Origin of the sequence: Cellulosimicrobium sp. MI9406 (assembly GCF_040595865.1) — a bacterium.
GTDB lineage: Bacteria > Actinomycetota > Actinomycetes > Actinomycetales > Cellulomonadaceae > Cellulosimicrobium > Cellulosimicrobium funkei.
The window spans coordinates 230,687-458,958 of record NZ_JALIZI010000002.1 but is presented as its reverse complement, the minus strand read 5'-3'; the positions used below and the strand labels follow the sequence as shown (position 1 = coordinate 458,958).

Here is a 228,272-nt window from a genome sequence, read left to right as displayed (position 1 = left end):
TCGAGCTGTCCGACGACTACCAGGACGGCGACGAGGGCTGCCTCTCCGTCCCCGACCTCTGGTACCCGACGCGCCGCGCCTGGTATGCGCGCGTGGTCGGCACCGACCTCGACGGCAACGAGGTCGTGGTCGAGGGGACCGAGCTCATGGCCCGGTGCCTCCAGCACGAGTGCGACCACCTCGACGGCATGCTCTACCTGGACCGGCTCGACCGCTCCGTGCGCAAGAAGGCGATGCGCGAGCTGCGCGAGCACCTCTGACGGGGTTGTGCCCGGTCGGTCCCGGGCACGCCCGCCCGATCTCTCGCGCGCACGCGCGATGTCGTGCAAGATGAGCACGAGACACGCCGCGACACCTGTGCGAGCGCTGTGGACCCGCCCTGGGTGAGGACGTTGGGGAAGACGAAACCTCGACCTAGGGAGGCAGACATGGCCGGTGCCATCACCCGCGGTGTTCTTTACGTGCACTCAGCACCGCGTGCTCTGTGCCCGCACATGGAGTGGGCCGCGGGCAACGTCCTCGGCGTGCGCGTGTCGCTCGACTGGACCGAGCAGCCCGCCGCGCGCGGCCTCTACCGGGCCGAGTACTCGTGGCAGGGGCCGCAGGGGACGGGCGCCAGGCTGGCCTCCGCGCTGCGCGGATGGTCCCACCTGCGGTACGAGGTGACCGAGGAGCCCAGCCACGGCGTCGACGGCGGTCGCTGGTCCCACACGCCCGACCTCGGCATCTTCTACGCCCAGACGGACGTGCACGGGAACATCGTCGTGCCCGAGGACCGGATCCGGGCCGCGCTCGATCAGGTGAGCGAGCCCTGGGCCATGCGCGACGCCCTCCACCTCGCGCTCGGCAAGGCCTGGGACGACGAGCTCGAGCCGTTCCGCTACGCCGGCGCGGGAGCGCCGGTGCGCTGGCTGCACCGCGTCGGCTGACGCTCGCGCACGCCTGTCGGCAGCGACTGCCCACGAACGCCCGTCCGCAGGGACGGCGAAGGGCGCCTCCTGGAGATCCGGGAGGCGCCCTTCGCGTCGTCGTGGCGTGCGGTCAGACGCTGGCCACGGCGAGGGCGACGTTGTGGCCCCCGAAGCCGAACGAGTTGTTGATCGCGACGACGTCGCCGCTCGGCAGCGGCGCGGGCGTGTCGCGCACGAGCGGCACCTGGAGCTCCGGGTCGGGGTTCGTCACGTTGATCGTCGGGGGAGCGAGGCGCTCCGCGACGGCCTTGATCGTGAAGATCGACTCGAGCGCGCCGGCACCACCGAGGAGGTGTCCGGTCATCGACTTGGTGGCCGAGAGCAGCACGTGGTCGGCGTCGTCGCCCAGGAGCGAGCGGATGGAGCGGGTCTCGGTGAGGTCGCCCACCTTGGTCGAGGTCGCGTGCGCGTTGACGTGCACGACGTCCCGCCCGGTGACACCGGCCTCCTCGAGCGCACGGCGCATCGCCGCGACCTGGCCCCGACCCTCCGGGTCGGGAGAGGTGATGTGGTAGGCGTCGGAGGACAGCCCGACGCCGGCGAGCCGCGCGTAGACGCGGGCGCCGCGGGCCGCGGCGTGCTCGGCGCTCTCGAGGACGACGACGCCCGAGCCCTCGCCGATGACGAAGCCGTCGCGGTCGACGTCGTACGGGCGCGACGCGCCCTGGGGGTCGTCGTTGCGCAGCGAGAGCGTGCGCGAGGCGGCGAAGGCCGCCATCGGCATGGGGTGGATCGTGGCCTCGGTGCCGCCGGCGACGACGACGTCCGCGCGGCCCGCGCGGATCATGTCGACGCCGTAGCCGATCGCCTCGGCACCGGACGCGCACGCGGAGACGAGAGCGTGGGCGCCCGCCCGGGCGCCGAGCTCGAGCGAGACGTACGCGGTGGGGGAGTTCGGCATGAGCATGGGCACTGTCATGGGCAGCATGCGGCGCGCGCCGCGCTCCCGCAGCGTGTCCCAGCCGTCGAGCGTGGTCCAGATGCCGCCGATGCCGGACGACACGACCGTGCCGAGCCGGTCGCCGTCGACCTCGGGGCTGCCCGCGTCCGCCCACGCCTCACGCGCGGCGATGATCGCGTACTGCGTGGAGGGGTCCATGCGCTTGATCTCGGGGCGCGCGAGGACCTCGGCCGGGTCGACCTTGATCGTCGCGGCGAACGTCACCGGGATCTCGTAGCGCTCCGCCCAGTCGTTCTCGAGCGTGCGCGCGCCGGACTCGCCGGCCAGTGCCGCGGCCCAGGTGGAGGGCACGTCGCCGCCGAGCGGCGTGGTGGCGCCGAGGCCGGTGACGACGACTTCAGTAGCGGCAGACATGGTGCTCCTCGGGGGTTGCGGCGGGGGCGGGAGGACGGGCGGGCCGGCGTGGGTGACGCCGGCCCGCCCGCAGGCCTGCGAGGCAGGCGGGGCGTGCTCAGGCCTGGGCGCCCGTGATGAAGGACACGGCGTCGCCGACCGTCGTGAGGTTCTTGACCTCGTCGTCCGGGATGCGGACCCCGAACTTGTCCTCGGCGTGGGTGACGATCGTCATCATCGACAGCGAGTCGATGTCGAGGTCGTCGGTGAAGGACTTCTCGAGCGCGACGGCGTCGGTCGGCAGACCCGTCTCCTCGGCGACGATCTCCGCGAGGCCGGCGAGGACTTCCTGCTCGGTGTAGGCCATGGTTTCTCCTTGTCGTGGGGCCGGCGGCGACCGGTCCCGGTGGCGGTGCCCGGTGGGTGTGCCGGGCGGTACTTCGTCAGACGGTGCGCGCGACGGACGGGTCCGCCGACGGCGTGGGTCCTCCCCGCGGGGAGGGCGGCCGTCCGTCCAGGGTGATTCTCCCCTACGGCAGCACGACCACCTGCGCCGCGTAGACGAGCCCGGCGCCGAACCCGATCTGGAGGGCGAGGTCGCCGGAGCGGACCTGCCCCTCGTCGAGCAGGCGCCGGGTCGCGAGGGGGATCGAGGCGGCCGACGTGTTGCCGGTCTCCGCGATGTCCCGGGCGACCGCGACGGACGCGGGGAGCTCGAGCTGCTTGATCATCTGGTCGATGATCCGCATGTTCGCCTGGTGCGGTACGAACGCGCCGATGTCGGCCGGGGCGACCCCGGCCTCGGCCATCGCCTTGGCGGCGACGGGGGCCATCTGGAACGCGGCCCACTTGAACACGCTCTGACCGTCCTGGCGCAGCGTGGGCCACCCGAGCGAGGGGTCCTCGCGCAGGTCCGACCACGCGTGCGTCTGGCGGATCGCCTGCGCCTTGCCGCCGTCGGAGCCCCACACCGTCGGGCCGATGCCCGGGGTGTCGGACGGCCCGACGATCGCGGCGCCGGCGCCGTCGCCGAGGAGGAACGAGATCGAGCGGTCGGTCGGGTCGATGAAGTCGCTCATCTTCTCCGCGCCGACCACGAGCACGTGCGTCGCGATGCCGGCGCGCACGAGGGCGTCGGCCTGCGCGATGGCGTAGGCGTAGCCCGCGCACGCGGCGGAGACGTCGAACGCGGCGGCGGGCGTCGCGCCGAGGCGCTCGGCGAGCACCGCCGCGGCGGCGGGGGTCTGGTGGAAGTACGTGACCGTGGAGACGATCACCGCGTCGACGTCGCCACCCTGCAGGCCAGCCCGGGCGAGCGCGTCGCGCGCCGCGGCCTCGGAGAGGTCCAGGACGTCGACGTCGGCGCCCGCACGACGCCGCGTGACGATCCCGGTGCGCTGCCGGATCCACTCGTCGGAGGAGTCGATGGGCCCGGCGATGTCGTCGTTCGTGACGACGTTCTCGCCGCGCACCCCGCCGATCGCGAGGATGCGCGAGTGCGCCGGCCCGGTGGCCTGGCGCAGGGTCGCGCCGCTCACGCGTCGACGCCCGGGGCCGCGCCGGCCGCCACCGAGTGCCGGGCGACGAGGTCGCGGGCCGCCTCGACGTCGTCGGGCGACTTCACGGCCACGGCCTCGACGCCCTTGAGCGAGCGGCGGGCGAGACCCGTGAGGACGCCTCCGGGCGCGAGCTCGAGCAGCGCGGTGACGCCGAGCTCCGCGAGGGTCTCCTGGCACAGGTCCCAGCGCACGGGCGCCGCGATCTGCGCGGTGAGGCGGCGGACCACGTCGCGGGCCTTGCCGTACGTGCTGCCCTCGATGTCGATGGTCCCGTAGGACTCGCCGTCCGCGTTCGAGAGGAACGGCAGGCGCGGGTCGGTGACGTCCCACGACGCGGCGACCGGCTCGAACTCCTCGAGCGCCGGCTGCATGAAGGGCGTGTGGAAGGCGCCCGCGACCTGGAGCGGGATGACGCGCGCCTTCGCCGGCGGGTTCTCCGCGAGGGCGGCGAGGTGGTCGAGGGCACCGGCGGCGACGACCTGCCCACCGCCGTTGACGTTCGCGGGCCACAGGTGGGCCGCCTCGATCGCGGCGAGGACCTCCTCCGGGTCGCCCCCGACGACGGCGCTCATGCCGGTGGGGGTCGCGGCGGCGGCCGCGGCCATGGCGCGGGCGCGGTGCGCGACGAGCCCGACGGCGCCGGTGTCCGTCAGCGCCCCCGCGACGGCCGCGGCGGCGAGCTCGCCGACCGAGTGCCCGGCCGTCACGTCGACGACGTCGGCGGTGTCGCGCCCGTCGAGGATCACGCGGAGCGCGACGAGCGACGACGCGACGATGAGCGGCTGCGCGACGGCCGTGTCACGGATCGTGTCGGCGTCCGACTCCGTCCCGTGCGCGCGCAGGTCGAGGCCCGCGGCCTCGCCGAACGCGGAGACCTGGTCGGCGACGCCGGGCAGCTCGAGCCAGGGGGCGAGCATTCCGGGGGACTGGGAGCCCTGTCCAGGGCACAAGACGGCGAGCACCCGTCAACTGTGCCAACGCGAGGGCCGTGCGCCACGTCACGACGCGCACCAACCTTGCGGAGGGTGGTTGTGCCGAACCTACAAGGCGCCGCGGGCGCGGAGCCCGCGGGACGTCGGGCGCGCCCGGCTCCTCAGCGGACCGTCGAGAGCTGCCCGAGCGCGAGCGCGACCTGCAGCACGAACGACTCGCGGGCGTCCAGCGGGTCCCAGCCGGTGATCTCCGAGACCTTGCGCAGGCGGTAGCGCACGGTGTTGGGGTGGACGTACAGGGACCGGGCCGCCGCCTCGAGCGACCGGCCCGTGCCGAGGTAGGCGGACAGCGTCTCGAGCACCGAGCCCGTCGCCTCGGCGAGCGGGCGGTAGGCCTGGGCGACGAGCGTGCGTCGCGCCGTGGTGTCGCCGGTGAGGACGCGCTCCGGGAGCAGGTCGTCGGCGAGCACCGGGCGCGGGGCCTGCGGCCACGCGGGCGCGGCCCGCAGCCCCGCGAGCGCGGCCTGCGCCGAGCGCGCGGCCTCCTCCAGCCCGGGGACCGTCGGCCCGATGACGACCGGGCCGGGGCCGAAGCGGGGCAGGAGCGACGCCGCGGCGGCCTGGAGGTCGCCCTCGCCGCCGAGCACGAGGACGAGGCGGTCGCCGTGGATGCCCACGAGCGCGTCGCCCGCCGCGCGGCGCGTCGCCCGGCGCAGCTCCGCCGTCCGGACCTCGTCGAGCGTCGCGGCGATCGTGCCCGCCATGACGAGCGTCGAGCCGTGGCCGCCCCAGCCGAGCGCCGAGACGCGCGACCGCAGCGAGTCGTCGCCGTCGCCGCGGATGAGCGCGTCGACGACGAGGGCCTCCAGGCGCGCGTCCCACGCGCCGCGGACCTCCGCGGCGCGGGCGTAGACCTCGGCCGCGGAGAACGCCACCTCCCGGGAGTAGCGCAGCACGGCCTCGCGCAGGTCGCGCTCGCCGCCCGGCGCCGCGAGCTGGTCCGAGTACGCCTCGACGACCTCGACGACGATGCGGACGAGCTGGAGAGTGTTCTGGAGCGAGATCGAGCGCGTGAGCTCGGGCGGGGCCGCGGCGAAGATGTCGCTCACGCCGTGCGGCGGGGCCTGCGGGTCCGCGTACCACGTGACGAACGCCGTGATGCCGGACTGCGCGACGAGACCCACGTAGGAGCGGTCCTCGGCCGGGAGCTCGCGGTACCAGCGGATCTCGTCGTCGAGCCGGCGCAGCGCGGCGGACATGAGCAGGCCGCTGCCGTCGCGCAGGCGCTGGAGGTTGTCCGCGTTGCCGGCCGGGCCGGTCGGGGCCGACGCGGTCGCCGGGGTCCTGGGGGTGGCCGTCACGCGCCGAGCATACGGCCGGGGTTGTGGACAGTCCACAAAGCGCGTGCCACGGCGGGCCCGGGGTCGCCGGGGGACCGGGTCGCTGGGTGAGCACCCGGACGACCCGCTAGGGTCGGGGAATGGCACTCATGCCCCGACTTCGACAGCTCATGCGTCGGCCGACGTCCGCGTCGACCGTCGGCACGCGCCGCCCACGGTCCGGGGAGAAGCGTGGCGACACGGTCCACGAGGACGCGCTGCGGGCGATGCTCGTCGACGACCCGAACGACGAGCGGGCCTTCCGCGCGCTCGCGGAGCTGGTCCGTCGTCGCGCCGCGGAGGGACCGGCCACGGACGACCCGCTCGCCGCCCCGGCGGACGAGACGGAGAAGCAGCGCGCCGCCGACCTTGCGGTCTGGGCGCTCGCCGAGGAGCTCGCCGGGCACCCGCGCGGGTGGTACCCGCTCGTGGAGCTCGGCCGCCTCTCCCTCGACGACGACCCGGAGGCGGCCCTGCGCCGCTTCGCGACGGCCGCGGAGCGCGACCCCTCGGGGCACGCGCTCGCGCAGTCCATGGAGGTGCTGCGCACGGCGGGACTGCCGGTCGAGGCGCTGGGCCTCGGCGTCGGCCACTGGCGCGCCCGCGAGCACGAGGCCGAGGTCGGGCGCCAGCTCGTCCTCGCGGCCATCGAGGCCGACCGGCCCCTCGACGCCCGCCACCACCTCGAGTCGCTCGTCGAGTACGGCGACCCCCGGGGCGTCGCGCCTCTGCGCGCGGACCTCGAGCGCGCCGTCGCGCAGGCCGAGCAGCACCGCGCCGGGACCTGACCCGCGGCGCCCGGCAGCTTCCGGAGACGACGACGGCCGGTCACCCCGCGGGGTGACCGGCCGTCGTCGTCTCAGGCGGTGAGCGTCAGGCCTCGCCGCCCGCGTTGCCGGACGTGCCGGCGGTGACGTCCATCAGGCGGTACTTCTCGATCGCGCGGGCCGACGCGTCCGCGGGGACCTTGCCCTGCTTGGCGAGCGCCTGGAGCGTGCGCACGACGACGGACGGGCCGTCGATCTTGAAGTGCCGGCGGGCCGCAGCGCGCGTGTCCGAGAACCCGAAGCCGTCGGCGCCGAGCACCTCGTAGTCGCCCGGGACCCACTTGCGGATCTGGTCGGGGACCAGGTGGTCGTAGTCGCTCGTCGCGACGAACGGCCCCTCGGCACCGGAGAGCTTCTCCGTGACGAACGGGACGCGCGCGGGCGCGGCCGGGTCGAGGAACGCGGCCTGGTCGGCGGCGAGCGCGTCGCGCCGCAGCTCGTTCCAGCTCGTCACGCTCCACACGTCCGCCGCGACGCCCCAGTCCTCCTGCAGGAGCTGCTGCGCCTCGAGCGCCCACGGCACGCCGACGCCCGACGCGAGGATCTGGGCGCGCGGCCCGTCGCCCTCGCCCACGGAGATGCGGTGGATGCCCTTGAGGATGCCCTCGACGTCCACGTCCTCCGGCTCGGCCGGCTGGACCATCGGCTCGTTGTACACCGTGAGGTAGTACATGACGTTCTGGTCGCGGCCGTCCGCGCCCACGCCGTGCTCGCCGGGACCGAACATGCGCTCGATGCCGTCGCGCACGATGTGCCGGATCTCGTAGCCGAACGCCGGGTCGTACTGGACGATCGCGGTGTTCGTGCCCGCGAGGAGCGGCGAGTGGCCGTCGGCGTGCTGCAGGCCCTCGCCCGTGAGCGTGGTGCGGCCCGCGGTCGCGCCGATGATGAAGCCGCGCGTGAGCTGGTCACCCGCCGCCCAGAACTGGTCGCCGGTGCGCTGGAAGCCGAACATCGAGTAGAAGATGTAGAACGGCACCATGATCTCGCCCTGCGTGGCGTAGGACGTGCCGACCGACTGGAAGGCGGCCGCGGAGCCCGCCTCGTTGATGCCGGTGTGCATGATCTGCCCGGCCTCGGACTCCTTGTAGCTCAGCATGAGCTCACGGTCCACGGCGAGGTAGTGCTGGCCCTGGGTGTTGAAGATCTTCGCCGACGGGAAGATCGAGTCCAGGCCGAACGTGCGGGCCTCGTCGGGGATGATCGGCACGACACGCTTGCCGAACTCCTTGTCCTTGATGAGGTCCTTGAGCAGGCGGACGAACGCCATCGTCGTGGCGATCTCCTGCTGCCCCGAGCCCTTCTTGAGGATCTCGTAGGACTTGTCGCCGGGCAGGGTGATCGGCTTCGGCGACGAGCGGCGCTCGGGCACGAACCCGCCGAGCTGCTGGCGACGGTTCAGCAGGTACTGGATCTCCGGCGCGTCGGGGCCCGGGTGGAAGTACGGGGGCTCGTACGGGTTGGCGTCGAGCTCCTCGTCCGTGATCGGGATGCGCAGGGAGTCGCGCAGCGCCTTGAGGTCGGCCAGGCCGACCTTCTTCATCTGGTGCGTCGCGTTGCGGCCCGCGAACGACGGCCCGAGCGCGTAGCCCTTGACCGTGTGCGCGAGGATCACGGTCGGCTGGCCCGTGTGGGCGCGCGCCGCCGCGTAGGCCGCGTAGATCTTGCGGTAGTCGTGGCCGCCGCGCTTGAGGTTCCAGATGTCGTCGTCGGTCATGTTCTCGACGAGCGCCTTCGTCCGCGGGTCGCGGCCGAAGAAGTGCTCGCGGATGAACGCGCCGGACTCCGCACGGTACGTCTGGTAGTCGCCGTCGGGCGTGACGTTCATGAGGTTGACCAGGGCGCGGTCCTTGTCCGCGTTGAGCAGGACGTCCCACTCGCGGCCCCAGATGACCTTGATGACGTTCCAGCCCGCACCGCGGAACTGCGCCTCGAGCTCCTGGATGATCTTGCCGTTGCCGCGCACCGGGCCGTCGAGGCGCTGCAGGTTGCAGTTCACGACGAACGTCAGGTTGTCGAGCTGCTGCTGCGCCGCGAGCTGGAGCATGCCGCGCGACTCGGGCTCGTCCATCTCGCCGTCGCCGAGGAACGCCCACACGTCCTGCTGCTCCGTGTCACGGATCCCGCGGTTGTGCAGGTACTTGTCCGTCCACGCCTGGTAGATCGCGCTCGCCGGGCCGAGACCCATGGAGACGGTCGGGTACTCCCAGAAGTCGGGCATGAGCCGCGGGTGCGGGTACGACGGCAGACCGCCGCCCGGGTGCGACTTCTCCTGGCGGAACCCGTCGAGCTGGTCCGCGGAGAGGCGGCCCTCGAGGAAGGCGCGCGCGTACACGCCGGGGGAGGCGTGGCCCTGGAAGTACACCTGGTCGCCGCCGCCGGGGTGGTCCTTGCCGCGGAAGAAGTGGTTCAGGCCCACCTCGTACAGCGTCGCCACCGACGCGTAGGAGGAGATGTGGCCGCCGACGCCGATGCCGGGCCGCTGCGCCCGCGTCACCATGACGGCGGCGTTCCAGCGGATCCACGAGCGGTAGCGGCGCTCCAGCGCCTCGTCGCCGGGGAAGTAGGGCTCCTCGTGCACACCGATGGTGTTCACGTAGGGGGTGGTCAGGGAGGTCGGGACGGCGACGTTGCGCTCCCGGGCCCTCTTGAGCAGGTTCAGCAGGACGTAGCGGGCGCGCGGGCCCCCGCGGTCGTCGATCAGGCCGTCGAGGGCCTCGACCCACTCGCCGGTCTCGGCGGGGTCGAAGTCCGGAACCTGGCTGAGCAGACCGTTGATCAGCGGTCCGGTCTCGTCGTACGAAGCCACCAGCAACCTCATATCTCGTCGGATGCCGGGCGCTCGGCCGCGCGGTACACGGCCGACACCCGTCTCGGGCCCACTCCGGGCACGCGGCCGCGGCCGCTGGTGGCGACCGCGCCTCTTCACGAGACCAGGGTGGTCTACCCATTGTGTTCACAACGCGCGCGTAAGTCACACCATCGGGTGGTCAAGAGGGCGTGATTTCGGCGACACGGGCCGGACGGCGTGCGCGCCGCCGTCGTGCGGCCGCCCGGCGGTGCACGACCACGGCCGACGACCCGCGGGACGGCCGTCCGTGGGCGGTGCCTTGCCAAGCACCGCACCCTGCGGTGGGCTACCTTTGCCAGACACGGCAGGTCGTCGTGCGCGCGGGCGCCCGCCCGGGCGCGCGCGACGGCCCACCGCACGGACAGGACGAGGAAAGGAACGACACGACAGTGACCGACACCGTAGGGCCCAGCGGGGCGGACCGACTGGGGTTCGCGCCCGGCAACGTGGTCCAGGAGTTCGGCTGGGCGGACGACGTCGACGACGACCTGCGCGGGGAGCTCGAGGAGCTCGTCGGCGGCGAGCTCGTCGACGAGGACTACGACGACGTCACGGACGGCGTGGTCGTGTGGTTCCGCCAGGACGACGGCGACCTCACCGACCTGCTCGTGGACGTCCAGACCGTGCTCGACGACGGCGGCCTCATCTGGGTGCTCACCCCGAAGCCCGGCCGGCCGGGCCACGTGGGCCACAACGACATCCAGGAGGCCGCGACCACGGCCGGGCTGCACGCGACGAGCACGTTCGCCATCGCGCCCGACTGGTCCGCGACGAAGCTCGGGACCCGTGGCCGCGGTCGCTGACGACGCCGCGACGACCGGGCGCACGACGCCGCCCGGTCCGGGCGACCCGGCGCCCGACTTCACGCTGCCGGACACCCACGGCACGCCCGTCCACCTCGCGGACCTGCAGGGTGGGCCGGTGCTCCTCGTGTTCTACCCCTTCGCGTTCTCGGGGATCTGCACGGGCGAGCTGTGCGAGCTGCGCGACAACCTCGAGGAGTTCGAGGCGGCCGGCGTCACCCTGCTCGGCATCTCGTGCGACTCGGTGTTCGCGCAGAAGGCGTGGACGGCGCAGGAGGGCTTCGAGTTCGACCTGCTCTCCGACTTCTGGCCGCACGGGGACGTCGCACGGGCCTACGGCGTCCTCGACGAGGACAACGGCCTCGCGCTGCGTGGCTCGTTCCTGCTCGACGCCGACGGGATCGTCCGGTGGTCGGTCGTCAACCCGCGCGGGCAGCGCCGCGACCTCGACGGTTACCGACGGGCGCTGGAGCAGCTCTGAGCCCTGGGAGCCGGGCGGTCGTGGCAGGTGGCGGGGTGCCGACCCGGTAGGCTGTGCTCCGCCGTTCCAGGGCCTGTAGCTCAGCTGGTTAGAGCGCCACGCTTACACCGTGGATGTCGGGGGTTCGAGTCCCTCCGGGCCCACCCACCACTCCCTTCCCGCCAGTCACGGTCGTGCCGTGCTGCGACGTGGCACCCGCCGCCCGTGCAAGGGCAGCGCGCCGTGTCGGCGGCCGCCCCTAGCATCGGGCCCACCAGCAGCGACGACGTGACGGTGAGGTAGAGGGTGCTCGAGAAGGTCAAGGGTCTGTTCCGGCGTGACGAGGGGCAGACAGGAGGCGACCGCCCGAGCGCTCGGCTCGTCGACGCCCTGAAGGTGCTCGCCGTCGCGTCGCCGGAGCTCGAGGACCGTGCGGTCGCGTACGTGCACCGGGGCGAGGGACCGGAGGTCCTGCTCGAGCTGGAGGCGCTGCGGGGCGGCGACGTCGAGGCCCTCCTCGGCCGTCCGGGTCAGTCCGGGGTCTACTCCTGGACGACCCCCGCCCAGGACGACCGGCTGAAGGCCGCCGTGCCGGGGTGGACGTCGGCGAAGGCGGTCACCGCGCGCTCCAACCTCTACACGCTCTCGGACTCCGTCACCGTCCCGGAGCTCGTGCGCCTCGGCCGCGTCCTCAGCGCGGTCTCGTCCGAGGTGGACCGCGAGCGGGCGTCGGACCCGCGCTGGCTCACGACGCTCGTCAACGACATGTCGCGGCGCGCGAACGAACGCCGGCACGGGCAGAAGGGCAAGGGCGCGCCCGACCGCTGGACGCCGGACCTGCTCGTGGCCCTCGCGGTCGAGGGCGGCGTGCCGGAGGCGGACGCGCCGGCGGTGGTGCTGCGCGAGCTGTTCGAGCGGCCGGCGTCGGCAGGCTGGGCGTCGCGGCACCTGGGCCCGGCGCTGCTCGGCGACCCGGCGCGGGAGTTCGTCGTCGCGCACCTGGACGTCGCGACGCAGGTCCTGCCGGGGGTGAGCGCCGCGGGACGCGGTGAGCTCGTGGCGCTCGTCGCGGCGGACCCGGCGGCGACCGAGACGCTCGCCCCGCTGCTCGCCGTGCTCGCCGCGGACACGAGCAAGGCGGTGCGCGAGGCGGCGGTCGCCGCGCTCGTCCCGCTTCCCGCGGCGCGCCAGCGCGAGCTCCTCGCCCCTCTGCTCACGTCGCTCCCGGCCTCGCGGCTCGGCGCCGTGGTGACGCGCCTCGCCCAGGTCGACGGCGGTCTGGTCGCCCTGGAGGAGGCGGCCGAGCGGTCGACGGGCGCCCGGGCGACGCTGCTGCGCGACACCGTCGAGCGAGCGCGTGTGCTCGACGCCGCGCAGGAGGACGAGCCCGAGATCGACGTGCCGCCCTTCGAGCCGCTGCCGGAGACGGTGCTCGGCGACGAGTTCGTGCGGGCCGCGCGGGCCGCGATCGACACCGCCCTCGAACGCGCCCGCGCCGACCACGCGGCGCACGCAGGGAAGAAGGACGACGGGTGGCCGCGGTGGCGCCGCCTGACCGTCGAGCAGGACCTCAAGGAGCTGCCCGGCATCACCGACGAGGACCTCCGGGCCTTCGCGGCGTTCCTGTCCGGGACGAGCACCCGGCGCCCCGGCGGCGTCGTCATGCGCCGGCTGTCCGCGCCGGGCGTCTTCTCGCGCCTCCCCGGCATCACGCTCCTGCACCGGCTGCGGCTGCAGGGGAACGAGGGACGCGGGCGCAGCGAGCGGTTCGGCTGGTACCGGCTCCACGAGGGCGACCTGCTCGACGTCGACCTGCGCGTCCTCGACGAGGCGCTGCGGCGCGTCGGACGCGACGACGCCGGTGAGCTGGTCGACGAGCTGTACTTCTCGACCTGGTGGGCGACCGACACGGTGACGCCCGAGCACGCGTGGCCGTACTACGCGGGGCACCTCGACCGGCTCGCCGCCGCGCTCGACGACCGCGAGCGCACGTACGGCAACGCCAAGCCGGCCCGGGCGCTCGCGGTGCTCGCACAGCCGCCGCAGGTCCCGCGCCGGTTCCTGCCGCGCCTGACCGAGCTCGCGCTGGGTGAGGGCCGCACCTATCGCGCGACGGCGCAGGCGGCCCTGAGCACACACCCCGGGGTGCGCGGGCTGGCCGAGCAGGGCCTGGGCAACGGCCGGTCCGAGGTGCGCCGCAGCGCGGTGGAGTGGCTCGCCCGGCTCGGCGACGTCGACGCGGTGCCTGCGCTGCGCGCCGCGCTCGGCAAGGAGCGCAGCGAGGTCGTGCGCGCCGCGCTCCTCACGGCGCTCGAGGCGCTGGGCGAGGACATCTCGGCCGACCTCGCGCCCGAGGCGCTGCTCGCGGAGGCGACCAAGGGCCTGCGCGCGAAGAAGCCGGTCAGCATGGCGTGGTTCGACCTCGACGCGCTGCCCGCGGCCCGCTGGGCGGCGGACGGCTCGCCGGTGGACCCGACGGTCCTGCGCTGGTGGGTCGTGCTCGCGGTCAAGCTCAAGGACCCGAGCGGTGCCGGGCTGCTGGAGCGGTACCTGTCGCTGCTCCAGGAGGAGGACCGCGCCCGGCTCGGCAGCCACGTGCTCGCGGCCTGGGTCGCGCAGGACACGCGCAACCCCTCGCCGCAGGAGAGCGACGCCTACGCGACGGCCGGTGCCCAGCTGCGGTACGACCAGTACCAGGCATGGGCCAAGCGTTCGCCCGAGCACTACTCGGTCGAGGCGTCCAAGACGCTCGAGGACCACCACCGCGACCTGTACCGCGAGCACCAGGCCACGTACGTCGGCTCGGCGGTCAAGGACAAGGGTCTGCTCGCGCTGACCGTCGCGATGCCGGGCGCCGAGCTCGCCGCGACGTTCCAGCGCTACGCGAAGGCGCACGTCGGGCGTCGCGCGCAGACCGAGGTGCTCGTGCACGCGCTCGCGGCGAACGGGCAGCCGGCCGCGATCCAGGAGCTCCTCGCCGTCTCGCGGCGGTTCCGCCAGGCGACGGTCCAGGAGACCGCGCAGCGGCTCGCGGGCGAGCTCGCGGAGCGGCGCGGCTGGACGGCGGACCAGCTCGCCGACCGCACCGTCCAGACCGCGGGCTTCGAGGACGACGGGCTGCTCCACCTCGACCTCGGCTCCCGGGAGTACGTCGGGCGCATCACCCCCGCGTTCACGCTCGAGCTCACGAGCGACGCCGGGAAGGTGGTCAAGGCGCTCCCGGCGCCCCGGGCGCAGGACGACCCCGAGCTCGTCGCGGCCGCCAAGAAGCAGCTCACCGCGAGTCGCAAGGAGCTCAAGGCCGTCGTCGCCCTGCAGACCCAGCGGCTCTACGAGGCGATGTGCGTGGGCCGCACGTGGACGGCGTCGGAGTGGCAGGAGTACCTCCTCGGTCACCCCGTGATGTCGCGCCTCGTCGAGCGGCTCGTCTGGGTCGAGAACCCCGGGACGGAGGGTGCCCGCCCGTTCCGGCCCGACGGCGGCGCGCTCGTCGACGCCGACGACGAGGACGTGGAGCTCGGGGCAGAGTCCACGGTCGGGCTCGCGCACGCCGTCCTGCTCGGCCCGGAGGCGACGGCGGCCTGGACGGCGCACCTGGCGGACTACGAGGTCACCCCGCTCTTCGCGCAGCTCGACGTCGCGACGCCCGACGTCCCCGCGGGCGCGACCGCGATCGACGACCACAAGGGCTGGTTCTCCGACAGCTTCTCGATCCGCGGGCGCGCCACGAAGCGGGGCTACTCCCGCTCGCAGGCCGAGGACGCCGGGTGGTTCAGTGCGTACACCAAGGCGTTCACGAGCGCGGGGATCGTCGTGCAGATCGAGTTCACGGGGTCGTTCGTCCCGGAGGAGAACATCCCGGCCGCGGTGACGGCGCTGACGTTCGAGCGGACGGGCCGCGGCTCCGGACGGGGGACCGCGCGGATCGCGGACCTGCCGCCCGTCCTCGTCGCGGAGGCCTACCGGGACTATGTGGCGGTGGCCGAGGCGGGTTCGTTCGACCCCGACTGGGAGCGGAAGAGCCAGTGGTGACCCGCCGGACGCTCCCGTGAGCGGCGGCGCCGCCCCGTGATCGTCGTCGCGACGCTCGCCTGGCTGCTCGTCGCCGTGCTCGCGCGCCGGTCGACGGCAGTCCGGTCCGCCGTGAGCACGGCGACGTCGACGCTGCTCGCCCTCGCGGGCGTCGGGGCGGTCGTCGTCGTGGTGGCCGTCGCCGCGGACGACGGCGGGACCCGGGCGCTCGGCGCCCTCGCGAGCGTGCCCGCCGCGGCCGGCGCGGTCGCCGCCGGGACGTGGTGCGCGCGAGCGGTGGTCCGCCCGTGGACGGCGCGGCGGCGCGAGCGCGCGGCGGGCCGGGTCGCGTGGCAGGACCGCGTGCTCGCCGCCGCGGCGCGCACCGGGCCGCGCGTGCGAGGCGTGCGCGTCGCCGACGTCGCCGCCCGTTCGGCGTTCCGCGTCGCCGGTGTCCGCGTCACAGGCCTCGCCGCCGAGATGTCGTACTACGGCCTCATCTCGCTCATCCCGCTGACCACCGCGATCGGGTCGAGCCTCGGCTTCCTGCGCCCGCTCCTCGGCGACGACACCGTCGACTCGATCCGCTCGTCGATCGTCGGCGGGCTCACCACGGTGTTCGCCGAGCACGTGTCGACCTCGGTCGTCGCGCCGCTCGTCGACAGCCTCCTCGACGAGCAGCGCACCGGGTTCGCCGTCGGGTCGTTCCTCGTCGCGCTCTGGCTCGCGAGCCGCGTCTTCCGCGCCGCGGTCCGCGCCCTGGACGACGCGTACGGCGTCGAGCGGCGCCGCGGGGTCGTGGCGCAGTACGTCCTGGGGGTCGCGCTCGCCCTCGGCGCGATCGTCACGGCGGTGTCCGTCGTCGCGCTCGTCGTCGTCGGCCCGCTCCTGGGTGACGGCGCCGACCTGGCCGAGCGGCTCGGTCTCGACGCGGCCTTCCGGCAGACGTGGGACGTGCTGCGCTGGCCGACCGTCGTGCTCGTCTGCGGCGCGTACCTCACGCTGCTCTACCGCTACGCACCGAACGTCGACACGACGTGGCGGCGGTGCCTGCCCGGCGCGGCCGTCGGGACCGGTGGCGTCCTCCTCGTGTCCTGGGGGTTCGGTCTCTACGTCCGGCTCGCGGGACCGGCGGCGCCGGGCTCCGAGGCGGGGACGACGGCGGTCGTCCAGGCGGCCGGGCAGATGCTCGGCCTCGTCCTCGCCGGGGTCCTCTGGGGCTGGCTCACGAGCATCGTCGTGCTCGTGGGCGGCGTCGTGAACGCGGAGGCCGACCCGCACCGCGTGGTCCCGGCGGGACGCGCCACGGGCGCATCCTGGGCCGGTGGGGAGAGCGCCCCCGTGACGGGCACGGCCGCCGAACCCGTCGACGACCGCTCCCGCGGCACCGGCGCCGGCCGTGTGGGACGCGGCTCCTACGCTGACCTGCAGGACCACGGGCACGGTGCCCGCGACCGGACCGAGGAGGAGCCCGGGTGACGAGCACGACGACCGGTGACGAGCAGGCGCTCGCGGAGCTGCGACCGCCGGCGGAGGTCCGGTACGCCGACGAGCTCGCAGCGCTCGCCGAGTCCGACGCCCGACGCGGGGCCGACGTCCCGCCGGGCTGGCGCCTCAGCCCGCGCGCCGTGCGGGCGTTCGTCGTGGGCGACCGGGAGCTCGGCGTGAGCCGCAAGTTCTTCGGTGACGACCCGCTCGTCGACCGCGCGGTCGTGTCGTTGCTCGGCCGGCAGGGCCTCATGCTCGTCGGTGAGCCCGGTACGGCCAAGTCCCTGCTGTCCGAGCTGCTCGCGGCGGCCGCGAGCGGCACGTCGACCCTCACGGTGCAGGGCACCGCGGGCACGAGCGAGGACCACGTGCGGTACTCGTGGAACTACGCGCTGCTCATCGCGGAGGGTCCCAGCGAGCGCTCGCTCGTCCCGTCGCCCGTCTACCGTGCGATGGAGAGCGGGCGCGTCGCGCGGTTCGAGGAGATCACGCGCTGTGCCCCGGAGATCCAGGACACGCTCGTCTCCGTGCTGTCCGAGAAGCAGCTCATGGTCCCCGAGCTCGGCGCCGACGCCCGCGTCGCGGCGCGGCCCGGGTTCAACGTGCTCGCCACGGCGAACCTGCGCGACCGCGGGGTCCACGAGATGTCGGCCGCGCTCAAGCGGCGCTTCAACTTCGAGACGGTCGCGCCGATCCGCGACCGCGCGTTCGAGATCGAGCTCGTCGAGACGCGCCTCACCGCCGAGCTCGGGCCCGTCGAGGACCGACCGGTGCTCGACCGCGACGTGCTCGAGGTGCTCGTCACCGTGTTCCAGGACCTGCGCACCGGCACGACGGCGAGCGGCGCACCGGTCAAGCGCCCCGAGACCGTGATGTCGACGGCGGAGGCGGTGAACGTCGCGATCGCGGCGTCGCTCGAGGCGCGCTACCTCGGTGACGGCACGGTCACGGCGGGGCAGGTCGCGCGCCAGGTGGGCGGCGTCGCGCTCAAGGGCGACGAGGAGGACGCGCGGCGGCTGCGGCACTACGTGGACAACGTCGTGCGGGAGCGCGCGCGGTCCGACGCACGCTGGAAGGACTTCCTCACGGCGGCGGGCGACCTGTGGCGGTAGCCCGGCGCGCCGCGTGGGACGCCGCGCCGCCGCGGCTGCGACAGGCAGCCCACGACCTCGCGCTGCTGCGCGAGCGCGACGGCGTGCACCTCGTCGGGGTGCGCCACCACAGTCCCGCCTGCGCGGTCGCGGTGGCCGCGCTGGTCGCCGAGATCCGGCCGTCCGTCGTGCTCGTCGAGGGGCCCGAGGAGTACACGCGTCTCCTGCCCGCGCTGCTCGACGAGCGGACGGTCCCGCCCGTCGCGGTCCTCAGCCTCGCCGGCGACCTCGCGGACGCCGCGGGAGGCGGCGTGCGCGCCGCGGGCTTCTACCCGCTCGCGCGGTACTCGCCCGAGTGGGTCGCCGTGCGCGCGGGGCACGCGGCGGGCGCGGAGCTCGCGTTCGTCGACTCCCCGTGGGGGGAGCGGGCAGGAGAGGAGGACGACGAGCGGGGAGCCGCCGCGCGGACCGTCCTCGCGGAGCGCCACCTCGCGCACTCGCGCACGGTCGCCCGGCTCGCGGAGCGGCTCGGGTGCCGCGACCACGACGAGCTGTGGGACCACCTCTTCGAGGCGCGCGAGACGGCGCGCCTGCGCGACTGGCGCGAGCTCGTCGACGACGTGTTCGCCTGGGCGGCCCTCGCGCGGCTCGACTACGAGGACGAGGCGCTCGCCGCCGACGGCTCGCTCGACCGCGAGGCGCGCATGTCCGCGCGCGTCGCGGAGCACGCCGCGCGTGCGGACGGGCCGGTCGTCGTCGTCACGGGCGCGTTCCACACGCTCGCCCTCGTCGAGGCGCTCGTCGGGAGCGAGCACGGCGCGACGGTCGTGGCGCGGCGCCCCGCGGACGGGTACGGCGACCTCGCCGACGCTCCCGCGTGGCTCGTCCGCTACGACGACGAGCGGCTCGACGCCCTGCGGGGGTACGGCGCGGGCATGCCCGCGCCGGGCTACTACGACCGGCTCTGGGCCGCGCACCACGACCCGGCCGGGCCCGCTGCCGCCGCGGCCGGGGTCCTGGTCGACGTCGGGCGCGGGGCGTCGGAGCGCGGGGCCCTCGTGAGCGTGGCGCAGTCCCAGGCCGCCGTCGAGCACGCGCACCGGCTCGCGGCCCTGCGGGAACGGCCCTGGCCGTGCCGCACCGACCTGCTCGACGCGATCACCTCGTGCTACGTGAAGGACCCGGACGACCTGGACGCCGCGGGCGACCGCCCGCTCGGTCTCGCGGTCGCCGAGGTCTTCGCCGGGCGCGCGCTCGGCGACGTCGCCCCGGGCGGTGCGGCCCCGCCGCTCGTCGAGGAGGCGCGTGCCCGCGCCCGAGCGCTGCGCCTCGACGTGTCCGACGCCGTGCCGCGCACCGTGCGGCTCGACGCCCGCCGTCGTGCCGCGCACCGCGACCGGCGTCGGTTCCTCGCGCTGTGCGCGTTCCTCGAGCTGGGCTTCGCTCGCCGGGTCTCGGGCCCCGACCACGTCGCGGGCCGCGGGCTGGGCCTCGTGCTGGAGGAGTGGACGTACGCGTGGACGCCGCTCGTCGAGGCGCGCCTCGTCGAGCTCTCCCACCGCGGGGCGACGCTCGAGGCGGTCGCGGTCGCGCTGCTCGACGACGCCCGTGAGCGGGCGCGCGAGGAGCGCTCGAGCGACGCCGTCGCGCGCCTCGTCGCGCAGTGCGTCGTCGTCGGACTGCCGGAGCGGCTGCCCCCGCTCGTCGCGCTCGTGCGCTCCACGCTCGACGTGGACCCGTCGCTCGCGTCCGTCGTCGCGGGCATGCGACGGCTCGTCGCGCTGTGGCGGGCGCGCGTCGAGCTGGAGCTGGGCGACCACGCGCAGGCCCTGCTCGACCTCGCGGAGCAGGGGCTGGCCACGGCCGCGTACCTGGTCCCGGACCTCGCGGCGGCCGACGCGACGACGCAGGACGACGCCCTGGCGTGCCTCGTCGCGCTGCGGTCCCTCGTGCGCGACGTGCGCGGCGCGGGCCGGGACGGACCGGGCTCGGCAGCCGCGACGGTGGGACAGGCGCTCGCGCGCGTCCGCGAGGACGCCGACGCGTCCCCGGCGGTGCGCGGTGCGCTCACCGCGTTCGCCGCCGTCGACGACGAGCTCGATGACGAGCCCGGCGACGAGCCCGGCGACCGCGGGCTCGTCGAGCGGGTGCGGGCCCAGCTCGCACCCGGCGCAGACCCCGTGGCGGCGACGGCGTTCCTCGGCGGGGTCCTGCGCGCGGCCCCGGACCTGCTGCTCCACACGCCGGAGATGTTCGACGCCGTCGACGAGGGCCTGCGTGGTCTCGACGAGGACGCGTTCCGAGCGGTCCTGCCGGACCTGCGGCGCGCGTTCACGTGGTTGCGGCCGACCGAGACGCACCGGCTCGCCGAGCGCGTCGCCGCCCGCACCGGGACGCGCGCGGACGCGCTGGACCGGCGCGTGCACGTCTCGGAGGACGACCTGCGGGTCGCGCTGGTGGTGGAGCGCGAGCTCGTCGCCGTCCTCGAGCGGGACGGGCTGGGCGCGTGGGCTCGCGGGAGCGCCTCGTGACGGCGGGCGACGGTCTCGGCGTGGCCGGGCGGGCGGACGACCAGGAGGCCGCGCGGCGCTGGCGGCTCGTGCTGGGCCGGTACGCGGGCGACACGCTGCCCGTGGCGCCGCCGGACCAGGCGCTGGACCGCGCGCTCGGGCACCTCTACGACCGCGAGTACACCGCGCGCGGCCACCGGCACGGCACCGGGGGAGACCCCGACGGCGGCCGGGGCAGGGGCCGCGGAGGGTCGGTCGTCGAGGGGCTCGACTGGCTGGGGTCGGCGCGCGCGCTGTTCCCGCGCGAGACGTTCGAGCGCATGCAGGTCGAGGCGGTCGGCCGGTACGGCATGACGGAGCTGCTCGCGGACCCGCAGGCGGTCGAGGCCGTCGAGCCGAGCACGGAGCTGGCGTCGGCGCTCCTGCGCGTGCGGGGCAGGCTCGGGCCGCAGGTCCAGGACGGGCTGCGACGGATCGTCGCGCGCGTCGTCGAGGACGTGGTGCGCCGCCTGCGCCCCCGCTTCGAGACGGCCGTCGACGGGCGCCGGGACCGGTCCCGCCGCTCGTTCGTGCGATCCAGCCGCACGTTCGACGCCGCCGCGACGGTCCGCGCGAACCTCGGCCGCTGGGACCCGGAACGCGGGCGCCTGCTCGTCACGGACCTGCATTTCTCGGCGCGGCGGCGTCGGGCACTGTCGTACGACGTCGTGCTGCTCGTCGACCAGTCGGGGTCCATGGCGGCCTCGGTGCTCTACAGCGCGGTGAGCGCGGGCATCCTCGCGGGGCTGCCGGGGATCACGGTCCGCCTCGTGCTGTTCGACACGGCGGTCGTCGACATGTCGCACCTCGCGCACGACCCGGTGACGGTGCTGCTCACCGCGCAGCTCGGCGGCGGGACCGACATCGCGCGCGCCGTGCGGTACGCGGAGCAGCACGTGCGCGACCCGCGGCGCACGGTCGTCGCGCTCGTCAGCGACTTCGAGGAGGGCGGCTCGGTGTCGCAGCTGGTGTCCACAGTGGGGCGCCTGCACGCGTCGGGCGTCCGGCTGCTCGGGCTCGCGGCCCTCGACGGGCAGGCGAACCCCGCGTACGACCGCGGCGTCGCGCGCCGGCTCGCCGAGCAGGGCATGGAGATCGCGGCGCTCACGCCGGAGCGGTTCGCCGAGTGGCTCGGCGAGGTGCTCCCGTGAGCGGGTCCGGCGCCGGGCCCGGTGCGTGGGCCGCGGTGTACGCGGGGTACGACGACGACGCCCTCGCCACGCTCGCGAGCCCGGGCCTCGTCCGGCGCGCCCGCAAGGACGTCACCGCCGGGCGGGTCGAGCCGGTCGAGGCGCGCCCCGACGGCGTCGTCGTGTCCGTGGGCGGGGTGCGGGTCGAGCTCGACGCACGCGGTCCCGCCGGGGCGCGGTGCGCGTGCCCGACGCCGGGCACGTGCCAGCACGTCGTGGCCGCGAGCCTGTGGGCGCGGGGGACGGGTGCCGCACCCGCGCCGCCTCCCGCCGCGGCAGGTGACGGCGCGGCGCCGTCCGCTCCCGCCCCGGACCCGGTGGCGGAGATCCTCGCGCTCGACCCGCGCGTCGTGCACCGTGCCGCGGGCGCCGCCGTCGTGCGGGCGGTCGCCGAGACGGTGCCCGCTGATCCCGCGCAGGTGTCGGCCGACGGTCTCCCCGTGGAGGGGGCGGTCGGGGGGCCGCCCGTGGAGGTGGCGGTCGACGGCCCGCGCGCGGAGGTCTCGTGGCCCGGCGCGCCGCGCGTCACGTACGTCGCGGGGGCGGGGTTCCCGGGAATGCTCGTGGCCCGCGAGGGGGCGGCGTGGAGCGACGCCGACGAGCGCCGGTGGCGGCTGGAGGCGCTCGTGCAGGTGTGGCGTGCGCACGGCCGTCCGTGGCCCTGGCCCGAGCGGGTCGCCGCGACGCCGCGTGCCACGGGCGTTCCCGACGCCCGGGCGGTGGCCGACGAGGTCGTGCGCGCGGTCGAGCGGTTGCTCGACGTCGGGCTCTCGCACGTCGGCCGCGACGACCTGGAGGAGCTGCGCGGTGCGGGCGTGGTGGCGCGGCTCGGCCGGCGGCCCGCGGTCCAGCGCCTCGTGACGTCCGCGGTCGGGCGGCTCGAGGCGCTCGCGGACCGCCGCGACGCGGTCGACGAGACGGACTGCCTCCTGGCCCTGGCCGAGCTGTGGGCGTACGTGCAGGCGGTCCCCCCGCCCGACGCCGGCACGCTCGACGAGCGCCCGACCGACCTGGCGCGGGTCGTGCCGCTCGGTGCGCGGTGGTGGGTCGCGGCGTCGGGCGCGCGCGGGGTGACCGTGCACCTGTGGGACGCGGACGCCGGGCGCGTGCGGTCGGTCACCACCGGCCGCCCGCCGGGCGCCGACCCGACCTTCCGGCGCTCGTGGGACCTCCCGCTCGTCTGGGGCCGCTCGGTCGAGGCGCTGTGCCGCGGCCCGTTCGCGCTCCGCGGCGCGACCGAGCGCGCGGACACGGGGCTGCGCGCGGGCGAGGGGCCCGCCGTCGAGCCGCTCGGGGCGCTCGACGCCGACGAGCTCCGCGACGTCGCGGCCCGCACCGCGACGACCCCGCCGCGGGCCGAGGCCGGGTTCGGCCGGACACCCGCCGCCGTGCGGGTCGTCATGGTGCGCGAGGCAGGGGCGATCGGTCTCGACGAGGTCGCCCAGGAGCTCACCTGGACGCTGGTCGCGGCGGACGGCGCGGAGACGGTCGTGCGCGTCGACGCCGCGGACGAGGCGGCGTGCGACACCCTGCTCGGGGTCGCGGCGGGGAGCCGGCGCGTGGTCGCCGTCGCCGTCGAGCGCGACCTCGCGTCGCGGCGCGACGAGGCCGTCGGGCTGTTCGTCGACCGCCCGGGCGAGGGCCTCGACGTCGTCGTCCCGACGCTGACGCCGGCGTACGACCACCGGGCGTGGTCGACCCCGTGGACCCGGCTCCGCGCCCGGGTCCGGTCGCTGCGCGGGCGTGCCGGCGCGCACGCGCGGGAGGTGGTCGTGCCCACGCCCGTCGAGGAGGTGTGCGACACGCTGCTCGACACGGCCGTGGCGCTCGCCGCCACGGGGCGCCGGCATCTCACGCCGCACCAGGCGAGCGCGCTCGCGCGCGCCGCGCGCACCGCCGACGACCTCGGGGCGACGACGCTCGCCGCCGCGATCGGCCTCGTCGCGCACGAGCCCGACTCCGCTCGGCTCCTGCGCGCCGGCTTCGTCGCGTCCCGGGGGCGGGCGCTCGCGCGCGCCGTGGCCGCCGCGCCCGACCCCGGGCCCCGAGCACGGGAGGCGAGCGCGTGAGCACCTACGCCGTCCACGTCGGCTCGCCGGGACGGGCCCGGGTCGAGCACGTCGCGGACGGTCCGGCGGACCCGGTCCGCGAGACCTGGGACGACACGAACCGGTGGTACCCGCCCCTGCTCACGGCCGGGCGGCGCGTGGAGCGGTCGCACGACCTGCGCCTGTCCCACGTGCTGCTACGACGCTCGCGGCTCGTGGCGGGCACGCCGTTCGCGCGGCGCGACCCCGGGCCGTGGGACGCGCTCGCCGCGGTGCCGGCCGGGCGCGACCCGTCCGCGCCGCGGCAGCCCGTCGGGCTCTTCGAGCTCGGTACGCAGGACGGCCCGAGCGTGCGGCTCGACCCCGTCGCCGAGCTCCGCGACCAGCTCGCGACCGTCGCCGCCGCGGACGGGCCGGACGCCGCCGGGCGGCTGCGGCTCCTGCTGGCCGCCGAGTCCGCGGGTGCGCTCGTCGCCGCCGAGATGCACCACGCGGGCGTGCCGTGGCGCGCCGACGTGCACGACGCGATCCTCAGCGGCGAGCTCGGACCACGGCCCCGGCCGGGCGAGCGGCCCGCGCGCATGGAGGAGCTCGTCGCGCGCATCCGCACGGCGCTCGACGCGCCGCCTACCCTCAACCCCGACTCCCACCCCGACCTGCTCAAGGCGCTGCAGTACGCGGGTGTCGGCGTGCGGTCCCTGCGCAAGGGCGAGCTCGAGCGCACGGACCACCCCGTCGTCGAGCCGCTGCTGGAGTACAAGAAGCTCGCGCGGCTCCTCACGGCGAACGGCTGGGCGTGGCTCGACACCTGGGTGCACGACGGCCGGTTCCGTACCGAGTACGTCGTGGGCGGGGTCGTCACGGGCCGGTGGGCGTCGAGCGGCGGGGGAGCGCTGCAGCTCCCGAAGCAGGTGCGGCGCGCCGTCGTCGCGGACCCGGGCTGGCGGCTCGTCGTGGCCGACGCCGCGCAGCTCGAGCCGCGCGTGCTCGCCGGGCTCGCGCACGACGAGCGCATGGCCGCCGCGGGTCGCGGCGGCGACATGTACGCGGGGATCGTCGCGTCGGGCGCCGTCGCGACCCGCGACCACGCGAAGGTGGGGATGCTCGGCGCGATGTACGGCGGCACGACGGGCGACAGCGCGCTCGTGCTCCCGCGGCTCGCGAAGGCGTTCCCCGACGCCATCGGCCTCGTGGAGCGCGCCGCCCAGGCCGGCGAGCGCGGGGAGGTCGTCTCGACGCTCCTCGGCCGCAGCTCCCCGCGCCCCGGCGAGTCGTGGCACGCCGCGCAGGACGGGGCGTACGCGGTCGAGGACGCCGGTGCTACCGAGGACGCCGGGTCCGGGGCCGACGCGCAGGCGCGGGCCCGGTCGTACACGCGGGCCTGGGGCCGGTTCACGCGCAACTTCGTCGTGCAGGGCACGGCCGCCGAGTGGGCGCTGTGCTGGCTCGCGTCGATCCGGCGGCGGCTGTGGGACCTGCCCCTCGCCGCGACCCCCGGGGCGGCGCCCGCCCCGTTCGCCGACCGGGCGCACCTCGTCTTCTTCCTGCACGACGAGGTCGTCGTGCACGCGCCGGCCGAGCTCGCCGAGACGGTCGCGCACGAGGTCCGCGCCGCGGCGGCCGAGGCCGGACGCCTGCTGTTCGGCGACTTCCCGGTCGACTTCCCGCTCACCGTCGCGGTCGTCGACCACTACGCCGAGGCGAAGTGAGACGCGGCGGGCAGGACGCCCGGCGTCGTCACCGCCGCGGCTCCCCGCGGTACGTGCCGAAGGACCAGAGGTTCCCCTCGGGGTCCTGGAGCACGAGCTCGCGGCTCCCGTAGTCCGTGTCCCGCAGCGGCACGACGACGCGACCGCCGGTACCCGGCACGCGCTCGCGCAGCCGGGCGTCGAGCGCCTCGATCGCGGCGTCGTCGGGCACGACGGCGTACGTGCCGCACGTGCCCGGCTCGCGCGACCACTCCCGCTCGGGGGAGTGGCTGCCGAGCATGATCCCGCCGCCGTGCGGCCAGTCGAGCTGGGCGTGCGCGACGTCGCGGTCGTCGCCCGCCATGACGGCCGTCGCGACGAACCCGACGACGTCGGTGAGGAACGCGACGAGCGCGCGGGCGTCGCGCGCCTGGAGGGTGGGCCAGACCTGGGGGCGCGGTGCCCCGGTCGGCGTCCCGGCCGCGTCGACGGCGGGGGTGTGGTCAGCGGTGTCCCGGGTGCTCTCGTGGATGCTCATGGTCCCAGGCTGGGCCGTCGGTGTGGCCGCCGGCTTGGATGTTCCCGACCTCCTCCCGGACCCACCCGGTCGGCGTCGTGCCGGCGAACCGCCGGAAGTCGCGCACGAGGTGGGAGTGGTCGGCGTACCCGGCGCTCGCGGCGACGTCCGCGAGCGTGCGGGGCCCGCGGCCGAGGGCGAGGCGCTGCACCGCGCGACGTGCGGCGTCGAACCGCGCGAGCCCGCGCGCCGCGCGCGGCGAGACCCCGAGCTCCGCCCGGAACAGCGTCTCCAGGCGGCGCTCGCCCAGCGCCACGTGGCGGGCCACGTCCCGGACCCGGGCGCGCCCGTGCGTGCGCACGAGCACCCGCCACGCCTCCGCGACGTCGGGCCGCACGCCGTCGCGCCGGGCGACGGAGCCACCCGGCGCGACGCCCCCGGGCTGCGTGAGCGCCGCCCGCACGACGTCGAACGCCGCGGGCCACGAGCCCGCCTCGGCCACCTGCTCGCGCAACCGCTCGGCGACGGGCCCGAGCACCGCGTCCGCGTCCTCGACGAGCCCGAGCTCGCCGGCCCGGACGCCGAGCAGCTCCCGGCACGCGAGGGGGTCGAGGGCGAGCTGTACGCCCGCCTGCTCGGGCGGCTGGTGGATGTAGGCGGGCCGCGTGTGCAGACCGCCGACGAGCGAGGGGTAGCCCACCGGGGCGTCGTCCGGCCCGACCGCCGTCGGCACGGCGCCCGCGGTGCTCAGGACGAGCGTGAGCCACGGCGACGGCAGGCCGCGGTGGACGGACGGTGTCCCGTCCGTCGTCGCGGTCCGCAGGCGGTAGCCGACCATCGACACGACGCCGGGCGGCAGCGCCCGCGGCAGGGCTCGCACGTACTCGTGCACGGCTCCAGGCTAGGCACTCACGTCGCGGGTCGCAGACCGCGCACCTGCGGGACGTCGGTGCCGGTGGCCGCGCGGCGCACGTGGGAGCGCGCGTGCTCGACGGCGGCGTCGAGCGTGTCGAACAGGTGGTTCTCGTGCCGGAGCTCGGCGAGCGCGCCGACGTTCGTGAGCAGCGCGCGGTGCCGGTCCTGGACGCCCTTGACGAGGACGGTCACGCCGCGCGCCTCGAGGCCCTCGATGAGCCCGCCGAGCGCCTTCGCCCCGGTCGCGTCGACCATGCGGAGCTGGGAGAGCCGCAGGACGACGACCGCGACGTCCTCGTGCGCCGAGGCGTCGGTCACCTCGGCGAGCACGCGGTCGGCGGCACCGAAGAACATGGACCCCTCGAGCCGGAAGAGCGCGACGTGCTCGTCGCCCGGCTCGGCGGGGCCGGGCAGCGGCTCGCGGTGGACCCCGGAGGCGCGGGCGACGGTCCGCAGCGCGAAGAACGCGGCGACGAGGATGCCGATCTCGATGGCCTGCACGAGGTCGAACGCGACGGTGACGACGGCAGTCACGGCGAACGTCGCCGCGCTGGAGCGCCCGGCCCCGACGACGGAGCGGATCGTGCGCCCGCCGATCATCCGGAAGCTCGTCACCATGAGGACGCCGGCGAGCGCGGCGAGCGGGATCCGCGAGACCGGGCCGGTGGCGAGGTACATGACCGCGAGGATCACGACCGCGTGCACGACGGCGGAGAGCCGCGTCCGGGCGCCGGAGCGCACGTTGACCGCGGTGCGGGCGATGGCCCCCGTGGCGGGCATGCCGCCGAAGAGGCCGCTGGCGACGGAGGCGGCGCCCTGGCCGACGAGCTCCCGGTCGGGCTGGTAGACGGAACCGCCGCCCGGCCCGGACTGGACCATGGTCGCTGCGACGCGCGCGGACAGCAGGGACTCGATCGCGGCGAGCGCGGCGATGGCGAGCGCGGCGCCGCCGAGGTCGCGTAGCGCGCCGGGCGTGACCGACGGCAGGACGGGCGCGGGCAGCGACGACGGCAGCGCACCGATGCGCGGGACGGGCGCGCCGAGCACCTCGACGAGGACGGTGGCGAGCACGACCGCGACGAGCGACGCGGGGATCCCCGCGTGGAGCCGGGGGAGCAGCACCATGGTCGCGGCGACGAGCGCGACGCAGCCGAGCGTCCACAGCACCGGGGCGGCGGGGACGTCGGTCACGGCGGCGCGCACGGCCTCCACGGCGGACACGAGGGTGTTGTGGCCGGGCGCGACCTCGACGCCGACCGCGGCCGGGACCTGCTGGAGGAAGATGATGCACGCGATCCCGAGCGTGAACCCCTCGACGACCGGCCACGGGATGTACGTGACGACGCGCCCGAGCCGGGCGAGCCCGGCGACGAGGACCACGAGCCCGGCGAGGACGGTGACGAGCGCCACGGAGCCTGGGCCGTGCGTGACGACGACCGGCGCGAGCACGACCGCCATCGCCCCGGTCGGTCCGGACACCTGGTGGTTCGACCCGCCGAGGACCGCCGCGACGACGCCGGCGACGACGGCGGTGACGAGCCCGGCGGCGGCCCCGACGCCGGAGCTGACGCCGAACGCGAGCGCGAGCGGGAGCGCGACGACGCCCACGGTGACGCCGGCGAGGAGGTCGGCGCGCAGGGTCCGGGGGCGCAGGTCGTAGTCGGAGCGGCGGGGCAGCAGGTCGCGGACGGCGGAGAGGCGGTTCATGCCGAGGGGGACGACGCCGTGGTCGCGTCGAGCACCGCGCGCGCGGTCGCGCCGGGCAGGGCCGGGAGCCGCCGCGCGGCCTCGAGCTGGTCGGACGCGCCGGCGAGGTTCGACAGGAGGAACGCCCGCGCGACGACGAGCAGCTCGGCGACGAGCGGCTCGGCGAGGCGGTACTCGACGGCGTTCCCGCTGCGCGTCGAGGTGACGACGCCTGCCCGGCGCAGCACCGCGAGGTGCTGGGAGAGCTGGGACGCCTCGCACCCGGTGACGTCGAGCAGCACGGAGACGGGCGCGGTGTGGTCGGCGTCGGCGGCGAGGACCTCGAGCACCTGGATCCGCGTGGGGTGCGCGAGGCACCGGAAGAGCTCGGCCTTGATGCGGTAGAGGGGGGCGGTCTCGTCGGTGCCGGGGGCGCCGTCGTCGGGTCGGGGTGGGCGGGGCACGGGTCCTCCGGGCTACGGGATGATGGCTTGCGCAATCCATCAAACCACGGCGAGCGGCGTCCGGCGGCCCGCCCGGGATAGCCTGCCGCCATGACCGCCGCGCCCGACCCGAGCACCGACACGCCTCCTGCGGACCCGGCGGCCGAGGGCGCGGGGCACCCGACGCTCGGCCGCGTCGTGCGGACGCTGGACGAGCTGTACCCGCCGTCGACGGCGGAGGACTGGGACGCCGTCGGGCTCGTCGCCGGCGACCCGGACGCGCCGGTGCGCAAGGTGCTGCTCGCCGTCGACCCCGTCGAGGAGGTCGCGGACGAGGCACTCGCGTGGGGCGCCGACCTGCTCGTCACGCACCACCCGCTGTTCCTGCGGCCGGTGCACTCCGTCGCCGCGACGACCTTCAAGGGCTCGCTCGTGCACCGCCTCATCCGGGGCGGCTGCGCGCTGTACGTCGCGCACACCAACGCCGACGCCGCGCAGCGCGGGGTCGCGGACGCCCTCGCCGACGCGCTCGACCTCCTGCACCGCGTCCCCCTCGTGCCGCACCCCGCGCCGTCGCCGCACGAGGCGGCGCGCACCGGCACCGGCCGCGTGGGCCGGCTCGCGGAGCCGACGACGTTGCGCGCGTTCGCGCAGCGCGTCGCGCAGGTGCTGCCTCCGACGGTGCAGGGCGTCCGCGTGGCGGGCGACCTCGACGCGCGCGTGGAGTCGGTCGCGGTGGTGGGCGGGTCCGGCGACTCGCTGTTCGACGCCGTGCGCGCGAGCGGGGCCGACGTCTACCTCACGTCCGACCTGCGCCACCACCCCGTGTCCGAGTTGCGCGAGCGCGCGCGGCTCGACGGCGGCGAGGCCGGGACGCCGTTCCTCGTCGACGTGCCGCACTACGCCTCCGAGTGGCCGTGGCTCCGCTACGCTGCCGAGGACCTCGTGCGCGTCCTCGCGCGCTCCGGCGCGGCCGTGGAGACGCGGGTCAGCACGCTCGTCACCGACCCGTGGACGGCGCGGTTCCCGTCCGCACCCGCCGACCCCGCAGCCGACGCCGGACCGCCCCGCGACACCGCGCAGGGCTGACCCCCGGCGCGCGTCGACCCCCACCCGTCCCCACCGACCCGCACGCCGGCCCTCATCGGGCCCACGAAAGGAACCACCCGTGGCCACTGCACCGCCCGCCGACCAGCTCCGCCTGCTCGACGTCCAGGAGCTCGACACGCGTGCCCAGCAGCTCGCGCACCAGCGCAAGAACCTGCCGGAGCACGCGCGCATCGCCGAGCTCGACGCCCAGCTCGAGGACCTGCGCGGCAAGCTCGTGGAGTCGCGGACCGCGGTGAGCGACCTCCGGCGCGAGCTGACCAAGGCCGAGGGCGACGTCGAGCAGGTGCGGACGCGCGCCGCGCGTGACCAGTCCCGCCTGGACTCCGGGCAGGTCGGGGCGAAGGACGCTCAGGCGCTCGTCGCCGAGCTCGAGTCGCTCGCGCGCCGGCAGGGCGTCCTCGAGGAGGTCGAGCTCGACGTCATGGAGCGGCTCGAGGCGCACGAGGAGGCCCTCGCGAAGCTCGAGTCGGCGCACGCCGAGCTCGAGTCCGCCAAGGCCGAGGTCGTGGCCGCGCGCGACGCCCGGTACGCCGAGCTCGACGCCGAGGCCGCGCAGGTCGCGGGGCGGCGCACGGACGCCGTCGCCGGCCTCGACGCGGGCCTGCTCGCGCTCTACGAGCGCGTGCGCGACCAGAACGGCGGCCGCGGCGTCGTCGCGCTGCGCGGCCAGCACGTCGACGGGCTCAACGTCTCGCTGAGCCCGGCCGAGCTCGCGGCGATCACGTCGGCCGCGCCCGACCAGGTGGTGCGGCTCGAGGACTACGGCCACATCGTGGTGCGGCCGGAGGGCGCCGGCGCGTGAGCGGCACCAGCGGTCGGCAGCTCGTCGTCGAGGCCGACGGCGGCTCGCGCGGCAACCCGGGGCCCGCGGGTTTCGGGGCGCTCGTGCGCGACGCCGCGACCGGCCAGGTGCTCGCCGAGCGGGCCGCGTACCTCGGGACGACGACGAACAACGTCGCCGAGTACTCGGGCCTCGTCGCCGGGCTGCGCGCCGCCGCGGAGATCGACCCGGACGCGCGCGTGACGGTCCGGATGGACTCGCGGCTCGTCGTCGAGCAGATGTCGGGGCGCTGGCAGATCAAGCACGACGACATGCGCCGCCTGGCGGCCGAGGCCGCGGCGGTGCTCCCCGCCGCGCAGGTCACCTACGAGTGGGTGCCGCGCGCGCAGAACGCGGCGGCCGACGCCCTGGCCAACGAGGCGATGGACACCCGCGGGACCGTCGTGCGCGACCACGACCCCGCGGACCCGTCCTCGGGTGCAGCAGCCGACCCCGCGGCCGAGACCGCGCCCGTCCCCGTGGACGGGGCGACCCTCCCCGCCGTCCCCGAGGGCGCGGCGCTCGACACGCCCGCTCGGCCGTCGGGCGCCACCGTCCGGTTCGACGACGCGCCCGCGCTCACGGTCGTGCTCGTGCGCCACGGCCAGACGCCGCTCACCGTCGCGGGCGCGTTCAGCGGCTCGTCGGTCCCGGGGCCGTCGCTCACCGCGCGCGGCCGGACCCAGGCCGCGCAGGCAGCGGACCTGGTGTTCCGGATCGGTCGTCAGGCGTGGCCCGACCTGCCCCGCCCGTCGGCCGTCGTCTCCTCGCCCATGGTCCGGGCCCAGGAGACCGCGCGCGCCGTCGGCCGCCGCCTCGGGGTGCCCGTGACGACGGACGACCGGTTCGCCGAGGTGGACTTCGGCGCGTGGGAGGGGCTCACGGCCGGGGAGGTGGACGCCGGGTGGCCCGGCCTCCTGCCCGCCTGGTACACGACCGGGACGACGCCGGCCCCGGGCGGCGAGTCCGCCGCCGACGTCGGCGTGCGCGTCCGGCAGGGGCTGTGCGACCTCGTCGACACCATGCTGCCGGGTGCCGGACCCGCGGGCCGCACCGTCGTCGTCGTGGGCCACGCCGTCCAGGTGCGGGCCGCGATCGGGACGGCCGTGGACGCGCCGCCCGAGCAGTGGTCGCGGATCCGCGTCCCTCCGGCGTCGGTGAGCATCCTGCGGCTGTGGGCCGACGGCACGAGCGAGCTCACGGCCCAGGGCGTCCCGAGCGACCTCTGACCCGGCCGAGGTAGAGGCCTGGTAGCGCGAGGTAGAGGCATGGTCGTGACCACGGCTCTACCTCGGCGGCCTCGGACGCGCGGTGCGGGCGGCTTGGAGACCGGTCTCCACCCAGGCGTCGAGCTCGCGCGTGTCCGCCAGGCGCGGACCGTCGACGACGACCCACCCCGCCATCGTGCGGGTGCCCATCGTCATCGGCCGGGCGCCGCGCTCCAGGGCGGCGGTGCGTCCGCCCGTGCCGACCCGCACCATGAGGGCGTCCCCGGAGATCGCGATCGCCATGCGCCCGTCGACGAGGAACGCGAGGCCGCCGAACATCGTCCGCTCCTCGAACGGGGCGCGGGGCGCCAGCACCGCGCGGACGCGGTCGGCGAGGTCCTGGCTGACGGCCATGGGTCCACTGTGGACCCCTGCCCGTCCCGGCGCAGTGGCACGCGGCGCCGGCCCGGGCCGACAACCGCGCCGGACCGCTCGCCCGGACCGCTCGCCTGGACCGCTCAGGCGATGACGAGCTCGAGCGTCCGCGGGCCGCTGCGCGTCGTGGCGTCGTGCAGCGTGGCCTCGATCAGCCGGTAGGTGAGGCCCGAGCCGACCTCGGTCCCGATCACCGTGCCGACGAGCTCGCGTGCGGCGTCGAGCAGCCCGGCCGCGGACGACGGCGCCGCCGCCTCCCGGCGCACGAGATGCCCGGCGAGCACGCCGCGCGTGTGCTTGGCGTTGTGCGAGACGACGGTCCGCTTCCCGGTGTGCTCGCGCACGACCCGTACCGCGACCCACTCGGCCGCCAGCGGGCCGGACGTCCGCGGCTTCCACGCGCCCACGTACGTCGCGGACCGGCAGTCCACGACGACGTCGCCCGCGGCCCGGTCGTCGAGCACGGGGGCGAGGTGCGGTCGCCACGCCGTGGCGAGCTTCCCGACGCCCGGCAGGTCCACCGCCATGGAGAGCCGGTACGCCGGGACCCGGTCGGCGGGGGAGAGGGCGCCCCACAGCCCCGACACGACGCGCACGTCCTCGCGGGCCCGACGCGCGGGCTCCCCGCCCGCGGCGAGCGCTCCCGCGAGGTCCGCGGCGCCGTACAGCACGCCCGTGTACACGTCGGCCGCCGGACCGGCCGGGGCCGAGCGCAGCACGGTGTTGCGCCGCACCTCCTCGGCGAGCCCCGGCGTCGTGCCCAGGACCTCGTGGGCGTCCGGCCGGGCGCTCGCGGCGGCGAGCGCGTCGAGGACGGTCACGCGGTGCGCGGTGAGCGCGGGGGAGGTCAGGGTGTCGAGGTCGACGGGCGGGGCGCCGTCGGGCGCGGGGGTCTTGCCTTCGGACGGGGGGAGCAGCACGAGCACCGGGTCACTCTACGAGCGCGCGCGACGTCCCCGCCGCGGGTGACCGGCACCGACGGCGTGGGGTGCGTCACGGCTACGCTCGCCCGATGGCCCAGGTGAAGATCTACGGACGGCGCAGCGTGTGGGGCGCGCGGCGGACGGAGGTGTCCGACGCGCTGCACGACGCGCTCGTGCGCGCGTGGCAGCTCCCGCCGGACAAGCGGTTCCACCGCTTCCTGCTCCTGGACGACGACGACCTGGTCGCCCCGCGCTCGGACGCGTACCTCGTCGTCGAGGTCGTCTGCTTCACGGGCCGCACGCGCGAGGCCAAGCGCGCGCTGGTCGCGGCGCTGTACGACGACGTCGTGCCCGCCCTCGGCCTGACGGCGGACGACGTGGAGCTGGTGATCCTCGAGAGCCCGCGCGAGAACTGGGGCATCCGCGGGGTCAGCGGCGACGAGCTCGCGCTGCCGTACCGCGTCGACGTCTGACCCGCTCGTCCGCTGCCTCGGGCGGCGGGGGGACGGTCCGATCCCGGCGTGCGGCCGCTCAGCCTGCCTCGGCGACGACGGCCAGCACCGCGTCGCCGTACCGGGCGAGCTTGTTCTCGCCGACGCCGCTCACCAGCGCGAGCCGCTCGAGCGAGCCGGGCCGGGCGGTCGCGATCCCGCGGAGCGTCGCATCACCGAACACGATGTACGCGGGCACGCCTTGGGTCTTCGCCTCGCCCGCCCGCCAGGCGCGCAGCGCCTCGAAGAGCGGGACGTCCGCCTCGGCCAGCTCGGCGGCGGCCGCCGCCTTCCGTCCCTTCGCCGCACGCACCGGACGAGCCGGCTCGTGCCGCATCCGGACCTCGCGGCGCCGGGCCAGGACCTCCCCGCTCGCTGCGGTGAGCACGAGCGTCCCGTGCGCGCCCTCGACGGTGAGCAGCCCCTGGGCGAGGAGCTGGCGCACGACGGCCCGCCACTCGTTCTCGGAGAGGTCGTCCCCGACCCCGAACACCGACAGTTCCTGGTGCCGGAACCGTCGGACCTTCTCCGTGTCCCGGCCGAGGAGGATGTCGACGACCTGCCCGACGCCGAAGCGCTGCCCGCGCTCGCGGTCCAGACGGAATACCGTCGAGAGCACCTTCTGCGCGGCGACCGTCCCGTCCCAGGCCTCGGGCGGGGCGAGGCACGTGTCGCACGTCCCGCAGGCCCCCGGGTGCTCCTGGCCGAAGTAGGCGAGGAGCTGGGCGCGGCGGCACTCCACGGTCTCGCAGAGGGCGAGCATCGCGTCCAGGTGCCGGCCCAGGTTGCGCCGGTGCGCGGCGTCGCCGTCGGACGTCTCGATGAGCTTGCGCTGCTGCACGACGTCGGCGAGGCCGTAGGCCAGCCAGGCGGTGGAGGGCAGCCCGTCGCGCCCGGCGCGCCCCGTCTCCTGGTAGTACCCCTCGACGGACTTGGGCAGGTCGAGGTGCGCGACGAACCGGACGTCGGGCTTGTCGATGCCCATGCCGAAGGCGATCGTCGCGACCATGACCAGGCCGTCCTCGCGCAGGAACCGGGACTGGTTCGCGGCGCGCACCGACGCGGGGAGCCCCGCGTGGTAGGGCAGCGCCTGGATCCCGTTCTCGACGAGCGTCGCGGCGGTCCTCTCGACCGACGCGCGCGAGAGGCAGTAGACGATCCCCGCCTCCCCGGCGTGCTCGGTGCGCAGCAGGTCGAGCAGCTGCTTCTCGGGCCGGTCCTTGGGCACGATCCGGTAGGTGATGTTGGGGCGGTCGAAGCTGGAGACGAAGTGTCGTGCGCCCTCCAGGTCGAGGCGCTGGGCGATCTCGGCCCGCGTCGCGGCCGTCGCCGTCGCGGTCAGCGCGATGCGCGGGACGGACGGCCAGCGCTGGTGCAGCACCGACAGCTCGAGGTAGTCCGGCCGGAAGTCGTGGCCCCACTGGGACACGCAGTGCGCCTCGTCGATCGCGAAGAGCGCGATCGGCGTCCTGCCGAGCAGGTCGAGGGTCGCGCGGCTGCGGAGCCCCTCCGGCGCCACGTAGAGCAGGTCGAGCTCACCCGCCACGAGCGCGCGCTCCACGGCGCGGCGGTCCTCCGAGGACAGCGTGGAGTTGAGGAACGCGGCGCGGACGCCGAGCGCCGCGAGGGCGTCCACCTGGTCCTGCATGAGGGCGATGAGCGGGGAGACCACGACGCCGGTCCCCGGACGGACCAGGGCGGGGATCTGGTAGCACAGCGACTTGCCTCCGCCGGTCGGCATGAGCACCAGGGCGTCGCCGCCGTTGACGACGGTGTCGATGACGGCCGCCTGCTCACCCCGGAACGCGTCGTACCCGAACACCCGCCGGAGCACGTCGAGCGCGGGGTCGGTCGCAGTCGCTGTGGCCACCCGGGCACCCTACCGAGGAGTTCCGACACGACGGTCCCGGCGCGTCCGCCGCACCACGAGGCGCCCGTCACGGGCGGCGGAGCTCCGCGGGCAGGTCGTCCCGGTGGCGGACGGCGAGGGACGTCACCGCGCGGGTCAGGCAGACGTACAGCCGCCGCAGGCCCGTGACCCGGTCGGGCTCGCCCCGGACGACGCCCTCCGGGTCGTCCAGCACGACGTGGTCGAACTCCAAGCCCTTCGCGAGCGACGCGGGCACGAGGTCGAGGCGCGCGTCGAACTCGACCGCGCCGTCGTCGTCCGACGCCTCGCCGACGACCGCGAAGGCGAGGCCCGCCGCGGCGAGCGCCGCGCGCGCGGCGTCCGTGCCGGCGTCGGGCACGATCAGCCCGACCGACCCCTCACGGGCGAGCGCCGTGCGGACCAGGTCCACGACCGGCCTCGTGGTGAGGACGAGCTCGCCCCGCGCCCGGCGGACGGCGACCGGCGGGTCGAGGTCCGGCGCGATCGAGGGCAGCAGGCGGGCCGCGTACTCGATGACGTCGCCGGGGACGCGGAAGCCCGCGGTGAGCTGCTCCACGTGGCCGTCGGGCTTGCCGAGGTGCGTCAGCGCGTCGGTCCACGAGGAGACCCCCCACGGCGTCGTCGCTTGGGCCAGGTCGCCCAGCACCGTCAGCGAGCCGGTGCGCGCCCGGCGCCCGAGAGCGCGCAGCATCATCGGCGAGAGGTCCTGCGCCTCGTCCACCACGACGTGCGCGACCGACGCCCCGCGGGCCAGCAGGTCCGCGATCTCGTCGAGCAGGACGAGGTCGGCCAGCGTCCAGCGAGCCGTGCCCGGCGTCCGGGACGGTCGGGCCGGGCGCAGCAGCTCCTGCTCGGCCGGGGTCAGGACGCCGTCGGCGCTCGCGGCGAGGAACGCGGGGTCGACGAGGAGCCGGTGCAGCAGCGCCGTCGGCGTGACCTTCGGCCACACCGCGGCGGTGTAGTCCCGGACCGGGCGCGTGCGTGCGAGCGCGTCCCAGGCCCGCTCGTCGAGCGCCTCCCCGGACTCCTCGATCTGCACGAGGATCCGGTGCGCGAGCGCGTGCCGCAGGTGGTCGCGACCGGCGTCGAAGCGCGGCTCCCGGCCGACCACCTGCGCCACGCACTCGCGGGCCTCGTGCGCGGCGACGCGCCAGCGGCGCGCACCGCGCGGCAGCACGAGCGCCTCGGACGGATCGACGAGGTGCGACCACACGGCGCGTCGGAGCACCTCGGCCAGGCGCCCGTCGCCCTTGAGCCGGGCGACCTCCGCGGGCTCCGTGCCGCGCAGGCGGCCGTGCACCGCGACGATCTCCTCGACGGTGGTCTGGGTCGCGTCGACCTCGCCGAGGGCGGGCAGCACGTCGCGGATGTACCGCAGGAAGCTCGCGTTGGGCCCGACGACGGTCATCCCGGCGCGGCTCACCCGCTCCCGGTGGGAGTACAGCAGGTACGCGGCGCGGTGCAGCCCCACGGCGGTCTTGCCGGTGCCCGGCGCGCCCTGCACGACGACGGTCCGGTCGATCCCGCTGCGCACGATGACGTCCTGCTCGGGCTGGATGGTGGCGACGATGTCGCGCATCGGCCCGGTACGGGGCCGCTCGATCTCGGCCTCGAGGATCGCAGAGGGCTCCGCGCCCGCACCCGGGGCGGTGAGCGTCTCGTCCTCGAAGCCGGTGAGGGCGCCGCGCTGGAAGCCGTAGCGGCGGCGGACGGCGACCCCCATCGGCTCGGTGCGGGTGGCGCGGTAGAAGGGCGTGCTCACCGGGGCACGCCAGTCGACGACGAGCGGGTCGCCCTCGGGGTCCGAGACGTGGCGGCGTCCGATGTGGAAGACCTCGGCGGGACCGGGCCCGGGGCCGGCGCCGTCGAGGTCGATGCGTCCGAAGAAGAGCGGGACGTCGGGGTCGTCGGCGAGCTGGGCGAGCCGACGGGCGAGCGCCGCCTCGAGGTACTCGGCGCTGACCCGGTCTCCCGCGAGCGCGTCGAGCGACCCGGCCCGCTCGCGCATGCGGGCGAGCTGCCTGCGGGCGTCGGCGAGGAACTCCTGCTCCCGGGCGAGCTCGGCCGACGTGTCGGTCGCGGGTGCCGCGCTCGGGGCGTCGGGGGCGGACGGTTCGGCGGTGGCGGGCACGACAGACCTCCGGGAGCAGGCTTCGAGGGGGCGGGCCATCCTACGGGCCATGACCCGCCGGCGGGCCGGTCGCTGGTCCGCCGAGCCGCCCGGGAGCGGTAGCCTTGCTGGCGCGGACGAGTCGGTCGGACGGTCGCGTCGGGAGGCCTCGTGCCTCCCGCCGAGGAACGTCCGGGCTCCGAAGGGCAAGGTGGTGGGTAACGCCCACCCGGGGTGACCCGCGGGACAGTGCCACAGAGAACAGACCGCCGCGTCAGGAAGGGCTCCGGCCCCGACCGGTGCGGTAAGGGTGAAACGGTGGTGTAAGAGACCACCAGCGGACCGGGTGACCGGTCCGGCTCGGTAAACCCCACCTGGAGCAAGGTCAGACAGACTGTGTCTGAGGGCTGCCCGCCCGATTCTCCACGGAGAAGCACAGTCGGGTAGACCGCTCGAGCCCTGCGGCGACGCAGGGCCTAGATGGATGACCGTCGCCCGCGCGAGGGTGACCTCGCGCGGGAACAGAACCCGGCGTACAGACCGGCTCGTCCGCATCGCACCGCCCGACCTGAGACAGCGGCGCCTCCTCTGGTGCCGTGACGATCGACGCTGACATCGACGACGGCGATGACGACTTCAACGGCGTCGGGTTGTGCCCTGCCCCCCCTGGCGCTGACCGTCCCCGGACTGGGGTGAGCCCAGCGCGGACGCCTCCACTCCGTCCACGCCGGGCTCTGCGACAGAGTTACGGCCGCCTCGCATCAGAGACGGCGCGAGCCGGGCACCTACACGCGTCCCCGACCGCGTCGTGTCGAGGGTCGTCAGCCGCCTCTGGACGGCTAGTGCGCTCTGAGCTGCCCTGCTTCGTCGAACCCCAGCCGGGCGGGTGGTGTCTCGCGCATGCGGAGCAGTTCGTCGATGTGAGTCATCAGGAGAGCGAAGCCCGCCCAACGAGGCTCTCGTCCGGGCCAGAGCACCTCGACGTCGTCGGCGACCGCGTCGAGGAAGCGGTTCAGGTCCTCGTCGTCGACGTCCAGGACGATCGGCGGGGCGTACTGCCTGTCGTCCCAGCGGTGGATCTGCGCTCCGTCGGTGGTGACGCGCACGTCGTTGCCGTCGGAGGCCGACTGGAGGGCGAACTGCTCGACGGTTCGGGTGGTCATGAAAACGCAGGGTAGATGGTGCCCTGGTTGCCGGTCGCGGACGACAACGACGACCGGGCGTGCGGGACCGCGACCGCGCCGCCGTCGACGGACGTGTCCGTGATGCTCTCCCCGCCGTCGGGCCAGGCGAGACCGGGCGAGCGCGTGCAGCTCGACGCCGTCGTGCGCAACGGCGGCCCGGCGGGCACGACCGCCGAGGTGCGCTGCACGCCGGCGGCCACCGCCGCGCTCGCCGTCGTGGCGGCGACGGTCCTCACGTGCGTCGTCGGCGACCTGCCGCCCGGCGCCGCGGTGACGTACCGCCTCACGGGCACCGCCACCGGAGCGCCGGGCACGGACCTCGTCGTCACGGCGCGGGTCGCGCACGACGCACCGGACACCGTCCCGGAGAACGACGTCGCGGCCGCGGCGGTCCGTCTGCTGCTCGGAGCGACGCCTCCTCCCGACCCCGGCCCCGGCCCCGGTCCCGGCCTCCCGCCGTCGGGCCCGGGGGAGCCGCCCGCCGGTGCGGCGCCGGGCTCGCACCCGGCCGCCCCGGGGTCGTCCGCGGGGCCCTCGTACGCCCTCGCCGTGACGGGCGCCACGACAGTCGGCCTGGCGGCGCTCGCCGCCCTCCTGCTCGGCCTCGGGACGCTGCTCGTGCGCGGGCACGGGAGGGCCGCGCGCGGCCCGGGCGGGCTCGGGCCGCGGCGGACGCGAGGCGGCGGGACGGCGTGAGCGCCGCGGTGCGGCGTTAGGCTGTCGTGCCGCACCCGCCGCGGAGACGCCGGTCCGCCGGCGCGTCCGCCCGCCTCTCCCGGCACCACCGGGAGGACGGGCCCCGTCCTACTCGTGCCGAGGAGCACCATGTCGCACCACGACTCGCACACGCCTCCGCTCGCCTACGTCATCGCCGGTTCCGAGGCCACCGGCGGCGCCGGCATCCAGGCCGACCTGAAGACGTTCCAGGAGCTCGGCGCCTACGGCGTCGGCACGCTCACGTGCATCGTCTCGTTCGACCCGAAGAACGACTGGGGCCACCGCTTCGTCCCCGTGGACCCGCAGGTGATCGCCGACCAGTTCGAGGCGGCGACGGTCACGCACGAGCCCTCGGTCGTGAAGATCGGCATGCTCGGCACGCCCGCGACGATCGACGTCGTCGCCGAGTCGCTGCGCTCGCGCACGTGGGAGCACGTCGTGCTCGACCCGGTCCTCATCTGCAAGGGCCAGGAGCCCGGTGCCGCCCTCGACACCGACACGGCGCTGCGCGCGCAGGTCCTCCCGCTCGCGACCGTCGTCACGCCCAACCTCTTCGAGACGCGCACGCTCGCGGGCGTCGAGTCGATCGAGACGGTCGAGGAGCTCGTCGAGGCGGCGCGCAAGGTCCAGGCGCTCGGCCCGCGCGCCGTCGTCGCGAAGGGCGGCGTCGAGCTGCCCGGCCCCGACGCGGTCGACGTCCTGGTCGACGGCGACGAGGTGCACGTGCTGCGCACCCCGAAGATCGGCGAGGAGCGCGTGAGCGGGGCCGGCTGCACGTTCGCCGCCGCGATCACCGCGGAGCTCGCGAAGGGCGCCTCGGTGCTCGACGCCGCGCGCGTCGCCAAGGACGTCGTCACCGCCTCCATCGAGGACCGCGTGGCCTCGAACGCGCCGTTCGACGCGGTGCGGGTCGGCGCGCGCCGCTGACCTCCTGCGGTGCGCCCGGGCTGCGCCCCACGACCCCGGGCCGACCCGTGCTCGACCAGCGATCACCCCTCGGACGTCTCGACGTCCCCTGACGGTCAAGGAATACTCTCGTCACCGTGAACGACCTCTCCCCTTCGGAACTGTCCCCGTCCCCGGGTGCTGCCGACGGCCCCGACCGGGTCTCCGCCGATGTCTCCGACCTCCCCGACGGCACCGGTCACGCCGGGCGCGGCCTCGCGCGCCACGACGTCCCGGGCCCGCTGCGCGACGACGTCCGCCTGCTCGGCGGCCTGCTCGGCACCGTGCTGCGCGAGACGGGCGGCCAGGACCTGCTCGACGACGTCGAGCGGCTCCGCGAGCTCTCGATCCGCGCGTACGACGACCGGTCGGGCGCGGTGCTCGCCGAGGCCGAGGCGCTCGTCGAGGGCCTGTCCATGGCGCGCGCCGAGCAGGTCGCCCGGGCCTTCACGTGCTACTTCCACCTCGCGAACCTCGCGGAGGAGTACCACCGCGTGCGCGTCCTGCGCGAGCGCGAGGCGGAGTTCGCGACCCGCGCCACGACGCCGGACGACTCGCTGCCCGAGGCGTTCGAGCAGCTCGTCGGCGAGGTCGGGCGCGAGGAGGCGCTGCGCCGGCTGCGTCGCCTCGAGTTCCGCCCCGTGCTCACCGCGCACCCCACGGAGGCGCGCCGTCGTGCGGTCTCCGGCGCGGTGCGGCGCATCGCGACGCTCCTCGACGAGCGGGACGCGCAGCGCCTCGGCGGCACGTCGCTCGCGGAGAACGAGCGTCGTCTCCTCGCCGAGATCGACACGATGTGGCGCACCGCCCCCATCCGCGAGCACAAGCCGTCGGTCCTCGACGAGGTGAAGACGGCGCTCGGCGTGTTCGACGCGACGATGTTCGACACGTTCCCCACCGTCTACCGCCGCCTGGACGACTGGCTGCTGGGCGACGAGGCGGGGCGCGAGGAGCCGCTCGTGCGGCCGTTCGTCAGCCTGGGCACGTGGATCGGCGGCGACCGCGACGGCAACCCGAACGTCACGGCCGACGTCACGCGCCAGGCCGCGGCGATCGCCGCCGACCACGCGCTCGCGGCGCTCGAGCAGCAGGCGCGCGCCGTCGGGCGCAAGCTCACGCTCGACCAGGACGGCACGCCGCCGTCGGACGGCCTGCGCGCCCTGTGGGAGCGCCAGCGCCGGCTCTCGGAGGCGGTCACCGTCGCCGCGTCGGAGGCGTCGCCGCGCGAGCCGCACCGCGCGGTCCTGCTCGTCGTCGCGGACCGCATCGCCGCGACGCGGGCCCGCAACGCCGACCTCGCCTACCCGAACGCCGAGCAGCTCGAGTCCGACCTGCGGGTCGTCCAGGAGTCGCTCGTCGCGGCGGGCGCACCCCGCGCGGCGTACGGGGACCTGCAGCAGCTCGTGTGGCAGGTCGAGACGTTCGGGTTCCACCTCGCGGAGCTCGAGGTGCGCCAGCACTCCCAGGTCCACGAGGGGGCGCTCGCCGAGATCGCGGAGAAGGGCCTGCACGGCGACCTCTCCGACCGCACGCGCGAGGTGCTCGACACGTTCCGCGCGCTCGGCGCGGTCCAGCAGCGCTACGGCATCCGGGCCGCACGCCGCTACATCGTGTCGTTCACGCAGAAGCCGGAGCACCTGGCGGCGGTGTACGAGCTCGCAGAGCTCGCGTTCGAGGGCTCCGACGAGGCGCCCGTGGTCGACGCGATCCCGCTGTTCGAGACCTTCGCCGACCTCCGGGCGAGCGTCGACATCCTCGAGTCCATGCTCACGCTGCCGCAGGTGCAGCGTCGGCTCGCCGAGAACGGGCGCCGCGTCGAGGTCATGCTCGGCTACTCGGACTCGTCGAAGGACGTCGGCCCGGTGTCCGCGACCCTCGCCCTGCACGACGCGCAGAGCCGCATCGCGCAGTGGGCCGAGCGCCACGGCATCACGCTCACGCTGTTCCACGGCCGCGGCGGTGCGCTCGGCCGCGGCGGCGGCCCGGCGAACCGTGCCGTGCTCGCCCAGCCCCCGGGCTCGGTCGACGGCCGCTTCAAGCTCACCGAGCAGGGCGAGGTCATCCTCGCGCGCTACGGCGACCCGACGATCGCGTCGCGCCACATCGAGCAGGTCGCCGCGGCGACGCTGCTCGCGTCGGCGCCGTCGACGGAGAAGCGCAACGCCGAGGCGACCGAGCGCTACCGCGACCTCGCGGCCGCGCTCGACGAGTCGTCGCGCCGCCGGTTCCACGAGCTCGTGCGCGCGGACGGGTTCCCGCAGTGGTTCTCGCAGGTGACCCCGCTCGAGGAGGTCGGTCTCCTGCCGATCGGCTCCCGCCCGGCACGTCGCGGCCTGTCGGTCTCGTCCCTCGACGACCTGCGCGCGATCCCGTGGGTGTTCTCCTGGTCGCAGGCGCGCATCAACCTCGCGGGCTGGTACGGGCTCGGCACGGCGCTGCGCGACTTCGGCGACCTCGTGCTGCTGCGCGAGGCGCACCGCGAGTGGCCGCTCTTCGCGACGCTGCTGGACAACGTCGAGATGTCGCTCGCCAAGACGGACGAGCGCATCGCCGAGCGGTACCTCGCGCTCGGGGACCGCGACGACCTCGCGCAGGCGATCCTCGACGAGCTGCGCCTCACGCGCGAGCAGGTCCTCGCGGTGACGGAGAACGCGTGGCCGCTCGCCGGCCGGCGCGTGCTGGGCCGTGCGGTCCAGCTCCGCAGCCCGTACGTCGACGCGCTCTCGCTGCTCCAGGTCCGCGCGCTGCGCGGCCTGCGCTCTGGCGCGGAGGGCCCTGTCAAGGACGAGCTCCAGCACCTGCTGCTGCTCACCGTCAACGGGGTCGCGGCCGGCCTGCAGAACACCGGCTGAGGTCCGGCGCCCGCCACGACGGCCGTCACGTCGACCCGCGACCGGGTCCGTGGCGGCCGTCGTCGTCTGGACAGCCGTCCAGTTGTTGAATGAATCCTCAACCATCGCCCGGGTGAACGGCCGCTCACGGGGTTCTGGGTAAAGTCTTCGCCAGAGGCCTACCAGCCGCCGCTATCCGTGGGGTACTCTGGCGACGACCGACCACGCCGGAGTCCTGCTGTCGCCCGACGACGTACGAGAGCAGGGGCCGACAGGTCGGGGCGTCGGGCAGGAGGCGCGGCACTCGTCGGGGTGGGCGAGGCAAGGCGGGACGAAGGGCGGGGCAGTGTTGGTACAGGAGCTCGAACGCAGCGACACCGGGGCAGGGACGGGCGGCATCCGGCTGCTCGAAGAACGCGACGCGAGCGTCGTGGACATGTGGGGCGAGATCGACGTCGCCCTGCGCAGCGAGGCGAGCGCCGCGCTCGCCAACGCTCTCGAACGCGACGTACCCGTGGTCATCGACACGTCCAAGGTGACGTTCATGGACTCGACGGGCATCGCGTTCCTCGTGCAGTTCTACACGATCGGCTCCGAGGAGGGGCTGTCCGTGACGCTGCGCAACCCGCCGACGGTCGTCACCGACGTCCTGGAGATGCTCGGCGTCATCGAGATCTTCGGCACCGAGCACCACGAGGTCAGCCCGGCCTGAGGGCCCCGGCGAGCCCGGCCCCTCGGGACCGGGCTCGGACCGTGGGCACGATCGTCAGACGGCGTCGGCCGCGAGCGACGCGGCGCCCACGATGCCCGCTGCGTTGCGCAGCTGGGCGGGCACGATCGGCGCCCGCAGGTGCAGCAGCGGCAGGAAGTGCTCGTGCTTCTTGCTCACGCCGCCGCCCACGACGATGAGGTCGGGCGAGAACAGGTCCTCGACGACCCCGAAGTAGCGCTGGAGCCGCTCGGCCCACTGCGCCCAGTCGAGGTCCTCGCGGTCGCGCGCGGCGTCGGAGGCCCGGGTCTCGGCGTCGTACCCGTCGATCTCCAGGTGCCCGAGCTCCGTGTTGGGGAGCAGGTGGCCCTCGACGAGGATCGCGCTGCCGATGCCGGTGCCGAGCGTCGCGACGAGCACGACGCCGTCCGCGTCGCGCGCGGCGCCGTAACGCACCTCGCCCACGCCCGCGGCGTCGGCGTCGTTGACGGCGACGACGTGCCGTCCCGTCTCGCGCGCGACGAGCGCCGGGAGGTCGACGCCCGTCCACGACTTGTCGAGGTTGGCGATGAACCGCACGACGCCGTGCTGGAGCGGGGCGGGGAACGCGACGCCGATCGGCACGTCCTGCGGGAGGTCGTAGGCGCCCACGAGCTCGGCGATCACCTCCGCGACGGCCTGCGGCGTCGACGGCTGGGGGGTGGGGATGCGGTGCCGCTCCTGCGCGAACTCGCCCGTGGCGAGGTCGACCGGGGCGCCCTTGATGCCGCTGCCGCCGACGTCGATGCCGAAGGCGGTGCGGGGGCGCGGACGGTCCGCGGGGGGTGCGGCGTGCGAGTCCTGGTGGGCGTTCATGGCAGTGTGAGGATCTCCGCTCCGTCGTCGGTCACCAGCAGCGTGTGCTCGAACTGCGCGGTCCGCGAGGCGTCCGCGGTGACTACCGTCCACCCGTCGTCCCACATCCGCCACTCGGACGTGCCGAGCGTGAGCATGGGCTCGATGGTGAAGACCATCCCGGGCTCGATCACGGTCGCGTGGTCGGGCGCCGCGTCGTAGTGCGGCACGACGAGCCCCGAGTGGAACGCGCGCCCCACGCCGTGGCCCGTGTACTCGCGCACGACCCCGTACCCGAAGCGGGCGGCGTAGCGCTCGATGACACGACCGACGACGTTGATCTGGCGGCCGGGCGCGACGGCCTTGATGCCGCGGGCGAGCGCCTCGCGCGTGCGCTCGACGAGCAGCGCCGACTCCGGGTCCACCTCCCCGACGGTGAAGGTGGCGTTCGTGTCGCCGTGCACGCCGCCCACGTAGGCGGTGATGTCGACGTTGACGATGTCGCCCTCGACGAGCTCGGTGGAGTCCGGGATGCCGTGACACACGACCTCGTTGAGCGAGGTGCACAGCGACTTGGGGAACCCGCGGTAGCCGAGCGTCGACGGGTAGGCGCCGTGGTCGAGGAGGAACTCGTGGCCCACGCGGTCGAGCTCGTCCGTCGTGACGCCGGGGGCGACGTGGCGCTCGACCTCGACGAGCGCCTGCGCCGCGACGCGCGAGGCCGTCCGGATGCGCTCGACGGTCGCGGGGTCGTTGACCTCGCTCCCCTCGAAGGGCCGCGGTCCCGGCCGGCCCACGTACTCGGGGCGCTCGATCGTCGTCGGGACCTGCCGCTGGGGTCCCACGACGCCCGGCGTCAGGGGGCCACGGCGCCCGGGGCGTGGGGGAGCGGCGGCGTCGGGCGGGACGGGGGCGGTGCGCATGGCCGCCAGTCTACGAACGCGCGGGCGCAGTGGGCGGCCGGCCGGGCCGGGATGGGGGAGGATCGAGGCATGAGCACCGGATCACGCTTCAGCGACGACGGCGAGCCCGCGGCCACGGACGGGTACTACTACGACACGCGCACCGGCGAGGTGCACCGCGGCCCGAGCGCGTCGTGGTCGCACCGCATGGGCCCGTACCCGACGCGCGAGGCCGCCGAGAAGGCCCTGGAGACGGCGCGCGAGCGCACCGACGCCTGGGACGAGGAAGACCGCCGCGAGCGCGAGGAGTGACCCACGCCCCGCCGCCCGGCCCGCGCCGGGTGTGGTCGGGTCGTCTCGGCCTCCTCCTCGCGGGCCTGGCGGTGGGCGCGCTGGCGTTCCTCGTCGCGCTGCAGGTCCGCGCCGTGTCGGGGGCCGGCCCGACGACGGTCACCCCCTCGGGCGGGGCCGTGCCCGCCGCGCCCGAGCCCGCGCCGTCGACGGCGTCGCCCGACCCGACCGCTACGGAGACCGGGCCGGCGCCCCCGCTCGCGGGCGTGACGGTCGCCGTCGACCCGGGGCACAACGGTGGGAACGGGGCGAACCCGCTCGTCGTGAACGCGCCCGTCCCCGACGGCCGTGGCGACACCAAGGCCTGCAACACGGTGGGGACGTCCACGGACTCGGGCTACCCGGAGCACGCGTTCACGTGGGACGTGGCGGGGCGGCTCGCGGCACGCCTGACCGAGCTGGGCGCCGTCGTCGTGCTCACGCGCCCCGACGACGCGGGCGTGGGCCCGTGCGTCGATGCGCGCGGTCGGTTCCCGCAGGAGAACGACGCGGACGTGCTCGTCTCGCTCCACGCCAACGGCACGGAGGACCGCCGCGCGCACGGGTTCTTCGCGATCGTGTCCGACCCGCCCGTGGACGAGGCCCAGGGAGAGCCGAGCGTCACGCTCGCGCACGAGCTCGTGGCCGCGCTGACGGCGGCCGGGTTCGCGCCGTCGTCGGCGGTCGCGGCCGACGACGGCCCCGTCCAGCGACGCGCCGACCTGGCGACGCTCAACCACGCCGAGCGGCCGGCCGTGATGCTCGAGCTGGGGGAGATGCGCAACCCCGACGAGGCCGCGGTCATGGAGTCGGAGGAGGGGCGCCAGCGCTACGCGGACGCCGTCGCGAGCGGCGTCGCCGCGTGGGTCGCCGACGGCGGTGCGGGCGCGGGGTGACCCGGCGCCCGCACCGGGTGCTCAGCGGGCGAAGCTGTGCGCGTCGTCGGGGAAGGTCCCGCCGCGCACGTCGGCGGCGTAGTCGGCCGCCGCCTGGCCGAGCGCGGCGCCGATCTCGGCGTAGCGCTTGGCGAACCGGGGCGACCAGTCCGTCATCCCGGCCATGTCGGTCCAGACGAGCACCTGGCCGTCGCACGCGGCGCCCGCGCCGATGCCGATGGTGGGGATGCGCAGGATCTCGGTGACGCGCGCGGCCACCTCGACCGGCACCATCTCGAGCACGACCGCGACGGCGCCGGCCTCGGCCACGGCGAGCGCGTCCTCGCTGAGGCGCTCCGCGGCGTCGTCGCCCCGCCCCTGGACGCGCGGGCCGCCGAGCAGGTTCTCGGACTGCGGCGTGAAGCCGAGGTGCCCGACGACGGGGATGCCCGCGTCCGTGAGCGCCTGGATCTGCGCCGCGACGCGGCGGCCGCCCTCGAGCTTGACCGCGCTCACGCCCGTCTCCTTGAGGAACCGGACGCCGGTGGCGAGCGCCTGCTCGGGGCCCGCCTCGTACGAGCCGAACGGCAGGTCCACGACGGTGAACGCGCGGCGCGCGGCGCGCGCGACGGCGCGGGCCGGGGGGATCAGGTCGTCGACCGTGACGGGCAGGGTCGACGCGTGCCCGTGCATCGTGTTGCCGATCGAGTCGCCGACGAGCAGCATGTCGATCCCCGCGTCGTCGAAGATGCGCGCGGTCACCGCGTCGTAGGCGGTGAGCATGGTGATCTTCTCGCCGCGCGTCTTGGCCTCGGCGAGGTGGTGCACGCGGACGCGGCGCGGTCCCGTGCCGCCGGTCGCGGCGGGCTCGGGGGCGGTGTGAGCAGACATGACGGCCTTTCCTGGGTGCGGGAGGGGGCGGACGACGCGCGGGGTGCCGGCGTCGTCAGGCGAGCGGCTCGCGCCAGCGGTTCGTGATCGGCAGACGGCGGTCGCGGCCGAACGCGAGCGCGGTGACCTTGGGGCCCGGCGGGTACTGGCGGCGCTTCCACTCGGCGCGGTCGACGAGCGTCACGACCTTGTCGACGACCTCGGGGTCGAACCCGCGGGCGAGGAGCTCGGCGCGTCCCTCGGCGTGCTCGATGTAGGCGTCGAGGACCTCGTCGAGCAGGTCGTAGGGCGGCAGCGAGTCCTGGTCGGTCTGGCCGGGGCGCAGCTCCGCCGACGGCGGCTTGGTGATCGACGACTCCGGGATGGGCGGGATCTCGCCGCGGTCGAGCGCGGCGTTGTTGCGCCAGCGCGCGAGCTGCCACACGCGCGACTTGTCGACGTCCTTGAGCGGCGCGAACCCGCCGATGCTGCCCGCGTCGTAGATCGTGGCGTACCCGGTCGCGAGCTCGGACTTGTTGCCCGGCGCGATGACGAGGTGGCCCTCGCGGTTGGAGATCGCCATGAGGATCACGCCGCGCACGCGCGCCTGGAGGTTCTCCTCCGCGACGCCCTCGAGCTCGAGCTCGCCCTGGAACGCCTCGACCATGGGCGCGATCGGCTGGACGCGGTAGTCCGCGCCGAGCCGCTTCGCGAGGTCGGCCGCGTCGTCCTTGCTGTGGTCCGACGAGTACCGCGACGGCATCGACACGCCGACGACGTTCTCGCCCCCGATCGCGTCCGCGGCGACGGCGGCGGTGAGCGCCGAGTCGATGCCGCCCGAGACGCCGAGGACGACCGAGCGGAAGCCGTTCTTGCGCACGTAGCCCGCGAGGCCCGTCACGCACGCCCGGTACACCTCCTCGTCCGGGTGCAGCTCGGGGGCGCGCGGCCCGCGCGGCGAGCCGTCGGCGGGGAGCTCCCAGACGAGCAGGTCCTCCACGAACTGCGGCGACGAGGCGACCACCGTGCCCGCGGCGTCGGTGACGAACGAGCCGCCGTCGAACACGAGGTCGTCCTGGCCGCCCACGAGGTTCACGTACGCGACCGGGGCGCTCACCTCGCGCGCGCGGCGCGCGGCGAGGTCCGTGCGGACGTGCCCCTTGCCCTCCTCGTACGGCGACCCGTTGAGCACGAGCAGCAGGTCGAGCCCGTCGCCCGCCTCGTCGAGCGTCGCCATCTCCGCGACGGGGCCGCCGTCCTGCCAGATGTCCTCGCAGATCGCGATGCCGACGCGGCGCCCCTCGACCTCGACGACCGTCGTCGTCTCGCCGGGCGCGAAGATGCGGAACTCGTCGAACACGCCGTAGTTGGGCAGGTGGTGCTTGTCGTACGCGGCCTGCACGGCGCCGTCGCGCAGCACGACGGCGCGGTTGGTCGGCAGGTCGGCGGGGGAGCCCGAGGCCTCGCGCTCCGCGGCGCCCGCACCGCGCGGCGCGCCCGAGGTGCCCACGGTGCCGAGCACGACGGTGACCGCGCCCAGCCCCTCGGCGTCGAGCCGCGCCGCGATGTCCGCGGCGGCGTCCCACGCCGCGCGCCGGAACGACGCCCGCAGCGCGAGGTCCTCGATCGGGTAGCCGGTGAGGGTCATCTCCGGGAAGGCGACCAGCTGCGCGCCCGCGGCCGCGGCCTCCCGGGTGCGCTCGAGGACCAGGGCGGCGTTGCCGTCGAGGTCCCCCACGCACGTGTCGACCTGTGCCAGCGCGACGCGCAGATCAGCCATGCGTCCACCCTAGACGAGCAGGGCGGACGGCTCGTCCGGGGGCCCGCCCCGCGGCACGACGTCCAGGACACGACCGTGTCACCCGTTCGTCACACGGATCAGGCAGGATGTACCGCATGGACAGGCAGCAGGAGTTCGTGCTCCGCACGGTCGAGGAGCGCGACATCCGCTTCATCCGGCTCTGGTTCACCGACGTGCTCGGCATGCTCAAGTCGGTGGCGATCGCGCCGGCGGAGCTCGAGTCGGCGTTCGCCGAGGGGATCGGGTTCGACGGCAGCTCGATCGAGGGCCTCACGCGCGTGTACGAGGCCGACATGATCGCCAAGCCGGACCCGACCACGTTCCAGGTGCTGCCGTGGCGCGGCGAGCGGCACGGCACCGCCCGCATGTTCTGCGACATCCTCACGCCCGACGGCGAGCCGTCCCTCGCGGACAGCCGCAACGTCCTCAAGCGTGCGCTCGCCCGGGCGAGCGACAAGGGGTTCACGTTCTACACGCACCCCGAGGTCGAGTTCTACCTCTTCAACCAGCCGGCCGACGCCGGGTCGCCGCTCGTCCCCGTCGACCAGGGCGGGTACTTCGACCACCTCGCGCGCGGGAGCACGCACGACTTCCGGCGCGCCGCGATCACGATGCTCGAGTCCATGGGCATCTCGGTCGAGTTCTCCCACCACGAGGCGGGGCCGGGGCAGAACGAGATCGACCTGCGCTACGCCGACGCGCTGACGACGGCCGACAACCTCATGACGTTCCGCACGGTCGTCAAGGAGGTCGCGCTCGAGCAGGGCGTGTTCGCGTCGTTCATGCCCAAGCCGATGGCCGACCACCCCGGCTCGGGCATGCACACGCACCTGTCGCTCTTCGAGGGCGACCGCAACGCGTTCCACGAGCCCGGCGCCCAGTTCGAGCTGTCCAAGACGGCGCGCCAGTTCATCGCGGGCCTGCTCGTCCACGCGGCGGAGATCACCGCGATCACGAACCAGTACGTGAACTCGTACAAGCGCCTGTGGGGCGGGGCCGAGGCCCCCAGCTACGTGTGCTGGGGCCACAACAACCGCTCCGCGCTCGTGCGCGTCCCCATGTACAAGCCGGGCAAGGGCAACTCGAGCCGCGTGGAGTACCGCGCGCTCGACTCGGCCACCAACCCGTACCTGGCGTTCGCCGTCATGCTGGCCGCCGGGCTCAAGGGCATCGAGGAGGGCTACGAGCTCCCCGAGGAGACCGAGGACGACGTCTGGGAGCTCACCGACGCGGAGCGTCGCGCGCTCGGCATCAAGCCGCTCCCGCAGTCGCTCGACGAGGCGATCCGCATCATGGAGGGCTCCGAGCTCGTCGCCGAGACCCTGGGCGAGCACGTGTTCGACTTCGTGCTGCGCAACAAGCGCCAGGAGTGGGACGCGTACCGCGCGCAGGTCACGCCGTTCGAGCTGAAGCGGTTCCTCCAGGTCCTGTGAGCGGGTCCACGACGACGTCCGGTCGGTCCGGCGGGTCCCGCCGGCCCACGCTCACGGGTCGGCTCGCGCGGTTCGGCTTCGCCGACATCACGCGTTCGGCCGGTCTGCTCGCGGACCCGGACCTGGCGCTGCTGCTCGACCCGGGCGCCCGGTCCGTCGATGGTCCCGAGGCCGGCGCCACCGACCCGGCGGGCGTCGTCGACGACGAGCTGCTCGCCGCGTTCGGCCAGGCCGCCGACCCGGACCTCGCGCTCCTGCAGGTCGTGCGGCTCGCGGGCGCGCTGCGCCCCGACGTCGAGGCGCGCGGTGCGCTCGCGGACCTCGCGCGCGGCACCCTGCGGCCCGGCCCGGCCCGCGACCGCCTCCTCGCGGTGCTCGGGGCGTCGGTCGCGCTCGGCGACGACGTCGTGCGGCGCCCCGCGCTGCTCGAGGTCGTCGCGGACCCGGCGCCGGGCACCGGGGTGGCCGCGGGCGACGTGCGGGCCGAGCTGCTGCGCGCCGTGGGCGCCGACCCGGACGCCGCCGTCCCGGTCGCGGCCGAGCCGGGGCCTGAGCGGGTCGACGCGCTGCGCCGCGCCTACCGCGAGCGGATCCTGCGCATCGCCGCGACCGACCTCACCGTCACCGACCCCCTGACGCGCATGCCCGCGGTCGGTGCGGCCCTGGCCGACCTCGCCGCCGCCGCGCTCGAGGGTGCGCTCGCCGTCGCGCGCGCGGAGCTCGACGACCACGGTGCGGGGGTGCGACTCGCGGTCATCGGCATGGGCAAGTGCGGGGCGCGCGAGCTCAACTACGTCTCCGACGTCGACGTGATCTACGTCGTCGAGCCCGCCGACGGCTACGACGAGGAGCACGCCACGACCGTGGGGGCGCGCCTCGCGACGAGCCTCGCGCGCGTGTGCTCCGGCACGTCCGGCGAGCCCGCCCTGTGGCAGGTCGACGCCGCGCTGCGCCCCGAGGGCAAGCAGGGGCCGCTCGTGCGCACGCTCGCGAGCCACGTCGCGTACTACGAGCGCTGGGCCAAGACGTGGGAGTTCCAGGCGCTGCTCAAGGCGCGCACCGTCGCGGGCGACCGCGAGCTCGGGCTCGCGTACGAGGAGGCGATCGCCCCGTTCGTGTGGTCGGCCGCGGGTCGCGAGAACTTCGTCGAGGACTCGCAGGCGATGCGCCGCCGCGTCGAGGCGCACGTGCCCGCGGCGGAGGCCGACCGCCAGCTCAAGCTCGGCAAGGGCGGCCTGCGCGACGTCGAGTTCACCGTGCAGCTGCTCCAGCTCGTGCACGGGCGGTCCGACGACTCGATCCGCAGCCGCAGCACCCTCACCGCGCTCGCCGAGCTCGCCGCCGCCGGGTACGTGGGGCGCGAGCACGCGGCCCGGCTCGGCGTCTGCTACCGGTTCCTGCGCTCGCTCGAGCACCGCATCCAGCTCTTCCGGCTCCGGCGCACGCACCTGCTCCCGACGGCCGACGACGAGCTGCGCCGTCTCGCCCGGTCGCTCGGCATGCGGACCGAGGGCGCGGCGGGCCTCACCGAGCGGTGGCGCGCGACGCGGCGCGAGGTGCGCGGCCTGCACGAGGAGATCTTCTACCGGCCGCTCCTGCCGGTCGTCGCGCAGCTCTCGCCGGACGAGGTGAGCCTGGCGCCGGAGGCCGCGAAGGCGCGCTTCGCCGCCATCGGCTACCGCGACCCGGCGGGTGCCATGCGGCACGTCACCGCGCTCATCGAGGGCGTGAGCCGTCGCGCCGCCATCCAGCGCCAGCTCCTGCCCGTGATGCTCGGCTGGTTCGCCGAGGGCGCGGACCCGGACGCCGGGCTGCTCGCGTTCCGCACGCTCTCCGAGACGCTCGGCACGACGCACTGGTACCTCCAGCTCCTGCGCGACTCCGGGTCCGCGGCCCAGCGGCTCGCGCACCTCCTGGCGAACTCGCGCTACATGGCCGACGCGCTCGGCCGGTCGCCCGAGTCCGTGCGCTGGCTCGCGGGCGACGCGGACCTCGTCCCGCGCGGCATCGAGCGCCTCGCGGCGGAGACCGACGCGATCCTCACGCGCGCCGACGAGGTCGAGCCGGCCACGGTGAGCCTGCGCGCCGTGCGGCGGCGCGAGCTGGCCCGCACGGGCGCCGCCGAGCTGGTCGGGGTCGTCGACCCGGTCGACGCCGCGCGCAGCATCTCCGACGCGGCGGACGTCGTGCTCGCGGGCGCGCTCCGGGTCGCGGAGTTCGTCGCGCGCGACGAGCTCGGCTATGACGCGCCGGACCCGTCGTCCGCGCCGTCGCGGCTGCTCGTCGTCGCGATGGGGCGCCTGGGCGGCCGGGAGATGGGCTACGGATCGGACGCCGACGTCATGTTCGTGCACGACCCGGCGCCCGGCGCGGCCGGCGACGCCGCCCAGGCGTACGCGCTCGCCGCGGCGACGCGGCTGCGGCAGCTGCTGTCCGCCGTCGGGCCGGAGCCCGCGCTGCCCGTGGACGCCGACCTGCGACCCGAGGGGCGCAACGGCCCGCTCGTGCGCTCGCTGGCGTCGTACACCGAGTACTACGAGCGCTGGTCCAGCGTGTGGGAGGCGCAGGCGCTCCTGCGCGCGCGGCCCGTCGCGGGCGACGTCGCCGGGCTCGGCGAGGCGTTCACCCGGGTCGTGGACGAGCGGCGCTACCCGGCCGGAGGTCTCGACCTCGCGCACGTGCGCGAGGTGCGGCGCATCAAGGCCCGGGTCGAGGCGGAGCGGCTCCCGCGCGGCGTGGAGGCGTCGCGGCACCTCAAGCTCGGGCGCGGGGGAGTGTCCGACGTCGAGTGGACCGTCCAGCTCCTCCAGCTCCAGCACGCCCACGAGGTCCCCGCGCTGCGGACCACGTCCACGGTGGACGCGCTCGACGCCGCGGTCGACGTCGGGCTCGTCGACCCCGACGACGCCGCGACCCTCGGCGAGGCGTGGCACCTCGCGTCGCGCCTGCGCAGCGCGCTCGTGCTGTGGTCCGGGCGGACGACGGGCACGACGGTGGACGTGCTGCCGCACGACCGCTTCGCGCTCAACGGCCTCGCGCGCGTGCTCGACCTGCCGGGCGTCGACACGGGCGCCGAGCTGGAGGAGCACTACCTCCGCACGGCCCGCCGGGCCCGCACCGTCATGGAGCGCGTCTTCTACGGCGAGGACTGACCGGGGGCCGTGCGGGGACGGTCAGATCGTGCGCGGGGCGCGCGCGAGGTTGGCCCGCAGCTCGTCGGCGTCCTGCCGCGCGACGTACGCGGGGCGGTCGCGCTCGACGCGCCACGACTCCGCGAGCGGGCTCGTGTCGACGGTGTCGAAGCCGAGCTCGTCGTAGAACCGCTCGACCCACGCGGCGGCCTCGGGGAAGTCGCTCGACGTCGCCAGCGCGCGGCGCCCCGGCGTCCCGGCGGGCGTGCCGTCGGTCGTGATGTGCGGCGCCTGGATGTGGTTGAACGCCTTCGCCACCTTCGACGCCCGCAGATGCTCCTGGAGCAGGCCCGACGACGTCGCCTCGCCGCGGTCGAGCGCGTCGACGTGGCCGTCGCGCTCCCAGTAGTAGTTGTTCGTGTCGAGCACGATCTTCCCCGCGAGCGGCTCGACCGGGACGTCGCGGTACGCGTGGAACGGCACCGCCACGACGGCGACGTCGGCGGCCCGCGCCGCCTCCTCCGCGGTCGCCGCGCGCGCCCGCGGACCGAGCTCGGCGACGAGGTCGTCGAGCGTGCGGGGGTCGCGCGAGTTCGCGATGACCACGTCGTACCCCTGCCCGACGGCGGCCCGCGCCACCTGGGAACCGATGTTGCCTGCGCCGATGATCCCGAGAGTCGTCATGGTCATCGACAACGCGTCCGCGGCGTCACTATTCCGCACGGCTCGCCGTCCGGACCGTGTGGCATCCTGACGTCCGAGAGGGGGGGCCCATGATCGACCCGCTGGTCGCCACGTTCGCGATCCTGGCCCTCGCCGTCGTGGGCTTCATGACGAACCGCCTGCCGCTCGTCGTCGTCGCGCTCTTCGTGCCCGTCGCGCTGTGGGCGACGGGCGTGCTCCCGCTCGACGAGGCGCTGGGCGGATTCAGCGACCCGATCGTGCTCTTCATCGCGTCGCTCTTCGTGCTCAGCGACGCGCTGGACTCGACCGGCGTCACGGCGTGGATCGGGCAGTGGCTCGAGCGGCGCGCGTCGCTCGGGCGCGCGGGCCTGCTCACGCTCATGGTGGGCGTCGCCGCGCTGCTCGCCGCGGTCATCAGCATCAACGGCGCCGTCGCGGCGCTGCTCCCCGTCGCGGTGGTCGCGGCGGCGCGCGCCGGGATCGTGCCGTCGCGCATGCTCGTCCCGCTCGCGTTCGCCGCCGGCGCGGGGTCGCTGCTCACCCTCACGGGCACGCCCGTGAACATCATCGTCTCCGAGGCGGCGGCCGAGGCCGGCGGTCGCGAGTTCGGCTACTTCGAGTTCGCGCTCGTCGGCGTCCCGCTCGTCCTCGCCACCGCGGTGCTCGTCGTGACCCTCGGCGACCGGCTGCTGCCCGAGCGCGTCCCCGAGCACCTCGCCGACACCGCGACCGACCCGCGCGAGCGCGTGCGCTCGTGGCGCGAGAGCTACACGCCCGACCTCGACACGGGCCGCCTGTTCACCGGCGGCACCGGGGTCGTGGAGGTGGTCATCGCACCCCGATCGACCCTCGTCGGGCGCACCGTCAGCCCGGGCATGACGACGCGCGACGAAGGGCTCGTCGTGGTCGCCCTCCGGCGGGGCGAGGCGCACGCGTCGGCGTCCGACGCCGAGCGGGCCTCCGGGACGCTGACCCTCCAGCCGGGCGACGCCGTGCTCGTGCGCGGCCCGTGGGACGCGCTCCACCGGTACACGCAGTCGCCCGACGTGCTCGCGGTCGACTCGGCGCGCAGCCTGCAGCGCGGCGTCCCGCTGAGCCGCGGCTGGCGCCGCTGCCTCGCCGTGCTCGTCGTGACCATCGTGCTGCTCGCGACCGGCGTCGTGCCGCCCGTCATCGCCGGTCTGCTCGCCGCGGGCGCCCTGGTGGTCGGCGGGGTGGTCACCGTGCCGCAGGCGTTCCGTGCGATCTCGTGGGACACCGTCGTGCTCATCGCGGCGCTCATCCCGCTGTCCGCGGCGTTCGTCTCGTCCGGGGCGGCGGAGGCGATCGCCGGGCTCGTGCTCCGGCTCACGGGCGACGGGTCGCCGCGCCTCGCGCTGCTCGTGGTGTGCGTGCTCACGCTCGTGCTCGGGCAGTTCATCTCGAACGTCGCGACGGTGCTCGTCATGGCTCCCGTCGCGGTGTCGTTCGCGCAGACGCTCGACGTGAGCGTGCTGCCGTTCATGATGGCGCTCACGGTCGTGGGCGCGGCCGCGTTCCTCACCCCGATCGCCACCCCCGTCAACCTCATGGTCCTGCAGCCCGGCGGGTACCGGTTCGGCGACTACTGGCGCCTCGGCCTGCCGCTCGCCCTCGTCTTCCTCGCGGCAGCGGTCCTCTACGTGCCGCTCGTCTGGCCGTTCTGAGCCGCGAGCCCGTGACCGTCCTGCGGTCACCGTGGCACGACGTCGCAGGTCGTGGCACGGTATACCGCGTCGCGCGGGCACCGGGCCCGTGCCGACGTACCTGACACGGGGGAGTCGTCCATGGCGGAGACCACGAACGGCACGTCCTACGACGCGGTCGTCATCGGGGCGGGCTACTCGGGCCTGGCGATGCTGCACCATCTGCGCGAGATCGGTCTGTCCGTGCTCGTCGTCGACGCCGCCGACGGGATCGGCGGCACCTGGTGGGCCAACCGCTACCCGGGCGTGCGGACCGACTCCGAGTACCTCGCGTACGCGTACTCGTTCTCGCGCGAGGTGCGCGACGAGTGGGACTGGTCCGAGCGCTACCCGCGCGGTGAGGAGATCCGCGCCTACCTCGAGTTCGTCGCCGACCGGCTCGACCTGCGCCGCGACATCCGGCTCGGCGTCGCCGTCGAGCGGGCCGAGCACTCCGACGCGACGAACCTCTGGACCCTCACCCTCGCGGACGGCTCCCGGCTGCAGGCGACGTACGTCGTCTCCGCGACCGGCCTGCTCTCCCGGCCCCTGTACCCGGACCTGCCGGGGCTCGACACGTTCGCGGGGCCGGTCCACCACTCGGCCCGCTGGCCGCACGAGGGCGTCGACCTGGCGGGCAAGCGCGTGGGCCTGCTCGGGGTCGGTGCCTCGGGGATCCAGATGCTGCCGGAGCTCGCGGCCGTGGCGGAGCACGTCACCGTCTTCCAGCGCACCCCCAACTACGTGCTGGAGACGACGAGCCCCGCCGTGACGGCCGACGAGCTCGCCGCCCTGCGCGCCCGCTACGACGACGTCTTCGAGCGCGCCACGCGCCACCCCTTCGGTGTCCCCATGGAGATCCCCACGCGGTCCGCGCTCGAGGTCGACGCCGAGGAGCGCCGCCGCGTCTTCGAGTCCCGCTGGGAGGCGGGCGGCTTCCGGTTCGCCAACGAGTGCTTCACGGACCTCGTGTCCAGCCCCGAGGCGAGCGAGCTCGCGTCCGAGTTCCTGCGCGGCAAGATCCGCGAGGTCGTCGAGGACCCACGGACGGCCCGCCTGCTCACCCCGACGACGTACCGCTTCATGGGCAAGCGACCCCCGACGGGCCACGGCTACTACGCGGCGTACAACCGCGAGAACGTCGAGCTCGTCGACGTGCTGACCACGCCGATCACGCGCGTGACACCGCGCGGAGTCGTCGTGGGGGAGGTCGAGCACGAGCTCGACGTGCTCGTGCTCGCCACCGGCTTCGACGCCATGACCGGGGCGCTCACGGCGTTCGACGTCGTCGGGCGGGACGGCGTCACCCTGCGCGAGCGCTGGGAGCGCGACGGTCTGCGCACCTACCTCGGCATCTCCGTCCACGGCTTCCCGAATTTCTTCATGTCCCTCGGGCCGCAGACGCCGCTGTCCAACCTCACGGTGCCCGTCCAGCGCGGCGCGCAGTGGCTCCAGCGCGCGCTCGCGTACGCGCGAGAGCACGGCGTCGACCGGCTCGAGGCCACGCCCGAGGCGGAGGAGTGGTGGCGCGCCGAGACGGACCGCGCGGCCCGCGCGACCGTCATGTACGAGGAGGGCAGGAAGGCGGGCGCCTGGTTCGTCGGCGGCAACGTGCCGGGCAAGCGCGAGGAGATCGCCGTGTACCTCGGTGGCGGGCACGTCTACCAGGACGAGTGCGCCCGCGCCGCGGCCGAGCACTACGCCGGGTTCCGCCCCGGCACGGGGCTGCCGTCCTCCCACGTCGTGCGGCCTGAGGATGACCCGGAGACTGCGCCCGACGCCGGCTCGGCATCCGGGACCGAGGAGGCGCCGGTGGCCGCCGGGGTCGGCGGCTGACCGGCGGGCTCGGCGGCTGACCGGCGGGCTCGGCGGCTGACCGGCGGGTGCGGTGCGCCCCCTGCGTGCACCGCACCCGCCGCTCACGCCGCCGGACGTGCTGCGGCCGACCGGCCGCCCACGCCGCGGTCCGGACCGCTCAGCAGGTCAGTCCCGAGCCCGGGGCGACGCCCAGCACCTCGGTGATCCGCACGTAGCGGTCCACGCGGGACTGCACCGACGCCGGGTTGCCGCCGCCGCACTCGAGCGCGCCGTTGAGCGAGTTGATCGTCTGGCCGAAGCCCGCGCCGGACACCATCGCCTGGTGCGACGTCATCACGCCGGGTCCGTTCTGGGTGTTCCAGTACCAGAGCGCGGTCTGCCACGCGACGGACGGGTCCTCCTCGACGAGCCACGGGTCGTTGAGCAGGTCGAGGCCCAGGGCGTCGCCGGCAGCCTTGTAGTTGAAGTTCCAGCTGAACATGATCGGCCCGCGCCCGTAGTAGGCCGTCTGGCCCGCCGGGCAGCCGAACGGCTGGGAGTAGTCACACTTGATCCAGTAGTTCGCCTCGTTGATCTCCTTCACGTACCGGAGCCCGACCGACTCGAAGTCCGCGTGCGTGAGGAACGCCGCGGCCTCGCGCGTCCGGGTCTCCGGCGTCCCCGTGCTGGCGAACGCCGGGTACGCACCGAGCGCGTCGACGAACCCGTCGTACGTGTAGAACGGGTGCCGCTTCGGGAAGATCGCGTCGAACTCCGCGCGGCTCACCACGAAGTCGTCCCCGCCGCCCGTGCACCGGCCCGCGTCCACCCAGACGCTCGTCGACCCCGGCGTCTCGCGCTGGGTCCACCACCGCGCCGTCCAGTTCCGCCCGTGGTGCGACGCCGTCTTCCCGCCCGAGTACGCGGTCGTCGGCGACCACGTCGCGGCGCACGCGGCGGCGCTCGCGGCCTCGTCGGTGCTCGCGGGGGAGAGGCCCGTGCCCGCGCCCGCCGGGGCCGTGACGGACACGGCGAGGACCGCCGAGGTGAGGACGGAGACGACGGTGGTGAGGGCGCGCCGGAAGCGAGTGCTCATGAATCCCCCTTCTGTTGCGGGCGGCATCGTTACCGCCGCTCGCAAACCTAGCGCGAGGGGTGCTCCGGCGACAAGGGCATGCTCGTCGCACCACGCGGAACGGCGCCCGGCCTGCACCGGAGAGGTGCGGGACGGACGCCGTTCGCTGTCATCCTGGGCAGGGCCGTGAGGCCCTCCGATCAGATGTCGTAGTAGAGCTCGAACTCGTGCGGGTGCGGGCGCAGGCGGATCGGGTCGATCTCGTGGGTGCGCTTGTAGTCGATCCACGTCTGGATGAGGTCCGGCGTGAACACGTCGCCCTGCGTGAGGAACTCGTGGTCGGCCTCGAGGTTGTCCAGCGCCTCGGCGAGCGAGCCGGGGACCTGCTGGATCTGCGCGTGCTCCTCGGGCGGCAGCTCGTACAGGTCCTTGTCGATCGGCTCCGGCGGCTCGATGCGGTTCTTGATGCCGTCGATGCCGGCGAGGAGCTGCGCGGCGAACGCGAGGTACGGGTTGGCCGACGGGTCCGGCACGCGGAACTCGACGCGCTTCGCGGCGGCGGACGAGCCGGTCACCGGGATGCGGATGCACGCGGAGCGGTTGCGGGCCGAGTAGACCAGGTTGACCGGGGCCTCGTAGCCCGGGACCAGGCGGTGGTAGGAGTTCACCGACGGGTTGGTGAACGCGAGCAGCGACGGCGCGTGCTTGAGCAGGCCGCCGATGTACCAGCGCGCGAGGTCGGAGAGACCGCCGTAGCCCTTCTCGTCGAAGAACAGCGGCTTGCCGTCCTTCCACAGGGACTGGTGGGAGTGCATGCCCGAGCCGTTGTCGCCGAAGATCGGCTTCGGCATGAACGTGACCGACTTGCCGGCCTCGAACGCCTCGTTGCGGATGACGTACTTGAACTTCATCAGGTCGTCGGCCGCGTGCAGCAGCGTGTTGAAGCGGTAGTTGATCTCCTGCTGGCCGGCGGTGCCCACCTCGTGGTGCGCGCGCTCGACCTCGAGGCCGACCTTCTCCAGCGTCGCGCACATCTCGTCGCGCAGGTCCGCGAAGCGGTCGGACGGGGAGACGGGGAAGTAGCCGCCCTTGTAGCGCGTCTTGTACGCGAGGTTGCCGCCCTCCTCCTCGCGGCCCGTGTTCCACGCCGCCTCGACGGAGTCGAGGTAGTAGAAGCTCGAGTGCTGGTTCGTCGCGAAGCGCGCCTCGTCGAAGAGGTAGAACTCGGCCTCGGGCGCGAAGAACGCCGTGTCGGCGATGCCGGTGGAGCGCAGGTACGCCTCGGCCTTGGCCGCGATGTTGCGGGGGTCGCGGGAGTACGGCTCGCCCGTGAACGGGTCGACGATGGAGAAGTTCACGACGAGCGTCTTGCGCTTGCGGTACGGGTCCACGAACGCGGTCTTGACGTCCGGCACGAGCTTCATGTCCGACTCGTGGATCGCCTGGAAGCCGCGGATCGACGACCCGTCGAACATCAGGCCGTCCTCGAACGCCGACTCGTCGAACTGCGAGACGGGGATGTTGAAGTGCTGCATGATGCCGGGCAGGTCGCAGAACCGGACGTCGACGAACTCGACGCCTTCGTTCCGCGTGAAGGCGATTGCCTCCTCCGCGTTGTTGAACATCCGTTGCTCCTTGATCGGGTGGTGCCGTCGGGCTGCGCGGCGGACGAGCCGCTGACGTGGCGCCCACGAACCTAGGCCGGGGCGGTTTCCCTGCGGTGTACCCCTTGTTTCGGTCGTGTTACGTCCCGCGTCCCCGTGTGACGATCGCGCGACACGAGGGCGCGCGGCAGCCGACGTGGGGTCGGTGTGCCGTTCGGCACGATACCGCCGTCCGGCCGCCGGCGGGCGGTCCCGTCCACCGCGTGGCACGTACGCTGGTCCCGTGGTTTCACGCGAGGACATGGGTTCGTGGCTCGAGGGCGCCCCGGGCGGCCAGAACAGCGGTCGCGGTGCGCGGCTCGGACTCCCGCCGGACGGCTCCGGCTCCCTCGCGACGCTCGGTCGGCGCGTCGTCGCGCTGGTCATCGACTGGGTCCTCGCGACCCTGGTCGCGTTCCTCTTCTTCCGGCCCGCCGCCCCGGGGTTCTTCGAGGGCATCTCGGCGCTGCCGGTCTGGTCGCAGCCGCTGGTCTTCGCGATCGAGAACGTGCTGCTCGTGAGCACGCTCGGGTTCACCGTCGGCCACCGTGTCATGGGGATCCGGGTCCGGCGACTCGCCGAGCCGGCCCGCATGGTGGGTCTCGGTCGCGGCGTGCTGCGCACGGTCCTGCTCTGCCTCGTCATCCCGGCGGTCGTGTGGGACGCCGACGGTCGCGGACTGCACGACCGGGCCGCGGGCACGGTCCTCGTCCGCTCCTGACCCCGGGCGGGCGGGGCGGCCGGATCCCTACCCCACGCACGACGACGCCCGGCCGGCAGAGGGAAGATCCTCGCCGACCGGGCGTCGGTCGTGGTGCAGGGGGTGCGTCAGCGCCCCTTGAGGCCCTTGCGGTCCGGGCGGGCCCGGGTCGGGTCGATCCCCTTGGGGATCGGCAGGCGCGAGACGCCGAGCGCGCGCAGGCGCTTGGAGACCTCCGCCGTCTCGGGCTTCGTGAGGGTCGGCTTGAGCTTCTGGACGGCGCGGGGGAGCTTGGGCAGCGCCACCTGGTCCTCGCCGTCGCCGACCTGGATCGTGGTGACCGGCACGTTCGGCAGCACGCGCGCGACGCGCTTGCGCTCGGCGTCGAGCAGACGCTTGGCGCGGTGCGGCGGGCCCTCGCTCACGAGCACCACACCCGCGCGCCCGACGCCGCGGAACACGAGGTCCTGGGTGCGGGGGTCGATCGCGACGGGCTCCTCGTCGAACGTCCACCCGCGGCGGATCGTGCCGAGCGCGGCGCGCGCGGCGCCGGGCTGACCCTCGATCTGCTGGTAGGCGGCGCGCTCGGCGCGGCGCGTGAGGACGAACATCGCGCCCAGCGCCGCGAACGGGATGCCGACGATGAGCGTGTAGACCCACTGGCCCCACCACAGGCCGATGCCCAGCGCGACGGCGAGGATGCCGACGAACACGCCGAGCATGACCCACGTGACCGCCGGGTCCTGCTTGCGGGTCATCTGGTAGGCGGCCCACACCTGGTGGTACCAGCGCTGCTTCTTGGGCTTCTTCTGCTTCGCGACCTGCTCGCCGGCGGCGGGCGCGCCGGTGCTGTCCGAGTTCTTGCGGGCCATGCCGGTCAGTCTAGTGGGGTGCGCGGGCCAGCAGGCTCGCGGCCTCCTGGCGGGACGTCGTCGGCTCGGCGAGGTGCGCGAGCGCGGCGGGGATCTCCATGCCGCGGCGCGTCATGGCCTGGCCCCAGAGCCGCCCGGCGCGGTACGACGACCGCACGAGCGGGCCGGACATGACGCCGAGGAAGCCGATCTCCTCCGCGGCGTCCGACAGCTCGACGAACTCCTCCGGCTTGACCCAGCGGTCCACCGGGTGGTGCCGCAGCGACGGGCGCAGGTACTGCGTGATCGTCACGAGGTCGCAGCCGGCGTCGTGCAGGTCCTGCAGCGCCTCCTTCGCCTCGTCGATCGTCTCGCCCATGCCGAGGATGATGTTCGACTTGGTGACGAGCCCCGCCTCGCGCGCCCGCGTGAGCACGGAGAGCGAGCGCTCGTACCGGAAGCCGGGACGGATCTGCTTGAAGATGCGCGGGACCGTCTCGAGGTTGTGCGCGAGCACCTCCGGCCGCGAGTCGTTCACCTCGTCGAGCAGCTCGGGGATCGCGTTGAAGTCCGGGATGAGCAGCTCGACGCCGGTGCCGGGGTTGAGCGCGTGGATCTGGCGGACGGTCTCCGCGTAGAGCCAGGCACCGCCGTCGGGCAGGTCGTCGCGCGCGACGCCCGTGATGGTCGAGTAGCGCAGGCCCATCGCCTGGACGGACTCCGCGACGCGGCGCGGCTCGTCCGCGTCGAAGTCGGCCGGCTTGCCCGTGTCGATCTGGCAGAAGTCGCACCGGCGCGTGCACTGGTCACCGCCGATGAGGAAGGTCGCCTCGCGGTCCTCCCAGCACTCGAAGATGTTGGGACAGCCCGCCTCCTCGCAGACCGTGTGCAGACCCTCGCGCTTCACGAGCCCCTTGAGCTCGGAGTACTCCGGGCCCATGGTCGCGCGGGTCTTGATCCACTCGGGCTTCTTCTCGATCGGCGTCGCGGCGTTGCGGGCCTCGACCCGCAGCATGCGCCGTCCTTCAGGTGCGATCGTCACGGGTGTCTCCCGGTCGTCGTGGCGAGTGAGCGCCGACGTCGCGCCGAGCAAACGGGCGGGCGGCGCACCGTTCGGGTGCGCGCCCTGGTACGACGCCGGACTCCGGTCAGACTACGCGCTCACGCTCGTCGTCTCCCGCGCGTCGCTCACCCTGTGGACGTGACGTCAGCGACACCCCGGTCACCACGAGCAGGGCCGCCGCGACGACCGGCAGCGCGAAGGCGCTCGTCGTCGAGACGGTGTCGGCGAGCGCACCGCCCCCGGACGCACCGATCGCGACGCCGACGACGTTCGCGCTGGCCACGAGCGTCATGGCCGACGCGGTCCGCCCGGCAGGCGCGCGCTCGCCCGCGACGGTGAACACGGTGACCATGACAGGGCCGACGAACAGGCCGGTCGCCGCGACGGCGACGACGACGGCGGTCAGCGAGCCGCCCGCGGCCGCCAGCACCAGACCGGCGGTGCCGACCAGGAGCCCGGCCGCGAACGTGATCCAGCGGCTGCGCAGCCCCCAGCGGCGGGGGAGGGCGACCACGGAGAGCGCGGTGATCGCGGAGCCGACGCCCATGACGGCGTACACGAGCCCCGCGCTGCCGGGCACGCCCGCGTCGCGGGTGAGCGCGGTGAGCGCGGCCTGGGTCCCGCCGAACAGGAGCCCCATGGCGAGCATCCCGACGAGGACGACCGCCTCGCGACGCACGAGCGCGGCCGTCCCGCCGTCCGCCGCACCGGCCGTCGCGGCGTGCGGGCCGGGGCCGTGCGGCGTGGTCGCGCGCGCCGTGGGGTGGAGCGCGAACGCGGCGCCGAACACGGCGATGCCACCGGCCGCGGCGAGCACCGCGACCTGGGGCGAGCCCGCGGACGCGAGGACGCCCACGAGGGCGGGCCCCAGGACGAAGCTCACCTCGTCGGCCGTGCTCTCGTAGCTCATCGCCGCCTCGACGGTGCGGGGCTCGTCGGCCGCGAGACGCAGCCAGCGCACGCGGGCCAGCGGACCGACCTGGGGAGCGCTCGCGCCGGTCGCCGCCGCGGCGAGCAGCACCGCGGCAGTGGCGCCCGGCGCGGACGCCGAGAGGACGAGCGCCAGCACGGCGACCGTCGCGACCGGCACGCACACGAGCAGGACCCGGCGCTGACCGACGCGGTCGGCGAGCGCGCCCTGGGTCGGGCCGCCGAGCGCCGTCCCGAGCGCCGTCGCGGCGGAGGCGAGGCCGCCGAGCGCGACCGACGACGTCGTCGACGACACGAGCAGCAACGTCCCGATGGTCAGCATGGAGAACGGCAGGCGCGCGAGGAACGCGACGGGGAGGAACGCGCGGCCCGCGAGCTGGGGGAGCCGGGCGTAGCCCGTGCGGACGGGAGCGCCGCCGGGCGGGGGAGGTGCGGGGGTACGGGGGCGCGACGTCGCGCGCGCGGGGGTGGTGGTCATGCGGTCCAGGTCCTCGGGGTACGTCCTACCGCGCGCCGACCCACCCGTACTCCGGCGCGCGAGGATTCCCTGGAGCCTCCAGCCTATCCCGCGAGCGCGGCCGGCGGGGCGTCCGGAGCGCCGGCCGCGAGCAGCGGGCCGAGTGCCGTCCCGAGCGCGTCGACGAGGAGCGGTGCGACCTCGGCGAGCGTGACCTCGCGGCCGAGCTCGGCCGTGAGCGACGTCACGTCCGCGTCCTCGATGCCGCACGGGACGATCCGCTCGAACCGCGACAGGTCGGGCACGCAGTTCAGCGCGAGCCCGTGCATCGTCACGCCGCGCGCGACCCGCACGCCGATCGCGCAGACCTTGCGCTCGCGGCGGGACGCGTCGGCCGCGACCCAGACCCCGCTGCGGCCCTCGACGCGCATCGTCGCGAGCCCGAGGCGGGTGCAGACCGCCATGACGGCCTCCTCGAGCGCCCGGACGTACGCGACGACGTCCACGGGCTCGGCGAGCCGGACGATCGGGTAGACGACCTGCTGGCCGGGACCGTGCCAGGTGATCTTCCCGCCGCGGTCGACGTCCACGACGGGCGTGCCGTCGTCGGGCCGGTCGGAGCGGTTCGTGCGGCGCCCGGCCGTGTAGACGTCGGGGTGCTCGACGAGGACGAGGGTGTCCGGCCGCGTGCCCGCGACGACGTCGTCGTGCACCGCGCGCTGCAGGTCCCAGGCCTCGTGGTAGTCCGTGATCCCCGGCAGCGCGAGCAGGTCCATCGGGCCAGGCTAACGCTCGTCGCCCGGTGTGCGGGGGAGGGTCTCGAGGAGCGTGAGGAGCGCCGCGCGCAGGGCGGCGATCTGGTCGTCGTCGAGGCCGCGGGTCGCGAGGTCCTCCGCGGGGCGGCGGCGCGCCGCGGCGAGCCCGGCCACGCGGCCGGCGTCGGTGATGGCCACGGCCCGACGGCGGCGGTCGGCCGGGTCGTCGGTGCGCGTCACGTAGCCGGCCCGCTCGAGCCGCGCCACGATCCGGCTCATGGTCTGCTCGGTGACGCCCGACTCGTCCGCGAGGACGCGCTGGGACCGAGGCCCGGACAGCAGGTGCATGAGCACGGGGAAGCCGGCGTGGTTGAGGTCCCACTGCCCGAGGTGGGCGTTCCACTCCCGTTCGATCCGGCGCGCGACGGCGAAGAGGAGCCTGCCGGTGGCCCACTCCTGGGGATCGCTGGGGGCGGGGTCGCCGACGTCCGGGTCGACGTGCGGCCCGGTGCGGTCCCTCGGTGCAAGCTCCAACGTGCATTCCTCCCTCCACCATGGCACCATTCCTCAGCATGCTGAGCAATCGGACGGGCGGGTTCCTCCGCGGACTGATCATTGTCGCAGTCATCGGTCTCTGGATGGCCATCGGCGCACTGGGTGGTCAGGCGCAGGGTCGTCTGAGCAGCGTGCAGACCAACGACGCCGCGGCGTTCCTGCCCGCGAGTGCCGAGTCGACGCGCGCCGCCGAGGTCGCGCAGGAGTTCACCGACTCCGAGACGCTGCCCGCGCTCGTCGTCGCGACGACTGGCGATGGGAGCGCGCTCACTCCCGACGACCTCACGGCGCTCGACGCCTACGCGCAAGCCGTCCCCGCCGCACCGCTCGAGGGGACCTCGGGCGACGAGCCCGCGACCGTGGGCGACGTCTCGATCGCCGACCCGGTCCTCGTGCCGTCCGAGGACGGGGAGGCCGCGCTCGTCGTCGTCTCGCTCGACGCGTCCGTCGCGTCGGACCGCATCGGGGCGGACGAGAGCAGCGTGAGCGAGCTCGCCGTCGGCGCGCTGCGTGACCTCGCCGCCGCGGACGCGGCCGACGGCGGCCTCGCCGGCACGTCGCTCGACGTGTGGGTCACCGGCCCCGCCGGGTTCGTCGCCGACCTCGTCACGGCCTTCGGCGGGATCGACACCGTGCTGCTGCTCGTCGCGCTCGGGGCGGTGCTCGTCATCCTCGCGGTCGTCTACCGCTCGCCGATCCTGCCGTTCATCGTCATCCTCACGGCCGTGCTCGCGCTGACGCTCGCCGGTCTCGTCGTCTACGAGCTCGCGGCGGCGGACGTCCTGACGCTCAACGGGCAGTCCCAGGGCATCCTCTCGATCCTCGTCGTCGGGGCCGCGGTCGACTACTCGTTGCTCGTGGTGGCCCGCTACCGCGAGGAGCTGCACCTCGTCCGGTCGACGGCGACGGCGCTGCGCCGTGCCGTGCGGGCCTCGGTCGAGCCGATCGCGGCGAGCGCCGGCACCGTCATCGCGGGTCTGCTCTGCCTGCTCCTGTCCGACCTGTCGTCCAACCGCAGCCTCGGCCCCGTCGCGGCGATCGGCATCGCCGCGGCGTTCGTCGCCGCGCTCACGCTCCTGCCGGCGCTCCTGCTCGTCGCGGGGCAGCGGTCCCGCGCGCTGTTCTGGCCGCGCATGCCGCGGTACGACGCCGACCACGCGGCCCACGAGGCCGCCGTCGCCCAGGCGTCGCCCGAGGGCGAGAACAGCGTGAGCATCGACGGGCACGGCGTGTGGTCGCGCGTCGCGAGCTTCGTCGGCCGCCACGACCGGCGCGTGTGGATCGTCACGGCGCTCGTCCTGGCCGCGTGCGCGGCGTTCGTGCCCACGCTCGACGCCGAGGGGACCGGCGACTCGGAGGTGTTCCTCGCGGACGTCGACTCCGTCGCGGGCGAGGAGGCGCTCACCGCGCACTTCGAGGGCGTGTCCGCGCAGCCGGCGACCGTCATCGCGCCCGAGGCGGACCTCGACGCCGTCGTCACGGCGGCCGAGGGCACGGACGGCGTCGCCGCGGCGACGCCCGTCACCGACCAGCCCGCCGTCGCCCCCGGGGCGCCTGCGCAGGGTGACCCGCTCGTCGTCGACGGGCAGGTGCGTGTCGACGTCACGACCGAGGCGCCGTCCGACAGCCAGGAGGCCGTGGAGACGGTCTCGGTGCTGCGCGACGCCGTGCACGAGGTCTCGCCCGAGGCCGTCGTCGGCGGTGCCGCGGCCGAGCGCCTGGACACCCAGCTCGCGGGGCAGCGCGACCTGCGGGTCATCGTGCCCGTCGTGCTGGTCGTGATCCTGCTGATCCTCATCCTGCTGCTGCGGTCCGTGCTTGCGCCCGTGCTGCTCATGCTCGCGAACGTGCTGTCGTTCGGGGCCGCCCTCGGCGTCGCCGCGATCGTCTTCAACCACGTGCTCGACTTCCCCGGCGCGGACCCGGCCGTCCCGCTCTACGCGTTCTGCTTCCTCGTCGCGCTGGGCGTGGACTACTCGATCTTCCTCATGACGCGGGTGCGCGAGGAGAGCCTGCGCGTCGGCACACGGCGCGGCGTGCTGCGCGGCCTCGCGGTCACGGGGTCGGTCATCACGTCCGCGGGCGTCGTGCTCGCGGCCACGTTCGCCGCGCTCGGGATCATCCCGCTGCTCTTCCTCGCCCAGCTCGCGTTCATCGTCGCGTTCGGCGTCCTCGTCGACACCCTCGTGGTGCGGTCGCTCCTCGTGCCTGCTCTCGTGCACGACGTCGGCCGTCGCGCCTGGTGGCCGAGCGCCCTCGGGCGTCTGGACCGCGGACCGGGGGAGCCGGCTCAGCCCGCCGGGAGCGGCTCGGCGGGGCAGTCCGCCAGCACGCGCGCCATCGCCTCCGACTCCGACGGCGTGACCGAGAGCTCGTAGGCCGCCTTCACGGCGATCTGCCGGGCGACGTACGGACACCGGAACGCGTGGTTCGGGGGCAGCCACGCCGACGCGTCGCGCGCGCCCTTCGACTGGTTCGCCGGGCCGTCGGACGCGAGCAGGTTGAGGGGGTCGTTCGCGAACTGCCGCCGCGTCTCGTCGTCCCAGGCGCGAGCGCCCTTGCGCCACGCGTCGAGCAGCGGCACGACGTGGTCGATCTGGACCGCCGCGCTCGTCGCGTTGCCGCGGCGGAAGTCGATCGTCTCGCCCGTGTACGGGTCGTCGAAGGTCCCGGTGCGGACCTCGCAGACGTCGCCGCGCGTCGAGAAGGTCAGGTCCGTGAGGTCGCGCGCGAGGATGTCGTTGCGGGTGTCGCACCCGTTGCCGTCGACGTCGGCCCACGCCGGGCCGAACAGCGCGCGCTCGTAGCCGGTGTCCGGCCCGGGGCCCTTGACCTCGAGGCCCGCGAGGGCCTCGAGCGCGCTCCCGGCGACCGGCTCCGGGTCGGTGTCCGCCGCGACGGACCGCTGGTTGATGACGTTCGCGACGACGATCGCGATCGCCAGGGCGATGAGGACGTAGCGCAGGACGCTCCGACGAGGGACCTGGCGGCTCGTGGTGCTCAAGGGACGACCTTCCCGAAACCGAATCTCGGCCCGACCCCCGCGAGACGGTACGCAGCGCTCCATATCGGACCAACGCGCACATTCTGCCAGGTCGCCCGGAGTGCTCCGGCCCGCGCCCGACGTGCCCCGTGCGCCCCCGGCGCCCGGCCGCGATGCCGCTAGATTGGTCGGCATGGACACCGCCGCACGCACGCTCAGGGTCGGGATCGTCGGGTACGGAGGGGCCGGCCGCGGCATCCACGCCCGTCTCGTGCGCGAGGCCGGGCACTCCGTCACGGCCGTCGTCGTGCGCTCGCCGGAGCGCCGCGCCGCCGCCACCGAGGACTGGCCCGGCGTGCACCTGCACGACGACGTCGAGGCCCTCCTCGCCGACCGGGCGGCCTACGACGTCGTCGTCGTGGCCAGCCCGTCCGCGCTCCACGCGGACCACGCGACCGCGCTCGTGCGCGCGGGCGTCCCCGTCGTGGTGGACAAGCCGCTCGCCCTGGGCGCCACGGCGTCGCGCGCCGTCGTCGACGCCGCGGAGGAGGCGGGGACCCCGCTCACCGTCTTCCAGAACCGCCGGTGGGACCCGGAGCAGCTCACGCTGCGGTCCGTGCTCGACCGTGGCGACCTCGGCCGGGTCCACACGTTCGAGCGCCGCTGGGAGCGCTGGCGTCCCGTGCCGCAGCAGCGCTGGAAGGAGAACGACCTCGTCGGGGGCGGCCTGCTCCTCGACCTCGGGCCGCACCTCGTCGACTCCGCCACCCAGCTCTTCGGTCCCGTCACCGGCGTGTGGGCCGAGCTCCGCTCGCACACGACCCCCACCGAGGACGACGTGTTCCTCGTGCTCCACCACGCCCCGGACGCCGACGGGAACGCCGTCGTGAGCCGCCTCTGGGCGGGGTCCGTCGTCGGTGCGCCCGGCCCGCGCACGCGTGTGCTCGGCACGGGCGGGGCGTACGTCGTCACGACGTTCGAGAACGACGCGTCGCCTTTCGAGGTTCTCGACGACGCCGCGCCCGCAGGCACCCTCGGCTGGGTCACGCGCGGTCGCGAGCGCGAGCCCGTGCCGCAGGCTCCCGGCGGGCACGCGGACTTCTACCGCGCGGTCGCCGCGTGGCTGCTCGACGACGGCCCCGTGCCGGTCGACCCGCGCGACGCCGTCCGCACGGCCGAGGTGCTCGACGCCGCGCGCCGCAGCGCGCGGGAGGGTCGCCTGCTCGACGTGTGACGGCGTGCTGTTCGGTAGGCCCTGAACCGGACCAGATTCGTCCTGTGGACGACGGCTCGCGCGGGCGCGTCGTGCGGTGGGATGGGGGCATGCCGTCGTCGTCCCGCCGCCCGCGCCCGCCCGGGCCGTCCGTCGCCGACCTCGGGCCGGCGCTCGCGGCGGCGGGGTGGTCGCTGCGCCGGGAGCCGGGCGCGGTCGGCGGGGTGGTCGCCCGCGACGCCGCCGGGACGGTGTGCGAGGTCGCGCTGCTCGCGGCGCCCGCGGACCCGGGGGCGCGGGCCGCGCTCGTCGAGCACCTCCGCGGGCTCGGCGGGGAGCACGACCACCTCGCGGCGGTGCGCGGCGTCGTGGCGGGGGACGGCTCGTCGCTCGCCGTCCTCGTCGACCACGTCGGCGGCCTGCGCCTCGACGAGCTCGCCGCCGCGCGCGAGCCGCTCCGCGCGGGGGAGGCGGTGACGGTCCTCGTCCCGGTCGCCCAGGCGCTGACGGCGCTCCACCGCGAGGGCCGCAGCCACGGCGCCCTGGACGCTACGTCGGTCGTCGTCGCCCCGGACGGTCGGACGGTGCTGCGCCCGCCGCTGGCGCCCACGACGGCGTCGAGCGCCGACGACGTCCGCGACCTCGCTCGCACGGTCCTCGGTCTCGTCCCTCCGCCCGCGTCGAGCCACCCCGCGCACGCGGCGCCGCCCGACCCCGACGAGGCGCGGGCCCTCGCTGCGCTGCACGCGGAGCTCGCCGTCGCGCTCCGCGACGAGCCGGCCGCCCGTCCCGCCGTCGGGACGTTCGCCGCGCGCTGCTACGACGCCGTCGAGCCGCAGCCGATCGTCATGCCGGACCCCGCGCGCCTCGTCGCCGGCGCCCTGGCGGGTCAGCGGGCTACCCGCCCAGCGGTGCCGGGGCGGCGAGCGGCCCGCGACGACGTGGCCGCGGCGCCCGGCCGCCGTGGGGTGCGTAGACCGCGCGGGGTCCCAGGGCGGTCGGCGCGAACGTCCGGCCTTGCGCGCGGGACGACGGCCGGTGCGCACGCCCGCCGGCCGGACCGGCGGCGCCTCCGGTGGCCCGGCCGCACGATGACGGCCCTCTTCACGTGCGCGGGGCTCGTCGTCGCGGTGGTCGTCGCGCTCGCGCTCGGCTCGCCGTGGCCCTCGCCCGTGCGCGACGACGGTCCCGCGACCACCCGCACGGCGTCGGCCGCGGATCCGGAGACCGACCCCACGCTCGACCGGGCCGACCCGCTCGGTGCGGCGCGCACCCTCACGGCGCGGCGGCTGGAGCTGCTCGCGGACGGTGCGGGGGACCTGTCCGCGGTGGTGGTCGCCGGTTCGGCCGCGGAGGCCCGCGACGCCGAGCTCCTCGCCGCGCTCGACGGCGTCGACGTGGTCGGGGCACGGGCCGAGGTCTTCGACGCCCGGCACGCCGAGCCCCGGCCGCCGGATGCCGTCGAGGGCCACGGGGCCGAGGCTGCGACGGTGGCCGTGGACTACGCGGTGGCGGCCCACCACCAGCGCACGGCCGCGGGCGAGGTGGCGGTGCCCGCCACGCCGCGGACCACGGTCGTCCTGGTGCTGCGGTGGACCGACGCGGGGTGGCGCGTCGCCGAGGCGCGGTGACCTCGCCCGCGCCGCAGGACGAGCCGTCGTCGAGCGCGCCGGGTTCCGTCCGCTGCCCGGCTGTGAGGACCGCCGGTCAGCGGCTCTCGACGACCTCGCGCGCGGCGTCCTCCAGGACGGGGTCGGACCACGTGAACCCGCTCGCCTCGAGGACGGTGGGCAGGGCGCGCTGGGAGCCGAGGATGTCGGACGCGAGCTCGCCGAGCGCGACGTGCAGGGCGAACGACGGCACCGCGAGCACGGCAGGACGGTGCAGCGCCCGCGCGAGCGCCCGGGTGATCTCGGCGTTGGTCGCCGGGTGCGGGGCGGACAGGTTGACGGGGCCGTGCACGGGGGCGGTGAGGAGGTGCTGCAGCGCGGCGACCTCGTCGCGCAGCGTGATCCAGCTCCAGTACTGCGTCCCCGGGCCGAGGCGCCCGCCCACGCCGAGCCGCAGGAGGGGCAGCAGCCGGCCGAGCGCGCCGCCGTCGGGGGAGAGGACGATGCCGGTGCGGGCGTGCACGACGCGGACCCCCGCCTGCTCCGCGGGAGCGGTCGCGGCCTCCCACTCGCGGACCAGCCGCGCGAGGAAGCCGTCTCCCGACGCGGACGTCTCCGTGAGCACCTGGGAGCCCCGGTCGCCGTAGTACCCGATGGCGGAGCCCTGGAGCCAGACCGGCGGCGGCGAGTCGAGGCCGGCGATCGTGCGGGCGAGCAACCCGGTGGTGCGCGTGCGGGACGTGACGAGCGTCCGCTTGTACGCCGTCGTCCAGCGGTGGTCGCCGATGCCCGCTCCGGCGAGGTTGACGACGGCGTCCGCCCCCGCGAGCACGCCCGGGTCCAGCCGGCCGGAGTCGGGGTCCCACTCGTGCTCGTCCGAGGTCTGCGGTGCGCGGCGCACGAGGCGGCGCACGTGATGACCGTCCGCGCGCAGACGTTCGAGCAGCTCGGTGCCGATGAGCCCGTGCGAGCCCGCCACGACGATGTCCATGGGGACACGCTACGGGTCTGCGGCGGACTCGGCACGGTCCGCGGGACGCATCCGCGGCCGGGAGGGAGGGACGAGCGAGGGCCCCGACCGGCGTGCGGTCGGGGCCCTCGTCAGCGTCGCGCCGGAGCAGGCCGGCGCGGTCCGCGGCGGGTGCCGCGGAGCGGGTCCGTCAGAGGCCGACCTCGGCCTCGAACGCGCCCTCCTCGATGCGGTTCTTGATGGTGGTGAGGAAGCGCGCGGCGTCCGCACCGTCGACCAGGCGGTGGTCGTAGGACAGGAAGATGAAGCACGTCGAGCGGATGCCGATCGTGTCGTTCCCGTCCACGTCCGTCACCACGACGGGGCGCTTCGTGATCGTGCCCGTGCCGAGGATCGCGACCTGGCCGACCGGGACGATCGGCGTGTCGAAGACGGCGCCGCCCGAGCCGGTGTTCGTGATCGTGAACGTGGCGCCCGCGAGCTCGTCCGGACCGACCTTGTTGGCACGCGTGCGCGCGCCGAGGTCGGCGATCTTGCGCGCGATGCCGGCGAGGTTGAGGTCGCCCGCGTCCTTGATGACGGGGACCACGAGGCCGCGCTCGGTGTCGACCGCGATGCCCACGTTCTCCTGGCCGTGGTAGGTGATCTCGTCCTCGGCGAAGGTCGCGTTGATCTTCGGGTAGGCCTTGAGCGCCTCGACCGCGGCGAGCGTGAAGAACGGCAGGAACGTGAGGTTCGCGCCCTCGCGCGCCTTGAAGTCGGCCTTGGCGCGGTTGCGCAGGGCGGCGACGCGCGTGACGTCGACCTCGACCGCCGTCGTGAGCTGCGCCTGCGTGCTCAGCGCCTCGACCATGCGGCTCGCGACGAGCTTGCGCAGGCGGCTCGTCTTCTCGGTCGTGCCGCGCAGCGGGGAGACCGCCGGGACCGACGCTTTCTTCGGAGCGCCACCGGCCGCGGGGGCGGCGGGGGCGGCAGCGGCGGGCGCCGCCTTGGCCTCCTCGGCCTTGCGGGCTGCCTCGAGCACGTCCTCCTTGCGGATGCGGCCACCGACGCCTGTGCCCGTGAGGGACGAGAGGTCGACGCCCTTGTCCGCGGCGAGCTTGCGCACGAGCGGTGTGAGGTACGTGCCGCCGGCCTTGGCGGCGGGGGCCGGGGTCGCGCCAGGAGCCGACGGCGCGGCCGGCTTCTCCGCGGCGGGAGCGGGGGCGCTCGTCGCGGGGGCGGGCGTCTCCTCCTGCGCGGCCTGCGCGGGGACGTCCGCCTCGCTCGCCGGGGTGCGCGCCTCGGTCGGCGCCTCCTCCTGCTTCGGCGCCTCCTGCTTCGGCGCCTCCTGCTTCGGGGCCTCCTGCGCGGGCTGCTCGGCCGGAGCGGCGGGGGCCGCGGCCGGGGCGGCACCGGAGCCGACGATCGCGAGCACGGCGCCGACCTCGACCGTCTCGTCCTCCTGGACGAGGATCTGCTGGACGGTGCCCGCGACGGGCGACGGGACCTCGGTGTCGACCTTGTCGGTCGAGACCTCGAGCAGCGGCTCGTCGACCTCGACGGTGTCGCCGACCGACTTGAGCCACCGCGTGACGGTGCCCTCGGTGACGGACTCGCCGAGCGCCGGGAGCTTGATCTCCTCGCCGCCACCGGCGGAGTCGCCGGACGGCGCGGGCTGCTCGGCGGGCGCGGGGGCGGCGGGCGCCTCCTGGGCGGCCGGCTGCTCCGGCTCCGGCGCGGCCTGCGGGGCCGGAGCCTCGGTCTCGGCGGGGGCCGGCGCGGAGCCGCCACCGCCCGAGCCGTCGCCGATCACGGCGAGGTTCGCGCCGACCTCGACGGTCTCGTCCTCCTGGACGAGGATCTGCTCGAGCGTGCCCGCGACGGGCGACGGGATCTCGGTGTCGACCTTGTCGGTCGAGACCTCGAGCAGCGGCTCGTCGACGGCGACGGTGTCGCCGACCGACTTGAGCCAACGGGTGACGGTGCCTTCGGTGACGGACTCGCCGAGGGCCGGCATCTGCACGTTCTCAGACATGACCTGCCTGGTCTCCTTCGATCGTTGGGGTCAGTTGTGGGCGTGCAGAGGCTTGCCGGCCAGGGCCAGGTGCGCCTCTCCGAGTGCCTCGTTCTGGGTGGGGTGGGCATGGACCAGGGCGGCGACGTCCTCGGGGTACGCCTCCCAGCCCACGATCAGCTGGCCCTCGCCGACGAGCTCGCCGACGCGGGCGCCGATCATGTGCACGCCGACGACGGGACCGTCCTTGCGGCGCACGAGCTTGACGAAGCCGCTCGTCCCGAGGATCTTGCTCTTGCCGTTGCCGGCGAGGTTGTACTCGAGGGACTCGACCTGGTCGGCCCCCCACGTCTCGGCGGCGTCGGCCTCGGTGACGCCGACGGACGCGACCTCGGGCTCGCAGTACGTGACCCGGGGGATCGACGACTCGACGATCGGCGTCGGGTCGAGGCCCGCGATCTGCTCCGCGAGGAAGATGCCCTGCGCGAAGCCGCGGTGGGCGAGCTGGAGTCCGGGGACGATGTCGCCCGCGGCCCAGATGTTGCCGACGCCCGTGTGCAGGCGCTCGTCGACGATCACGAAGCCGCGGTCGAGCGTGAGGCCCTGCTCCTCGAACCCGAGGTCCGCGGTGCGCGGGCCGCGCCCGACGGCGACGAGCAGCAGCTCGGCCTCGAACGTCTTGCCGGACTCGAGGGTCACGGTGACCCCGGAGTCGGTCTCCTTGACGCCGGCGAACCGGTCGCCGAGCGAGAACGCGATGCCCCGCTTGCGGAACGCGCGCTCGAGCGCCTTCGACAGCGCCACGTCCTCGTTCGGCACGAGGTGGGGCAGCGCCTCGACGATCTGGACGTCGGCGCCGAACGACTTCCACACGCTCGCGAACTCGACGCCGATGACGCCGCCGCCGAGCACGACGACCGACTTCGGCACGCGGTCGAGCCGCAGCGCCTGGTCGGACGTGACGACCCGGCCCCCGATCTCGAGACCGGGCAGCGACCGGGCGTACGAGCCGGTGGCGAGCACGACGTGGCGGCCGGTGTAGCGGGTGCCGTCGACCTCGACCGTGTCCTGCGCCACGAGGCGCCCGTGGCCCTCGACGTACGTGATGCCGCGCGAGGAGACGAGTCCCTGGAGGCCCTTGTACAGGCCGGCGACGACGCCGTCCTTGTACGCGTTGACCCCCGCCATGTCGATGCCCTCGAGCGTGCTGCGCACGCCGAACTTCGCGCCCTCGCGGGCGCCGTCGGCGAGCTCGGCCGCGTGGAGCAGCGCCTTGGTGGGGATGCACCCGTTGTGCAGGCAGGTGCCGCCGAGCCGGCCCGACTCGACGAGCGCGACGTCGAGACCGAGCTGGGCGGCACGCAGCGCGGTGGCGTAGCCGGCGCTGCCTCCGCCCAGGACGACGACGTCGAATGGTGTGCCGGGTTCGGCCACGTGCGACTCCTTCAGCGAGGGGAGAGCGAGAGCGGGCGTCCACGGCACGACGGCGGGCCGGACGGGAACCGCTGACCCACGGTGCGTGAACGTTCTCCGGGAGCCATCTTGGCACCTCGGGGACGGGCTCCCCAATCGAAACCTGGGCCGTACGGCTGTGACGATGGAGACAGCGTGCCCACCGTATGACCAGGGTCACGCTGTACCCTGCCGCTGTGCCCCGGCTGCCCAAGCTGTCCAGCCTGTTCTCCCGCCGTCCCGCGACGACCTCGTCGCCGGGCGGCGCCGCGGCCGCGCCGTCGGACGCCCGCCGCGCGACGCTCGCGCACCTGCAGGAGTTCGTGCGCACGCGCGTCGGCGTCGAGGCGTACGTCGAGCCGCCCACGCCGGACACGGGCGCGACGCTCCTGCTCATCGCGACGACGGGGGAGTGGACGCGGCGCCGCGTGCCGGACGAGAAGACGGCGTTCGACGTCGCCGGCTCGCTGGGCGTGCCCGTCTACAACGTCCGCTTCACCGGCTACCCGCAGCGCATGCGGGACTGGAACTCGCGCCAGCGCAGGAGCTCATGACCGGGTCATCCGCCGGGCGAGCAGGCGGTCCTGGTCCGTCGGGGCGACCGGACGGACCAGGACCACCTGCTCGGCGGGGTCGGGTCAGCGGCGGGCGCGGCCCTCGACCAGGCCCAGCAGGGTGCGGACGGCGACGCCCGTGCCGCCGACCGGCGTGTACCCGTGCGCGGAGCCCTCGTTGAACGCGGGGCCGGCGATGTCGAGGTGGGCCCACGGCGTCTCGCCGACGAACTCCTGGAGGAACAGCCCGGCGACGAGCATCCCGCCGAACCGGTCGCCGATGTTGGCGAGGTCCGCGACCTTCGACTTCAGCGACGCGCCCAGCTCCTCGGGCAGCGGCATCGGCCAGAACTGCTCGCCCGCGGCGTCGGCCGCCGCGACGACCTCCGCGCGCACGTCGTCGGCGCCCATGACCGCCGAGACGCGGTTGCCGAGCGCGACCATCTGGGCGCCGGTGAGCGTCGCGACGTCGAGCACGACGTCGGGCTTCTCCTCGACCGCGGCGACGAGGCCGTCGGCCATGACGAGGCGGCCCTCGGCGTCGGTGTTGAGCACCTCGACCGTCTTGCCGCCCCGGATCGTGATGACGTCGGACGGGCGCTGCGCGGTGCCGGACGGCATGTTCTCCGCCAGGCACAGCCAGCCCGTGACCGCCACGGGCAGGCCCAGGCGCGCGGCGGCGACGACGGTCTGGAGCACCGCGGCAGCGCCGGCCATGTCGGACTTCATCGCCTCCATGCCCTTCGCGGGCTTGATGGAGATGCCGCCCGAGTCGAACGTGATGCCCTTGCCGACGAGCGCGACCTTCGCCGCAGGGCGCGACGGCGTGTAGGCGACCTTGACGAGGCGCGGCCCGCGCGCCGAGCCCTGGCCCACGCCGACCAGGCCGCCGTACCCGCCCGCGGCGAGCGCCTTGTCGTCGAGCACGGTGACCTTGAGGCCCTTGGCGCCGGACTCCTTGACGGCCTGCTTCGCGACGTCGGCGAACGCGGCCGGGTACAGGTCGTTCGGCGCCGCGTTGACGAGGTCGCGCGTCGCGTTGACGGCCGCGGCGACGACCGTCGCGCGCTCGACCGCGGCCTTCGCCGCCGCGCTGCGCGCGTTCGCCGCGAGGACCTCGACGGTCGCGGGCGGACGGCTCCCGGCCGACGTCGCGGCCTCGCCCGTGCGGTAGCGCGCGAACGTGTACGTGCCCAGGAGCGCGCCCTCGGCGACGGCGGCGAGCTGCGCGTCGTCGTCGACGGGCAGCGCGACGGCGACCGACGCGGTGCCGGCGAGCGCGCGCAGCGCGGCCCCCGCCGCACGGCGCAGCGCCTCGGCGCCGAACGTGCCGTCGGCCCGACGGGCGCCGAGGCCCACGAGCACGAGCACGCCCGCCTTGAGGTCGGGACCGGCGGGGACCTTGCGGACCTCGTCGGCGGCGCCCGTGATGCCGAGCGCGGGTGCGAGGTCCTCGAGGGCGGCGACCACCGGACGGGGCAGGTCGCCCCCGACGATCGCGACGCCGTCGGACGTCGTGTGGGTGCCGACGACGAGCGCGTCGACCTTGGCACCGGCGGGATTCTTGCTGGAGACGGTCAGTTCAGCCACCCCGCGATGCTATCCCCGGCCGCCCGCGGGGTCCGCCGGGCCTGTGGACGATTCCCGCGGCGCCCACCGCCCCCGGTACGCTCGGCGGCGTGGTCCTCCCCCTCCTGCTCCTCGTGGTCGCGGCGTGCGTCGCGCTCGCTGCCTGGGCGGTCGTGTTCGTCGCGCGCGACCGCGCGGTGATCCTGCGCCAGCTGTGGGGCGCCGCGGTGATCGAGGGGCTGATCCTCGTGCAGGCGGTCGTGCTCGGGGTGCTCGGCGCGACCGGGACGGCGCCCACCGACCCGGTGCTGCTGTGGGGCTACCTCGTGACCGCACTCGTCATCCTGCCCGTCGCCGCGCTGTGGGCGTTCGCGGAGCGCTCGCGCTGGAGCTCCGTCGTGCTCGCGGTCGCGGCGCTCACGGTCGCGTTCCTCGAGTGGCGGCTGTGGCAGATCTGGAACGCCTGACCTGGAGGCCCTCGCCATGAGCGCACCTGCCGCCCCCGACGGGGCGGACCCGGCGGCGACGCCCGCAGCGGGCGGTCGCCCGGACCCCCGTTCGGGGCAGCGCCGCACCAACGGCGGCTTCGGCCGGGTGCTCGTCGCCGTCTACGGGATCTTCGCGCTCGCCGCGACGGCCCGCGCCGGGGTCCAGCTCCTGCGCGACTGGCACGAGGCGCCGCTCGCCTACGCGCTGTCGGCGCTCGCGGCGGCGGTCTACGTCGTCGCGACGATCGCCCTCGCGCGGGGCGGTCGCGTCGCGCGGCGCGTCGCGTGGCTCGCCGTGGGCGTCGAGCTCGTCGGCGTCCTGACCGTCGGTGCGTTCTCGCTCGCCGACCCCGAGGCCTTCCCGCGCGCGACCGTCTGGTCGGGCTTCGGCCAGGGCTACGGCTACGTCCCGCTCGTGCTGCCGTTCGTCGGGCTCTGGTGGCTCTGGCGCACCCGGCCCGCCGCGCCCGGCGCGACCACCCCGCCCGCCACCACCCCCGCCACCGACGCCCCGGAGGACGCCGCATGACCCGCCGCCGACCGCTCCTCTACGGCCTCCTCTTCGACACCGTGTTCCGCCGGATGGACCCCGAGCGGGCGCACCACGTGGCGTTCGACCTCATCGGGTTCGCCGGGCGCGTGCCCGTGCTGCGCGACGTCGTCCAGGGGGCGCTCGCGCCCTACCTGGGCCGCGCGGCGGGGGGCCGGGGGAGCGTCGAGGTGCTCGGCAAGGTCTTCCCGGCGCCGTTCGGGCTCGCGGGCGGCTTCGACAAGGACGCCCGGGCGGTGCGGGGGCTGACGATGCTCGGCTTCGCGTTCGTCGAGATCGGCACCGTGACGGCGCACGCCCAGCCCGGCAACGAGCGGCCGCGCCTGTGGCGCGAGCTCGACGTCCAGGGCGTGCGCAACCGCATGGGGTTCAACAACGAGGGCGCCGCGGCGGCCGCGCGCCGGCTCGCGGCCCTGCGCTCGACGCGGGGCGGGCGTGCCGTCCTCGTCGGGGCGAACATCGGCAAGACGAAGGTCACGCCCGCCGAGGAGGCGGCCGCGGACTACGCGACGAGCGCGGGCCTGCTCGCGCCCTACGCGGACTACCTCGTGGTGAACGTGTCGTCCCCGAACACCCCGGGCCTGCGCGACCTCCAGGAGGTCGAGTCGCTGCGGCCGATCCTCGTGGCCGTGCGCGAGGCCGCCGACGCGGCCACGGCGGACGCGGGCGTCGGCCGGGTGCCGCTGCTCGTCAAGATCGCCCCGGACCTCGCGGACGAGGACGTCGACGCCGTCGCCGACCTCGTGGACGAGCTCGACCTCGACGGCGTCGTCGCCGTGAACACGACGATCGGGCACGACCGCGGGCCCGGCGGCCTCTCGGGCCCGCCCGTCCGCGCACGCGGCCTGGCCGTCGTCGCGCGTCTGCGCGAGCGGCTCGGGCCGCAGCGCGCGATCATCGGCGTCGGGGGGATCACCACCGCGCACGACGCGCGCGACTACCTGCACGCGGGCGCGGACCTCGTGCAGGGGTACACCGGGTTCCTCTACCAGGGCCCGCTGTGGGCGGCGCGGATCAACCGCTCCCTCGCGCGGCACCCCGAGCCCGGCGCGCACGTGCGGGGCGCCGACGCGAAGGAGGCACGATGATCCGGCCGCAGTGGGTCTGGGAGCTCGACGACGCCGAGGGGCGCGCCCTCGCGGCTCCGGTGAGCCCCGTCTTCACCACGCAGTACGACGCCGAGCAGTGGCTCGGCGAGACCTGGCGGAGCCTCGCCGCGGAGGGCGCTGCCGCCGCCCGGCTCCTGCACGACGGCAGCCAGGCGACCGCGACGGTGGAGCTGCGCGTCCCCTGACCGGGTCGCCCGCCTCCTGACCTGGACGCACGGCCGACGGGTCGGCCCGGGCGACGCGGGCAACGCGGGCGCGCGAGCCCGTCGCGCGCCGTCGCCCCGGAGGACCGTCAGCCCGCGACCCGGGCCCACGCGGCGGCGAGCCGTGCCACGGCGTGCTCGAGCTGCTCGGGCGGTCGGGAGAACGTCAGGCGCAGCCGGTCGGCCGCGCTGCCGTCGGGCGTGAAGGTCGGGCCGGCGTTGACGAGCACGCCCTCGGCCGCCGCGGCGGCGGCGAGCGCCTGCGCGACCGGCGCGCCCAGGTCGACCCACAGCGAGAGACCGCCCTCGGGCACGGCCACGCGCCACTGCGGCAGCGCCCGGGCGAGCAGGCCGCACAGGAGGTCGCGCTGCGCGCGGAGCGTCCGACGGCGCTCGGCGAGAACCGTGGGGGCGTCGTCGAGCAGCTCGACGACGGTGAGCTGCTCCAGCACCGCGGTGGCGATGTCCGCCGACTGCCGCGTGCGCGCGAGGCGGGCGACGAGGTCCGGGTGGGCGCGGACCCAGCCGACCCGCAGCCCGCCCCAGAACGACTTGGACGCCGAGCCGACCGTGACGACGTACGGCGAGGTGCCGTCTCCCGCGAGCGGCTCCACGACCGGACCGGTGGCGTCCGGGTCGCCGTCGAGGTCGAGGTCGGTGAGCGTCTCGTCGCCGACCACGGTCACGCGGTGGCGCGCCGCGGCGTCGCGCACGCCCGCCCGCTCCTCGGGCGTGAGGGTGTAGGCGGTCGGGTTGTGGAAGTCGGGCACGAGGTAGACGAGCCGCGGCGCGACCTGCCGCAGCGTCGAGTCGAACAGGTCGACGTCGAACCCCGGCGCGTCGCGGTCGTGGCCGCCCCGCGCCCCGCGGTCGCCCCGGCCCACGGGGACGGGCACCAGCCGCGCGCCCGCCCGCCGCAGCGACTCCATCGCGTGGTAGTACGTGGGCGACTGCACGACGGCGCGGTCTCCCACCCCGAGGAGGGTGTCGGCGAGCGTGGTGATGGCGTGCTGGGCACCTGTGGTGACGAGCACCTCGTCGGGCGTGGTGGGCGTGCCGCGGCGCGTGTGGTGGTCGGCGAGGGCCTCGCGGAGCACGCCGAGGCCGTACGGCTCGTAGCCGCCGCCGGACAGGTACTCGGGCAGCCGCTCCAGCGCGCGCGAGTAGGCGGCGTGCAGGCCGCTCGGGGCGGCGGAGGTCGCCTGGGACAGGTCGGCGAGGTCGATCGGCGCGGTGCGCGGCGCGGGCCCGGGCGGGGCGTCGCCGCCGGCCGCGCGGTCCGCGGGCCGGCGCGCGCTCGGGCGGGGGAGCACGACGACGGTCCCGGAGCCGGTGCGCGAGCGCGCGAACCCGAGCTCGCGCAGCCGCCCGTACGCGGCGGCGGTCGTGGTGCGCGAGACGCCGAGAGCGACGGCGAGGTCGCGCTCCGAGGGCAGGCGCGTGTGCGGCGCGAGGGTTCCCGCGAGGACGGCGGCCCGCAGCGCGTCGGCGAGGGCGGTGTACGCGGGGCCGCCCGCGTGCCACCGGCCGAGCAGCCGGGCGGCGGCAGCGGGGGACAGGTGGCGGTGGACGTCGACCGTCCCGGCCGGGGCGAGGCTCATGAGGCCACTCTCTCGCGATTGGCTATGGATGTCGATGCCACTCGGCGGTCAGGATGACACCCATGAGCCCCACCCGTCGCACCGCCCAGCTCCTCCTCGGCCTGCTCGGCTACGCGCTGTCCATGGCGATGCTGATCCACGCGGGCCAGGGCGGGATGCCGTGGGACGTGCTGCACCAGGGCGTCGTCCGCCGCACGGGCCTGCCGTTCGGCGTCGTCGTCGGGTCGCTCAGCGTGCTGGCCCTGCTGGCCTGGATCCCGCTCCGGCAGCGGCCCGGGATCGGCACGGTCGCGAACGTCGTCGTCATCACGCTGACGATCGACCCGGCCATCGCGCTCGTCACGCGCCTCGTGCCCGACCCGGGCGTCGCCGCGAGCGTGGCCCTGGCCGTCGGGGGCATCGTGCTCAACGGCCTCGCGACGGCGGCCTACCTGGGCGTACGGCTCGGCCCGGGACCCCGCGACGGGCTCATGACCGGCCTGGTGGCGCGCACCGGCTGGTCGGTGCGGCTCGTGCGGACCCTCCTCGAGGTCGTCGTCGTGACGCTGGGCTGGGCGCTCGGCGGCACGCTCGGCTGGGCGACGGTCGCCTACGCGCTCGCCGTCGGGCCGATCGTCCAGCTCACGGCGCGGTGGTTCGCGCCGCGCGGGCTCGTCGCCGCCGCGGCCTCCGAGGCGGCGGCGGACGTCGAGGGGGCGTCGGACGGCGAGCCCGCGTCGGACATCGAGACCGCGTCGCGGGAGCCCGTCCCCGCGACCGCAGGCCCCCGGCCGGACGAGGGAGGCATGCCCCAGTCCGGCCGGTGAGGAGACGACGACGGCCCCGACGCGCCGCCGGGGCCGTCGTCGCGTGCGGTGGCGTGCGTCAGGCGACGCGGCCCTGCGGGGCGTTCTCCGCCGTCTTGCCCGGGTCGCGCTCGACGGCGCCCCCGAGGATCTCGTCGATGTGGGTCATGAGCTCGGCCGGGATCGTCACGCCCGACGCCTTGACGTTCTCCGCGACCTGCTCGGGGCGCGAGGCCCCGACGAGCGCCGCGGCGACGTTGTCGTTCTGCAGCACCCACGCGATCGCGAGCTGCGCCATGCTCAGGCCCAGCTCGTCCGCGACGGGCCGGAGGTTCTGCACGCGCGTGAGCACGTCGTCGGTGAGGAAGCGCTGGATCATGCGCGCGCCGCCCTTGTCGTCGGTCGCACGCGAACCCGCCGGCAGAGGCTTGCCGGGGAGGTACTTGCCGGACAGCACGCCCTGCGCCATGGGCGACCAGACGATCTGCGAGAGCCCGAGCTCGCGCGACGTCGGCACGACCTCGTCCTCGATGACGCGCCAGAGCATGGAGTACTGCGGCTGGGAGGAGATGAGCTGGAACCCGAGGTCTTGCGCGAGCGCGTGGCCCGCGCGGATCTGGTCCGCCGTCCACTCGGAGACGCCGATGTACAGGGCCTTGCCCTGGCGCACGATATCGGCGAACGCCTGCATCGTCTCCTCGAGCGGCGTCTCGGTGTCGTACCGGTGCGCCTGGTAGAGGTCGACGTAGTCGGTGCCGAGCCGCTTCAGGGAGCCGTTGATCGACTCCATGACGTGCTTGCGCGACAGGCCGGTGTCGTTGGGGCCGCCGGGGCCGGTCGGCCAGTAGACCTTCGTGAAGATCTCGAGCGACTCGCGCCGCTGGCCCTTGAGGGCGTCGCCGAGCACCTGCTCGGCCTTCGTGTTGGCGTAGACGTCCGCGGTGTCGAACGTCGAGATGCCGGCGTCGAGGGCTGCGTGCACGCACGCGGTCGCGACGTCGTTCTCGACCTGGGAGCCGTGGGTGAGCCAGTTGCCGTAGGTGATCTCGGAGATCTTGAGACCCGAGTTGCCGAGGTAGCGGTAGGTGGGCATGGACCCAACCTAGCCGCGGGCCCGGCCGCTCGCGGGGCCGGGCGCCGTCGTCACTCGGGGTAGACGCCGTGCTTCTTGTGCGTCGGCTTGGGCAGCCGCGCGCGGCGGAGCTGGAACGCCCGCATGACCGCGTACATGACCGTGCCCTTGGGGATGTCGCCGAACTTCGCGAGGAGGCGCTTGCGCAGGCGCCGCCACATGATGAAGCCGTCGACGACGGTGAGCAGGACGATGACGTACAGCGTCATGACCGTGAGGAACGCGAGCTCCTGGTTCTGCGCCGTGAGGAACGAGAACACGATGAAGACGAGGGCGACGGGCAGGAAGAACTCGCCGAGGTTCCAGCGGGCGTCGACGTACTCGCGCACGTAGCGCTTGACCGGGCCCTTGTCGCGCGGCGGCAGGTAGCGCTCGTCGCCGGTCTGCATGGCCTGGTACTGACGGTCGCGCATCTCGCGCTGCTTCTCCCGCGCGGACTTCGCGGCGGCGCGGCGGTCGTTCGGCACGAGGGGACGCTTGTTCGCGGCCTCGGAGACCTTGCGCTTGGGGGTCGGGCGGCCCTTGCCGGCGCGCTCGATCTCGGCCGCCTCCTCGACGGGGTCGGGGGCGGCGGGGGTCGCGGCGGCCTTGTTGCGGGAGAACACCCCTCCAGGGTAGTCGAGCCGACGGGGTGCCTGGACGCGGGTCCGGGGCCGCACGGTGTCGTACCGTGCTGGTCGTGACGAACTCACCCGAACCCACCGCCCCCGCGCCCGGCACCGCCCTCGCGACCACGCTCCGCGAGACCGTCGCCCGGCTCTTCCCGGCGCTGCGCGCCGACCTGGAGTCGCTCGTGCGCGTGCCGAGCGTCTCGAACGCCGCGTTCGACCAGGCGCACGTCGCCGCCAGCGCCGACGCCGTGGCCGCGCTCCTGCGCGACGCCGGCCTGCCCGAGGTCCAGGTGCTGCGCGCCCGGGCCGAGGACGGCACCGAAGGCGCGCCGGCCGTCGTCGCGCGCCGCCCGGCGCCCGACGGCGCCCCGACCGTCCTGCTGTACGCGCACCACGACGTCCAGCCCCCGGGCGACGCCGGCACGTGGGAGACCGACCCGTTCGAGCCGACCGAGCGCGACGGCCGTCTCTACGGCCGCGGCGCGGCCGACGACAAGGCGGGCGTCGTGGCCCACCTCGGCGCCCTGCGTGCCCTCCTGGAGATCGGCGGCCTCCCCGTCGGGGTGACGGTGTTCGTCGAGGGCGAGGAGGAGATCGGCTCGCCGACCTTCCTGCCGTTCCTCACGCAGCACCGCGACCTGCTCGCGGCCGACGTCATCGTCGTCGCCGACTCCTCGAACTGGAAGATCGGCGTGCCCGCGCTCACGACGTCGCTGCGCGGGCTCGTGGACTGCGAGGTCGAGGTCGCGGTGCTCGACCACGCGGTGCACTCGGGCATGTTCGGCGGCCCCGTGCTCGACGCCGTGACGCTGCTCGCGCGGCTGATCACGACCCTGCACGACGACGCCGGCAACGTCGCCGTGCCCGGGCTCGCCACCGCGGACGAGCCGACCGTGGACTACGCCGAGGCCGACTTCCGCGCCGACTCCTCGCTCCTCGACGGCACCGTCCTCGCGGGGGAGGGCAGCATCGCCGGGCGGCTGTGGACCAAGCCGGCGATCGCCGTGATCGGGCTCGACGCGCCGAGCGTCGCGCACGCGTCGAACACCCTCACGCCCCGCGCGACCGCGAAGCTCTCGGTGCGGCTCGCGCCCGGCCAGGACCCGGCGGCCGCGATGGCGGCGCTGCGCACGCACCTCGAGTCGCACGCGCCGTTCGGCGCGCGCGTGACCGTGCGCGACGGCGAGCAGGGCAAGCCGTTCCTCGCCCCGGCGGACTCCGAGGCGATGCGGGCCGCGCGGTGGGCGTTCGCGACGTCGTGGGGCACGGACCCCGTCGACATCGGCATCGGCGGGTCGATCCCGTTCATCGCCGACCTGCTCGAGGTCTTCCCGGACGCGGCGATCCTCGTCACGGGCGTCGAGGACCCGGACTCGCGCGCGCACGGCGCGAACGAGTCGGTCCACCTCGGCGAGCTGGAGAAGGTCGTGCTCGCCGAGGCGCTCCTGCTCGCCCGGCTCGGCGGCGCGGTCGCCTGACCCGCGACCGCCCGGTCCGCACGCGGCGGCGCTCCCCGGTCGGCCGGGGAGCGCCGCCGTGCGGCGTCAGGCGTCAGGCGCGGTGGGCGACGTCGACCGCCCGGGCCCACCGCGCGACGTCGTCCGGGAGCTCGGGGGAGGTGACGTCGCCGCCCAGGAGCCCGACGACGTCGGGCGCGGCGATCCGGTCGCCGGACCCGCGCGCGAGGAAGCGCCCGGCGACGAGCCCGCGCGCGCAGAGGTCACCGCGGCGTGTGAACACCTGCTCGAGGTACACGACGCGCTCGTCCCACCCGAGCACGCGCGTCGTGATCTCGAAGCGGTCCCCGAGCTGCAGGGAGCGGCGGTACTTCATGGTCGACGCCGCGACGACGGGGTACCAGCCCTTGTCCTTGAGCAGGGGGAACCCGCCGAGGTCGGCGATGAAGTTGCTGCGCGCGACGTCCATCATCTGCAGGTACACGCCGTTGTTCACGTGCAGGTAGAAGTCGAGGTCGCCCGGACGCACGCGCATGCGCGTGACGGACGGCTCGAGGACGCCGCGGCCCGGCACGGCCTTGCGCGGCATCGTGCTGGCGACGAGGAGCTGGATCTGGCGGGTCACCGGGGCAGGCTACTACCCCGCACCAGCGGTATCGGGTATCTGTCGTCGACGGCGGGCGATCCCCCTCCAGGTCGGTGTGCGAGGATGCGCGCCGTGACGACGACGAGCCCCGCCCCTCGCCCCACCGCCACCGCCGACACCGGGTCGCCCGCCGCGCACCCGTGGCAGGTCCGCGCGTTCCGCGCGGTCGCGATCGCCGAGGCGTTCTCCTGGGCCGGGCTGCTCGTCGGCATGTACCTCAAGTGGGTCGCCGGGACGACCGAGCGCGGCGTGGAGATCTTCGGGCCCGTCCACGGGGCGCTCGTGCTCGTGTACGTCGCGCTCGCCGTGCTCGTGGCCGTGCGCGTCCGCTGGTCGCTCTGGACGACCTTCCTCGCGCTCGCCGCGACCGTCCCGCCGTTCTGCACCGTCCTCTTCGACGTCTGGGCGCACCGCACCGGCCGCTACGCGCGCCGCTGACCGCTCGGGTCGGCTGACCCCAGGCCCGCCGACCGCTCGGCCCGATCAGACCGGCGGGTCGGGGTCGTACTGGATCCCGCGCCGTACGGCGCGCGCGACGTCGGCGCTCTCCAGGCGCGCGACGAGGTGCAGCGCCATGTCGATCCCCGCGGACACCCCGGCGGAGGTGACCACGTCGCCGTCGTCGACGTAGCGCGCCTCCGTGTCGACCACGACGCTCGGGTCGATCCGCGCGAGCTCGTCGTAGTGCGCCCAGTGCGTCGTCGCGGGCCGGCCCGCGAGGAGCCCTGCCGCGGCGAGGACGAGCGAGCCCGTGCAGACGCTCGCGATCACCGGGGTGCGCGCCCGCATCGCGCGCAGCCACTCGAGGTGCACGCGGTCGGCGAGCAGCGGGCGCGTCCCGCGACCGCCCGGGTACACGAGCAGGTGGAGGGGGCCGACGTCGTCCGCCGAGCGGTCGGGGACGAGCCGGAGGCCCTTCGCGAGCCGCACGCCGCCGCCGTCCCACGAGAACGTCGAGACCTGGGGCTTGAGCACGGAGTGCTCGGCCCACGCCGACAGCACCTCGAACGGCCCGGCGACGTCGAGCTCCTCGGCCTCGTCGAAGACGAAGATCCCCACGTTCGTCCCGTTGCCCGTTCCCATGGCCACCTCCGCGCGCCCCCGCGTCCCGAGGGCTTCGACCGCTCCTGCCCGCGCGCCTAGAGGCCGGGCAGGGCGAGCATCTGGTCGAGCGCGACGCGCGCCCAGTGCGCGTCGTCGGCGTCCACGACGATCCGGTTCACCACGCGACCGGCGACGAGCGACTCCATCGCCCACACGAGGTGCGGCAGGTCGATCCGGTTCATCGTCGAGCAGAAGCACACCGTCGAGTCGAGGTAGTGCACCTGCTTGTCCGGGTGCGCCCGCGCGACGCGGCGCACGAGGTTGAGCTCGGTCCCGATCGCCCACGCCGAGCCCGGCTCGGCGGCGTCGAGCATCTTGATGATGTACTCCGTCGACCCGACGAAGTCCGCCGCCGTGACGACCTCGTGCTTGCACTCGGGGTGCACCAGCACGTTGACGTCCGGGACGGCCGCGCGGACGTCGTCGACGTTCTTCGCCGAGAACCGCCCGTGGACCGAGCAGTGCCCGCGCCACAGGATCATGCGCGCGTCGCGCAGCTCGGCGTCGGTGAGGCCGCCGTTCGGCTTGCGCGGGTCGAACACGACGCAGTCGTCGAGCGACATCGCGAGCTTCAGGACCGCGGTGTTGCGCCCCAGGTGCTGGTCCGGGAGGAACAGGACCTTGCCCGTGCCGTCCACGCCGCCCACCTGGTCGAACGCCCAGCGCAGCGCGACCTCCGCGTTCGACGACGTGCACACCGTGCCGCCGTGGCGCCCCGTGAAGGCCTTGATCGCGGCCGAGGAGTTCATGTAGGTCACGGGGATCGTCGAGTCGGCGATGCCGACCTCCTGCAGCACGTCCCACGCGTCCTCGACCTGGTCGATCGCGGCCATGTCCGCCATCGAGCAGCCCGCCGCGAGGTCCGGCAGCACCACCTGCTGCGCGTCGGAGGTGAGGATGTCCGCGCTCTCGGCCATGAAGTGCACGCCGCAGAACAGGATGAACTCCGCCTCGGGGCGGGCGGCCGCCTCGCGCGCGAGCTTGAAGGAGTCGCCCATGACGTCGGCGAAGTCGATGACCTCGTCGCGCTGGTAATGGTGGCCCAGGACGAACGCCCGCTCGCCCAGCGCGGCGCGCGCGACCCGGGCGCGCTCGACCAGGTCGGGGTCGCTCGGCGCGGGCAGGTCGCCCACGCACTCGACGCCCCGCTCGGACGCGAGGTCGCGGCCCTGCCCCAGCAGGAGCAGGGCGGACGGGCTGGGCTCGACGAAACCGCCCGGGCGTGCGGTGCTCTGACCGCCCACGGACGACAACAAGGTGCTCCCGGTGCTCACGAGACCATCGTCGCACAGCGCCGCGGAGACGGAGAGGGCCCTCCCACCGCGGATCGGCGCGCCCGGGCGCGACCCGCCGGGCCGCGCCCGGGCTGGCACAATCCGGGCATGCGCGTGCTGCTCACCGGGTCCGCCGTCCCGCCCCCGCCCGACGGCGCGTGGCCGGGCCGCGACGTCGTGCCGACTGCCGCCGGACCGAGCCTCGCCGACGTCGCCTCGTGGTGGTCCGCGCACGGCGCCGTGGACACCGTGCCCCTCGCGGCGTCGGGGCCCGCGTTCCTCGACGCCGTCGCTCCCGTCGCGCCCGAGGTCCTCGCGGGCGTCGTGCCGGGCCCGGGCGGCGCGGAGGTCCCGGTCGCCGTCCGACGGCGCGCGTCCTCGCCGCACGAGGGTGTGCAGGCCCGGACCGTCGTCGTCGACGCGTCCCAGGTCCCGGCCACCGGGGAGGCCGTCGTCGTCGATGCCGACGGGACGCCGACGACGGTGCCCGCCCGCTCGTCGACCGCCGTCGGGCACCTGCTCGCGCTCGCGGTCGACGCCGCTCGGGCGGGGTCGGATCCCGGCCGGGTCGTCCTCGCGACCGGGGGCAGCACGAGCCACGACGCGGGCTTCGGGGCGCTCCTCGCGCTCGCGGGCGAGCCGTCGGCGTCCGAGGTGGCGCCCGCCCGGCTGGCGGACGTCGTGCGCGCCGCGCGCGCCGCGCTGGGCGGCACGCACCTCGTGGCGGCCGTCGCGTCCGACGTCCCGCTCCTCGGTCTGCACGGCGCGAGCGCGACCCTCGACGCGCGCGGTGTCGACCCGCTGGTGGCCCAGCACCTCGAGCGCGCGCTCGGCGCGGTCGCGCACGACGTCGCCGCCGCCGTCGATCACGCGGACGCGGCCGGGCCGGGGGAGCACGGGATCGTCGGGCGCGACCTGCTCGCGGGCGCGACGGCGGGCCGCCGCCTCGCCGGGCTGTCGGGGGCGGGCAGCGGGGGAGGTTTGGGCTTCGCCGTCGCGGCGCTGGGCGGCCGGCTCGTGCCCGCGCTGCGGGTCGTGGCGGACGACGTCGGGCTCGACGCGCGGCTCGCGGCCGCGGACGTCGTCGTGGTGCTCGCGGACGAGCTCGGCGCGCACGAGCTCGGCGAGGGGACCGTCCGCGAGGTGGCCGGCCGGGCGGCGCGGCACGCGCTCCCGGTGGTCGTCGTCGCGCGCGCGGTCGTCGCGGGCCGTCGCGAGCAGGCGGCCGCGGGGCTCAGCGGTGCGTACGCGTGGGGCGACGGCGACCCGCGCGACCTCGTGGAGCGCGTCGCGCGCACGTGGTCGCGCGGCTGAGGCGCGCGTCGGCCGAGGTCGACGGCGCCGCCCGTGCGGCTCCTCCGTCGTCGTCCTCGCACCCCGTGCGGCGAGGCCCGTTCGACCTTCCTGCCGCGCGGGGTCGTAGACTCGGGAACACCACCGGCACGTGTGGTGTTGAGGACCTGACGGGATCTCTCTCGAGAGATCCGAGAAGCCGGCCACCACCGGGGCAGCACTGCCCCCGACAGCGCGGAGACGAGATGAGCGAGACCACCGACATTGCCACGCACGGCGTCAACCTGACCGACGAGGCCGCGGACAAGGTCCGCACGCTCCTCGAGCAGGAGGGTCGCGACGACCTGCGCCTGCGCGTCGCGGTGCAGCCCGGCGGCTGCTCCGGCCTGATCTACCAGCTCTACTTCGACGAGCGCGTGCTCGACGGCGACGCGCTGCGCGACTACGACGGCGTCGAGGTCGTGGTCGACAAGATGAGCGTCCCCTACCTCGAGGGCGCGACGATCGACTTCGCCGACACGATCGAGAAGCAGGGCTTCACGATCGACAACCCCAACGCGGGCAGCGCCTGCGCCTGCGGCGGCTCCTTCAGCTGAGCCGTCCGGCGTGCCGCGCGCACGCCACCGGACCGCACGAGCCCGGTCACCCGTCCGCGGGTGGCCGGGCTCGCGTCGTCCGCGGGTCGTGGCGCCCCGCTCGCGGCGGGGTCAGCCGCCGATCTCGACGGTGATCGCCCAGGCCTCGGCTTCTCCCTGACCGGGGAGCTGCGCCTCGCCCACGACCGCGTGCCCGCGCATCCGCGCCCACGCGGGGACGTCGAGGCGGGCGGCCGGGTCGGTCGACCACACCGTGAGCCTGGCGCCCGGTGCGAGGTCGCGCGCTGCCGCCGCGAGCCGGATCACGGGCAGCGGGCAGCGCAGCCCGCGCGCGTCGACCACGTCGCCGGCCGCGCCCGCGTCGCCGGACGCGCCGGACGCCGGCAAGGGCGGGGGAGCGCCGGTCACAGGCCCTGCACCCCCAGCGCCGCGCGCACGCGGGCGACGGCGTCCGGCAGGGCGGCGAGCAGCCGCTCGACGTCGTCCTCCGTCGTCGAGCGGTCCAGGGCGACGCGCACGTTGCCGTGCGTGAGCACGCCCATCGCCGCGAGGACGTGCGAGGGCTCGAGCGAGCTCGACGTGCACGCCGACCCGGAGCCGACGGCGACGCCCTCGCGGTCCAGGTCGGTGAGCAGCGCCTCGCCGTCGACGTAGAGGAACGAGAAGGTCGCGACGTGCGGGAGCCGGTCGACCGGGTCGCCGACCACCTCGACGTCGGGGATCTGTGCGACCCGCGCTCGCACGCGGTCGACGAGCGCCCGACGCCGCGCGTCCTGCGCGTCCCGGTCGGCCAGCACCGCCTGCAGCGACACGGCCGCGGCGAACGCCGCCGGGACGGACACCCCACCGGGTGCCCACGGCTCCGCGTCCTCCGGGAACGGGCTGCGCCGTCGGACGCGGGAACGCACCGCGAGGACACCGGTACCCGGACCGCCGCCCCAGTCCGCCGGGTCGGCGGCGAGCGCGTCCCAGGTCTCGGGGACGACGTCGTGCCCGAGCGTGGCCCCCGCGTCCACGAGCAGCGGGACCCCTGCCCGCTGCGCCGCCTCGTGCACGGCCGCGACCGGCTGACGCGTCCCCACCTCGCCGTTGGCGGCCTGGAGCGCGGCGAGTGCCACGCCGGGACGGCCGACGGCGTCGGTCATCTCCGCGGCGTCGACGCGGCCGGACCCGTCCACCCCGACGACCTCCCGCTCCAGGCCACCGTGCTCGGCGGCGTGCAGGACGGCGGCACGCTCGACGGCGCCGACGACGACCCGTCGCCCCGCGCGGTGACGGGCGCCGGCGAGCGCGGCGACGGCCGTGTGGAGGGACGCGGTGTGGTTGGCGGTGAAGACGACCTCCTCCGTGCGCGCGCCGAGCGCGGCGGCGACGGCCTCGCGGGCGCCGTCGAGCAGGGCCGCGGCACGCCTGCCCTCCGCGTGCAGACGTCGGGGGTCGGCCCAGCCGTCGTCGAGCGCGCGGTCGAAGGCCTCGCGCGCGAGCGGGTGCCAGGGGGCGTGCCCCCCGTTGTCGAGAAGCACCCGGCGATCGGGGGTGGTGTGTGTCACATGGCCTCCAGGGCGCGGGCGGGGCCGTCGCGGAGCGGGGGACGGCCGGGCTGAGAGTGCCCGAGCGGGCGCAGGGCGCCGGTCGGGGTCCGGCGCACGGCGTCGGATCGTTGCGCTCGCGCGCCCCGCGACGAGGTGCCTCCGGGAGTCCGAAGGCCCCACCGGCACGCTACCGTGCTGCCCGGTGGGCCGACGGTGTGGCAAGGATCTGACAGACTCGGGACGGGTGTGCCGAACCCACCCCTGACCGGCCACGACGTGTGCCGCATCTCGCCCGTCCGCAGCGCGTTCCGGGCCACGAAGGGCGGAATCCCGCGCTAGGCTTCGTGTGTCGAGGACGAAGGTCCTGTGCTGGGCTCGTAAAGACGGGCACGGGCAGGACGTGACGTGAAAGGCCCCCCTTGCACTCGCAACCCCCTAGCCGCACACGGCGCACCATCCTGCGGGCGACGGCCCTCGCCGTCGCCGTCGCCGCGGTGGCGTCCGGCTGCGCCACCGACACCGTCCAGCGCGGGTTCCTGCCCGGTTACGAGGACGGGGAGGTGACCAACCAGACCGCCCGGATCACGTCGCTGTGGACCGGCTCCTGGATCGCGGCCCTCATCGTCGGCGTGATCACGTGGGGCCTGATGCTGTGGTGCGTCGCCGCGTACCGCAAGCGCAAGGACGACCACCAGCTCCCCGTGCAGACGCGCTACCACCTGCCGCTCGAGATCATGTACACGGCCGTGCCGATCCTCATGGTCCTCGTCCTCTTCTTCTACACGGACCGCGACATGAGCGCGATCGTGGACAAGGACGTCGAGTCCGACCTCACGGTCCAGGTCATCGGCAAGCAGTGGAGCTGGGACTTCAACTACGTGGACGACGACGTCTACGAGACGGGCCAGCACCTGGCGGACGTCGGCGACACCATGACCGACGACGCGACGATCGACGGTGCCCCGGGCACGGCGGCGGCGCTGCCGACGCTCTACCTGCCCGTCGGTGAGTCGGTGCGGTTCGAGCTGCAGTCGCGCGACGTCATCCACTCCTTCTGGATCCCCGCGTTCCTCTACAAGCTCGACATGATCCCGCACCGGACGAACGAGTTCGTGGTCACCCCGGAGCGCGAGGGCGTCTACGCCGGCAAGTGCGCCGAGCTCTGCGGCGAGCACCACTCCGGCATGCTGTTCAACGTCGAGGTCGTCGACCGCGCGGAGTACGACGCGCAGATGGAGGCGCTCCGCGAGAAGGGCCAGGAGGGTCAGATCCCGGTGGAGGGCTTCAGCCGTCTCCAGGACCCGAACCCTGTCACCGCTACCACGGAGGGTGAGAACTGATGGTCGCGCAGGCCGAAGTCATCCCCGGTCTCGCGCCGCGGCGTCAGACCCTCGGGCGGACCGTGATCAAGTGGGTCACGTCCACCGACCACAAGACGATCGGGTACATGTACCTGATCACGTCGTTCATCTTCTTCTGCATCGGCGGCCTCATGGCCCTCGTGATCCGTGCGGAGCTCTTCGAGCCCGGCATCCAGATCGTGCAGAGCAAGGAGCAGTACAACCAGCTCTTCACGATGCACGGCACGATCATGCTGCTGCTGTTCGCGACCCCGCTCTTCGCCGGGTTCGCGAACGTGATCATGCCGCTGCAGATCGGTGCGCCGGACGTCGCGTTCCCGCGACTGAACATGTTCGCGTACTGGCTCTACCTCTTCGGCGGTCTCATCGCCTCGGCCGGCTTCTTCACGCCGCAGGGCGCCGCCTCGTTCGGGTGGTTCGCGTACGCGCCGTTGTCGAACACGACGTTCAGTCCAGGGCTCGGGGGAGACCTCTGGGTGTTCGGGCTCGCGCTCGCCGGCTTCGGCACGATCCTCGGTGCGGTCAACTTCATCACGACGATCATCACGATGCGCGCGCCCGGCATGACGATGTTCCGCATGCCGATCTTCACGTGGAACACGCTCATCACGAGCCTCCTCGTGCTCATGGCGTTCCCGCCCCTGGCCGCCGCGCTCTTCGCGCTCGGCGCCGACCGGCGCCTCGGTGCCCAGATCTTCAACCCCGAGAACGGCGGCGCCATCCTGTGGCAGCACCTGTTCTGGTTCTTCGGGCACCCTGAGGTCTACATCATCGCGCTGCCGTTCTTCGGCATCGTGTCCGAGATCTTCCCGGTGTTCGCCCGCAAGCCGATCTTCGGCTACAAGGGCCTCGTCTACGCGACGATCGCGATCGCGGCGCTGTCCGTCACCGTGTGGGCCCACCACATGTACGTGACCGGCGCGGTCCTCCTGCCGTTCTTCGCCTTCATGACGATGCTCATCGCGGTGCCGACCGGCGTGAAGTTCTTCAACTGGATCGGGACCCTCTGGCGAGGGAAGCTGACGTTCGAGACACCGATGCTGTGGTCGATCGGGTTCCTCGTGACCTTCCTCTTCGGCGGCCTCACGGGCGTCATCCTGTCCAGCCCGGCGCTCGACTTCCACCTGTCCGACTCGTACTTCGTGGTGGCGCACTTCCACTACGTCGTGTTCGGCACCGTGGTGTTCGCGATGTTCGCCGGCTTCTACTTCTGGTGGCCCAAGTTCACCGGGCGCATGCTCAACGAGCGCCTGGGCAAGGTCCACTTCTGGCTGCTCTTCATCGGCTTCCACATGACGTTCCTCATCCAGCACTGGCTGGGCGTCGAGGGCATGCCGCGCCGCTACGCGGACTACGCGCCGTCCGACGGCTTCACGTGGGAGAACCAGGTCTCGACGGTCGGGGCGTTCATCCTCGCCGCGTCGACGCTGCCGTTCCTCTGGAACGTCTACACGACCTGGCGCAACGCGCCCAAGGTCCAGGTCGACGACCCGTGGGGCTACGGCCGCTCGCTCGAGTGGGCCACGTCCTGCCCGCCGCCGCGGCACAACTTCACGTCGCTGCCGCGTATCCGCTCCGAGTCGCCCGCGTTCGACCTGCACCACCCCGAGGTCGCCGCGATGGACCACGCGGAGCCGAACCCCAACGTCCTGGAGAAGGTCTACGGGGAGGCCGACCGCCGCGGTGAGAAGAGCGTCGCGCTCGACCGCCTCGGCGACAAGCAGGCAGGCAGCGACTCGACGTCGACGATCATCATCGACGAGCCGCGCACGGGTGACACGGACGAGGAGGCCGGCAAGTGAAGGTCGAGTACAAGCTGTTCATCTTCCTGACGCCTTTCTTCGCGCTCATCGGCGTGGTGTACGGGCTCTGGAGCGGCTGGGAGCCCGTCGGCAGCGCCGCGCTCCTCCTGACCGCGGGCCTCTCGGGCATGATCGGCGCCTACCTGGCGCTCACCGCCAAGCGGATCGACGCGCGGCCCGAGGACGACCCGGACGGCCTCATCGAGCAGGGTGCCGGCGACCAGGGCGTGTACGCCCCGTGGAGCTGGTGGCCGCTCGCGATCGCAGGCTCGGCGGCGGTCGTCTTCCTCGGCCTCGCGGTCGGCTGGTGGCTGGTCTACGTGGGTATCGCGCTCAGTGCGATCGCCCTCGTCGGCTGGGTCTTCGAGTTCTCCCGCGGCCAGCACGCGCACTGACGCACCGCTTCCGGACGGCCCGATCCCCTCACGGGGGTCGGGCCGTCCTGCTGTCTGCGCGGGGGCGTAGGGCGTTCGTTGCTGCGGGGACACGTCCGAGTGCCGGAGCCGCTCTCTGTGGCGCTCTGACGGCGTTCTAGCGTCCCAGGCCGGAATGGGGCGCCAACGCCTGGGCGGGAGCGCCCCCGTTCGGCGGGAGCGCACACGCGCGGACGGGAGCGGACACGGCAGGGCAGGGCTGCAGGTTTGCAGGGCGGCCTCACGTCGAGCGGGGAAGCCGTCACGACGACGGCGGCCCGGACGCGCCCCGGCTCGCTCGCTGAACGGCTGTGGCGTCTTCGTCCAGAGGTCCAGCGCGGGACGGTGCGTGGTCGCGGTGCGGGGCAGTGTGAGGGGCGGTGTGTGGGGCAGGCGACGGAGCGCGCCGGAACGTCGTGACGGCCGGAGACGCTGCCGGCGACGCCCCCGGGGCCGACGCCACGACGCGGCACCTATTGGCGACCGCGGACTGACCGGGGTGGCCCTGGGCGGCCGCCGAGAACGAGGTTGGTCCCGCCATCCACCGGATAGCGGGACCAACCTCGTTGTGGTGGGGGAGCAGGGTCGTGCTCGCCGACCGGGTGTCGTGCGGCGGGGTCGTCAGGGGACGATGAGCCCGGCGGTCTGGGTCTTGGCGCGCTGGAGGCGGGCCTCGGCGTCGGACCAGTTGACGAGGTTCCACCAGGCGGTGACGTAGTCGGCGCGCACGTTCTGGTAGTCGAGGTAGTAGGCGTGCTCCCAGACGTCGAGCAGGACGATGGGGGTCAGGCCGAGGGTGAGGTTGCCCTGCTGGTCGTAGAGCTGGACGGTGATGAGCTTCTGGCCGATGGAGTCCCAGGCGAGGATGGCCCAGCCGGAGCCCTGGACGCCGGCGGCGACGGCGGCGAACTGCTTCTTGAAGGCGTCGAAGGAGCCGAAGTGCTCGTCGATCGCGGCGCCGATCTCGCCGGTGGGCTCGCCGCCGCCCTCGGGGGAGAGGTTGGTCCAGAAGGCGGAGTGGTTGACGTGGCCGCCGAGGTTGAACGCGAGGTTCTTCTCGTGGAGGTTGATCGCGGCGAAGTCGCCGGACTCGCGGGCCTCGGCGAGCTTCTCCAGGGCGGTGTTCGCGCCGGTGACGTAGGCCTGGTGGTGCTTGGAGTGGTGCAGCTCCATGATCCGCCCGGAGATGTGCGGCTCGAGCGCACCGTAGTCGTAGGACAGCTCGGGCAGGGTGTAAGCGGGCATCCGGATGTACCTCCTGGTACGGACCGCCGGAGGTCGTCCGACGGTCCCTGGGCAGTGAACTGACGGTGTCCCTGCCGCCTCACGCGGGCGCTGCCGCGCCCCGGGGGCAGAGACGACGATGACCCGCGACCTGCCCGCCTGGAAGAGGGGGTTGGTCGCGGGTCATCGTCCTACTGTGCAGGAACCCGGAGGTCAGCGCTCGTCGGCGCCCTTCTCCGGCTCCACGAGGTCACGACCGCCGCCGACGGGGGCGGTCCCGGCCTCGATCTGCTCGTGGCTCGTGCTCTCGAGGGCGTCGTGCTCACCGTGCGAGTGCGCGGCGGCGAGCTCGGCCGGCGTCACGGGCTCGATGCGGTCCTCGTAGAAGAACCGCGACAGGCGCTGGAGACGCTTGTCCTTCTTGTAGCCCTTGCGACGCACGCCGCGGGAGTCCGTCGCCGGCTCGATCTCGAGCGGGGCGTGGGCGGAGTAGTTGACCCGCAGCCAGCGCTCCTGCTCGTCGAGCGGGCGGTGGACCTCGATGTACTCGCCGTGCGCGAACCGGACGATCCGGCCGGTCTCGTGGCCGTGCAGCACGAGCTCGCGGTCCTTGCGCTGCAGCCCGAGGCAGATGCGCTTGGTGACCCAGAACGCGAACCAGGGGCCCACGAAGATCAGGATCCGGAAGGCCCAGGTGATCGTGTTGATCGACATGTGGAAGTGCGTCGCGATGAGGTCGTTCGACCCGGCGAGCGCCAGGATGATGAACGCCGTGAGGAACGCGACGCCCAGGCCGGTGCGAACCGGCACGTTGCGCGGGCGGTCGAGGACGTGGTGCTCGCGCTTGTCCTTCGTCACCGCGGATTCGAGGAACGGGTAGACGAAGAGGAACGTGAACAGCAGGCCCGGCACGACGACCGCGGGGATGAGGACGTTCAGCGACAGCGTGTACCCGCCGATCACGAACTCCGTCTGCCCCGGCATGAGTCGCAAGGACCCTTCGAGGAACAGCATGTACCAGTCGGGTTGTGCTCCCGCGGAGACCGGTGACGGATCGTAGGGGCCGTAGTTCCAGACGTTGTTGATCGCCATCGTGCCGCCCATGAGCGCGAGGATGCCGAACACGACGAAGAAGAAGCCGCCGGCCTTCGCGACGTACACGGGGAACAGCGGGAAGCCGACCACGTTGGTGTCCGTGCGGCCGCCACCCGGGTACTGCGTGTGCTTGTGGAGCACGACGAAGAACAGGTGGAGCGCGACCAGCGCGAGGATCAGGCCCGGCACCAGGAGGATGTGGACCGTGAACAGTCTCGGGATGATGTGCTCGCCCGGGAACTCGCCGCCGAAGATGAAGTACGACATGTACGAGCCGATGAGCGGGATCGCCTTGACGACGCCGTCGGTGATGCGCAGGCCGTTGCCCGACAGGACGTCGTCGGGCAGCGAGTAGCCGGAGAAGCCGGCGGCGAGGCCCATGATCATGAGCAGCATGCCGACGAGCCAGTTGACCTCACGGGGCTTGCGGAACGCGCCCGTGAAGAACACGCGCATCATGTGCGTGACGATCGACGCCATGAAGATCAGCGCGGCCCAGTGGTGGATCTGCCGCATGAGCAGACCGCCGCGGACCTCGAACGACATGTGCAGCGTCGACGCGAACGCGTCGGACATGAGCACGCCGTCCATGGAGGCGGGCTCGCCGTGGTAGGTCACCAGGGACATGCTCGGGACGAAGAACATCGTCAGGAAGATGCCGGTGAGGATCAGGACGACGAATGAGTAGAGCGCGATCTCGCCCAGGAGGAACGACCAGTGGTCGGGGAAGACCTTGCGCGCGAACTCCTTGACGGCGACACCGATGCCGGTGCGCTGGTCGAGGTAGTCCGCGGCCTTCCCGGCAGGGGTCGTCGGCGCGGCTGACTTCGGTGCGGCCGCCCGAGGTGCGGCGGTTCCGGTGCTGGTGGTCACTTCAGACGCTCCCAGAAGCTCGGGCCGATGGGCTCGTGGAAGTCGCTCTGCGCAACCAGGTAGCCCTCGTCATCAACGGTGATCGGCAGCTGCGGCAGGGGCCGCTTCGCGGGGCCGAAGACCACCTTGGCGCTGTCGGCCACGTCGAACGTCGACTGGTGGCACGGGCACAGCAGGTGGTGCGTCTGCTGCTCGTAGAGAGCGACGGGGCAGCCGACGTGCGTGCAGATCTTGGAGAACGCGACGATGCCGTCGTACGACCAGCTCTCCCCGGCGGGGGCCTGCTCGGACACGATGTCGCGCGGGTCGAGACGGACCAGGAGGACGACGGCCTTGGCCTTCTCCGTGATCCACTCGTGGGACTGCATCTCCTCCTGCGAGGCCTCGGGGATGACGTGGACCACCGAGCCGATGGTGACGTCGGCGGCCTTGATGGGCCGGCCCGAGGGATCGATCGCGAGGCGCGTGCCGCGCTGCCAGAGGGTGTGCTTGAACTTGGAGACGTTCCAGTCGCCGCCGACGCTCCCGACGAGCGGGACCGCGATGGTGAGCGGGAAGAGCGCGAGGGCGGAGATGACCGCGCCCTTGAGGACGCCGCGGCGGGCGATGCCCGAGTCCTTGACGCCCGCGTCGAGCTCGGCGAGCGCGGCGGTGCGCGTCTCGGGGTCGCTCGCGATGGGGTGGCGCTCGTCCACCTTCTCGTGGTCGGACATGAGGACCTTGGCCCAGTGCACCGCGCCGAAGCCGATGCCGAGCAGGGCGAACGCGATGGCGACGCCGAGCGCCACCGTCGAGAGGCGGACGCCCGCGGTGGTCCCGTCCGGCGGGATCACGAAGTAGACGACGAGGGCCGCGATGGTGCCGATGACGGAGATCCCGAAGAGCGCGGCGACCTGACGCTCGGCGCGCTTCGACGCCTTCGGGTCGCGGTCGGCCATGCGGCTCTTGTGCTCCGGCAGACCGGGGTCCGGGAACGTGTCGAGGGTGCCGTGGTCCTCGCGGTGCCCGACCTCGCGGTGCGAGGACTCGGACGAGCGGGGGCTCTGGTAGTCGCTCACGAGGACTTCGCTCCGATCCACACTGCGGCCCCGATGAGGAGGCCCATTCCGACGATCCAGGCCCACAGGCCCTCGCTGACCGGACCGAGCGACCCGAGCGACAGGCCGCCGGCGGAACCGTCGCGCTGCTCGGCGAGGAACGCGATGACGTCCCGCTTCTCCTCGGGCGTCACGGTGGCGTCGTTGAAGACCGGCATCGACTGCGGGCCGGTGAGCATCGCCTGGTAGATGTTGCGCTCCGAGGTGTCCCACAGCGGGGGAGCGAACTTGCCCTCGGAGAGGGCACCGCCCGCACCGATCGCGTTGTGGCACATCGCGCAGTTGGTGCGGAAGACCGCGGCACCGTTGGCCGGGTCGCCCAGCGCTGCGTCGACCTGCTCGTCCGTGGGGATCGCGGGGCCGGCGCCGAGCGACGCGACGTAGGCGGCGAGCTGCGCCGTCTGCTCCTCGTCGAACTGGCGCGGCTTCTGGATGGCCTGCGGACCGTCCATCTGCATGGGCATGCGGCCGGTGGACACCTGGAAGTCGACCGACGCGGCGCCGACACCGACGAGCGAGGGCGCGGTGGCCGTGCCCTCGGCGTTCGGCCCGTGGCACGTGGCGCAGTTGGCCTGGAACAGCTTCTGGCCGGTCTCGATGTCCTCGGTGCTGGCGGTCTCGGCGTTGGCCGAAGTCGGGGCAAAGGCGGCGTAGACGCCACCGGTGACCAGCAGCGCCAGCAGCAGCAGCACGACCGGCGCGAAGCGGTGGTGTCTGCGGGCGGCGAGTGCCTTCACGAAATGATCCTCGTCTCGCAGGTGGGGGAGCAGGGGGCGGGTGGGCGGTCCGGGGCGGACCCCGGGCGCGACGTCAGCGCAAGATGTAGATCACGAAGAAGAGCGCGATCCACACGACGTCGACGAAGTGCCAGTAGTAGGACGTCACGATGGCCGTCGTGGCCTCGTGGTGCCCGAAGTTCTTGGCCGAGAACGAGCGGCCGAGAAGGAACAGGAAGGCGATCAGGCCGCCGACGACGTGAAGGCCGTGGAACCCGGTCGTGATGTAGAAGACGGAGCCGTAGGGCGTGGAGGAGATCGACACGCCGTGCTCGACGAGCTCGGCGTACTCGAAGATCTGACCACCGATGAAGAACGCGCCCATGAGGAACGTCAGCGTCATCCACTCGTTCATCCCCCAGCGGTTCACCTGGAAGATCGAGCCGGTGCGGACGGGCTGGAAGCGCTCGGCGGCCCACACGCCCATCTGGCACGTCACCGACGACAGCACCAGGACGGTCGTGTTGATCGCCGCGAAGGTCAGGTTGAGCTTGTCCGCCTCGAGGGCCCACTCGTCGGCGGGCATCACGGCGCGGACCGTGAAGTACATGGCGAAGAGGCCGGCGAAGAACATGAGCTCGCTGGCCAGCCACACGATCGTCCCGACCGAGACGGGGTTCGGTCGGTTGACGCTCACGTGCTGATGGGCGTGGGGGGCAGCCGTTGCGGTCGACACAGGAGCCATTATGGCCGACGAACCTCAGCTTCGCGGCACGCAGACGGCAGCCCGGAGGCGGTGAATCTCACAATGTCTCCAGAACTTCCCACGGAGACCTGCACTTGGTGACGGAAACCGTCCGAGTGCCATGAAACCCGGGCGTCCGGGGCGCGGGCCAGGGCCCTTGGTCCCCGGTCCGCCGCCGGTCGGCGCACGACCCGCCGCAGGGGTGCTGCGGAGGGCTCCGACGTGCCAAGATGCCAGTCGGGACGTGCGTCCGCCACACGCGGCGCCGCGCGCTCCCGGGCCCACCCGAGGGAACGACGAAGGCGACGGTGACGACGATGACGACGACCGTGACGACGACGCACGGGGACACGGACGTGACCCCGCGCGCGCCGCGCATCCTGCTCTACAGCGACGACGTGACCGTGCGCGAGCAGGTGCTGCTCGCCGTCGGGCGGCGGCTCGGCGCGGGTCAGCCGGAGATCGAGTGGCACGAGGTGGCCACCCCGGCGGCGGTCGTGGCGTCGGCGGACGCCGGCGGGTGGGACCTGCTGGTCCTGGACGGCGAGGCCGACAAGGCCGGGGGCATGGGTCTGTGCCGCCAGCTCAAGAACGAGATCTACGCGTGCCCGCCGGTCCTGGTCCTCACCGGCAGGCCGCAGGACGGTTGGCTAGCATCGTGGTCGCTCGCCGACGACGCGGTGCCCCGGCCGTTCGACGCGGTCGCCCTCCAGCGTGCCGTCGCCGACCTGCTGCGCGCCGCCGGCACGCGGTAGCCGACCAGGAGACCGACCAGCCGAAGGGCCACCCGTGACCGCCACCCCGCACCCTGCCGCCTCGACCACGAGCGACTCGACGGGTGCGGGGCTCACCTGGCCCGGTCTGCTCACCGAGCTCGTCGCGGGGAACGACCTCGACGCCGAGCGCACCGCGTGGGCCATGGACCAGGTTATGTCGGGCGAGGTCTCGCCCGTGAGGCTCGCGAGCTTCCTCGTCGCGCTGCGCGCGAAGGGCGAGACGGTCGCCGAGCTCACCGGTCTCGCCGACGCGATGCTCGCGCACGCGAGCCGCTTCTCCGTGGACGGGCCCGCCGTGGACATCGTCGGCACGGGCGGCGACCGCGCCCACACCGTGAACATCTCGACGATGGCGTCGCTCGTCATCGCGGGCGCGGGCGTGCGCGTCGTCAAGCACGGCAACCGCGCCGCGACGTCGTCGTCGGGGGCCGCGGACGTGCTCGAGGAGCTCGGGATCCGGCTCGACCACGGTCCCGACCGCGTGGCGCGCATCGTGCACGAGGCGGGGATTACCTTCTGCTTCGCCATGGTGTTCCACCCGTCGATGCGGCACGCGGGCGTCGCGCGCAAGGAGCTCGGCATCCCGACGGCGTTCAACGTGCTCGGCCCCCTGACGAACCCCGCGCAGCCGCGCGCGGCCGCGATCGGCGTGGCCGACGCCCGGATGGCGCCGCTCATCGCCGGCGTGCTCGCCGGGCGCGGCACGTCGGCGCTCGTGTTCCGCGGCGACGACGGCCTCGACGAGCTCGCGGCGACCGGCGGCGCCACGGTGTGGGAGGTGCGCGACGGCGCCGTGACGGAGCACCGCCTCGACCCCGTCGCCGACCTCGCGCTGACGCCCGTCACCGTCGAGGACCTGCGGGGCGGGAACGCGGCGCACAACGCCGACGTCGCGCGGCGGTTCCTCGCGGGCGAGCCGGGCGCGGTGCGCGAGACCGTGCTGCTCAACGCGGCCGCGGGCCTCGTCGCCGACGGCACGCTGCCCGGTACCGCGGAGGGCTCGCTCGTCGAGCGGCTGCGCGCGGCCTACGACGTCGCGGCCCGGAGCGTCGACTCCGGCGCCGCGCGCGCGGCGCTCGCCCGCTGGGCGGAGGCCGCGGCGCGCGACTGACCGCCGGTCAGCCGGCGCGCGACTGACAGCCGGTCAGTCGTCGAGGCCGAGGGCGAACGCCTGCTCGAGGTCGACGTTCGAGTAGGCGCGGAACGCGATGAACGTCTCGGTGCGCACGACGCCCTGGACCTTGCTGATGCGGTCCGCGATGACGTCGGCGAGCTGGTCGTGCTCCTGGACCCGCACCATCGCGACGAGGTCCGCCTTGCCCGTCACCGAGTAGACCTCGCTGACGCCGCGCAGGTCCGCGACCTCCGACGCCACCTCGGGGATGCGTGCGGGGTCGGTGTCGATCAGGACGATGGCGGTGAGCATGGTTCCTCCGGGGACGGGTCGTCGTCAGGCGACCACTCTACGGTCGGCCCGGCCGACGCGTGGGCCAGGTCGGCGCCGTCGGCGTCCGCGTGGCGCGCGACGTGGCGGGCCGTGGCCGCGAGGTCGACGTGCGACCCGGCCGAGCGGACCGGGCACGCCCAGGGACCCGTGACGTCGACGATCCGCACGCCGGGTTCCTGGAGCCACGACAGCAGGATCTCGGCCTCGTGCGGATGGCTCGCGGGGGCCGGCGGCACGGGTGGTGTCACCGTCTCGGCCGTCGCGACGAGCGCGTGCACGAGCGGCCACGGGTCGGTGCCCGGGGCGCTGACGCCGGTCGCGGCGAGCCGCGCGTGCCGCACGACGACGACCTCCCACCCACCGGCGTCCGTCGGGCGCGCGGCGACGAGCTCGGCGCACGCGGCGAGCGGGGCGAGCCGCTGCGCACGCGCCGCGCCCGTGAGGAAGGCGCGCAGGCGCTGGGTGAGCTCGCCGGCCTGCTCGAAGCGCTCGTCGCGCGAGAGCGCCACGATGCGGCGCCCGAGCTCGGCGACCACGCGCGACGGGTCGCCCTCGAAGGCCTCGCGCGCACCCGCCGCGACGTCGCCGTAGCCCGCGTCGCGCTCGGTCGTCGTGCACGGGGCGGAGCAGCGGCCCATCTCGGCGAGCACGCACGCCGTCGCGCCGGGCGAGGCGACGACGGGGAGGCGCCGGGTGCACTGGCGCAGCGCGAAGGCGTCGTGCAGGGCGTCCACGGCGGCCTGGGCCTGGTGCCGCGAGGCGAACGGGCCGATGTGCGCCGCCGGTGCGCGGACGTCGCGGACCAGCGAGAGGCGCGGGTACGCCTCGTCGGTGAGCCGGACCCACGTCATGCGCTCCGGGTGCCGCGACCGGCGGTTGTACCGCGGCGCGTGCTCGGCGATGAGGCGCAGCTCGCGGACCTGCGCCTCGAGCGGCGTCGCGCACACGACGGGCGTGACGGCGTGCGCGATGCGCACCATCTCGGTGATGCGCCCGCGCTTCTCCGAGCGCGTGAAGTACGACCGCACGCGGCGCCGGATCGACGTCGACGTGCCGACGTACAGCACCTCGTCGCCGGGGCCGCGGAAGAGGTAGACGCCGGGCGCGTCGGGCAGGCCGTCGGCGAGGTGGCGCTTGCGGCGCACGTCCTGCGGCACGGGGTCCGTCGCCCCGGCGAGGTCCTCCAGGTGCGTCACGCCGAGCGGGCCGAGGCGGCCGAGGAGCGCGTGCAGCACGTCGACGGTGGCGCGTGCGTCGGCGAGCGCGCGGTGGTCCGGCGTGACCGTGGCGCGGAAGAGGGCCGCGAGCGTCGCGAGCTTGTGGTTCGGCGCCTCGTCGCGCGTGACGACCCGCCGCGCGAGGGGCACGGTGTCGAGCACCTGGTTCCCGGGCCAGTCGTAGCCCGCGGAGCGGCACGCGGCCTTGAGGAACGAGATGTCGAACGGGGCGTTGTGAGCGACGAGCACGGCGCCGCGCGCGAACTCGAGGAAGCTGGGCAGCACGGCCTCGATGCGGGGCGCGGTGGCGACCATGGACGACGTGATGCCGGTGAGCCGGGCGACGAAGGCGGGCACGGGCACCCCGGGGTCGACGAGCGTCTGGAACTCGCCGAGCACCTCGCCGCCGCGCACCTTCACCGCGCCGATCTCCGTGATCCCGGCGCCCGCGGGGGAGCCGCCGGTCGTCTCGAGGTCGACGACGACGAACGTCACCTCGTGCAGCGGCGTGCCCAGGTCCTCGAGCGTGGGCTGGACGGGGACGCCCTGCGGTGCGGACCCGGCGCGGGGGGCGGCGAGGGCGGGTCCGGACGACATGGCGGCGAGGCTAGCGAGGGCCACCGACACCGCCGCCGCGAGGTCCGTCGGCCGCCCGCCGACACGAAGTCCGGGAGCCGGGGCGCGCGTCCCCGGGCGGCATAGGGTGGGACCGAGAGAATCAGGACGATCAGGGACGAAGCGCCCGCGGTGACCCGCGGACGAGGTGCGGAGGAGGCGCGGCGCATGGTGGCCGACGGACCGGAGGACGCCCTGCCCGCGGAGCCGGACGTGCCGCCGTCGGTCCGCAGCCTCCTCGTGGCCGCCGCGGCGGAGGCGCTCGGCGCGCTCGACACGGCCCTGGTCCCGGTCGCGCTCCAGCGGGTGCGGGCCTTCGCGCCCCGGCGGCGGGCGACGGCCGGCGCGGCACCCCTGTGGCGGGCCCTGGTCGACGACGCGGGGTTCCGGCACGCGGTCGCCGCGGCCTGGTCCCGTGAGCACGACAGCGAGCCGGAGCCCGACCCCCCGCCCCCGGACGGCCTGTCCCCGGCGCAGGTGCGCGAGCGGGCGGCGGGTGCCTTCCTCCTGCGGCCCGATGACTGGCAGGCGGAGGTGGAGCACGCTCGCTCGCTCGACGACACCCTCCGGGCGGACCGGTCGGCCCGGGACGACGCGGCCCGCCTCCGCGGCGAGCGCGACCGGCTCGCGCGCCAGGTCGAGGAGCTCCAGGCGCGAGCCCGCGACGCCGACGCGCGCGCCGAGGCCGCGACGGCCGAGCTCGCCGCGGTACGCCGGACCGAGCGGCGGCTGCGCGCGGACGCGGACCGGGCGCGGGCCGAGGCGCGGGCCGCCGAGCGGGCGGCGCAGGGGGAGCGGGACGCCGCCGAGGCCGCGCTGCGGGACGCGCGCGAGGAACGTCGCGCGGCCGCCGTCGAGCTGGCCCGGGCGCGCGCGGAGCGGGACGAGGCGCGCCGGTCACGGACGTCGTCGGCCGACCTCGCGACGGCCCGCGCGCGGCTCCTGCTGGACACGGTGGTCGACGCGGCGGCGGGGCTCCGGCGCGAGCTCGCGCTCGGCCCGTCGACCACGACGCCCGCCGACGACGTCGCCGCCGGGCTGCCGGACGCGGCGCGTCCCCGGCAGGGGTCGCGCGGCCGCGCGGCGGACGACCCGGCGCTCGTCGACGACCTGCTGTCGGTCCCGCGGACGCACCTGGTCGTCGACGGCTACAACGTGACGAAGACGGGCTACGGCGAGCTGTCGCTCGCGGACCAGCGCGACCGCCTCCTCGCCGGCCTGCTCCGCGTGGCCGCCGCCGGCACGGAGGTCACCGTGTGCTTCGACGGCGCCGACGGCGGCCCCCGGCCGGTGCACGCCCCGCGCGGCGTGCGCGTGCTCTTCTCGTCGGGGGAGATCGCGGACGACCTCATCCGGCGCCTGGTCGCCGCCGAGCCGCCCGGGCGCCCCGTCGTCGTCGTGACGAGCGACCGCGCCGTCGCCGACGACGTCGAGGCGATGGGCGCGGCGTGCGTCCCGGCCCACGCGCTGCTGGCGCGGCTCGCCCGCCGCTGACGACGCGGCCCTCCCCGGCGTGCTGCCGGGGAGGGCCGTGGTGCGCGGGGACGAGGGCCCCGGGCCGTGTCAGCGGACGGGTGCGGGCCCGTCCACGTAGATCGCCTCGACGTCGGCCGCGAAGTCCTTGAGCACCTCGCTGCGCTTCACCTTGAGCGACGGCGTGAGGTAGCCGTTCTCGACCGTGAAGTCCGTCGTGAGGACCGTGAACTTGCGGATCGACTCGGCGCGGGACACCGCCTGGTTCGCGCGGGTGACCGCGGCGTCGAGGGCGGCGAGGACGTCCGGGTCCTTGGCCGCCTGCTCGACGGTCAGCGGCTCCTTGCCGTGCATGCTCGCCCAGCCGGGCAGGCCCTCCGGGTCGAGCGTCACCAGGGCGCCGATGAACGGCTTCTGGTCGCCCACGACGACGCACTGCGAGACGAGCGCGTGCGCGCGGATCCGGTCCTCGAGGACGGCGGGCGCGACGTTCTTGCCGCCCGCGGTGACGATGATCTCCTTCTTGCGCCCGGTGATGCGCAGGAAGCCGTCCTCGTCGAGCGAGCCGAGGTCGCCGGTGCGGAACCAGCGGTCGACGAACGCGTCCGCGGTCGCCTGCTCGTTGTTGTGATAGCCGCGGAAGATGTGGTCCCCGCGCAGGAGGATCTCGCCGTCCTCGGCGATCCGGGCGCCGCAGCCGGGGAGCTGCTCGCCGACGGTCCCGATCTTCGTGTTCCCGGGGCGGTTGACGCTCGTCGGCGCCGTCGACTCGGTGAGGCCGTAGCCCTCGAGGATCCGCACGCCGATGCCGCGGTAGAAGTGGCCGAGGCGCTCGCCCAGCGGCGCGCCGCCGGAGACGGCGTACTTCGCGCGACCGCCGAGCGCGTGCCGGAGCTTCTTGAAGACGAGCGCGTCCGCGACCTTGTGCTGCAGGCGCAGCCCGACGCCCGGCCCCGACGGCTCGTCGAGCGCGCGCGAGTACGCGATCGCGGTCGCGGCGGCCCAGTGGAAGATCTTCAGCTTGCCGCCCGCGGCCGCCTTCTGCTCCGAGGAGTTGTAGACCTTCTCGAAGACGCGCGGCACCGAGAGGATGTACGTCGGCTTGAACGTGCCGAGGTCCTCGAGCAGCGTCTTGGTGTCCGGCGTGTGGCCCAGCACCGTGCCGCCGGCCACGACGAGCACGCCGATGAACCGCGCGAACACGTGGGCGAGCGGCATGAACAGCAGCGTGCGGCCGCCCGGCTCCCCGAAGACCTCGGGCACGGCGGCCACGGCGTTGACCGTGAGGGAGTAGAAGTTCTGGTGCGTGAGCTCCGCGCCCTTGGGGCGGCCGGTGGTGCCGGACGTGTAGATGATCGTCGCGACGTCCGCGAGGTCGGCCAGGCCGCGCCGGCGCACGATCTCGGCGTCGTCCACGCCGGCGCCGTCGGCCGTGAGCGTGGCGATCGCGCCCGCGTCGATCGCCAGCACGTCCTGCAGGGCCGGGGCCTGGTCGCGCACCTCCTCGACCGTCGCCGCGTGCGCCTCGGTCTCCACGACGAGCAGGCGCACGTCCGCGTCCGAGAGGATCCACTGCACCTGCTCCGGGCTCGACGTCTCGTAGAGCGGCACGGGCACGGCGCCCGCCGCCCACGTCGCCCAGTCGAGCAGCGTCCACTCGTAGCGCGTGCGCGACATGATGCCCACGTGGTCGCCCGGCTGGATGCCGCGGGCGACGAGCCCCTTCGCGACGGCGACGACCTCGGCGTCGAACTCGCGCGCGCTGAGCGCCTGCCACGCACCGTCGGCACCCGTGCGGCGCTCGACCATCGGCGCGGCGGGGTCGGCCGCGACGCGGCTCGCGAGGAGGTCGTTGAGGTTCTTCGAGGGATCGACTTCGACGATCCGTGGGGCGCTGATCTCGTCCATTCTGGCTCCAGTGGCAGTAGTCGACGGTGGGAGAACCCTACCCAGTGGCGGCGTGTGCCCGAGACCTGCCGTTGTCGGTAGGCTTCAGGTGCTGTGCGCTGCTTGCGCAACGTTTCGCGCGGGCGCGGAGTTCCGGTGGCCCGACCCGTGGCGCGGGGTCGAGGCCCCGTCGTCGTGCGTGGTCCGTGAGCGGGCGAGCACCCGCAGCGAGACCTTGCAGTCAGCGGAACCGAGCGAGTAGAGGACGGGACATGCACGCCATCGGGGTGGACATCGGCGGGACGAAGATCGCGGCCGGGGTCGTCGACGAGAAGGGCGAGATCCTCGTCCAGACGCGCCGCGACACCGAGCCCGACGACGTCGCGAGCATCGACCGCGCCATCGCCGACGTCTATGCCGAGCTCACCGCCGACCACGAGGTCGGCGCGATGGGCCTCGCGGCGGCCGGCTTCGTCAGCCCGGACCGCACCTCGGTGCTCTTCGCGCCGAACATCGCGTGGCGCGAGTACCCGCTGGCGCGCAACGTGCGCGAGCTCATCGGCGACGTCGACGTCCCGATCGTCGTGGAGAACGACGCGAACGCGGCCGGCTGGGCGGAGTTCCAGTTCGGCGTCGCGCGCGACGCGACCGACATGCTCATGCTCACGGTCGGCACGGGGCTCGGGGGCGCGATCGTCGTCGACCGCGAGCTCGTGCGCGGCAAGTGGGGCGTCGCGGCGGAGGTCGGCCACATGCGCGTCGTCCCGGGCGGGCACTACTGCGGCTGCGGCCACGAGGGCTGCTGGGAGCAGTACGCGTCCGGGCGCGCCCTCGTGCGCGACGGCCAGAACGCCCTCATCGCCCAGCCGGACCGCGCGACGCGCCTGCTCGAGATCTGCGGCGGCGACCCGGACAAGCTCAACGGCCCCCAGATCACCCAGGCCGCGCAGGAGGGCGACGACCTCGCGGTCGAGCTGCTCGCGAACCTCGGCCGCTGGATCGGCGAGGGCGCGGCGTCGGTCACGGCGCTGCTCGACCCCGAGCTCATCGTCATCGGCGGCGGCGTCGGTGCGGCGGGCGACCTCCTGCTCCAGCCGGTGCGGCGCGCGTTCGCCGACCAGCTCTCGGCGCGCGGGCACCGCCCGGAGGCGCGGATCGAGCTCGCCGAGCACGGCAACGAGGCGGGCATCGTCGGCGCCGCGGACCTCGCGCGCCGCTGACGGGCGGCGCGGGCGCGGTGCGGGGGAGGCGCGGGCGTCAGACGACGGCGCCCGGCCCCCGGTCGTCGTCGTCCCGCCGGTGCGGCATGCGCCAGAGCAGGATCGCGAGCCCCACGAGGAAGGCGCCGCCGCCCACCTGCGCGACGAGCACGGGGTACGGGCGCGCGACGACCAGCACGACGAGCAGCAGGATCGGCACGCCGACGACGAGCGCCCACGCCATCGTCAGGAGCGGGTCGCGTCCGAGGACGAGCGGCGGGTCCGGGGGCACGAAGTGGCTCTCGGCCTCCTCCAGGTCCTCGACCTCGGGCGTCGTGGGCCAGTCCCGCGGCCCCGTCGGGCGCACCCAGGGCGCCACGGGCACGGACCCGAGCACGTCGCGGCCGCTGCGCGGGGAGCCCTCGGGCGCCCCGGCCGCCGGATCCTGCGCGGCGCGGGGGTCGTCATCGCCCGCCCGGGTGCCGGGGTCTGACCGGTCGAGCTCGGACAGGTCCGCGAGCTCGGCCACGATGCCGGCCCACCGGGCGTCCACGTCGAGGGCCGGCTCGGGCGCCTCGTCGCGCGGCGCCGTCGCCTCCCCGTCGTCGGCGGCAGGGTGGTCCGTGCCCGGCGCCGCGTCGTCGGGCGTGGGGTCGGGGACGTCGTCGGGCTGCGGGGAGTCCGGCTGGGCGTTCGGTGCGGCCATGGGAATCACTCTAGAGTCGGATGCACGTCCCGCGCCGGGACCCCGCGAGGAGGAACGTTGTTCTACTGGTTCATGAAGCAGGTGATGGTCGGCCCGATCCTGCGGCTCCTGTACCGTCCCTGGACGCGGGGCGTCGAGCACGTGCCGGACGAGGGCGGTGCCATCCTCGCGAGCAACCACCTCGCGGTGATCGACTCGTTCATCCTGCCGCTCGTCCTCGACCGCAAGGTCCAGTTCCTCGGCAAGTCCGACTACTTCACAGGCACGGGCGTCAAAGGCCGCCTGACCGCGGGCTTCATGCGCGGCGTCGGGACGATCCCCGTGGACCGCGCGGGCGGCAAGGCGAGCGAGGCCGCGCTCGAGACGGGCCTGCGCGTCCTGCGCGAGGGCGACCTGTTCGGCATCTACCCGGAGGGCACGCGCAGCCCGGACGGACGGCTGTACCGCGGCAAGACGGGCGTCGCGCGCCTCGCGCTCGAGTCGGGCGCCCCGGTGGTCCCGGTCGCGATGGTCGGGACGAACATCGCGCAGCCGATCGGCAAGGTCATCCCCACGCCCATGCGCATCGGGGTCGTCATCGGCGAGCCGCTCGACTTCTCGCGCTACCGCGGCATGGAGAACGACCGCTTCATCCTGCGCGCCGTCGCCGACGAGATCCAGTACGCGATCATGCGGCTGTCCGGGCAGGAGTACGTCGACATCTACGCGGCCACGGCCAAGGCGCGCCTCGCGGCGGGCCACACCGAGTCCGAGGTGGCGGGCGGAGCCCCCGGCGGGCGTCCCGCCCCGGACGTCCAGGTCCCGGAACCGCCGCCGGAGCCCGGCGCGTCGTCAGTAGACTGAGCGACGGCCGGTCGCGCCGGGCCCGTGCAGGGCCCGAGCCCCGTCGCCGCCACCCCGCCGGACCGCGTCCGTCCGGCCAGGATCCGTCCTACGAGAGGTTCTGAGTTCACATGTCGGTTCGTCGCGTCGCCCTCCTCACCGCGGGCGGTTTCGCCCCGTGCCTGTCCTCCGCGGTCGGGGGTCTCATCGAGCGGTACACGGAGCTCGACCCGGAGATCGAGATCATCGCCTACCAGTACGGCTACCACGGCCTGCTGACCGGCACGAAGATCGTCGTGGACTCCGAGGGGCGCAAGCAGGCGGGGATCCTGCACCGCTTCGGCGGCTCGCCGATCGGCAACTCGCGCGTCAAGCTCACCAACGCGGCCGACTGCGTCAAGCGCGGCCTCGTCCAGGAGGGCCAGGACCCGCTGCAGGTCGCCGCGGAGCAGCTCAAGGCGGACGGCGTCGACGTGCTGCACACGATCGGCGGCGACGACACGAACACGACCGCGGCCGACCTCGCCGCGTACCTCCACGAGAACGGCTACGAGCTCACGGTGGTGGGCCTGCCGAAGACGATCGACAACGACGTGATCCCGATCCGTCAGTCGCTCGGTGCGTGGACCGCCGCCGAGGAGGCCGCGGGCTTCGCCGCCAACGTCATCGGCGAGCACCGCTCGGGCCCGCGCATGCTCATCGTGCACGAGGTCATGGGGCGGCACTGCGGCTGGCTCACCGCGGCGTCCGCCGCCGAGTACCGCAAGTGGCTCGACGCGCAGGAGTGGGCCCCGGCCCTCGGCCTGACGCGCGAGCGCTGGGACGTCCACGCGGTCTTCCTGCCGGAGCTCGCGCTCGACATCGACGCCGAGGCCGAGCGCCTCAAGGCGATCATGGACGAGCAGGGCAACGTCAACATCTTCCTGTCCGAGGGCGCCGGCATGCACGAGATCGTGGCGCAGCTCGAGGCGGCGGGCGAGGAGGTCCAGCGCGACCCGTTCGGCCACGTCAAGCTCGACACGGTCAACCCCGGCCAGTGGTTCGCCAAGCAGTTCGCCGAGAAGCTGGGCGCCGAGAAGGTCATGGTCCAGAAGTCCGGCTACTTCTCGCGCGCGGCCGCCGCGAACGCCGAGGACCTGCGCCTCATCAAGTCGATGACCGACCTCGCGGTCGAGTGCGCGCTGCGCGGCGAGTCGGGCGTCATCGGCCACGACGAGGAGAACGGCGACCGCCTGCGCGCCATCGAGTTCCCGCGCATCGCCGGCGGCAAGGCGTTCGACGTGTCGCAGCAGTGGTTCGGCGAGCTCCTCGAGGGCATCGGCCAGCCGCTCGTGCCCGCGGCGCCCGCGGCCCACTGACCGGCACCACCGCACCAGGAACCTCGTCAGGGGACGCCGTATGACCACCACGAGCGAGCCGGGGACCGACTCCGGGCTCGACCACTTCCGCACGCTCGTCGCGCTCCAGCAGCCGACGTGGCCGGACGAGGCGGCGCTCGACGCCGTCCGTGACCGGCTGGCGGCCTCCGCGCCGCTCGTGGTGCCGGCGGCTGCCGACACGCTGCGCTCCCGCCTGGCCGCGGCCGGGCGGGGCGAGGCGTTCCTCCTGCAGGGGGGCGACTGCGCCGAGACGTTCGCCGAGGCGAACGCCGACCGGATCCGCAACAAGATCCGCACCATCCTGCAGATGGCGGTCATCCTCACGCACGGCGCGAGCATGCCCGTCGTGAAGATGGGCCGCATGGCCGGGCAGTACGCCAAGCCGCGCAGCTCCGACTCGGAGACGCGCGACGGCGTGACCCTGCCCGCGTACCGGGGCGACATGATCAACGGGCACGCCTTCACGCCCGAGGCGCGCATCCCCGACCCGGAGCGCCTCGTCCAGGCGTACCAGATCTCCGCGGCGACGTGGAACGTCGTGCGCGCGTTCACGACCGGGGGCTTCGCGGACCTGCGCCAGGTCCACGAGTGGAACCGCGGCTTCATGCGCAACCCCGCCTACGCGCGGTACGAGCGGACGGCGTCCGAGATCGACCGCGCGATCCGCTTCATGGACGCGTGCGGCGCCGACTTCGACGCGCTGCGCACCGTCGAGTTCTTCGTCAGCCACGAGGCGCTCGTGCTGGACTACGAGCGCGCGCTCACGCGCCGGGACGCGCGCACGGGGGACGCGTACGACACCTCCGCCCACTTCCTGTGGATCGGGGAGCGCACGCGCCAGCTCGACGGCGCGCACGTCGACTTCCTCTCGCGCGTCGCGAACCCGATCGGGGTCAAGCTCGGCCCGACGACGACGCCCGACGTCGCGCTCGAGCTCGCCCGCCGTCTCAACCCCGACGACGTCGAGGGCCGCCTGACCTTCGTCACGCGCATGGGCGCGGGCAACGTGCGCGACGCGCTCCCGCCGCTGGTCGAGGCCGTCGCGCGCGCGGGCGTGCCCGTCACGTGGGTCACGGACCCCATGCACGGCAACACCATCACGTCCGCGAGCGGCTACAAGACGCGCCGGTTCGACGACGTCCTCGACGAGGTGCGCGGCTTCTTCGAGGTGCACCGCGCCGCGGGGACCGTGCCGGGCGGGCTGCACGTCGAGCTCACGGGCGACGACGTGACCGAGGTGCTGGGCGGGAGCGAGGAGATCGACGACGCGGGGCTCGCCCTGCGCTACGAGACCCTCGTCGACCCGCGCCTCAACCACCAGCAGTCGCTGGAGATGGCCTTCCAGGTCGCGGAGATGCTGCGCGGCTGAGGGCGTGGGGAGACGGCCGTCTCCCGTCGAGCGCAGGGCTGTGGCCCGTCCCGTGGTCGGGGCGGGCCACGGCCGTCTGCGCGGGTCGCGAGGTCAGAAGACGTTGAGGACGATGGTCGAGCCCTTGGGCGCGGTGCGCCCGTCACCGCCCGGGGGGTCCTGGGCGTAGACGATGTTGAGCGGGTGGATGCCCTGCGGGTAGCGGATCTCGACCTGGAAACCCGCGTCCTTCAGGGCCTTCTCGGCGTCGGCGACGTTGCGGGTGCTGACGTTCGGGACGTCGACGAGCGGGGGCCCGAGCGACACCACGACGTTCACGGTGTCCTTCCGGTGGGCGTCGGAGCCCTGCTCGGGGTCCTGGCGGATCACGAGCCCTGCGCCGACGGTCTCGGAGTACTCCTCGGTGACCGCGGGGACGAGGCCCTGCTCCTCGAGCGCGGCGACCGCGGCGTCCTTCGCGGAGCCCGTGACCTGCGGCACGACGACGGGCGCGGGCCCGGACGAGACGGTGAGCACCACCGGCACGTCGTGCCGGATCGTGGCGCCCTCCTCGATGGCGTTGCCGTCGGGGTCCCGCACGGCCATGACCTGGCCCGACGGCACCTCGTCGTGCGGCTCGGCGACGGGGTCGCCGAGCGTGAGGTCGGCGCCCTCGATCGCGGCGGTCGCCTCCTCCTGCGTCGCGCCCACGAGGCCGGTCGGCACCGTGAGCATCCGCACGCCCTTCGACACGACGAGCTGCACGCTGCCGTCCTTGCGCACGTCCTCGCCGGACGCCGGGTCGGTCGCCACGACGGCGCCCTCGGGCACGGCGTCGTCGTAGCGCTCCTCGACCGTGTGGGAGAGGCCCGCGTCGTCGAGGATCGCGACGGCCTCCGGGCGCGACGCCTCGACGAGACCGTCCGGGACCTGGGTGTAGGCGCCCGGCCCGGACGAGAACCACCACGCGGCGCCGCCGCCGACGCCCGCGAGGACGAGGAGGACGACGAGCGACCAGACGACCACGCGGCCGTGGCCACGTCGCCGCGCCGGGGCCGGGGGCGCAGGGGGCGGCGGGCCGGGCCTCGTGGTCGGCGCGACGACGTGCCCGACGGCGAGCGGCTCGGTGAGGCCCGCGGCCTCGCGGTCGCGCAGGCTGAGCGCCGCGAGGGACGCGGTCGCGGCGGCGGACGGGTCGTTCGGCGTGGTCCGCGGACCCGGTCCCGGCGGGGGCGGCACGACGGCGGACCCCCCGGCGGGCGGGTCGACGCGCCGCTCGAGGTCGGCCGGGTCGAGCGCGGCCCGGGTCGAGCGCACGAGCGCGAGCGCGGCGCCGGCGTCGGCCGGACGGTCGGCGGGGTCGCGCGCGGCGAGCGCGCACAGCAGGTCGTCGACCTCGGGCGGGATCCACGGGGCGACGTCCGACGGCGGGGGCACGTCGTTGTTCACGTGCTGGAACGCGACCTGGATCGGCGTCGTGCCGGTGTGCGGGACGGTGCCGAGCAGCATCTCGTACGCGAGGATGCCCGCCGCGTAGACGTCGGTGCGGGCGTCGCACGTGCCGGTCGCGATGAGCTCGGGGGAGAGGTAGGCGACGGTCCCGAGGATCGTGCCCGTCGTCGTCGCGGTCACCTCGTTCACGGCGCGCGCGAGACCGAAGTCGGTGACCTTGAGCCGGCCCTCGGTGTCGAGCAGGACGTTCTCGGGCTTGATGTCGCGGTGCACGAGCCCCGCACGGTGGGCGGCGGCGAGCGCGTCGAGCACGTGGTCGAGCACGTCGAGCGTGCGACCCAGCGTCAAGGTGCGCTCGGTGAGCATGGTGCGGCGCAGGTTCGACCCCGCCACGTACTCCATCGTCAGGTAGCTCGTGTCGCCGTCGAGGCCCTGGTCGTACACGGCGACGAGGCCCGGGTGGGTGAGGCGGGCCGCGGCACGCGCCTCGCGGCGGAACCGCGAGACGAAGTCGGCGCCGGACGCGCCCTCGGCGAGGTGGGGGTGCATGACCTTGAGCGCGACCTCGCGCTCGAGCCGACGGTCGATCGCGAGGTACACCGTCGCCATGCCGCCTCGCGCGATGCGCGAGACGACCTCGTACCGCCCGTCGACCAGGCGGCCGACGAGGGGATCGGTCGTCACGGTGGCCACGGGGAGAGTCTAGGTGGCCGGGTGTCACGATCCGGTGAGCACGGCGCGCACGGCGTGGGTGTCGTGTGGAGGCACGCCGTAGGCTTGCCCGGTGACCGATCGCGACACCAGCCCCCGCCCCACGCTCGACGACCTCGTCGGCGAGTGGCTGACCCTCCCCGACGTCGCCGAGGCGCTCGGCACCGACGTCGGCAAGGTGCGCCGCCTCGTGCAGGAGCGGCGCGTCGTGGGCGTGAAGCGCGGCGAGCGCACGACGTTCCAGGTCCCGGCGCGCTTCCTCGTGCCGCTGCACCTGGTCGACCCGGCGAACGCCGGCCGCCCGGACGAGAGCGGCCGCGTGGGTGTCCTGTCGAGCCTGCAGGGCACGATCGTCGTGCTCACCGACGCCGGCTTCGACGACGCCGAGATCCTCGAGTGGCTCTTCACGCCGCACGACGAGCTCGGCGAGGCCCCGTTCGACACCCTCCTCAGCGGGCACAAGGCGCGCGTGCGCCGCGTGGCGCAGTCCGAGCTCTGACGCGCTCCGCCCGCCGCCCCGATCGTCCGGCCCGTGCCGGTCCGACGGGCGGCGGTGCGGTCAGGCCGTCCGCTCGACGGCGGCGCGCGCGAGCAGCGCGAGCATCGTCGCCCCGGGCTCCGCGAGCCCGGCCCCGTCGAGGGCGGTCGCGGCCCGCTCGGTGAGCTCCGCGATGAGCGACTCGACGGCGTCGCGCGCGCCCGTCTCGACGAGGACGGCGCGCAGGTCCTCCACCGTGGCCGGGTCGAGGTCCGGGTCGCCCAGGTGCGTGAGCAGCAGCTCGCGCTGCGCGGGCGTGGCGGCAGCCAGCGCGCGCACGACGAGCACCGTCCGCTTGCCCTCGCGCAGGTCGTCGCCGGCCGGCTTGCCCGTGACCTGCGCGTCGCCGAAGACGCCGAGCACGTCGTCGCGGAGCTGGAACGCCTCGCCCACGGGCAGGCCGAACGCGCTCGTCGCGGTGACCGCGTCGTCGTCGGCCCCGGCGAGCGCGGCGCCGAGCGCGATGGGGTGCTCGACGCTGTAGCGCGCGGACTTCGAGCGGATGACGGCCCGGGCCCGCTCCTCGTCGGCCGCCGGGTCCTCGCCCCACGGCAGGACCTGCGCGTGCACGTCGAGGTACTGGCCGGCCGTGACCTCCGTCTGCATGCGGCCGAACACGCGTCGCGACCGCGTGGCGACCGCGGGCGCGAGGTCGTCGAGCGCGTCGCCGAGCTCGCGGTGGCTCGCGATGAGCGCGAGGTCGCCGAGCAGGATCGCGGCGTTCTCGCCGTACCGCGCGCCGTCGCCGGACCAGCCGAGGTCGCGGTGGCGCGCCGCGAAGGCGCGGTGCGCCGTCGGGCGGCCGCGCCGGGTGTCGGAGGAGTCCATGACGTCGTCGTGGAAGAGCGCCGCCGCCTGGAACAGCTCGAGCGCCGCGCCGGCGCGCAGCACCGTGGTGCGGTGCGGTCCCGCGGCGTCACCGCCGTGCGCGCGCCACGACCAGTAGCAGAACGCGGCGCGCAGGCGCTTGCCGCCCGCGAGCAGCTCCTGCGTCGCGTCGGCGAGCAGGTCCGTGTCCGGGTGGGTCCCGGCGAGCTCGGCGCGGAGCGCCGCGGTCGAGGCGTGCAGGGCGTCGTCGACGCCGGTGCGCACCCCCTCGCGGTCGACGAGCGCGGCGGGGCTCGGGTCGGTGAGGTCCTCGGACGCCTGGGCAGGGACGGAGGGCGAGGTCGGCAGCGACGGGTTCGGCACGGGGGCAGCCTATGCGGAGCGGGCGCCACCCTGCCCGCCCGGTCTGGTGGCGGTCGAGCGGCGCGGCACCTCAGCCGGGGGCGACCTGGCCGCTGATCGTCACGAGGCGTTCCGTCTCGTCGTCGAAGACGCCGACGGCGACCGACTCGGTCGGGCCCTCGGGCGTGGTCGTGCGGACGAACGTGGTGAGCGAGGTGAGCGCGCTCGGCACGGTCGACGGAGACACCTCGAACCCGGCCGGGCCCAGCGTGTCGGTGTAGTAGGCGGTGAGCGCCTCGACCGTGTCCGTCGAGCGCAGGTTCAGCGTGACGTCCACGAGCGCGCCGTCCTGCGACGGCCGCGCCGAGCTCGCGAGCACCTCGGCGCCCGGCGCCACCGGGACCAGCGCGGCGGGGAACCCCTCCACCAGGTCCCCGACCGCCGAGGCGGCGTCGTAGTCGGGCAGCGGCGTGCCCGGCGCGCCGGAGTCGGCGTCCGGCGCCGGCTGCGCCTCCCGGGGTGCCGCGGCGCCCTGCACGTCGCCCAGGTCCGCCTGGCACCCCGCGAGCGTCGAGCCCAGCACGGCCGCGACGAGGACGACGGCGGCCCGGCCGGCGGGGGAGAGCGCCGGGTGCGCGGCGGCGCGGGTTCGTGGTGGCACGCGCACACCGTAGTCACCCGCGCGTGCGCGAGCCACCACCGAGGTCGGGGGCCGACCACAGCCCCAGGTACGCGCCCCGCATCGTCCACAGCCGGGCGGCGGGCGCCCCGCACGCCGTCCCGACCGGCTGGGATGGGCGCATGACGACCCTCATCCGGGCCCAGGGCCCGCGCGAGCTCCTCGCCTACGTCCCCTTCCGGCTCGGCTACCGCCCGCAGGACAGCGTCGTCCTCGTGGGGCTGCGGCCACCGCGCGGCCGCATCGGTCTCGTCGTGCGCGTCGACGTCGCCGACGCGGCGGACGTCGAGCACGGGCCGCAGCTCGCGCGGTCCGTCGTGGGGCACCTCGCGGCCGACGGCGCACGCCGCGTCGTGCTCGTCGTCTACTCCGACGCGCCGCTGCGCGCGTCGGGCGTCGCGGCCGCGCGGGTGCGGGCCGCCGTCGAGCACTGCCGCGAGGCCGCCGAGCCGCACCACGGGCCCGTCGAGGCGTGGGTCGTGTCGTCGACGGGCTGGTACGCGCTCGACTGCGCCGAGGACGACTGCTGCCCGCCGGAGGGAAGGTCGCTGCGCGAGCTCGAGTCGAGCGAGGTCGGCGCGCACATGGTGCTGTCCGGGGCGGCGCTCGCGGACTCGCGCGAGGAGGCGCTGCGGATCCCGCCCGCGGGCGCGGACGCGCGGCGCCGTGCCGCGCGCGCGGCACGGCGGGCGCGCGACCGCCCCCGGTCCGTGGCGGCCGGCGACGACGTCGCGTCCCGGGTCGCGGCCCGGGTGTCCGCCCTCGCGCTGTGGCGGACCGCGGTCGCGCAGGTCGCCGCGCGCGACCGCGCGCGGGACGGCGGGCGGGCCGACGGCGGGCCGGTCGGCGACGGCGCCGGTGCCGCGGTGCCCGCCGCGACGGTCCTCGGGCGCCTGGCGGCGGGCCTGGAGTCGGTCCCCGTGCGCGACGCCGTGCTCCTGTCCCTCGTGCCGGGGACCGACGACCTGCCGGACCGCACCGTGCGGGGCGGGGACGTGGACGCCGGGACGGGCCGCGCCATCGCGGCCGTCGTGGACCCGGGTGCAGGCCTCGCGCCCGACCCGGCGGTCACCGGACCGGCGAGGGCCGTGCTCGAGGCCGTCGTCGCCCACGCGCCGCGCGGGAGCACCGCACCCGCACTGGCGCTGCTGGCGCTCGTGGCCTGGTGGCACGGCGACGGCGGCCGGGCCCGTCGGCGGCTGGCCGAGGCGCTCGCGGAGGACCCGACGTACCGGCTCGCTCTGCTGCTCGCGAGCGCGCTCGACGCCGGGGTCCCGCCGGGCTGGGTCCGCGCCGACGCGTGCGCCGACACGCACGACGTCGGGTAGGTTCGACGCAACACGACCTGCGGTCGCCCCCGCGGCCGGCCGCACCCACGAGCCGTCTCCGGAGGACACATGAGCGTCGTCGTCGCGCACCTGAGCACGCCCGAGGGTCGCGAGGCTCTCGACAGCGCGGCCACCGAGGCCGTCCGGCGCGGCACCGACCTCGTCGTCGTCGTGACCGAGGCCTCCATGTCGACTCCCGAGCTCGTCGCCGCGCACGAGGACGACCTGCGACGCGTGGAGGCGCGCCTCGAGGGGACGGGCACGACGCTGCGCCGCGAGCAGGGCTCGGCGGACCTCGCGGACGACCTCGTGGGCGCCGCGGAGCGGTCGTCGGCGGAACTCATCGTCATCGGGCTGCGTCGGCGCAGCCCCGTGGGCAAGCTCATCCTCGGCTCGAACGCCCAGCGCATCCTGCTCGACGCGCCCTGCCCCGTGCTGGCCGTCAAGCCCGAGCGGCCCGCCGGCGTCTGACCCGGCCCGCGCGTCGGCGCGGACGGGGATCCCTGCGGTCCGGCGCGCGGAGCGCGCAGGGTGAGGGCAGCGCGGGCGGGGGAATCTTCCGGGGCCCCGGCCCGTTGTACACGTCACGAATCCGGGTGACGAACGTCGTGACGACGTGGTGCGCCGGGCCGTCGGGAGGCGGTCAGGTCCGACATCACCCCGTGTCGCGGCGTCCAGCGCACGGATCGCCGGTACAATATAGGTAGTCCGCCAGAGCCCGACGACTCACCGTGAGAGTCCAGAGCAGCCCGCACTTCACGGTTCACGTCCCCGCTCCGGCGGCCCTACCGCCCCCCATGATTGCCGAAAGGTCGGTTTGTGGCGCCCTCAACCCCGATTTCCGCACTCCCGCGAGAGTTCGAGCACCCCGCCCTGCAGGAGCTCCTGCGGCGCGGCAGCGCGAACGGTCGCGTCGACGCCGAGAGCTTCCGCACCGCGTGCGAGCAGGCTGCCGTCAACGACGCCAAGCGGCTGAAGGCGGTCTTCCGCGCGCTCGCGGGCGCCGGCGTCGAGGTCGACATCCCGACCACGACGAAGGTGGCCGCGGCGGCTTCCCCGCGCAGCACGACGACCGCGCGCACCAAGCCCGCCGCGACGAAGTCCGCGTCGGCGACCAAGCGCACGACCACGACGAAGGCCGCCCCGGCTGCCGACGCCGAGGGTGCGGAGACCTCGTCGACCGGCCCCGCCAAGCCCGCCGCCCGCAAGACCGCGGCCAAGGCCCCCGCCAAGTCCAAGGCGACGCCCGCGCGCGCCAAGAAGAAGGACGACGACGAGGACGACGCCGAGGTCGAGATCGAGGACCTCGAGATCGACGTGACCGAGGACGAGGAGGCTGCGGAGCCGGGCGCCAAGAAGGCTGCCGCCGCCGCGCCGAGCGACGAGCCCGAGGAGACCGGCTTCGTCGTCTCCGACGCGGACGAGGACGACGCCCCGGTCCAGCAGGTCGTGACCGCGGGTGCGACGGCCGACCCGGTCAAGGACTACCTCAAGCAGATCGGCAAGGTCGCGCTGCTGAACGCGGAGCAGGAGGTCGAGCTCGCGAAGCGGATCGAGGCCGGTCTGTTCGCGGAGGAGAAGCTCGCGGCCGAGGGCGACGACCTGGACCGCAAGCTCAAGCGTGAGCTGCAGTGGATCGCGCACGACGGCAAGCGGGCGAAGAACCACCTGCTGGAGGCGAACCTGCGTCTGGTGGTGTCGCTGGCCAAGCGGTACACGGGTCGCGGCATGCTGTTCCTGGACCTGATCCAGGAGGGCAACCTCGGTCTGATCCGTGCGGTCGAGAAGTTCGACTACACCAAGGGCTACAAGTTCTCGACGTACGCGACGTGGTGGATCCGCCAGGCGATCACGCGCGCGATGGCGGACCAGGCGCGCACCATCCGTATCCCGGTGCACATGGTCGAGGTCATCAACAAGCTCGCGCGCGTGCAGCGTCAGATGCTGCAGGACCTGGGCCGGGAGCCCACGCCCGAGGAGCTCGCCAAGGAGCTCGACATGACCCCGGAGAAGGTCGTCGAGGTCCAGAAGTACGGCCGCGAGCCCATCTCGCTGCACACGCCGCTCGGCGAGGACGGCGACTCCGAGTTCGGCGACCTCATCGAGGACTCCGAGGCCATCGTCCCGGCGGACGCGGTGAGCTTCACGCTCCTCCAGGAGCAGCTGCACCAGGTGCTCGACACGCTGAGCGAGCGCGAGGCGGGCGTCGTCTCGATGCGGTTCGGCCTCTCGGACGGGCAGCCCAAGACGCTCGACGAGATCGGCAAGGTCTACGGCGTGACGCGTGAGCGCATCCGTCAGATCGAGTCGAAGACCATGTCGAAGCTGCGTCACCCGAGCCGCTCGCAGGTGCTGCGCGACTACCTCGACTGACGCGTCGCGGCGCGCGGCCGGTGCGCACCACCGGCCGCCCGCCGCCGTCGCACGACGAAGGCCCCGAGGAGATCTCCTCGGGGCCTTCGTCGTGTCTGAGGTCTGTCTCTGAGGTGGTCGTCGCGGGGGACCGGGCGGTGGAGCCGGTCCCCGCGGTCGTGCGCTCCTGGCGCGGGACGGTGCTCGGCGGAACGGCGCGTCAGCGCGCGCCGTGCTCCGCGAGCAGCTTGTCGGTCTCGTCCTGGATGGACGTCGCGAGGTCGGTGTAGGCATCCGCGTGCGCCCGCGCGTGGTGGCCGCAGAACAGCAGCTCGCCGCTCGGCAGGACCACACGGACGTACGCCTGGGCCCCGCAGCGGTCGCAGCGGTCGGCCGCGGTCAGCGGTTCGGTGGTGGTCGTCGTAGCAGTCACATGAACATCAAACCATCCCCTCCTGAGGTTTCGTCCCGGGGGAGCGCCGGGTTCGCTACCCGCGAAGCGCGCTCACCCGCGCCGTGGCCTCCCGCCGGCATCCCGCCGCATCCCGCCGGATCGCGCGGCGTCCGCGGCGGGGCAGCACCGCGCTGTGGGCGCCCTCGTCTAGGCTTGCCGCCGTGACGACCACCTCCGCTGAGTCCAGCTACACCGCTCGGCACCTGTCCGTGCTCGAGGGCCTCGAGGCCGTGCGCAAGCGACCGGGCATGTACATCGGCACGACCGACTCGCGCGGTCTCATGCACTGCCTCTGGGAGATCATCGACAACTCGGTCGACGAGGCGCTCGCGGGCAACTGCTCGAAGATCCGGGTCGTGCTGCACGCCGACACCTCCGTGACGGTCGAGGACGACGGCCGCGGCATCCCCGTGGACATCGAGCCCAAGACGGGCCTGTCCGGCGTCGAGGTCGTGTTCACCAAGCTCCACGCGGGAGGCAAGTTCGGCGGCGGGTCGTACACCGCGTCGGGCGGCCTGCACGGTGTCGGCGCGTCCGTCGTCAACGCGCTGTCCTCGCGTCTCGACGTCGAGGTCGACCGCAGCGGCAAGACGCACCGCATGACCTTCCACCGCGGCGAGCCGGGCGTGTTCAGCGACCCGAAGACAGGCCCGACGCCGGACGCCCCGTTCGAGCCGTTCGTGTCCGGGTCCGAGCTCGCGGTCGTCGGGAAGACGAAGCGCGGCGTCACCGGCACGCGCGTCCGCTACTGGGCGGACCGTCAGATCTTCCTCAAGACGGCCGTCTTCTCCTACGACGAGCTCGTCACGCGCGTGCGGCAGACGACGTTCCTCGTCCCCGGTCTCGAGATCACGGTGCGCGACGAGCGCGGCGTGCCGGGGACGCCGGGGGAGTCCGGGCCGCACGAGGAGACGTTCGTGCACACGGGCGGGTCGGTCGACTTCGTCGACTTCCTCGCGCCGGACACCCCCGTCACCGCGACGTGGCGCCTCACGGGCTCGGGCTCGTTCACGGAGACCGTCCCGGTGCTCGACGACCGCGGTCACATGACCCCGCAGGCGGTGCAGCGCGACTGCGAGGTCGACGTCGCGCTGCGCTGGGGCACCGGCTACGAGACCGAGGTCCGCAGCTTCGTCAACATCATCGCCACGCCGAAGGGCGGCTCCCACCTCGGCGGCTTCGAGCAGGGCCTGCTCAAGGTGCTGCGCAAGGCGGTCGAGACCAACGCGCGCCGCCTCAAGGTGTCGACCAAGGACGCGTCCGAGCGCATCGAGAAGGACGACGTCCTCGCCGGCCTGACGGCCGTCGTCACCGTGCGTCTCGCCGAGCCGCAGTTCGAGGGCCAGACGAAGGAGGTCCTCGGCACGGCACCGGTGCGCGGCATCGTGGCGCGCGTCGTCGAGAAGGAGCTGAACGCCCTCCTCACCTCCACCAAGCGCGACGAGAAGACGCAGGCCGCGCTGCTGCTCGACAAGGTCGTCGCCGAGATGCGCGCGCGCATCACCGCGCGCAAGCAGAAGGAGATCTCGCGGCGCAAGAACGCGCTCGAGACGTCGTCCCTCCCGGCCAAGCTCGTCGACTGCCGCAGCGACGACGTCGAGCGCAGCGAGCTGTTCATCGTCGAGGGCGACAGCGCGCTCGGCACCGCGCGCCTCGCGCGCAGCTCCGACTTCCAGGCGCTGCTGCCCATCCGCGGCAAGATCCTCAACGTGCAGAAGGCGTCCGTGAGCGACATGCTCCGCAACGCCGAGTGCACCGCGATCATCCAGGTGCTCGGCGCCGGGTCGGGGCGGTCGTTCGACCTCGAGGCCGCGCGCTACGGCAAGATCGTGCTCATGACGGACGCCGACGTCGACGGTGCCCACATCCGCACCCTCCTGCTCACGCTCTTCTACCGGTACATGAAGCCGCTCGTCGAGGCGGGGCGCGTCTTCGCGGCCGTGCCGCCGCTGCACCGCATCGAGGTCATCGGTGCCGGGCGCCGCAAGAACGAGTACATCTACACGTACTCCGAGGCCGAGCTCGCCGCGACGCTCAAGAAGCTCGACAAGGCGGGCCGCCGCTACAAGGACGACATCCAGCGGTACAAGGGCCTGGGAGAGATGGACGCCGACCAGCTCGCCGAGACGACGATGGACCCGCGCCACCGCACCCTGCGTCGCGTCACGGCCGAGCACGCCGAGGCGGCGGAGCGCGTGTTCGAGCTGCTCATGGGCAGCGACGTCGCGCCGCGCAAGGAGTTCATCGTCGCCGGCGCGGCCGAGCTGGACCACGCCCGCATCGACGTCTGACGATGTCCGCCCGGCAGGACGCGCCACGGGCGGGCCACCCTGACCTGGTCCGCCTGCTGCGGCGCACCGTCCTGCTGGTCGCGGGGCTCAACCTCGCGTACTTCGTCGTCGAGCTCACCGTCGCGCTCGCGGCGGGTTCGGTCTCGCTGCTCGCCGACAGCGTGGACTTCCTCGAGGACACCGCGATCAACCTGCTCATCGCCGTCGCGCTGGGCTTCCCGCTCGCGCGGCGCGCGGTCCTGGGCAAGGCGCTGGCGCTGCTCATCCTCGTCCCCGCGCTGTTCGCGGCGTGGGAGGTCGTGCGCCGGTTCGGCGACCCGCCTGCTCCCGAGGTGCTGCCGATCGTCCTCGCCTCGCTCGGCGCGGTCGTGGTCAACGGGGTGTGCGCGTGGCTCCTCGTCCGCGTCCGCTATCACGGCGGGTCGCTGAGCCGGGCCGCGTTCCTGTCGGCCCGCAACGACGTGCTCGTCAACGTCGCCGTCATCGCGATGGGGCTCGTGACCGCGTGGACCGGGTCCGGCTGGCCGGACCTTGTGCTGGGGTGCGGGATCGTCCTCCTGGCGGGCCACTCCGCGTACGAGGTGTGGGAGGTCAGCGAGGAGGAGCGGCTGGCGGCCAAGGCCGTCGCGGGCGAGGAGATCGGGTGAGGGGCCGTCGTCCGACAGGCGGGCGACCCGGCGCGAGCCGGGCGGTGCTCCGTACGCTGACGACGTGACCCTCCGAACGCTCCGCGCCACGTCCGCGCGCCCGCTCACCGCCCTGACCGCCGTCCTGCTCACCGCGGGCCTGCTGGCCGGGTGCTCGTCCGCCGACGAGCCCGCCGCCGACACCACGTCGACCTCCACGGCGACCGCGGGCGAGGAGTCGAGCGCACCGGCCGAGGACGCGACGGACGAGGCGCCCGACGACGAGTCCGGCGACGGCGAGGACGCGCCGGAGCTCTCCTACGACGGGCGCGAGGGCGCGACGGCCCTCGACCTGCTCCTCGAGGCGGACCCGTCCGCCCAGGTGACCGGTGAGGGCGAGAACGCGTTCGTCACGGCGATCGACGGCGTCGCCGCCGACCCGGACAGCGAGTTCTGGGCCCTGTACGTGAACGGCGAGATGGCTACCGTGGGTGCAGGCTCCCTCGAGACGAAGGACGGGGACGAGATCACGTGGAAGCTCGAGACGTTCACCTCGTGACGCGCTCGGAGAGCACGGCGCTGCGCTGGTGGCGCCCGGCGCTCGTCGTCACGCTCGCGGCGCTCGCCGTCGTCTGGCGGCTCGTGCGCGCCGACCTCGGCGCACCCCCGAACCTCGAGCTCGTCACCGCGGCGACGTTCGCGGCGACCATCCTGCTGCGCTCGCGGTGGGCGTTCGTCGTGCCGCTCGCCGTGACGGTCGTGTCCGACGTCGTGCTCGGCAACACGACGATCGCGCTGTTCACGTGGAGCGCGTGGCTCGTCGTCGGGCTGGGCTCGCTGCTCGCGCGGAACACGACCGGCTGGCGCCGCGTCGGCGCGGGCGCGGCGTTCGGCGTCGCGGGCTCGCTGTGGTTCTTCGCGTGGACGAACTTCGGCGTCTGGCTGCAGGGTCGCGGCGTCTGGTACCCGGCGGGAGCGGACGGGCTCGTCGCGAGCTACGTCGCGGGTCTGCCGTTCCTGCGCACCATGCTGCTCGGCAACCTCGTGCTCGTGCCGCTCGTCGGGGCCGGGACGCTGCTCGTGGACCGGCTCGAGGCGTCGCACGGGATGGTCGGCGCCCGCGCCGTCTCCGCCGCGCGGTAGCGTGGTTCGTGCCGGACGACCGCACACGCGGAGCCGGTGACGGGCGAAGCCGGGGCAGGAGGAGGCCATCCATGGCGGGACACCGGATCTTCGGGACGAGCTTCGCGAGCATCTACCCGCTCTACGTCACCAAGGTGGAGCGCAAGGGGCGCACGACGGACGAGCTCGACCAGGTCATCGGCTGGCTCACCGGCTACGACGACGCCGGCCTCGCGCAGGCGATCGCCGACGAGATCACGCTCGAGGAGTTCTTCGACCGGGCGCCTGCGTGGAACCCGAACGCCTCGCTCATCACCGGGGTGATCTGCGGCGTCCGCGTCGAGGACGTCGAGGACCCGCTGATGCAGAAGGTCCGCTACCTCGACAAGCTCGTCGACGAGGTCGCGCGCGGCAAGAAGATGGCGTCGATCCTGCGCGGCGAGGCGGCCACCGCCTCCTAGCGGCGCGCCTCACCCGAGCTCTTCCGCGAGCCCGACGATGATGCCGCCGGGTCCCCGCAGGTAGCAGAGCCGGTACGCGTCCTCGAAGTGCACGATCTCCCGCAGCACGGCCCCGCCGTGGCGGGCGAGGCGCTCGACCGTGTCGTCGAGGTCGTCCACGGCGAACATCACCCGGTGCAGGCCGAGCACGTTCGGCGGGGCGGTGCCGAGCCCCAGGTCGAGCGGCGCCGGCGCGTGGTACCGCGTGAGCTCCAGCCGCCCGGGGCCGCCGGGGACGCGCATCATCGCGATCTCCGAGCGGAGGTCGTCGAGGCCGACGACGCGCTCCGCCCACCGCCCCTCGATCGTCATCCGGTTCTCGAGCTCCATCCCGAGCTCGGCGAAGAACGCGACGGCCGCGTCGAGGTCGTCGACGACGACGGCCACGTTGTCGAGGCGCTGGATCGTCATGGGCGGGTCTCCTGAGTTCGGGATCGTGGGTGCGGACTCGTGGGATAGAGGTGCACGGCTCCGAACCGCCGGCGCCGACGGCTCTCGTGCCTGGTGGCGCTCTCGTGGATCAGGCGTCCTGCCCGACGCCGCGTCCCGGCTCGCTCATGTCGCCCGTCCGGGGTGTGCCGTCCGCGAGGCCGTAGCGCAGCAGGACCGTGCCCGTCGGGCTCGGTGCGGGAGGCTCGAGGAGGGCGAGGTTGGTGGGGACGGCGCCGCCGTCGAACACGGTCTTGCCCGCGCCGAGCACGATGGGGTGCACCCACAGGTCGAGGCGGTCGAACAGCCTCTCGCGCAGCAGCGTCTGCACCAGGTCGAGGCTGCCCACGACCTTGACGTGCTCGTGCCGGTCGCGCACCTCGCGCACCGCGGCGGGCAGGTCCGGGCCGAGCGGCGTCGACCCGGCCCACGGCAGGTCCGGTGTGCCGCGCGACGCCACGTACTTGGGGATGCGGTTGAACAGGGCCGCGAAGTCGTCGTCCTGCCCGCCCTCCTGGAACGGCCAGTACGCCGCGAAGATGTCGTACGTGCGGCGCCCGAGCAGCAGCGCGTCCGTGCCCTCGTACGCCGCGGCGATCTGCTCGCCCGCGACGTCGTCGAGCAGCGGCGCCTGCCAGCCGCCGAACGCGAATCCGCCCTCCGGGTCCTCCTCCGGCCCGCCGGGCGCCTGCCCGACGAGGTCGAGGGTCGTGAACAGCTCGATCTCGATGCTTCCCATGGCTCGGCTCCCGCGGCGTCGTGGTCTCGGTCACGGGTAAGACGTCGTCCGGTCGCCGAACTCATCGACGCGGCGGCCGGACGGGTCAGGTGTCGGGCGGTCCCGCGTCGTCGGGCTCGTCCGGGACCCACCGCAGGACGTCTCCGGGCTGGCACCCGAGGACGCGGCAGACGGCGTCCAGCGTCGAGAAGCGCACGGCCTTCGCACGCCCGTTCTTCAGGACGGCGACGTTCGCCGGCGTGATGCCGACCGCGGCGGCGAAGTCGCCGACGGACATCTCCTTCCGTGCCAGGAGGACGTCGAGGTCGATGACGATCGGCACCTAGATCACCGCGGCCAGCTCGCGGCGGTCGGCGGTCGCGGCGCGGAGCAGCGCGCGCAGCACCACGACGAGCAGGGCCAGCGCGCCCCCGCCCACGAGCGAGCCGAGGAGGCCGAGGAGCACGAGCGGCCCGCCGAGCTGCGCCCCGAAGGTCAGGTGACCGAACACCGTCGCGGCGAGGGTAGCGACCGTGACCACGCACCCGATCACCACGGTGACCGAGCGCAGCGCGCGCGGGTCGAACACCTCGTCACGGGCGGCGAGGCCGAGCAGGTGCCACACCACCACGAGGGCGACCTCGACCGCGAGCAACGCCAGCACGGCCAGCACGGAGTACGGGACCACGAGGCCGCGGACCTCCGGGTACTGGGCCCCGACCTCGGCCGCGAGGAGGGGGGCGAGGAACATCGACAGCGCGGTGCCGAGGGCCACGAGGACCAGGAGTGCTCGTGTGCACGCGACGAGGGCAGGTCTCATCTATCGATTGTCGATAGATGCGACGGCTCTGTCAACGAACGAGGCACGACCCGTGGCGCGAAGGGGGAAGCGCGCGGCCGGGCGGTATCCGCTGTACCCGTCCGCCGGCGGCGTCGGCCGCGGATACTCTCTCGTCCGCGAAACGGTCGATGAGCCGAGCCACAGCGTGGCGTCCCGAGATCTTGCGGATCCTGGCCTGTGGATAACCGGGGCCCTTGCCGTCGTGGCGTCTAGCGTCCGGTCCAGGAGCCCACGACCAGGAGGATCGTCATGCGCGACCAGCACGAGCGCACGAGCCAGCACGAGCGAACGACCGCGGTCCCTCGCACGGGGCACCGTTCCCGTACTCGCCTCGCCACGCGTCGGAGAGTCACCGTCGGTCGCGTGCTCTCCGGGCTCGGGGTCGCCGTCGTCCTCACGGTCGTGCCCGGCGAGCGAACGACCGCGGTCCCTCGCACGGGGCACCGTTCCCGTACTCGCCTCGCTACGCGTCGGAGAGCCACCGTCGGTCGCGTGCTCTCCGGGCTCGGGGTCGCCGTCGTCCTCACGGTCGTGCCCGGCTGCGCGCTGCCCTTCGTCGAGACCGACGACGGCGCGACCCCTGTGGCGGCGGTGACGCCCCAGAGCGAGGGCGAGCCGACGACCCCCTCCGGGGCCGAGTACGCGATCGTGTCGGGCCAGCCGGTGCGGACGCCCTGCTGGTCCTACGAGGGCCCGGAGGCGTTCGTGAACAACGTCTCCTCGGACCAGGAGGAACACTGTCACGGTGCCCTCGAGCTCTGGGGCGAGGTCGTCGACGGGGCGGTGGTGCCCACGGGGGTCGGGGCGATCTACGGGCAGGTGTCGGTCCAACCGGTGCGGGTTGCGACGTCCGAGGCGTGGGGGGTCGGGACCGATCTCGGGGGAGCGGTCGACCTCCTCGCGGACTCGTACTTCGCGGAGAACGGCAGCATCCTCAGCCTGCACGAGGCGACCACCCTCGACGGCGTACCGGCGAACATCACCCGGGTCGAGGGGAGCTTCGAGGAGACGCGGACGAAGGCCTTCATCACCGTCTTCGCACCCGAGCGGTTCGCGTCGGGCACGGACGAGGTCCAGTTCTTCGTGATCGCGATCGTCACCCCCTACGACAACGGCGACGAGCTCATCGAGCAGGTCACGGGCACGTGGACGTGGTCCTGACGCTGCTCCCCGCTCGCCCCGGCAGGCCGCCCCGCGGCTGGCGATGGTCAGACGCTGAAGTACTTGGCCTCGGGGTGATGGAACACGAAGCAATCGGTCGACTGCTCCGGGTGGAGCTGGAGCTCCGCGGAGAGCTCGACACCCACGCGCTCGGGCCGCAGGAGCTCGACGACCTTCGTCCGGTCCTCCATGTCCGGGCACGCCGGGTAGCCGAGCGAGAAGCGGGCGCCGCGGTATTCGAGCTTGAACATGCCTTCGACCTCGGTGGGGTCCTCGTCGGCGAACCCGAGCTCGGCGCGCACGCGCGAGTGCCACATCTCGGCGAGCGCCTCGGTGAGCTGCACCGACAGGCCGTGCAGCTCCATGTACTCGCGGTAGTGGTTCCCCGCGAAGAGCTTCGCGGTGTGCCGGTCCACGCTCGCTCCCATGGTGACGAGCTGGACGGGCAGCACGTCGTACCGGCCCGTCTCCTCGACCCACGACCGCGGCTTGACGAAGTCGGCGAGGCACAGGTGCCGGTCGCGGCGCTGGCGCGGGAAGGTGAAGCGCAGCCGCTCGGTCCCGGGCTCGCCGCCCGACCCGCCGTCGGGCGCGCCGATGCCCGCGAGCCCGGCGCCGTGGTGCGCGACGACGACGTCGTCGCCCTCCGACCACACCGGGAAGTACCCGTACACGACCGACGGGTCGACGACGCCCTCGGTGCGGATCCGCTCGTACCAGGCGTTGAGGCGCGGGCGACCCTCGGTCTCGACAAGCTCTTCGTACGACGCTCCGTCGTCACCCCGGCCGGGCTTGAGCCCCCACTGGCCCATGAACGTCGCGCGCTCGTCGAGGAACGCCGCGTACTCGGCGAGCTGGACGCCCTTGACGAGGCGCGTGCCCCAGAACGGGGGAGCGGGGACCGGGTTGTCGGCCGCGACGTCGGACCGCGCGGGCAGGTCCTCGACGGGCGTCTCGGTCACGGTGACCACGGCGTGCCGGCGCTTCTTCAGCGCGGGCAGCCCGACGGCGTCGGGCGACTCGCCGCGCGCGACGCGCACGAGCGGCTCCATGAGACGCAGGCCCTCGAACGCGTCGCGCGCGTACCGGACGACGCCCGGGAACTGGCCCGCGAGGTCGTCCTCGACGTAGGTGCGCGTGAGCGCCGCGCCACCGAGCAGGACCGGCCAGCGGCCGGCGAGCCCGCGCGACGTGAGCTCCGCGAGGTTCTCCTTCATCACGACGGTGGACTTCACGAGCAGCCCGGACATGCCGATGACGTCGGCGTCGTGCTCCTCGGCGGCCTCGATCATCGCGGAGATCGGCTGCTTGATACCGATGTTCACGACCGTGTAGCCGTTGTTGGTGAGGATGATGTCGACGAGGTTCTTGCCGATGTCGTGCACGTCGCCGCGCACGGTCGCGAGCACGATCGTGCCCTTGGACCCGCTCGAGCCCTCGATCTTCTCCATGTGCGGCTCGAGGTAGGCGACCGCGGTCTTCATGACCTCGGCGGACTGCAGCACGAACGGGAGCTGCATCTCGCCGCGGCCGAACAGGTCGCCCACGACCTTCATGCCCTCGAGCAGGTGGTCGTTGACGATCTCGAGTGCCTTGATCCCGGACGCCATCGCCGCGTCGAGGTCCTCCTCGAGACCCTTGCGCGCGCCGTCGACGATCCGCCGCTCCAGCCGCTCGCCGACGGGCAGCGCCGCGAGCTCCGCCGCGCGCTGGTCCTTGAGCGCCGCCGAGTCCACGCCGTCGAACAGCTCGAGCAGCCGGGCGAGCGGGTCGTGCACGAGGTTCCCCTCGTCGTCGTACCGCCGCCGGTCCCACACGAGGTCGAGCGCGGCCTCGCGCTGCTCGGCGGGGATCTGCGCGAGCGGCAGGATCTTCGCGGCGTGCACGATCGCGGAGTCCAGCCCCGCCTCGACCGCCTCGTGGAGGAAGACCGAGTTGAGCACGGTGCGCGCGGCGGGGTTGAGGCCGAACGACACGTTCGAGACGCCGAGCGTCGTGTGGATGCCGGGGTAGCGGCGCGTGATCTCGCGGACCGCCTCGATCGTCTCGATCGCGTCGCGCCGTGTCTCCTCCTGGCCCGTGGCGATGGGGAACGTCAGGGCGTCGACGATGATGTCGTCGACCCGCAGGCCCCAGTCGCGCGTGAGCGTCTCGACGAGCCGCGTCGCGATCTCCACCTTGCCCGACGCAGTGCGCGCCTGGCCCTCCTCGTCGATCGTCAGCGCGACGACGGCCGCCCCGTGCTCGACCACGTGCGGCATGATCCGCGCGAACCGCGACGTCGGCCCGTCGCCGTCCTCGAAGTTCACCGAGTTCACGACGGCGCGCCCGCCCACGAGCTCGAGGCCCGCCGCGATGACCTCGGGCTCGGTCGAGTCGATGACGAGCGGAAGCGTCGAGGCGCTCGCGAGGCGCGAGACGACCTGCTGCACGTCCGCGACGCCGTCGCGCCCCACGTAGTCGATGCACACGTCGAGCAGGTGCGCGCCGTCGCGCGTCTGCGCCCGCGCGATCTCGACGCACTCGTCCCAGTTCTCCGCGAGCATCGCCTCGCGGAACGCCTTCGACCCGTTCGCGTTCGTGCGCTCGCCGATCGCGAGGAACGACGCGTCCTGGTGCAGGTCCGTGTGCGAGTACAGGCTCGCGACGCCGTTCTCGCGCTCCGGGTGGCGCTCGACGACCGGCCGCGCGCGCACCGCCTCGACGACGCGCCGCAGGTGGTCGGGCGTCGTGCCGCAGCAGCCGCCCACGAGGCCCAGGCCGAACTCGGTGACGAACTGGGTGTGCGCCGCCGCGAGCTCGTCCGGCGTCAGCGGGTACGTCGCCCCGTTCGGGCCGAGCACGGGCAGCCCCGCGTTGGGCATGCACGTCACGGGGATCTCCGCGTGCCGCGACAGGTGCCGCAGGTGCTCGCTCATCTCGGCCGGGCCGGTCGCGCAGTTGAGACCGATCGCGTCGACGCCGAGCGCCTGGAGCGTGGTCAGCGCGGCCCCGATCTCGGAGCCCATGAGCATCGTGCCCGTGGTCTCGACCGTCACCTGGACGATCACGGGCACCTCGCGCCCGACGTCGCGCATCGCGTTCCGCGACCCCGTCACCGCGGCCTTCGCCTGGAGCAGGTCCTGGCTCGTCTCGACGAGGATCGCGTCGACCCCGCCCTCCAGCAGACCCGCGGCCTGCTCGGCGAACGTGTCGCGCAGGTGCGCGTACGTCGTGTGCCCGAGGCTCGGCAGCTTGGTCCCGGGACCCATCGAACCGAGCACCCAGCGCGGGTGGTCGGCGGTCGCGTGGGCGTCCGCGCGCTCGCGCGCGATCCGTGCCCCGGCGGCGGCGAGCTCGCGGATCCGGTCGTCGATGTCGTAGTCCGACAGGTTGGACCAGTTGGCGCCGAACGTGTTCGTCTCGATCGCGTCCACCCCGACCTCGAGGTACGCGTCGTGCACCGCGGCGATGATGTCGGGTCGCGAGACGTTGAGGATCTCGTTGCAGCCCTCGAGCCCCTGGTAGTCCTCGAGCGTCGGGTCCTGCTCCTGGATCATCGTGCCCATCGCGCCGTCCGCGACGACGACGCGCGTGCGCAGCGCCTCCGCGAGGGCCCGGGAGCGGGCGTCGGCGAGGTCCTGAGGAGCGACGGTCGGCATGCTCGCAGCGTAGATCGCGTGCGGCACGGCACGGGGAGCCGTCTCAGCGGGCCGACGCGTCGCGCGGACGTCCTGGGAAAAGCACGTGCCCGACGGCGCGGGCCCCCCTACGGTGGTCGCCATGTCCTCTCCCTCGACGACCGACCGCGCCGAGGCGGCGCTCTCGACGCTCGCCCCGATCGCCGAGCGCGCCGCCGCCCCCTCGACCCTGCCGCCGGTGACCGCGGGCGGGCTCACGTGGCGCTCCGCCACGCCCGCCGACGCGCCGGCCCTGCTCACGCTGCGCAACGACATCGCGGAGGCGGACGACGAGCCGTACCGCGAGACGCTCGCGGAGATCGAGGAGATCTTCACCGCGCCGTGGCGCGACGTCGCGGCCGACTCGATCGTCGGCGTCGACACCGACGGGACGCTGCGCGCCTACGGGATGGTCGACACCAACCCGGGGGACGAGCGCACCGTGCGGGCGTTCCTCGGCGGCGGCGTCCACCCGACCCACCGGGGGCGCGGGATCGGACGCGAGGTGCTCGCCTGGCAGGTGGCCCGCGCCCGGCAGGTGCTCGCCGCGAGCGGCAAGGAGCTGCCCGCGCGGCTCGCCGTCTTCGGGGAGGACACCGACCCGCCCGAGAAGGCGCGGCTCTACGCGCGGTTCGGGTTCGTCGCCCGCCGCTTCTACTCCGACCTGCGTCGCGACCTCGCGGCCCCCGTGCCCGACGTCCCGCTCGACGGTTCCCTGCGCGTCGTCCCGTGGTCCGCCGAGCTCGACGAGGCGACGCGCCTCGCGCACAACGACGCCTTCCGCGACCACTGGGGGAGCGAGCCCCGCACCGCCGAGGCGTGGACGCACGGGCGCAGCGAGTTCGCACCCCAGTGGTCGTTCCTCGTGGTCGACGACGCGCCCGACGCCGACGCGCTCCTCGCCGACCCGACCACCGACCCCGAGACCGCCGCCGCGCTGCGCGCCGGCGAGCCGCTCGTCGTCGGCTACGAGATGGCGGGCCGGTACGACGAGGACTTCCCCGTGCGGGGGTACACCTTCGGGTACACCGAGCTCCTCGGTGTCCGGCGCGCGTACCGGGGGCGCCGCGTCGCCGTCGCGGCGCTCGCGGCCGCGATGCGCGCGTTCGCGGCGGACGGCATGCAGTACGCCGCGCTCGACGTCGACACGGAGAACCCGTCCGGTGCGCACGGCCTGTACGCGAGCCTCGGCTACGAGAAGGTCACCGGCTCGCGCATGTACTCGATCGAGCTCTGAACGTCCTCGGCGGGAGCAGTCACAGCGACGAGGCGGAGAGCGCGTCGCAGTCCTGGAGGGTGCCGCCCTCGTAGCCGGTCGTGAACCAGCGCTGGCGCTGCTCGCTCGACCCGTGGGTCCAGCCCTCGGGGTTCACCTGGCCGGTCGCGGCCTCCTGGATGCGGTCGTCGCCGACGGCGGACGCCGCGGACAGCGCGTCGTTCAGCTCCTGCTCGGTGATCGGTGCGAGGAACGTCACGCCGGTGTCCGGGTCGACGGTGGTCGCGGCATGGCCCGCCCACATGCCGGCGAGGCAGTCGGCCATGAGCTCGATGCGCACGGAGTCGGACTCCGGGCCCGTGCCCTGCCGGTCCGCCGCGTCCATGGCGCCGGTCAGCTGCTCGATGTGGTGCCCGAACTCGTGCGCGACGACGTACATCTCCGCGAGGCCGCCGTCGTTCGCGCCGAAGCGGTTCGTCAGGTCGTCGTAGAAGCCGAGGTCGATGTACACCGTCTGGTCGGGCGGGCAGTAGAACGGACCGACGGCGCTCGTCGCCGCGCCGCACCCCGTCGAGACCTGCCCGGTGAAGCTCACGACCTCGGGCAGCGCGTACTCGACGGCGGCCTGCTGGGGGAGGGCCTCGGTCCAGTAGGCGTCGAGCGACTGGACGGTGCCGTTGAGCCGGCACTCGCGCGTCGTGTTCGCCTGCTCGGCGGTGCACGTGTCGATGTACTCCTGCTGGCCGTCGCCGTACGCGCCGGAGTCCGACCCGTCACCGCCGGTCAGCGCGCTGAGGTCGACGCCCGTCTGGTTGCCGACGAACGCGATGAGCAGCGCGACGAGCACCGCGCCGATCCCGCCGCCCGCGATCATCGGGCCGCGCCCGCGGCCGCCACCCTTGCGGACGCGTCCGCCCTCGAACGATCCGCCTTCCTGGAATGTCACAGGGGAACGCTACCCCCGGGCGCGGTCGCAGGCCTCAGAAGCGGACCAGCGCGCGCAGCACCCGCGCGAGCAGGTCGTGGTCGCCGCGGTGCTCGTGCCGCTCGGCGGGCCCGACGACGGGCGCCGGCGGCTCGCGACGCGGCAGCGTCCCGGGGTCGTCACCGGGTGCCTCGGCGACGGTCTCGGCCAGGTAGGTGTCGACGAAGTCGACGAGGAACCGCTCGACGCGACGGCCCGTGAGGGCGATGTTCCAGTCCGTCGGGCCCACGAGGATGACCGACAGGTCCTGCCCGAGCAGGTAGACGAAGACGCACGCCTCGGCGGTGTTGAGGATGCAGCGTGCCGAGCTGCCCGGGACGGCCGGGCCCTGGGTGAGGGCCGCGGCGACGGCCCGCGCCACCTCGACGACCGGGCCGGGGGAGGGCCCGGCGCTGCCGAGGACCCGGCCGCCGGGACCGAGCGCGAGCACGTGCGCCTCGTGGTCGAGGGCGTCGTCGATGCCCCGCAGCACGTCCACCACGCTGCGGGGGGCGACCCGCCCGCGCTGGTCGAGGGCGTCCGCGACCACGGGCGTCAGAGCGACAGCGACTCGTCGAGCTGGGCCAGGCCGCGGCGCGCGAGCGCGAGGTTCGCCCGTCCGCGCTCGAGCACGAGGTAGGAGAAGGTGCCCCGCAGGCTCTCGCGCTGCGACAGGCGGATGAGGTGGTACTGGCGGCCGAGCGTGATGAGGATGTCCTCGATGCCGTCCTCGAGCCCGAGCTGCTCGATCGCCCGGAGCTTCGCGCGGATGACCTCGGTGTTCGCCGCCGCGGCGAGCTCGAGGTCGAACGGGGCGGCCTGCTTCTGGACCAGGGCCAGGCCGCTGCTGTAGTCGACGACCGCGATCGCGATCGCCCCGTCCAGCTCGAGGACCTTGCTCAGTGCTGCTTCGGCGTTGCTCAACGTGCTCTCCTTGCTCGGGTCCCCCCGCCATCTCCTCGACGGTCCGGGACGTCCGGAGGCTAGCACGATGGGCTGATTGTCCCGTTCTGTTCCCTGTGCGTGGGACGACCGTGGGACGGTCCGGGAGGAAGTCGAGAGAAAGACCGCGCGGGCGCGGGCCCGCGGCCCGTAGAATCGTCGGGCCCCGTCGATCGGATCGCCCCACCAGGCTGGATCCACCGGGGTCACCCTTCGGAGAGGACCTGCACGTGATCACCGCCCACGGCGTCGAGCTGCGCGTCGGCGCCCGCGTCCTGCTGCACGAGGCGACGTTCCAGATCGCCGCGGGCGACCGGATCGGCCTCGTCGGTCGCAACGGCGCCGGCAAGACGACCCTGACCAAGACCCTCGCGGGCGAGACCCAGCCCACGGCGGGGAAGATCACGCGCGGCAACGACATCGGCTACCTGCCCCAGGACCCGCGCACGGGCGACCTCGAGGTCATCGCGCTCGACCGGGTCCTCTCGGCGCGCAACCTCGACAGGATCGTGCGTCAGATGCGCGAGACCGAGGGCGCGATGGCGAGCGCGGACGCGGAGACGCACGAGGCCGCGATGGAGCGCTACCCCAAGCTCGAGGCGCGGTTCCTCGCGGCCGGAGGCTACGCGGCCGAGAGCGAGGCGCACCGCATCACGAGCAACCTCGGTCTCGACGACCGCGTGCTCGGCCAGCCGCTGAGCACGCTGTCCGGTGGTCAGCGCCGCCGCATCGAGCTCGCGCGCATCCTCTTCTCCGGCGTCGAGACGCTGCTCCTCGACGAGCCGACGAACCACCTCGACGCCGACTCGATCGTCTGGCTGCGCGACTACCTCAAGTCGTACAGCGGCGGCTTCGTCGTGATCTCGCACGACGTCGAGCTGCTGCGCGCGACGGTGAACAAGGTGTTCCACCTGGACGCCAACCGCGGCGAGCTCGACCAGTACAACCTCGGCTGGGACGCCTACCTCGCGCAGCGAGAGTCCGACGAGCGCCGTCGTCGTCGCGAGCGGCAGAACGCCGAGAAGAAGGCGGGCGCACTCCTCGCGCAGGGCGAGAAGATGCGCGCCAAGGCCACCAAGGCCGTGGCCGCGCAGCAGATGATGCGCCGCGCCGAGAAGATGCTCGCGGGCATCGAGGGCGAGCGCCAGAGCGACAAGGTCGCGAAGCTGCGCTTCCCGAAGCCCGCGCCGTGCGGCCGCACGCCGCTCACCGCGAGCGGGCTGTCCAAGGCCTACGGCTCGCAGGAGGTCTTCGCGGGCGTCGACCTCGCGATCGATCGCGGCAGCCGCGTCGTCGTGCTCGGCCTCAACGGCGCCGGCAAGACGACGCTCCTGCGCATCCTCGGCGGCGTCGAGCAGCCGGACACGGGCGAGGTGCACCCGGGCCACGGCCTGAAGATCGGCTACTACGCCCAGGAGCACGACACGCTCGACATGGACGCGACCGTCGTCGAGAACCTGCGCCACGCGGCGCCCGACCTCACGGACACGCAGGTGCGCTCGGTGCTCGGGTCGTTCCTGTTCTCCGGCGACGACGCGGACAAGCCGACGAACGTACTGTCCGGCGGGGAGAAGACGCGGCTCGCGCTCGCGACGCTCGTCGTCTCGGCGGCGAACGTGCTGCTGCTCGACGAGCCGACGAACAACCTCGACCCCGCGTCACGCGCCGAGATCCTCGGGGCGCTCAAGACGTACGAGGGCGCGGTCGTCATGGTCACGCACGACGACGGCGCGGTCGAGGCGCTCGAGCCCGAGCGGGTCCTCCTGCTGCCGGACGGCGACGAGGACCTGTGGAGCGACGAGTACGCGGAGCTCGTCTCGCTGGCCTGACCGGGCCGCTCGTCGCCGGGACCGGGCCTACCGCGGGGCGGGACCCTGCCGGGCGCCGAGCTGCGCGTCGATGAGCGCGTCCTCCTCGTCCTCGGCGCTCGGACGGCGTGAGCGCGGCTCCCGCCGGGCCCGCGCGGCGTCCGGGTCCTGGGCCGCGAGGAGGTCGCCGGCGGTGAGCGTGGTCTCCTCCCCGCGCGCGTCGCGCCGGTCGCGGCGCACGAGGAGCCAGAAGCCGGCGACCGCGCCGAGGGCGAACACCGCCCACTGGAACGCGTACGACAGGTGCGAGCCGGGGTCGGTGTCCGGCTTCGGCAGCGCCTCCAGGGTCTGCGCCGCGGGCGGCACCTCGGTGCGCAGCTGCCCGTAGGCCCCGACCGTGCGGCCCTCGGCCCAGCCGCCGCCGTCCGGGCCGGCGGCGAGGACCTGGTCCGTCGCGATGGCCTGCACCTGGCCCGCGGGCGCGTCCCGGCCCGACGGCGGCTCGTCGCCGCGCAGCGTCACGGTCGCCTCGACGTCGCCCGCGGGGGGCGGGGGCACGTCCCCGGGGGTGACGGCGTCGGTCCCCAGCGGCACGAACCCGCGGTCCACCACGACGACGAGCCCGTCCGGGGCGGACGGCGTGGGGTTCGTCACGAACGGGACGAGCACGTGGAAGCCGGGGCTGCCGCCTACCGGGCGGTTGCGCAGCAGGACCGTGGCGTCCGTCTCGTAGCGCCCCTCGAGGGTCACCGGCCGCCAGAGGTCGGCCTCGTCGAGCTCGGCACCCGGGGCGGGCAGCACGTCGTCCACCGGGACCGGGTCCGACGTGTAGTTCGCCTCGATGCGCTCGATCTCGGCGTCGCGCGAGACGTAGCGGTTCCACTGCCAGCGGCCCGCGACGAGGCACAGCGCGACGAGGACGAGGACCCCGACCGCGAGCGTCGCCCACTGGCGCGGGGTACGCGGCTGGTGGGCGTCCGCGGTGGCGCGCTGCGGCGTCGGGCCCGCGGGGACCTGCGGTGGTGCGGCCTGCGTCACGGGGCCGCCCGGCGCTCGAGCTCGTCGACCGGCACCGTCGAGCGCCAGAACGAGCGGGCGCCGAGGAACGTCTCCAGGTGCTCCCGGTGCGCGTCGCACGCGAGCCACACCTTGCGCCGCTCGGGCGTGTGGATCTTGGGGTTGTTCCACAGCAGGCCCCACGCGGCGGCCTCGCGGCAGCCCTTGGCGCTGCACACCAGCTCGTCCTCGCCGACAGGGTCGGCGAGGCCCAGGACGTCGGTCACCGGCGGTCCTCCTCGTCGTCGTGCGGCTCGAGGGGCTCGGCGCCCCCGATGCCGTGGCTCCCCGGCGCACCCGCCGTGGGCAGCGCGCGGTGCTCCATGGGGGAGGTGTCGTAGTGCGCCTGGTCGCGGCCCGCGTTGGCGACGAGCACCGCGCTGTACGGCAGCACGACCGCGCCGACGGCGAGGACCCACGTCACCCAGCTGCCCTGCGCCAGGATGGCGCCGAAGATGCACACGAGCCGGATGCCCATCTGGATCAGGTACTTGCGCTCCCGGCGCGCCTGGTCCGCGGCGAGCGGTTCCGGTGCGGCGGTGATGCTCGGGACCGCCTCGGCCGACCTCCGGGCGGCGCGTCGTGTGGTCACCCGTCCAGTCTACGTTTGTCGGGACCCCACAAAGTGTGGGGGAACGGTGTGACCTGGGCGCACCGCGCACCGCGGGGCCCGCGCACGGTACGGTCGGTGCGGCGCCGTCGCGCCGGGCCCGGCAGGGCCCACCCGGCACCGGCCGTGCGGGACCCGTCCCCGGCCGCCGACCCACCCGACCGTCCCGAGGAGCCGCACGTGTCCGAAGCCACCGCCCCCGCCCCGCGCACCGTCGTCGTCACCGGCGCGAACCGGGGCATCGGCCGTGCCATCGCCGAGCGCTTCGTCGCGAACGGCGACCGCGTCGCGACCGTCTACCGCGGCGGTGACCTGCCCGAGGGCGTCTTCGGCGCCGTGGCGGACATCACCGACACCGCCGCCGTCGACGCCGCGTTCTCCGAGATCGAGAAGGAGCTCGGCCCCGTCGAGGTGCTCGTCGCGAACGCGGGCGTCACGCACGACCAGCTCCTGCTGCGGATGACCGACGAGGACTTCGAGTCCGTGATCGACGTCAACCTCACCGGCACGTTCCGCTGCGTGCGCAGGGTGACGAAGGGCATGATCCGGCTGCGCCGCGGGCGCATCGTGCTCGTGTCGTCCGTGATCGGCCTCTACGGCGGCGCGGGCCAGGTCAACTACGCCGCCTCGAAGGCCGCGCTCGTGGGCATGGCGCGCTCGATCACGCGCGAGCTCGGGTCGCGCAACATCACGGCGAACGTCGTGGCGCCCGGCTTCATCGACACCGCGATGACCGCCGAGCTCCCCGAGGAGCGCCAGGCCGCGTACAAGTCCGCCATCCCCGCGGGCCGGTTCGCCCAGGCGGACGAGGTCGCCGGGGTCGTGCAGTTCCTCGCGTCCGACGACGCGGCGTACGTCTCGGGGGCCGTGATCCCCGTCGACGGCGGCCTCGGCATGGGCCACTGACCGCACCCCGCGGCGCCTCGCGCGCCCGTCCCGCGGCGCCGTCACCGACGCGCCCGCCCCACCTCTCTTTCAGTACGCTCGCCTCAGCGCGCCCACAGCGGGCGCACGACGGAAGGAAACCGATGGGTCTGCTCGACGGCAAGAAGCTCCTCGTCACGGGAGTGCTCACCGACTCCTCGATCGCGTTCCACGCGGCGCGGCTCGCACAGGAGGAGGGTGCCGAGGTCGTGCTCTCCTCGTTCGGCCGCCAGATGAAGCTCACGCAGGCCTTCGCGAAGCGCCTGCCGGTCGAGGCGCCCGTCGTGCAGCTCGACGTCACGAACGACGACGACCTCGCCGGCCTCGCGGACGCGGTGCGTGAGCACACGGACCGCCTCGACGGCGTCGTGCACTCCATCGGCTTCGCGCCGCAGAGCGTCATGGGCGGCAATTTCCTCTCCGGCACCTGGGAGGACGTGGCGACCGCGCTCCAGGTCTCGACGTTCTCCTACAAGTCGCTCGCGGTCGCGGCGAAGCCGCTCATGACCGACGGCGGCGCCGTCGTCGGCCTCACGTTCGACGCGCAGTTCGCCTGGCCGGTCTACGACTGGATGGGCGTCGCGAAGGCGGGCCTCGAGTCCGCGAACCGCTACCTCGCGCGCGACCTCGGCCCCGACGGCATCCGGGCCAACCTGGTCTCCGCGGGCCCGATCCGCACCACGGCGGCGAAGTCCATCCCGGGCTTCGCGCAGATGGAGGACGCCTGGCCGAACCGGGCGCCCCTCGGCTGGGACCAGACGACGGCGGAGCCCGCCGCGCGCGCGGTCGTCGCGCTCCTGTCCGACTGGTTCCCGGCGACGACCGGCGAGATCGTGCACGTCGACGGCGGCGTGCACGCCATGGGGCAGTGACCGCGGAGGAGCGCAACGGCGCGCAGACCCCCGACGGCGGCACGCGCCGCCTCGTCCTGCTGCGCCACGCGAAGGCCGAGCCCGGCGGCGGGAGCGTCGACGACGTGCTGCGCCCCCTCGCGCTGAACGGCCGCCGGCAGGCGGTGCGTGTCGGCGCGGCGCTGCGCGAGACGGGGCTCGTCCCCGAGCGCGTGCTGTGCTCCTCGGCGCTGCGCACGCGTCAGACGTGGGAGCTCCTGTCGGCGCACCTGGGCGACGTCGCGCCCGACGTGCTCGTGAGCGACGGCCTCTACGCGGCCGACGTCGCCGACGTCCTGGACCTCCTGCGCACCACGGACCCGCGCGTCCGCACACTGCTCGTCGTCGGGCACGAGCCCACGATGGCGGCCACCGCGTCGTACCTGGCGGACCCGGCGTCCGACGGCGGCGCGCTCGCCCAGGTGCGCGTCGGCGTGCCGACCGCGACGTACTCGGTCCTGGAGGCCGGGGCGTCGTGGGACGCGTGGGAGCCGCAGGCCGCCCTGCTGACCTACGTGGGCCGCCCGTCCTGACCCGGTCCCGGCGCACCCGCACGACAGAGCCCTGGCACCCCACGGTGCCAGGGCTCTCGTGCGTCCGGCGTCAGCGCGCGGCGTCGACCTGGTCGACGACCGCGAGCACCGCGTCGAGACGCGGTCCGTCGACGCCGTAGGGCGCCTGCTCGCGCACGACGGGCTTGGCCGCGAACGCGATGCCGACGCCCGCGGCGCCGATCATGTCGAGGTCGTTCGCGCCGTCGCCCACGGCGATCGTCGCGCTCATCGGCAGGTCGAGCTCGGCCGCGAACTCGCGCAGCGCGGCCTCCTTCGCCGCACGGTCGACCACCGGCCCGGTCGTGCGGCCCGTGAGCCGCCCGCCGGACACCTCGAGCCGGTTCGCGCGGAAGCGCGTGATGCCGAGCTCGGCCGCGAGCCCGGCCACGACCTCCTCGAAGCCGCCCGAGACGAGCGCGACCTCCCAGCCGCGGCGTCGGGCCTCGGCCACGAGCTCACGGACGCCGGGGGTGAAGGTCGCGCGTGCGCGGACGTCGTCGAACGCCTCGACGGGCACGCCCGCGAGGGTCGCGACGCGCTCGCGCAGCGAGGCGCCGAAGTCGATCTCGCCGCGCATCGCGCGCTCGGTCACCGCGGCGACCTCCCCGCGCGTGCCGGCGTGGTCGGCGAGGAGCTCGATGACCTCCTGCTCGATGAGCGTCGAGTCGACGTCCATGACGAGGAGCCGCACGGGGGCGCTCGGCGGGTCGGGGGTCACGCGAGGGCTCCTCGGGCTGGCGGTCGCGGGCGGGGCAGGGCTCGGCGCGGCGTCGGGCACGTGCACGACGCCGGTCGGGGAAGGCGTCACTCGACGACCGTCCCCTTGGGGACGACCGTGATCCCGGACTCGGTGACCGTGAAGCCGCGCGCGCGGTCCTGCTCCGGGTCGAGGCCGATGCGGGCCTGCTCCCCGACGACGACGTTCTTGTCGATGATCGCGCGGTGCACCTGCGCGTGGCGGTGCACCTGCACGCCGTCCATGAGCACGGAGTCCGAGACGGACGACCACGAGTGCAGGTAGGTGCCGGGCGACAGGACGGAGCCGACCGCCGTCGCGCCCGAGATGATCACGCCGGGGGAGACGATCGAGTCCGCGGCGTGGCCCAGGCGGCCGCGCCCGGCGTGCACGAACTTCGCGGGCGGCAGACCGGTGTACCCGGTGTGCAGCGGCCACTCCTCGTTGTAGAGGTTGAAGACCGGCGTGACGGCGATGAGGTCCTTGTTCGCGTCGTAGTACGAGTCGATCGTCCCCACGTCGCGCCAGTAGTCGCGGTCGCGGTCCGTCGAGCCCGGCACGTCGTTGCGGATGAAGTCGTAGACCGCCGCGGTGCCCTTCTCGACGAAGGCGGGCACGATGTCGCCGCCCATGTCGTGGCGGGAGTCCGCGTTCGCGGCGTCGGACGTGACGGCCTCGACCAGCGCGTCGGTGTCGATGACGTAGTTGCCCATCGAGGCGAGGACCTCGTCCGGGGAGTCGGCGAGGCCCACCGGGTCCGACGGCTTCTCGCGGAACGCGGCGATCTTCGTCGGGTCCTTCGGGTCGGTCTCGATGACGCCGAACTGGTCCGCCATCGAGATCGGCTGGCGGATGCCCGCGACGGTGAGCTGCGCGCCGGACTCGACGTGCGCGTCGACCATCTGGGAGAAGTCCATGCGGTACACGTGGTCCGCGCCCACGACCACGACGATGTCCGGACGCTCGTCGTCGATGATGTTGAGGCACTGGTAGATCGCGTCCGCGCTGCCGAGGTACCAGTGCTTGCCGACGCGCTGCTGCGCGGGCACCGGCGCGACGTAGTTGCCGAGCAGCGACGACATGCGCCACGTCTTCGTGATGTGCCGGTCGAGGCTGTGCGACTTGTACTGCGTGAGCACGATGATGTGCAGGTAGTGCGAGTTCACGAGGTTCGACAGCGCGAAGTCGACCAGGCGGTAGATGCCCCCGAACGGCACCGCGGGCTTGGCCCGCGAGGCGGTGAGCGGCATGAGGCGCTTGCCCTCGCCCCCGGCGAGGACGATGGCGAGGACTCGGGGTGCGGCGGCCATGCCCAGACGGTAGCCCCTCGGGGCGGGACCACGCAGCAGGACCCGCATCCTGGGCGCGGGTCGCGTCGGCCCCGCCCACCGGGGGTCCGCGGCGGGCGACTCGGCTACGGTGTGGCGCGTGAGAGTCGACCTCCTGACCCGTGAGTACCCGCCGCACGTCTACGGCGGGGCCGGCGTGCACGTCGCCGAGCTGTCCGCGGTGCTGCGGCGCCACGTCGACGTGCGGGTGCGCTGCTTCGACGGCCCGCGCGGCGACGACGGCGTGACCGGCTACTCCGTGCCCGGCGTCCTGTCCGGGGCGAACGCCGCGCTCGGCACGTTCGGCGTCGACCTGCAGATGGCCGACGACGTCGCGGGCGCCGACCTCGTGCACTCGCACACCTGGTACGCGAACCTCGGGGGCCACCTCGCGGGGCTGCTGCACGGCGTCCCGCACGTGCTGTCCGCGCACTCGCTCGAGCCCCTGCGGCCGTGGAAGGCGGAGCAGCTCGGCGGCGGGTACGCGCTGTCGTCGTGGGCGGAGCGCACCGCGTACGAGGGCGCGGCGGGGATCGTCGCGGTCTCCGGCGGGATGCGCGACGACATCCTGCGCGTCTACCCGCAGGTCGACCCGGCGAAGGTGCACGTCGTGCACAACGGGATCGACCTCGACGGCTGGCGCCGCCCCGAGCCCGGCGTGCAGCAGGACGTCGCCGACCGCGTCGTGCGTGACCTGGGGATCGACCCCGGGAAGCCCGCCGTGGTGTTCGTCGGGCGGATCACGCGCCAGAAGGGGCTGCCGTACCTGCTGCGGGCCGCGCGCTCGCTGCCCGACGACGTCCAGCTCGTCCTGTGCGCGGGCGCCCCGGACACCCCGGAGATCGCCGCGGAGGTGAGCGGCGCCGTCGCCGAGCTGCAGGCCGAGCGCAGCGGGGTCGTCTGGATCGAGCAGATGCTGCCGCGCGCCGAGCTCGTCGCGGTGCTCGCCGCGTCGACCGTCTTCGTCTGCCCGTCCGTGTACGAGCCGCTCGGCATCGTCAACCTCGAGGCGATGGCCGTCGGGCTGCCCGTCGTCGGGACCGCCACGGGCGGCATCCCCGAGGTCGTGGACGACGGCGTCACCGGCCTCCTCGTGCCGATCGACCAGGCGGACGACGGCACGGGCACGCCGCTCGACCCCGACCGCTTCGTCGCCGACCTCGCCGCCGCGCTCACGCAGGTCGTGAACGACCCCGAGCGGGCCGCCGCGATGGGCCGCGCGGCCCGACAGCGCGTCGAGGACCACTTCGCGTGGGACGCGATCGGCGAGCGCACGCTCGAGATCTACCGGACGGTGCTGGGGCAGTCGTGAGCACCCCGGGGAGCGGCCGGGTCGACGAGGCGTCGCGCCTCGTCGCCGCCGCGCCCCGCGCCGTGTACCGCGCGCTCGTCGACCAGGACGCGCTCGCGGCCTGGCTCCCGCCCGACGGCATGACGGGGAGCTTCGAGCGCTTCGACCTGCGCCCCGGCGGCGGCTACCGCATGGTCCTCGCCTACGACGACCCGCAGGCCGACCCCGGGAAGACGGGAGAGGGGACCGACGTCGTCGACGTCGACGTCGTCGACCTCGTCCCGGGCCGGAGCGTCGTGCAGGAGGTCGTCTTCGCCGCGGACGACCCGGCGTTCGCCGGGACCATGACGATGACGTGGACCGTCGAGCCGGTCGGGGACGGCGCGCGCGTCACGGTCCGCGCGACCGGCGTGCCGCCGGGCATCTCCCCGGCGGACCACGCCGCCGGGATGGCCTCCTCGCTCGCCCACCTCGACGCGTACGTGACGTCGCGCGCCTGACGGCCGACCCCGCGCGGACCGGGCCGGGCGGTGGCGGTCCGCGGTCCGGGTCAGGCCGTGGCGGTCCAGAACGTGGCGGCGCCCACGGCGTGGCGGGACGCGCGGTCGACCTCGCGCAGCGCCGTCGAGCGCTGGTCGGCCTGCCAGAGGTTGACGGCGCCGCCGTCGTCGGCGGTCGCGAGGTCGACGATCGCGCGCAGGCGCACGGCCTGCACGAGGACCTGGACGGCGCGCGGCGGGACGCCGGGCGGGAGCTGCCAGGTCGGGGCGCCGCCCGCGCGCAGGTCGGCGATGGCGCCCGCGGCGTCGTCGCGCCAGCGGGCGACGTCGAGCTCGTCGAGGGCGCGCGTGGCCAGGAGCAGCGCCGTGCGCAGGTCGCGCTCCGCCTCGGGGAGCGACCCGACCGCGCCGAGCACGCGGGCGCTCCACGACCCGACCTGCGTGACGTGCCACGTGACGAGGTGGCCCGGCTCCAGGTCGCTGCCGAACTCCGTGACCTCCGGCACGAGCGCCCACGACCCGGACGACGTCGTGACCACGACGCACTCGCCCGCGTCCGTCGCGCGCGCGGAGACCTCGGGCGGGACGCCCGACACGTCGCCGGGGACCGGCGCGAGCGCGACGACCTCGCGCGCGTCGCCGACCCACGCGCCCGCGAGGTCCGCGAGCCGGACGTCGCCGAGCGCCCCGGAGACCACGTGCGGCTCGTCGTCGCGCTCCACGGCGCGCACGAGGCGAGCCGTCCCGTCGTCGTCGCCGAGGCGCGCGGCGCGCAGCCAGAGCGCGAGCAGGGCGCTGCGGGGCAGGGCGCCCGCGCTCGACGCGGAGCCGGGGCCCGGGGCGGGCTGCGGGGCGTCGTGCGGACCCCCGGACGAGTGTGAGACCACGACGGCCAACCTATAGGGTCGGTGACCATGAGCGCGGTTCTCGACCTGAAGGGCGTCACCGTCCGACGCCACCCCAAGACCATCCTCGACGCGGTGGACTGGCAGGTGAACGAGGGCGAGCGGTGGGTCGTGCTGGGCCGCAACGGCGCCGGCAAGACGACGCTCCTGCAGATCGCGTCCGCACGCATGCACCCCACGGCCGGCACAGCCGACGTCCTCGGCGAGCGGCTCGGCCGCGTCGACGTGTTCGAGCTGCGCCCGCGCGTCGGGCTCGCGTCCGCGGCCCTGGCCGACCGCATCCCCGGCGACGAGACCGTGCGCGACGTCGTGCTCACCGCCGCCTACGGCGTCACGGGCCGGTGGCGCGAGGAGTACGAGGAGTTCGACGCGCAGCGCGCGGACGACCTGCTCGCCGCGTTCGGCGTCGACCACCTCGCGGACCGCACCTTCGGCACGCTGTCCGAGGGGGAGCGCAAGCGCACGCAGATCGCGCGCGCCCTCATGACGGACCCGGAGCTCCTGCTGCTCGACGAGCCCGCCGCGGGCCTCGACCTCGGGGGCCGCGAGGAGCTCGTGGGCGCGCTCGCGGAGCTCGCGGGGGACCCGGCGTCGCCGGTCCTCGTGCTCGTCACGCACCACGTCGAGGAGATCCCGCCGGGCTTCACGCACGTCCTGCTGCTCAAGGACGGCGTCGTGCACACCGCCGGCCCGATCCGCGAGGTGCTCACCGCGGAGAACCTCAGCGACGCGTTCGGCGTGCCGCTGCTCGTCGCGCACGGCGGCGGCCGGTGGATGGCGCGCGCCGCGCGGGCGTGACCTCCGCGCGCGGCAAGCGCCCGGGGCGTGCACCGCGGGCGGAAATTCGGTAAAGTACACGTAAAGCGCGCACGTGGGAACGGGGGTCGAGATGGACTGGCTGTGGTGGGTCGGAGCGGCACTGCTCCTCGGTCTCGTGGAGATCATCTCGCTCGACCTCGTGCTCATCATGCTCGCCGGGGGATCGCTCGCCGCGGCCGGCGTCAACGCCGCCGGCGGGCCGCTCTGGCTCCAGATCGTCGCGTTCGCGGTCGTGAGCGTCATCCTGCTCCTCACGCTGCGCCCGTGGCTCCTGCGGCACCTGCGCTCGCGCGTCCCGCTCACGGAGACGAACGTCGCGGCGCACGTCGGCCGCACGGCGCTCGCCGTCGACCGCGTGAGCGAGTTCGGCGGCCGCGTGAAGCTCGTCGGCGAGGTCTGGACCGCGCGGACCGAGCCCGACGCGCCGCAGATCCCCGTGGGCACGGAGGTGCGCGTCGTCCGGATCGACGGCGCGACGGCCGTCGTCGCGCCGCTGCCCGCCCAGCATCCCACCGGGTCGTGACCAGCCGGCACACCCGCACCGCGCCGCCGGGCGACCGGTCGCGCGACCGACGACCAGGAGGCAGTCGATGAACGACCCCAGTCCCGGAACGATCCTCGCGTACGTCGTCCTCGCGCTGATCCTCATCTTCGTGATCGTCGCGCTCGTCAAGGCGGTGCGCATCGTGCCGCAGGCGGTCGCGATCATCGTCGAGCGCCTGGGCCGGTACTCGCGCACGCTCGAGCCGGGCCTGCACCTGCTGGTGCCGTTCATCGACCGCGTCCGCGCGTCCGTGGACCTACGCGAGCAGGTCGTGTCGTTCCCGCCGCAGCCGGTCATCACGTCCGACAACCTCGTGGTGAGCATCGACACGGTGATCTACTTCCAGGTCACCGAGCCGAAGTCCGCGGTCTACGAGATCGCGAACTACATCACCGCGATCGAGCAGCTCACCGTCACGACCCTGCGCAACGTCATCGGCTCGATGGACCTCGAGCAGACGCTCACGAGCCGCGACCAGATCAACGGCCAGCTCCGCGGCGTGCTCGACGAGGCGACCGGTCGTTGGGGCATCCGCGTGAACCGCGTCGAGCTCAAGTCGATCGACCCGCCGCCCAGCGTGCAGGGCTCGATGGAGCAGCAGATGCGCGCCGAGCGTGACCGCCGCGCCGCGATCCTCACCGCGGAGGGTGTCAAGCAGTCGCAGATCCTCACGGCCGAGGGTGAGAAGCAGGCGGCGATCCTCCGGGCCGAGGGTGACGCGCAGTCCCAGATCCTCCGGGCCGAGGGCGAGGCGCGCGCGATCCTCCAGGTCTTCGACGCCATCCACGAGGGCGACGCGGACCCGAAGCTGCTCGCCTACCAGTACCTCCAGATGCTCCCGCAGATCGCGAACGGCACGGCGAGCAAGCTGTGGGTCGTGCCGACGGAGTTCACGGCGGCGCTCGGCTCGATCGCCAAGGGGTTCGGCGGCGTGCCGGGGATCGACGGCGGGGGAGTGCCGAGCGGGGGCCCCGCCGAGGACGCGGAGGCGGCCGAGGCGAGCGCCGAGGCGCGTCGCGAGCGCGACCGCGACCGCGTGAAGTTCGGCGTCCCGTCGCTGACCGACCCTGCCGAGGCCCTGGCCGAGGCGCGGCGTCAGGCGGAGGCCGCGACCGCGGACGCGACGAGCTCGGGCACGCGGTCGGGCCTGCCGTTCGACCCGCAGACCGAGCGGGGCCAGCACCCGGGCGGCCCCGGCGAGCACCACGCGGCCGCGCCGGAGCCCGGGACCGCCACGCCGCGTCCGCTGGGCGGGCCGTCGCAGTACGCGCCGCCGCCCCCGCGGCCGATCGTCGAGGACGCGCCCACCACGGACGAGCCCCCGCGCGACGAGCCGCCCGCCGGCGGGCCGCCGTCCTTCTCGCCGCGGCACTGACGGGGCGCCACCGCGCGGCTCTAGCGGCCGCGGTGGCCCCCGGCCACGCACGACGACGCCCCTGCACCCACCCGGGTGCGGGGGCGTCGTCGTGCCGCCCGCGGGAGGTTCGCCGGGAGCGGACGACCTTGAGAGTGAGTGCTCACTCAGTTACCGTCGAGGCGTGGTACCCGTCTCCGTGCCTTCCGACGCCCCGCCCGACGCCCCGCCCGACGCTCCTCTCGACGCGCCCTCGGGCGCGCGGTCCGAGGCGTCCACCCCGGAGCGCACCCGCGCACGGCCGCTCTCGCGCGAGGAGCGCCGTGACGCGATCGCCGCCGCGACGATCCCGCTGCTCGTCCAGCACGGCGCCGCCGTGACGACGCGTCAGATCGCCGACGCCGCGGGCGTCGCGGAGGGCACGCTGTTCCGCGCGTTCGCGGACAAGGACGAGATCCTGCACGCCGCGGTCGTGCGCTCGCTCGACCCGGCGCCCGCCGTCGCCGCGATCGGCACGCTCCCGGACGACGACGGGCTGCGCCCGCTCGTCGTGAGCATCGTCGAGTTCCTGCTCGAGGCGCAGCGCGTCGGGATGCGCATCTTCGCCGCGGCGCACCAGGTGCTCGACCCGCACCGCGCGACGGCGGACCGCGCCGAGGCCGTGCGCCGGATGCGGGCCGGGGACGGCTCGGACGCCCGTCGCGCGGGCTTCGACGCCCGGGAGCGCTCGGCCCGCGAGATCGTCGCGGCGATCGAGAGCAAGCTCGCGGCGCACCGGGCGCAGCTGCGCGTGGACCCGGCGCTGGCCGCGCGGGCGCTGTTCTCTCTCGTCTTCGGAAACGCCTTGCCGCACCTCTCGGGCGGTGACAGGCTCGACGCCGTGCAGCTCGCCGACCTCATCCTCGGCGGCATCGGGGCGGACGTCACGACCGACCCGTCGCCCTGACCGGCGGCCCGTCCACGACGCGCGCGCACTCTCGCCCGGTGCCGCCCGCCCCGCGCACCCGCGACCCGCGGCTCGCGCCCTCGTCCCGCAGCCCCCACCCGGACAGGAAGCCCATGCTCGTCAGCCTCTTGCGGACGCGACTGCGTCCCTACCGGACGCCGATCGTCGTCCTCCTCGTGCTCCAGCTCCTCGCGACGCTCGCGTCGCTCTACCTGCCGAGCCTCAACGCCGACATCATCGACCAGGGCGTCACGCAGGGCGACACCGCGTACATCATGCGCACCGGCGGCCTCATGCTCCTCGTGAGCCTGGGCCAGGTCGTGTGCGCGGTCGCGGCCGTCTACTTCGGCGCGCGGGTCGCCATGTCGTTCGGCCGCGACGTGCGCGCCGGGCTGTTCACCAACGTGCAGCGCTTCTCGGCCCAGGAGATGGGCCAGTTCGGGGCGCCGTCCCTCATCACCCGCACGACGAACGACGTGCAGCAGGTGCAGATGCTCGTGCTGCTCTCGCTGACCATCATGGTCATGGCGCCGATCATGCTGGTCGGCGGCGTCGTCATGGCGCTGCAGGAGAACGTCGAGCTCTCCGGCCTGCTGCTCGTCATCGTGCCCGTCCTCGGGGTGAGCGTCGGGCTCATCATCTGGCGGATGGTGCCCTACTTCCGGCAGATGCAGAAGAAGATCGACGGCATCAACGCCGTGCTGCGCGAGCAGATCACCGGCATCCGCGTGATCCGCGCGTTCGTGCGCGAGCGTCGCGAGGCCGAGCGGTTCGACGTCGCGAACGACGCCCTGTTCGACGTCTCGCTCAAGGCGGGCAAGCTCATGGCGCTCATGTTCCCGACCGTCATGCTCGTCATGAACGCGTCGAGCATCGCGGTGCTGTGGTTCGGCGGGCGCCAGATCGACGCCGGCGACATGGAGGTCGGGGCGCTCACCGCGTTCCTGTCCTACCTCATGTACATCCTCATGGCCGTGATGATGTCGACGATGATGTTCATGATGGTGCCGCGCGCGGCCGTCTCCGCGGAGCGCATCACCGACGTCATGCAGACCCGCGCGACGGTCGTCGAGCCCGAGCGGCCGGTCGCCCTCACCACGCGGACGGGCCGCGTGGAGCTCGACGGCGTCGAGTTCCGCTACCCGGGGGCCGAGGAGCCCGTGCTCCACGACGTGTCGTTCGTCGCCGAGCCCGGGCGGACGACGGCGATCATCGGCTCGACCGGCTCCGGCAAGACCACGCTGCTCAACCTCGTCCCGCGGCTGTTCGACGTGACGGGCGGCGCCGTGCGGATCGACGGGACCGACGTGCGCGACCTCACCGGCGCGGACCTCGGTTCCCTCCTCGGCCTCGTGCCGCAGAAGGCCTACCTCTTCTCCGGCACGGTCGCCGACAACCTCCGCTACGGGCGGCCCGACGCCACCGAGGAGCAGATGTGGGAGGCCCTCGAGGTGGCGCAGGCGCGCGACTTCGTCGAGGCGCTCGACGGCGGACTCGACGCACCGGTCGCGCAGGGCGGCACGAACTTCTCGGGCGGGCAGCGCCAGCGGCTCGCGATCGCCCGCGCGATCGTGCGCGACCCGGCGGTGTACCTGTTCGACGACTCGTTCTCCGCGCTCGACTACGCGACGGACGCCCGCCTGCGCGCGGCGCTCGCGCCCCGCACGCGGCGCTCGACCGTGATCGTCGTGGCGCAGCGCGTCGCGACGATCCGGGGCGCCGACCAGATCCTCGTGCTCGACCACGGCCGCATCGTCGGTCGCGGCACGCACGCCGAGCTCCTCGAGTCCAACGAGACGTACCAGGAGATCGTCTACTCCCAGCTCTCGATCGAGGAGGCAGCATGAGCGGCGAGCAGGACGCCTCGCGCACGCCCGCGACGTCGGGCGACGGCGCTCCCGAGATCGGCGCACCCACGGCGGCCGGCGGGCGCGACGTCGCCGCGACCCGGCTCGCGGGCCGACCCCGCGGTGGCGGCGGGCACGGCCCCATGGGCGGCATGGGCGTCCCCGGGGAGAAGGCGCTGGACTTCAAGGGCTCCCTGCGCCGGTTCGTGGGATCGCTGCGCCCCGAGCGCGTGCCGATCGTCGCCGTCGTGATCCTCGGCGTGGTGTCCGTGGCACTCGCGGTCGCCGGACCGAAGCTCCTCGGCAACGCGACGAACATCATCTTCGCGGGCGTGGTCGGCTCGCAGCTCCCGGCCGGCGTCACCCAGCAGCAGGCCGTCGAGGCGCTGCGGGCGCAGGGCCAGGACCAGGTCGCCGACCTCGTCTCCGGCGTGCCGGGGCTCGTGCCGGGGGAGGGCATCGACTTCACCGCGCTCGCGACCGTGCTCGCGTGGGTGCTCGCCGTGTACGTCGGCTCGTTCCTCTTCGGCTGGCTCCAGGGGCGCATCACGGCGATCGTCGTCCAGCGCACGGTCTACCGGCTGCGGGGCGAGGTGCAGGCCAAGCTGGCGCGCCTGCCGCTGTCGTACTTCGACCGCAACGCGCGCGGCGAGATCCTCTCGCGCGTGACGAACGACATCGACAACATCTCCCAGACGCTCACGCAGACGCTGTCGCAGCTCGTCACGTCCGTGCTCACGGTGGTCGGCGTGCTCGGCGTGATGTTCTGGATCTCGCCGCTGCTCGCGGTCGTCGCGCTCGTCACCGTGCCGCTGTCCGTGCTGGTCACGGCGCAGATCGCGAAGCGGTCCCAGCCGCAGTTCATCCGGCAGTGGGCCGCGACGGGCCGCCTCAACGCGCACATCGAGGAGATGTACACCGGCCACACGCTCGTCAAGGTGTACGGCCACCAGCAGGCCGCGATCGACGACTTCGAGCGCGAGAACGCGGCGCTCTACGACGCGAGCTTCCGCGCGCAGTTCATCTCGGGCACCATCCAGCCCGCGATGGGCTTCCTCGCGAACCTCAACTACGTGATCGTCGCGGTCGTGGGCGGCCTGCGGGTCGCGTCGGGCACGATGACTCTCGGCGACGTGCAGGCGTTCATCCAGTACTCGCGGCAGTTCACGCAGCCCATCACCCAGATCGCGTCGATGATGAACCTGCTCCAGTCGGGCGTCGCGTCGGCGGAGCGCGTCTACGACCTGCTCGACGCCCACGAGCAGACGCCCGACCCGTCGCCCGCGAAGACGGTCGACCCGGTGCGCGGCCGCGTCGCGTTCGAGGACGTCTCGTTCTCCTACGACCCGGACGTCCCGCTCATCGAGCACCTCGACCTCGTGGTGGAGCCGGGCCAGACGATCGCGATCGTCGGGCCGACGGGCGCGGGCAAGACGACGCTCGTCAACCTGCTCATGCGGTTCTACGACGTGGACGGGGGCCGGATCACGCTCGACGGCGTGGACACGCGGGACATGACGCGCGACGACTTGCGCTCCGACATCGGGATGGTCCTGCAGGACACGTGGCTCTTCCAGGGCACGATCGAGGAGAACCTGCGCTACGGCGTCCGCGACGGCCGCACCGTGGACGACGAGGCGTTCCTCGCCGCGACGCGTGCGACGCACGTCGACCCGTTCGTGCGCACGCTGCCCGACGGGTACGCCACGGTGATCGACGACGAGGGCTCGAGCGTGAGCGCGGGGGAGAAGCAGCTCCTCACGATCGCGCGTGCCTTCCTCGCCGACCCGGCGATCCTCGTGCTCGACGAGGCGACGAGCTCCGTCGACACGCGCACGGAGGTGCTCGTGCAGCAGGCGATGAACGCGCTGCGCGAGGGCCGCACGTCGTTCGTCATCGCGCACCGCCTGTCGACGATCCGCGACGCGGACACGATCCTCGTCATGGAGAACGGCTCGATCGTCGAGCAGGGGTCGCACGACGAGCTGCTCGCGGCCGGCGGCGCCTACGCCCGGCTGTACGAGAGCCAGTTCGCGGCGCCGCTCGACGCCGAGGCGGAGGACCCGGAGGGCGTGGGCGCTCCCGCGGGACGCTGACACGCCGCGGCCCGCACCGCGCCCACCCCCGAGGGGTGAGGCGAGGTGCGGGCCGCGTGCGTTCCGGCCGTCGCGCTCAGGCGAGCGAGAGGAAGAGCTTCTCGAGCTTCGCCACGTCGAGCGTCGGGTCCTCGCCGTCCGCGGTCGGCTCGGTGAGGCACTGGCGCATGCCGGACGCGATGATCGCGAACCCGGCCCGGTCCAGGGCGCGCGAGACGGCGGAGAGCTGCGTGACGACGTCCTCGCAGTCCCGCCCTTCGTCGAGCATGCGCACGACGGCCGCGAGCTGGCCCTGGGCGCGCTTGAGCCGGTTGGCGACCTTGCCCATGTCGGTGGGGTCGAGCTCCACGGTCGTCCTCCTGCGTTCGTCGGTGTTCTTGTCGGTTCTCGTCGTGGCGTGCCTGGTCAGGCGCAGGTGCAGCGCTGCTCGGGCGGCACCTCGGCCATGACCTCGTCGGCGTGCATGCCGCAGCCGGTCCAGGTGGTCTTGCCGCAGGTGCGGCACAGGGCGGGACTGCACATGGTGGGTCTCCTCGGGTGTGGGGGTCGATCGGGGGTCGGGGCTCGGCGGGGCCGCGGGCGGCCCGTGCGTGGTGGCGCAGGATCAGCGTCGCACGGCTCCGCCCGCGGCCTGCCACGCGCCGAGCCCGCCGGACAGGCTCGTCGCGGCGTAGCCGAGCGAGCGGAGCTGGCGCGCCGCGGTGCGCGAGCGCATCCCCGACGCGCACACGACGACGACGGTCGCGCCGTCCTGCAGGCGCCGCGGCGCGGCCGACGGGACGTCGGCGAGCGGCACGTGCACGGCCTGGGGCGCGTGCCCGGCGCGCCACTCGTCGCGCTCGCGCACGTCGAGGAGCGTCGCGCCGTCGCGGACGAGCTGCACCGCGGTGGCGGCGTCGACGGTCGGGCGCACGCCGCCGTCGTCGGACGCGCGGGAGAACAGGCGGCGGAGACGGTCGATCATGCGGGGACTCCTTCGAGGGTGCGCGCGGCGCGCGGCGTGGTGGTCAGGGTGAGCCAGCCGCCGGAGAGGTTGCGCGCGTCGAGCCCGGCGGCGAGCAGGACACGGGTGGCGAGGTACGACCGCACGCCGCTCGCGCAGTGCACGGCGACGGGGCGCCCCGCCGCGGCGGCACGCACCTCGTCGAGCCGCTCGCGCAGCTCGGTGTGCGGCACGTTGAGGGCGCCGTCGAGGTGGCCGCCGGCGTGCTCGGCGCGCGACCTGACGTCGAGCACGAGCGACGTCGCGACGACCTCGTCGAGGTCGGCCGCGTGCCACTGCGGCATGGTGCCGTCGAGCACGTTCTGCGCGACGAACCCCAGCATGTTGACGACGTCCTTGGCGGCGCCGTAGGGCGGGGCGTACGCGAGCTCGAGCTCGGCGAGGTCGTCGGCCGTGAGCCCGGCGCGCAGCGCGGTCGCGAGCACGTCGATGCGCTTGTCCACCCCCGCGCGGCCCACGGCCTGCGCGCCGAGCAGGCGGCCGTCGGGCGCGAAGCTCGCCGTCACGTGGACCGGCTCGGCGCCGGGGAACCAGCCCGCGTGGTGGGCCGCATGGACGCGCACCTGCTCGTGCACGACGTCGGCCGCCGCCAGGGTGGCGTGGCTCGGCCCGGTCACGGCGGCGGTGAGGCCGAACACGCGCACGATCGCCGTCCCGAGCACGGGCGCCTGCGGTGTGGTGCGGTGCCCGGTCATCGCGTCCGCGGCGCGGCGGCCCTGGCGGTTGGCCGGGCCCGCGAGCGGGACGGGGCCCGTCGCGCCGGTCACCGCGTGCACGACCTCGACGGCGTCGCCGACGGCCCACACGTGCGGGTCGGACGTGCGCTGGTCGGTGTCGACGCGGATCGCTCCGCGCTCGCCGAGCGCGAGCCCGGCCGCCGCCGCGAGGTCGCTCGCGGGCCGCACCCCGACGCTCACGAGCACCACGTCGGCGTCGAGGACGGTGCCGTCCGCGAGCTCGAGCGCGACGGCGTGGTCCGCGCCCTCGGGCTGCGGCACGACGGCGCTCGCGGAGGTCCCGAGGTGGAGCCCGACGCCATGGTCGCGGAGCTCGTCCGCGAGCAGCGGCGCGAGGTCGGGCTCCAGCGGCGGGAGCACCTGCTCGGCGCGCTCGACGACGTCGACCGTGAGGCCGCGGCCGACGAGCGCCTCCACGGCCTCGAGCCCGATGAAGCCCGCGCCGACGACGACGGCCCGCAGCGGGGCCGTGCGGCCCGCGGCGACCTCCGTTTCGAGCTGCGCGAGCCGGGCCGACAGGGCGTCGAGGTCCGTCATGGTCCGCAGCGTGTGCACGGCCGGGTGGTCGAGGCCCGCGACGGGCGGGAGGACGGTGGTCGCGCCGGGCGCGAGGAGGAGCGCGTCGTAGCCGAGCTCGTACGTGCCGTCCTCGGCGGCGACGGTGACCGTGCGCGCCGCGCGGTCGACCGCGGTGACGCGGTGGCGCGTCCGCACGTCGAGGTCGAGGCTCGCGCGGAGCGAGGCGGGCGTGTGCAGCAGGAGGGCGTCGCGCTTCGCGATCTCGCCCGCCACCTGGTACGGCAGGCCGCAGCCCGCGAACGAGACGTGGTCGGACTGCTCGAGCACGATGACCGACGCGCGCTCGTCGAGGCGGCGGGCGCGCGCGGCGGCGCTCATGCCGCCCGCGACGCCGCCGACGACGACGATGCGGCGGGGGCCGTCGGGGTCGGACGAGTGGGTCGTCGAGCCGGGGGGCGAGGGGATCATGCTCCGACGATACCCCCCGGGGTATCGGTCGACGCAAGCCGACGGGCTGAGAGGTCGGTCACGGGACGCCCCGGGAGCCGCGCGGCCGCTCACAGCTGACGGACAGCGGTGGCATCCGCACAGCACACGCCCGCTCCGTAGACACGGCACATGAGCACTCCCGCCCCGCACCCCGCCCCTCCCGCCTCGTCCCCGCCGCCCGTGTCCCGACGCCGACGACGGTGGCGTGCCGCGATCGTCACGGCCCTCGCCGTGCTGCTTCCGCTGGGAGGCGCCACGGCGTGGGCGCTGGACCGGTTCGTCGTCGAGCACGTCGAGATCGCCGACGTGTCGGCGTACGAGGCCTCGCAGGGTCTCGACGCGAGCGGGGCGTCGGGCCAGGGGTCGACGGTGGACGACGGCGCGGGCGCCTCGACCGGCACCTCGGCGGGCACCTCCGTGGGCACCGGGACGGTCGACGGCGACACCTACACGTCCGACAGCACGAGCATCACGGTCTCCCGGGTGACCACCGGGTCGGGGGACGACACCCTGACGTACTACGTGGCCGACGTCGTGCTCTCCGACATGACGGACCTGCGCTCCGCGTTCGCGCAGGACGCGTTCGGCACGAACATCACGGAGACGACGTCGGACATCGCTGCCGACAACGGCGCCGTCCTCGCGGTCAACGGCGACTACTACGGGTTCCGTGACACCGGCATCGTCATCCGCAACGGCGTCGTGTACCGGGACGAGGGTGCGCGCGAGGGCCTCGCGCTCTACCGCGACGGCCACGTCGAGGTCTACGACGAGACGACGACCGACGCGCAGAGCCTCGTCGACGCCGGGGTGTGGAACACGCTGTCGTTCGGGCCCGCGCTCGTCGAGGACGGCGAGGTCGTGGCCGGGATCGACGACGTCGAGGTCGACACGAACGTCGGGAACCACTCGATCCAGGGCGAGCAGCCGCGTACGGCGATCGGGGTCGTCGACGAGAACCACCTCGTCCTCGTCGTCGTGGACGGCCGTCAGGAGGGCTACTCGCGCGGCGCGACGACGACCGAGCTCGCCGGGATCCTGCAGGACCTCGGCGCGACGACCGCCTACAACATCGACGGCGGCGGGTCCTCGACACTCTGGTTCGACGGCGAGGTCGTCAACAGCCCGTCGCAGGGTCGTGAGCGTGGCACGTCCGACGTCCTCTACGTCGCGGACGGTGCCTGATGGCCGCCGCGACCACGCGCGAGCAACCCGCCGACCCGGCGACGAGCGTCGCGCGGACCGCCGTCGTGGTGCCTGCGTACCAGCCCGACGCGCGGCTCGTCGCGCTCGTCGACGCGCTGCGGGCGGCCGTCCCCGAGTCGCCGGTCGTGGTGGTCGACGACGGCAGCGACCGGCGGTGCGGGGGAGTGTTCCGCGCGGTGCGGGCGCTGGGCGCCGTGGTGCTCACCGTCCCGGTGAACCGTGGGAAGGGCTACGCGCTGCGGACCGGGATCCGGTGGGTGCGCGACCGGCTGCCCGGCCACGGCGTGGTGTGCGCCGACGCGGACGGGCAGCACACCGTGGTCGACGTGCTGCGGGTCGCTGCGCGCTCGCAGGCCGAGCCCGAGGCCGTCGTGCTCGGCGCGCGGCGCTTCGCGGGCGACGTGCCGGTGCGCAGCCGCGTCGGCAACGCCGCGACCCGCTGGGCGTTCGCCGCGACGACCGGCACGCGTGTCCGGGACACCCAGACCGGGCTGCGCGCCTACGGGCCGGGCCTGCTCGGCGATCTCCTCGCCGTGCGCGGGGACCGGTACGAGTACGAGCTGCGCGCGCTCCTCGAGGCGACCCGCGCGGGCCGCCGGATCGTCGAGGTGGACGTCGCGACGGTGTACCTCGACGACAACGCGTCCTCGCACTTCCGGCCCGTCGCCGACTCGCTGCGCGTGTGGGCGCCGCTGCTGCGGTTCGCGGCGTCGTCGCTCGGTTCGGCCGCGGTCGACGTCGTCGCGCTGCTCGCGCTGCACGCGCTCACGGGGTCGCTCCTCGCGGCCGTGGTGGGCGCGCGCCTGCTCAGCGCGGGCGTGAACTTCGCCGTGAACCGCCGCCTGGTCTTCCCGGGCGGGCGCGATCTCCCGCTGCGCGTCGCGGCGGCCCGGTACGTGGCGCTCGCGGCCGTGCTGCTCGCGGCGAGCTACGGGCTGCTCGCGCTGCTGACCGGGATCGGCCTGCCGCTCCTCGCGGCCAAGGTCGGCACCGACGCCGTGCTCGTCGCGACGAGCTACGAGGTGCAGCGGCGCGTGGTGTTCGCGCCTCTCAGCGCTGACCGGCGTCCCGCTCGACGAGGGCGGGCACGTGGTCGCGCGCCGTCCAGCGCCGGCCGACCCACTTGATGACCTCGACGAGCAGGAAGACGACGAGCGCGAGCCCGAGCGTCTTGCCCCACTCCGCGAGCGCGATGGGCGCCGAGTCGAACCACGAGTGCATGAACGGCGCGTAGACGAAGACGGCCTGCAGCGCGAGCAGCGTCGCCGCCGAGACCCAGACCACCCGGTTGCCGCGCAGCACGTCGAGCGTGAGGCTGGACCGGTCGAGGAACCGGCAGTTGAACAGGTAGGCGAGCTGGCCGAGCGCGAGCATCGTGACCGCCGTCGTCTGCGCCTCGGCGAGCGGGACGCCCTGCGCCCGCTCGACGTAGAACAGCAGGATGGTCGCGCCGCCGATGAGGAGCGACACGAGCAGGATGCGGCGCACGTACGCGCCGTCGAGGATCGACGCCTTCGGGTCGCGCGGGGCGCGGCGCATGACGTCGGGCTCCGCCTTCTCGTACGCGAGCGCGAGCGACAGCGTGACCGCGGTGATCATGTTGATCCACAGCACCTGGACCGGCTGGAGCGGCAGGGTGAGGCCGAACAGGACCGCGACGAGGATGACGAGCGACTGTGCGCCGTTGGTCGGGAGCAGGAACAGGACGGACTTGCGGATGTTGTCGTAGATCCGCCGCCCCTCCTTCACGGCCCGCTCGATGGTCGCGAAGTTGTCGTCGGCGAGCACGACCTCGGCGGCCTCCTTGGTCGCCTCGGTGCCCTTGATGCCCATCGCGACGCCGACGTCCGCCTGGGTGAGCGCGGGGGCGTCGTTGACGCCGTCGCCCGTCATCGCGACGACCTCGCCGTGCGACTGGAGCGCGGACACGATGCGGATCTTGTGCTCGGGGCTCGTGCGCGCGTACACGTCGACGTCGCGCACCACCTGGCGCAGCTTCTCCGTGCTCATCTCCTCGAGCTCGGGGCCGGTGAGCACGGCCGGCGCGGACGAGCCGTCGTGGGCGTCGACGATGCCCATCTCGCGGCCGATCGCGAGCGCGGTCCCCGCGTGGTCGCCGGTGATCATCTTCACGCGGATGCCCGCGTCGCGGCACTCGGCGATGGCCTCGATCGCCTCGGGGCGCGGCGGGTCCACGATGCCGACGAGCCCGCACAGCTCCAGGCCGTCCGCGACGTCGGCGACGTCGAGGTCCGCCGTGCCGTCCGCGGCCGGGCGTCGCGCGGCTGCCAGCACGCGCAGACCCTGCCCGCCGAGCGCGTCGATCTGCGCGTCCCAGAACGCGCGGTCGAGCGGCTCGTTGCCGCCGTCCGGGGCGACCTGGGTCGCGCAGCGGTCCAGGACGCGGTCGGGCGCGCCCTTGACGTGCACGTGCAGGCCGCCGTCGGGGTCGGCGTCGAGCGTGGCCATGAACTTGTTCTCGGACTCGAACGGCACGACGGCGACGCGCCGCCACCCCGTCGGGTCGACGCCGGCCTTCATGCCGAGCGTGCGCAGCGCACCCTCTGTCGGCTCGCCGACGAGCCGCCATCCGTCGGTGTCCTCGCCGTCGGGCACGATCCGCGCGTCGTTGCACAGCATCATGACCGTCGCGAGGGCCGCGAGGTCGCGGTCGTCGGCGAGGTCCGCGTGCCGGGTGCCCGACGCCGGTCCCTCGCCCGCGCCGTCCACCTCGCCGGGTGCGTCGGTCGACCCGGGGCGGGGCGCGTCGTCGGGCACGGTCACGTCTCCTACGGGCGCGTACCCCGCGCCTGCGACCGCGAACGTGCGCCCGCTCGTGCGGACCGTGCGCGCCGTCATCTCGTTCTTGGTGAGCGTGCCGGTCTTGTCCGAGCAGATCGTGGTCACCGAGCCGAGCGTCTCGACCGCGGGGAGCTTGCGCGTGATCGCGCGGCGCCGGGCCATCTGCTGCACCCCGAGCGCGAGCGTGATTGTCACGAGCGCGGGCAGGCCCTCCGGCACCGCGGCGACGGCGAAGCCGATGGACGCCGAGATGAGGTCGGGCACCGAGAAGTCGTGCACGACCCGGCCGATGATGACCATGACGACGGCCATCGCGAGGATGAGCACCGCGAGCAGCTTGCCGAACCGGTCGAGCTGGCGCGTCAGCGGCGTCGCGAGGCTGCGGACCTCCGAGATCATCGTCTGGATCCGGCCGATCTCGGTCGCCGTCCCGGTCGCGGTGACGACGCCCACGCCCTGGCCCGCGGCCACGAGCGTGCTCGAGAAGAGCATGCTCGACCGGTCGCCCACGCCCGCGTCCGCCCCGACGGCGTCGACCTCCTTCGCCGCGGCCACCGACTCCCCGGTGAGCGCCGACTCCTCGACGCGCAGGTTCGTCGCCTGGATCAGCCGGACGTCCGCGGGCACGCGGTCGCCCGAGCGCACGCGCACGACGTCGCCGGGCACGACGTCGTCGGCGTCCACGCGGGCCCACGCACCGTCGCGCCGCACCTCGGCGTTGACGGACAGCATGTTCCGGATACCTTCGAGCGCGGTCTCCGCGCGCCCCTCCTGGATGAACCCGATCGCCGCGTTGATCACCGCGACCGCGAGGATCACCGTGAAGTCGACCCAGTCGCCGAGGATCGCCTTCAGCACCGCCGAGACGAGCAGGATGTAGATGAGGATGTCGTCGAAGTGGACGAGGATCCGCTTCCACAGCGGGTCGCGCTGCGGCGGCGGCAGCCGGTTGGGCCCCACCTCCGCGAGCCGCGTCGCGGCGTCGGCGCTGGAGAGGCCGCCCGCGTCCGTGCCGAGCTCGGCGAGGACGGCGTCGGGCGGGCGCGACCACGGCGCGTCGAGCGACCGTTCGGTCGTGCTCGCCGAGGTCGAGGAGGCCGCCGTGGCGGGGGTCGGTGCAGCGTCCGGCGCGGATCCCATGCCCCTATTCGACCCCCGATGCCCGGATCGCGCGAGGGGCGAAGGACCGTGACCCGCGACACGCCAGCGGCCGGCGGTCAGCGGTCAGGGTGAGGAGAACGGGTTGACGACGGGGACGCCGCTGTCGACGAAGTCCCGGGTGTTCCGTGTCGCCACCGTGAGCCCGTGGGCGAGCGCGGTCGCCGCGAGCAGGGAGTCGACGACGGGCAGCGGGCGCGCCGCGTGCACGGCCGGCCATCGCTGCGCGATCTCGAGCGTCACGGGGAGGATGCGGTCCCCGTACGTCTCCTCGAGACCGTGGACCCACGTCTCGAGCGCGGTCGCCCGCGCGGCGTCGCGGGGCACGAGGCGCTGGACTCCCGTGCGGATCTCGCCGACGGTCAGCACCGAGAGGTAGATCTGGTGCGTCCGCAGCCCGCGGAGCCAGGCGACGACCTGCTCGTCCGGTCGGGTTCGGACGAGCTCGGACACGACGTTCGTGTCGAGCAGGTACCTCACGCGTCGGCCCCGAGGTCGAGCTCGCGCAACGGAGTGCGGTCACGGGTGAGGTCGAGGTCGTCCGCCGTGGGTGCCTCGAGGAGATAGTCGGCGAGCTCCACCCGGACCCCGGCGAGCTCGTGGTAGAGGTCGATCCCGACGACGACGGCGATCTCCTTGCCGTGCCGGGTGATGACCTGGGGACCGTTCTCGGCCTCTCGCAAGACCTCGCTCAGGCGTTGCTTCGCGTCCTGCACCTGCCAGCTCATGCGACCCCCGCCCCTCGTCCTGTCTGGACAGACTAGACAGAACGAAGCCGGGGATCAAGGCGCGTGGCATGCCTGGGAGAATCGACGACGTGAGCGAGACCAGCACCCGAGCCGGCCTGCGGGTCGTGCACGTCACCGACCCCGCCGACGACCGCCTCGCGGACTACAACCGCCTGACCGACGTCGCGCTGCGGTCCAAGCACGAGCCGGAGAAGGGGCTGTACATCGCCGAGAGCTCGACGGTGATCCGGCGCGCGCTCGCCGCGGGACACCGCCCGCGGTCGTTCCTCATGGCCGAGCGCTGGCTCGACGACCTCGCCGACGACATCGCCGCGCTGCCGGTCGACGACGCCCCGGGCGGCACGGGCGAGCAGGTCCCGGTGTACGTCGGGGCGCCCGACGTGCTCGAGGCGATCACCGGGTTCCACCTGCACCGCGGGGCGCTCGCGGCGATGCACCGCCCGCCGCTGGTCCCCGTGCGCGACCTGCTCTCCGCGGCGCGCGGCGGGACGGGCGCGCGGCGGGTCGCGGTGCTGGAGGACATCGTGGACCACACGAACGTCGGGGCGATCTTCCGCTCGGCAGCCGCGCTCGGCGTGGACGCGGTGCTGGTCTCGCCGCGCTGTGCGGACCCGCTCTACCGCCGCTCCGTGCGCGTGAGCATGGGCACGGTGTTCCAGGTGCCGTGGACGCGGTTCGAGACGTGGCCGGGCGGGCTGGACCTGCTGCGCGACGAGGGGTTCACGGTCGCGGCGCTCGCCCTCGCCGACGACGCGGTGAGCCTCGACGACGTCGTGGCCGACCCGCCCGAGCGGCTCGCGCTCGTGCTCGGCACGGAGGGCGACGGCCTGTCGCGCGGCGCGATCGAGGCGGCGGACCGGGTCGTGACGATCCCCATGGCGGGGGGAGTGGACTCGCTCAACGTCGCCGCGGCGTCGGCTGTCGCGTTCTGGGCGACGCGCGTCCCCTGACTCGTCGGTCGCGGCGGGAGCGACGGGAACAACGGTGCTCCCCGACGCGTTGGGCCCGTGTCCGTACGTCGTACGAGAAGAGGTCCCGTGCCGGTCCAGCCCTCCCCGTCCCAGCGGGCCACCACCCGTCCCGACCGCCTGCGCGACGCCGCGGCGCATGCCGTCGCCGAGGAGCAGCAGCACCTCGACGCCGCGCTCGCCCGCCGCGCGGAGCTCCTCGCGGAGCTCGACGCGCAGCTCGCCGCCCCTGCCGACGACGTCGCCGACCGGGTCCCGGCCGCGGGCCCGCCCGGGGCCGAGGCCGTCGTCGAGCGCGCGCGGCGCGCCGGGCTGCGCCGCCGTCGCACGGAGCTCGAGCGCGCGGAGAGCGGGCTCGTCTTCGGCCGCGTCGACACCGTCGACGGGGTCACGCGCCACGTCGGGCGCGTCGGGATCACTGCGCCCGAGGACGACGCGGACCCGCTCGTGCTCGACTGGCGTGCTGACGGTGCACGCGCCTTCTACACCGCGACAGCGCGCGAACCGCAGGGTCTCGCGCGGCGTCGGCACGTGCGGACCGCGGGGGACCGGGTCACCGGCGTGGACGACGAGCCGCTCGACGGCTCGGCGACCGGGGCGGAGCAGGAGGGCGGCCTCGTCGGCGAGGGCGCGCTGCTCGCGGCGCTGTCGGAGCGCCGTACCGGGCGCATGGGCACCGCCGTCGCGACCCTCCAGACGGAGCAGGACGCGATCGTGCGCGCCCCGGCGGACCAGGTGCTCGTCGTGCAGGGCGGCCCGGGGACGGGCAAGACCGTCGTCGCGCTGCACCGCGTCGCGTACCTGCTGTTCACCCACCCGCACCTCGCGGAGCGGGGCGTCCTCCTGCTCGGGCCGTCGTCGCGCTTCCTCGAGTACGTGGCGCAGGTGCTGCCCGCGCTCGGGGAGACGGCGGTCGTCTCGGCGACGTGCGACACGCTCGTGCCCGGCGTCGCGTCGGAGCGTGACGAGGCGCGCGACGTCGCGGAGATCAAGGGGCGCGCGCTGTGGCAAGGCGTCGTCGCCCGGTACGCGGACTCCCTCGTCCCGGACGCGCGAGCCCTCACGGTCCGCCTCGACGGCGAGCCGCTCACGCTCGACGCGGCCCGCGTCGCCCAGGTCCTCCGTGCCTCTCGCGCGGGAGGCCGCAGCGTGCTGGCCGCGCGGGGCCGGGCCGTGGACCTGCTGCTCGACGCTCTCGTGGACGAGGCCGCGGCACGCCACGCCGAGCTGCTCGAACGGGTCGAGGAGGGGTTCGAGGACGTGCTCGGGAAGCTCGACGCCGGGCTCGCCGCGCGCGACGACCGCGCCCCCACGACCGGCGCGCGCGGCGGCGACGTCGACGGCGAGCTCACCGAGGAGGACCTCGACCGGCTCCGGGAGGACCTCGCGCGCGACGCCGGGTTCGCGGCCGCCGTCGACGCCTGGTGGCCCGTCACGGACGTCCGCACCGCGCTCGCGCACCTGCTGGGCGACGCCGCGCTCCTCGCGCGCCACGCGCCCGACCTGACGGCGGCCGAGGTGCGTCGCGTCACGAGCGGGCCGCCCGCGCTCGCACCGAGCGACGTGCCGCTGCTCGACGCGCTCGCCGACGCGCTGGGGGCTCCCGACGCGCCCGGCGAGCAGGGCGAGTTCCTCGCGCAGCGGGCGGCCGCGCGTCGCGACTGGGTCTACGGGCACGTCGTGGTCGACGAGGCGCAGGAGCTCTCGCCCATGCAGTGGCACATGGTGCTGCGCCGCTGCCCGACGCGGTCCGTGACGGCCGTCGGGGACGTCGACCAGACCGAGGCGCCGCACCGTCACACGGACTGGGCGGACGCCGTCGGGCCGGTCCTCGGGGACCGCTGGCGGCGCGCGGACCTCACCATCTGCTACCGCACGCCGCGCGAGGTCATGGCGCTCGTCGGCCCGGTGCTGCGCGCGGCGGGCAGCCGGAACGACCCGCCGCGCGCGGTGCGGGACGCGGGCGTCGAGCCGCGGGACGTCGTCGTCCCGGGCGGTGCGCCGGGACGACTGGGTGAGACGGTCGCCGCCGAGGTCGCACGCCTCGCGGCCCGGTACGACGGCGGGACCGTGGGCGTCGTGGGGCCGGTCGCGCGCCTCGCGACGCTGCGCGCGGCGGTCGAGGGCGTGCCCGTCCTCGGGACGTCGGAGGCGAAGGGCCTCGAGTGGGACGCGGTCGTCGTCGTGGACCCCGACGGCGTCGCCGCCGAGCCGCGCGGGTGGAACGGGCTGTACGTGGCGATGACCCGGTGCACGCAGGAGCTCGTGCGCGTCGCGGTGGGCGAGCCCTCCGGCTCGGCCTGAGCGCCCCGCTCAGTCGCGGGAGGTCGACCGGGCGAACCGGTCGACCTCCCGCACCACGACCTCGACGAGTGCCGGGTCGCCGAGCGGGAGGAAGTGCCCGGCGAGCGGCAGCTCGACGTTCCGTCCGCCCTCGAGGCGGCCGGTCTCGGGGATGTGGGGGTCGAAGCGCGGGTAGACGGCCGTGATGCGCGCGTCGACCCCGCGCTCGGCGGCGAGCGCGACCAGCGCGGCGTCGCGCGGCGAGAACGCGCGCAGCGTGCGCCCGAGGAGGTATTGCGCGTAGCGCGAGCCACGGAACGGCGTCGCCACGGCGACCATGCCGGCGACGCGCGGCCCGGCGGCCGACAGCATGACGCGCTTGCCGACGAGGCCGCCCTTGCTGTGGGCGACGAGGACGACGTCGCGCAGGTCGGACCGCTCGAGGAACGCCGCCGTGCGGTCGGCAGCCTCGGCGAACGGGCGCCGGTTGTAGCCGAGGCCGGGCACGGCGTGCACGGGGTGCCCGGCCCGGGCGAGGGCCGTCGCGACCGGCCCGAGGAGCTGCCACGTCTCGTAGACGCCGGGCAGGAGCACGACGGGGCTCGCGCCGCCGGGGCCGGTCGGGACGGGTCGGCGCGCGCGCAGGGCGCCCTGGACCTGGCGCGCGGCGACGTACGCGTAGTCCACCGCGCGGTCGCGCAGCCGCAGGGAGCGGGGCCAGCGGGGCGCCCTCACGGCAGGTCCCGGGGCAGGCCTTGGGGCAGGTCTCGCGGCAGTCCGCGCGGCAGTCCGCGCGGCAGTCCACCGGCATCACGCACGGCGGCGACGATCCCCTCCGGGTCGGCGTCCATCGCATGGTGGCGTCCCCGGACCTCGCGGAACATGCCGCGCGGCGCGGCGAGCGCGAGCTCGCGGCACCACCGGCGCGGCGCGATCGGGTCGTGCGCGCCCCGCACCACGACGAGACGCCCCGGCACGTGCGGCACGACGTCCTCGAGCCGGTGCGCCAGCATGTGCCGGACCTGGCGCGCGTAGTGCGGCAGCGAGCAGCGCAGCACGTAGTCGACGGCGAGTGTCCCGAGCGCGCGCGGCCGCTCGCCCCCCGCGTCGCGCGCGAGCCGCAGTGCCTGGCGCGGCGCGCTGCGGGCGTGGCGGTCCGCCGTCGGCCCGACGAGCACGCCCGCGGGCGCCTCGCGGGGGTGGTCGGCCATGGCCTGGGCGACGACCTGCGCGCCCATCGAGTGGCCGACGAGCACGACGACGGGGCGCGGCGCCCCGTCGGGGAGGTCGAGCACGTGGCGGCGCACGTGCTCCGCGACGACGGCCGCGTGCTCCTCGATCGACACGTCGCGCGCCGCGCGGGGCGCCGCGCCGAAGCCGGGCAGGTCGATCGCGTGCACCGCGACCCGGGGGAGCGCGCCCGGCCGCAGGAGCGCGCGCCGCACCGGGTCGAACGCGCGCGCCGACGACCCGACGCCGTGCACGAGCACGACCACGACGTCGGGCGCATCCGCCCCGGACACGTGCACGACGGCGGTGAGGTCGCCGACCGTGCAGCGCACCTCCGGGGCGCCCGCCGCCGCCGGCGCCGCCGACGCCGTCGACGGCGCGGACGACGCGCCGGAGCGGGCCCGGGCGAACCGGACCCGCTCCGTGACGTGCTGGGTGTCGTCGCCGGCCGTGGCCGGCGACGTGCTCCGGGTCGTCAGCTGACGTCTCCTCGCCACGCGCCCGTCTCGGCCCCGCGGGACTCGATGAACTCCTTGAACCGGGCGAGGTCGCCCTTGACGCGGCGCTCGTCGAGCTGGAGGACGTCGCCCACCTTCTCCACGACCCCCTCCGGCGTCCAGTCGAGCTGGACCGTGACGCGGGTCTGCGTGTCGTTCAGCCGGTGGAAGGTCACGACGCCCGCGTGGTCGGGGCCCGACGTGCTGTTCCACGCCACCCGCTCGTCGGGGTGCTGCTCGGTGATCTCCGCGTCGAACTCGCGCTCGACGCCGCCGATCTTCGTCTTCCAGTGCGTGTGCGTCGCGTCGAGCTGGCGGATCTCCTCGACGCCCTCCATGAAGCGGGGGAACTCCTCGAACTGGGTCCACTGGTCGTAGGCCGTGCGGACGGGGACGTCGACGTCGATCGACTGGGTGACCGTGCTCATCGGTGATACCTCCTGTGGTTGGCGGGCGGTACGACCACACCCTTCCCGGGGTCCGTCCCGCTCGCGCGGCGAACGGGGGTCGGCCTCACTCCAGCGCGCTCGACGGGTCCCCGGACGCCGGCTCGGCCGCATCGGTGCGCGAGCCGAGGGAGTCGTCGCCCATGTCCTGCGCGTCCACGACGGCGAGCTCGTCGAGGAGGAACAGGAACGCGCGGGCGTACGGGTTGTCGTCCACGCGCTCCCGGACGTCGGACCAGTCGATCTGCTCGCGCATCGCCCGCGCGACCGGCAGGAGCCGCGAGAAGTCGCAGTAGTGCTCGCCGAGGACGCGCAGCTTCGACGCCATGATCTCGGTCGCGGACAGCACGGGCATGCGGACCGCGAGGACCTCGAGCTCGTCGGTGCGCGCGAGCAGGTCGTCATCGATCGGCTCGCCGACCATCCGGTACAGGACGTCGATGAGCTCGCCCCCGTGGTACGCCTTGAAGAGCCAGTTCTCCGTCGGCTCCGTGATCTCGAGCCCCGCCTCGCGCAGCACCTCGCGCGCGCGGTCCACGTCCACCTCGCGGATCGCGAAGTCGGCGTCGTGGCTCGGCTCCGGCGCCCCGCGCGCCCACGCCGCGTAGCCGCCGACGAGCGCGTGCGGGATCTCGGCCTCGGCCAGCGCCGCGGCGGTCATCCGGAGGCCGTCGTGCAGTGCGTCCCTGTCGTCCACCATGCCCAGGGTCTACACCACCCCGGGGGTGCTGGCACGTCGCCACGGGGGAGCTGTCGCCCCGCGGAGCGCGTGCGGCGTCGGGCCGTGGTCCCCACAATCGGGAGGGTGCGCCTCGCGACGTTCAACATCCTGCACGGGCGGTCGCTCGTCGACGACCGCGTCGACGTCGACCGCTTCGCCGGTGCCGTCCGGGCCCTCGACGCGGACGTCCTCGCGCTCCAGGAGGTGGACCGGGACCAGCCCCGCTCGCACCGCGCCGACCTCACCGCGGTCGCGGCCGAGGCGGCGGGCGCCGTCGACCACCGGTTCGTCGCGACGCTCGTCGGCGAGCCCGGCGTGTGGACCGCGCCGACGGGGGAGCACCAGCCGGGCCGCGCCGCCTACGGGATCGCCGTCGTGAGCCGGTACCCCGTCACGGCGTGGCGCACCGTCCTGCTGCCCGCGCCCCGCACGCGCGTGCCCGTGCGCTTCCCCGGGCGCCGGCTGCCGACGCTCGTGCGCGACGAGCCGCGCGCGGCCCTCGTCGCGCGCGTCGAGGCGCCGGGCGGGCCGGTGACGGTCGTGTGCACGCACCTGACCTTCGTGCCCGGGCGCAACCTCACGCAGCTCGTGCGGCTCACCCGGGAGCTCGCCGCCGACGTGCCCGACGACGAGCCCGTCGTCCTGCTCGGCGACCTCAACATCGAGGCGCCCCAGGCCGCGCGCACGAGCGGGTGGCGTCCGCTCGCCTCCGCGCCGACGTTCCCCGTCGGCGAGCCCGCGCGCCAGCTCGACCACGTGCTCGCGCACGGCCCGGTCCGAGCGACGGCGCCCGCCGTCGCGGTCGACACGGGGCTGTCGGACCACCGGGCCCTCGTCGTGCCCGTCGCGCTCGGCGGGGAGCGGCACGCGTCCCCGACGCGCGCGCACGCGGCGGACGAGGACCACGCGCCGCCCACCGCGGGCGGGCGAGAGCCCCGACGGCGGGCCGGCCGGGCCGACGAGGGCTGACCACGACGCCGTTCGTGAGCCCCGTCACACGGGCGCGAGGGGCTGGTTCCGGGCGGGCGACATAGATTAGCCTCACCTTTGTGAGTGGAACCTCAGCTGCCTCGGTCGCGCCGGGCCTGCCCGGCGCCCCGGCGCTCGCGGGTCACGACCTGCGGCTGTCCTACGACGACCGCACCGTGGTCCACGGCGCCGCGCTCGAGCTCGCCCCGGGGGCCGTCACGGCCCTCATCGGACCCAACGGCTCGGGCAAGTCGACCCTCCTGCGCTCGCTCGCGCGCCTGCACCGGCCCGACGCCGGGACCGTCGCCCTGGACGACGAGCCCGACGCGCTCGCGCTCCACGCCAAGGACTTCGCGCGGCGCGTGACGCTCCTGTCGCAGAGCCGGCCCACGCCGTCGGGCGTGAGCGTGCGCGACGTCGTCGCCTACGGGCGCCACCCCTACCGCGGCCGGTTCCGCTCGAACGACCCCGACGGCCCGCGCGCGATCGCGCACGCCATGGACGTCACGGGCATCACCGCGATGGCCGACCGTGGCGTCGACGAGCTCTCCGGCGGCGAGCTGCAGCGCGTGTGGCTCGCGACGTGCCTCGCGCAGGACACGAAGGTGCTCCTGCTCGACGAGCCGACGACGTACCTCGACCTGCGCTACCAGGTCGAGCTGCTCGACCTGGTCCGCGACCTGGCGAGCGAGCACGGCGTGGCGGTGGGCGTCGTCCTGCACGACCTCAACCAGGCCGCCGCGGTGGCCGACCACGTCGTCCTGCTCCACGGCGGCGTCGTGCGCGCCACGGGCCGGGCCGAGGACGTGCTCACGACCGAGCTCCTCACCGAGGTCTACGGCATCCACGTCGACGTCTACACGCACCCCCTCACGGGGCGCACGTGCTGCGAGCCGCTCGGTCGGCACGCCGCCCGGCTGGACGCGGCCGTCCTCGTCTGACCGCGCGGCCGGCCGCCGGGCCGCGCTCTCCGCACCTCTTCGCACTCCTCCGCACCGAACCCGAAGGACACCCATGCGCTCGACCACCCGTTCCCTCGCCGTGGGCGCCGTCGCGCTCGCGACCGCGCTCGCGCTCGCCGCGTGCGGCACGACCGAGGAGCCCGCGACCGACGGCACGTCCGACGGCGCGACGACCGACGCCGCGTCCGGCCCGGTCACCGTCACCGACGAGCGCGGCGAGGTCACCCTCGACGCCCCGGCCACCGACATCGTCTCGCTCGAGTGGGGCCTCACGGAGAACCTCGTGGCGCTGGGCGTCGAGCCCGTCGGCCAGGCGGACGTCGAGGGCTACAACACGTGGGACACCGTCGCGCCGATCGACGCGAGCACGCCCGACGTCGGCACGCGCGGCGAGCCCAGCCTCGACGCGATCTCGGCGCTCGAGCCGGACCTCGTCGTGACGACCACGGACCTGCCGGAGAACGTCATCGCGCAGATCGAGGAGGTCGCGCCGGTGCTCGCGCTGCGCGGCTCCGACGGCGAGGACCCCATCGGCTACATGCGCTCCACGGTCGAGACGCTCGGCACCGTGACGGGCCGCGAGGACGAGGCGGCCGCCGCGCTCGAGGAGTACGACGCGAAGATCGCCGAGGCCACCACCGCGCTCGACGAGGCGGGCCTCGCCGGGGCCGACTTCACGATGGCCGACGGCTGGGTGACGAACGGCGCCGTCTCGATCCGCATGTACACGCCGGGCTCGTTCTTCGGCGCCATCGGCGAGGAGATCGGCCTCGTCAACGCCTGGACCGAGGGCGGCGACCCCGACTACGGCCTCGCGCAGACCGACGTCGAGGGCCTCACCCAGCTCGGCGACGTGCAGTTCCTCTACGTCGCGAGCGACTCCGAGGCGAACCCGTTCGAGGAGGGCCTCGCCGGCAACGCCGTGTGGGAGCAGCTCCCGTTCGTCACGGCCGGCGACGTGCACCGTCTGCCCGACGGCATCTGGATGTTCGGCGGCCCGCTGTCCGCCGCGGCCTACGCCGACGCGGTCGTCGAGGCCCTGACGGCCTGACGCGGCACCCTCCCGGGCGCACCCCGCCAGGACGACGAGAAGGCTGACGAGACCCACTGTGAGCAGGCGAGAGCAGCGCACCGCGCCGGAGCCGGACACCCTCCTCCTGGAGGACCCGGCTCCGGCCGTCGTCCCCGGCGCGGACGGCCCGGAGGGCGGCGTCCCTCCGGGCACCGGCACCGCCCCGGGCCCGACGGCGACCGCCCCCCGCGCGCGGACGTCGCGCCTCGGGGTCGCGGGCGCGTTCCTCGCGGCGGTCGTCGTCGCGCTCGTGCTCGCCGCCGTGCACCTCACGCAGGGCACGGCCGACGTCGGCCCGCTCGACCTGCTGCGCCTCGCGACCGGGGGAGACGGGGTCGACCAGACGGTCGCCGTCCTCGTCGCGTCGCGCGTGCCGCGGCTCCTCGCCGGCCTGCTGCTGGGGGTCGCGCTCGGCGTCGCCGGCGCGGTGCTCCAGTCGGTCGCCCGCAACCCGCTCGCGTCGCCCGACACGCTCGCGGTCAACGCGGGCGCCTACCTCACGGTCGTCGTGGTCGCCGCGTTCGGCCTCTCCGTCCCGTTCTACCTCCAGGGCGGCCTCGCGTTCCTCGGCGGGCTCGCCGCGGCCGGGCTCGTGCTCGTCCTGGCGCGCGGCGGCGCCGACGGGCCGACCCGGCTCGTGCTCGCCGGCTCCGCCATCATGCTCGCGCTCCACTCGCTGACGACGGTCCTCCTCGTGCTGTTCGAGCAGGAGACGATGGGCCTGTTCGCGTGGGGGAGCGGCTCGATCGTCCAGTCGGGCACGCGCACGGTCACGCTGGCCACGCCCGTCGTCGTGGTCGGCGTCCTCGCCGCGCTCGTCCTCGCGCGCCGGCTCGACCTCCTCGGCCTCGGGGACGACGCCGCGACCGTCCTCGGCGTCGACGTGCGCCGCACGCGCGTCGCCTCGGTGCTCGTCGCCGTCCTGCTCGCCTCGATCGCCGTGACCGTCGCCGGGCCGGTCGGGTTCGTCGGTCTCGCGGCGCCCGTCGTGGCCCGCCTCGTCGCACGTCGCGTGCCCGGGCTCGGGCGGCACGTCCTCCTCCTGCCCTTCGCGGCCCTCGTCGGCGTGGTCGTCGTGCTCGGTGCCGACGTCCTGCTCCGCCTCCTGCTGCCCGGGACGCTCTCGATCGCGGTGCCGACCGGCATCGTCACGACCGTCCTCGGCGCGATCCTGCTCGTGTGGCTCGCGCGCCGCCTGCGCGACTCGGGGCCCGCGTCGTCCCGCGGCGGGCACGGTGCGCTGAGCCGGCCGCGCTCGCGGCGCGCGGTCGTCGTGGTCGTGGTCGTCCTGTCGCTCGCCGTCGCCGCGGCCGCCGTCGCGGGCCTCCTGCTCGGCGACCGGGTCGTGCTGCTGGGCGACGTCGCGAACTGGTGGGCCGGCGTCGCCGGCCGGCACGTGACGTTCGTGCTCGACCAGCGCGTCCCGCGCGTGCTCGCGGCCCTCCTCGCGGGCGCCGCGCTCGCGCTCGCCGGCACGATCGTGCAGGCCGTGTGCCGCAACCCGCTCGCGGAGCCGAGCCTGCTCGGCGTGACGTCGGGTGCCGGCCTCGGTGCCGTGACGATGATCCTGCTCGTCCCCGGCGTCGGGATCTGGCCGATGTCCGCCGCCGCCGCGATCGGGGCCTTCGCCGTGTTCGGGCTCGTCTACGGGCTCTCCTACCGCGGCGGGCTGAGCTCCGACCGGCTCGTGCTCATCGGCATCGGCGCCCAGGCCGGGGTGATGGCGATCATCACGCTCCTCGTCGTCGTCGTCGCGCCGTGGGACGTGAACCTCGCGCTCACGTGGCTGTCGGGCTCCACGTACGGGCGCACGCTCGAGCAGCTGATCCCCGTCGCGCTCGCGCTGCTCGTGCTCACCCCGCTCACCGCGGTGTTCCGGCGCGACCTCGACGTCGTGGCGCTCGACGACGACACGCCGCGCGTCCTCGGCGTCGCGCTCGACCGCACGCGGCTGCTCCTGCTCGGCGTCGCCGCGCTGCTCACCGCCGCGGCCGTGTGCGCGATCGGGGCGCTCGCGTTCGTGGGCCTCGTCGCGCCGCACGCCGCCCGCGCGCTCGTCGGGTCGCGGCACTCCCGGGTCGTGCCCGTCGCGATGCTGCTCGGGGCCCTCCTCGTGTCCGTCGCGGACACGCTGGGCCGCGTCGTCATCGCGCCGGGGCAGATCCCCGCGGGTCTCGGCACCGCGCTGCTGGGCGCGCCGTACTTCGTCTACCTGCTCTGGCGCAGCCGCGGCCGCGGAGCGTGACGTGTCTCACCCCGCCGGGCGCAGGTCCGCGTCCCGGACGGGTTGACCCCGCGGTGGGCGCGTAGGTTAGCCTCACCTGTGTGAGCCAGACCGTCGTCGCACCCCGCACCCGCGCTCGTCGTCCCGTCGCCCGTGCGACCGCCCCCTGGCGCTTCTTCGACGTCGAGGTGGCGCGGGTCGAGCAGCTCTCGCCGAGCTTCCGCCGCTTCACCTTCACCGGCCCGGAGCTCGACCTCTTCGGCGACCCGGGGCTCGACGTCCGGATCAAGTTCGTGCTCCCCGCGCCCGACGGCGGCTACGAGCACCTCGTGCGCGACGCCGAGTCCTGGTACGCCGCGTGGCGCGACCAGCCCGAGGAGCGCCGCAACCCGCTGCGCACCTACACGACCGTCGCGGTGCGCCCCGAGGCGCGCGAGGTCGACGTCGACGTCGTGCTGCACGGCGACGCCGGCCCCGCGTCGCGCTGGGCGCTCGCCGCCGAGGTCGGCACGCCGCTCGTCCTGCTCGGCCCGGACGCCACGTTCGACGGCCCGGCCGGCGGCATCGAGTTCCGCCCGCCCACCCGCCCGCACGCGCTCCTGCTCGCGGGCGACGAGACCGCGCTGCCCGCCCTCGCGGCGATCTGCGAGGACCTGCCCGCCGACGCGTGGGGCGAGGTCTACGTCGAGGTCCCGCACGTGGGCGACGCGCGCGACCTCGTGACCCCGCCCGGGGTGCGCGTGACGTTCCTCGCGCGCGACGACGTCCCCGGCGGGCCGCACGACGCCCACGGCGCGCGCCTCGTGCCGGCCGTCAAGGAGGCCGCCGCCCGCATGCTCGGTGCGGGCGTCCTCGGGACGGACCCGCCCGTCCAGTGCCGCACCGCGGAGGACCTCGAGGACGTCGACGTGGACGCGTCGATCCTCTGGGAGGTCCCCGGGCTCCTCGACGAGGAGACCGTCCTCTACGCGTGGCTCGCGGGCGAGGCGAGCGCCATCAAGACGCTGCGCCGCCACCTCGTCGCCGACCTCGGCGTCGACCGCCGCGCCGTCGCGTTCATGGGCTACTGGCGCGAGGGCCGCGCCGAGAGCTGACGCCCGGTCGTCGGGCGGCGTCGGCTCAGTACGGTGTCGTCGTCTCCCACCGCAGCCGCGGACGCCAGGGCATGGACAGGGCGAGGGCCAGGAACCCCTCGAACGCGTCCTCCAGGACGTCGCCGCCGCTCGTGGTGACCCGATAGCGCCGGATCCCACGACCTGAGCCCACCTCGATCGTGCCGGCGACGGCGGCCTCGACCACCGCGTCGATCGTCGCCACGCTCGACGCGGTGCGGGGGAGCTCCCACCCCGGGCATCGATCGATGCCCACGACGATGCCCTCGGCGTCGTGCATGACCCAGACCTCGGCCGCTCCGTCGGCTCGGGGCGTGACCGAGAACCCCTCCGCGCCGCCGTCCTCGTGGGGCAGCGAGACCTCGGCGCGGCCGCGGAGCTCATCGCGCCAGCGCAGGGCCAGCTCATGGAGTGCGGCGGTGGTGTCGTCCGCGGGCAGCGGCGGGGCGTGCGTCATGCGCACAGGGTGGCACGAAAAAAGAGGCCCGACCGGCCTCCCTCTCCAACGTATAGCGCACGGGGGGTCTTGCGGCAAGGCCCCCTCGGGGGCGCAGAATCTCCGCTCGTGCGCGGGTCGTCGTGGCCCGTGCGTCCCTCCGCAGGACCCGGACCGGAGCTGATGACGTTGCCCGACGCCCCCGTGACCGCCACCACCGACCCGTCCCGCCGCCCGTCGACCCACTCCACCGCGGACCAGGACCCGCAGCCCGCGCCGTTCTTCGACCTGCCCGCGCGGCTGGCCGCGAAGGCCGACCCGGCGCTCGTCGACCCCGACGAGCGCCACTTCGCGGCGGTCGCCGCGAGCCTCGAGCACTCCGTGGCCGACCTCGCGCAGCGTCTCGACGCGGCCCGGCGCGCGCCGGGCGGGAGCGGCACCGAGGCGCTCGAGCGCGACCAGGAGATCCACCGCCTCAGCAGCCGGTTGCGGCTGCTGAGGCGCTACGGCGTCGACCTGTGCCTGGGCCGCATGACCTTCGCCGACGGCTCCGCCCCGGTGTACGTGGGCCGCGTGGGCCTCACCGACCCGGCGGGGGAGCGCCTGCTCGTCGACTGGCGCTCGCGCGCCGCCGAGCCGTACTTCGCGGCCACGCCCGCGCGGCCGCTCGGCCTCACGGCGCGGCGCCGGTACCGGTGGGCGCGCGGGCGCGTCACCGACTACTGGGACGAGGAGCTCGTGCCCGACGGCGCGGGGTCGAGCGCGGCGCTCGACGACCAGTCGGCGTTCGTCGCGAGCCTGGGCGCGAGCAGGTCGCCGCGGATGCGCGACGTGCTCGGCACGATCCGGGCCGACCAGGACGCGATCGTGCGCGCGGGCTCGCGCGGCGCGCTCGTCGTCGACGGCGGCCCCGGCACGGGCAAGACGGTCGTGGCGCTGCACCGCGCGGCCTACCTGCTGTACGCCGACCCGCACGTGGGCGGCGGGCACGGGGGCCGACACGGTGGTGGGCACGCTGGCGGGCATGGCGGCGGGCACGGTGGTGGGCGCGGCGGCGTGCTCGTCGTCGGGCCCAGCCGTCCCTACCTCGCGTACGTGGCCGACGTGCTGCCCGGCCTCGGCGAGGAGGGCGTGCAGACCTGCACGCTGCGCGACCTCGTCCCCGAGGGCGCGACGGCGCGCGCGGAGGCCGACCCCGAGGTGGCCCGGCTCAAGGCGTCCGCCGAGCTCGTCGCCGCGATCGAGCCCGCCGTGCGGTTCTCCGAACGCCCGCCCGCCGAGGGCAGGGAGGTCGAGACGCCGTGGGCCGACGTCTGGCTCTCCCCGGCCGACTGGGCCGAGGCGTTCGAGTCCGTCGACCCGGGCACCCCGCACAACGAGGCGCGCGACGACGTCTGGGCCGCGCTCGTCGAGATCCTCGTGGACAAGGCCTGCGGGGGAGCCGCGGAGGACGGCGTCGACGTCGAGGCCGACGACGTGCGCCGCGCCCTGCGCGGCCACCGCGGGCTCGGCGCCGCGTTCGACCGCGCGTGGCCGCTCGTCGAGCCGACGGACCTCGTGGCAGACCTGTGGTCCGTGCCCGCCTACCTGCGCCTGTGCGCGCCGTCGCTCACGCCCGAGCAGGTGCGCGCGCTCCAGCGCGAGGACGCGCACGCCTGGACGACGGCGGACCTCCCGCTGCTCGACGCCGCGCGCCGTCGGCTCGGCGACCCGGAGGCGTCGCGCCGACGCCGCCGCAACGAGGCCGCCGTGGCGGCGGAGCGCGCGCGCATGGACGACGTCGTCGACCACCTCGTGGCGACCGACGACAGCGAGCTCGGGGTCATGCAGATGCTCCGCGGCCAGGACCTGCGCGACGCGCTCGTGGACGACGGCGCGCTCGTCGTCGCGACGCCGGACCGCCTCGCGGGGCCCTTCGCGCACGTCGTCGTCGACGAGGCGCAGGAGCTCACCGACGCCGAGTGGCAGATGGTCCTCAGCCGCTGCCCGTCGCGCAGCGTCACGGTCGTCGGGGACCGGGCCCAGGCGCGCCACGGCTTCCCCGAGGGCTGGCGCGAGCGGCTCGCGCGCGTGGGCTTCGCCCGCGTCGAGGAGGCGTCGCTGAGCGTCAACTACCGCACGCCGCGGGAGATCATGGCCGAGGCGGAGCCCGTCGTCCGGGCCGCGATCCCGGACGCGAACGTCCCGACGTCGGTGCGCAGCACGGGCGTGCCCGTGGCCCACGGGGCGGTCGCGGACCTCGACGCGGTCCTCGGCGCGTGGCTCGCCGAGCACGGGGACGGCACGGCGTGCGTCATCGGTGCCACCGAGCCGTCCGAGCCGTCCGAGCAGTCCGGGCCGTCCGGGCCGTCCGGCGAGGAGTCGGACGGCAGGGTCGGTTGCGCCGGTGGCGAGGGCGAGGGGTCCGCGCGGGTGCGGTGGCTCACGCCCGAGACGGCGAAGGGCCTCGAGTTCGACCTCGTGGTGCTCGTCGAGCCGCAGGCGTTCGGCGACGGCATCGAGGGCGCGGTCGACCGCTACGTCGCGATGACGCGCGCGACGCAGCGGCTCGTCGTCCTGGATCGCTGACCACCGGGCGTCGAGCACGACCTGGCGGTCGTCAGGCCGCCCGTGGCGACCGCCAGGTCGTGCTCGGCAGGGTGGGACGGGTCAGGCGACCGGGACGGCCAGGTCCTCGACGACCTCGACGCCGGGCAGGCGGCCCAGCAGGTCGCCGGGGAGCAGCAGCTTCGAGCGCCGCACGCCGCTGCCGATCAGCGCGAGCGCGCCGTCGGTCACGACGCGGGAGTCGACGAGCACGCGCCACCCCTCGGGCAGCCCGACGGGCGTGATGCCGCCGTACTCCATCCCGGACTCGGCCGTCGCGCGGTCGGTCGGCAGGAACGACGCCTTGCGCACGTCGAGCAGCTTGCGGACGCGCGTGTTGACGTCGGCGCGCGTGTGCGCCCGCACGACGGCGGCGGCGATGCGCTCGTCGCCCGCCCGCGTGCCGCCCACGACGACGCAGTTCGCCGAGGCCTCGACGGGCAGGTCGAACGCGGTGTTGAGCGTCGCGGTGTCGGCGAGGTCGGGGTCGATCTCCGTCACGGCGACGAGCGTCGCGACGTCCGGGTCGGCGTCGGCCCACCGGCGCAGCGCGTCGGCGGTCACGGGGGCGACGAGGTCGAGGTGGTCGAGCGCCGGCTCCCAGGTGAGCGAGCCGAGCGTGGGCAGGGTCGTGCGGGCGTCCATGGCGTCAGCCTGCCACCCCGGCGGGCCGCCGCGCGGGAGAGGCCGGATGCCGAACACGCCCCCGGAGCCCCTCGAGCCCGCCGAGCATGCGGTCGCAGCCCGTGCCGCCCGCCGGACGGGCGACAGCTGCATGGTCGGCGGGGGAGGAGGGTCAGGTAGAGGTCGAGGGTTTCGGGCAAGTCTCCAGTGGGGGTCGAAGGTTGGGGTGGGCATCTCGGACGAAGCAGGCGCCTCCGACCTGCGGAGTTGACACCTCGGAGCGGCGGTCGTTCACTGGAAGTGTTCGAACGTTTGTTCGAACACTGGCGGGTGCAGAACGACGCCCCCAGCAGTCGACGCGCGGTGCGCGTCCCGTCCGAGCAGCATCCCGGGAGGCGAGATGACCCTTCTCGCCGACCCCGCCGAACGGGCGGGGGCACCAGGCCCGACGGCTGCGGCCGTCGACAAGGCCGAGCGCGCCCGTGCCGTCCTGCGCCGTGCGGAGGAGCGTACGGGCGTCCGCCGACACCGTCCCGTCGTCGCCCCCCCGGCCCCGGAACCGCTCACCGCCCCGGCGGCACCGGCCGTCGTCCCGCGCACCGAGACCGCCCCGCGTGCCGACACCTTCCTGCGCGCCGGCACCGCCCTCCTCACCGAGGTCGCCCCGCTCGCGGACGCCGCCGCCTCGCCGGTCGTGCGGCCCGCCCCCGCACCGCCCGACCCTCCGGCACGCGCCCGCACCCGCCACGTCCGGACCTCGGGCGCGAGCCGGGACGCGGGCACGGACGAGCGGGTGTGGCCGGTGCACGACGCGCTCGCGCCGCTCCTCCCGCTCGGCGCCCTCCAGCGCGGCACCGTGCTGGCGGTGCGCGGCTCGACGAGCCTCCTGCTCGCGCTCGTCGCGCGGCCGTCACAGGCCGGGGCGTGGACCGCCGCCGTCGGGTTCCCCGCCGTCGGGCTGCTCGCGGCCGCCGACGCCGGCGCCGACCTCGACCGCGTCGTGCTCGTCCCGCGGCCCGGCCCGGACGCGGCGCTCGCGATCTCGGCGCTCGTCGACGGCCTGGACGTCGTGGTCGTCGGGCCCGACGCCGCCCTCACCGACCCCGACCGACGACGCCTGGCCGCGCGGGCACGCGAGCGCGGGGCGCTGCTCGTCGCCGCGGGGACGTGGCCGGGCGCGCACGTCGCGCTCACCGTGACGGGCGGCGGCTGGTCCGGGGCGGACCGCGGCGCGGGCTGGCTGCGCCGTCGCACCCTCGTCGTCGAGCGCGCGGGCCGCGGGGGAGCCGCGCGCCCCGCGCGGCTCGAGGTCGAGCTCCCGCTCGTCCACGAGGACTGGCCCGCGTTCCTCGCCGAGGACGCCCGGGGCACCCGGCCCGCGGCCGGGACCGGCGCCACCGTGGCCGGGGCCGCCGTGACCGCCCACGAGGCCGCCCGGGCCGACGACCCCGACCGGCCCTCCCGGCTCCGGCTCGTCGGATGACCACGAGCCCGACCCGCACGGCGGCCCTGTGGGTGCCGGACTGGCCGGTGCTCGCGGCGATGGCGGTGCGCGACGTCCCCGCGCACGTCCCCGCCGCGACGCACGACGGCCGCCGCGTCGTCGCCGTCTCCGCGACCGCGCGCGCCCACGGCGTGCGCCGGGGCATGCGCCGCCGTCGGGCCCGCGAGTGCTGCCCCGAGCTCGAGCTGCTCGACGTCGACGACGCGCGCGACGCCCGCGAGTTCGAGCCCGTCGCGCTCGCGGCCGAGACCGTCGTCGCGGGGCTGGAGATCACCCGGCCCGGCCTGCTGCTCCTGCCCGCCGCCGGGGCGAGCCGGTACCACGGGTCCGACGCCGCGCTCGCGGAGGCGCTCGTCGCGCGCGTCGCCGAGCGCACCGGCCACGAGAGCCAGGTGGGCGTCGCCGACGGCATCCTCGCCGCCGTGCTCGCCGCGCGGGACGCCGCCGTCGTCCCGCCCGGCCGCTCCGCCGCGTTCCTCGCGCCGCGGCCCGCGCGCGACCTCGTGCACGTCACCGCCCGGCCGGACGCCGCCGTCGCGGTCGACGAGCTCGTGGACCTCCTGGGCCGGCTCGGCGTGCGGACCCTCGGGGCGCTCGCGGCCCTGCCGCCCGCGACCGTCGAGGGGCGTTTCGGCGACCTCGGCGCGTGGGCGCACCGGCTCGCGCGCGGCGAGGACCTGCGCCCGCCCGCGCGGCGCCGCATCGAGCCCGACGTCGCGGTGAGCGCCGAGCTCGACCCGCCCGCCGAGCGCGTCGACGTCGCGACCTTCGCCGCGCGTCGGCTCTCCGAGGACCTGCACGACCAGCTCGTCGCGCGCTCGCTCGTCGCCGGGCGCCTGCGCATCACGGCGCGGACCGTCGAGGGCGACGACCTCGAGCGCACCTGGCGGCTCGACGGGCCGGGCGCGATGAGCCCGGCGCGCCTCACGGACAAGGTCCGGTGGCAGCTCGAGGGCTGGCTCACCACGACGTCCGTCCGCGCCGGGCGCGCGGCCCGGGCCGGGCGCGGGGGCGGTCGCGGAGGAGAGCGGGGCGGCTCGCCCGGCGGGGCCGACGTCGTCCCGGGCGTCGCGCCGCTGGCCCGCCTGTCCCTCACGGCCGAGGAGGTCGTGCCCGCGGGGGCGGAGCAGCCGCGCCTGTGGGGCGCGTCGAGCGGCGAGGACGCGCGGGCCCACCGCGCGCTCGGGCGCGTGCAGGGCATCCTCGGCGGCGACGCCGTCCTGCGCGTCCAGGTCCAGGGCGGCCGCGACGCGACCGACCGCGTGCACCTCGTGCCGTTCGGGGAGGACGTCGTGCGCCCGCGCGACCCGGCCCTGCCGTGGCCCGGCGCGCTGCCGAGCCCGGCCCCCGCGCTCGTGCCCGTCGAGCCGCAGGACGTCGTCGTGCTCGACGGCGCCGGGCGGCCGGTCGTCGTCGACGCGCGCCTCGCGATGAGCGGCGAGCCCGCGACCGTGCGGTGGCCGGCCCCCGCGCCGGAGGAGGGCCCGCGCCGTGCGGCGGCACCCCGGGACGAGGCGGCGCTCCCCGGGCCCGGGTCGTCGCGCGCCGTCGTGGACTGGGCCGGGCCGTGGCCGCTCGCCGAGCGCTGGTGGACGCCCGCGCCGCGGCGCCGCGTGCACGTGCAGGTCCTGCTCGACGACGGCCGCGGCCTGCTCCTCGCGAGCGCGCGCGGGCGGTGGACCGTGGAGGGCCTGTATGACTGACCGGACCACCGGCCCGCGCTACGCCGAGCTCCACGCGCACTCCGCGTTCAGCTTCCTCGACGGCGCGTCCCACCCCGAGGAGCTCGCCGCCGAGGGCGCGCGGCTCGGGCTGTCGGCGCTCGCCGTCACCGACCACGACGGCCTGTACGGCGTCGTGCGCTTCGCCGAGGCCGCGCGCAAGGTCGGTCTCCCCACCGTCTTCGGGTCCGAGCTGCACCTGCCCGCGCCGACCGCGACCGGCGCGCCCGTGCTCGACCCGCCCACCGGCGTCCCCGACCCGCGCTCGACCCACCTGCTCGTGCTCGCGCGCGGCACGCAGGGCTACCGCAACCTGTCGCGCGCGATCGCGACCGCGCACCTCGCGACGGGCACCAAGGGCGCCGCCGACTACCGCCTCGAGCAGCTCGCGGCGGAGGCCGCCGGGCAGTGGCTCGTGCTCACCGGGTGCCGCAAGGGCGCGGTGCGGCGCGCGCTCGTCACGTCCGGGCGCGCCGCGGCCCGCCGCGAGCTCGACCGTCTCGTCGCCCTCTTCGGCGCCGACAACGTGGCCGTCGAGATCACCACGACCGACGACCCGCGCGACGCCGACCTCCACGCGGCGCTCGCCGACCTCGCCGCCGACGCCCGGCTGCCGCTCGTCGCGACGACCGCCGCGCACTACGCCCACCCGCGCGACGCCGACCTCGCGGGGGCGCTCGCGGCCGTGCGCGCGCGCTCGTCGCTCGACGACCTCGACGGCTGGCTGCCCGGTGCCCCGACGACCCACCTGCGCTCCGCGGCGGAGATGCTCGCGCGCCACCCCCGGCACCCGCAGGCCGTCGCGACCGCGGCCGCGCTGGGGGACGAGTGCGCGTTCGACCTGCACCTCGTCGCACCCGACCTGCCGCCCTACCCGGTGCCGGACGGGCACACCGAGGCGACCTGGCTGCGCGAGCTCGTGCGGCGCGGCGGCGAGGACCGGTACGGGCCGCGCGGCCAGGAGAAGATCACGGGCGCGTGGGCGCAGATCGACCACGAGCTGCGCGTCATCGAGGACCTGCACTTCCCGGGGTACTTCCTCGTGGTCTACGACCTCGTCGAGTTCTGCCGCAGGAACGGGATCCTCGCCCAGGGGCGCGGCTCGGCCGCGAACTCCGCGGTCTGCTACGCGCTCGGCATCACGGCCGTCGACGCGGTGAAGCACGGCCTGCTGTTCGAGCGCTTCCTCGCGCCCGAGCGCGACGGCCCGCCGGACATCGACATCGACATCGAGTCGGCGCGGCGCGAGGAGGTCATCCAGCACGTCTACGAGACGTTCGGGCGCACGCACGCCGCGCAGGTCGCGAACGTCATCTCCTACCGGCCGAAGTCGGCGGTGCGCGACGCGGCCCGGGCGCTGGGGTACGACGTCGGGCAGGCCGACGCGTGGAGCAAGTCGATCGAGCGGTGGGGGTCGCTGCGCGGTCCCGACCCGTCGTCGCCCGCGGCCGACCGGGCGGCGAAGGAGCGGGCGATCGCGGCGAAGACCCCGGTTTCCACCGGCCCGGCCGCGCCGCGGGTCACGACGCGCACCGCCCGGAAGGACGCCGCGACGTCGCGCCTGTGGGGGAGCCGGGACTGGTCGCCCGACCTCACCGGCCGGGGCGCGCGCGTCGTCGACCCGCTCGCGGTGGACGAGGGCGACGTCCTGCGCGCGGACGACACGCACGACGTCGTGCCCGCGCACCGGCCGCCGTCGGCCGCGCAGGAGGGCGAGATCCCGGACGCGGTGCTCGACCTCGCCGACCGGATGCTGCGCCTCCCGCGGCACCTGGGCATCCACTCGGGCGGGATGGTCATGTGCGACCGCCCCGTCATCGAGGTGTGCCCCGTCGAGTGGGCGCGCATGGAGGGCCGCACCGTCCTGCAGTGGGACAAGGAGGACTGCGCGGACGCGGGGCTCGTGAAGTTCGACCTCCTCGGCCTCGGGATGCTCACGGCGCTGCGCATCGGGTTCGACCTCGTGGAACGGCACGAGGGCGGCCCGCGCCTCGCGCTGCACACGCTGCCCGAGGACGACCCGGCGGTGTACGACCTGCTGTGCGCGGCCGACACCGTCGGCGTGTTCCAGGTCGAGTCGCGCGCGCAGATGGCGACGCTCCCGCGCCTGCGGCCCCGGACGTTCTACGACATCGTCATCGAGGTCGCGCTCATCCGCCCGGGTCCCATCCAGGGCGGCTCCGTGCACCCGTACATCAACCGGGCGCGGGGCCGGGAGGAGGTGACGTTCCTGCACCCGCTGCTGGAGAAGTCGCTCGGCAAGACGAAGGGCGTGCCGCTGTTCCAGGAGCAGCTCATGCAGATGGCGATCGACGTCGCGGGCTTCTCCCCGAAGGAGTCCGACCAGCTCCGGCGCGCGATGGGGTCCAAGCGGTCGGTCGAGCGCATGGAGGAGCTGCGGGGCCGGCTCATGGACGGGATGCGGGAGAAGGGCGTCACCGACCCGGCCGTGCGCGAGGAGATCTACGACAAGCTCAAGGCGTTCGCCGACTTCGGGTTCCCCGAGTCGCACGCGTACTCGTTCGCGTTCCTCGTCTACGCGAGCTCGTGGCTCAAGGTGCACCACCCCGCGGCGTTCTACGCGGGGCTGCTCGCGGCGCAGCCCATGGGGTTCTACTCGCCGCAGTCTCTCGTGGCGGACGCGCGCCGCCACGGCGTCACCGTGCTGCGCCCCGACGTCAACGCGTCCGACGTCGAGGCGACGGTCGAGCGGCTGCCCGCCGACCATGCGGCTGCGCCCGCCGAGCATGCGGGTGAGGACCGTCATGGCGCCCGGACGGGCGACAGCCGCATGCTCGGCGGGAAGGTAGGGGTCGATACCCGCTACGGGCCGGAGCCCGACCTCGGGCTCGCGGTGCGGCTCGGGCTCGCGAGCGTGCGCGGGCTCGGGAAGGACGCGGCCGAGCGCGTCGTCGCGGCGCGCGGGGCACCGGGGGAGGGGCGGGCCTTCAGCGACCTGCGCGACCTCGTGCGGCGTGTCGACCTCACGACCGCCCAGCTCGAGGGGCTCGCGACCGCCGGCGCGACCGACGGCCTCGGCGTGACGCGACGCGAGGCGCTGTGGGCGGCCGGCGCGCTCGCGCAGGAGGGTCCGGGGACGCTGCCGGGCGTGAGCGTCGGTGTCGAGGCGCCGGCGCTGCCCGGCATGACCGACGTCGAGACCGCCGTCGCCGACGTCTGGGCCACGGGTGTGTCGACCGACTCCTACCCGACGCAGTACGTGCGCGACGGCCTCACCGCGGCCGGGGTGCTCACCGTCGTCGGCGCCGTGGCGGTGTCGCGCGAGATCGAGGAGGTCGACGCGGCGGAGCGCGCGGCGGGCGAAGTGCCGGGCACGCGCCCGCACCCGCCGTCGCGCGTCGCCGTGGGCGGCGTCGTCACGCACCGGCAACGGCCCGGGACCGCCGGAGGCGTGACGTTCCTGTCGCTCGAGGACGAGACGGGCATCCTCAACGTCGTGTGCTCGCCCGGGCTGTGGCAGCGGTTCCGGAAGGTCGCGCGCGGGTCCGCGGCGCTCGTCGTGCGCGGGCGGCTCGAGCGGGCCGACGGCGCCACGAACCTCGTCGCGGAGCACCTCGCGCCGCTCTCGCTCCAGGTCGGCACGACCTCGCGCGACTTCCGCTGACGCGGGAGGCGGGGCCGCCGCGCCGGGGACGGCATGGTAGGAACGGACCGGGTGCCGCGCGTCCGCCGACGTCCGGGCCCGGACCGTCTCGCCGACGAGAGGAACCCGTGATGCCGCCCCGTCTCACCGCCCGCACGATGCTCTGGACCGGGCTCGGCCTGACCGTCGGGAGCGCGCTCGTCCAGAACGTCGGCCTCATGAACCTCGCCTATCCGTTGGCGGGCACCTGGTTCGTGGGCGTGCTGCTCACCGTGCTGCAGGTCGCGTTCACCGGGGGCGTCGTGCTCGCCGCGGGGTCGTTCATCGTGCGGGCGCTCCAGCCCGACGACGTCGCCCCGCCCGGGCGGTCGCCCGCCGCGTCGTCGTGGGAGGACCGGGACAACCGGCTGTCCTGACCCGGGCGCTCGCGGCCGGTGGACGGGCACGGTCGTGCGGGGGCTGGTCGTGCGGGCGCGGTCGGCGCGGCCTACGGGCCGACCGGCACCGCGACGCACACCTCGAACGTGTCCCGTGCGCGGCGCAGCAGGTACCGCACCTCCTGCGCCTCCTGCTCGTTCGCGTACTCGTCGCGGTAGCTCCAGCGCGCGTGCGCCCAGACGAGCGCGTCGCCGACCTCCTCGACCCCGACGAGGTGCGCGACCACGCCGACGAGCCCGCGCTCGCGGAACCCCCGAGCGATCTCGTCCGTCGACGCGCGGACGTCCTCGGGGTCGCCGAGGAGCACCGAGCCCGTCGTGCCGACGACGAGCGCCGGGAAGGCGTAGCTCTCGCCGATCGTGTCGAGGTCGCCCGTCGAGAGCGCGACGCCGTAGGTCGTGAGGAACGTGCGGACGTCGTCGGCATCGAAGGACTCGGTGGAGGGCTCCATGCTCCCGTTCTACCCCGTCCGCGGGGCCCCGGCGCGGGCGGCGGGAGCTCCGGGGCCCGGGCTCAGGGCCGCAGGGCCGCCCCGACCTGCTCGAGGAGTGCGAGGTCGGCGAGGATCGTCGCGTGCTCGGCGGCGACCCGGCCCGCGTCGTCGGTGACCCGGCCCGCGTCGTCGGCGGGGTCCGCCGCCGTGCGCGCCGCGGCGGACGCGGTCGTGGCGGCACCGGGTGCGAGGACCGCGAGCCCGTGCTCGACCACCGGGGCGAGGTAGTCGGCGTCGAGCACGACCTCGGTGCGCTCGACGCCGCGGGGCGTGCGCACCGCGACCGCGAACCCCGCGGTGGGGTGGGCGCCCGGGTCCAGGAGGAGCAGCCGGACGTCGACACCGCCCAGCCGCGTCGTGGCGACGATCCCGTCCGCCGAGCGCGTCACGACGGGCGGCGACCACGCCGCCCCGGGCGGCGCACCGACGACGGCGCGCGCCGCCTCGACGACGTGGATGCCGAGGAAGAACAGCCCGTCGCGCTCGTCGTGCGGGTCCGCCGGGCCGGACACCTCGACGGCGGGTCCGGGCGGCGACGCCGCTGGCCCGGGTGGCGACGCCGGTGCTGCGGTGACGAGCGGCGCGACGGGATCTTCGGCAACGGTCACGAGGGCGGTGCGCGCCGCCGCGACCTCGGGCGCGAACCGCAGCGCGGACGCCGTCGTCACGGCCGTGCCGAGCGCGTGCGCGACGTCGAGCGTCGCCCGCGCGTCGGCCACCGACGCGGCGAACGGCTTGTCCACGAGCACCGGGACGCCCGCCGCGAGGAGCGCACGGGTCGCGACGCCGTGCCGCCGCCCCGCGCGGTGGGCGACGATCGCGGCGTCGACGCGCCCGACGACGTCGGGCACGGTGGCGTCGCCCGCGTCCAGGAGCAGCCCGCCGGCCGCGGCGAGCTCCGCGCGGCGGCCGGGCTCCCCGTCGACGAGCGCCACGAGCCGCACGCCCGGCCAGCGCCGCTCGGCGGCCACGAGCCGCACGTAGTGGTCGGCGTGGGACGAGTCGAGACCGACGACGGCGAGGCGCAGCACGCGGTCGATCGTCGCACGCTGGTCCGGGCGCGGTCGTCACCACGCCTGGGCGAGCAGCACCGCGAAGAGCTCGTCGGCGTCCGTCTCGAGCCCGCGCGAGGCGAACCACGCGGCCATGGTGCGGCAGTCGCGCAGCAGGAGCTCGGTGCCGAACGGGTTCGCCACGAGGTCCACGACCTGCGGCAGGTCGATGACGACGATCCGCTCGCCGTCCGCCAGGACGTTGTACGGCGACAGGTCGCCGTGCGCGTAACCGAGCCGGGCGAGCACGGCCATGGCGTCGCGGACCTGGTCCCACCACGACGCGAGGAGGTCGCGGTCGGGCCGCGTGCGCGCGAGCCGGGGCGCGGCCTCGTGCGAGACGCCGTCGGACGTGCCGACGAACTCCATGAGGATCTCGTCGCCGTCGATCTGGACGGGGTACGGGACGGGCGCACCGGCCGACCACAGCTCGCACAGCGCGGCGAACTCCGCCGCGGCCCACTGCCCGGCCGCGACCTGGCGGCCGTAGCGCGACTTGCGGTCGAGCGCGCGACGGTCGCGCGTCCGGCGCACGCGGCGGTCCTCGGTGTAGACGGTGTCGCGCCGGAACGAGCGGTGGTCGAGGTCGCGGTAGCGCTTCGCGGCGAGCAGGCTGCGGCGCGCGGGGTCGCCGGGGACGGCCCGCTCCAGGAGGAAGACGTCCGCCTCCTTGCCGGTCTTGAGCAGGCCGAGCTCGGTGTCGAGGGCCGCGTCGGCCGTCACCACCCAGTCGGGGCGCGGCTCCGGCCCGCGCTGTCCCTTCTCGACGGCGGACCACGTGGACCAGCGCTGGTCGTCGCCGAGCGCCGCGTCGAGGACGCCGGCCTCGGCCTCGGCGTCGGCCAGGTCGGCGAGGCGCCGCAGACGGCGCGGCGGGGGAGTGCGGGGGTCGCGCGCCAGGGCGGGCGGGAGGGAGAGGTCGGGGTACGGCAGGTCGTGCTCGGGCACGGGGGCTCCTCGGGGGAGGGGAGCGTGCGTCGCCGCGGCCGCCGGGCAGGCGGTCGGGGACGGTCGTCGCGAGCGGTCGTGGACCGGTCAGCGGCGGTGGGCGCTCCCGGGGGTGGTGGACACGCGAGCGGGGGTCGTCCAGCTCATGGCGTTCCTCCTCTCCTCCGGTGCCCGACGACGCGGGCGACGTGCTGCGACCGTCTCATCGCCGCGCGGCCCGGCGCAACGGAATTACGGCGGATACGATCGCGCCCATGACGGCGCCGTCGACGAGGGCTGCGGGACTGACGTCACGGGACGTCGCGGAGCGCGTCGCCGACGGCAGGGTCAACCGGTTGCCGCCCCGTTCGGGGCACACGACCTGGGACATCGTCCGGGCCAACACCGCGACGCGGATCAACGCCCTGCTCGGGGTGCTCCTCGTCCTGGCGCTGAGCACGGGCTCGCTCATCAACAGCCTCTTCGGTCTCGCGATCCTCGCCAACGCCGGCATCGGGATCGTCCAGGAGCTGCGCGCGAAGCGCACCCTGGACGCGCTGGCGATCGTGGGGCGGGCGCCCGTGCGCGTGCGCCGCGACGGGGCGGTGACGGAGGTCGACCAGGCGGACGTCGTCGTCGACGACGTCGTCGAGCTCGGCGCCGGGGACCAGGTCGTGGTCGACGGCCCGGTGGTCGAGTCCGCCTCGCTCGAGGTCGACGAGTCCCTCCTCACGGGCGAGGCCGACCCCGTCGTGAAGAGGCCCGGGGACCGGCTCCTGTCCGGGAGCTTCGTGGTGGCCGGGTCGGGCGCCTACCGGGCGACGGACGTCGGCCCGGCCGCGTACGCCGCGCGGCTCGCGCACGAGGCGAGCGCTTTCACGCTCGTGCGCTCGGAGCTGCGGTCCGGCATCGACTCGATCCTGCGGGTCATCACGTGGCTGCTGGTGCCCGCGGGCGTCCTCACGGTGGTGAACCAGCTCGTCATCTCGCGGCAGGGGTTCCGGCAGTCCGTGCTCGGCATGGTCGCCGCCCTCGTGCCCATGGTCCCCGAGGGCCTCGTGCTCCTGACCTCCGTCGCCTTCGCGATCGGGGTGGTCCGGCTCGGCCGGCGGCGGTGCCTCGTGCAGGAGCTGCCGGCCATCGAGGGGCTGGCGCGCGTCGACGTGGTGTGCGCGGACAAGACGGGCACGCTCACGGAGAACGGGATGCGCCTCGCCCGGGTGGACGTGCTCGACGGCCCCCGGGACGAGGTGGAGCGCGCCCTGGCGGCGCTCGCCGCCCTCGACCCGCGGCCCAACGCGTCCGTCGCCGCGGTCGCGGAGGCGTTCCCGGATGCACCGGGCTGGCGGGCGACCGCCGTCGTCCCGTTCTCGTCGGCCACGAAGTGGTCCGGCATGTCCTTCGCGGACGCCGACGGCCCGCAGGGGAGCTGGGTGCTCGGCGCGGCGGACGTGCTGCTGGACCCCCGGTCCGCCGTGGCGCAGCAGGCGACGGCCCTCGGCGCCGACGGCCTGCGGGTGCTGCTCCTCGCGTCGACCGACGCCCCGGTCGACGCCGCCGCCCCGGACGGAGGCGCTCCGGGGCACCTCGTCCCGCGGGCGCTCGTCGCGCTCGAGCAGCGGGTGCGCGCGGACGCCCGGCAGACGCTGGACTACTTCGACACCCAGGGCGTCACGGTGAAGGTCGTCTCGGGCGACAACCCGGTGTCCGTCGCCGCGGTCGCGCGGTCCCTCGGCCTGGGCGGCCCCGAGACGTCGGTCGACGCCCGGACCCTGCCCGCCGACCGGGAGGAGCTCGCGACGGTCGTCGAGGGCGCCACGACGTTCGGCCGGGTGCGACCGGACCAGAAGCGGGCCGTCGTCGGGGCTCTGCAGGCGCGCGGGCACACCGTCGCCATGACGGGGGACGGCGTGAACGACGTGCTGGCCCTCAAGGACGCGGACATCGGCGTGGCGATGGGGTCCGGAAGCCCGGCCGCGCGGTCCGTGGCGCAGATCGTCCTGCTGGACGACCGCTTCGCGACGCTGCCGTCCGTCGTCGGGGAAGGGCGCCGCGTGATCGGGAACATCGAACGGGTCGCGCACCTCTTCCTCACCAAGACCGTGTACGCGGTGGTGCTCGCCGTCCTGGTGGGCCTCGCGGGGGTCGGTGCGTGGCTCGTCGGCGCCGACCCCGTCTCCTACCCGTTCCTGCCGATCCACGTGACCGTCGCGGCGTGGTTCACCATCGGGGTCCCCGCGTTCGTCATGTCCCTGGCGCCGAACGACGAGCGGGCGCGCCCGGGCTTCGTGCCGAGGGTGCTCCGGCTCGCGGTGCCCGCGGGCGTGTCGATCGGCGTCATGACCTTCCTGTGCTACCTCGTGGTGGACCCGGGCGCGGGCGGGGCGTCGTTGGGCGGCCCGACGGACACGCTCGCCCCGGAGGAGGTGCGGGCGTCGACCGCGGCCCTGGTCACCCTGCTCGTGGGCGCCCTGTGGGTGCTCGCCGTCGTGGCGCGCCCGTACACGGCGTGGAAGGTCCTCCTGGTCGGCTTCTGCGCGGTGTTCTACGTGGCGCTCTTCAGCATCCCCGCGGCGAGGGAGCTCCTGTCGCTCGACGTCTCCGACCCCGGGACGCTCGGCGTCGGCCTGGCGTGCGGCGCGCTCGCGATCCTCCTGACCGAGGCGCTGCGGTGGTCGACGGCGCGCGTCCCCCGCGCCCGCGCCGCCGGCTGAGGACGGGCTCAGGCCGCCCCGGACGCGAGGACCTGGATCGCCGCCACCACGCGCTCGTACGTGCCCAGGGTGTCGAAGCCCATCTGGTCGAGCGCCGACCACACGAACCCGACCGTCGCGTACATCCCGACGGCCGTCGCAAGGATCCACTCGCGCACCGACCCCGTGGAGCCGAGCAGGGGGAGGGCGAAGCTCCCGCTCGGGCGCCACACGTCGTCGACGACGAGCGAGCGCCGCACCCAGCGCGGCGAGCGGATCTTCACCGGCCACAGCAGAGGGGCGCCGTTGGTCGTGAGCACGTCGCCGAGGATGTGGATCGCGACGCCGAGCCCGACCGCGACGGGGAGCCAGTTCCACTCCTCCGGGGAGAACAGGGCGACGAGCACGGCGACGGTGAGCGACGTCACCCACGGCACGAGCTTGCCGCGCCGCGTGAGCTTGAGCGCCTTGAGCGCGAGCGCGACGAGCAGCACCGCGAGCAGCCCGCCGCCGACGTAGACCGTGCCGAAGCTCGCCGTCTCGACCGTGACGAGCCCCGCGAGCCAGGCGAGCGCGGTGAACACCGCGATGCCGAGGAACGAGTGCGTGCCCTGGCGGTGCCCGCCCGCGACCGTCTCCACGGCGTCGGACACCCACTCGCTCACGGGCGGCAGCGAGTGCGCGAACGTGCCGTTGTGATGGTCGGCGTCGGGGAGGAGCGCGGCCCCGGCGCACACGACCGCACCCGTCATGACCCCGACCGACGACACGGGGTGCCAGCCGAGGGCGAACGGGGCCGTGGACGTCACGGCGATCCACGCCGCCGCACCGGTCGCGGCGTGGTTGGCACCCATCATGGCGGCGCATCTCCTGTCGTCGGGCCCGCGCGCGGTTCGTCGGCGTCGGGAGGTCTGTCCGGAACGTCCGGAACCCTACCCGGTGCCGCCGACAGTCCCGGTCGACCGCCCGGAAGGCCGGGAGCCAGGACCTCGGCCGGGAGAAAAGTGTGCCAAGCGCCGACGTGCCCGGCGCGGGTGCGAGCTCGTCCGCGGGCAGGAAAGGCCGCCCGTGGGGGCAGGAAAGACTGCCGGCCGGTGGGTGCTCCGGGCGGTGCGGCGGCCCTCGGTCGGAGAATTCCTCCACGAATTCGAGAAATGGGGTTGTGTCGACCAGGAAAGGCGCGTACGGTCTTCCTCGGTCGACCACATTCCGGTGCGTGGGCCACCCGACACGACCGAGAGGAGCAGCGCCGTGCGCGAACCCGTCCAGCAGGACCGGCGACGTCCCGTCCTGCCCTGCGAGCAGCCGCGCGTCGTGCTGCCCGTGGCGTATCTCAGCGTGTCCTCGTTCCTCGTCGGCTACCCCGGCGGTCCTGTCGTCTGACCACAGCGTCGTCACGACAGGCCGTCCCGGACATCGCCGGGGCGGCCTTTTTTCTTGTGCGGGAATGCACCCGGTCGGGGTGCATTTCTCGTGCTGTCTTTCTCTTCTCTCCGCCGTCGGCGCGCATTTGTCGTGCGCCTGCGGTGAAAAGCACTGCCTTCGTGGTCCAACGGACACGACGCCGCTCTACGGAAGCGGAGACGGGGGTTCGACTCCCTCCGAGGGCACCTGGACGCTCGCGTCCCGTCTGCTCGACGTTAAGGAGCACCAGCGCGCGTAGCTCAGCGGACAGAGCGCCGGCTTCCGGAGCCGGGCGTCGGGGGTTCGAGTCCTCCCGTGCGCACCTCGTCGCCCCAGCCGGGGCGGCGTCATGATCGTCAGGACGACCCGAGGAGGTCAGCATCGTGAGCACCGAGGCCCACACGTTCCCCGTCCCGCTGTCGGGCGCGAAGGCACCCACCCTCATGTGGGCGCACGAGCACGCCGTCGAGCCGGCCGCGCTGCAGCAGCTGCGCAACATCGCCGCGCTGCCGTGGGTCGAGGGCGTGCGTGTCATGCCCGACGTCCACCTCGGCAAGGGCGCGACCGTCGGCTCGGTCATCGCGATGCGCGACGCCGTGTCGCCCAACGCCGTCGGCGTCGACATCGGGTGCGGGATGATCGGCGTCCGCACGTCCCTCACGGCGGAGGACCTGCCCGACGACCTCGGACCGGTCCGCGCGCGCATCGAGGCCGCGATCCCCGTCGGCTTCCACGCGCACGACGAGCCGGTCGACCCGCACCGGCTGCGCTCGATCTCCGGCCGCGGCCCGGCCGAGGTCGCGCGCGGCGCGGACGCGTTCTGGTCGCGGTTCTCCGGGCTGCACGGGCGCGTGTCGGACATCGAGGGCCGCGCGCGCCGTCAGCTCGGAACCCTGGGCGGGGGAAACCACTTCGTCGAGCTGTGCACGGACACCGACGGGCAGGTCTGGCTCCAGCTGCACTCGGGGTCGCGCAACATCGGCAAGACGCTCGCGGAGCAGCACGTCGCGGTCGCGAAGCGGCTGGAGCACAACCAGGGGCTCGTCGACCGCGAGCTCGCCGTGTTCCTCGGCGGCACGCCGGAGATGGACGGGTACCTCGCCGACCTGTGGTGGGCGCAGGAGTACGCGGCGCGCTCGCGAGCGGTCATGATGACGCTCGTCGTCGACGCCGTGCGTGCGTCGTTCCCCGGCCGCGAGATCGCGTTCGACGAGGCCGTGAACGTCCACCACAACTACGTCGCGGTCGAGCACGTCGACGGCCAGGAGCTCGTCGTGACCCGCAAGGGCGCGATCCGGGCCGGGAAGGGCGACCTCGGGCTCATCCCGGGGTCCATGGGCACCGGCTCGTACATCGTGCGCGGGCTCGGGAACCCGGAGTCGTACTGGTCGGCGTCGCACGGCGCGGGCCGTCGCATGTCGCGCACGAAGGCGAAGAAGACCTTCACGCTCGACGACCTCGCCGCCCAGACGACCGGCGTGGAGTGCCGCAAGGACGCCGGGGTGCTCGACGAGATCCCGGCCGCCTACAAGGATCTCGACGAGGTCGTCCGCGCCCAGTCCGACCTCGTCGAGGTCGTCGCCCGGCTCACGACGCTCCTCTGCGTCAAGGGCTGACCAGGCGGTCCCGGCGCGGCGAGCAGGTGGTCCTGGCGCGTCCCGAGGTCCGGACGAGCCAGGACCACCTGCTCGGCACCGGAGGGGTGTCAGAGGCGGGTTCGGGGGAGGCGGACCGCGACGGTGGTGCCGGTGGGGCCGGGCTCGTCCGCCGTCGCGGACGTCACGGTGATCGTGCCGCCGTGGGCGGTGACGATCGCGTCGACGATCGCGAGCCCGAGGCCCGTGGAGCCGCCGGTGCGGTTGCGGGCGTCGTCGCCGCGGGTGAAGCGGCGCAGGAGCGTCGGCCGCAGGGGCGCGGGGATGCCGGGCCCGTCGTCGGCGACGGCGAGCACGACGGCGTCGGCGTCCGCGGAGAGCCGGACGTCCACGTGCGTGCCGGGCGGGGTGTGCGTGCGGGCGTTGGCGAGGAGGTTGGCCAGCACCTGGCGCAGGCTGGCCTCGTCGCCGGTCACCTCGAGGTCGACGGCGTCGTCCGGCAGGTCGTCCGGGTCCGGGGCGCCGGACGCCGGGTCGACGTCGAGGTCGTCCGCGCCGGGCAGGTCGAGCGCCCAGTCGTGGTCGGGTCCCGCGGCGTGCGCGTCCGTGACGGCGTCCACGGCGAGCACGGCGAGGTCGACGGGCGCGCGGTCGAGCGGGCGGCCGGCGTCGAGCCGGGCGAGGAGCAGCAGGTCCTCGACGAGGCCGGTCATGCGCACGGCCTCGGCCTCGATGCGGTCGAGCGAGCGCGCGGTCGCGGGCGGCACGTCGTCGGGGGAGCGGCGCACGAGCTCGGCGTACCCGCGGATGGAGGCGAGCGGCGTGCGCAGCTCGTGGCTCGCGTCGGCGACGAACCGCCGCACCTGGGTCTCGGAGTCGTGGCGCGCCTGGAGCGAGGTCTCGACGTTCTCGAGCATCCGGTTGAGCGCGGCGCCCACCTGGCCGACCTCCGTGCGCTCGTCGGTGAGGTCGTCCGGGACGCGCGGGATGGCGTCGATCTCGCCCTGCGCGAGCTCGAGCTCGGAGACGCGGCCCGCGGCGGCGGCGACGTCGTCGAGCGGGCGCAGCGAGCGCCGCACGAGCCAGGTGCCGAGGAGCACGGCCGCGAGGACTCCGGCCGCGCCGAGCGCGGCCTCGACGAGCACGTACCTCTCGACGGTCGCATCGACCTGGGCGGTGCTCGACGCGACGACGACGGGCTGCCCGTCCGCGGTGGTGCGGTGCACGGCGCGGAACGACCCGAGGTCGGGGAGGTCGACGTCGTGCGCGGCGCCGTCGGCGGGGACGTCCTCGAGCGTCGCGACCTGGGCGTCGTCGAGCGTCACGCGCTGGAGGTCCGGGGTGACGTACTCCGCGAGGACGAGCTCGCCGCCGTCGTACCGCAGCACGGCGCTGCCGGGGCCGGTGCCCGCGGGGAAGCGCGACGGGTCGTCGGGGCCGCCGGGCTCCGGCCCGGACGCGTCGCCGGTGCCGTCCGGGGGCTGCGCGGGGCCGTTGCCGCGGGCGAGCCGGTCGCTCGCCTGGCGCAGCTCGTGGTCGACCTGGGCGACGAGCTGGGTGCGCAGCACGACGGCGGACGCGACGGCGAGCCCGACGGTGACGAGCAGCACGACGGCCGCGAGCACGAGCACGAGGCGCCGGCGCAGCGCGGTGGGCCGCCGCTCCCTGCCGGTGGCCGTCGGGCGGGTCGTGCCGAGGTCAGGCACGGGCGCTCTCCGCGTCGGCGGCGGGCTTGAGCACGTACCCGACCCCGCGCAGCGTGTGGATAATGGGCGCGCGGCCCTTGTCGATCTTGCGGCGCAGGTAGGAGACGTAGAGCTCGACGATGTTGGCCTGGCCGCCGAAGTCGTAGTTCCAGACGCGGTCGAGGATCTGCGCCTTGGACAGCACGCGGCGCGGGTTGCGCATGAGGTACCGCAGGAGCTCGAACTCGGTCGCGGTGAGCCGGATCTCCTCGCCCGCGCGCCGCACCTCGTGCGCGTCCTCGTCGAGCTCGAGGTCGCCGACGACGAGCACGGAGTCCTCGCGCTGGGCGGTCGCACCGCCGCGGCGCAGCAGCCCGCGCAGCCGGGCGACGACCTCTTCCAGGCTGAACGGCTTGGTCACGTAGTCGTCGCCGCCCGCGGTGAGCCCGGCGACGCGGTCCTCGACGGCGTCGCGCGCGGTGAGGAACAGCACGGGCACGTCGGCGTCGCGCTCGCGCAGGCGGCGCAGGACGGTGAGCCCGTCCATGTCGGGGAGCATGACGTCGAGCACGACGACGTCCGGCCCGGTCTCCCGCGCGGTGCGGATCGCGGTGTGCCCGTCGAGCGCGGTGGAGACGTCCCAGCCCTCGTACCGCAGCGCCGAGGTGAGCAGCTCGGCGAGGTTCGGCTCGTCGTCGACCACGAGCACGCGGACGGGGGAACCGTCCGGGCGCGTGAGGCGCGGCTGGTCCGGGCGGCCGACGGGGGCGGGGGCTGCGGTCATGCTTCCAGGGTCGCGCGCGACGCGGAGGCGTGCCTGTGGTGACCCTGTGCGCTCGCTGTGCCCCGGGGCCGGCCCGGCCACCGCCCGACGCGCGCCGCGGGCCGGGGTGAGAAACCGCAGTCGCGAGTCGTTGAAACCTTGACTTTTGTGCGCCTGCCGTCAAAACTCGCTGCATCGGCAGCAGCCGACGTCCACGCACGCAGGAGTGCGCGCGTCGCCCCGTGGGGTCGCCGTCGGCGACCCTCCGGCTCGCGCTCTCGACGACGAGGGAGAAGCACGCATGGATTTGTTCAGCGGCATGACGTTCCGGCGGGCGGTGGCTGCGGCCGCCGCGCTGCCGCTCGTGGGCGGTGCCACGCTCATGACCGCGGGCCCGGCGGCCGCCGACGAGGAGGACTACAAGATCCTCGTCGTGGGGGAGACGCTCGGCTTCCGCCACTCGCACATCGACGACACCACGCGCGCGCTCATCGAGCTCGGCGCCGACAACGGCTTCACGGTCGACGTGTGGGACCCGCCGAACAGCTCGGCGGGGTGGTGGGGCAGCGGTTCGCCCGGCCAGCCCGACCTGACGATGGACTCCTCGCCGTTCACGAGCGCCGAGGACCTCGCGCAGTACGCGACCATCGTCTTCGCGTCGCCGGTCGACAACACCAACTCCCTCAACCCGGCCACGCCGCGCCTCCTGGACGACGCCGAGCTCGCCGCGTTCCAGGGCTACATCCGGGGCGGCGGCGGGTTCGTGGGCCTGCACGCGGCGACGGACACGATGCACACCGTGCCCTGGTACAGCCAGCTCACGGGCGGCGGCGCGCGGTTCGTCAGCCACCCGCAGCAGCAGACGGCGACGATGCGCGTCGAGAGCCCGGGTCACCCCTCGACGGCGCACCTGCCGGCCGTCTGGGAGCGGTTCGACGAGTGGTACAACTACACGACCAACCCGCGCGAGGACGTCCACGTCCTCATCACGCTCGACGAGTCGACGTACAACCCGGGCAACAACGCGATGGGCGAGGACCACCCGATCGCGTGGTGCCAGAACTTCGAGGGCGGTCGCTCCTGGTACGAGGGCGCCGGGCACACCGACGCCTCGTGGACCGACCCGCTGTTCCTCGAGCACGTCCTCAAGGGCGTCGAGTGGACCGCGGGCGTCGTCGAGGGCGGCGGCAACTGCGTCACCTTCGGCGAGGTCGACGAGCTCGTGGCGGGCCTGAACACCTCCGCGGTGGGCGACGGCGTCATCGCCGGCGCGATCTCGTCGCTGCTCGGCAGCGCGCGCAGCGCGGCCGACGCGGACGACCCCGCGACGGCCGTCCAGGTGCTCGGCGGCGCGCGGTCGCTCGTCGACCACCTGTCGGCGGCGGCGGGCGACCGCGCGCTGCTCGGCACGAAGATCGACGACCTCGTCGACTGGCAGTCGGCGCTCGTCGACGACGGCCCCGCGCTCGACCTCTCGGCCGAGGCCGAGCTGCGCACCATGGGCGGCAAGCAGTACCTCGCGGTCCGGGTGGTCAACCAGGACGACACGGCCGTGGACCTCACGGTCACCACGCCGTACGGGACCAAGGAGTTCGCGGCCGTCGCGCCGACCAAGAACGCCTACCAGGCCTTCGCGACGCGCCTCGTCGAGGTGCCCGCGGGGCAGGTGACGGTCACCGCCACCGCCGAGCGTGACGGCGAGACGGTCACCGAGGAGCTCGTGGTCGACTTCAGCGGCACCGCCTGACGCCTCCCCGGCCCAGCAGGCACGACGCCCGTCGCACCCCGGTGCGGCGGGCGTCGTCGTGCGCGGGGCGGGCGGTGCGCGAGGTGTGATCTCGCGCACGCCGCGTGATGATCCGGGGCGCACCGCGTCCTCACTCCTGGACGACCGTCCAGGAGTGAAGGAGAGACCCGTGCCCCCCACCGCCCGACCCCCGCGCCACCGCGGCCGACCCGTGCGCCGCGCCCTCGCGGCCGCCGTCACGCTGCTGCTGGCCGTGCTCGGCCTCGCCGCCGTCCCGACGACCGCGAGCGCCGCCGAGCTCGACGCCATCACCGGCGTCGAGATCACCCGTCCCACCGGTGCGATCCACCAGGGGGACTCGATCCGTCTCGACGCCACGTGGGCGGTGTCCGACGACGCGCGCCCGGGCGACACGTTCCGTCTCGCGCTGCCCACGAGCCCGCGCGTCGCCGGGTTCGCCGACACGTTCGAGCTGACGGACCCGGCGGGCGCCGTGGTCGGCACGTGCACCGTCGACGAGACGCAGTTCCTGTGCACGCTCGGCGACTACGTCCTCGACCACACGGGCGTCGGCGGGACGGTCTACTTCTGGGCCCAGGTGACGGAGACGAGCGACGCGGAGGTGCTCGTGTTCACCACCGGCGGCGGCGTGGAGATCCGCGTCGACGTCCCCGGCGGCATCGGGGAGGGCGAGGGCGGTGGCGGCTGGCAGCCGCCCACCTCGCCGGTCAAGGGCGGCTGGTACGACCGCGCCGCAGGCGTCGTGCGCTGGGACGTGTACGTGCCCGGGCAGTTCCTCACGGGACCGGACGGGTCGCCCGTCGTGCTCACGGACACGTTCGACCCCCGCCTGACGCTCGTCGAGGACAGCGTCGGCGTGCTCGCGGTGCCCGTCGACCGGTGGGACGACGGCGACTTCTGGGGCTCGGGATTCTGGCTGGACCCGGCGGACTACGTCGTCGAGGCGGGGCCGGGCGCGAACCAGTTCCGGTTCAGCGTGCCGGACGCCCACGGCGCCGACCACGTCTACGTGCTGTCCTACGCGACGACGGTCCCGGCCGACGCGCGCGACGGCGACCGCTACGAGAACACCGTCACCGGCCTGGCGTCCGGCGACGTCGTGGCGTCGGCGGAGTACGCGGGCGCCGGCGGCACGGGCGGGGGCGAGGGCGTGCGCACGATCCGGCTCGCCAAGCGCGTCGACGGCGACGCGGCGCAGGGCGTGACGGGACCGTTCGCGTTCGAGCTCGTCTGCACGGGCGCGCAGGGCGAGGCGCTCGCCGGCTTCCCGCGCTCGGCCACCGTCTCGGCGGGGGCGAGCACGACGTTCGCGGGCGTGCCGGTCGGGTCCGTGTGCTCCCTGACCGAGACCGACGACGGCGGCGCGGACCGCGTGGCCTTCGCCCCCGCGGGGCCGATCGAGGTGACGGCGGCGTCGCCCGCGACGATCGACGTCGTCGCGACGAACACCTTCGACGCGCACGTCGGCGGGGTGGCCGTGACCAAGCGCGTGACGGGGCCCGCCGCGTCGGGGGTGCCGACGGGGACCACGTACCCGGTCGGCTACGCGTACGACGGGCCCGAGGGCGAGGTGACCGGGGAGCTCGTGCTCACGGACGGTGGCACCGAGGTGCTCCCGGACCTGCCGGCCGGGACGGTCGTGACGCTCACCGAGGCGGTTCCCGCGGCCCTCGGCGGCGTCGCGTGGCGGGCGCCGGCGTTCGCGGGCGACGGGGTCGAGGTGCTCGACGACGGCTCCGCGCGCGTCGTCGTCGGGGACGGGACGACGGTCGAGGTCGTGCTGACGAACACCGCGGACGTGCCCGTCGTCCCCGACGGGCCCGGTGCCGAGGGGCAGCGGCCGGGCACCGCGGCGACGCCACCGAGCGGTGGCCTGGCGACGACCGGAGCCGGGCTCGGCGCCGCCGTCCTCCTCGCGGCGCTGCTCGTGGCGGCCGGCACCGTCGTCGTGCGGCGCCACGCCCGCGGCTGAGGCGACCGTGGCGCCCCCGCGGCGTCACGGCGAGCACGCCTCGCCGTGACGGCGCGGGGGCGCGTGGGCCTCGTCAGGCGAGCTGGAGGGTCGTGAGGCAGGTGGGGTCGTCGTCGCGCGTCGAGACGGTCGTGGTGCCGACCCGGCCGTCGTGCTCGACGCGCAGCTCCGCGTCGACGTCGCGCGGGAGCCAGTAGCCCACGAAGCCGTTGGCCCCGAGCGTCGTGTTCTCCTCGACGAGCACGTCGCCGGTGGCCGCGTCGACCACGGTCACCGAGACCGGCTCGCCCGCGAGCTCGCCCTGGCACGTGGTGAGCGAGTGGTAGAAGCACTCGTGCGTCTCGTCCACGAAGGGCGCGACGGAGAGATAGAACGTGTCCTCGGGCAGCGGGACCGTGGTCTCGTACGACTCGTCGGCGAGCACGAGCTCCGCTGCGCGGACGGAGGCCACGAGGTCGGTCGGCCGGTCGGCCGTCTCGAGTCCTTCGAGCCGGTCGACGACCTCCTGGCCGCTGAGCCCGGTGAGGTCGTGGCGGTCGAGCAGGGCGTCCAGCGCGGAGGGCTCCGGGGACCCGCCGGAGCAGCCGGCGAGCACGAGGGCCGTGGCGGCCACGGCGGCCACGAGGGTCGGGAGGGCACGTCGTCTCATGCGCCGATCCTCTCAGAGCGCGACGCCCTGACCAGGGCCGGAGGTCCCGGACGCGCCGACGGCCGGGACCCTGGCGGGCCCCGGCCGTGCGGGTGGCGGACGGCGTCGCGTCACGCGGTGAGCATCGCCACCGGGTTGTCGTGCGTGAGGCGCGCGAGCACGTCGCGCGGCACCCCGCGCGCGGCGAGCATCTCGGTGAACACCGTCGGGACGTAGGCGAACCCGTTGCCGCCGTGCTGCACCCACATCTGCTTGAGGAACACGTCGTGGCTGAGCAGCACCTGGCCCGCGTGGCCGGCCTCGACGAGGCGCTGCACCGCGGTCGCGGTCGTGTGCGGGTCGGGGGACACGCCCTCCTTCGGGAAGGTGATGTCCATGCCGACCATGTCGAACTCGAGCCAGACGCCGCGCTCGGCCACGGACCGCTGGTAGCCCGGGTCGTCGGCGGACGGGTCCATGTGGCACAGCACGACCTTCTCCGGGCGCACGCCCACCTCGTCGAGCACGAGGTCGAGCACCTCGTGCGCGCGGCGCTGCCAGCCGGGCAGGTGCACCTGGAGCGCGACGTGCGGGTGCTCGCGCTGCGCGAGGGCCGCGGCGCGCAGCGACGCCGCCTCGCCCGGCGTGAACGACGGCGAGACGCCGATCTCGCCGATGATGCCGGGCCGCACGCCGGTCCCGCCGATCCCGTCGGCGAGCTCCGCGACGATCGCGGACGCCTGGGCGTCCACGGCCGCGGCGGCGATGCGGTCGCCCTCGAACTTCTCGAGGTACGCACCGCAGCCCGCGACCACGTGCAGGCCCGTACGGCGCGCGACCTCCGCGAGGCGCTCGGGGTTGCGCCCGATCGCGGCGCTCGACGTCGCGTCGACGATCGTGCGCCCGCCCAGCGCGGCGAAGCTCTCGAGCTCCGCCGCGACCGCGGCGACCGGCTTGTCCGCGATGTTGTCCGCGCAGCAGTACGGGTCCTGGCGCAGCGCCCACGCGACCGACGCGGAGACCGGTGCCTCGACGACCGCCTCGGAGAAGCGGTAGCTCGGCGGGTCGAGCACCCCGGACAGGTCGTTGAAGAGGTGCTCGTGGGGGAGCGTGAGGCCGAGGTCCGCAGCCGCGGCGCGGCCGGTGACCGTCTGGACGTGACCGGCGGGCGTGACGCTCATCGCGCGCTCGTCTCGCCGGCCTCGCCGCCCGCGACGGCCGCCGCGACGCCCGCGTCGGAGCCGTCCGGGCCGGGTCCGTCCGGGCCGTCGGAGTGCGCCGCCTTGCCGGACGGGATCATGCCGATCCCGGCGGCGACGAGCGCGATGACCGTGCCGACGACGGTCGCGACGTGCACGGTGTGGCCGAGCGCCGGGATCGCGGCGTCGAGGACGAGCGAGCCGACGAGCTGGCCCGCGACCGAGGCGAGGCCGAGCAGGAGCAGGCCGAGGCCGCGCACGAGGAGCGCCATGAGCGCGATCGACAGCAGGCCGAGCGGGCCGCCCAGGTACATCCACCACTCGCTCGGGAGCTGGAAGTCGACGCCGCCCACGGCCGCGCGCACGAGGTAGGCGATCAGCAGGGCGGTGAAGCCCACGAGGAAGTTCCAGCCGATCGAGACGAGCATCGACCCGGTGACGTCGGCGACGGCCGCGTTGCCGGCGGGCTGCCAGCCCGCGAGCAGACCGCCCACGAACGGCATGATCGCGAGGACGATCGTGTGCGGCACGGAGAAGCTCGGCGAGATGACGACGACGGTCGCCGCGATGGCGAGCGCCGCGCCGAGCAGGCGCGTGGTGGTGAGCGGCTGCTTGACGGACGCCGTGACGCCCAGGCGGTCGCAGATGACGCCCGAGATGACGAGGCCGGAGATGAGCGAGATCTGGAACGTCGCGACGCCGAGGACGCCGACGGTCACGCCCTCGGACAGGACGATGACGGCCCCGCACAGGCCCGCGAGGTAGTTCCACCACGGGATGGTGCGCGAGCGGATCAGGCCGGGGATCGCGAGCGCCTCGCGTCGGGTCGCGGGGCGCGCGAACACGACGACGAACATGAGGACCAGGCCGGTCCCGAACGAGATGAGGGCGGCGGCGTGCCCGTCGCCGATCGTCTTGCCCAGCTGGCCGTTGACGGCCGCCTGCATGGGGCCGAGGGCCCCCGCGAGGACGGTCGCGACGACGAGCAGGGCGGTCGCGGTGTCCTTGACCCTGCTGCGGCGGGCTGACGGGCTCACAGCACCTCCCTGAGTGCCGGACGGGGAACCGGTGGTCGCCGGCGTGGTGTGCTTCATTGCGTGACCGTGCCTTCCTCCGACGGTACGTCGGACTTAGCTGTGGAGCGGAATCCTGGTGCCCTCGGGGGCCAGGTCGGTGGCGCGCGGCAGGGAGTCGACGGCGCCGTGGCGGGTGGTGGTGGAGGCGGCGACGTGCGCCGCCCAGCGGGCGGACTCGACGAGGTCGCCGCCGTGGAGGAGGCCGTCCGCGAGCGCCGCGCAGAACGAGTCGCCGGCGGCGGTCGTGTCGACGGCGTCGACGCGCTCCGCCGGGACGGTGACGGGTGCGCCTCCCTCGGGGACGACGAGCGCGCCGTCGGCCCCGAGGGTGACGACGACGTCCCCGGGGTGGTCGAGCGCGCGGACCATGGCGAGCACGGCGTCGGTGCCGACGGGCTCGTCGCTCGCGCCGACGAGGGTCGCGAGCTCGAACCGGTTGGGCACGAGCACGCGGAACGCGGCGCGCACGGGGGCGGGCAGCGGGACGGCGGGCGCCGGGTTGAGCACCGTGGTGCCCGTCGCGGTGGCGGCGACGGCGCGCAGGGCGCCGAGCGGCGTCTCGCACTGGCACAGGACGGCGGCCGCGTCGCGGACGAGGTCGGCGCGCTCCGTGACGAACGCCTCGTCGACGACGGCGTTCGCGCCGGGCTCGATGACGATCGTCGACTCGGGCTGCTCCCACAGCACGACGGCGACGCCGGTGGGGCGGTCCGCCGTCGCGAGGCCGGCGAGGACGAGGCCCTCGACGGCGAGGCGGCGGCGGATCGCCCGGCCGTCGTCGTCGTCGCCGACGGCGCCGACCATGGCGACGCGGCGGCCGAGCCGGGCGGCGGCGACCGCCTGGTTGGCGCCCTTGCCGCCGGGGGAGCGGACGAGGCCCGTCGCGGAGACGGTCTCGCCCGAGCGGGGCAGGCGGTCGACGGTCAGCCTGAGGTCCATGTTCAGGCTGCCGACGACCACCACCTCGGGCGTCATCAGCCCGCGAGCCAGGTGACGGCCTGGCCGAACAGCGGGCCGTAGCCGGCCCAGTCCATGAACTCGCGCGGGGCCCAGTGCGGGGAGATGTCGGAGGCGAACGCGAGCGTGCGACCCTCGCCCTCGCTGCGGACGGCGACGAGCGGGCGGCCCTCGATGGTGGCGAGGACGGTCGCGTCGGCCTTGGCGGTGAGGCGCTGGTAGCCGAGGAGGATCGGCCACTCGCGGTCGAGGCCGGCGGTGACGGGGTGCTCGACGTCGGTCAGGGTGCCGCCGATGCCCTCGGGGGTCTCCTCGCGGTCGTCGTACGGGAGGATGTCGACGGGCAGGACGGCCTCGACGGCGGTGCCGTGGTAGTTCGCCTTGGCCTGGAAGCCCTGGAAGCTGAGGTAGCCACCGGCCATCATGAGGCCGCCGCCGCGGCGGACCCACTCGGCGAGGAGCTTGAGCCGGTTCGGGAACGGGCGCCCCTGGGAGAACACGACCGGCGGGAGCAGGAGCGAGTTGGCGCCGATGTCCGACAGGATCACGACGTCGTAGGCGTCGAGCTCGTCGAGCGTGGAGGGGAAGTCCTCGGCGACGAGGTGCGAGGGCAGGTGCGTGACCTCGTGGCCCTCGGCGGCCAGCGCCTCGAGCAGGCGCGCGCACCCGATCTCGAGCTGGGCGTGGGGGAACGCGTCGTACCCCTTGTAGTCGGTGGTCGCGTTGATCCACGACTCCCCGGCGAGCAGAACCCGGCTCATCCCGGCCTCCTTGCGATCAGGTCGCGCGGCGACGTCCTCGACGACGTTGCGCAACGTTGTGTAGCGTTGCGCAAGACCGTAGGGGCCGAGCGGCGCGGCTGTCAACACCGTGCGCGGCCCGACGCTCCCGGTAGAGTGCAGGGGATCTGGGGGACCGCCCCGAGGAAGGGGAGCCATGACGCTCACGCGTGTTGCGCAACGTGCCGGCGTGTCGGCCTCGACGGCGTCGCGCTACCTGCGCGGACAGCTCAACGTCCAGCCGGAGACGGCGGCGCGCATCGACGCCGCGGTCCGCGAGGTGGGGTACGTCGTGCCTGCGCCGGGCCCGGCCGCGCGCGAGGACGAGCGCCGCACGGGCGTCGTCGCGCTCGTCGTGCCCGACTTCGTCAACCCGTTCTTCACCGCGCTCGCCGAGGAGGTCGCGCGCCTGGCGGGCGACCGCCGCGTCCCGCTCGTCGTCGCGCTGTCGACGCGGCACGGCGACGCCGAGTCAGGCCTGGGCCAGCTCCTCGCGAGCGACGGCTCGCTCGGCGGCATCGTCTACGTGGGGATGTCCCGCACCGACGACCGGCTCGCGCGCGCCGTCGCGGACGGGCTGCCCGTCGTCGTCATCGACGAGGAGGTCGACCTCGACCTGCCCGTCGAGACGATCACCGTCGACAACTACGGCGGCGCCTACCAGGCCACGAGCTACCTCGTGCAGCAGGGGCACCGGCGCATCGCCCACGTCGCCGGGCCCGCGGAGCTGTCCACGACCCAGGACCGCCTGCGCGGCTACGTCGACGCGATGCACGACGCCGGCCTCGACGTCGACCCGGACCTCGTGCGCCACGGCCCGTACACCGAGCAGTTCGGCGCCTCGACGTTCCCCTACCTCACGCGGCCCGGGAACGCGCCGACGGCCGTGTTCGTCGGCAGCGACATCGTCGCCGTCGGGATGCTGGGCGCCGCCGAGCTGCACGGCATCTCCATCCCCGAGGACCTCTCGGTCGTCGGGTGCGACGGCATCCGCGTCGGCCAGTGGCTGCGCCCCAAGCTCACGACGCTGGAGCAGCCCGTCGCGGCGCTCGCGCTCGCCGCGATGGACGCGATCGAGCGCTCGATGACCGGCACCCCGCCCGCGGTCCCGCCCGCGCGCACCGTGCTGCCGCTGCACCTCGTCGTGCGCGGCTCGGTCGCCCGGGCCGCGGACGCGTAGCGCGGCGGCTCGCGCACCGGCGGTCGCGAGCGGTCGCTACGCCGCGCGTGCGTCCGCGGCCCGGCGGGTCCAGCGCATCACGACGTACAGCACCGCGCCGACGGCGAGCAGGATGCCCGCGCGCAGCCACGTCACGGCGTCCTGCTGCGTCAGGAGCAGGACGCACGACGCCACGCCCAGCACCGGCACGACCGTCGCGACGCGGAAGTGCGGCGCGTCGACGGGGTCGCGGCGCAGCACGAGGACCGCGACGTTCGTCGAGGCGAACACGAGCAGCAGGAGCAGCACGACCGTCTCGGCGAGGCCCGCGACGTCGCCCGTGAACACGAGCCCCATCGCGACCACGGTCGTCACGACGATCGCGACCCACGGCGTGCGGCGCCGGGGGAGCACGCGCCCGAGCGCGGCGGGGAGCAGGCCCTGCTCGGCCATGCCGTACGCGAGCCGGCTCGCCATGATCATCGTGAGCAGCGCCCCGTTCGCGACGGCGATCAGCGCCACGAGGGAGAACACCCAGGCGGGCACCGACCCCTCCGCGTCGACGACCTCGAGCAGGGGCCCGGTCGAGCCGGCGAGCGTCTCGGGGTCGACGACCGCGACCGCGGCGACGCCCACCGCGACGTACACGACGCCCGCGGTGAGGAGCGCGCCGAACAGCGCGCGCGGGTAGGTGCGGCGCACGTCGCGGACCTCCTCGGCGAGGTTCGCCGACGTCTCGAACCCGACGAACGAGTAGTACGCGAGGATGGCGGCCGCGAGGACCGCGAGTGCCGGCGTCGTGCCCTCCGCGAACTGCGTGACGCGGCCCGGCGCCCCCTCGCCGCGCCCCAGCACGACGGCGGCGAGCACGACGACGAGCACGAGCCCGGACAGCTCGATCGCGGTCATCGCGACGTTCGCGCGCAGCGACTCCTTGATGCCGCGCGCGTTGAGCGCGGCCACGACGGCGAGGAACAGCACGGCCACGAGGCGGTCGGGGGCGTCGACGAACGTCGCGAAGTAGTCGCCGGCGAAGGCCAGGGAGAGACCCGCGGCGCTCGTCACGCCCGCGGCGAGCATGGAGAACCCGACGAGGAACGACACGAGCGGGCTGCGGAACGCGCGGTCCGCGAACACGGCCGCCCCGCCGGCCTGCGGGTACTTGGTCACGAGCTCGGCGTACGACCCGGCGGTCAGCAGGGCGAGGCCGAGGGCGACGAGGAGCGGCAGCCAGACGGCGCCGCCCACCTCGCCGGCCATCTCGCCGACGAGCGCGTAGACGCCCGCGCCGAGCACGTCGCCGAGGATGAAGAGGTACAGGAGCCGTCCCCCGACCGAGCGGGACAGCTTCGTGTCCGGGTCGGTGGCCTGCTGCTGGGGTGCGGTCGGTGCGCTCACCGCGTCACCGTGCCACGACCTCGGGTCGCTCGCGCCCGGTGCCGGACCGTGCGCCCGCCACGTGCGCCCGTCTCGTGCGCCCGGACGAACCCGCACGGGAACGGCGTGCGAGCCGCCGTGCGAGCCGACAGGAGGCGTGTGAGCGTGGGAGCCCCGGGTCCAGCCACGAGCCCGTCCGCACGAGCGCGACCGGCGGGACGGAGATCGTCCCCGCGTGCCTGCGTCGCGCTCCGTCGCGAGGAGACGAGCATGAGCGACACCCCGGAGACCTCGAGCGCTGCCCGCACCGTGCGCCGCGCCGTCGTGCTGGGCGGTGCCGGGTTCGTGGGCAGCCACGTGTGCGAGGCGCTGGTGGGACAGGGCGTCGAGGTCGTGTGCGTCGACGACCTGTCGACCGGGCGGGTCCGCAACCTCGACGCGCTGCGTGACGAGCCGCGGTTCCGCTTCGTCGAGGGAGACGTCAGTGCCGGGATCGACGTGCCCGACCCGGAACGGGTCGACCTCGTGCTGCACCTCGCGTCGCCCGCCTCGCCCGTGGACTACCTCCGGCTCCCGCTCGAGACCCTGCTCGTAGGGTCGGCGGGGACCCGCCACGGCCTCGAGCTGGCCGAGCGCGCGGGGGCGCGGTTCGTGCTCGCCTCGACGTCCGAGGTGTACGGCGACCCGGAGGTGCACCCGCAGCGCGAGGACTACTGGGGCCACGTGAACCCCGTCGGGCCGCGCAGCGTCTACGACGAGTCCAAGCGGTTCGCGGAGGCGACCACCGCCGCGTACCGCCGCAGCCGCGGCGTGGACACGGGGATCGTGCGGATCTTCAACACGTACGGGCCCCGGATGCGCGGGCACGACGGCCGTATGGTCCCGACGTTCGTGCGGCAGGCGCTCGCGGGCGAGCCGCTGACCGTCGCGGGCGACGGGTCGCAGACCCGGTCGGTGTGCTTCGTGGACGACCTCGTCGAGGGCATCCTCGCGTTCGCGCGCACCGACCACCCGGGCCCGGTGAACCTCGGCGACCCGACGGAGCTCACGGTGGAGCGCGTCGCGCGGGACGTGCTCGCGGCGACGGGGAGCGACGCCGGGATCGTGCACGTCGACCTGCCCGAGGACGACCCGCGCCGCCGTCGGCCGGACACGAGCCTCGCCGAGCGCACGCTCGGCTGGCGCGCCCGCACGCCGTGGGCCGAGGGCCTCGCCCGGACGGTCGAGTGGTTCCGCGCCGACGGCGGCGGCGAGACGCCCGTCGCGGTCGGCGCGGCGCGCGGCGGCGCCGCCGGCGAGGCCGGTGAGCCGGCATGAGGGTCTCCGTGCACGGCTGCGGCTACCTCGGGGCGGTCCACGCGGCGGCCCTCGCGCGCCTGGGGCACGAGGTCGTCGGCATCGACGTCGACCCGGCCCGCGTCGCGGCGCTCGCCGAGGGCCGCGCCCCGTTCTTCGAGCCGGGTCTCGCCGCGCTCCTCGCCGACCCGGGCGGCGCGGGGTCGCTCACGTTCTCGACCGACGTCGCGCACGCGGGCGTCGCCGACGTGCACTTCCTGTGCGTCGGCACGCCGCAGTCGGCGGGCAGCGGCGTCGCGGACCTGCAGCAGCTCGAGGCCGCGCTCGCGGCGCTGCGCCCCCACCTGCGCCCGGGGTCGGTGGTGGTCGGCAAGTCGACCGTCCCCGTCGGCACGGCCGCCAGGCTCGCGACGGACCTGCCCGACGGCGTCCGGCTCGCCTGGAACCCCGAGTTCCTGCGCGAGGGGCACGCGGTCGCGGACACGCTGCACCCGGACCGGCTCGTCTACGGCGTGCCCGACGACGGCGACGCGCTCGTCGAGCGCCTCGATGCCGTCTACGCGCGGCTGCTCGACGACGGCGTGCCCCGCCTCGTGACCGACCTCGCGACGGCGGAGCTCGCGAAGGTGGCCGCCAACGCGTTCCTCGCGACGAAGATCTCGTTCGCCAACGCGGTCGCGGAGGTGTGCGAGGCCGCGGGCGGCGACGCGGTCGCGCTCGTCGGCACCATGGCGCTCGACCGCCGGATCGGCGGCGAGTACCTGGGCGTGGGCCTGGGGTTCGGGGGCGGCTGCCTGCCCAAGGACATCCGCGCGTTCGCGGCCCGGGCGCGCGAGCTCGGCGTCGGCCCGGCGGTGTCGTTCCTCGACGAGGTCGACGCCATCAACGACCGCTGCCGGGAGCGCGCAGTCGTGCTCGCGCGCACCGCGTGCGGCGGCTCGCTCGCTGGGCGACGCGTGGCGGTGCTCGGCGCCGCGTTCAAGCCGGACAGCGACGACGTGCGCAGCTCGCCCGCCCTCGCGCTGGCCCGGGCGCTCGCCGCCGAGGGGGCCGACGTCGTCGTCACCGACCCGCAGGCGCTCGCGCTCGCGCAGGCGGCCGCCCCCGAGCTCGGGTACGCCACGGACGCGCGCGAGGCGGCGACCGGCGCCGACGTCGTGGTCCTCGCGACCGAGTGGGACGAGTACCGCGACCTCGACCCCGACACCCTGGCCGACGTGGTGCGGTCACCGCGCCTCGTGGACGCGCGCAACGCCGTCGACGGCGCGCGGTGGCGTGCTGCCGGGTGGGACGTGCGCTCGCTCGGGGTCGCCGCGCCGCGCGCGGCACGACCTCAGCCGAGCAGCCCCACGGCGTAGCCCACGAAGAACAGGGCCGTCACGACGGCGACCACGCCGACGACCCCGATCCAGACCCACGGCACGGCCCGGTGCGGGCCGTGCTCCTCGTGGCCCTGCGGCGCGCTCACCTGGTCCTCCGCGGGCGGGGTCTCGCCGGGCTGCACGTCGCCGCTCGCCGAGAAGTCGGCCGCGGACGAGCGGTGCGAGGCGTCCAGCGGGTCGGGATCGGGGGAGGCGGGTCCGGTCATGGTGCGGTCCTTCCGTCGGTGCGGTGGTGCTTGGTCGCTGCGGGTACGGTCGTCAGGGGCGGCGCGTCACGGGCGGCGCCAGTCGTCCGAGGTGAGGTGCGAGCCGGCCATCGGCCCCATGCGGAGCATGCCGCCGTCGACCGGCCAGGACGCACCGGTGACGTACGTCGCGGCCGGGCCGCACAGGAACGCGACGACGGCGGCGACCTCGCGCGCGTCCCCGGGCCGCCCGAGGGGGACGCCCGGGCGCGCCGTCGGGTGCGGGTCCTCGTCCTCCTGGCCGGTCATCGCCGTCGCGATCTCGCCGGGGGCGACGGCGTTCACCGTGATGCCGTGCTCCGCGAGCTCGAGCGCGGCGACCTGGGTCAGCAGCCCGAGCCCGCCCTTCGCCGCGCAGTACGGGGCGGCCCCGACGCGCGGCGCGTGCTCGTGCACGCTGGTCACGTTGACCACGCGGCCACCGCGCCCGCCCGCGACCATGTGCCGCGCGGCGGCCTGGGTCAGCACGAACGGGCCGTCGAGGTTCGTCGTCAGCACCTCGCGCCACGTCCCGAGGTCGAGGTCGAGGAACGGCGTCGCGGTGCCCGTCCCGGCGACGTTGACGAGCGCGTCGACCCGCCCGAGCTCGGCCGCCAGGGCGTCCACGGCGGGTGCCAGCGCGTCGAGGTCGGTGACGTCGACGCGGCGCGTCACGGCCGTCGCGCCGCGCTCGCGGACCTGGCGCGCGGTCTCCTGCGCCGCCTCCTCGTCGGCGTACCAGCACAGGCCGAGGTCGAAGCCGTCGGCCGCCAGCGCGACGGCGGTGGCGCGTCCGATGCCGGACTCCGAGCCCGTGACGAGGGCGACGGGGCGCTCGTGCGCTCCCTCGCCCGCGGGGGTCGCGGACCGGGCGGTGCGGGGGTCGAGATCGGGAGAGGTCATGACTCGACCCTCCGGACCTCGTCGCCCGCACGCATCTCGGCAGGGTCCTGCGGCCCCGCGAGGAGCGACCGCGCGGCCGCGACGACCTCGGCGACGGTGATGCGGCCGAGCGCCGGGTCGAGGTCGACGGCGTGCGGGTCGCCGCGGTAGCCGCCCGCCGCGTCGTCGGGCGCGTGCGCCGGCCCCTGCTCCGTGTCGCCGTGCCAGAGCACCGCGTGCCGCTCCGGGTCCACGGCGGGGCCCCACGTGGCGGGCGGCGTCGGGCCGAACAGCACCACCGACGGGGTGCCGTACGCGGTCGCCAGGTGGGCCACGCCCGTGTCCCCGCAGACGACGAGCCGGGCCGTCGCGACCACGTCGGCGAGCGCGGGCAGGTCGAGCGTCCCGGCCGCGTCGGTCACGCTGCCGGTCCCGTCCGGCGCCCCCGCGGGGCCGCCGAGGGCGGCGTCCGCGTCGGCCACGACCCGCGCGCACAGGTCGCGCTCGTCGGGGCCGCCCGTGACGACGACGTCGTGGCCGGCGGCCGCGACGTCGCGCGCGACGGCGGCGAAGCGGTCCGCGGGCCAGCGGCGCGCGCCGGACGCCGCGCCGGGGTGCACGACGACGTGGCGCCCGCGCGACCCCGGCGGGTCGAGCCGCAGGTCCTCGCGCGAGCACGCGCCGCCCGCCGCGGTGACGAGCCGGCACCAGCGGTCGACCTCGTGCTCGTCCGGGTCCCAGTCCGGCCCGTCGACCCCCGCGTCGCCCGACGCGAACGCGACGACCCGCTCCGGGGCGGTGTCGAGCAGCACCCGGTGGCTCTCGGGGCCGCTGCCGTGCAGGTTCACCGCCACGTGCCCGACGGCGTCCGCGCCGGTGAGCGTCCGCGCCTCCTGCGCCCAGACGAGCGGCTGGAGGCCGCGGGTCGGCACGACGCCGTCGACGAGGCCGAGGTCGCGCAGCCAGCCGCCGACCTCCGCTGGCGCGGCGAGGAGCACGCGCCGACCGGGCCACGCGCGCCGCACGCCCCGCAGCGCGGGCACGGCCGTCAGCGCGTCCCCGAGCCCGAGCGCGCGCAGCACGAGGACGGTCCCCTCGTCCTGCCCCGCGAGCCCCGGCAGGTCGGGTGCTAGCTCCGTCGCGCCCGCCGTCACGGCCACGACGTCTCGCCGGACGCCATGACGAGCATCTCGCGGATCTCGCAGCCCACCGGCTGGCGCAGCGCCGTCACGACGGCCGCCGCGGTCGCGCGCGGGTCGTTGAGGTCGGCGTCCGGCCCGGGCTTGTACTGCTCGGTGCGGCCGTCGAAGAACGCGGTGCGCATCCCGCCGGGCACGAGGCACGTGACGCCGACGCGGCCCGCGAGCTCCGCGGCGAGCGCCTGGGAGAACCCGCGCACGGCGAACTTCGACGCGCAGTAGGCGGTCGCGTCCGAGACCCCCTTGAGGCCGAGCGTCGACGCCACCGTGACGACCGTGCCGCGGCGCTCCTCGAGGAACGGCAGCGCGGCGCGCACGACGGCGACCGTGCCGAACAGGTTGACGCGCACGACGCGCTCCCACGTCTCGACGTCGATCTCGTCGAGGCGCCCGCACGCGTCGGTGCCGGCGGCCGTGACGACGGCGTCGGGCGGCCCGACCTCGAGCGCGAGCCGCTCGACCGCGGCGGCCGCGGCGGCGGAGTCGGACAGGTCGACGACCGCGTGCGGCACGCCGTCGGCGGGCGCGACCCGGTCCAGGACGACCGGCCTGCCGCCCGCCGCCGTCACCGCCTCGACGAGCGCGGCCCCCAGGCCGCTCGCGCCCCCGGTGACGTAGACGGTGCCGATCTCGCGGGGCATGGGGACGTCGGTCCGCTGGGCGGACGTGGTGGTGGTCATGCGGTGGTCTCCTCCGTCAGGGTGGGGACCCCGGGCGCGAACCGCCCGGAGCGTTCGAGGATCGAGGTCGTGGAGCGGCCGTCGACGTAGGGCAGGACGACGACCCGGCCGCCGTGGCGCCGGACCGTCTCCGCCTCGGGGAGCGTCTCCTCCGTGTAGTCGCCGCCCTTCGCCCAGACGTCGGGGCGCAGCCGGTCGAGCGCGGCGCGCGGGTCGTCCTCGTCGAACACGACGACGGCGGCCACGCAGTCGAGCGCGGCGAGGACCCGGGCCCGGTCGGCCTGCCCGACGACGGGGCGCTGCGGCCCCTTGAGCCGTCGCACGGACGCGTCGCCGTTGAGCAGGACGACGAGGTGGTCGCCCAGGCGCGCGGCCGCCTCGAGCGTCGCGACGTGCCCGGCGTGCAGGATGTCGAAGCAGCCGCCCGTGGCGACGACGGTGCCCCCCGCCGCGCGCAGCCGGGCGGCCACGGCCTCGGGCCCGTCGGGGTCCGACGGCGGGGCGTCCTGCGTCGCGCCGGAGGGGGCCGGGGCGGCGGACGCGCGGTCCGGCGCGTGCTCCCGGGCCGCGCCCGGCGTGCGGTCGGCGAGGGAGTCGGCCCGGCGTCGGTAGCCCTCCGCGCCGCCCGCCGCGACCCAGGCCGAGGCCGAGGCGACGGCGGCGACGACCGCCGGGACGAGGCCCTCGCCCCGGGCGAGAGCGACCGCGACCGTCGAGGCGAAGCGGTCGCCCGCGCCGCACGGGTCGCCGTGCGCCACGGTCGCGGGCACGTACGCGGGCTCGCCGTCCGCGCGCGCGACGAACGCCCCGCGGTCGCCCGCCGTGACGCACACCGCCCCCACGTCCCACGCGGCCGCGAGCGACCGCGCGAGGCCCCCGGGGTCGTCGGGCGTCGCGTCCAGGCCGAGCGCCTCCGCGGCGTCGAGCGCCTCCGCGAGGTTGGGCGTGACGAGCGCCGTCCCGGGCACCGGGGCGCCGCCGCGCGGGTGCGGGTCCCACACGAGCGTCCCGGTGCGGGCCGCGTGCGCGAGCGCGTCGCGGACCGGCCCGGCGTGGGTCGTCCCCGCGCCGTAGTCGGACACGAGCACGACGTCCGCGCCCGCGAGCGCCGCCCGCGCCGCGCGCTCCGACAGGTCGCCGGGCCGGGCGGGGCCGCCGTCGTCGACGCGCACGACGGTCTGGCCGCCGGAGCGCACGCGGGTCTTGCGTCGCGTCGTGCCGACCTGCGGCAGCGCGACGACGTCGAGGTGCGGGCGCAGCAGGGCCCGCAGCTCGGAGCCCGCGTCGTCGTCGCCGAACGGCGCGACGAGGCGCACGCTCGCGCCGTCGGCCGCGAGGAGCGCGGTGAGCCCCGCGCCGCCCGGGCTGCGCCGGACGCCGAGCGTGTCGACGACGGGCACGGGGCCGTCGGGGGAGAAGCGGGTGACCTGGCCGTCGACGTCGCGGTCGAGGAGCACGTCCCCGACGACGACGACCTGCGGTCCGGTCGCCGCCGCGGAGGCCGGTGCGGGCGCCGAGGCCGGTCGGTCGTCGGCCGACCCGGCGCCCGGGAGACCGGCCGCGGCGCGCGCCTCGCGGTGGCGCACGTGCGCGTCGAGCGCGGCGCACAGCGCGTGCACGACGACGAGGTGCAGCTCCTGGACGGACGAGGTCGACGCGCCGCGCAGGGCGAGCACGTCGTCGCACGCGGCCGCGAGCGCGCAGTCCCGCGGGCCCGTGAGCGCCCACGTGGTGAGGCCGAGCTCGCGGGCCCGGCGGGCCGCGGCGACGACGTTCTCGCTCTCGCCGGAGGTCGACAGGAGCACGAGCACGTCGCCGGGGCGACCGTGCGCCGCGACCTGGCGCGCGTACATCTCGGCGATGCCGTAGTCGTTGACGATCGCCGTGAGGCTCGACGTCTCCGCGTGCAGGCTGATCGCGGACAGCGGGGTGCGCTCGCCGTCGAAGCGGCCCACGAGCTCGGCGGTGAGGTGCTGCGCCTCGGCGGCGCTGCCCCCGTTGCCCGCGACGAGCAGCCGCCCGCCCGCGAGCACCGTGTCGGCGAGCCGCGCGCCCCACGCGTCGATCCGGCCCGCCTCGGCGGTGAGCAGGTCGAGGCCGTCGTGCAGGTCGTCGGCGTGCGCGCGCAGCCAGCGGCGCGCGGCGTCGTGCGGGCCGTCGCCGGACCCGGCACCGGGGGTGTCGCCGTAGGGCGTCCGGGGCGCGGTCACGGTGCGCTCACCGCCCGCAGCGCGGTGCGCCCGGCCGCCACCGGCCGGGCTCGGCCGCGCTCGGCCCGGCGGGCCGTGGTGACGCGCTCGTACGACTCGGCGGTGCGCTCGGCGACCGTGACCCAGCCGTACAGGTGCTCGGCGCGCAGCCGCGCGGCCGAGCCGAGGCGTTCCGCGAACGCCGGGTCGTCGGCGAGCCGGCGCAGCGCGGCGGCGAGCGCCCCGGGGTCGCGCGGCGGGACGAGCAGGCCCGTGCGCCCGTCGACGACCGAGTCGAGCAGCCCGCCCACGGCCGCGCCCACGACGGGACGCCCGCACGCGGCGGCCTCGAGCGGGACGATCCCGAAGGGCTCGTACCAGGGGTCGCACACGACGGCGTCGGCGGCGTGCATGAGGTCGCGCACGTCGTCCTGCGTCACGCTGCCCACGAACCGCACGCGGTCCGCGACGCCGGAGGCGACCGCGACGGCGCGCAGCCGCAGCACCTCTGGGTCGTCGTCGAGCGCGCCCGGCGCGGGGCCGCCCGCGACGACGAGCTCCGCGCCCGGCAGCGCGGCGAGCGCCTCGATGACGGTGTCGACGCCCTTGCGCTCGACGAGCCGGCCCACCGAGAGCAGGCGCAGGCGGCCGGGCTCGCGGTGCAGGTGCTCGGTGCGGTCCGGGTCGGGCAGGAAGCGGCCGAGGTCCACGCCGCACGGCACGACGTCGATGCGGTCGGGGTCGGCGCCGAGCGCGACGAGCTCGGCGACCTCGTCGGCGCACGTCGCGACGATCCGGTCGACCGCGCGGCACAGCAGGCGCTCGCGGGCCACGCGCTCGGCGGGGCTCGTGTCGTGCGCGCCCTGGTGGCGGCGCTTGACGGAGCCGAGCGCGTGGAAGGTCTGCACGAGCGGGACCCCGAGCGGGGGCGCGGACAGCAGGCCCGCGATCCCGGACATCCAGAAGTGGGCGTGCACGACGTCGGGCCGGGGCCCGGGCTCGATCCACCGCCGCAGGAGGTCGGCGCCGAACGCGTCCATGTGGGGAAGGAGGTCGTCCTTGGGCACGGGCACCGGCGGACCGGCGTCCACGTGCACGACCTCGACGCCGCGCGCGAGCGGGACGCGCTCCGGGAGGGACGCGTCGTCGCGGCGCGTGAACACCTCCACGCGGTGGCCCTGCGCGCCGAGCCGCGTGGCGAGCGACGCGACGTGCACGTTCTGCCCTCCGGCGTCGACGCCGCCGAGGGCGGCGAGGGGGCTGGCGTGCTCCGAGATCATCGCGATCTTCATGAGGTCACCTCCGTCAGGACCGTGTCCCAGCGCCGCAGGAACGCGGCGTGGGAGTAGTGCTCGAGCACGTGGGCGCGGGCCGCCCGGCCGTGCTCGCGGGCGTCGTCGGGGTCGGCGAGCCAGCGCCGCGCGGTCGCGGCGAGCTCGTCGGGACGGGCGCTGAGGTGCCCCGCGGCCGGGGGCACCGCGACGGGCGCCTCGGTGGTCGGCAGCGCGAGGACGGGCATCCCGAGCGCCATCGCCTCGAGCAGGGAGAGCCCGAGGCTCGTCCAGCGGTAGGGGTGCAGGTAGGCGCGCGACGTCGCGAGCCGCGCGTGCATCGCGGCCTGAGGGACGTCGTCGTGCAGGCCGTGCGGGAGGTCGTGCGGCAGGTCGTGCGGCGGGTCGTGCGGCGCGGCGCCGGGCGCCGCGAGGTGCTCGGCGAGCTTGCCGACGCCCATGCCGTAGACGTCGAGCGGCACGTGCCGCCCCAGCCCGACGAGCACGTCGGTCCCGGCGACGCGCCAGCGCCGCACGGGCTCGTTGACGACGACCCCGACGCTCGCCCGCTCCCCGGTGTACAGCGGGCCGGGGTCGGGGATGCCGTGGTCGACGACGAGCGTGCGCGCGTCGCCGGTGTCCCACATGAGCGCGTTGAACGCCGTGACGTGCACGATCGGCACGAGGCCCTCCTCGACGACCTCCAGGTCGGCGAGCGGGTGCCGGGTCGCGGCCGCGTGGCCGGTCGGGGCGTTGTGCTCGACGTAGACGGCCGGGACGTCGCGGCCGGGCACGAGCCCGGTCCAGCGCCGCAGCAGCTCGACCTCCTCGGGGCGCTGGAGCACCACGACGTCGATCGCGCGGTCCGCCGCGAGGTCGGCGAGCTCGTCCGGCGCGACCTCGCGCGCCCCGGGCGGCCAGTCCCAGGTGCGCGCGCGGCCGCGGCCGTCGGGCCCGCGGTCGGGGACGACCGGGACCAGGTACTCGTGGCCGCCGGCGACGAACGACGTCGCCCACGACCCGTGCACGTGCCACACGAGGATCCTCATCGGGTCACCCCCACGGTCCGGAGCGGTGTCGCGCGGGGCGCGGGCGTCCCCACGACGTGCGGGACGACGAGCCGGTCGACGGCCGCGACGACGTCGTCCGGGTCGACGCCGAGGCACGGGTGGCCGGGCACCGGGCACACCCGGGCGCGCGTGCCGCGGCACGCGGCCTCCTGGTCGCCGAGCAGGACGGTCGGCACGCCCCACGGCGCCCAGCGCTCCGCGGGGACCACGGGGGCGAAGAGGGACACGACGGGCCTGCCCACCGCGGCGGCCAGGTGCGCGGGCCCCGTGTTGCCGACGACGACGCACCGGGCGCCGGCGAGCACCGCGGCCAGGCCCGCGAGGTCCGTGCGCCCCGACAGGTCCCGCGCGCGCCCGGCGGCGACGTGCGCCGCGAGGTCCGTCTCGCCGGGCCCGCCCGTGACGACCACCTCGTGGCCCGCGCGGACCAGCGCCGCGACGAGGTCGCACGCGTGGTCGGGCGCGGGCGCCCGGGCGGGGACGGACGCGCCGGGGTGCACGACGACGTAGGGCCCCGCGGGCACGAGCGACGACACGTCGGGCAGCGGCCCGCGCACGCGCAGCCGGTCGCCGTCGGGCGGCGCGCCGAACCCCGCAGCGCGGACGAGGTCGAGCGCTGCTTCGACCTCGTGCAGGCCGTCCGCGCGGGTGTGCCGCACGTCCAGGAGCGAGCCCGGGTAGTCCTCGCTCACGGCGGCGACGCGCCCGACGCCCGCGACCTTGAGCAGCATCGCCGCGGGCAGCGGGCTCTGGTGGAACGAGGTGAAGACGACCGCGGCGGCGTAGCGCCTCTCGGCGAGGGTCGCCACGAGGTCGAGCACGCTCGCGCGGTCGACGGGCGGGGGCCGGTAGCCGGACCAGGGGGCGTCGAAGACGAGCACGTCGCGCACGTCCGGGAGCAGCTCTGCCGCCGCGCGCCCGGCGGGGGCCGCCAGGACGTCCACGCGGCCGCCGTCGCGCGCGGTCGCGTGCGCCATCGCCCGGACCGCGGGGCCCGTGAGCAGGACGTCGCCGTCGCTGTCGAGGCGCACGGCGAGCACGTCGGCGCTCATGCCGCACGCTCCTCGCCCGGCGCCGCCGCGGACGCGCCGGGAACCGACGCGTCGGGGGAGTGCTCCCGGCGCGGGCCGGGCAGGCGGTCGTCGAGCGCGCGGACCGCCGCAGCGAGGTCCGGCACGACGCACGGGGCGGCGGCGACCTCCTCGGCGCGCGTCACGGGCGTCGGCACGAGGACCGGGGTCGCGCCCGCGGCGAGCGCGGCGGCCACGTCGGCGCCGATGTCGCCCACGACGGCGCACCGCCACGGCTCGACGCCGAGGTCGGCCGCCGCGGCGAGCACGAGGCCGGGACCGGGCTTGCGGCACGCGCACGCGTCGTCCGGCGCGTGCGGGCAGACCTGCCACGTGTCGAACGGGCCCAGCAGCTCCTCGACGCGCGCGTTCACGGCGTCGACCTGCGCGCGTGTGAGGAGCCCGCGCCCGACGCCGGACTGGTTGGACACCACGCCGAGCCGGACCCCGCGGGCGCGCAGGTCGTCGAGCACGGCGCGGGCGCCCTCGACGGGACGCACCGCCGCCGGGTCGCCGTTGTACGGGACGTCGTGCACGAGCGTGCCGTCGCGGTCGAGGAGCACGGCCGCGAGCGGCGGCGGCCACGGCTCGAGCCCGCGCCGGGCGGCGAACGCGCCCGCGACGCGGTGCCGCACCGCGGCGAACGGGATGGCGGCGCTCGTCCACGCCATGCGCCGCAGCTCGGGCCCGAACGCGTCGTCGCCCGGTCGCGGCCCCGGCGCGAGGCGGCGCCCGAGGAACTGCACGGTGAGGGCCGCCCACCCGAGCACGCCGAGCGCCGCGACGCGCGGGCGCCGCGCGACGAGCCCGCCGACGCCGACCGCGGCAGCCGCGACGGTCGCGACGTGCCACGCGAGGCGGCCGCGGCCGGTCTCGGCACGCTCGCGCCACCCCGGCCCGTGGAGGGCGCGGAACGTCGCGTCGTCGCGGGTCCCGGCCTGGACGCGCAGGCTCACGGCGTCGTCCGCGGGGCGCACGGGGTGCGTCGTCGTGCGCGTGCCCCGCACGAGCTCCCAGCCCGCCTCGCGCACGCGCAGCGCGAGGTCGGCGTCCTCGCGGTAGGCGCGGGGGAAGCGCTCGTCGAACCCGCCGACCTGCTCGAGCGCGGCGCGCCGGTACGCCATGTCGGCGGTCGCCCAGGCCGCGCGCTCGAGCCCGGCGGTCCCGCGCTCCCAGTCCGTCGGACGGCGGTGCGCGGGCAGCGGCACGTGCAGGCGGCCCTGCACGCCGCCGGTGCGGGGCGTCGCCGCCGCGAGGTCGTGCGCGAGGAGGCGCGCCCACCCGGCGGGGAGCTCGACGTCGTCGTCGAGGAGCACGACCCACGGCGCGGTCGTCGAGCGCCACCCGGCGTTGCGCGCGGCGGCCGGGCCCCGGCCCCCGGTGCGCACGACGCGTGCGCCGAGCGCACGGCCGGCGTCCCCGAGGTCGAGCGGGTCGGGCACCGGGTCGGTCGAGCCGGGCGGCGGCAGGCGGCGGTCGTCCGCGACGACGACCTCGGCCGGCCCGGGGGAGCCCGGGCCGTCGGCCTGGGCGACGAGGGACTTCAGGAGCCGGTCGAGCGACGGGCGGCCGATGGAGGGCACGACGACGGCGTACGGCACCGGGGGAGCGGGACGGCCCGCGGGCGCGCTCACGCCGTCGCCCCGGACGGAGCGGCGAACACGTCGGGCCGGCGCACGAGGTGCGGGCCGAGCACGAGCGCGTCCACGGGGGCGGACCCGAAGAGCTCGAGCGCGTCGCGCGGGTCGTCGACCATGGGGCGCCCCGCGGTGTTGAGGCTCGTGTTGACGACGACCGGCAGCCCGGTCAGCTCCTTGAACGCCCGGATCGTGGCCCGCAGGCGCGGGGTCGAGTCGTCGACGGTCTGGATGCGCGCGGTCCCGTCCACGTGCACGACGGCGGCGATCCGGTCGCGCCACGCGGGCGCCACCTCGTGCACGAAGAGCATGTACGGGCTCGGGACCGGACCGCCGGAGAAGATCTCCGCGGCGTCCTCGAGCAGGACCATCGGCGCGACGGGCCGGAACTGCTCGCGGCCCTTGACGTCGTTGAGCCGCTCCAGGTTCTCCACCGGCCCGGGATGGGCGAGCAGGGAGCGGTGCCCCAGCGCGCGCGGTCCGAGCTCGGCGCGGCCGTCGAACCACGCCACGACGCCGTTGTCGGCGAGGATGCGTCCGACCTCGGCGGGCAGGTCGTCGGGCGTCGTGAACGGCACCTGCGCGGTGCGCAGCCACCGGGCGAGCGCCTCGTCGCCCCACGCCCGGCCGAGCGCCGCCGAGCCCATCGGCTCGACGGTGTCGCCCGCCTCCGCGGCGAGCTGGAGGGCGGCGCCCAGCGCCGTGCCGGAGTCGCCCGCCGCGGGCTGGACCCAGACCTCCTCGAACGGCGACTCGCGCCAGACCCGCGAGTTCGCGACGCAGTTCAGCGCCGTGCCGCCCGCCATGGTCAGCACGCGGTCGCCCGTCTGCCCGTGGAGCCACGTCGCGAGGTCGACGAGCACCTCCTCGAGCCGCGCCTGCACCGACGCCGCGAGGTCGGCGTGCTCGGCCCGGCCGCCGTGCGCGGTGCCCCACGTGCCGTCGTCCGTGCGGCGCGGCGCCCAGCGCTCCCAGTCGGGAACCTCGGCGACGAAGCCGCCGTCGCCGGTCGCGTAGAGCACCTCGCGCAGGTCGTCGAGGAAGCGCGGCTCGCCGTACGACGCGAGCGCCATGACCTTGTACTCGTCGCTCGACCGCAGGAAGCCCAGGTGCTCGGTGAGCGACTCGTAGACCAGCCCGAGCGAGTGCGGCAGCTCCTGGCTCGCGAGCACCTCGAGGCGGCCGTGGTCGTACCGGCCCGCGAGGTGCGACGAGCGCTCCCCGCGGCCGTCGAGCGACAGGACGCTCGCGACCGGGAACGGCGACGCCAGCGCGGCCGACGCCGCGTGCGCGACCTCGTGCGGCACGAACCGCACCGTCGCGGGGGACAGGCCCGGCAGCGCGGTGGCGAGGAACTGCGGCGCGCGCTCGGCGTACTGCACGCGCAGCCAGTCCCACGGGTCCGGCAGGCCCATCTCCTCGGCGGGCTTGGCCAGCGCCGGGTCGAACGAGTACGCGACGGCGTCCAGGTCCTGGGGGCGCAGCCCGCCCTCCTCGAGGCACCAGGCCATCGCCTTCTCGGGGAGCTCCCACGCCGCGAACGGCAGCGGTCGCTTGCCGTGCTTGCGCCGCGAGAAGCGTTCCTCCTCCGCGGCGGCGACCACCCGGCCGTCGACGACGAGGGCGGCGGACGGGTCGTGGAACAGGGCGTTGACTCCGAGGACGCGCATGGGCTGCGAGCCTTCCTCGTTCGGGTCAGGCTCGTGGTGCGCCTCGAGAAACCGGGGGCACTGGACCTGACGCGTGCGGGTCGGCTCTGCTGCAACCCGACTTCACCCTGACCCGGGGAAGCGGTTCTCGCACGCCGACGTCGCACCCATGGGTAGTTCTCTTCGTGTGATTCCCGGGAGGCCTGCATGACCACGACCACCACACCCACCACCCACCCCGACCCGACCACGCCGGCCGCGGGCGAGCGCCGCCTCGACCGGACCGACCCGGCCACGGGTCGGCCCGCCGCCCCGGTCCGCTGCGCGGGCGCCGACGAGGTCGACGCCGCCGTGCGCGCCGCCGCGGCCGCCTGGCCCGCGTGGCGCGCGACCCCGCCGGGGGAGCGGGCCGGTGCCCTGCGCGCCGCCGCCCGCGCGGTGCGCGCCGCCCTCGACGAGCTCGGCGACCTGCTGTGCACGACCACCGGACGGCTGCGGGCCGAGGCGCGCGCGTCGGCCGAGGTCGCCGCCGACCTGCTCGACGAGGCCGCCGTCGCGGGTCTCGGCCGTGCAGGGCGTGTGCTCGCGGGCGACCCTGCGGCGCTGGACGTCGTGCGCCGCGAGCCGCGCGGCGTCGTCGCGGTGATCACGCCGTGGAACGACCCCTACCCGGCGGCCGCCGGGCTGCTCGCCGCGGCGCTCGTCACCGGCAACACCGTGGTGCACAAGCCGTCCGAGCGCAGCGACGCCCCCGGCGTGCGCCTCGCCGAGATCGTGGCGGGCGCGCTCCTGCCGGACGTCCTGCGCGTCGTCAGCGGCGACGGCGGGACGGGCGCGGCCGTCGTCGCGCACGACGACGTCGCCCTGGTCGCGCACGTCGGCTCCACGGCCGCGGGCCGGCGCATCGCCGCCGCCGCCGGCGCGCGCGGTGCGAAGGTGCTGCTCGAGAACGGCGGCAAGGACCCGCTCGTCGTGGACGCGGGCGTCGACCCGGTGCTCGCCGCGCGACAGATCGCGACCGGCGCGTTCACCAACGGCGGCCAGCTGTGCACCGCCGTCGAGCGGGCGTACGTCGTCGAGGAGGTCGCGGACGCGGTCGTCGCCGAGCTCGCGCGCCTCGCCGACGCCGTCGTGGTGGGCGACCCGGCCGACGACGCGACGACCATGGGACCGCTCGTCGACGACGCGCAGCTCGCCGTCGTCGAGGAGCACGTGCAGGGGGCGCTCGCGGCGGGTGCCGAGGTCGTGACCGGCGGCCGGCGGCTCGACCGGGCCGGGTCGTACTACGCGCCCACGGTCCTCGACCGGTGCCCGGACGACGTGGACCTGCTCACGACGGAGACGTTCGGCCCCGTCGCGCCGGTCGTGCGCGTCGCCGACTTCGACGAGGGCCTGCGACGCGCGTCCGCGTCGGCGTACGGGCTGGCGGCGACCGTGCTCACGCCGTCGCTCGCCCACGCGCTGCGCGCGGCGGACGTGCTCGACGTCGGCACGGTCAAGGTGAACGCGGTGTTCGGGGGCGCGCCGGGCGGGTCCGCCGACCCGCGGCGCGGCAGCGGCGGCGGGGCCGGGTACGGGCCGGACCTGCTCGACGAGATGACCGTGCGCAAGGCCGTCCACCTCGAAGCGCTGGGGGAGCCGTGAGCCGCCGCGCGAGCGCGACGCTCACGTTCGGCGGGACGGCGACGGCGCTCCTGCGGTTCGGGCGCTTCACCGTGCTCACCGACCCGAACTTCCTGCACCGCGGCCAGTGGGCCTACCTCGGCAAGGGTCTCGCGTCGCGGCGCCGCACCCAGCCCGCGCTCGGGCCGACGGGCCTCCCTCCGCTCGACGCGATCGTGCTGTCCCACCTGCACGGGGACCACTTCGACCGGGTCGCGCGGCGCGGCCTGACGCGACAGGTGCCGCTCCTCACCACGCCGTCCGCGGCGCGGCGTCTGGCGCGGTACCACTTCGCGACGGTCGGCATGCCGACCGGCACGATCGAGACGTTCCGCTCGGGGAAGGAGACGCTCGACGTGGAGTCGGTCCCGGCGATCCACGCGCGCGGCGTCATGCGCTCGCTGCTGCCGGAGGTCATGGGCACCGTCTACACGCACCGCGTGGACGGCGACCGCCAGACCCAGGTCTACGTCACGGGCGACACGCTCACGGGCGACCACGTGGACGTCGTCGCGGACGCGTTCCCGCACCTGGACTCGGTGGTCGCGCACCTGGGCGGGACGCGCATCCTCGGCCGGACCGTGACCATGGACGACGTGCAGGGAGCGGACCTCGTGCGGCGCGTCGGCGTGCCGCTCGTCGTCCCGATCCACCACGACGACTACGGCGTGTTCCGCAGCCCGCTGCGCGACTTCCTCGCGCGGTCGCCGGAGCTGCCCGGGGTCGAGATCCGGCCCGTGGCGCGGGGCGCGACGGTCGACCTCCGGGTCGACTGACGGGCGGATGCCCACCGCGGGGGGCCGCCCGGCGACCCACCGGGAACAGCGACCTTGTGGTCGGTTTTCGTGAGGGGTCCGGCCCAACTTTTCGTCTCAATATTTCAACTTCTGACTTGGCATCAGCGAAAGTCGCGCTTAGGGTCGAACGCAGCGCGGGGCCAGGACGGCGCCGCGCAGGCCCCGGTCCCCGGGGCCGTCCACCCATCCGGGTCGACCGATCAGCGGCGATCGTCGAGCAGCGGCACCGAGCACAGGTGCCGCGCTGCTGGTCGGGGACCACGGGCTCCTCGATCCACGTCAAGGAGGACGTTGTGCACAGACCATCCACGAGCCGACGCAGGCTCGCCCGAGGCGCCGCGGCGGCGCTGTCCGCCGCGTTGCTCGTCCCGCTCGCGATGAGCGGGGCGAGCGCGCACCCCGGCCACGGCGGAGACGAGAGCGAGACCGCCGCCGAGGCCGCGCAGGACGACGCGGCACTCGACTGGAACAACTACGAGAAGGTCCTGCTGAGCAAGGACACCGGTGAGCCGATCGACCTCGCCGTGCTGCCCGACTCGCGGGTCCTGCACACCGCGCGCGACGGCGTCGTCCGTCTCACCGACACCGCGACCGGGCGGACGACGCAGATCGCGAAGCTCGACGTCTACGCGAACTCCGAGGACGGGCTGCAGGGCATCTCCCTGGACCCGGACTTCGAGGAGAACGGGTTCGTCTACCTCGTGTACGCGCCCCGCGTCATGGAGGGCACCTCGCCCACCGGGGTCGAGTACCCCGAGACGACGCCGCAGGGCAGCGCGCCGAACTCGCTCCCCGCGGGCGAGGACGAGAGCTACTGGGACCGGTGGCTGGGCTACAACCAGCTCTCGCGGTTCACGTGGGACGCGGAGAGCAGCACGCTCGACCTGGACAGCGAGCGCGCGATCCTCAAGGTCGACGCGCAGCGCGG

The 228,272-nt window shown here is 75.0% G+C and carries 199 protein-coding genes, 3 tRNA genes, 1 other RNA gene and 1 pseudogene (2 of these 204 running past the window's edge); 102 read left to right on the top strand and 102 right to left on the bottom strand.

Going from position 1 to position 228,272, the window contains the following annotated elements:
• Together def and MT994_RS05080 are read left to right on the top strand one after the other, a co-directional pair.
• Positions 1–260 carry the 3' portion of a peptide deformylase gene (def, locus tag MT994_RS05085; RefSeq protein ID WP_021481144.1) on the top strand. The gene continues 226 nt to the left of window position 1, outside the view, so the window shows 260 of its 486 coding nt (coding positions 227–486); its start codon lies off the left edge, out of view; the stop codon is at positions 258–260.
• 168 nt (positions 261–428) lie between these two features.
• Positions 429–929 (top strand): DUF3145 domain-containing protein, encoded by a 501-nt coding sequence (locus tag MT994_RS05080; protein WP_354805384.1) that lies wholly within the window; start codon positions 429–431, stop codon positions 927–929.
• Positions 930–1,041: 112 nt separating this feature from the next.
• Here the strand turns inward: MT994_RS05080 and MT994_RS05075 are convergent, their stop codons facing one another.
• The 5 genes from MT994_RS05075 to MT994_RS05055 form a co-directional block, all read right to left on the bottom strand.
• Positions 1,042–2,286 (bottom strand): beta-ketoacyl-[acyl-carrier-protein] synthase family protein, encoded by a 1,245-nt coding sequence (locus MT994_RS05075; protein ID WP_061268620.1) that lies wholly within the window; start codon positions 2,284–2,286, stop codon positions 1,042–1,044.
• 97 nt (positions 2,287–2,383) lie between these two features.
• Positions 2,384–2,632 carry an acyl carrier protein gene (locus tag MT994_RS05070; protein WP_021482065.1) on the bottom strand — a complete coding sequence of 83 codons (249 nt, stop codon included), beginning with the start codon at positions 2,630–2,632 and terminating at the stop codon, positions 2,384–2,386.
• A gap of 163 nt (positions 2,633–2,795) precedes the next feature.
• The gene (locus MT994_RS05065; protein ID WP_086151081.1) at positions 2,796–3,803 is read right to left on the bottom strand and encodes a beta-ketoacyl-ACP synthase III; all 1,008 of its coding nucleotides are present in this window, start codon (positions 3,801–3,803) and stop codon (positions 2,796–2,798) included.
• Complete coding sequence (locus tag MT994_RS05060; RefSeq protein ID WP_175008391.1) at positions 3,800–4,786, bottom strand: ACP S-malonyltransferase; 987 nt, start codon at positions 4,784–4,786, stop codon at positions 3,800–3,802. The genes MT994_RS05065 and MT994_RS05060 overlap by 4 nt, the downstream gene beginning before the upstream one ends.
• A gap of 131 nt (positions 4,787–4,917) precedes the next feature.
• Entirely contained in the window at positions 4,918–6,039 is a 1,122-nt protein-coding gene (locus MT994_RS05055; protein WP_228087650.1) for a PucR family transcriptional regulator, read from the bottom strand.
• 197 nt (positions 6,040–6,236) lie between these two features.
• Here MT994_RS05055 and MT994_RS05050 point away from each other — a divergent pair, with 197 nt between their 5' ends.
• On the top strand, positions 6,237–6,923 hold the full coding sequence (locus MT994_RS05050) for a hypothetical protein (protein ID WP_194520866.1): 687 nt from the start codon (positions 6,237–6,239) through the stop codon (positions 6,921–6,923).
• 85 nt (positions 6,924–7,008) lie between these two features.
• Here MT994_RS05050 and aceE read toward each other — a convergent pair whose 3' ends face one another.
• On the bottom strand, positions 7,009–9,771 hold the full coding sequence (aceE, locus tag MT994_RS05045) for a pyruvate dehydrogenase (acetyl-transferring), homodimeric type (RefSeq protein ID WP_354805382.1): 2,763 nt from the start codon (positions 9,769–9,771) through the stop codon (positions 7,009–7,011).
• A gap of 431 nt (positions 9,772–10,202) precedes the next feature.
• Between aceE and MT994_RS05040 the strand changes: the two genes are divergently transcribed.
• The 10 genes from MT994_RS05040 (at position 10,203) to MT994_RS04995 (ending at position 25,162) form a co-directional block, all read left to right on the top strand.
• Entirely contained in the window at positions 10,203–10,616 is a 414-nt protein-coding gene (locus tag MT994_RS05040) for a DUF3052 domain-containing protein (protein WP_031316633.1), read from the top strand.
• Positions 10,600–11,097, top strand: a complete 498-nt coding sequence (locus tag MT994_RS05035) for a peroxiredoxin (RefSeq protein ID WP_021483100.1) — start codon at positions 10,600–10,602, stop codon at positions 11,095–11,097. Before MT994_RS05040 ends, MT994_RS05035 begins: the two co-directional genes overlap by 17 nt.
• A 69-nt stretch (positions 11,098–11,166) precedes the next feature.
• Positions 11,167–11,240 (top strand) — tRNA-Val (locus MT994_RS05030).
• Between the two features lie 142 nt (positions 11,241–11,382).
• Positions 11,383–15,108 (top strand): DUF4132 domain-containing protein, encoded by a 3,726-nt coding sequence (locus MT994_RS05025; protein ID WP_354805381.1) that lies wholly within the window; start codon positions 11,383–11,385, stop codon positions 15,106–15,108.
• Positions 15,109–15,144: 36 nt separating this feature from the next.
• Positions 15,145–16,566 carry a YihY/virulence factor BrkB family protein gene (locus MT994_RS05020; protein WP_354805379.1) on the top strand — a complete coding sequence of 474 codons (1,422 nt, stop codon included), beginning with the start codon at positions 15,145–15,147 and terminating at the stop codon, positions 16,564–16,566.
• Positions 16,563–17,687, top strand: a complete 1,125-nt coding sequence (locus MT994_RS05015; RefSeq protein WP_354805377.1) for an AAA family ATPase — start codon at positions 16,563–16,565, stop codon at positions 17,685–17,687. The genes MT994_RS05020 and MT994_RS05015 overlap by 4 nt, the downstream gene beginning before the upstream one ends.
• Positions 17,678–20,197 (top strand): DUF5682 family protein, encoded by a 2,520-nt coding sequence (locus tag MT994_RS05010; RefSeq protein WP_354805376.1) that lies wholly within the window; start codon positions 17,678–17,680, stop codon positions 20,195–20,197. Before MT994_RS05015 ends, MT994_RS05010 begins: the two co-directional genes overlap by 10 nt.
• Positions 20,173–21,366: a VWA domain-containing protein gene (locus MT994_RS05005; RefSeq protein WP_354805375.1), complete on the top strand. Its 1,194-nt coding sequence runs from the start codon at positions 20,173–20,175 to the stop codon at positions 21,364–21,366. Before MT994_RS05010 ends, MT994_RS05005 begins: the two co-directional genes overlap by 25 nt.
• Positions 21,363–23,474 carry a hypothetical protein gene (locus MT994_RS05000; RefSeq protein ID WP_354805374.1) on the top strand — a complete coding sequence of 704 codons (2,112 nt, stop codon included), beginning with the start codon at positions 21,363–21,365 and terminating at the stop codon, positions 23,472–23,474. Before MT994_RS05005 ends, MT994_RS05000 begins: the two co-directional genes overlap by 4 nt.
• A complete protein-coding gene (locus MT994_RS04995; protein WP_354805372.1) occupies positions 23,471–25,162 on the top strand; it encodes a bifunctional 3'-5' exonuclease/DNA polymerase in 1,692 nt (563 codons plus the stop codon). The genes MT994_RS05000 and MT994_RS04995 overlap by 4 nt, the downstream gene beginning before the upstream one ends.
• A 28-nt stretch (positions 25,163–25,190) precedes the next feature.
• On the opposite strand, the gene MT994_RS04990 is transcribed toward MT994_RS04995, so the two are convergent.
• Genes MT994_RS04990 through MT994_RS04975 form a run of 4 tightly spaced genes read right to left on the bottom strand, consistent with a single transcriptional unit; the run spans position 25,191 to position 28,723 of the window.
• The gene (locus MT994_RS04990) at positions 25,191–25,679 is read right to left on the bottom strand and encodes a VOC family protein (RefSeq protein WP_354805371.1); all 489 of its coding nucleotides are present in this window, start codon (positions 25,677–25,679) and stop codon (positions 25,191–25,193) included.
• Positions 25,645–26,550, bottom strand: coding sequence for a helix-turn-helix domain-containing protein (locus MT994_RS04985; protein ID WP_354805369.1), 906 nt, complete (start codon positions 26,548–26,550; stop codon positions 25,645–25,647). The genes MT994_RS04990 and MT994_RS04985 overlap by 35 nt, the downstream gene beginning before the upstream one ends.
• Positions 26,551–26,567: 17 nt before the next feature.
• The gene (locus tag MT994_RS04980; protein WP_354805368.1) at positions 26,568–28,280 is read right to left on the bottom strand and encodes a SulP family inorganic anion transporter; all 1,713 of its coding nucleotides are present in this window, start codon (positions 28,278–28,280) and stop codon (positions 26,568–26,570) included.
• On the bottom strand, positions 28,277–28,723 hold the full coding sequence (locus tag MT994_RS04975; protein ID WP_076405483.1) for a metalloregulator ArsR/SmtB family transcription factor: 447 nt from the start codon (positions 28,721–28,723) through the stop codon (positions 28,277–28,279). Before MT994_RS04975 ends, MT994_RS04980 begins: the two co-directional genes overlap by 4 nt.
• A gap of 90 nt (positions 28,724–28,813) precedes the next feature.
• Here MT994_RS04975 and MT994_RS04970 point away from each other — a divergent pair, with 90 nt between their 5' ends.
• The 3 genes from MT994_RS04970 to MT994_RS04960 all read left to right on the top strand — a co-directional run bounded on the left by MT994_RS04970 (position 28,814) and on the right by MT994_RS04960 (position 31,861).
• The gene (locus MT994_RS04970; RefSeq protein WP_251176189.1) at positions 28,814–29,791 is read left to right on the top strand and encodes a Nif3-like dinuclear metal center hexameric protein; all 978 of its coding nucleotides are present in this window, start codon (positions 28,814–28,816) and stop codon (positions 29,789–29,791) included.
• 79 nt (positions 29,792–29,870) lie between these two features.
• Positions 29,871–30,614, top strand: a complete 744-nt coding sequence (locus MT994_RS04965; protein ID WP_034653131.1) for a hypothetical protein — start codon at positions 29,871–29,873, stop codon at positions 30,612–30,614.
• On the top strand, positions 30,611–31,861 hold the full coding sequence (locus MT994_RS04960) for a bifunctional RNase H/acid phosphatase (protein ID WP_354805365.1): 1,251 nt from the start codon (positions 30,611–30,613) through the stop codon (positions 31,859–31,861). The genes MT994_RS04965 and MT994_RS04960 overlap by 4 nt, the downstream gene beginning before the upstream one ends.
• Positions 31,862–31,918: 57 nt before the next feature.
• Here the strand turns inward: MT994_RS04960 and MT994_RS04955 are convergent, their stop codons facing one another.
• Both MT994_RS04955 and yaaA read right to left on the bottom strand, forming a co-directional pair.
• Positions 31,919–32,254 carry a TfoX/Sxy family protein gene (locus MT994_RS04955; RefSeq protein WP_354805364.1) on the bottom strand — a complete coding sequence of 112 codons (336 nt, stop codon included), beginning with the start codon at positions 32,252–32,254 and terminating at the stop codon, positions 31,919–31,921.
• 104 nt (positions 32,255–32,358) lie between these two features.
• Complete coding sequence (gene yaaA / locus MT994_RS04950) at positions 32,359–33,201, bottom strand: peroxide stress protein YaaA (protein WP_354805362.1); 843 nt, start codon at positions 33,199–33,201, stop codon at positions 32,359–32,361.
• A gap of 86 nt (positions 33,202–33,287) precedes the next feature.
• On the opposite strand from yaaA, the gene MT994_RS04945 reads away from it, so the two are divergent.
• Entirely contained in the window at positions 33,288–33,671 is a 384-nt protein-coding gene (locus MT994_RS04945; protein WP_034653137.1) for a tautomerase family protein, read from the top strand.
• A 58-nt stretch (positions 33,672–33,729) separates the two neighbouring features.
• On the opposite strand, the gene recQ is transcribed toward MT994_RS04945, so the two are convergent.
• Positions 33,730–35,559: a DNA helicase RecQ gene (recQ, locus tag MT994_RS04940; RefSeq protein ID WP_354805361.1), complete on the bottom strand. Its 1,830-nt coding sequence runs from the start codon at positions 35,557–35,559 to the stop codon at positions 33,730–33,732.
• 67 nt (positions 35,560–35,626) lie between these two features.
• Positions 35,627–37,711, bottom strand: coding sequence for an AAA family ATPase (locus tag MT994_RS04935; protein ID WP_354805359.1), 2,085 nt, complete (start codon positions 37,709–37,711; stop codon positions 35,627–35,629).
• A 117-nt stretch (positions 37,712–37,828) separates the two neighbouring features.
• On the opposite strand from MT994_RS04935, the gene rnpB reads away from it, so the two are divergent.
• An RNA gene (gene rnpB / locus MT994_RS04930) (RNase P RNA component class A) lies at positions 37,829–38,242 on the top strand.
• Between the two features lie 287 nt (positions 38,243–38,529).
• Here rnpB and MT994_RS04925 read toward each other — a convergent pair.
• Entirely contained in the window at positions 38,530–38,853 is a 324-nt protein-coding gene (locus MT994_RS04925; RefSeq protein WP_021482872.1) for a hypothetical protein, read from the bottom strand.
• A gap of 18 nt (positions 38,854–38,871) precedes the next feature.
• On the opposite strand from MT994_RS04925, the gene MT994_RS04920 reads away from it, so the two are divergent.
• The 4 genes from MT994_RS04920 to MT994_RS04905 all read left to right on the top strand — a co-directional run bounded on the left by MT994_RS04920 (position 38,872) and on the right by MT994_RS04905 (position 44,079).
• A complete protein-coding gene (locus MT994_RS04920; RefSeq protein ID WP_354805357.1) occupies positions 38,872–39,570 on the top strand; it encodes a hypothetical protein in 699 nt (232 codons plus the stop codon).
• Positions 39,571–39,699: 129 nt separating this feature from the next.
• A complete protein-coding gene (gene thiD, locus MT994_RS04915) occupies positions 39,700–40,518 on the top strand; it encodes a bifunctional hydroxymethylpyrimidine kinase/phosphomethylpyrimidine kinase (RefSeq protein ID WP_021483778.1) in 819 nt (272 codons plus the stop codon).
• Between the two features lie 260 nt (positions 40,519–40,778).
• On the top strand, positions 40,779–43,388 hold the full coding sequence (locus MT994_RS04910; RefSeq protein ID WP_354805480.1) for a phosphoenolpyruvate carboxylase: 2,610 nt from the start codon (positions 40,779–40,781) through the stop codon (positions 43,386–43,388).
• A gap of 325 nt (positions 43,389–43,713) precedes the next feature.
• On the top strand, positions 43,714–44,079 hold the full coding sequence (locus MT994_RS04905; RefSeq protein ID WP_021482430.1) for an STAS domain-containing protein: 366 nt from the start codon (positions 43,714–43,716) through the stop codon (positions 44,077–44,079).
• Between the two features lie 54 nt (positions 44,080–44,133).
• Here MT994_RS04905 and ppgK read toward each other — a convergent pair whose 3' ends face one another.
• Together ppgK and map are read right to left on the bottom strand one after the other, a co-directional pair.
• Entirely contained in the window at positions 44,134–44,931 is a 798-nt protein-coding gene (gene ppgK / locus MT994_RS04900; RefSeq protein WP_021482429.1) for a polyphosphate--glucose phosphotransferase, read from the bottom strand.
• On the bottom strand, positions 44,928–45,833 hold the full coding sequence (gene map, locus MT994_RS04895; protein WP_354805356.1) for a type I methionyl aminopeptidase: 906 nt from the start codon (positions 45,831–45,833) through the stop codon (positions 44,928–44,930). The genes ppgK and map overlap by 4 nt, the downstream gene beginning before the upstream one ends.
• A 69-nt stretch (positions 45,834–45,902) precedes the next feature.
• On the opposite strand from map, the gene MT994_RS04890 reads away from it, so the two are divergent.
• Both MT994_RS04890 and MT994_RS04885 read left to right on the top strand, forming a co-directional pair.
• Positions 45,903–46,124 carry an SPOR domain-containing protein gene (locus MT994_RS04890; protein ID WP_144682218.1) on the top strand — a complete coding sequence of 74 codons (222 nt, stop codon included), beginning with the start codon at positions 45,903–45,905 and terminating at the stop codon, positions 46,122–46,124.
• Positions 46,121–47,038 carry an N-acetylmuramoyl-L-alanine amidase gene (locus MT994_RS04885; protein WP_354805355.1) on the top strand — a complete coding sequence of 306 codons (918 nt, stop codon included), beginning with the start codon at positions 46,121–46,123 and terminating at the stop codon, positions 47,036–47,038. The genes MT994_RS04890 and MT994_RS04885 overlap by 4 nt, the downstream gene beginning before the upstream one ends.
• A 21-nt stretch (positions 47,039–47,059) precedes the next feature.
• On the opposite strand, the gene panB is transcribed toward MT994_RS04885, so the two are convergent.
• Complete coding sequence (gene panB, locus MT994_RS04880) at positions 47,060–47,908, bottom strand: 3-methyl-2-oxobutanoate hydroxymethyltransferase (RefSeq protein ID WP_034653916.1); 849 nt, start codon at positions 47,906–47,908, stop codon at positions 47,060–47,062.
• Positions 47,909–47,963: 55 nt separating this feature from the next.
• Positions 47,964–49,667 carry an NAD+ synthase gene (locus MT994_RS04875; protein WP_354805353.1) on the bottom strand — a complete coding sequence of 568 codons (1,704 nt, stop codon included), beginning with the start codon at positions 49,665–49,667 and terminating at the stop codon, positions 47,964–47,966.
• A 116-nt stretch (positions 49,668–49,783) separates the two neighbouring features.
• Between MT994_RS04875 and glnA (MT994_RS04870) the strand changes: the two genes are divergently transcribed.
• Together glnA (MT994_RS04870) and MT994_RS04865 are read left to right on the top strand one after the other, a co-directional pair.
• Complete coding sequence (gene glnA, locus MT994_RS04870; protein ID WP_021483141.1) at positions 49,784–51,121, top strand: type I glutamate--ammonia ligase; 1,338 nt, start codon at positions 49,784–49,786, stop codon at positions 51,119–51,121.
• A complete protein-coding gene (locus tag MT994_RS04865; protein WP_354805352.1) occupies positions 51,118–54,273 on the top strand; it encodes a bifunctional [glutamine synthetase] adenylyltransferase/[glutamine synthetase]-adenylyl-L-tyrosine phosphorylase in 3,156 nt (1,051 codons plus the stop codon). The genes glnA (MT994_RS04870) and MT994_RS04865 overlap by 4 nt, the downstream gene beginning before the upstream one ends.
• 21 nt (positions 54,274–54,294) lie before the next feature.
• Here MT994_RS04865 and MT994_RS04860 read toward each other — a convergent pair.
• A pseudogene (locus MT994_RS04860) lies at positions 54,295–54,981 on the bottom strand (NAD(P)-binding domain-containing protein); the annotation flags it as partial.
• A gap of 44 nt (positions 54,982–55,025) precedes the next feature.
• On the opposite strand from MT994_RS04860, the gene MT994_RS04855 reads away from it, so the two are divergent.
• Positions 55,026–56,621: an SLC13 family permease gene (locus tag MT994_RS04855; protein ID WP_228485379.1), complete on the top strand. Its 1,596-nt coding sequence runs from the start codon at positions 55,026–55,028 to the stop codon at positions 56,619–56,621.
• Positions 56,622–56,741: 120 nt separating this feature from the next.
• The gene (locus tag MT994_RS04850; protein WP_061268586.1) at positions 56,742–58,475 is read left to right on the top strand and encodes an NAD(P)/FAD-dependent oxidoreductase; all 1,734 of its coding nucleotides are present in this window, start codon (positions 56,742–56,744) and stop codon (positions 58,473–58,475) included.
• Between the two features lie 139 nt (positions 58,476–58,614).
• Here the strand turns inward: MT994_RS04850 and MT994_RS04845 are convergent, their stop codons facing one another.
• Together MT994_RS04845 and glnA (MT994_RS04840) are read right to left on the bottom strand one after the other, a co-directional pair.
• A complete protein-coding gene (locus MT994_RS04845; RefSeq protein ID WP_354805350.1) occupies positions 58,615–59,532 on the bottom strand; it encodes a glycoside hydrolase family 19 protein in 918 nt (305 codons plus the stop codon).
• Between the two features lie 179 nt (positions 59,533–59,711).
• Positions 59,712–61,136 (bottom strand): type I glutamate--ammonia ligase, encoded by a 1,425-nt coding sequence (gene glnA / locus MT994_RS04840; RefSeq protein WP_076405451.1) that lies wholly within the window; start codon positions 61,134–61,136, stop codon positions 59,712–59,714.
• A 262-nt stretch (positions 61,137–61,398) separates the two neighbouring features.
• On the opposite strand from glnA (MT994_RS04840), the gene MT994_RS04835 reads away from it, so the two are divergent.
• On the top strand, positions 61,399–61,875 hold the full coding sequence (locus MT994_RS04835; RefSeq protein ID WP_354805348.1) for an RDD family protein: 477 nt from the start codon (positions 61,399–61,401) through the stop codon (positions 61,873–61,875).
• 107 nt (positions 61,876–61,982) lie between these two features.
• On the opposite strand, the gene MT994_RS04830 is transcribed toward MT994_RS04835, so the two are convergent.
• The 5 genes from MT994_RS04830 to MT994_RS04810 all read right to left on the bottom strand — a co-directional run bounded on the left by MT994_RS04830 (position 61,983) and on the right by MT994_RS04810 (position 66,444).
• Entirely contained in the window at positions 61,983–62,726 is a 744-nt protein-coding gene (locus MT994_RS04830; RefSeq protein WP_021480396.1) for a DUF4191 domain-containing protein, read from the bottom strand.
• 10 nt (positions 62,727–62,736) lie between these two features.
• The gene (gene lipA / locus MT994_RS04825) at positions 62,737–63,747 is read right to left on the bottom strand and encodes a lipoyl synthase (protein WP_031315287.1); all 1,011 of its coding nucleotides are present in this window, start codon (positions 63,745–63,747) and stop codon (positions 62,737–62,739) included.
• A gap of 106 nt (positions 63,748–63,853) precedes the next feature.
• Entirely contained in the window at positions 63,854–65,176 is a 1,323-nt protein-coding gene (locus tag MT994_RS04820) for an MFS transporter (protein WP_354805345.1), read from the bottom strand.
• Between the two features lie 83 nt (positions 65,177–65,259).
• On the bottom strand, positions 65,260–65,931 hold the full coding sequence (lipB, locus tag MT994_RS04815) for a lipoyl(octanoyl) transferase LipB (RefSeq protein ID WP_076405445.1): 672 nt from the start codon (positions 65,929–65,931) through the stop codon (positions 65,260–65,262).
• 9 nt (positions 65,932–65,940) lie between these two features.
• Positions 65,941–66,444, bottom strand: coding sequence for a MarR family winged helix-turn-helix transcriptional regulator (locus tag MT994_RS04810; protein ID WP_354805344.1), 504 nt, complete (start codon positions 66,442–66,444; stop codon positions 65,941–65,943).
• 104 nt (positions 66,445–66,548) lie between these two features.
• Here MT994_RS04810 and MT994_RS04805 point away from each other — a divergent pair, with 104 nt between their 5' ends.
• Positions 66,549–68,843 carry an MMPL family transporter gene (locus tag MT994_RS04805; protein WP_354805342.1) on the top strand — a complete coding sequence of 765 codons (2,295 nt, stop codon included), beginning with the start codon at positions 66,549–66,551 and terminating at the stop codon, positions 68,841–68,843.
• On the opposite strand, the gene MT994_RS04800 is transcribed toward MT994_RS04805, so the two are convergent.
• Positions 68,756–69,469, bottom strand: a complete 714-nt coding sequence (locus tag MT994_RS04800; RefSeq protein WP_034654648.1) for an HNH endonuclease family protein — start codon at positions 69,467–69,469, stop codon at positions 68,756–68,758. The genes MT994_RS04805 and MT994_RS04800 overlap by 88 nt on opposite strands.
• Positions 69,470–69,641: 172 nt before the next feature.
• Between MT994_RS04800 and MT994_RS04795 the strand changes: the two genes are divergently transcribed.
• Entirely contained in the window at positions 69,642–70,682 is a 1,041-nt protein-coding gene (locus MT994_RS04795) for a Gfo/Idh/MocA family oxidoreductase (protein WP_354805341.1), read from the top strand.
• A gap of 89 nt (positions 70,683–70,771) precedes the next feature.
• A complete protein-coding gene (locus MT994_RS04790) occupies positions 70,772–72,292 on the top strand; it encodes a hypothetical protein (protein WP_354805339.1) in 1,521 nt (506 codons plus the stop codon).
• A gap of 76 nt (positions 72,293–72,368) precedes the next feature.
• On the opposite strand, the gene MT994_RS04785 is transcribed toward MT994_RS04790, so the two are convergent.
• The 3 genes from MT994_RS04785 to lpdA all read right to left on the bottom strand — a co-directional run bounded on the left by MT994_RS04785 (position 72,369) and on the right by lpdA (position 76,671).
• The gene (locus MT994_RS04785) at positions 72,369–73,262 is read right to left on the bottom strand and encodes a TIGR01777 family oxidoreductase (protein WP_009864240.1); all 894 of its coding nucleotides are present in this window, start codon (positions 73,260–73,262) and stop codon (positions 72,369–72,371) included.
• A gap of 169 nt (positions 73,263–73,431) precedes the next feature.
• Positions 73,432–75,258, bottom strand: a complete 1,827-nt coding sequence (sucB, locus tag MT994_RS04780) for a 2-oxoglutarate dehydrogenase, E2 component, dihydrolipoamide succinyltransferase (RefSeq protein ID WP_354805338.1) — start codon at positions 75,256–75,258, stop codon at positions 73,432–73,434.
• A 30-nt stretch (positions 75,259–75,288) separates the two neighbouring features.
• Positions 75,289–76,671, bottom strand: a complete 1,383-nt coding sequence (lpdA, locus tag MT994_RS04775) for a dihydrolipoyl dehydrogenase (RefSeq protein ID WP_144682184.1) — start codon at positions 76,669–76,671, stop codon at positions 75,289–75,291.
• A gap of 224 nt (positions 76,672–76,895) precedes the next feature.
• On the opposite strand from lpdA, the gene MT994_RS04770 reads away from it, so the two are divergent.
• The gene (locus MT994_RS04770) at positions 76,896–77,243 is read left to right on the top strand and encodes an oxidoreductase (RefSeq protein ID WP_228485420.1); all 348 of its coding nucleotides are present in this window, start codon (positions 76,896–76,898) and stop codon (positions 77,241–77,243) included.
• Between the two features lie 84 nt (positions 77,244–77,327).
• Here the strand turns inward: MT994_RS04770 and MT994_RS04765 are convergent, their stop codons facing one another.
• Positions 77,328–78,833, bottom strand: coding sequence for a leucyl aminopeptidase (locus MT994_RS04765; protein WP_354805336.1), 1,506 nt, complete (start codon positions 78,831–78,833; stop codon positions 77,328–77,330).
• 89 nt (positions 78,834–78,922) lie between these two features.
• Between MT994_RS04765 and MT994_RS04760 the strand changes: the two genes are divergently transcribed.
• The 4 genes from MT994_RS04760 to MT994_RS04745 are packed head-to-tail and all read left to right on the top strand — an operon-like array spanning position 78,923 to position 81,144.
• Positions 78,923–79,279 (top strand): hypothetical protein, encoded by a 357-nt coding sequence (locus MT994_RS04760; RefSeq protein WP_034652936.1) that lies wholly within the window; start codon positions 78,923–78,925, stop codon positions 79,277–79,279.
• A 16-nt stretch (positions 79,280–79,295) separates the two neighbouring features.
• Positions 79,296–79,829 carry a hypothetical protein gene (locus MT994_RS04755; protein ID WP_354805335.1) on the top strand — a complete coding sequence of 178 codons (534 nt, stop codon included), beginning with the start codon at positions 79,296–79,298 and terminating at the stop codon, positions 79,827–79,829.
• Positions 79,826–80,938 (top strand): quinone-dependent dihydroorotate dehydrogenase, encoded by a 1,113-nt coding sequence (locus MT994_RS04750; RefSeq protein WP_051028503.1) that lies wholly within the window; start codon positions 79,826–79,828, stop codon positions 80,936–80,938. Before MT994_RS04755 ends, MT994_RS04750 begins: the two co-directional genes overlap by 4 nt.
• Positions 80,935–81,144, top strand: coding sequence for a hypothetical protein (locus MT994_RS04745; RefSeq protein WP_034652937.1), 210 nt, complete (start codon positions 80,935–80,937; stop codon positions 81,142–81,144). Before MT994_RS04750 ends, MT994_RS04745 begins: the two co-directional genes overlap by 4 nt.
• Before the next feature lie 107 nt (positions 81,145–81,251).
• On the opposite strand, the gene MT994_RS04740 is transcribed toward MT994_RS04745, so the two are convergent.
• The gene (locus tag MT994_RS04740) at positions 81,252–82,763 is read right to left on the bottom strand and encodes a PLP-dependent aminotransferase family protein (RefSeq protein ID WP_354805333.1); all 1,512 of its coding nucleotides are present in this window, start codon (positions 82,761–82,763) and stop codon (positions 81,252–81,254) included.
• Between the two features lie 62 nt (positions 82,764–82,825).
• On the opposite strand from MT994_RS04740, the gene MT994_RS04735 reads away from it, so the two are divergent.
• Positions 82,826–83,569, top strand: a complete 744-nt coding sequence (locus MT994_RS04735) for a hypothetical protein (RefSeq protein WP_354805332.1) — start codon at positions 82,826–82,828, stop codon at positions 83,567–83,569.
• Positions 83,570–83,627: 58 nt separating this feature from the next.
• On the opposite strand, the gene MT994_RS04730 is transcribed toward MT994_RS04735, so the two are convergent.
• The gene (locus MT994_RS04730; protein WP_354805330.1) at positions 83,628–84,641 is read right to left on the bottom strand and encodes an aldo/keto reductase family protein; all 1,014 of its coding nucleotides are present in this window, start codon (positions 84,639–84,641) and stop codon (positions 83,628–83,630) included.
• A 50-nt stretch (positions 84,642–84,691) separates the two neighbouring features.
• Positions 84,692–85,285, bottom strand: coding sequence for a DUF3043 domain-containing protein (locus MT994_RS04725; RefSeq protein ID WP_021483072.1), 594 nt, complete (start codon positions 85,283–85,285; stop codon positions 84,692–84,694).
• 74 nt (positions 85,286–85,359) lie between these two features.
• Between MT994_RS04725 and MT994_RS04720 the strand changes: the two genes are divergently transcribed.
• A complete protein-coding gene (locus tag MT994_RS04720) occupies positions 85,360–86,769 on the top strand; it encodes a dipeptidase (protein ID WP_354805329.1) in 1,410 nt (469 codons plus the stop codon).
• Between the two features lie 73 nt (positions 86,770–86,842).
• Here MT994_RS04720 and MT994_RS04715 read toward each other — a convergent pair whose 3' ends face one another.
• A complete protein-coding gene (locus MT994_RS04715) occupies positions 86,843–87,373 on the bottom strand; it encodes an acyl-CoA thioesterase (RefSeq protein WP_034652193.1) in 531 nt (176 codons plus the stop codon).
• Positions 87,374–87,466: 93 nt separating this feature from the next.
• On the opposite strand from MT994_RS04715, the gene MT994_RS04710 reads away from it, so the two are divergent.
• Positions 87,467–87,832 (top strand): DUF3817 domain-containing protein, encoded by a 366-nt coding sequence (locus MT994_RS04710; RefSeq protein ID WP_228485374.1) that lies wholly within the window; start codon positions 87,467–87,469, stop codon positions 87,830–87,832.
• Between the two features lie 45 nt (positions 87,833–87,877).
• Here the strand turns inward: MT994_RS04710 and MT994_RS04705 are convergent, their stop codons facing one another.
• Entirely contained in the window at positions 87,878–88,477 is a 600-nt protein-coding gene (locus MT994_RS04705; RefSeq protein WP_021482667.1) for a DJ-1/PfpI family protein, read from the bottom strand.
• Positions 88,478–88,533: 56 nt separating this feature from the next.
• Positions 88,534–89,742: a quinolinate synthase NadA gene (gene nadA, locus MT994_RS04700; RefSeq protein ID WP_354805479.1), complete on the bottom strand. Its 1,209-nt coding sequence runs from the start codon at positions 89,740–89,742 to the stop codon at positions 88,534–88,536.
• Positions 89,743–89,880: 138 nt separating this feature from the next.
• Here nadA and MT994_RS04695 point away from each other — a divergent pair, with 138 nt between their 5' ends.
• Both MT994_RS04695 and erpA read left to right on the top strand, forming a co-directional pair.
• Complete coding sequence (locus MT994_RS04695) at positions 89,881–91,086, top strand: glycerate kinase (RefSeq protein ID WP_354805328.1); 1,206 nt, start codon at positions 89,881–89,883, stop codon at positions 91,084–91,086.
• 224 nt (positions 91,087–91,310) lie between these two features.
• Positions 91,311–91,661, top strand: coding sequence for an iron-sulfur cluster insertion protein ErpA (gene erpA, locus MT994_RS04690; RefSeq protein ID WP_043658948.1), 351 nt, complete (start codon positions 91,311–91,313; stop codon positions 91,659–91,661).
• A 111-nt stretch (positions 91,662–91,772) separates the two neighbouring features.
• On the opposite strand, the gene MT994_RS04685 is transcribed toward erpA, so the two are convergent.
• Together MT994_RS04685 and MT994_RS04680 are read right to left on the bottom strand one after the other, a co-directional pair.
• The gene (locus MT994_RS04685; protein WP_061269465.1) at positions 91,773–92,003 is read right to left on the bottom strand and encodes a sulfurtransferase TusA family protein; all 231 of its coding nucleotides are present in this window, start codon (positions 92,001–92,003) and stop codon (positions 91,773–91,775) included.
• 62 nt (positions 92,004–92,065) lie between these two features.
• Complete coding sequence (locus MT994_RS04680; RefSeq protein ID WP_354805326.1) at positions 92,066–93,184, bottom strand: aminotransferase class V-fold PLP-dependent enzyme; 1,119 nt, start codon at positions 93,182–93,184, stop codon at positions 92,066–92,068.
• A gap of 428 nt (positions 93,185–93,612) precedes the next feature.
• Between MT994_RS04680 and coxB the strand changes: the two genes are divergently transcribed.
• Genes coxB through MT994_RS04665 form a run of 3 tightly spaced genes read left to right on the top strand, consistent with a single transcriptional unit; the run spans position 93,613 to position 96,751 of the window.
• Positions 93,613–94,533 carry a cytochrome c oxidase subunit II gene (gene coxB, locus MT994_RS04675; protein WP_021482035.1) on the top strand — a complete coding sequence of 307 codons (921 nt, stop codon included), beginning with the start codon at positions 93,613–93,615 and terminating at the stop codon, positions 94,531–94,533.
• Positions 94,533–96,356: a cytochrome c oxidase subunit I gene (gene ctaD / locus MT994_RS04670; RefSeq protein ID WP_021482036.1), complete on the top strand. Its 1,824-nt coding sequence runs from the start codon at positions 94,533–94,535 to the stop codon at positions 96,354–96,356. Before coxB ends, ctaD begins: the two co-directional genes overlap by 1 nt.
• Positions 96,353–96,751, top strand: a complete 399-nt coding sequence (locus MT994_RS04665; RefSeq protein WP_021482037.1) for a cytochrome c oxidase subunit 4 — start codon at positions 96,353–96,355, stop codon at positions 96,749–96,751. The genes ctaD and MT994_RS04665 overlap by 4 nt, the downstream gene beginning before the upstream one ends.
• A 639-nt stretch (positions 96,752–97,390) precedes the next feature.
• On the opposite strand, the gene MT994_RS04660 is transcribed toward MT994_RS04665, so the two are convergent.
• From MT994_RS04660 to MT994_RS04640, 5 genes are all read right to left on the bottom strand, one after another.
• Positions 97,391–98,014 carry a superoxide dismutase gene (locus tag MT994_RS04660; protein ID WP_085387761.1) on the bottom strand — a complete coding sequence of 208 codons (624 nt, stop codon included), beginning with the start codon at positions 98,012–98,014 and terminating at the stop codon, positions 97,391–97,393.
• 192 nt (positions 98,015–98,206) lie between these two features.
• The gene (locus MT994_RS04655; RefSeq protein ID WP_021481147.1) at positions 98,207–99,961 is read right to left on the bottom strand and encodes a cytochrome bc complex cytochrome b subunit; all 1,755 of its coding nucleotides are present in this window, start codon (positions 99,959–99,961) and stop codon (positions 98,207–98,209) included.
• Positions 99,958–101,019, bottom strand: a complete 1,062-nt coding sequence (locus MT994_RS04650; protein ID WP_354805323.1) for a Rieske 2Fe-2S domain-containing protein — start codon at positions 101,017–101,019, stop codon at positions 99,958–99,960. The genes MT994_RS04655 and MT994_RS04650 overlap by 4 nt, the downstream gene beginning before the upstream one ends.
• The gene (locus tag MT994_RS04645; protein ID WP_021481149.1) at positions 101,016–101,795 is read right to left on the bottom strand and encodes a cytochrome c; all 780 of its coding nucleotides are present in this window, start codon (positions 101,793–101,795) and stop codon (positions 101,016–101,018) included. The genes MT994_RS04650 and MT994_RS04645 overlap by 4 nt, the downstream gene beginning before the upstream one ends.
• Before the next feature lie 73 nt (positions 101,796–101,868).
• Positions 101,869–102,519: a heme-copper oxidase subunit III gene (locus MT994_RS04640; RefSeq protein ID WP_021481150.1), complete on the bottom strand. Its 651-nt coding sequence runs from the start codon at positions 102,517–102,519 to the stop codon at positions 101,869–101,871.
• Positions 102,520–102,836: 317 nt separating this feature from the next.
• On the opposite strand from MT994_RS04640, the gene MT994_RS04635 reads away from it, so the two are divergent.
• On the top strand, positions 102,837–103,274 hold the full coding sequence (locus MT994_RS04635; protein WP_354805321.1) for a hypothetical protein: 438 nt from the start codon (positions 102,837–102,839) through the stop codon (positions 103,272–103,274).
• Positions 103,275–103,308: 34 nt separating this feature from the next.
• The gene (gene trpD / locus MT994_RS04630; protein WP_354805319.1) at positions 103,309–104,406 is read left to right on the top strand and encodes an anthranilate phosphoribosyltransferase; all 1,098 of its coding nucleotides are present in this window, start codon (positions 103,309–103,311) and stop codon (positions 104,404–104,406) included.
• 33 nt (positions 104,407–104,439) lie between these two features.
• Here trpD and MT994_RS04625 read toward each other — a convergent pair whose 3' ends face one another.
• Both MT994_RS04625 and MT994_RS04620 read right to left on the bottom strand, forming a co-directional pair.
• On the bottom strand, positions 104,440–104,721 hold the full coding sequence (locus tag MT994_RS04625) for an Lrp/AsnC ligand binding domain-containing protein (protein ID WP_034654744.1): 282 nt from the start codon (positions 104,719–104,721) through the stop codon (positions 104,440–104,442).
• Positions 104,700–106,556 (bottom strand): DEDD exonuclease domain-containing protein, encoded by a 1,857-nt coding sequence (locus tag MT994_RS04620; RefSeq protein WP_211933351.1) that lies wholly within the window; start codon positions 106,554–106,556, stop codon positions 104,700–104,702. Before MT994_RS04620 ends, MT994_RS04625 begins: the two co-directional genes overlap by 22 nt.
• A 186-nt stretch (positions 106,557–106,742) precedes the next feature.
• Here MT994_RS04620 and MT994_RS04615 point away from each other — a divergent pair, with 186 nt between their 5' ends.
• Positions 106,743–108,068: an NYN domain-containing protein gene (locus MT994_RS04615; RefSeq protein WP_354805317.1), complete on the top strand. Its 1,326-nt coding sequence runs from the start codon at positions 106,743–106,745 to the stop codon at positions 108,066–108,068.
• Between the two features lie 69 nt (positions 108,069–108,137).
• Here MT994_RS04615 and MT994_RS04610 read toward each other — a convergent pair whose 3' ends face one another.
• Entirely contained in the window at positions 108,138–109,955 is a 1,818-nt protein-coding gene (locus MT994_RS04610; RefSeq protein WP_354805316.1) for an AMP-dependent synthetase/ligase, read from the bottom strand.
• Between the two features lie 251 nt (positions 109,956–110,206).
• Between MT994_RS04610 and MT994_RS04605 the strand changes: the two genes are divergently transcribed.
• Positions 110,207–111,154 carry an ROK family glucokinase gene (locus MT994_RS04605; RefSeq protein WP_043658218.1) on the top strand — a complete coding sequence of 316 codons (948 nt, stop codon included), beginning with the start codon at positions 110,207–110,209 and terminating at the stop codon, positions 111,152–111,154.
• 37 nt (positions 111,155–111,191) lie between these two features.
• On the opposite strand, the gene MT994_RS04600 is transcribed toward MT994_RS04605, so the two are convergent.
• Positions 111,192–111,839: a hypothetical protein gene (locus MT994_RS04600; RefSeq protein ID WP_354805313.1), complete on the bottom strand. Its 648-nt coding sequence runs from the start codon at positions 111,837–111,839 to the stop codon at positions 111,192–111,194.
• Positions 111,840–111,896: 57 nt separating this feature from the next.
• Here MT994_RS04600 and MT994_RS04595 point away from each other — a divergent pair, with 57 nt between their 5' ends.
• The 3 genes from MT994_RS04595 (at position 111,897) to MT994_RS04585 (ending at position 115,409) form a co-directional block, all read left to right on the top strand.
• Complete coding sequence (locus MT994_RS04595; RefSeq protein ID WP_228485372.1) at positions 111,897–112,682, top strand: lysophospholipid acyltransferase family protein; 786 nt, start codon at positions 111,897–111,899, stop codon at positions 112,680–112,682.
• Between the two features lie 110 nt (positions 112,683–112,792).
• On the top strand, positions 112,793–114,019 hold the full coding sequence (locus MT994_RS04590; RefSeq protein WP_074807116.1) for a pyrophosphate--fructose-6-phosphate 1-phosphotransferase: 1,227 nt from the start codon (positions 112,793–112,795) through the stop codon (positions 114,017–114,019).
• Positions 114,020–114,059: 40 nt separating this feature from the next.
• Positions 114,060–115,409: a class II 3-deoxy-7-phosphoheptulonate synthase gene (locus MT994_RS04585; protein ID WP_043658206.1), complete on the top strand. Its 1,350-nt coding sequence runs from the start codon at positions 114,060–114,062 to the stop codon at positions 115,407–115,409.
• A 93-nt stretch (positions 115,410–115,502) separates the two neighbouring features.
• Here MT994_RS04585 and pknB read toward each other — a convergent pair whose 3' ends face one another.
• On the bottom strand, positions 115,503–117,533 hold the full coding sequence (gene pknB / locus MT994_RS04580; RefSeq protein ID WP_354805311.1) for a Stk1 family PASTA domain-containing Ser/Thr kinase: 2,031 nt from the start codon (positions 117,531–117,533) through the stop codon (positions 115,503–115,505).
• 91 nt (positions 117,534–117,624) lie between these two features.
• On the opposite strand from pknB, the gene MT994_RS04575 reads away from it, so the two are divergent.
• Positions 117,625–118,050, top strand: a complete 426-nt coding sequence (locus tag MT994_RS04575) for an Rv2175c family DNA-binding protein (RefSeq protein WP_034655478.1) — start codon at positions 117,625–117,627, stop codon at positions 118,048–118,050.
• A 60-nt stretch (positions 118,051–118,110) separates the two neighbouring features.
• On the opposite strand, the gene MT994_RS04570 is transcribed toward MT994_RS04575, so the two are convergent.
• From MT994_RS04570 to MT994_RS04560, 3 genes are all read right to left on the bottom strand, one after another.
• Positions 118,111–119,280, bottom strand: coding sequence for a polyprenyl synthetase family protein (locus MT994_RS04570; RefSeq protein ID WP_354805310.1), 1,170 nt, complete (start codon positions 119,278–119,280; stop codon positions 118,111–118,113).
• A 70-nt stretch (positions 119,281–119,350) separates the two neighbouring features.
• On the bottom strand, positions 119,351–119,920 hold the full coding sequence (locus MT994_RS04565; protein WP_354805308.1) for a hypothetical protein: 570 nt from the start codon (positions 119,918–119,920) through the stop codon (positions 119,351–119,353).
• Between the two features lie 13 nt (positions 119,921–119,933).
• A complete protein-coding gene (locus MT994_RS04560) occupies positions 119,934–120,062 on the bottom strand; it encodes a hypothetical protein (protein WP_255541882.1) in 129 nt (42 codons plus the stop codon).
• Here MT994_RS04560 and MT994_RS04555 point away from each other — a divergent pair.
• The 3 genes from MT994_RS04555 to MT994_RS04545 all read left to right on the top strand — a co-directional run bounded on the left by MT994_RS04555 (position 120,061) and on the right by MT994_RS04545 (position 123,639).
• Positions 120,061–121,266: a DUF4192 family protein gene (locus MT994_RS04555; RefSeq protein ID WP_354805306.1), complete on the top strand. Its 1,206-nt coding sequence runs from the start codon at positions 120,061–120,063 to the stop codon at positions 121,264–121,266. The two genes, MT994_RS04560 and MT994_RS04555, sit on opposite strands and share 2 nt — an antisense overlap.
• A 69-nt stretch (positions 121,267–121,335) precedes the next feature.
• Positions 121,336–121,737 carry a universal stress protein gene (locus MT994_RS04550; protein ID WP_021479921.1) on the top strand — a complete coding sequence of 134 codons (402 nt, stop codon included), beginning with the start codon at positions 121,336–121,338 and terminating at the stop codon, positions 121,735–121,737.
• A 348-nt stretch (positions 121,738–122,085) separates the two neighbouring features.
• Positions 122,086–123,639: an RNA polymerase sigma factor gene (locus tag MT994_RS04545; RefSeq protein WP_021479922.1), complete on the top strand. Its 1,554-nt coding sequence runs from the start codon at positions 122,086–122,088 to the stop codon at positions 123,637–123,639.
• A gap of 199 nt (positions 123,640–123,838) precedes the next feature.
• Here MT994_RS04545 and MT994_RS04540 read toward each other — a convergent pair whose 3' ends face one another.
• A complete protein-coding gene (locus MT994_RS04540) occupies positions 123,839–124,051 on the bottom strand; it encodes a hypothetical protein (protein WP_021479923.1) in 213 nt (70 codons plus the stop codon).
• 182 nt (positions 124,052–124,233) lie between these two features.
• Between MT994_RS04540 and MT994_RS04535 the strand changes: the two genes are divergently transcribed.
• From MT994_RS04535 to MT994_RS04515, 5 genes are all read left to right on the top strand, one after another.
• The gene (locus tag MT994_RS04535; protein ID WP_354805304.1) at positions 124,234–126,363 is read left to right on the top strand and encodes a DNA topoisomerase IV subunit B; all 2,130 of its coding nucleotides are present in this window, start codon (positions 124,234–124,236) and stop codon (positions 126,361–126,363) included.
• A 2-nt stretch (positions 126,364–126,365) separates the two neighbouring features.
• Entirely contained in the window at positions 126,366–127,010 is a 645-nt protein-coding gene (locus MT994_RS04530; protein WP_354805302.1) for a cation diffusion facilitator family transporter, read from the top strand.
• 64 nt (positions 127,011–127,074) lie between these two features.
• On the top strand, positions 127,075–127,548 hold the full coding sequence (locus MT994_RS04525; RefSeq protein ID WP_194522831.1) for a DUF4430 domain-containing protein: 474 nt from the start codon (positions 127,075–127,077) through the stop codon (positions 127,546–127,548).
• The gene (locus MT994_RS04520) at positions 127,545–128,132 is read left to right on the top strand and encodes a DUF6580 family putative transport protein (protein ID WP_354805301.1); all 588 of its coding nucleotides are present in this window, start codon (positions 127,545–127,547) and stop codon (positions 128,130–128,132) included. The genes MT994_RS04525 and MT994_RS04520 overlap by 4 nt, the downstream gene beginning before the upstream one ends.
• Before the next feature lie 71 nt (positions 128,133–128,203).
• Positions 128,204–128,572 (top strand): DUF2200 domain-containing protein, encoded by a 369-nt coding sequence (locus tag MT994_RS04515; RefSeq protein WP_354805300.1) that lies wholly within the window; start codon positions 128,204–128,206, stop codon positions 128,570–128,572.
• 9 nt (positions 128,573–128,581) lie between these two features.
• On the opposite strand, the gene MT994_RS04510 is transcribed toward MT994_RS04515, so the two are convergent.
• From MT994_RS04510 to MT994_RS04495, 4 genes are all read right to left on the bottom strand, one after another.
• Positions 128,582–129,022, bottom strand: a complete 441-nt coding sequence (locus MT994_RS04510; protein ID WP_354805299.1) for a VOC family protein — start codon at positions 129,020–129,022, stop codon at positions 128,582–128,584.
• A 109-nt stretch (positions 129,023–129,131) separates the two neighbouring features.
• Positions 129,132–129,779: a dihydrofolate reductase family protein gene (locus MT994_RS04505; RefSeq protein ID WP_194522829.1), complete on the bottom strand. Its 648-nt coding sequence runs from the start codon at positions 129,777–129,779 to the stop codon at positions 129,132–129,134.
• Between the two features lie 85 nt (positions 129,780–129,864).
• On the bottom strand, positions 129,865–130,101 hold the full coding sequence (locus tag MT994_RS04500; protein WP_354805297.1) for a helix-turn-helix transcriptional regulator: 237 nt from the start codon (positions 130,099–130,101) through the stop codon (positions 129,865–129,867).
• Positions 130,102–130,578, bottom strand: coding sequence for a DUF2975 domain-containing protein (locus tag MT994_RS04495; protein WP_194522827.1), 477 nt, complete (start codon positions 130,576–130,578; stop codon positions 130,102–130,104).
• A gap of 513 nt (positions 130,579–131,091) precedes the next feature.
• On the opposite strand from MT994_RS04495, the gene MT994_RS04490 reads away from it, so the two are divergent.
• Positions 131,092–131,760, top strand: a complete 669-nt coding sequence (locus tag MT994_RS04490) for a hypothetical protein (protein ID WP_354805296.1) — start codon at positions 131,092–131,094, stop codon at positions 131,758–131,760.
• 47 nt (positions 131,761–131,807) lie between these two features.
• Here MT994_RS04490 and metH read toward each other — a convergent pair whose 3' ends face one another.
• Positions 131,808–135,401, bottom strand: coding sequence for a methionine synthase (gene metH, locus MT994_RS04485; RefSeq protein WP_354805295.1), 3,594 nt, complete (start codon positions 135,399–135,401; stop codon positions 131,808–131,810).
• A gap of 121 nt (positions 135,402–135,522) precedes the next feature.
• Between metH and MT994_RS04480 the strand changes: the two genes are divergently transcribed.
• A complete protein-coding gene (locus MT994_RS04480) occupies positions 135,523–136,656 on the top strand; it encodes a GNAT family N-acetyltransferase (RefSeq protein WP_354805294.1) in 1,134 nt (377 codons plus the stop codon).
• 19 nt (positions 136,657–136,675) lie between these two features.
• On the opposite strand, the gene MT994_RS04475 is transcribed toward MT994_RS04480, so the two are convergent.
• Genes MT994_RS04475 through MT994_RS04465 form a run of 3 tightly spaced genes read right to left on the bottom strand, consistent with a single transcriptional unit; the run spans position 136,676 to position 138,523 of the window.
• On the bottom strand, positions 136,676–137,581 hold the full coding sequence (locus MT994_RS04475; RefSeq protein ID WP_354805293.1) for a neutral zinc metallopeptidase: 906 nt from the start codon (positions 137,579–137,581) through the stop codon (positions 136,676–136,678).
• Between the two features lie 34 nt (positions 137,582–137,615).
• On the bottom strand, positions 137,616–138,149 hold the full coding sequence (locus tag MT994_RS04470) for a hypothetical protein (RefSeq protein ID WP_144683509.1): 534 nt from the start codon (positions 138,147–138,149) through the stop codon (positions 137,616–137,618).
• A 5-nt stretch (positions 138,150–138,154) separates the two neighbouring features.
• Positions 138,155–138,523 (bottom strand): hypothetical protein, encoded by a 369-nt coding sequence (locus tag MT994_RS04465; RefSeq protein ID WP_021481118.1) that lies wholly within the window; start codon positions 138,521–138,523, stop codon positions 138,155–138,157.
• Positions 138,524–138,771: 248 nt separating this feature from the next.
• On the opposite strand from MT994_RS04465, the gene MT994_RS04460 reads away from it, so the two are divergent.
• Complete coding sequence (locus tag MT994_RS04460; protein WP_021481119.1) at positions 138,772–140,370, top strand: ABC-F family ATP-binding cassette domain-containing protein; 1,599 nt, start codon at positions 138,772–138,774, stop codon at positions 140,368–140,370.
• A 27-nt stretch (positions 140,371–140,397) separates the two neighbouring features.
• Here the strand turns inward: MT994_RS04460 and MT994_RS04455 are convergent, their stop codons facing one another.
• From MT994_RS04455 to MT994_RS04445, 3 genes are read right to left on the bottom strand one after another with little or no spacing between them, the layout of a single operon-like run.
• Entirely contained in the window at positions 140,398–141,387 is a 990-nt protein-coding gene (locus MT994_RS04455; protein WP_354805292.1) for an SURF1 family protein, read from the bottom strand.
• The gene (locus MT994_RS04450) at positions 141,384–141,632 is read right to left on the bottom strand and encodes a hypothetical protein (protein WP_076404697.1); all 249 of its coding nucleotides are present in this window, start codon (positions 141,630–141,632) and stop codon (positions 141,384–141,386) included. Before MT994_RS04450 ends, MT994_RS04455 begins: the two co-directional genes overlap by 4 nt.
• Complete coding sequence (locus tag MT994_RS04445; RefSeq protein ID WP_354805290.1) at positions 141,629–141,997, bottom strand: DUF3099 domain-containing protein; 369 nt, start codon at positions 141,995–141,997, stop codon at positions 141,629–141,631. Before MT994_RS04445 ends, MT994_RS04450 begins: the two co-directional genes overlap by 4 nt.
• A gap of 198 nt (positions 141,998–142,195) precedes the next feature.
• Between MT994_RS04445 and fabG the strand changes: the two genes are divergently transcribed.
• From fabG to MT994_RS04430, 3 genes are all read left to right on the top strand, one after another.
• Positions 142,196–142,921 (top strand): 3-oxoacyl-ACP reductase FabG, encoded by a 726-nt coding sequence (gene fabG / locus MT994_RS04440; protein ID WP_034655611.1) that lies wholly within the window; start codon positions 142,196–142,198, stop codon positions 142,919–142,921.
• Between the two features lie 122 nt (positions 142,922–143,043).
• Complete coding sequence (gene fabI, locus MT994_RS04435) at positions 143,044–143,811, top strand: enoyl-ACP reductase FabI (RefSeq protein WP_021483251.1); 768 nt, start codon at positions 143,044–143,046, stop codon at positions 143,809–143,811.
• Entirely contained in the window at positions 143,808–144,362 is a 555-nt protein-coding gene (locus MT994_RS04430) for a histidine phosphatase family protein (protein WP_354805289.1), read from the top strand. Before fabI ends, MT994_RS04430 begins: the two co-directional genes overlap by 4 nt.
• A 70-nt stretch (positions 144,363–144,432) precedes the next feature.
• Here the strand turns inward: MT994_RS04430 and serB are convergent, their stop codons facing one another.
• A complete protein-coding gene (serB, locus tag MT994_RS04425; RefSeq protein ID WP_354805288.1) occupies positions 144,433–145,101 on the bottom strand; it encodes a phosphoserine phosphatase SerB in 669 nt (222 codons plus the stop codon).
• An 86-nt stretch (positions 145,102–145,187) separates the two neighbouring features.
• Complete coding sequence (glgC, locus tag MT994_RS04420) at positions 145,188–146,429, bottom strand: glucose-1-phosphate adenylyltransferase (protein WP_034655614.1); 1,242 nt, start codon at positions 146,427–146,429, stop codon at positions 145,188–145,190.
• A 118-nt stretch (positions 146,430–146,547) separates the two neighbouring features.
• On the opposite strand from glgC, the gene glgA reads away from it, so the two are divergent.
• Both glgA and MT994_RS04410 read left to right on the top strand, forming a co-directional pair.
• Entirely contained in the window at positions 146,548–147,759 is a 1,212-nt protein-coding gene (gene glgA, locus MT994_RS04415; protein WP_354805286.1) for a glycogen synthase, read from the top strand.
• Complete coding sequence (locus MT994_RS04410) at positions 147,756–148,238, top strand: SRPBCC domain-containing protein (protein WP_354805284.1); 483 nt, start codon at positions 147,756–147,758, stop codon at positions 148,236–148,238. The genes glgA and MT994_RS04410 overlap by 4 nt, the downstream gene beginning before the upstream one ends.
• Positions 148,239–148,288: 50 nt before the next feature.
• Here the strand turns inward: MT994_RS04410 and MT994_RS04405 are convergent, their stop codons facing one another.
• Complete coding sequence (locus MT994_RS04405; RefSeq protein ID WP_354805282.1) at positions 148,289–149,125, bottom strand: hypothetical protein; 837 nt, start codon at positions 149,123–149,125, stop codon at positions 148,289–148,291.
• A gap of 27 nt (positions 149,126–149,152) precedes the next feature.
• Here MT994_RS04405 and MT994_RS04400 point away from each other — a divergent pair, with 27 nt between their 5' ends.
• From MT994_RS04400 to MT994_RS04375, 6 genes are all read left to right on the top strand, one after another.
• A complete protein-coding gene (locus tag MT994_RS04400; RefSeq protein WP_021483599.1) occupies positions 149,153–149,941 on the top strand; it encodes an ABC transporter ATP-binding protein in 789 nt (262 codons plus the stop codon).
• 73 nt (positions 149,942–150,014) lie between these two features.
• Complete coding sequence (locus MT994_RS04395; protein WP_306303300.1) at positions 150,015–150,485, top strand: NfeD family protein; 471 nt, start codon at positions 150,015–150,017, stop codon at positions 150,483–150,485.
• 67 nt (positions 150,486–150,552) lie between these two features.
• Positions 150,553–151,881 carry an SPFH domain-containing protein gene (locus tag MT994_RS04390; RefSeq protein WP_354805280.1) on the top strand — a complete coding sequence of 443 codons (1,329 nt, stop codon included), beginning with the start codon at positions 150,553–150,555 and terminating at the stop codon, positions 151,879–151,881.
• 163 nt (positions 151,882–152,044) lie between these two features.
• Positions 152,045–152,806 carry a helix-turn-helix domain-containing protein gene (locus MT994_RS04385; RefSeq protein WP_354805279.1) on the top strand — a complete coding sequence of 254 codons (762 nt, stop codon included), beginning with the start codon at positions 152,045–152,047 and terminating at the stop codon, positions 152,804–152,806.
• A gap of 113 nt (positions 152,807–152,919) precedes the next feature.
• Positions 152,920–154,653: an ABC transporter ATP-binding protein gene (locus MT994_RS04380; RefSeq protein ID WP_021483161.1), complete on the top strand. Its 1,734-nt coding sequence runs from the start codon at positions 152,920–152,922 to the stop codon at positions 154,651–154,653.
• A 143-nt stretch (positions 154,654–154,796) separates the two neighbouring features.
• Positions 154,797–156,749, top strand: a complete 1,953-nt coding sequence (locus MT994_RS04375; RefSeq protein ID WP_354805477.1) for an ABC transporter ATP-binding protein — start codon at positions 154,797–154,799, stop codon at positions 156,747–156,749.
• A 76-nt stretch (positions 156,750–156,825) separates the two neighbouring features.
• Here MT994_RS04375 and MT994_RS04370 read toward each other — a convergent pair whose 3' ends face one another.
• The 3 genes from MT994_RS04370 to MT994_RS04360 all read right to left on the bottom strand — a co-directional run bounded on the left by MT994_RS04370 (position 156,826) and on the right by MT994_RS04360 (position 159,476).
• Positions 156,826–157,098: a metal-sensitive transcriptional regulator gene (locus MT994_RS04370; RefSeq protein WP_354805278.1), complete on the bottom strand. Its 273-nt coding sequence runs from the start codon at positions 157,096–157,098 to the stop codon at positions 156,826–156,828.
• 255 nt (positions 157,099–157,353) lie between these two features.
• A complete protein-coding gene (locus tag MT994_RS04365; protein WP_086150608.1) occupies positions 157,354–157,713 on the bottom strand; it encodes a rhodanese-like domain-containing protein in 360 nt (119 codons plus the stop codon).
• Complete coding sequence (locus tag MT994_RS04360; RefSeq protein ID WP_354805277.1) at positions 157,710–159,476, bottom strand: FAD-dependent oxidoreductase; 1,767 nt, start codon at positions 159,474–159,476, stop codon at positions 157,710–157,712. The genes MT994_RS04365 and MT994_RS04360 overlap by 4 nt, the downstream gene beginning before the upstream one ends.
• 150 nt (positions 159,477–159,626) lie before the next feature.
• On the opposite strand from MT994_RS04360, the gene MT994_RS04355 reads away from it, so the two are divergent.
• Positions 159,627–160,682, top strand: a complete 1,056-nt coding sequence (locus tag MT994_RS04355) for a phosphodiester glycosidase family protein (RefSeq protein WP_354805275.1) — start codon at positions 159,627–159,629, stop codon at positions 160,680–160,682.
• Entirely contained in the window at positions 160,682–161,830 is a 1,149-nt protein-coding gene (locus MT994_RS04350) for a glycosyltransferase (RefSeq protein ID WP_354805273.1), read from the top strand. Before MT994_RS04355 ends, MT994_RS04350 begins: the two co-directional genes overlap by 1 nt.
• Here MT994_RS04350 and MT994_RS04345 read toward each other — a convergent pair.
• The 3 genes from MT994_RS04345 to MT994_RS04335 form a co-directional block, all read right to left on the bottom strand.
• A complete protein-coding gene (locus MT994_RS04345; RefSeq protein WP_354805271.1) occupies positions 161,754–164,645 on the bottom strand; it encodes a cation-transporting P-type ATPase in 2,892 nt (963 codons plus the stop codon). The two genes, MT994_RS04350 and MT994_RS04345, sit on opposite strands and share 77 nt — an antisense overlap.
• An 84-nt stretch (positions 164,646–164,729) precedes the next feature.
• Complete coding sequence (locus tag MT994_RS04340; protein ID WP_194522811.1) at positions 164,730–165,143, bottom strand: type II toxin-antitoxin system VapC family toxin; 414 nt, start codon at positions 165,141–165,143, stop codon at positions 164,730–164,732.
• Positions 165,140–165,391, bottom strand: coding sequence for a type II toxin-antitoxin system Phd/YefM family antitoxin (locus tag MT994_RS04335; RefSeq protein WP_085387794.1), 252 nt, complete (start codon positions 165,389–165,391; stop codon positions 165,140–165,142). The genes MT994_RS04340 and MT994_RS04335 overlap by 4 nt, the downstream gene beginning before the upstream one ends.
• 89 nt (positions 165,392–165,480) lie before the next feature.
• Here MT994_RS04335 and MT994_RS04330 point away from each other — a divergent pair, with 89 nt between their 5' ends.
• Both MT994_RS04330 and MT994_RS04325 read left to right on the top strand, forming a co-directional pair.
• Complete coding sequence (locus MT994_RS04330) at positions 165,481–166,362, top strand: RNA methyltransferase (RefSeq protein WP_228485368.1); 882 nt, start codon at positions 165,481–165,483, stop codon at positions 166,360–166,362.
• An 87-nt stretch (positions 166,363–166,449) separates the two neighbouring features.
• The gene (locus MT994_RS04325) at positions 166,450–168,684 is read left to right on the top strand and encodes an ATP-binding domain-containing protein (RefSeq protein WP_354805270.1); all 2,235 of its coding nucleotides are present in this window, start codon (positions 166,450–166,452) and stop codon (positions 168,682–168,684) included.
• Positions 168,685–168,693: 9 nt separating this feature from the next.
• Here the strand turns inward: MT994_RS04325 and MT994_RS04320 are convergent, their stop codons facing one another.
• From MT994_RS04320 to MT994_RS04305, 4 genes are all read right to left on the bottom strand, one after another.
• The gene (locus MT994_RS04320) at positions 168,694–169,398 is read right to left on the bottom strand and encodes an alpha/beta hydrolase (RefSeq protein ID WP_194522810.1); all 705 of its coding nucleotides are present in this window, start codon (positions 169,396–169,398) and stop codon (positions 168,694–168,696) included.
• A complete protein-coding gene (locus MT994_RS04315; protein ID WP_354805268.1) occupies positions 169,395–170,390 on the bottom strand; it encodes an alpha/beta fold hydrolase in 996 nt (331 codons plus the stop codon). Before MT994_RS04315 ends, MT994_RS04320 begins: the two co-directional genes overlap by 4 nt.
• Entirely contained in the window at positions 170,369–170,818 is a 450-nt protein-coding gene (locus MT994_RS04310; RefSeq protein ID WP_021483430.1) for an SRPBCC family protein, read from the bottom strand. The genes MT994_RS04315 and MT994_RS04310 overlap by 22 nt, the downstream gene beginning before the upstream one ends.
• Positions 170,819–170,903: 85 nt before the next feature.
• On the bottom strand, positions 170,904–171,536 hold the full coding sequence (locus MT994_RS04305; protein ID WP_076404711.1) for a nucleotidyltransferase family protein: 633 nt from the start codon (positions 171,534–171,536) through the stop codon (positions 170,904–170,906).
• 105 nt (positions 171,537–171,641) lie between these two features.
• Here MT994_RS04305 and MT994_RS04300 point away from each other — a divergent pair, with 105 nt between their 5' ends.
• The 5 genes from MT994_RS04300 (at position 171,642) to MT994_RS04280 (ending at position 177,878) form a co-directional block, all read left to right on the top strand.
• On the top strand, positions 171,642–172,526 hold the full coding sequence (locus MT994_RS04300) for an endonuclease/exonuclease/phosphatase family protein (protein WP_354805267.1): 885 nt from the start codon (positions 171,642–171,644) through the stop codon (positions 172,524–172,526).
• A 116-nt stretch (positions 172,527–172,642) separates the two neighbouring features.
• Positions 172,643–173,467 (top strand): ABC transporter ATP-binding protein, encoded by an 825-nt coding sequence (locus MT994_RS04295; RefSeq protein WP_034650823.1) that lies wholly within the window; start codon positions 172,643–172,645, stop codon positions 173,465–173,467.
• A 73-nt stretch (positions 173,468–173,540) separates the two neighbouring features.
• Positions 173,541–174,539: an iron-siderophore ABC transporter substrate-binding protein gene (locus MT994_RS04290; RefSeq protein WP_354805266.1), complete on the top strand. Its 999-nt coding sequence runs from the start codon at positions 173,541–173,543 to the stop codon at positions 174,537–174,539.
• A 58-nt stretch (positions 174,540–174,597) separates the two neighbouring features.
• On the top strand, positions 174,598–176,805 hold the full coding sequence (locus MT994_RS04285) for an iron ABC transporter permease (RefSeq protein ID WP_354805265.1): 2,208 nt from the start codon (positions 174,598–174,600) through the stop codon (positions 176,803–176,805).
• An 80-nt stretch (positions 176,806–176,885) separates the two neighbouring features.
• Positions 176,886–177,878: a siderophore-interacting protein gene (locus MT994_RS04280; protein ID WP_083385089.1), complete on the top strand. Its 993-nt coding sequence runs from the start codon at positions 176,886–176,888 to the stop codon at positions 177,876–177,878.
• A gap of 25 nt (positions 177,879–177,903) precedes the next feature.
• On the opposite strand, the gene MT994_RS04275 is transcribed toward MT994_RS04280, so the two are convergent.
• Positions 177,904–178,353, bottom strand: coding sequence for a hypothetical protein (locus MT994_RS04275; protein WP_157446620.1), 450 nt, complete (start codon positions 178,351–178,353; stop codon positions 177,904–177,906).
• 267 nt (positions 178,354–178,620) lie between these two features.
• Here MT994_RS04275 and MT994_RS04270 point away from each other — a divergent pair, with 267 nt between their 5' ends.
• The gene (locus MT994_RS04270) at positions 178,621–180,900 is read left to right on the top strand and encodes an AAA family ATPase (RefSeq protein WP_354805476.1); all 2,280 of its coding nucleotides are present in this window, start codon (positions 178,621–178,623) and stop codon (positions 180,898–180,900) included.
• Positions 180,901–180,981: 81 nt separating this feature from the next.
• Here MT994_RS04270 and MT994_RS04265 read toward each other — a convergent pair whose 3' ends face one another.
• Positions 180,982–181,563 carry a YbaK/EbsC family protein gene (locus tag MT994_RS04265; protein WP_168945952.1) on the bottom strand — a complete coding sequence of 194 codons (582 nt, stop codon included), beginning with the start codon at positions 181,561–181,563 and terminating at the stop codon, positions 180,982–180,984.
• A 379-nt stretch (positions 181,564–181,942) separates the two neighbouring features.
• Here MT994_RS04265 and MT994_RS04260 point away from each other — a divergent pair, with 379 nt between their 5' ends.
• The 4 genes from MT994_RS04260 to MT994_RS04245 all read left to right on the top strand — a co-directional run bounded on the left by MT994_RS04260 (position 181,943) and on the right by MT994_RS04245 (position 188,787).
• Positions 181,943–183,025, top strand: a complete 1,083-nt coding sequence (locus MT994_RS04260; RefSeq protein ID WP_354805262.1) for a hypothetical protein — start codon at positions 181,943–181,945, stop codon at positions 183,023–183,025.
• Complete coding sequence (locus tag MT994_RS04255) at positions 183,022–184,749, top strand: DNA polymerase Y family protein (protein ID WP_354805261.1); 1,728 nt, start codon at positions 183,022–183,024, stop codon at positions 184,747–184,749. The genes MT994_RS04260 and MT994_RS04255 overlap by 4 nt, the downstream gene beginning before the upstream one ends.
• The gene (locus tag MT994_RS04250; RefSeq protein ID WP_354805259.1) at positions 184,742–188,392 is read left to right on the top strand and encodes an error-prone DNA polymerase; all 3,651 of its coding nucleotides are present in this window, start codon (positions 184,742–184,744) and stop codon (positions 188,390–188,392) included. Before MT994_RS04255 ends, MT994_RS04250 begins: the two co-directional genes overlap by 8 nt.
• Before the next feature lie 110 nt (positions 188,393–188,502).
• The gene (locus MT994_RS04245) at positions 188,503–188,787 is read left to right on the top strand and encodes a hypothetical protein (protein ID WP_021483718.1); all 285 of its coding nucleotides are present in this window, start codon (positions 188,503–188,505) and stop codon (positions 188,785–188,787) included.
• A gap of 71 nt (positions 188,788–188,858) precedes the next feature.
• On the opposite strand, the gene MT994_RS04240 is transcribed toward MT994_RS04245, so the two are convergent.
• From MT994_RS04240 to MT994_RS04230, 3 genes are all read right to left on the bottom strand, one after another.
• Complete coding sequence (locus tag MT994_RS04240; protein ID WP_021483719.1) at positions 188,859–189,260, bottom strand: hypothetical protein; 402 nt, start codon at positions 189,258–189,260, stop codon at positions 188,859–188,861.
• A gap of 62 nt (positions 189,261–189,322) precedes the next feature.
• Positions 189,323–190,333 carry a Gfo/Idh/MocA family oxidoreductase gene (locus MT994_RS04235; RefSeq protein WP_354805257.1) on the bottom strand — a complete coding sequence of 337 codons (1,011 nt, stop codon included), beginning with the start codon at positions 190,331–190,333 and terminating at the stop codon, positions 189,323–189,325.
• 36 nt (positions 190,334–190,369) lie between these two features.
• Complete coding sequence (locus MT994_RS04230) at positions 190,370–191,200, bottom strand: RIO1 family regulatory kinase/ATPase (RefSeq protein WP_076404993.1); 831 nt, start codon at positions 191,198–191,200, stop codon at positions 190,370–190,372.
• A gap of 356 nt (positions 191,201–191,556) precedes the next feature.
• Between MT994_RS04230 and MT994_RS04225 the strand changes: the two genes are divergently transcribed.
• On the top strand, positions 191,557–193,995 hold the full coding sequence (locus tag MT994_RS04225; RefSeq protein WP_354805256.1) for an HAD-IC family P-type ATPase: 2,439 nt from the start codon (positions 191,557–191,559) through the stop codon (positions 193,993–193,995).
• Between the two features lie 8 nt (positions 193,996–194,003).
• Here MT994_RS04225 and MT994_RS04220 read toward each other — a convergent pair whose 3' ends face one another.
• The gene (locus tag MT994_RS04220) at positions 194,004–194,831 is read right to left on the bottom strand and encodes a metal-dependent hydrolase (protein WP_061267388.1); all 828 of its coding nucleotides are present in this window, start codon (positions 194,829–194,831) and stop codon (positions 194,004–194,006) included.
• A 394-nt stretch (positions 194,832–195,225) separates the two neighbouring features.
• Between MT994_RS04220 and MT994_RS04215 the strand changes: the two genes are divergently transcribed.
• The 4 genes from MT994_RS04215 to MT994_RS04200 all read left to right on the top strand — a co-directional run bounded on the left by MT994_RS04215 (position 195,226) and on the right by MT994_RS04200 (position 196,994).
• Positions 195,226–195,357: a hypothetical protein gene (locus tag MT994_RS04215; protein ID WP_255376401.1), complete on the top strand. Its 132-nt coding sequence runs from the start codon at positions 195,226–195,228 to the stop codon at positions 195,355–195,357.
• Positions 195,358–195,512: 155 nt separating this feature from the next.
• Positions 195,513–195,584 (top strand) — tRNA-Arg (locus MT994_RS04210).
• Between the two features lie 43 nt (positions 195,585–195,627).
• Positions 195,628–195,700: transfer RNA gene (locus MT994_RS04205), tRNA-Arg, on the top strand.
• Between the two features lie 121 nt (positions 195,701–195,821).
• Entirely contained in the window at positions 195,822–196,994 is a 1,173-nt protein-coding gene (locus MT994_RS04200; protein WP_354805474.1) for an RtcB family protein, read from the top strand.
• 89 nt (positions 196,995–197,083) lie between these two features.
• Here MT994_RS04200 and MT994_RS04195 read toward each other — a convergent pair whose 3' ends face one another.
• Positions 197,084–198,679, bottom strand: coding sequence for a HAMP domain-containing sensor histidine kinase (locus tag MT994_RS04195; RefSeq protein WP_354805253.1), 1,596 nt, complete (start codon positions 198,677–198,679; stop codon positions 197,084–197,086).
• Positions 198,672–199,442, bottom strand: a complete 771-nt coding sequence (locus tag MT994_RS04190; RefSeq protein WP_354805251.1) for a response regulator transcription factor — start codon at positions 199,440–199,442, stop codon at positions 198,672–198,674. Before MT994_RS04190 ends, MT994_RS04195 begins: the two co-directional genes overlap by 8 nt.
• A 280-nt stretch (positions 199,443–199,722) precedes the next feature.
• On the opposite strand from MT994_RS04190, the gene MT994_RS04185 reads away from it, so the two are divergent.
• Both MT994_RS04185 and MT994_RS04180 read left to right on the top strand, forming a co-directional pair.
• Positions 199,723–201,168, top strand: coding sequence for a ThuA domain-containing protein (locus MT994_RS04185; RefSeq protein ID WP_081599940.1), 1,446 nt, complete (start codon positions 199,723–199,725; stop codon positions 201,166–201,168).
• Between the two features lie 169 nt (positions 201,169–201,337).
• Entirely contained in the window at positions 201,338–203,161 is a 1,824-nt protein-coding gene (locus MT994_RS04180) for a DUF5979 domain-containing protein (protein WP_354805250.1), read from the top strand.
• A gap of 73 nt (positions 203,162–203,234) precedes the next feature.
• On the opposite strand, the gene MT994_RS04175 is transcribed toward MT994_RS04180, so the two are convergent.
• From MT994_RS04175 to MT994_RS04155, 5 genes are all read right to left on the bottom strand, one after another.
• Positions 203,235–203,810, bottom strand: coding sequence for a CueP family metal-binding protein (locus MT994_RS04175; RefSeq protein ID WP_354805249.1), 576 nt, complete (start codon positions 203,808–203,810; stop codon positions 203,235–203,237).
• Positions 203,811–203,920: 110 nt separating this feature from the next.
• A complete protein-coding gene (locus MT994_RS04170; RefSeq protein WP_043653986.1) occupies positions 203,921–204,970 on the bottom strand; it encodes a phosphotriesterase in 1,050 nt (349 codons plus the stop codon).
• Positions 204,967–206,025, bottom strand: coding sequence for a DMT family transporter (locus MT994_RS04165; RefSeq protein ID WP_211435847.1), 1,059 nt, complete (start codon positions 206,023–206,025; stop codon positions 204,967–204,969). The genes MT994_RS04170 and MT994_RS04165 overlap by 4 nt, the downstream gene beginning before the upstream one ends.
• Before the next feature lie 93 nt (positions 206,026–206,118).
• Entirely contained in the window at positions 206,119–207,039 is a 921-nt protein-coding gene (locus tag MT994_RS04160; protein WP_354805248.1) for a ribokinase, read from the bottom strand.
• Positions 207,039–207,782 carry a glutamine amidotransferase gene (locus tag MT994_RS04155; RefSeq protein ID WP_021483621.1) on the bottom strand — a complete coding sequence of 248 codons (744 nt, stop codon included), beginning with the start codon at positions 207,780–207,782 and terminating at the stop codon, positions 207,039–207,041. The genes MT994_RS04160 and MT994_RS04155 overlap by 1 nt, the downstream gene beginning before the upstream one ends.
• A gap of 175 nt (positions 207,783–207,957) precedes the next feature.
• On the opposite strand from MT994_RS04155, the gene MT994_RS04150 reads away from it, so the two are divergent.
• Entirely contained in the window at positions 207,958–208,980 is a 1,023-nt protein-coding gene (locus MT994_RS04150) for a LacI family DNA-binding transcriptional regulator (protein WP_354805247.1), read from the top strand.
• 36 nt (positions 208,981–209,016) lie between these two features.
• Here MT994_RS04150 and MT994_RS04145 read toward each other — a convergent pair whose 3' ends face one another.
• Complete coding sequence (locus MT994_RS04145) at positions 209,017–210,357, bottom strand: APC family permease (RefSeq protein WP_354805245.1); 1,341 nt, start codon at positions 210,355–210,357, stop codon at positions 209,017–209,019.
• 249 nt (positions 210,358–210,606) lie between these two features.
• Between MT994_RS04145 and MT994_RS04140 the strand changes: the two genes are divergently transcribed.
• Both MT994_RS04140 and MT994_RS04135 read left to right on the top strand, forming a co-directional pair.
• Positions 210,607–211,653 (top strand): NAD-dependent epimerase/dehydratase family protein, encoded by a 1,047-nt coding sequence (locus MT994_RS04140; protein WP_354805244.1) that lies wholly within the window; start codon positions 210,607–210,609, stop codon positions 211,651–211,653.
• Entirely contained in the window at positions 211,650–212,990 is a 1,341-nt protein-coding gene (locus MT994_RS04135) for a nucleotide sugar dehydrogenase (protein WP_354805243.1), read from the top strand. Before MT994_RS04140 ends, MT994_RS04135 begins: the two co-directional genes overlap by 4 nt.
• Here MT994_RS04135 and MT994_RS04130 read toward each other — a convergent pair.
• From MT994_RS04130 to MT994_RS04085, 10 genes are all read right to left on the bottom strand, one after another.
• A complete protein-coding gene (locus MT994_RS04130) occupies positions 212,966–213,220 on the bottom strand; it encodes a DUF6480 family protein (protein WP_240696585.1) in 255 nt (84 codons plus the stop codon). The two genes, MT994_RS04135 and MT994_RS04130, sit on opposite strands and share 25 nt — an antisense overlap.
• Positions 213,221–213,286: 66 nt before the next feature.
• A complete protein-coding gene (locus MT994_RS04125) occupies positions 213,287–214,141 on the bottom strand; it encodes an SDR family oxidoreductase (protein ID WP_354805241.1) in 855 nt (284 codons plus the stop codon).
• Positions 214,138–215,280, bottom strand: a complete 1,143-nt coding sequence (locus MT994_RS04120) for a glycosyltransferase family 9 protein (protein ID WP_354805240.1) — start codon at positions 215,278–215,280, stop codon at positions 214,138–214,140. The genes MT994_RS04125 and MT994_RS04120 overlap by 4 nt, the downstream gene beginning before the upstream one ends.
• Positions 215,271–215,999, bottom strand: a complete 729-nt coding sequence (locus tag MT994_RS04115) for an SDR family oxidoreductase (RefSeq protein WP_354805239.1) — start codon at positions 215,997–215,999, stop codon at positions 215,271–215,273. The genes MT994_RS04120 and MT994_RS04115 overlap by 10 nt, the downstream gene beginning before the upstream one ends.
• Positions 215,996–218,209: a PfkB family carbohydrate kinase gene (locus MT994_RS04110; protein ID WP_354805237.1), complete on the bottom strand. Its 2,214-nt coding sequence runs from the start codon at positions 218,207–218,209 to the stop codon at positions 215,996–215,998. The genes MT994_RS04115 and MT994_RS04110 overlap by 4 nt, the downstream gene beginning before the upstream one ends.
• Entirely contained in the window at positions 218,206–219,480 is a 1,275-nt protein-coding gene (locus tag MT994_RS04105; protein WP_354805236.1) for a glycosyltransferase, read from the bottom strand. The genes MT994_RS04110 and MT994_RS04105 overlap by 4 nt, the downstream gene beginning before the upstream one ends.
• Positions 219,477–220,508 carry a glycosyltransferase gene (locus MT994_RS04100; RefSeq protein WP_354805234.1) on the bottom strand — a complete coding sequence of 344 codons (1,032 nt, stop codon included), beginning with the start codon at positions 220,506–220,508 and terminating at the stop codon, positions 219,477–219,479. The genes MT994_RS04105 and MT994_RS04100 overlap by 4 nt, the downstream gene beginning before the upstream one ends.
• On the bottom strand, positions 220,505–221,581 hold the full coding sequence (locus MT994_RS04095; RefSeq protein ID WP_354805233.1) for a glycosyltransferase family 9 protein: 1,077 nt from the start codon (positions 221,579–221,581) through the stop codon (positions 220,505–220,507). Before MT994_RS04095 ends, MT994_RS04100 begins: the two co-directional genes overlap by 4 nt.
• A complete protein-coding gene (locus tag MT994_RS04090; RefSeq protein WP_354805232.1) occupies positions 221,578–223,233 on the bottom strand; it encodes an HAD-IIIA family hydrolase in 1,656 nt (551 codons plus the stop codon). Before MT994_RS04090 ends, MT994_RS04095 begins: the two co-directional genes overlap by 4 nt.
• Positions 223,230–224,906: a carbamoyltransferase C-terminal domain-containing protein gene (locus MT994_RS04085; RefSeq protein ID WP_163187408.1), complete on the bottom strand. Its 1,677-nt coding sequence runs from the start codon at positions 224,904–224,906 to the stop codon at positions 223,230–223,232. The genes MT994_RS04090 and MT994_RS04085 overlap by 4 nt, the downstream gene beginning before the upstream one ends.
• A gap of 186 nt (positions 224,907–225,092) precedes the next feature.
• Here MT994_RS04085 and MT994_RS04080 point away from each other — a divergent pair, with 186 nt between their 5' ends.
• The 3 genes from MT994_RS04080 to MT994_RS04070 all read left to right on the top strand — a co-directional run.
• Positions 225,093–226,529: an aldehyde dehydrogenase family protein gene (locus MT994_RS04080; RefSeq protein WP_354805230.1), complete on the top strand. Its 1,437-nt coding sequence runs from the start codon at positions 225,093–225,095 to the stop codon at positions 226,527–226,529.
• On the top strand, positions 226,526–227,323 hold the full coding sequence (locus MT994_RS04075; protein ID WP_034654591.1) for an MBL fold metallo-hydrolase: 798 nt from the start codon (positions 226,526–226,528) through the stop codon (positions 227,321–227,323). The genes MT994_RS04080 and MT994_RS04075 overlap by 4 nt, the downstream gene beginning before the upstream one ends.
• A gap of 314 nt (positions 227,324–227,637) precedes the next feature.
• Positions 227,638–228,272, top strand: partial view of a PQQ-dependent sugar dehydrogenase gene (locus MT994_RS04070; RefSeq protein WP_354805229.1) — the beginning only. It continues 3,151 nt past the right edge of the window; the window shows 635 of its 3,786 coding nt (coding positions 1–635); the start codon lies at positions 227,638–227,640; its stop codon lies beyond the right edge, outside the window.

What these genes read in the sequence shown, in the direction of transcription:
- MT994_RS04820 (WP_354805345.1), bottom strand. Translation starts at nt 65,176, where the DNA reads ATGACCACCACCCCCGCGCGCGCGACGTCGCGCCCCCGTACCCCCGCA.
- MT994_RS04925 (WP_021482872.1), bottom strand. Translation starts at nt 38,853, where the DNA reads ATGACCACCCGAACCGTCGAGCAGTTCGCCCTCCAGTCGGCCTCCGAC.
- MT994_RS04805 (WP_354805342.1), top strand. Translation starts at nt 66,549, where the DNA reads ATGGCCATCGGCGCACTGGGTGGTCAGGCGCAGGGTCGTCTGAGCAGC.
- glnA (WP_021483141.1), top strand. Translation starts at nt 49,784, where the DNA reads ATGGACAGGCAGCAGGAGTTCGTGCTCCGCACGGTCGAGGAGCGCGAC.
- MT994_RS04510 (WP_354805299.1), bottom strand. Translation starts at nt 129,022, where the DNA reads ATGACGATCCAGCGCCTCGACAACGTGGCCGTCGTCGTCGACGACCTC.
- glgC (WP_034655614.1), bottom strand. Translation starts at nt 146,429, where the DNA reads ATGGCCGCCGCACCCCGAGTCCTCGCCATCGTCCTCGCCGGGGGCGAG.
- panB (WP_034653916.1), bottom strand. Translation starts at nt 47,908, where the DNA reads ATGTCTGCTCACACCGCCCCCGAGCCCGCCGCGACCGGCGGCACGGGA.
- MT994_RS05070 (WP_021482065.1), bottom strand. Translation starts at nt 2,632, where the DNA reads ATGGCCTACACCGAGCAGGAAGTCCTCGCCGGCCTCGCGGAGATCGTC.
- MT994_RS04080 (WP_354805230.1), top strand. Translation starts at nt 225,093, where the DNA reads ATGACCACGACCACCACACCCACCACCCACCCCGACCCGACCACGCCG.
- MT994_RS04220 (WP_061267388.1), bottom strand. Translation starts at nt 194,831, where the DNA reads ATGATGGGTGCCAACCACGCCGCGACCGGTGCGGCGGCGTGGATCGCC.
- MT994_RS04740 (WP_354805333.1), bottom strand. Translation starts at nt 82,763, where the DNA reads ATGAGCCTCGCCCCGGCCGGGACGGTCGACGTCCACCGCCACCTGTCC.
- MT994_RS04855 (WP_228485379.1), top strand. Translation starts at nt 55,026, where the DNA reads ATGATCGACCCGCTGGTCGCCACGTTCGCGATCCTGGCCCTCGCCGTC.
- MT994_RS04945 (WP_034653137.1), top strand. Translation starts at nt 33,288, where the DNA reads ATGGCCCAGGTGAAGATCTACGGACGGCGCAGCGTGTGGGGCGCGCGG.
- MT994_RS04955 (WP_354805364.1), bottom strand. Translation starts at nt 32,254, where the DNA reads ATGGCCGTCAGCCAGGACCTCGCCGACCGCGTCCGCGCGGTGCTGGCG.
- MT994_RS04550 (WP_021479921.1), top strand. Translation starts at nt 121,336, where the DNA reads ATGAGCGTCGTCGTCGCGCACCTGAGCACGCCCGAGGGTCGCGAGGCT.
- MT994_RS04560 (WP_255541882.1), bottom strand. Translation starts at nt 120,062, where the DNA reads ATGCGCCCATCCCAGCCGGTCGGGACGGCGTGCGGGGCGCCCGCCGCC.
- fabI (WP_021483251.1), top strand. Translation starts at nt 143,044, where the DNA reads ATGGGTCTGCTCGACGGCAAGAAGCTCCTCGTCACGGGAGTGCTCACC.
- thiD (WP_021483778.1), top strand. Translation starts at nt 39,700, where the DNA reads ATGTCGCACCACGACTCGCACACGCCTCCGCTCGCCTACGTCATCGCC.
- MT994_RS04105 (WP_354805236.1), bottom strand. Translation starts at nt 219,480, where the DNA reads ATGAAGATCGCGATGATCTCGGAGCACGCCAGCCCCCTCGCCGCCCTC.
- MT994_RS04480 (WP_354805294.1), top strand. Translation starts at nt 135,523, where the DNA reads ATGTCCTCTCCCTCGACGACCGACCGCGCCGAGGCGGCGCTCTCGACG.
- MT994_RS04350 (WP_354805273.1), top strand. Translation starts at nt 160,682, where the DNA reads ATGGCCGCCGCGACCACGCGCGAGCAACCCGCCGACCCGGCGACGAGC.
- MT994_RS04135 (WP_354805243.1), top strand. Translation starts at nt 211,650, where the DNA reads ATGAGGGTCTCCGTGCACGGCTGCGGCTACCTCGGGGCGGTCCACGCG.
- glnA (WP_076405451.1), bottom strand. Translation starts at nt 61,136, where the DNA reads ATGTTCAACAACGCGGAGGAGGCAATCGCCTTCACGCGGAACGAAGGC.
- MT994_RS04250 (WP_354805259.1), top strand. Translation starts at nt 184,742, where the DNA reads ATGACTGACCGGACCACCGGCCCGCGCTACGCCGAGCTCCACGCGCAC.
- map (WP_354805356.1), bottom strand. Translation starts at nt 45,833, where the DNA reads ATGCGCACCGCCCCCGTCCCGCCCGACGCCGCCGCTCCCCCACGCCCC.
- MT994_RS04225 (WP_354805256.1), top strand. Translation starts at nt 191,557, where the DNA reads ATGACGGCGCCGTCGACGAGGGCTGCGGGACTGACGTCACGGGACGTC.
- MT994_RS04130 (WP_240696585.1), bottom strand. Translation starts at nt 213,220, where the DNA reads ATGACCGGACCCGCCTCCCCCGATCCCGACCCGCTGGACGCCTCGCAC.
- MT994_RS04305 (WP_076404711.1), bottom strand. Translation starts at nt 171,536, where the DNA reads ATGGTGGACGACAGGGACGCACTGCACGACGGCCTCCGGATGACCGCC.
- MT994_RS04190 (WP_354805251.1), bottom strand. Translation starts at nt 199,442, where the DNA reads ATGACCGCAGCCCCCGCCCCCGTCGGCCGCCCGGACCAGCCGCGCCTC.
- MT994_RS04125 (WP_354805241.1), bottom strand. Translation starts at nt 214,141, where the DNA reads ATGACCTCTCCCGATCTCGACCCCCGCACCGCCCGGTCCGCGACCCCC.
- MT994_RS04310 (WP_021483430.1), bottom strand. Translation starts at nt 170,818, where the DNA reads ATGAGCACGGTCACCCAGTCGATCGACGTCGACGTCCCCGTCCGCACG.
- MT994_RS04140 (WP_354805244.1), top strand. Translation starts at nt 210,607, where the DNA reads ATGAGCGACACCCCGGAGACCTCGAGCGCTGCCCGCACCGTGCGCCGC.
- MT994_RS04585 (WP_043658206.1), top strand. Translation starts at nt 114,060, where the DNA reads ATGACCACCACGAGCGAGCCGGGGACCGACTCCGGGCTCGACCACTTC.
- MT994_RS04530 (WP_354805302.1), top strand. Translation starts at nt 126,366, where the DNA reads ATGTCCGCCCGGCAGGACGCGCCACGGGCGGGCCACCCTGACCTGGTC.
- sucB (WP_354805338.1), bottom strand. Translation starts at nt 75,258, where the DNA reads ATGTCTGAGAACGTGCAGATGCCGGCCCTCGGCGAGTCCGTCACCGAA.
- MT994_RS04730 (WP_354805330.1), bottom strand. Translation starts at nt 84,641, where the DNA reads ATGCCCACCTACCGCTACCTCGGCAACTCGGGTCTCAAGATCTCCGAG.
- MT994_RS04850 (WP_061268586.1), top strand. Translation starts at nt 56,742, where the DNA reads ATGGCGGAGACCACGAACGGCACGTCCTACGACGCGGTCGTCATCGGG.
- MT994_RS04990 (WP_354805371.1), bottom strand. Translation starts at nt 25,679, where the DNA reads ATGAGCATCCACGAGAGCACCCGGGACACCGCTGACCACACCCCCGCC.
- MT994_RS04755 (WP_354805335.1), top strand. Translation starts at nt 79,296, where the DNA reads ATGAGCGCACCTGCCGCCCCCGACGGGGCGGACCCGGCGGCGACGCCC.
- lipB (WP_076405445.1), bottom strand. Translation starts at nt 65,931, where the DNA reads ATGGACCTGCTCGCGCTGCCGGGGATCACGGACTACCACGAGGCCTGG.
- MT994_RS04625 (WP_034654744.1), bottom strand. Translation starts at nt 104,721, where the DNA reads ATGCTCACCGCCATCGTCCTGATCGACACCGACCCCGCACGCATCCCC.
- MT994_RS04640 (WP_021481150.1), bottom strand. Translation starts at nt 102,519, where the DNA reads ATGGCTCCTGTGTCGACCGCAACGGCTGCCCCCCACGCCCATCAGCAC.
- MT994_RS04590 (WP_074807116.1), top strand. Translation starts at nt 112,793, where the DNA reads ATGTCGGTTCGTCGCGTCGCCCTCCTCACCGCGGGCGGTTTCGCCCCG.
- MT994_RS04790 (WP_354805339.1), top strand. Translation starts at nt 70,772, where the DNA reads ATGCCGTCGTCGTCCCGCCGCCCGCGCCCGCCCGGGCCGTCCGTCGCC.
- MT994_RS04495 (WP_194522827.1), bottom strand. Translation starts at nt 130,578, where the DNA reads ATGAGACCTGCCCTCGTCGCGTGCACACGAGCACTCCTGGTCCTCGTG.
- MT994_RS04795 (WP_354805341.1), top strand. Translation starts at nt 69,642, where the DNA reads ATGGACACCGCCGCACGCACGCTCAGGGTCGGGATCGTCGGGTACGGA.
- MT994_RS04505 (WP_194522829.1), bottom strand. Translation starts at nt 129,779, where the DNA reads ATGGGAAGCATCGAGATCGAGCTGTTCACGACCCTCGACCTCGTCGGG.
- MT994_RS04620 (WP_211933351.1), bottom strand. Translation starts at nt 106,556, where the DNA reads ATGTCGTCCGGACCCGCCCTCGCCGCCCCCCGCGCCGGGTCCGCACCG.
- MT994_RS04275 (WP_157446620.1), bottom strand. Translation starts at nt 178,353, where the DNA reads ATGACGCACGCCCCGCCGCTGCCCGCGGACGACACCACCGCCGCACTC.
- MT994_RS04200 (WP_354805474.1), top strand. Translation starts at nt 195,822, where the DNA reads ATGTGGGCGCACGAGCACGCCGTCGAGCCGGCCGCGCTGCAGCAGCTG.
- erpA (WP_043658948.1), top strand. Translation starts at nt 91,311, where the DNA reads ATGAGCGAGACCACCGACATTGCCACGCACGGCGTCAACCTGACCGAC.
- ppgK (WP_021482429.1), bottom strand. Translation starts at nt 44,931, where the DNA reads ATGAACGCCCACCAGGACTCGCACGCCGCACCCCCCGCGGACCGTCCG.
- MT994_RS04745 (WP_034652937.1), top strand. Translation starts at nt 80,935, where the DNA reads ATGATCCGGCCGCAGTGGGTCTGGGAGCTCGACGACGCCGAGGGGCGC.
- MT994_RS04255 (WP_354805261.1), top strand. Translation starts at nt 183,022, where the DNA reads ATGACCACGAGCCCGACCCGCACGGCGGCCCTGTGGGTGCCGGACTGG.
- MT994_RS04375 (WP_354805477.1), top strand. Translation starts at nt 154,797, where the DNA reads ATGGGCGGCATGGGCGTCCCCGGGGAGAAGGCGCTGGACTTCAAGGGC.
- MT994_RS04605 (WP_043658218.1), top strand. Translation starts at nt 110,207, where the DNA reads ATGCACGCCATCGGGGTGGACATCGGCGGGACGAAGATCGCGGCCGGG.
- MT994_RS04875 (WP_354805353.1), bottom strand. Translation starts at nt 49,667, where the DNA reads ATGGCTGATCTGCGCGTCGCGCTGGCACAGGTCGACACGTGCGTGGGG.
- MT994_RS04615 (WP_354805317.1), top strand. Translation starts at nt 106,743, where the DNA reads ATGGTGGCCGACGGACCGGAGGACGCCCTGCCCGCGGAGCCGGACGTG.
- MT994_RS04100 (WP_354805234.1), bottom strand. Translation starts at nt 220,508, where the DNA reads ATGAGGATCCTCGTGTGGCACGTGCACGGGTCGTGGGCGACGTCGTTC.
- MT994_RS04785 (WP_009864240.1), bottom strand. Translation starts at nt 73,262, where the DNA reads ATGGACATCGTCGTGGCGGGCTCGCACGGGCTCATCGGCACCGAGCTG.
- MT994_RS04890 (WP_144682218.1), top strand. Translation starts at nt 45,903, where the DNA reads ATGAGCACCGGATCACGCTTCAGCGACGACGGCGAGCCCGCGGCCACG.
- MT994_RS04705 (WP_021482667.1), bottom strand. Translation starts at nt 88,477, where the DNA reads ATGGGAACGGGCAACGGGACGAACGTGGGGATCTTCGTCTTCGACGAG.
- MT994_RS04335 (WP_085387794.1), bottom strand. Translation starts at nt 165,391, where the DNA reads ATGAGCTGGCAGGTGCAGGACGCGAAGCAACGCCTGAGCGAGGTCTTG.
- MT994_RS04380 (WP_021483161.1), top strand. Translation starts at nt 152,920, where the DNA reads ATGCTCGTCAGCCTCTTGCGGACGCGACTGCGTCCCTACCGGACGCCG.
- MT994_RS04160 (WP_354805248.1), bottom strand. Translation starts at nt 207,039, where the DNA reads ATGACGCCCGAGGTGGTGGTCGTCGGCAGCCTGAACATGGACCTCAGG.
- MT994_RS04095 (WP_354805233.1), bottom strand. Translation starts at nt 221,581, where the DNA reads ATGAGCGCCGACGTGCTCGCCGTGCGCCTCGACAGCGACGGCGACGTC.
- MT994_RS04360 (WP_354805277.1), bottom strand. Translation starts at nt 159,476, where the DNA reads ATGATCCCCTCGCCCCCCGGCTCGACGACCCACTCGTCCGACCCCGAC.
- MT994_RS04150 (WP_354805247.1), top strand. Translation starts at nt 207,958, where the DNA reads ATGACGCTCACGCGTGTTGCGCAACGTGCCGGCGTGTCGGCCTCGACG.
- MT994_RS04555 (WP_354805306.1), top strand. Translation starts at nt 120,061, where the DNA reads ATGACGACCCTCATCCGGGCCCAGGGCCCGCGCGAGCTCCTCGCCTAC.
- MT994_RS04345 (WP_354805271.1), bottom strand. Translation starts at nt 164,645, where the DNA reads ATGGGATCCGCGCCGGACGCTGCACCGACCCCCGCCACGGCGGCCTCC.
- MT994_RS04085 (WP_163187408.1), bottom strand. Translation starts at nt 224,906, where the DNA reads ATGCGCGTCCTCGGAGTCAACGCCCTGTTCCACGACCCGTCCGCCGCC.
- MT994_RS05050 (WP_194520866.1), top strand. Translation starts at nt 6,237, where the DNA reads ATGGCACTCATGCCCCGACTTCGACAGCTCATGCGTCGGCCGACGTCC.
- MT994_RS04695 (WP_354805328.1), top strand. Translation starts at nt 89,881, where the DNA reads ATGCGCGTGCTGCTCACCGGGTCCGCCGTCCCGCCCCCGCCCGACGGC.
- MT994_RS04750 (WP_051028503.1), top strand. Translation starts at nt 79,826, where the DNA reads ATGACCCGCCGCCGACCGCTCCTCTACGGCCTCCTCTTCGACACCGTG.
- MT994_RS04600 (WP_354805313.1), bottom strand. Translation starts at nt 111,839, where the DNA reads ATGGCCGCACCGAACGCCCAGCCGGACTCCCCGCAGCCCGACGACGTC.
- MT994_RS04260 (WP_354805262.1), top strand. Translation starts at nt 181,943, where the DNA reads ATGACCCTTCTCGCCGACCCCGCCGAACGGGCGGGGGCACCAGGCCCG.
- MT994_RS04970 (WP_251176189.1), top strand. Translation starts at nt 28,814, where the DNA reads ATGACCGCCGCGCCCGACCCGAGCACCGACACGCCTCCTGCGGACCCG.
- MT994_RS04845 (WP_354805350.1), bottom strand. Translation starts at nt 59,532, where the DNA reads ATGAGCACTCGCTTCCGGCGCGCCCTCACCACCGTCGTCTCCGTCCTC.
- MT994_RS04265 (WP_168945952.1), bottom strand. Translation starts at nt 181,563, where the DNA reads ATGGACGCCCGCACGACCCTGCCCACGCTCGGCTCGCTCACCTGGGAG.
- MT994_RS04660 (WP_085387761.1), bottom strand. Translation starts at nt 98,014, where the DNA reads ATGCCCGCTTACACCCTGCCCGAGCTGTCCTACGACTACGGTGCGCTC.
- MT994_RS04155 (WP_021483621.1), bottom strand. Translation starts at nt 207,782, where the DNA reads ATGAGCCGGGTTCTGCTCGCCGGGGAGTCGTGGATCAACGCGACCACC.
- MT994_RS04290 (WP_354805266.1), top strand. Translation starts at nt 173,541, where the DNA reads ATGCGCTCGACCACCCGTTCCCTCGCCGTGGGCGCCGTCGCGCTCGCG.
- MT994_RS04635 (WP_354805321.1), top strand. Translation starts at nt 102,837, where the DNA reads ATGACGACGACCGTGACGACGACGCACGGGGACACGGACGTGACCCCG.
- MT994_RS04175 (WP_354805249.1), bottom strand. Translation starts at nt 203,810, where the DNA reads ATGAGACGACGTGCCCTCCCGACCCTCGTGGCCGCCGTGGCCGCCACG.
- MT994_RS04170 (WP_043653986.1), bottom strand. Translation starts at nt 204,970, where the DNA reads ATGAGCGTCACGCCCGCCGGTCACGTCCAGACGGTCACCGGCCGCGCC.
- MT994_RS04610 (WP_354805316.1), bottom strand. Translation starts at nt 109,955, where the DNA reads ATGGACGAGATCAGCGCCCCACGGATCGTCGAAGTCGATCCCTCGAAG.
- MT994_RS04365 (WP_086150608.1), bottom strand. Translation starts at nt 157,713, where the DNA reads ATGATCGACCGTCTCCGCCGCCTGTTCTCCCGCGCGTCCGACGACGGC.
- MT994_RS04735 (WP_354805332.1), top strand. Translation starts at nt 82,826, where the DNA reads ATGAGCCCCACCCGTCGCACCGCCCAGCTCCTCCTCGGCCTGCTCGGC.
- MT994_RS04355 (WP_354805275.1), top strand. Translation starts at nt 159,627, where the DNA reads ATGAGCACTCCCGCCCCGCACCCCGCCCCTCCCGCCTCGTCCCCGCCG.
- MT994_RS04115 (WP_354805239.1), bottom strand. Translation starts at nt 215,999, where the DNA reads ATGACCACCACCACGTCCGCCCAGCGGACCGACGTCCCCATGCCCCGC.
- ctaD (WP_021482036.1), top strand. Translation starts at nt 94,533, where the DNA reads ATGGTCGCGCAGGCCGAAGTCATCCCCGGTCTCGCGCCGCGGCGTCAG.
- MT994_RS05075 (WP_061268620.1), bottom strand. Translation starts at nt 2,286, where the DNA reads ATGTCTGCCGCTACTGAAGTCGTCGTCACCGGCCTCGGCGCCACCACG.
- MT994_RS04980 (WP_354805368.1), bottom strand. Translation starts at nt 28,280, where the DNA reads ATGAACCGCCTCTCCGCCGTCCGCGACCTGCTGCCCCGCCGCTCCGAC.
- MT994_RS04515 (WP_354805300.1), top strand. Translation starts at nt 128,204, where the DNA reads ATGGCGGGACACCGGATCTTCGGGACGAGCTTCGCGAGCATCTACCCG.
- MT994_RS04400 (WP_021483599.1), top strand. Translation starts at nt 149,153, where the DNA reads ATGAGCGCGGTTCTCGACCTGAAGGGCGTCACCGTCCGACGCCACCCC.
- MT994_RS04185 (WP_081599940.1), top strand. Translation starts at nt 199,723, where the DNA reads ATGGATTTGTTCAGCGGCATGACGTTCCGGCGGGCGGTGGCTGCGGCC.
- MT994_RS05080 (WP_354805384.1), top strand. Translation starts at nt 429, where the DNA reads ATGGCCGGTGCCATCACCCGCGGTGTTCTTTACGTGCACTCAGCACCG.
- MT994_RS04390 (WP_354805280.1), top strand. Translation starts at nt 150,553, where the DNA reads ATGAACGACCCCAGTCCCGGAACGATCCTCGCGTACGTCGTCCTCGCG.
- metH (WP_354805295.1), bottom strand. Translation starts at nt 135,401, where the DNA reads ATGCCGACCGTCGCTCCTCAGGACCTCGCCGACGCCCGCTCCCGGGCC.
- MT994_RS04240 (WP_021483719.1), bottom strand. Translation starts at nt 189,260, where the DNA reads ATGGAGCCCTCCACCGAGTCCTTCGATGCCGACGACGTCCGCACGTTC.
- MT994_RS04245 (WP_021483718.1), top strand. Translation starts at nt 188,503, where the DNA reads ATGCCGCCCCGTCTCACCGCCCGCACGATGCTCTGGACCGGGCTCGGC.
- MT994_RS04830 (WP_021480396.1), bottom strand. Translation starts at nt 62,726, where the DNA reads ATGGCCCGCAAGAACTCGGACAGCACCGGCGCGCCCGCCGCCGGCGAG.